Source organism: Butyrivibrio sp. NC2002, from assembly GCF_000702265.1.
GTDB lineage: Bacteria > Bacillota > Clostridia > Lachnospirales > Lachnospiraceae > Butyrivibrio.
The window spans coordinates 230686-461371 of record NZ_JNKZ01000007.1 but is presented as its reverse complement, the minus strand read 5'-3'; the positions used below and the strand labels follow the sequence as shown (position 1 = coordinate 461371).

The following is a 230686-nucleotide window of genomic DNA, read 5'->3' as shown; positions in this document are numbered from 1 at the left end:
AGAGCTGCTCTTGAAGTACAGAAGGCTCATGCAGACTGGAACGTTAAGCCTGAGATCATGATCCCTCTTGTATGTGAAGAGAAAGAGCTTAAGTTTGTTAAGAAGGTAGTTGTTGAGACTGCTGATGCTGAGATTGCTGCTGCAGGCGCTAAGCTTGAGTACGAAGTTGGTACAATGATCGAGATCCCGAGAGCTGCTCTTACAGCTGACGATATCGCTAAGGACGCTGACTTCTTCTGCTTCGGTACAAACGATCTTACACAGATGACATTTGGATTCTCTCGTGATGATGCTGGTAAGTTCCTTAACGCTTACTATGATGAGAAGATCTTCGAGAACGATCCTTTCGCTAAGCTTGACCAGACTGGTGTTGGTAAGCTCATGGAAATGGCAATTAAGCTTGGAAAACCTGTTAATCCTAACCTTCATGTTGGTATTTGTGGTGAGCACGGTGGAGATCCTTCATCTGTTGAGTTCTGCCACAAGATTGGTCTTGATTATGTATCTTGCTCACCTTTCCGTGTACCTGTTGCCAGACTTGCTGCTGCACAGGCTGCTATCGCCGAGAAGGCTGAAAAGAGCGCAAACAAGTCTATCGTAGACGACGAGACAAAGGCAAAGCTTGAAGAGGCTGCAAAGAAGGCTGAAGAGATCGCAAAGGAACTTGCTTCACAGTCAGCTGATGTAGCTAAGGCTGGTCTTGAAGGTCTTAAGGCAGGCGTTGATGCTGCAGTTAAGGCTTACAAAGAGAACAGAAATAAATAATTAAAATAAGGTAACTTATTTTGAAAAGCTGTCCGCAAGGGCAGCTTTTCTTTTTCTATTAAATGAAAAAGCACCGGCTTTTAAACCGATGCTTTGAAGAAGGATCTTAAAATTTTGAATCTCTGTATATGATTTTAGGACTGATATAGGTCAGCTCGTAAGGTGAATCACTATATGTCATTCTGTAAATGCACTGCCTGGCAAGTCTTTTCCCGAGCTTCTCAACGCATACATCTGCGGTGGTTATGATGCCGTCGACATTGGTATATTCATCATTGGCATCAAATCCGGTAATGATAATCCCATTAGGAGCAGCACCTGGATGCTCTGCAAGATAGAACTGCACAAAGTGCGCGATATAGTCACTGACGCAGATAAATGCAGAGGGCAGTGTCTCAAGGCTATCAAGATAGTTGAAGAGTTCCTGCTTATATGAATAGATGTCGATTTTATCTGTTTTGCAGTATTTCTGATTTACAGGAAGATTATTATCCTTCATACATGTAAGGAAACCGGCGTATCTGTCGTGGTTTGTCTGTGCATACATTATGTCACCGATGAAACCGATGTCTTTTACGCCTCTTTTTATGACTGATTCGGTAATCTTGTAGATTGTGTGGTATCCCTCAATAAGAATGAGATCTCCGTCTACATCACCGAAAGTTACATCAGGAACAGTATCGAGAAATACTTTCGGAATCGGAATACTGTTAAGTCGTCTGATAATCTGTGCATCGTAAATATTCATGATAACAACAGCATTAAATGAGCCGTTAACAAGTGTTCTCGGAAGCTGGAAACTATCTGTATATATAGGATCCACACATGTGTATATGAGATTGATGCTGTTTTGGGACAATTCTTCAGCCATACTGTGTATGATGCTTGTCCAGAAAAAAGATGATTCGGGTCTCGAAACTACTATAGATATGTTTTTTGACTCTTTTGCTGCAGGAAGCTCGGCAATTCCTTTGTTGTAGCCGAGTTCATTGGCTTTTGCCAGTACTTCGGACTTCAAAAATTCGGATACTCCGGGCTGGTTGTTGAATACTTTCCAGACAGTGACTCTGGAGACTCCCAGGGCATCTGCGATGTCCTGCATAGTTACTTTTCTCATGGTATAACTCTCCATCACATTATTTTAAACTGAACATATCATATATTTAACAAAATGTAAACCGGTAAATATAATTTAATTTTTATCTTTTGTTAATAACATATACATGTTGCATAATTTACAAAAGGTAAAATTATGCAAATGTTGAAAATGTCGACAACGTTACTTGACATTGAGTTAATGAAATATTAAGATTGCATTATAAAATGATAACAAAAAGTTAATTAACATTTTGTTAACTTTTAATTTGGAAAGGCGAAATTGAAATGAAGAACCAAAAGAAAACCAAGAGACGATTTAAATTTACAAGAGATGATCTTGATCTTACGCTTATATCTTTACCGACAGTAATATGGTTTTTACTTTTTGCGTATCTGCCGATGTTCGGTATAATAATTGCTTTTAAGAATTATAAGCTGAGCGGAGGACATGGTTTCTTGTATAGCCTGCTTCACAGTGAATGGGTTGGATGGTCGAATTTCACTTATTTCTTTAAATCAAACGCATTTGCAATGCTCCTTAGAAATACGATAGTTTACAACATCATATTTATTATTCTTGGTGCAGCAGTAGCGGTTGGCTTTGCACTTATGCTCAGCAATTTAAGAAGCAAGCTTTTATCAAAAACCTACCAGACAATGATGTTCTTTCCTTATTTCATGTCTTGGGTAGTAGTAAGCTACATTGTCTATGCAATTCTTACTCCTGACAAAGGATATTTGAATGCGCTGATCACTCACCTGGGCGGCGAAAAAGTTATGTGGTATCAGTCGCCTCAGTACTGGCCATTTTTCCTTACTTTCATGAAGATCTGGAAGGGCATGGGATACGGAATGGTTATCTACCTGGCTGCGATCACCGGAATCGATCCTTCATTATATGAAGCGGCAGTAATGGATGGCGCAACCAAATGGCAACAGGCTAAATACATAACAATGCCCAGCATAAAGACAGTGCTTGTAATGATGCTTATCTTAGATACCGGAAAAATCTTCTATTCAGATTTCGGTTTGTTCTATCAGGTAACAGGCGGAATACCTCAGTCACTATATACGACAGTATCTACATTCGATACATACATTTACAAAGCTATTCAGTCCAGTGCTCCGATAGGAAAAACTGCTGCGGCTTCCTTCTTCCAGTCGGTATGCTGCTGTGTAACGATACTTATCGCAAACTTCGTAGTAAGCAAGATTGATGAAGACAGTGCGATCATCTGATAAATAAAAACATTAAAGGATTTGGCAATGAAGAGTAAAAAGACAAAACAGATAAATCAAATAAAGAAAAGCACAGATGTGTGTTTTAACATAATTTTCCTATTGTTATCACTTATATGCATATTACCTGTAGTATTCGTTTTTTCAATATCCATATCAAGCGAGAACAGCATTCAAAAATATGGTTACCAGATAATACCGACTGAGATGTCATCGGCTGCATATCAGTTCTTGTGGAATGAAAAAGGAACAATTCTCCATGCGTTGTTTATCTCAGTACTTGTTACAGCACTTGGTATTGTTATCTCAGTGCTTCTTACAACAACAATGGGATATGTTCTTTCAAGACCTAATTATGCACTTAAAGAGGTTTACACATGGCTTGTGTTCATACCTATGATCTTTAACGGCGGTATGCTTGCAGGATATGTAGTAAATGCAAACATCCTTCATCTTAGAGATACAATATGGGCTCTGATCCTTCCGCTTGCGGTGTCGTCATTTAACGTCGTCATATGTAAGACGTTCTTTAAAACAACCATACCGGATTCCATAGTAGAGTCGGCGAAAATGGACGGAGCAAGTCAGCTTAGGATCTTTTTCCAGATAATACTTCCGATCTCAAAACCTATTCTTGCTACGATCGGATTGTTCGCAGCATTTGGTTATTGGAATGATTGGTTCCAGGCTTCACTTTACATTTCTGATAAGAATCTGCAGTCACTTCAGTCACTGCTTAATAATATTCAGAGTAATATCGAATACCTGGCAAATAACCCGTACGGTGGTTTGTCAATGCAGCAGTATAAGGCATCAATGCCGACAGAGAGTGTGCGTATGGCTATTGCGATTGTAATAATTGTTCCGATTGCCTGCGTATATCCGTTCTTCCAGAAATACTTTATTTCAGGTCTTACAATCGGATCTGTAAAAGGTTGATCAAAACCTGTTAAAGGTTAAGATATAATTCATTTTTCACACAGGAGGGAAAGTTAATGAAAAAGAAAGTATTGTCAATGCTGCTTTCATGCGCAATGGGTCTTTCACTTGTTGCAGGTTGCGGCGGATCTTCAGAGACTCAGACAGCTGCTGATACTACATCAGAGGAAACAGCAGCTGGAGACACAACTGAAGAGGCAGAAAGCACAGATAGTGCAGAAAGCGAAGAATCTACAGAGAGCACAGAAGCTGCTTCAGGAGACGTAGTTACACTTAAGTGGGTAACAATCGGTTCAGGAATGCCTGAAAACTATGATTCATGGGTAAGTACTCTTAATGAGTATCTTGGTGAGAAGATCGGTGTTAACATCGATATGGAAGTTATCTCATGGGGTGACTGGGATAACAGAAGAAACATCATCATCAGCACAAACGAACCTTATGATATTATCTTTGGTAACGGCGGTAACTTTACATCAGATATCGCTCTTGGCGCTTACTATGATATTACAGATATCGTAAAGGACAACATGCCCGGCTTAACAGCTCTTATGCCTGAAGAGTATTGGGATGCAGTAACAGTTGATGGCAAGATCTACGGCGTTCCTACATACAAAGACAGCTCACTTTCAAACTATGATATTTGGGATACAGCACTTGTAGACGAGTACGGTCTTGATATCGAGGCTCTTTCAGAAAGCCTTGATGCTAAGACAGAGATCTTTGAACAACTCAAAGCAGATAAGAACGATTATCCTGTATATGTAAAGAACGATGGTCTTTACTACATCTTTGATAAGTATGATCAGCTTGGATCAGGTCTTCAGATCCTTGGTGCAAGATATGATGACAAGGAAGCTAAGGTTGGTCTTGTTCTTGAGCAGGACGATATCATGGAAGAACTTAAGACAATCCATAAGTGGTATGAAGATGGCATCATCAACTCAGATGCTTCAACACTTTCAGAAGGCCGCGTATACAACATGTGGAGAGTGGCTCAGGGATGGCCATCAGCAGCAGTTACTGCTTGGGGGCCTCAGATGGGCAGCGATGTAAGCGTTGCTCAGGTTGGTGAGACAATCCTTTCTAACGATACAGTTAGAGGTTCAATCAACATGGTGTCAGCTAATACTCAGTATCCTGAGAAGTGCCTCCAGTTCCTTGATCTTGTAAACACAGATACAAAGGTTAGAGACATGTTCTACTATGGTGAAGAGGGTGTTAACTTCCAGTACACAGATGACGGAAAAGTTGAGAAGCTCAACGAAGACTGGACAATGGCTGGTTACACACAGGGTACATTCTTCACAGTATCACAGAACGCAGCTGATGAATTCAATCAGTGGGATGAAGTTAAAGAGCTCAACGAGAATGCTGTTCCTTCAGTACTTCTTGGCTTCACATTTGACTATTCAGATGTAGCAGATCAGCTCGCTAACTGCACAGAGATCTGGTCAAGATACAAGAGTGAGATTCTCACAGGTGTACTTGATCCCGAGACAGCAGTTCCGGAGATCAAGGCAGAGCTTGAAGCAGCAGGTTGGGATGACGTTGTTGCTGCAGCACAGGCTCAGGTTGATGAGTTCCTTGCAAACAAATAATTGATCCTTAATAGATAGAAATAGTGGGGCCGTTTCCGAATGGTTACGGCCCTGTTTACGTTTAGTCCTTTCTTATTTACTGGAGAATTTATGATAGACAATAATACAGGCAATCCGTATATAAATATTATTTTTGGCAATTTTTACAGTCCCGGATATGACGATGAAAAATTCGTTGAAGAGACTATGGGACTTGTTAAAAGACTTGGGTTTAACAGCGTAATGCTGGATACCAAAGACTCTGAGGATTTCAGAGAAAGAGTGGCGAAAAAAGATGCCAGCCAATACGTAAAAATGCAGGAGTTTATGATGAAGGCTGCAAAAGAAAATGGTCTTTCTTTTAACTTTTTGCTACTTTATTTAAATGGCGATAATCTCTATCCGCATATAAGATTCAGTCCGCCGGTTCTTGGCGAAGACATTACTTTTTATGGTGGAGAAAAAGGCAGATGGTATAAATACTGGTCAGATGTAGCACAGAACACTCAGACTGAGCATGTAGATCAGATGATGTCCCTTTACAGTGATAATTACTGCGAGTGCACAGAAGGTGGCAAAACAGTAAGGCCTGTATGCAGTATGTGGGACCCTGTTGTTTGCTCGAGCTTTGATGAAGAGGGCGTGCAGCGCTACAAGGCTTTCCTTAAAGACGAATATAAAGGCGATGCCTATAAGATAAACAAAGCCTATGAAATAGATGTTAAAAGCTTTGATGAAATAACTCCGGAAATGTACTGGTATGAAGTAAGGTTTACGGAGGGAATCACCAAGGAAGATATAGATAATAAGACTGTCAGATTTTTACTGAAAAGAGATAATCTTCTGTGGAAAATAAAGGAGCTTAATCTTTATTTTAAAAACATGAAGGATAAGCTAAAACAGGGTGACAGAGAGAATCTCTTCCTTTGTCCGGACTTATCACAGTGGGGATATTTCTTTAATATAGACGGAAGAAAACAGGTGGATCTTGATAACGATTACAGCGATCTGTGGGATACATCGGTGCGCGGAATAGATATGTATGCTGTTTCAAAGTATGTTGATTGTGCGCATTTTATCACTGTTCCGGTGCTTTTTGATGCACATCCCGATGCCTATGTTACTTCAATCCAGCACAGCATGATGCGTGTTATGAATGAAGGAAGAAGCGTTATCGGCGGTGTCTACTATGGAAGGTATATCTACAGAAATATATATGAGACAATTACACCTGAGGAAATAGTAGGAACCATGGCAGCCTGCGGCATAGACGGATATCATGCCTATGGCATAAACGGACTTGATGACGGCGGCGTGATAAACCGCATGGATGATCTGTTTATGGATTCTCTTAAGAGAGGAAACGAATGGTTTTCAGAAATCTATCCTCTTCGCAAGGGAAAGAAAAAGAAGGAAGTTGCAATTCTTTTCCCTCTTGAAATGTCGGACTTTGAGCCTTTTGAAGTTGAAGGCAACGAAATAAGAAGACTTGACAGTCTTGGCTATTACAAGATGTGTCTTGATCTGGGATACCAGGTTGATGTGATCAGTACTCATGAGATAGCAGAGGGCAGACTATCTGATTATAAGATATTGATAATACCTTCTAATGACTGTTATGATGCTGTTGATCACAAGGATGTAGAGGATATTGTAAGAAAATGGACTACTGATGGCGGCATCGTAGTTCACGGACCGGAAGATGGACTTTCTAAAAATGCCTTTGGCATAAATGGTGAACCGGCTAAGAAATTGCCCTATTACAGAGAGGGAGAAAAGAAGATTATTCCTCAGGGAAACTGCTTTTGCAAATATGAAAACGGCGAAACTATCGCTAAGTATGTTAATGGTGATAAGTGTATAGTTAAAACCGCAGCCGGAAAAGGAGCTGTCTATTCACTTGGAATAATGCTCGGATCAAGCTTTTATTCCAAAAATATTCCGCATGTTCCTTATAACGAAGGCAATAAGGAGATGTACCCGTTTGCGTTATCAGGCTCGAAGATATTCGAGGATATTTTGAAAAGCGCGCTGATCCCTGCTTCACCTATCTGTGAAAAGGGTATCGAAACAGGATTATATGATGATTGCATGATCGTAGTTAATCACAGGGCTATGCCATATAAATTGCCGGATGGATATAAAGCAGTACTTTCAACAACGGATAAAACTCTGAATATACCTGATGATGTCGTGCTTGCGCACAGCGCATCATTTGTAACTAAAAAATAATGATCGGAGGTCAGGATGAGATTTTTAAAGGAAAGAGCAAATGTAATATGCATGCAGCTCAAAAAAGAAATAACCAGACAACAGATTAGCATTCTGAAGTGGCAGAAAAAAGAAAATTGTTTTATCACTCCCGATGAAGCTGATAATGATAAAGGGCCATGGGAGGAGTTTGATGCCGAAAATGACAGATGGTATGGCAAAGACAGACATTACTGGTTTAGATGTGATGTCACAGTTCCCGAGTCGATGGATGGCAAAAACGTGTGGCTTCACGTAAGGACTCAGCTTGAGGACTGGGATGATGGAAGAAACCCTCAGTTTCTTGTTTTTATCAATGGCAAACCTGTGCAGGGACTTGATATCAATCACAGGGAAATCCTCATCTTAAAGGATGCGAAGGCCGGCGAGAAGGTTCGTATCGATATGCAGTCTTATACAGGAACTCTTCACAATGAATTCAAGCTCCTTGCTGATCTGGAGGAAAGAGACGAAGAGATAAAGGATCTGTACTATGACATTCAGGTTCCGCTTTGGGGACTTAACAGAATGGAAGAGGATGACAGAACAGCAAAGAGAATCCTCGAAGTAATAAACGAAACTATTAATCTTATCGATTTAAGAGATGTAAAGAGCGAGGCTTTCTTTAAGTCTGTGCGTGATGCAAGAAAATACATAAGAGAGAATCTGTATGAAAATGATGAGCTCTCAGGCTTTGATGATGTTATCGCAACGTGTATCGGTCATACTCACATTGATGTGGCATGGCTTTGGACAGTTGCACAGGTCAGACAGAAATCCTGCAGAAGCTTTGCAACCGTTCTTAAGCTTATGGATGAGTATCCGGACTATAAGTTTATGTCCAGCCAGCCTCAGCTCTATAAGTTTGTAAAAGAAAGACACCCCGATCTTTATGCAAAGATAAAACAGAGAGTTGCTGAAAACAGGTGGGAGCCCGAAGGCGGCATGTGGGTTGAAGCTGATTGCAACCTTACAAGCGGCGAATCACTTGTAAGACAGTTCCTTGTTGGAAAGAGATTTTTTAAGGAAGAATTCGGAAAAGAAAATGAGGTGCTTTGGCTCCCTGACGTATTTGGTTACAGCGCAGCGCTTCCTCAGATCATGAAAAAGAGCGGCATCAAGTATTTCATGACAACAAAGCTTGCATGGAATGAAGTAAACAAGGTGCCTATGGATACTTTTATGTGGGAAGGTATTGATGGAAGCAGGATCTTTACTCACCTCATAACAACACTTGGAGTAGGCCAGAGCACAAACGACTTCTTTACGACCTACAACGGTATGCTTCACCCTGATGCAATCATGGGAGGATGGAAGAGATATCAGCAAAAGGAGATCAACAACGACATCCTTGTGTCCTTTGGATTTGGCGATGGTGGCGGCGGCCCCACAAGAGATATGCTTGAAACTTCAGACCGAATGAAAAAAGGAATTAAGGGAATTCCGAAGGTTCGCCAGGAGTTTTCAGGAAAATATTTTGAAGAAGTTTATGAGAAGGTTAAGGATAACAAGAGACTCCCTTCATGGGTTGGCGAGCTTTACTTCGAATTCCACAGAGGCACATATACTTCTATGGGCAGAAACAAAAAGGCAAACAGAAAGAGCGAATATCTGATGATGGAACTCGAGCTTTTATCTGTACTTGCTATGGACAAGCTCGGATATCCCAAGGAAGAAATTGATTCCATGTGGGAGACAATCCTTAGAAACCAGTTCCATGATATTCTTCCCGGCTCATCGATCAAGGAAGTATATGATGTAACAAAAGAGGAATACGAAGAGATATGCAAAGAAGGAACCACGCTTATTGAGGAAAGAGAAAAGTGCATTGCTCCTTCAGGCAATGGAAAAGTTGTATTTAACACACTTGGTTTTGAAAGAGATGACATCGCATTTTTTGCAGATGCAAAGGGAGAAGCTGTTACTGACGGCGAAAATATCTATCCTTTGCAGCAGGTTGAAAACGGCGCAGTTGCTTATGTGAAGAATATCCCTTCAAAGGGCTATAAAGTATTTGAGTTTGCTAAGGGCGATAACTTTGAAAACAAACTTGTTATAACAGATGATGGAATAAAAACTCCTTTCTATGAAATAAAGATCGATGGTGCAGGCCAGTTTACATCTTTGTATGACATAGAAGAGGGCAGAGAAGTTCTTAAAGATGGCAAGATCGGAAACGAGCTTAGAGTATACGAGGATAAGCCCAGAAACTTCGATAACTGGAATACAGATGTTTATTATCAGGAAAAGTCATGGCCTGTTGTTGATAATGCAAAGTGTGAGTGGATCGAGAAGGGACCTGTAAGAGCAACTCTTAAGGTTACTAAGAATATGCTTGATAATGAATTTACTCAGTTCATTCATTTCTATGCTGACAGCAGAAGGATCGACTTTGAGACAGTTGTTGACTGGAAACTCAGCCAGCACCTTTGCAAGGTTCACTTCCCTGTGGATGTTCATACTGATGAAGCTACATTTGACATCCAGTTCGGTAATCTGAAGAGAAAGATTCATCAGAACACAAGCTGGGATGAAGCAAGATTTGAAAGCTGCGGACACAAGTGGGCAGATATGTCCGAGGGTGGCTACGGCGTCAGCCTTATGAATGACTGCAAGTACGGCTATTCTGCTATAGATGGAAACCTGTCACTTACATTGTTTAAAGCAGGAACAGAACCTTTTGAAAAAGCAGATATTGAAGTACACAGCTTCACATATTCGCTACTTCCTCACCTCGGAACCTGGATCGAAGGAAAAACAGAGAAGGAGAGCTTTGATCTGAATGTTCCTCTTAAGGTATTTGACGGCGGAAAAGTAAATGATAAATTCTCATTTATGTCTGTTGATAAAGAAAATGTTGTTCTTGAAACTATTAAAGCAGCAGAAGATGGTGACGGAATCATTGTAAGACTCTATGAGGTAGAAAATAAGAGAACAAAAGCACAGCTTTCATTCTGCAAAGACATAAAGTCTGTAAAAGAGACAGATCTTATGGAAAAAGAAATATCCGGATCAGATGTTTCGTTTGAAGGAAACAGGGCTACTTTTGAAATAAAACCTTACGAAATCAAGACCTTCAGAATCAAATAAACAGAAGTAGATATGTAAAAAAGCGGCTCATTTGAGTCGCTTTTTTGAATTCTTGCTTTTGGTTGAATCTCTGATGATGACTTCAGGACACATGTATATGATTTCGCGTGATGCCTTTGGATGGTTTAATCTGTATACTATTTGTCTTGCAAGTTTTATACCGAAATCCGAGCTGCTTACATGTACGGTTGTAAGAGGAACCGGATAGCTTAGGTCGGCCTGATCGTCAAAGCCTGAAATAAGGATGTCTGTAGGAATTTTTACGCCCATTTCAGTAAGAGCTCTGCAGACAATGTCGGCAACGAAGTCGTTGACGCAGATAAATGCTTCCGGAAGCTCTTTTAGAGAATGGAGGAATTCTGTTATTTCCTCTTTGTAGGTATCTGCTCCGATTGAATGTGTCAGGCAGATGCTCTCGTCTATAGGGATACCTGCTTTTTTCATGGCATTTTTGTATCCGTAGTATCTTTCGAAGTTGGTCTGTGCATAGTTGATATCACCGATGAAGCCGATGCGTGTTTTACCCTGACTTAAAATGTGCTCGGTGATCTTGGTTACACAGGAGCGGCCTTCTATCAAAACGAGGTCGCCCCTAAGCTCTTCAAAGGGAAGAGAGGTTACGGTATCCATGAAAACCTTTGGAATCGAAAGATTGTTTAGTTTTTTGATCAATGTCTCATTGTACACATTTAGGATCACGGTTGCCTGAATGCTTCCGTCAGTGAAAGCGGAGGGAAGTACATAATCATTTGGCACTTCCGACGGAAGATAAGTATACATGACATTCACGTTTGAACCTGATGCTTCTCGCGCGATCTCGTGGATGAGATTTATCCAGAAAACGGAGGTCTCGGGCCTGCTTACCGCTACGGAAATTGTAGCCTGCGGTCTGTCCATGGAAGAGATGGAATTATCATAGAATCCGGTGGGCATGTTATATCCCATCTCGATTGCTTTGTGAATGATCTTGCTTCTAAGATCATCTGATACTCCTTCTCTTCCGGTGAATACTTTCCAGACGGATACTCTGGAAATATCCAGTGCATCCGCAATGTCCTGAATGGTTACTTTTTTCATTTTTATAAATCCTCTTATATTATGTATTGGCACGATTGCTCCGCAATCCTGCCCTATCGGTCGGAACCATTCCAAATCATGACTTCGTCATGATGGTTCCTCCCTTTACTGTGGTCTTTCCATCAGAGGACAGACAGACTAAAGAAGTCTTGTCCCGGGTGTATGCTGCTGCCTCAAAGAAAGAATCTGTTGCTGTTAATTTGTATTCATCAAGGCTGATCCTTCCCATTGAAGAATTGCCCAAATACCTTGAAAAGATCTCTGATATTTTATCCTTGTCAGCGGTATAAACGCCGTTTTCGTCAAAATATGCATGCTCAGCATAATAGACTTTTCGAAGTTCCCATTTGATCTTTTCTGTTTCGGGGATCTTGTATGTTTCATCACTTTCGCAGAAGAACACGTATCCCCATAACTCCGGATAGTGAATATTTATGACACCGGTAGGAGACCATACCCAGTTATCCTCGGGAAGAGGTTTACCTGTTTCATTAGATAATATTTTACTATATTTTGAACCGGATTTATCAACTTTCCATTGAACTCTTGAAAAATTCATGCGGTAAAAACTTCCGGCAGAAGGATTCTTTCTTGAAATATCGCATTCAGCAATGGTTTCAAAGGGAATGACCACTTCAACAGACCAGAATTTATTTTCTGGATCCGGAACATTTAATTTGCCGGCAATCTTAACTCCGTTTTTTATTCCTTTTATCTCGAGAGAATTGATAGGTGAACCGAGGTCGCGATAAGCCTTGGTCAGGAGCAAATCCCAATAGGTTCCGAGTGCGTTCATCTCGTATTCGATATATTCCTGAGTGTCTGAATCGGGATCTATAAAGATCTCAAAATCATTGTCGTAAAAGATGACACAGTCGTGCTCTGTCTGGTTTGCCCAGATCTCATCGCCGTATAGGATTGCACCAATGTAGAGATTGTCATCGTCCCACAGCATCTTGGCTTTTGTCTCGTATCTGGGAGCGGGCATGGAAGGACCTTCGATGTCACTGAATGCATCTGTGAAATCTGCATTTTGCCAGAACTCTTTGCCTAAATTTCCGTCTACGTCTTTTAATGCAAAAGGCGCTCTTTTGCAATTATAAACGGGCGGATCAAATTCTATAAGTGGAAAAGGTATGCTTAATTTTACGTCGCTCATATTTTTATCTCCTGGATATGGTCCTAAGGGGGTACCGCTTGCGGTGGATTCCTTAGGACGGTCTAATGTTTTCATAACTTGCTTTACACTACCATAATTTGTTATGTAAAGTATAGCAGTATAAAGTTAACAAATCAATAATTCCCACAAGCTAAAGTTAACATAATGTTCACTGCAAAAACATTTGATCAAATATCCGCTAAAATACTGAATTTATCAAAGGTTTTGATGCAAAAATATGAGCTTTGTAAATACATATTTATTAACAATTGACTTTAACATGTGTTAAGTACATAATAAAAATGTCAAAAAACATTAACAACATTTAAACGGGTTACACAATTGGAGGTTATTATGGGAGGAAAAGAGTATGTCCTGTATAAGGATGAAAAGGCTTCTTTAAAGGACAGAACCCTTGACCTTATGAGCAGGATGACGCTCACAGAGAAGGTAGGACAGCTTAATCAGAAATTATATGGATTTAATATATACGAATATGATCCTGATTTTTCTCTTACTGATGAGTTTAAAAACGAGGTTGAAAAATGGGGCGGCCTCGGATGCTTGTACGGATTGCATCGCGCTGATCCATGGTCTGCAAGGACTATGGAAAACGGGATCACACCAAAGAGAAGCATGGAGGCTTATAACGCGGTTCAAAAATATGTGATCGAACATTCAAGACTCGGTATACCGGTTCTTATGTCATCTGAAAATCCGCATGGACACCAGGCTCTTCTTGGCGGGATACTTCCTGTAAACACAGCTGCCGGTGCAACATTTGATGAACAGCTACTGGAGGATTCCTACGAAGCGAGCGGGAAACAGCTACGTGACGGACATGTTGATCTGGCACTTATGTCCATGCTCGATGTTATGAGGGATCCAAGATGGGGCAGATGTGAAGAGTGCTATTCTGAAGACCCTGTTTTGTGCGGAAGAATGGCAGGCGCAGCGGTAAGAGGAGTTCAAAAAGGCGGAACATATTCTGTTGCCAAGCATTTTTGTGCGCAGGGCGAAACAACCGGCGGAGTTAACGCGAGCGCTGCAAGGATAGGAGAAAGAGAGCTTAGGGAGATACATTTAGAACCTGCAAGATGCGCTGTAAAAGAGGGGGCAAGAGGAGTAATGGCAGCTTACAACGAGATAGACGGCGTCTACTGCCATGCAAATTCTCATTTACTTAAAGACATTCTTCGCGGCGAAATGGGCTTTGACGGAGTGGTCATGGCTGACGGAGTAGCGATAGACTGCCTTGACAGCGTAACTTATGACAATACCGAAAGCGGCGCACTTGCTCTAAAGAGCGGAGTGAATATCAGCCTTTGGGATACAGGATTTTCAAAACTTGAAGATGCCGTAAAAGAAGGACTTATCTCCGAAGAAGAGATAGATGAAGCTTTGTATCCGGTTTTGTATATGAAGTTTGAGAGAGGTCTTTTTGAGCATCCCTACATGGATAAGAATATGGGCGATGAAAAGGAATATGGCATAGATAAGTACTCTCTTCAAATGGCAAGAGAGTCAGTAGTTCTTCTGAAAAATGAGAACAAGGTACTTCCGGTAGTTGATAATAAGAAGATTGCTGTGATCGGAGAGAATGCTTTTGATGGCTATGCGCTCATGGGAGACTATACTCCTCCCAGAGACAGCGAGGATATGGTCACTGTATTGGACGGCCTTATAGAAGAATTCGGAAAAGAAAATGTTGAATATATAGCGTTTTCTGATGACTGCGGAATGGATGTTGCTAAAAAGATAATCTACGGCTTTGATATGGCGCTGTTTGTTACAGGCGGCAGCTCCTCCAGATATGCGGGGGCAAAGTTTGACATAAATGGAGCATCCCTTTCAAAAGGCGGAGCCATGGAGTGCGGAGAGGGTATGGATAGATGCAATATAGATATTTTTGAAAAAGAAGCTGCATTTATCCGCGAATATCTTAAGGGAAAGCTTCCTATCGTTGCTTTGTGCATAGCAGGAAGACCCTATGCAGTAGAAAACATAGATGAAGCAAGTGATGCGTTTTTATATTCATTTTATCCGGGCCCCTTTGGAGGAAAAGCTATAGCTGAAATTATCAAAGGAAAGATGAGCCCTATGGGAAGACTACCCGCTTCTCTTCCAAAGACTGCGGGACAGGTGCCTGTTTATTACAACTACAAGGACAGCTACAAGGCAGTAACGTACTGCGATATTGAGGGAAAAGCAGCTTATCCTTTTGGCTATGGACTTATGTATTCGGATATTGAATACACTAATGCAGAACTAAAATCTGAAGCATTAGATGATAAAGAGCCATCTTATAAAAATCTAAAGCAAAAAGCTGCAGATATGCTAAAGAAAGCTCTTGCAGATACAGATAACAAAGAAGAAATATTGGACACGGTAATTGCCCGGGTATCTTTAAAAGTGAAAAACAAAGGTGATATGCAGGCCTGCGCAATACCTCAGCTCTATATTCATAGAATGGGCGGAGGAGTTACCGCAAGAAATCTTGAACTTAAGGATTTTTCAAGAACAGAGCTGGGCGTAGGAGAAGAGAAGGCGATGGCACTGGAGCTAAAATTAAGAGACCTTATCTTCTATGACTACAATATGAAACCGTCTGTAAATGCAAAAGGGTATGAAATTGTTGTAAAGGACCAGGATATTGAACTTATTAGGAGGAACCTGGAATGGACACAAGAATAAATGCGATAGATTATATTATTCCTGCGCCAAAAAGTGCAAAGACACGTGAGGGAGAATTCAGAATAGATCATTTTACAAGCATTGTATTGTCAGAGGCGACAGGACAGCGCGACTTAAATGGCGCAAAGCTATTAAAGAAAACAATTTCTGATAAGACAGGAATTGACAGTGAAATATCAAAAGCGCAGGACTCTTGCGATAACTGTATCTTTTTAAACAAAACAGAAGGACTCTCTGATGAAGGATATGTACTTAAGGTTAATGAGGATAAGATCGTTATCGAGGCATCCACAGACAGAGGCCTTTTGTACGGTGTCCAGACCTTGAGACAGCTTGTAAATCTGCAGGGAGCAGTTATTTCATGCTGCGAAATAGAGGATGAGCCTATTCTTCCAAACAGAGGCTTTTACCATGATGCAACAAGAGGACGCATCAGAAAACTGGATGCCTATAAAAAGCTTGCGGACACATGCAGCTATTTCAAGATAAATCAGCTTCAGCTTTATGTTGAACATTCGTTTTTGTTCAGGGACTTTTCTGAAGTATGCAGGGACGATACTCCTCTTACGGCAGAAGATATTCTTGAACTTGATAAATACTGCTGGGGCCTCTGCATAGAACTTATCCCTTCAATATCAACCTTTGGGCATCTGTATAAAGTTCTTAGAACCAAGACTTTTGAAAATCTGTGCGAATTTGATGATCCGGGAAAAGATGATTTTTCATTTGATGAGAGAATGCAGCATCATACACTAAATGTCACGGATGACAAAGCAATTGAATTTGTAAGAAAAGAGCTGGATGAATTCCTGCCTCTGTTTACTTCAGAATACGTAAATATCTGCGCTGATGAGACCTTTGACCTTGGAAAAGGAAAGAGCAAAGGTCTTGCGGAAAAGATCGGCATAAGCCAGATGTATGTTGATTTTGTAAACAAGATAATGGCTATCTGCATAGAAAAGGGCAAAAAGCCTATGTTCTGGGGAGATATCATAGTTGGCTTCCCTGAATATGCAAAGCAGCTCCCCAAAGATGTCATCTGTCTTAACTGGGGCTACTCTGACAACGAGAGAGAGGATAATACCAAAAAGCTTCATGATGTTCCCGTAAGACAATATCTGTGCCCGGGGGTTCATGGCTGGAGACATTTTATTAATCACATTGAGATGGCATATAAAAACGTATCCCTTATGTGCGGATATGCCCTTAAGTATGGTGCAGAGGGACTTCTTAATACTGACTGGGGCGATTATGGCCATCTTCAGGATCCGTCGTTCTCGATTCCGGGACTTATATACGGCGCAGCATTTGCCTGGTCCGGAATAAGAGATGAAGAAGAGATGAATAAAAAGATATCCAGAACCTATTACATGGACCATTCAGAAAAGCTTGTTTTAGTTATGAGAGATATTGGAATGCTTGAAACAAATAACTGGGAGCAGTTTGTGCAGTTTATTGAGCATCTTAAAAGGGGCGACAGCTTAGAAGATTTAAAAGAGTTTTATCTAAAACTTAATGTTTCCGAGCCATCTGAAAACAATAAGAAAATAGATGAGAAGCTGGGCGAGCTTATGAAAGTGGCACAAGGCGCAGGCAGTGAAGGTGTTTACTTAGCTTCAAGGCTAATGCTTTTTGCACAGGGACAAAAGCTTATGTGCAGAACCTTGTACCAGATCGGAGAAAAGCTGTTCAAAGAGACTAAAAGTGACAGCTATGCTCAGACTGCAGCAGATCTGGAGAAGTGGATGTATCATTACAAAAAGGTTTGGAGAACTGACAGCAGAGAAAGTGAACTGTACAGGATTGAAAATATTTTCTACAGCTATGCAGATGTTTTGAGAAACAGAATGTAAACATTGTGTTAGCATAAATAATAAATATTAACAAAAGCGTCAACACTAATCCGAAAGGGTTAGCAAATTTATATAAAAAATATTTTTTACAGGCTTTCGGTGCAGCTTTTCCCAGCGCCGAAATCAAAAGAATGGAGGATTTTTGTTATGAGTAAGATAATCGGAAAAGAGTTAAAGAATATTCCGTGGCAGGAGTGTCCGGAAGGGTATACAAAACCGGTATGGAGATACAGTGAAAACCCTATAATCGGAAGATATGACATTCCTACATCCAACAGTATTTTTAACAGTGCAGCTGTTCCTTTTGAAGACGGATTTGCAGGAGTTTTCAGATGTGATTCAATGGCTGTAAGTATGGATATCTACGCTGGCTTTAGTAAGGATGGTATTCACTGGGAGATCAACCATGAGCCTATCCAGTTTATCTGTGAGGACGGCGAGATCGCAAAAAGAGAGTACAGATACGATCCCAGAGTTGTATTTATCGAGGACAGATATTATGTAACATGGTGTAATGGCTATCACGGACCGACTATTGGAATCGCATACACATACGACTTCAAAAAATTCTATCAGCTTGAGAATGCATTCCTTCCTTATAACAGAAACGGCGTTCTGTTCCCTAAGAAGATAAACGGCAAGTTTGCAATGCTCAGCAGACCCAGTGATACAGGACATACACCTTTTGGTGATATTTTCTACAGCCAGAGCCCTGACCTTGAATATTGGGGACACCACAGATACGTTATGGGAACCTTTAAGGGAGATGCTTCTGCATGGCAGTCAACAAAGATCGGCCCCGGTCCCTGCCCGATAGAGACAGACGAGGGATGGCTCCTTATCTACCACGGAGTTCTTACTACCTGCAACGGCTTTGTTTACAGAATGGGATGTGCTGTCCTTGATAAGGATGAGCCCTGGAAGGTTAAATACAGATCAAAGTTCTATATCCTTGCACCTGCTGAAAATTATGAGCTTTGCGGAGATGTTCCGAATGTTCTTTTCCCTTGCGCAGCTCTTACAGATGCAGCAACAGGAAGAATAGCAATTTACTACGGATGTGCAGACACAGTTACAGGACTTGCATTTACAACAGTAGACAGACTCATTAACTTTGCAAAGGAAAACAACCTGGAGGTTTAATACATGCCTTACAAAAGATAATAAGGTCATTTTTGAGGCTAACAGCTACCAGGTTGGCATCATAAGCATGGTCTGCAAGGTTGTGGGAAGTCGCAATTAAGAAATTTAATCTACATTTCCTTTGACAAGTTAACGCGATAAAATTATTATGTTTAAATAGGTTTAGTTAATTGATGCTAACTTATTTAAACATAATTTTTTGAATGGAGGATCACTATGAGCATTAGGATTGGAATACTTGGTTACGGAAACCTTGGAAGAGGTGTTGAACTTGCTGTCAAAGCTTCACCCGATATGGAGCTTGTTGCTGTTTTTACAAGGAGAGATCCTTCTACACTTAAGATACAGACAGAGAATGTTCCTGTAGTATCAGTTAATGATGCTGCTGACTGGAAGGATAAGATAGATGTAATGATACTTTGCGGAGGAAGTGCAACAGATCTTCCTGTTCAGACACCTGAATATGCAAAGATGTTTAATGTTGTTGACAGTTTTGACACACATGCAAGAATTCCGGAGCATTTTGCTAATGTTGATGCTGCTGCAAAGGAAAATGGCAATATTGCAGTTATTTCATGTGGATGGGATCCCGGAATGTTCTCAATTGCAAGAGTATACGGAAGTGCAATCCTTCCCGACGGCAATGATTATACTTTCTGGGGAAAAGGCGTATCTCAGGGACACTCAGATGCTATAAGAAGGATCAAGGGTGTTAAGAATGCAAAGCAGTACACAATTCCTGTAGAATCAGCTCTTGAGGCAGTAAGAAGCGGATCAAATCCTGAACTTACAACAAGAGACAAGCACACAAGAGAGTGCTTTGTAGTTCTTGAAGATGGCGCTGATGCAGCTGAAGTAGAAAAAGAGATAAAGGAAATGCCCAACTACTTTGCAGACTACGATACGACAGTTCACTTCATTTCAGAGGAAGAACTCTTAAAGAACCACAGCGGAATGGCTCATGGCGGTTTCGTATTCAGAACAGGTACAACAGGCGCAAACAAAGAGCATAAGCATGTAATAGAATACAGCTTAAAGCTCGATTCAAACCCTGAGTTTACAACAAGTGTACTTGTGGCGGTAGCAAGAGCAGCAGTAAGAATGAAGAACGAAGGACAGACGGGATGCAAGACAATCCTAGACATCCCTCCGGCATATCTTTCAGATAAGAGCGGCGAAGAATTAAGAGCTCATATGCTGTAATAGATTGATCAAAGAGTTTGGCTTTAGTTAAAGTCAGACTCTTTTTTGCTACTGCTACTATTATACACTAAGAGCAGCAGTTGTGGGAGATTAGGCGGGGAAGTCAGTGACTTCCCCACTGACTTCCCTCACACCATCATCCGCTCTGCATAGGATGTGAAAGCTCTGTGCATCATAGGATGGGTGAATTCTATCGATACATAAGGTTCGGAAATATGATATACACGGACTATATCGGGATTGATCGCGATTTTAATCTTGTCAAAAGGAGAGTCCTTAGCGGTCATCTGTGGCAGACCTTTCTTGGACATTGTAATGCTGCATTCGGGAATCGCATCTTTTGATATGGGAAGAATCCTTACGAGAGGTCTTGCCGTTTTCATAAGGGCATTGAATTCTTCCTCGTAAAAAGCCAGAGATTCCTCAGAGGTGTGATAGTAGTATCTGCCTCTGTCTTCGGTTCCGACTACGTGGGAGCCGCTTATGCAATAGTTTTTGGGGCAACAGAAAATCGTGTGTGAGAAGCGGTTTCCGATATGGGAGCTGCAGTAATAGGACTCGATCATGCCGGACATGTAAAGCGGAATCCAACTGATTATTGCTTCATTCATTTCATCGAGATCCCTGTCTATATTATGAATTATCTTGACCCTTGTGCCGTTTTTTACGCAGGAGCCCATGAGGGCAGCCCACTTCATCCTGAAGGAAAGATCCTCCACCATCCAGTCCATGTTTTGATCAGAGTAGAGCAGCAGCTCTTCTTTTTTTTCATAAAAAACACTGCCAAGAAAGCGGATGACTGCCTCCTGAAGACCTGCCCGTCCCAAATAGGGGAGTGCGCCCTGATAAATTACATCCTTACTGACTATCTCTTCAATGGGCGGAGGAACAGGAAGCTTTTTATATGAAAAACCATTGAATGCCGCTAAAAGCTTCTCTGTTGAGGATATGTCCTCTTTAGATGTGAGCTCGGGATTTGTAAGCCATTTGCGGAAAAGCTCCTCATCAAGCTCCGAGTCCTTGATGTTCATAATATCGGAAAGCTCAGGGATCAGCCCATGCTTTTCTATTCGCTGAAAGAGGGCAGTAACGAGTTTGTCGGTGAGCTGCCTGTTGGAAAGCGGAGAGCGTACACCGGCTCTGTACCTGCTGATCAGCGATGCGTCCACATGAATAAGCTGACTTAAGCGGACATTCTGAAGATCGGTGAGGATCATGATCCTGTCAAGCTTTACCCCAAATACTTCATTTTCATGCTTCCTGTCCTTTGTTTCTTTTTTCTTAGATATATTAGCATCCGATGTGCCAAAGATGGTATCCAAAATAGCATCTATTGCCGTTTCGGAAGAGGAGTCCTCAGGAATCTGAAGTACATTAAAAAGAGCATCTGTAGTATGTGTGATCACACTATACTTATAGATGCTCTCTGAAATCCTTAGAGCGGTGGTGCTATCTCTTAAGACATTCCTCGAGCCGGATCTAAGCCTGCTGACATTAGCAGCATCAAATCCCGCAAGATTTGCTAATTGAACATTTTTTACTCCAATTGTCTCAATAATAGTATTTAAACGCTCTGTATTCATTTTTATGATTCCCTCTATTATGTAATCCCTTGACTAAAATTATAGCATGATTTATTGATTATGCCTGTCATGACAGAGGTTTGTCAATGACAAAGATGTTGTCATGACAGCAAAGTGTCCATGACAAATACACTGCCTATATATGAATGCACCGGATATTTTGAGAAAATATTAGTGCATAAGGTATAATAATCTGATTTCAGAGAAGTGGAACTTTAAATATTCAGTTAATAAAGTTTCCGCATGGGTGGCATGAAAAGCTTTGAAGCAGCCCGGGTTAATTTATTAAATATGTGAAGAAGAATAGTGTTAAAGGCAAGTTTTACATCACGGATGTGTAAATTGAAAGGAGGTTTTTATGCGAAAGGATTTATTAAAAAAAGTCATCGCAGGGTCACTGATTGCAGCGATGGCTCTTGTTTTATCTCTTGTGCCTATAAGGGGGAGTGCACATTCTAAAGAGCCTGCAGAGAGCTTCTCTCTCTACAAGGACGGAAGCAAGGAATTTGTACTTGATGTTGATGCATGTGCTGAGGTTCAGAGAGCACCAATTGGAATTAGCTCAGGTTTTTCCTATGACGAGGCTCATGATGCGTTAAAGATTGTAAATATTAAAGTGACAAAAAGAGATATGATGGTCTATCTCGATAAGGTATCGGCGATTTATGTGTCAGGTGAGTGCAAGATCCCGGTGATACGTACAGACTGCCTTTCAAAGGATTTCTATGGTAATGATCCATATTGCTCGACAGTGACCGTATATATGGATCCCGGTTCTTCTCTTGAAGTAGGAGACATGTACGATTATAACTACAATGATGTTGATTCCAAGATAGCGTGTGGCCCCGGAGTAAAGATGAAGGCCGCAAGAGATGGTAAAGCGATGAAGTTCAAATTTACCGCGGGCGGACTTAAGATCGGGAAATCAGCCACGGTAAAGGGCGTCAAGTATAAAATCGTATCTACAGACGCAGGTGTCGGGGCTCAGATTATAAAAGGCAAGACAACGTCAAAGGTCAAGATTGGTGCCGAGATAAAGATAAAGGGCTATAGCTACGCAATTACTTCCATTGCTAAAAATGCGTATAAGGGCAAGAAAAACATAAAGGAAGTGAAGCTTGGTGACAATATTTCGCAAGTGGGGGCGAGTGCTTTTGCAGGATGCAAAAAGCTAAAAAAGATCACCATAAATGCAAGGTCACTTAAGAGTGTCGGGAAAAATGCTTTTAAAGGAATCAGCAAGAACGCGGTATTTGTACTTGTCGGAACTGGCGAGGAAAAAGCAGCCGCAGCAGCTCTTATAAAAAACGGCAGTACCGGATTTAAGGACACTATGACGGTGGAGTAAGAGGGGACAGCACTGAACGTAAAGTATATTGATCAGGACGTTGTCTATTACAAATTCCCCGAGGGAGACAAAGACGGCGAAAGAATGTGCATCCGATTGGCGATCACTACAGGTACATTTCAGTGACTTCAGCAACATAATTAATTATTTTGAGATATTAGGCATTGATTGTGAGACAATTTATGTGTATAAAGGAAGGTTAGTTCTCAGATGATATTTGCAGAAGGAGGTTAATATATGAGTAAAGCTTTTGGATTAAAAAGACTTATCGCCACTGTAACAGGAGTGATGATTGCATTTTCAATGATTCCTTTTGGTGTAGCTCACGCTGCCGTAAATACTATTACCGGGATTCCTGTAGAAATGCATGAAAACTGGTTTGTGCAAAACTCGACGGCTTCAGTAGTGATTGATAAGGAAACATTCGATATTTCCGATCTGAAGGGTGATTTCACCGTTGATACAGATGATGAGACTCTTACCTATGAGGACACACCTAATCCCTCCATGGATGATGGATATGATATTGCGATGATGTATAAAATGCGAGTAGGGTGTATAAAGCCGGGAGATATAAACCCGGATAAAACTTATACCGGAACGTTTACCGTACCTGTTCCGGTAGGATATGATGCCGGCTCGGCCGTAAGAATCGAAGCATTTACCGATTATGATTATATAGATAAGTCAAAGGTTAATGCTGTTGATAATTCAGATGGTACCATATCTTTCCCTATAACAGCAAAATATCGGGAATATAAAATTGATGGTGGGATTGATGTAGGTGAATTCAGATGCTATGCCTGCGTTGAGTTTAAGCAAAAAACTAACGGAGGCAACGGAGGCAACGGAGGCGACGGAGGCAACGGAGGCAACGGAGGCGACGGAGGCGGCAGCTCGAAGGAAACAGATACCACTGTAAAAGCACCGGAAAAAGGAGTAGTCTCAAAGATATCCAATGTCAAAGGTGCAAAAGCTAAAGTCACTGTTAAGAAAGTAAGTGATGCCACAGAATATCAGATCCGATATAAGGTAGGAAGTACTAAAAAGTGGAAGACTGCCAGCAGCAAGACCGGTTCATTTAAAATCAAAGTGGCTAAAGGCAAAAAAATTACAGTACAGGCACGGGTTGCAAATTCTGCAGGCTACGGAAAATGGGGAGCATCCAAAAAGTTCAAGACCGATAAAAAATGATGAGCAGAAGTTCCAAGTGTGTTCCCATATATCCTGCTTAAAAAGCTGTAGGGAATAAATAGGTAAAAGCCAGCTTCTAGTGTACTGTCTCGTTCATCTTTAATCAAATTGCGAAGTATATGGATTTATATGCAAGGAAGGGGCTGTGAAATAATCAGCTCATGAAAAAAAGAGAAGTAATAGCTGGAAACAGCCGATTACTTCTCTTTTTTCATGGTAAAATATTACCATGATCAATCAAACCAATTCTTATAATACACTAAATCAAGGCGTTTTACCATTTTTTATTTCAGATTGCTTGGATATCTGTGATCCGGTTTTTACTATTGACGAACTCGTGGGAGGTATGAATCTTGAGAAGTATCTGAAAAATGTGCCAGAGCATAAGCTTGGCAGAATCAGATATAATCCAGTCAAAATGTTGAAAACCGTACTATTCGGTTTTATGAGTGAAGGATATATTTCACTAAGAGGACTTCAAGAAAACTGTAAGGTTAACATTCGATTTATGTATCTTATTGACAGGGAAACTCCTTCTTACAGAACCTTCAGCTATTTCATAAACGATGTGTTAAAGGATTCAATAGAGGATATTTTCAATGATATTAATCAGGAAATATTCAGCAGGCATAAAGTTGACCTGAATCATCTTTATATTGATGGTTCGAAGTTTGAAGCTAATGCTAACAAATATACTTGGGTATGGAAGAAGGCCACGGAAAAATCCCGTTACCGTCTTTTTGAAAAGATTACTGAATTACTGCAAGAAATCAACAGCGATCTTCAGTGGAGCGGAATCAAGATTTTTTTCCTGTAGGAATAAATTTTTTAAAAATAATTGAAGACTTTTCAATATATTCATCGTTATATATTATGAAAGCGGAAGGGAGGTGGAAAAAATAGACGCCGGAGAAAATTTAATACGACTTATGCAGGAATATAAAAATCTGATTTTTTCCATTTGCCTTAAGATGACGGGAGATTATTTTACTGCAGAAGATATAGCCCAGGAAACATTTATTTCCGCTTATACACATTACGACAGCTTTGACGGGCAAAACGAAAAAGCATGGATATGCAGGATTGCTGCCAATAAATGCACAGATTATTTAAGAAGCGCCGCTGCAAAAACAATTCCCGGAGATGACGAGCTTATTGAGAACACATCGCAAAGTCCGGGAGCTTCTAAAGGCATGGGTAGTAACAATCCCGCTGATATTTACGAAGCATCAGATGTGATGAATGTTTTTACAAGATGCTGCAATGACCTTCCCAAGGGATACAGCGAAGTTGCGGTAGAGCACTTTATAAGGGGAAGAACGGCAAAGGAAATTGCGGAAGAAAAAGGTGACAATCTAAAAACGATTCAAACGCGGATTTACAGGGCAAAGGAAATGCTTAAAAAGACATGCAGAAAGGAGGGACTTTTCATATGAAAGCCAGATTTGATTACTTGGATGATGATGAACTTTATAAGCTGATTGCAGAAGTTGAAGGTCAGGATTTACAAAAGGCACCTCCGAATTTTGAAGGTGATGTTTTAAGGAGAATAGAATCACCCAAGGTGTCTTTTGAAGAAAAGCAAAGAGAGTATCAAAAGTACAGATTTCAGGTATGTATTGCGATGGCTGCTGCGGTTTTGATGATTATTGTTTCACCTTTTGTTTTCAAAGGAAACTTTTTGGACCTTGGGAATAAAACATTTCTTACCAGTAATGGGGCAGGAACAAATTATGTATCTGAATTTTTAGGAAACAGTTTTATCAGCGGTGCTTTTTCACATGACGTTATTAATGACTTTAAGGAGGATTGATATGAGAATACAGAGAAAAGGAAGTTTTTTTAATTTTTTATGTGCCTTTTTACCCGGCGCATCCGAGATGTATATGGGATTTATGAAGATGGGTGTTAGCTTGATGGCTCTGTTTTTTGCTAGCTTTGGAATAATTTCATTATTGCAGCTAAGTGATGTTTTTGTTTTTGTTCCTGCAATTATCTGGTTTTACGGATTTTTCCATGCAAGGAATCTTACAAATTGCGATCCACAATACTTCATGACTTTGCAGGATGATTATATTTGGAATGAGATATTTGGCGATAAAGCAATTAATTTCAAATCAGAAACTGTCAAAAAGTGGGGCGCATGGGCACTTATAATTGCGGGAATCTGCATGTTGTTTAATATGATCGTGGTTCCAATAGTAGATTTTCTCAACTTTTTAGCGGATAACCTTGGATGGTTTTGGGTTGAATATATCCAGGAATTCATCGGCGTACTGCCAAGATTTGTAATTGCTGTACTTATAATATTGCTTGGAGTAAAACTAATAAGAGGTAAAAAGAAGGAGCTTGATATCGATAACAGTCCGGCAAGTGTTATAGCAGATCAGATCCAGCAAACTGCGGATAACCTGACTGTAAACGGAGGTGAGTGAAATGCAACAGACGAATGGAGATACTCTATTGATAAATGAGCATGAAGGGATGAAGCTTGCTCCTTCCTATGAGACTCAAAAGACCACCAGAGTGCACAGAGTCGGAACTATAACAACAGGCCTTTGCTTCATAGGATATGGAATATTGTTCCTTCTTCACACATCACTTGGACTTTTTTCGTACCAGACAATTTTCTCTTTTTGGCCGCTTATCCTTATATCACTTGGTGTTGAGGTGCTTCTTTCAGCAAAGCTTTTTTCAAACTTTATCTATGACAAGGCCGGCGCATTCATGATGATTCTGATGGGAATCTTTGCGATGTGCATGGGAATGTGCGAGATGGTGATCGCACGATAGGAATATGTTACATTCTTTTTTATTATTTATACAGAAATTCTTTATATTATGGATTAATATATTGGTGCGGCAAATGTGATAAAATATGATATTATATAACGCTTTTTTGAAAACATTGTATTATTTATCGCGATGAATACGAGGGGGTATTCTATGAGCCGTAAAAGAAAGAAAGCCGGGAATCTGTTATCCAGGTTGTTTTTTAACATGCTTCCTGTACAAGTCATGATATTTGCCATGGGTTCCATTAACTCTATAGTCGATGGTGCGATGGCAGGACGATTTATTGACTCGTCAACGGTTGGTGTTATCGGTCTGTTTTTCTCTATGGTTCTGATATTTCAGGCTACAAGCTCGGTTCTTCTGGGAGGTACCTCGGTACTTTGCGGAAGATATATGGGAAAGGGCGATCTTAGAAAAACTGAAGGAATCTTTTCACTAAATCTGACTGTGACCTTCGTTGTATCAGCTTTGCTTACGGTTATCTGCGCCACCATGCCGTCACTTATCGCAGATATCCTGGGAGCAAATGAAAATCTAAAGCCAAGTCTTGTTACCTACATTGTAGGTTATTCTTTTGGTATAATTCCCATGATGCTGGCTCAGCAGATTGCTTCGTTTTTACAGCTTGAGAGACAAAATAAAATAGGCTATCTCGGAATAGCGGGAATGATAATATCCAATGTTGCTCTGGATATTTTGCTTGTTGCAGTATTAAAGCTGGGAGTATGGGGGCTTGCACTTGCAACCTCAGTCAGTGGGATGGTTTATTTTGTAATTCTTGTTCCGTATTATCTGACTACCAAGGCTCAGCTCCACTATAACATCTCGAAAGCTTTGTGGGAGGATCTCGGCAAACTTGTTGCAATAGGTATTCCCGGAGCACTTCTCGTATTCTGCCTGTCCATAAGAGGAATGGTTATAAACAGAATCTTGCTTACCTATGCGGGAAATGACGGACTTTCTGCCATGGCATCCTTTAGCATGGTAAATGGCGTATTTCTTGCATATTGCCTTGGAAACGGGGCGATTATCAGAATGCTGGTCAGCGTGTTTGTGGGCGAAGAAGATAAGTCTTCCATCAGAGAAATCATCAAAATCGTACTGACGAAGGGCATGGCTTTGGCCTTTGTACTTGGTGGATTGATTTTCATCATATCGCCTCTTCTTGCAGGAATATTCTTTGCAGACAGTTCTTCAAATGTATATCGTCTTACTCACCAGCTTTTTGCAATCTATGCCTTTTGCATACCCCTTGTCCTGATATGCCAGGTTCAAACCAATTACCTGCAGGCCACGGGACATTTGGTATTCGTAAATATTCAGTCAGTATTTGACGGATTCTTTTCAATGGTCATTCCGGCTGCAATTTTGGCTCCTTCCATGGGGGCTACAGGTGTGTGGCTTTCCAATCCTATAGGAATCGTTCTTACCATACTGACAGTTCCTGTTTACAGGCTTATTTTCTGGAAAAGATTTCCTCGAACATTTGAAGAAATGCTGTTCATTAAGCCTGATTTTGGCTCGTCTCCCAAGGATGTGCTTGATCTTCCTATACGTGATATGGATGATGTGGCTGCTTCTTCAGAGATGGTGCAGAATTTCTGCGAGGAACATGGTATTGGCAAAAAGGCTGCCATGTACTCAGCACTGTGTCTCGAAGAGATGGCCGGAAACGTGGTTCGCCACGGATTCACTGCCGATAAGAAGCGTCATGCACTAAGCATCAAAACAATCTATAAAAATGGTGACATTCTCTTAAGAATAAAGGATGATTGTATGCCCTTTGATCCCGTTGAAATGGCAAATATGGTTTCGGAGAATGAGGATTCCGGAAATATAGGAATCAGAATGGTCCAGAGGATAGCAGAAGATGTTTCATACCAGAATCTGCTTGGATTGAACGTCCTCACCATAGAGATTGATGAGGAAGACCTTGCAACTATGGAATCCAATGATTATCTTCTTGAAAAGACTCTTCGAAAACTGGATCCCGATCTTCACAAGAGATTTAGGGATATGGCAATTATTATCCAAAATGTCCTTTCAAAGTACAGATCGATTTTTCCTGAGTACACAGATCACTCGGAGCTTCATAGCCTCACAGTAATAGACTCATGTAATCGTCTTATTGGAGAAAAGCAGATAAAGAAGCTTAATGCGGATGAAATATACATCCTTCTGGTGGCATGTTATTTCCACGATATAGGCATGGGAATAAATGAGAAGGATTATGTAGAATTTAGTGAAAAACTGGGAGTTGACTACTATTTTGAGGAACATCCCAATGACACCAAGGCTGATTTTGTAAGGAAATTCCATCATGAATTCAGTGCACTTTATATAGAAAAATATGCAGAGTTGTACGATATTCCCACGCCTGAGCATGCCTTTGCAATACAGCAGGTAGCTAAAGGCCACAGGAAGACTGATCTTTATGATGAAAAGGAATACCCGACGGATTATAAACTTCCAAACGGAAATACTGTATGCCTGCCATACCTTGCAGCAATTATCAGAATCGCTGATGAGATTGATGTTGTGGCGAGCCGCAATCCAATGATACTTTATGACATCAGCATTCTTACAGACGAAGTGGAGATACTTGAAAACAAAAAGCTCTATGCCGTTAAATCCATGAAGATGACTGAGGATACTTTTCTTCTGCTTGCGGAGGAAAAGGATGATTCGATCATCAATAACCTTCAGGTAATGGTTGAAGATATGCAGAAAAAGCTTGATTATTGCAGAGGGGTAATAGAAAGGAGAACTGACTTTAAGCTCTCACAAAAGAAAATACTGCTTAATGTGATTCGGAGATGAGACAGGGCAGGATTGCGGAGCAATCGTGCCAATACATAATATACGAGGAGGAACAGCGATGCAGAATTTTATTTATCACATGCCTGTCAAGGTCTATTTCGAGGAAGGCGGTGTAAAGAAATACCTTTCTAAGGAAATGGAAAAATACGGGAAGAATATCATGATCGTTTACGGCGGCGGTTCCGTCAAAAGGAACGGTATCCTGGATGAAGTCAGAAAAACCCTGGAAGAATGCGGCAAGACTGTGTTTGAATTCGGCGGAGTTGCTTCCAGTCCTTCCTATGAAAAGATTCTGGAAGGAATCGCAATGTATAAAAAAGAAAACATTGACCTCATGATTGCCCTTGGCGGCGGATCAGTTATTGACAGCACCAAGATCATGGCTGCCGGCGCTGAGATTGAGGGAGATATCTGGGACGAAGAAATGATCAGACACAATATTCCAGAAAAGATGGGAAAATATGCAGTTGTCCTGACAATTTCCGGCGCCGGCGCTGAGATGGACCATCTCGGAGCGTGTACAAACGAAAAGACACATGAAAAGAAAACATTCGTCGGTCCGTATGCAGACTTTGTCATTGAGAATCCTGCCTATGTGATGTCAGTTCCGCTTCACACCTTTACACCGGGTGTATTTGACTCATTGAGCCACTGCATGGAAACCTATTTTGGCCAGGGAACAAACGTCTGGGATGAGATCAATGAATCCCTGATGAAGAATATCATTCGCAACGGAAAAGCATTAATGAAAGACCCTGACAATATGGAGATCCGCTCCAATCTGATGTGGGATTCCTCCCTGATCCAGTCGTTCAGCTTCTATACAGGCAAGCCCGGCGATTTCCAGGCCCATGGCATTGAAAACATGCTGGCAGCTTATACCCATGCGGCGCACGGACGCCAGCTGGCAATCCTGCAGCCGGTCTATTATGACCATATTGTTGAAGCTGGTTCTGAAATGTTTGCCCGCTTTGCGGTCAATGTCATGGAAGTTGATCCGGAAGGAAAAACACGGCTTGAAACCGCGAAGGAAGGCATTGCGAAACTGCGTGAATTTATAAAATGTCTTGAACTGCCGATGACATTCTCTGAAGCAGGAATCGAAGTGACTGAAGAAATAGCTTCCGCGGTTGCGGCGACATGCAATGTCACCACAACCAATGCCCGTCAGCTGTCACGGGAAGAAATCAAAGAGATCATTCTTGAATGCAGATGAAGAGCTATATTTGCTGCAGAAAATCTTGATAAAGGCAGCTATTGCTTTATGTCCTGTGCCACTGCTCCTAAATTTACCTATGATGGGTTTGAATTTATCGACGATAAAGAGATAGAAAATATTTGTATAAACAAATATGAAAAAATAAAGCATCTAGCCTATACAGAGGATAGGATTAGGTAAAACCACAGTATTTATGCGGTTGCAACTGCCGGTTGACAAATTTCCAAGCGCACTTTATAGAGTGCAACCATTGTTTTTTGTATTCTGAATTCAACGAAAACAACAAACAAATTTTTGGAGGAAAAAATGATATTAGCAGACAAAATTATTAATGAAAGAAAAAAGCTTGGATGGTCACAGGAGGAACTGGCAGATCAATTGGAAGTTTCCAGACAATCTGTTTCCAAATGGGAAGGAGCTCAGTCAACTCCGGATCTTAACAGAATACTTAAGATGGCAGAGCTGTTCGGAGTAAGCACCGATTATCTTCTTAAGGATGAAATCGCAGAAATATCACCGGCGATGATTGTTGAGGACACGCATCCTTCTAATGAAAATGTACGACAGGTCAGCATGGAAGAAGCAACAGCTTTTCTATCAACAATTGAGAAGAAAGCACCTTGGACAGCTCTTGCTGTTTCACTTTGCATCATTTCACCAACTGTTTTGATTGCTTTGGCAGGAATATCTGTAACGGGTGTTATAACTGAAACTTTAGCTGCAGCAATCGGGATGGCAGTACTTTTACTACTTATCGCTATCGCAGTATTTATCTTTATATTTACGGACAGAGAAACTAAAGAGTTTGAGTACCTTGAAAAGGTAACTATAGATACTGCCTACGGCGTTGATGGAATGGTAAGAGACAAAAAGAATAAGTATGACAAAAAACACACGTTGTTTATGGCGGGCGGAGTTATCCTGTGTATAATCGCAGTTATTCCACTTCTTGTAATGGGTGCAACCCTGACAGATTCAAGTTCTGAGTATATTCTTCCGGGTATGGTATCAGTTCTGCTGCTGGTGGTTGCGCTTGGTGTAAACCTGATTATTCGCAGCAGCATGATAACAGAATCCTATGATAAGCTTCTGCAGGAAGGAGACTTCACACCAAGCGGCAAAAAGGCAGCAAAGACATTGGGCAAAGTTGCCGGCATCTATTGGAGCCTGGTACTTGGCGTATACCTTGCATGGAGCTTCATCACCATGAAATGGGAGATAACCTGGATAATATGGCCGGTAACAGCGGTTATTTATGGCGCGGTTGTCAGCATTGCCAAGATGATTTTGAAGGAAGAGTAGTTGCCTTTTTCTTTTATTCGTGATAAGTCACAGAGACGGTACTGATTGATTTCATTTTTCACAGTTTCTTCATAATCAGAACCACCGGCTAAGCCGGTGGTTCTGATTTGTTCAAATGATTTACTTATTCTCATTAAGAAGAATTCTTTTAACTTCTTGATCCAATTTCATAGCAGATATGCATTTTTGAGTCACTTCATTCCAACGTTCAGCGACCATATTACTGAAAATAGCGTATGTAAGTACATTTTTCTTTTCACCTCTTACACGTATTCCGTGATAATATTTCTTTTTTGCTATAATCGTTCTCCATGGATCTTCATAGTTCTCAATATTATCCAAGTCGTCATCATACGCAGCAACTACCCATGCGTCCGTACTGTCACATGGTATAGTAATCGCTATATTGTTCATAATAACTCTGGAACGCCTCCCAATACTCCATTGATCCAAAGCCTGGATAATGGCTGGTTCATTTCAAGAAGTTTATCAGATACCTGAATTCTCCTTATCTCAACATGACCCTGCCTATTCCTTTCCGTAGTAAATAATCGTATGGCATCGTTGGACAGGTTGAGTCCATCAAGAACGAGTGGGTTATGGGTTGTTATAAATACAGTCTTATTTTCTTCGATTATTTTCTGACTGAATATTTCCGTAACTTTTCTTGCAAGTCTTGGATTCATGGCATGATCAAAACTATCGATTGCAAACATTTTTGGTGCCTTTTCATGCATGGCAAGTGCAAGCATAAATAAGACATAAAGCGCACCTTCGCTGGCATCGTAGCCAGTGAATGATGCAGTATCTTTCAGGTACTTATCCTTAAACTCTATTATCTGCTGAGTGGTCGGAACCCCTGGATTCAATATTGTTTTTTTAGGCTTACTGACTTTAAATTCCGATGCCCAGTCAATCAGTTCAAGCATGTCTTCCATGAACATGCTTCCAAACATATACTCCTCACCATCCTCATGGAGAAGATCTTGTATTGCCTCAGCAAGTCTGCCTCCATTAAGTCCAATGGGATTAGCCTGTGCAGGATCCGCAACTGTTCCTCTAAGAGTTAATGTATCCGGCTGATATATGCCATAGTTTCCAATATATTTGGCCGCTGTAGTATATTCCTTTGCTGCAAGTGACTCAGAAATTGTAAAATAACCGATCTTGTTATTAAGCTGGGCGCTGGTTCTGTTACTACGACCATAGACAGCTTCCCCGTCACAAGACACACTTTCTGCAAAATACTTCCATGAATCATCATCATTAGGAACCGTAAGATGACTTATATAATTATAATCATGTCCATCCAGCTGCCATTCCAGAGAAAAATCCACTGTTTTTGATTCTTTCTCAACAGACAAAAATTTAGATTTATACAAAGATGAAGTGCTAAGGCGGACACCCTTTCTCTGCAAACTATTTGAATTAACTCTGTCTGTCATAGCAGCACTGAGGACGCCTATGGCTTCCAGAACAGAAGACTTTCCTGAACCATTGGCGCCAATAAATACGTTTACTCTGCCCGGCTCAAATGTAACATCATATAATGACTTAAAGTTCTGAATAGCTATTTTTTTTAGTTCCATTTCTCTCATTTAAATATGCTCCTTTTAGAAAAAAATGCTTTATCTAAATCCAAGATAATTATAGCACTTTCTTTAAAAAAGTGTGTATCTAAATTTTATAGAATTGCATAAAATAGCCACTTAACAGCCTTTTTAATGTCGCCGAAAAGTATATTTTGTGCTTATCTAAATTGAAATTAAATAGCATGCTTATTCTTAAAAATGGCATATCTAATTAAAAAATAGAGCGGTTGCAAATATAGAAACAGAGACACTAGGTCCCAAAATGGTACAAGATCTTGTAAATGCAAAACGTGCACTTCTTGGGCAGAGCAAAATATCAGTGGCATCAGCCTCAAAGAGTTTTAGCAAAGCACTTAGAAGTACTGCTATTTCAGAAGGAGTAATGATTGTGCTTTTTGGACTACGTGCATACGTGAAAATCTCATATGGCAATTCTCTGTAGTTTGCCATCTGGATCTATGTATGCGTTTCTATCATCAATATAAATATCGCAGGTGATCTTCCGGCTATTGTTACCGTAGAATTCTACAACTTCAGGCAAATTATCATTTATCGCATCAAAAGTAAGCCCATAATCCCGGCACCATTTAATGGCATCTGATAAAGGTTTCCCTGCTCTGCATGTCCAGAGAATCAGCTTGTTTCCAGCAGCTTTTTCTTTCAACAAATACTCAATCAGTAGAATGTTGGGATCTCCGAGCTCCGGCCATACTGAATAGCAGAGCGTATTATCAAAATCCACAGCATAAATCGTATAATTCTTTTCCATAAGCAATTCCTCACAATAGCGAATGTATGTTCTCGAACTGATGTTCATTAATAATAACCCTGAAATGATCTTCTTGCAATAGAACACTTTCTTAAATTTTTGTGATCCGTGTAATTTTCCTTAAATAGCGTTATCCTTTTCTCCTAAAAAAACTATGAGGACCAGAAATATGGCCCAAAATAACATAATAGTAGAGAATTTATCAGAAAAGGAGAGGAACCAGAAAATGACAAAGGAACAGACAGTGAAATGCAGGATATAGTTAATGATCTCCTCGATGAAAGTGAAGAATTGGCTCGCAAAATGAAGCATGATTAAAAAAATCTTTCGGGATAAGTTGTACGTTCAACTACTTCAATTTGAAACTCAGTTTGGATATATCTTTCAATAACAGCTGTTTTTGGTACTTTTGCTGATATAAATCCGAGCTTAGGACATCTTAAAATAATGTTACAGGGAAAGGAACACCTTTACCTACACATAAGAAAACAACAGAGGCCAGGTGGTGCTGAGACGTTCCAGAGCTCAGCATTGTCTGGTCTCGCCTATTAATGAATAAGGGAATATAATAAAAGAGCACTTTGCAACACTTAACCGGCAGGAGATTTATCTGTGAAACAGAAGATGAAATGTAAGAATACCAATTTGTTAGAAAAATAATTCATAGCATCCGGAGGTACACATGAGTAGATTAAAAGATTTGAGGACATATATCGACAAGGAACTTGCTAACATTACTGACTCAGACAAAAGGACTAGCGCAACAGCTCATCTTTACGGCGTATCACTTGCGGCAACAATTCTCGCAAAAAAGCGCGGACTTAATGAGGAATTAGGTGCTATGTCAGGAATGCTTCACGATCTTCATGCATATAAGAGTGGTTCATATGATGACCACGCCCATCTCGGAGCAGATCTGGCGAGAAAGATTCTTGAAGAACTTGGCATCACTTCAAAAGAAGAAACAGATATCATTTGCTCTGCCATATACCATCACGATGATAAACTCGTGACAGATTCTCCAATGGATGAACTTCTAAAGGATGCAGATGTTATTGACCACTGCTTTAAAGATTCATCGAAGCCTGTAAAAGAAAAAGAGCAGAAGAGATATGACGCTCTCTGCAAAGAATTGGGGCTGTGATCATTTCATGGAATATATAGATGTATATACAAGGGATGGGATCCCTACAGGAAAAATTAAAGAAAAACATGAAGCTAAGATCCCCGGCGAGTATTACAGACATGTACTAATCATAATGAAAACTGCGGATTCTCCTTTGCCTGGAGAAGGCGAAGGGATGTACATAGTACAGCAGCGCTCGCTTAAAGCCAGATATTATGCCGGCAAATGGGACATGACAGGTGGCGGGGTACGTTCTGGGGAAACACCTGCTGAAGCTGCAGTAAGAGAACTTTCTGAAGAACTGGGTATAGCCGTCAATCCACAGGATATGAGACTTGCCTTTGACTACATAAAAGACTGGGATGATGGAACCGGACTGTTGGCATCAGTATTCATGATCCGTGTAGAAGTCCCTGAAAATGTTTTTTCATTTAATCATTATGAAGTAAATGATGTAAAAACAATGCCTTTTCATGAATTCTATAATCATGTGATGGATCACAATGATGAAGAGATGGGAAATGGGCTAAAGGTAATCGAACAAACATTATGACCTTTGGCGGTAGATGATTGGCAGGAGGGAGTCACCATCCGCGAAGCGGACTTAGGATGTTACGACCGAAATGCTGCCGATAGAATAACAAGCTTTATGAAAAAGAACATGAACTTCATGCAGAATGAGTAATAAGGTGTATTTCCTCACATATTGCACGGATCTTTTCACTGAAAGCAGTATCTTTGGGCAGATGAAGGTAAAATCATGTTCTCCACCTGGATAAGGCTGTTACAGTCAAGCTTATCAAATCAAGTGGAAAACCGATATTACTTGGCGGCTGTTGCTGAATCGTAATAACAGTTGTCAGCCTTTTGTTGCAGCATGTAATGGGAATATGGTAAAAAAAGATACCAATACATACAAAGGCGCATGAAATTTTCAAAATAGATAAATTTTTTGTCAAATCTAGCTATTACGTGAGCCTAAAAAAATCAGTATTATAATCAAGTAATTGAATGTTGCCCGATGGGCTGACGATTTATGAATACTAGGTTGTAACCGAACACGTGTAAGTGAAGACCTCGCTTACCGTGTTCTTTTTTATGGTTTTTAAGGAGGTAAAAATGATTCAGAACGCAAACAACTACCTGGCAGAAGAGAGGATAGGGAAGCTTCTTCTAAAGTTTTCAATTCCCTGCATTATGTCGCTTCTTGTATCGTCACTTTATAACATAGTGGATCAGATTTTCATTGGAAGAGGCATAGGATATCTTGGAAATGGTGCAACAAACGTTGTTTTTCCTATCACAGTTATATCACTTGCGATTGCTCTGATGCTTGGTGATGGCGCCGCTGCATATCTTAGCCTTTGTCAGGGTAAAAAAGATGTTAATTCCGGAAATAAGAGCATGGGCAATGTTGTAATGCTTCTTGTGGTATCCGGAGTTATAATGGCCGTTCTTTTTGCTGCATTTAAGTCACAGATTCTTACAGCATTTGGAGCTACCAAGAACAACCTTCCATATGCCAATGAGTACTTTGATTATATCATTTTAGGAATTCCTTTCTTTGTTGTGGGGAATGGCCTAAATTCCATAATCAGAGCTGATGGAAGCCCAAAATTTGCCATGATTACAACCCTTGCAGGATGCATAATTAATGTGATTTTAGATCCTATAGCTATTTTTACTCTTCATATGGGAATGATGGGCGCTGCTATTGCGACCATAGCCGGTCAGATTGTTACAGCAATCTGCGGAATAGTATATATTCTTTTCAGAGCCAAGACCTTTAAGCTCGCATGGAATAACATGATTCCTGATATGGCCGTAATAGATAAGTTTGTTCCTCTTGGAATAAGCAGTTTCTTAACTCAGATCTCTATCGTAGTAATCATGGGTGTAATGAACAATGTTCTTGTTAAATATGGAGCAATGAGTAAGTATGGCGCTGATATTCCACTTACGGTAGTGGGAATTGTTATGAAGGTATTCCAGATAGTAGTATCGGTATGTATCGGAATTGCCGCAGGGGCTCAGCCTATCGTGGGCTATAACTATGGTGCAGGAGAATACAGAAGGGTAAAAGAACTGTTTACAACAATCATCAAGGCTGAAGCAGTAGTTGGTCTGGTTTCAATGCTTTTATTTGAGCTTTTCCCTCTTCAGATTACATCAATATTTGGAAGTGAAGATGGGCTTTATAATGAATTTGCAGTTCTTTCATTCAGGCTTTTCCTTTCGATGATCATTTTGACATGCATCCAGAAGTCTACCAGTGTTTTCCTTCAGTCTCTTGGAAAACCTGCAATGGCTATGGGGCTGTCATTACTCAGGGACTTTGTATTAAGCGTTCCGCTTGCTATCGTTCTTCCTATGTTATTTGGAGTTGAGGGAGCTCTTTTCTCAGCTCCGGTAGCGGACATTGTAACATCAGTAGCTGTTGTTCTGATGGCAAGAAGTGTAATTAAGGAGCTTGACTCAAAGAGCACTATTGTAGAAACAGCTGCCGAAAAAGCACAAGCGGCTTGATTTGCAAAGCCACTTGCTTGGAATAGTAACTTTTATTTACTATATATGCTTAATACTTTTGCAGATCCTGATTAAAATTGACTAAAGGAGTGAATAGCTGTGAAACGAAAAACAACAGACGAGACCCTTGCGGAGTCTTTCTTGGAAAGAGTGTCAGTAAATGTGCTATTCTTAAGTAGGGAGGAATCGCGATCATCACATTGATTGCATGTTTTTTATAGAATATGTATAGAGTCAAGAGAATAATACCATACGCTTGTACAGTTCTGTTAGTAGCGCTGATGACACTATTTGCAGAAACTTTAAATGAGAAGGAGATTATATTTCCTGAGATAACAGCATTAGCAGTTGGATATATGGTGGCAAAAAATAGAAGCTGGAAGGTTAATGGAAAGCGGATGCTTTCACTGATAACAGGCTGTGCGATAATAGGAGTGTGCATTGTAAGATTTGTTCCGTTTGATACGTATATCGAAGTGATTTTGGCATTCACAATCGCTCAGGTAATCTTTATGTTTTCAGGAACCACGTTTGCACCATTTGTCTCAGCAATAGTGCTCCCGGTGATGATGCATACTACAAGTATAGTGTATCCTATAGCTGCATTTGTACTGACATTACTTGTAATATTGTTTCATAAACTTTTTCTATTTCAAGGAATCCGAGCAGATGAGGAATATGTTCCTGTGATGCTGAATTCCATGGACGATATGGTAGATACTTCCATTAGAATCCTTTGTGTGACAGTAATAGCCGGTGTTGCATTCAGAACGGGTTATAGATTTGTTGTGGCACCTCCATTACTTGTGGCATTTACTGAGTTTTCCAGGCCAAGGAACAAAACAAGAAATAAGCCAGTCAAAACGGTGGCAGTGATAACTGTGTGTGCCATAATTGGTGTGATTTCAAGATATTTCTTTGCTATTTGGATAGGGCTTCCTATTACGATTTCAGCAATTGTTGCTACAAGTGGTATGCTTATTGTTATTCATTTTACTAAGATGTATATGCCACCGGTTGGCGCTATTACCATGCTGAGCATGATAATATCTGAAAGCGTACTAATCACATATCCGATTCAGATTTTTGTAGGAAGTAGCTTGATTCTTTTTCTGTCCCGGATGATTTTCATGAGACGGCAGGATAACAAGCTTTATGAAAAAGAACATGAACTTCATGCAGAATGAGTTATAGGTTGTATTTCCTCACATATTGCACGGATCTCTTTACTGAAAACAGTATCTTTGGGCCAGATGAAGGTAAAATCATGTTTTACCCTAAAGTCGTCAAGGGGGATTGTTTTCAGATATCCGGACTGCAGTCCTGATGCAACCGCTGCTTTATATAAAAAGGTGATGCCACAATCTTTTTCAATAAGGCTTATTATGGCATGCATGTTTTCCACCTGGGTAAAATTCCTAAAATCACTTGTGGAGTAATTGTTCAGGGCAAGAGCTCTTTCCAATATATTGCGCGTTCCTGAACCGGGTTCTCTTATAAGAATTCGCTCGGGAAAGAGATCTTTTATCACGCGTGGCTTCTGATTGAAAGAGTGCTTTGCCGAACAGACAGGAACGAACTCTTCTTTGCTAAAAAGCAGCGTTTCATAATCATTTTCAGGGAAATATCCTTCTACAAGTGCAAAATCTATAACACCGTCGGAGAGTTTTTTAAGAAGCTCCGATGTGTTGCCAAATGTAATCTTAAGATTAGTATCCGGGTGATTTTTTATGTAATCACTGATCGGATCAGCAATTATGTATTCTCCTATGGTCATGGTGACACCAAAAGAGATGTCTTTTAAGCCATGGTTATTCTTTGAAAGTATTTCTTTGAGACTTTCATCATCATTTTTTATCTGATTCATTTTTTTATACAGGAGTTTTCCGTTATCAGTTAGAAAAAGTTTTTTTCCATCCTGAGTAAACAGCTTTGTCCCGTATTCATTTTCAAGATGATGTATGTGCTGAGAAACAGCGGGCTGAGTAATATTCAGCTCCTTAGCCGCCTTGGTGAAATTGAGGTGCCTGCAAACACATAGAAAGGTATCTATCCTGAAATCCAGCATAATCAGTCCTCCCTAACGATAAGAAATGTTTATGGATATATAATAATATATAATTTTATCTTTTTCAAAAGACAGAATAGAATAAGACATGCGAAAGAACAGATTAAAAAGAGAGAGAGGTCTTGAGATGGATTTTTTGAAAAAGAATTACATGGGAGTAATAGTATGCTTCACTATTGCAGTTCCTTCATGGCTCCTGGGAAAGCGCTTCCCTGTCGTTGGCGGAGCGGTGATTGCAATCATTCTGGGCATGATAATAGCCCTGTTCTGGAATGACAAGGGGAAGGCGGCTGATGGAATAAAGTTTACATCAAAGATAATTCTGCAGGAGGCTGTTGCCCTCCTTGGATTTGGTATGAATCTTTCGGTCGTTCTTCAGACCGGGAAACAGTCACTTCCTATAATTATCTGCACGATTTCAACATCGCTTATCCTATCATGGATTCTTCATAAGGTTATGAATATCAAAGGAAACACAGCTACTCTTATCGGAGTTGGCTCATCAATATGCGGCGGCTCAGCAATTGCAGCTACGGCTCCTGTCATTGATGCGGATGATGATGAAGTGGCACAGGCAATTTCTGTGATATTTTTCTTTAACGTGCTGGCAGCACTTCTTTTTCCTTCGCTGGGAAAACTTATAGGTTTTGATATCACAACAGGAGAGGCTTTCGGTATTTTTGCGGGAACTGCAGTTAATGATACTTCTTCCGTCACCGCAGCTGCGTCAACATGGGACAGCATGTGGAACCTGGGTAGTCAGACTTTGGACAAGGCAGTTACAGTGAAGCTTACAAGGACATTAGCAATCATTCCGATTACACTGGTTCTTGCTTATATGAGAGCAAGGGAAGCAAAAAAGGATGGAAGCACCACCAACGGTTTTAGCTTCAGGAGAGCATTCCCGATGTTCATAGTGTTCTTTGTTCTTGCTTCAATCATCACAACACTTTGCTTGGAAATGGGAGTACCTTCGGATATTTTTATACCTCTTAAAGAACTTAGCAAGTTCTTTATCATAATGGCCATGGCTGCTATAGGCCTGAACAGCAACGTGATCAAGCTCATTAAATCCGGTGGAAAGCCGATACTGCTTGGTGGATGTTGCTGGGGCGGAATAACAGTTGTAAGCCTTGTGATGCAACATGTAATGGGGATATGGTAAACGATTCAAAATAGACGTTGACACCCCCCTAGTATATATTTCAAATAGTAGAGGGAGTATTTTGCCCCTACTATTTATGGCAAAAGAAGATCATGTCATGAAGGTTATCATAGAATGCTGCCTTCTGACAGAAGAAGAGAAGATTAAGATGTGCGAGATAGTAACACAGTCAAAGGCAGACTATATCAAGACTTCAACCGGCTTTTCGACAGGCAGTGCAACCTTTGAAGATATAGAGCTTTTTGCAAAGCACTGCGGCCCCAATATCAAGATAAAGGCATCAGGTGGAATTGCATCCATTGAAGATGCTGAGAAGTTCATCGAACTTGGAGGTCATAGACTTGGTACAGGCAGACTGGTAAAGATTGCTAAAAGTATGTGATTTGGCACGATTTATTAAAAACAAAGAAAATGGAATAATCAGTAATACTATAGCTTGCAGTTATTAACATGATGGCGCGCAATATGCGAATGGAGGGAGTATCTTTCTGCAGTCACCACACCCCATTAATGGGGAAAGCTGGAACTTTGTCACGTAAGTTCCAGCTTATTTTTTTGAAGAAAAGTTTTTGTGTTCTTATGAGGGGGTTGTTATCATTTCTGATGTTTATATGATACAAACAAAATCGTAAGAGAAAGTGTCAAAAGTATGGAGAATCTGTGAAACCATCGCTTCATTGAAACAGATATAATCCATTAAACTCAGGACTTAACCACCTGTATTTTGCATTTATAAATATATATTCATGACTTTGATCCATATAAAATGTTGACAAAAGGAAAAATTGCTTCAACTCTTTACAGATTTATCCTATAATTGAAGCTCGGGGAACTTTTTACGCGGAGGAATTGATATGAAATACAAGCTAACGGTGTTCATTGCTATCCTTGCATTTGCTGCGCTACTAAGCGGTTGTTCCAAAAAGGTATCAGAGGCAAAAGCAAAAAAATATATGCTTTCATATTTAAATCAAAAGTATGATGAGCAATTTGAAATAACTGGATCAGAACTCGAAAATAATAAAAGTATGATGGTTGCAAGATACTATTACAGATTTGATGCTAAATCTGAAGATACCGGTGTCACTTTCACATGTAACTGTGATGCATACTGGCAGAAAGATTCTGATCCATTTATGACCGATGACTATGAAAAAGCTTTATATCAAGATGCAATAAACAAGGAATTATCTGATGTAGAAACAAATGCTGATGGATGGACTCTAAGAAGTATTGAAGATCAGATTTTTAGCACACACACAGGTAGTCACAGCTACGAAGAGTTTAAAAACGATGCAGATAAAAATACCATTTTCATAAAGATTGATATTACAGCTGATGATCCATACACAGCGGCTCCATCAATATATGATTATCTGTGCCGTGTCCGCACCATCAGTAAATATCTATGTGTTGATTTATACTATCCTGATAAGGACGTTGTTTTTATAAAAGTAAGGCCTGATTCAGATTTGGAATATAAAACTGTGCTTCAGGAAATGCAGGAACTATGGGGATAAGGTATAACTATTACAACATGGAGGAGGGTGCAAAACAGCTTAACATCTTCGGAGAAGAAGAGAAGCTTGATGCAAATTTTCCTCTTGAATAGTAATTGTATATATATAAATAAACTGATACCCAGATGATGGAACCGACATGACAGAAGGTACCCATTGTCTGGGTATCTTTTTGTTTGGAGGTGTATAATGCTTGCATAATAATTATTTTAGAATATTTTTAGACATTTGTTGGACAGCAAAGCTTAGAATTATATGTAGAACAACACCACTAACACTAATGAGGGGGAATACAAATGATTGATATTCAATATCTTTTGTGGCTGCAGGAGATCAGAAATGCAACCGGTGGAATATTTGATGAGCTTTTTAATAACATCTCAAAATTGGCAGTAGATATTATGCCTTTCTTGCCATTTATTATTTTTTGGTGTGTAGATAAAAAATGGGGTTATCGTTTTATTGCGACCCTGGGAGTTGGTGAAGTAATAAATGGTATACTAAAGCTTACAGTTTGTGCATACCGCCCATGGATAAGGTCAGATTTGATCGAGCCTGCCGGAGATTCCAAGGTAGCAGCGACCGGTTATTCTTTTCCCAGCGGACACACAATGAGTGCGACATGTACCTATGGTACAGTATTTGCCTGGCAAAGGAAAAAACAATCCTGGATTGCAGTAATATGTGCAATAATGATAGTTTTGACCGGCTTTTCAAGGAATTTCCTTGGTGTACACACCCCGCAGGATGTCATTGTAGGCTTTACAGAAGCAGCGATAATAATCTGCTTAGTAGGTATTATTCAAAATAAAATAGACGGTGATGATAAAAAGCTGGATATACTGTCGATAATTGGTGTTATTGCTATTATTATAAGTCTAATTTATATAACTCAAAAGCCATATCCTATGGATTATGTGGACGGCGTTCTTCTCGTAAATCCTGACAAAATGATGAATGACAGCTTTAAGGCATTTGGTGCATTAATTGGTTTTATAGTCGGAAGCTATATCGAAAGACACTATATCAAATACGAAATTCCTTTCGGCGCAAAAAATCTTCCAATTCTGGCATTTTTAGGATTTCTGATAGCTTTTGCCTGGAAGGAGTACTTTGCACCGGCAACAGTTGTTGCAGCCCTTGGCGGACATTGGGGGAATTTTGTTGCCCGCTGCATTTTATGGTTCTTTGTAGTTGCCATTTGGCCTGTCATAATACAAAGAGAATGCAAATAAAATAATGCGAGGAGAAATACCTAATGGAAAATACTATGTATCAGGTGTCGACACTTCAGGCGCTAATTCTTGGGTACAGCCGGACGGTGATAAATGTAGACGAACTAATTCAGCATGGTGATACCGGACTGGGAACATTTGAAGATGTGAACGGTGAGATGATCGTCATGGATGGACACTGCTACAGGGCTGACCAATTCGGGAATATAACAGAGGTTGATCCTTCGACGGGAATTCCCTTTGCTGCTGTGGCCAGGCTCTATGGCAATCAGCAGTTTCAGCTTAATGACATGCCGAATGTTGCCTCAATTCAGACAGAACTGACAAGGAAGATCGAAGAGGTATTCGGGCTTAACAGTATGCATATTGTCAGGATTGACGGAGAGTTTGGGAAAATCGATGCCAGATCGGAGGGGCCTTACAGGTCGCACCATATCAGGCTGAAAGAGATTCTTTTCAACACGCAGCAATCGTTTCTTTTTGAGAATATCCGGGGATCTCTGGTGGGTGTATATTTTCCGGATTATATGGATGGAATAAATATGCCGGGATGGCATCTTCATTTCCTTTCCGAGGACAGAACGAAAGGCGGGCATGTTTTTGATGCAAGTATAATCAAAGGCGCAGCCAGAGTAGATAAGATTACCAGTATCCACATAAATCTTCCAAAAGAAGCGTCTTTTGATACCTATTCTCTTAAAGAGGATTTGGAAAGCGAGATAAAGTCCGTCGAGTAAAGTAAAAACATCAGATATTTCAAAATCAGTTTTTATAGCACTATAAACCAACCCAAAAAGGCCTCTCCCTCGCTGGAGAGGCCTTCTTAACATTTAATGCTTTTTTATTTCCTTTTGTGATGAAAAAGAACAATATAGCTGCCATCGTCTTTTTTCAGAAGAGCCGTTATGGAAGACTCACTTTCATGTGCTGTTCCAAATAAGGAATATCCCTGCTTTTCAAAGTAAGCAAGACCTTCCTCGTAATTATCCACATTTGCACGCATTCCTAAATAGCCTTCCTTGAAACTGTCGGACGGGAAATGAGAACATACAAGATCAATGCGTCTCTTCTTCTCGTTTTCAAGAACAGCATATTCCAGATATTCTATCTCAGGTCTGTGCTTGACTTCAAATCCAAGATCTTCAGTATAACGGCGAATTTCCTTTTCGAAATCGGCTACATAAACGACCGGATAGTAATCAGAGATTTTCATATTTGGCCTCCTTTATTTAGTATTTGTATCACTTTATTTATACATGACTTACCTGAAATTTTCAGTCATCATGAGACTGATCAATTTTACCTGAAAGATTTGCTACAATCGCTTCAAGTTCTTCAATTCTGGAATTCATTTCAGACAATGCCTGATCTTTTTCAGACAGTGCCTGGCTCTGCTCAGATATAACAGTATCCTTCTCGTTTATTAGAGCATCCTTCTTTGCAATGGTACGTTCATATTCACCTTTTAATACATCAATATCGACTTTGGATAACATATACTCTGACCTCCACTTACTGTTACGACGAGCTAGTTTTACTGCATCATCAAGTTTGTTTGTCAACGGACTTTGTGCAAGCTTGCCACCAAGGTAATTCAGAAATGCCTTCATTTCATCCGATACATCATCCTTTTTGCCATTTGCGCAGACAAAGATTCTTGAAGTGCCATCCTCTAAGATGATGGAAGGATCTTCATCGGCCCGGGGCCTGAAATGGTAGAGATGATAACCATATTTCGGTAGGATGTTGAAGGGGCAGATAAAGATTACATAACTGTCCAAAAGCTTGATGTAATCAGAACTTTTCTCAAGTGCCTGAGAATCAATAGTGTTCTGATAAAAGCGGGACCTTCTGGCGAGATTCCTATTAGATTCTACCTGCATTTCAACATCGTACATCGTAGAACCATCATCCTCAAAGTAGACGTCCAAGCGGATTCCCTTGCCATCAGGAGTAACTTCTATGGTCTTTTCCCCATTTAAACCGACCATGTGGCGGATCTTCCTATCGGTGATAAGTTCCACGAGCTGCTTGCACAGATCAGGATTACTCTGCATAACCTTACAAAAGATAAAGTTATTGGTAATCGTCAGTTTCTCATAATTTGTTTCTTCGTTATTCAATAATTAGTCTCCTTTCATTGTAGCCGAAAAGAGTGCATAAGACCACGGATTTCGACTGTATTTAATAAAAAAGTTTTTTGAAATCCTGCAGAAGAATTATCTGCAATAGATAAACAAGATGCATTGAACATGCGAGAAAGATAATAGCATGTCAGAAAAGTTAATGCAAGAGAAAAAATATAGCTTCCTGTTTTTTACAAAAAACGGAAAGCTATAGATTATTGTTTTTTCTCAGAATAACTGGAATCGTACTGGTCCAGGTCCTCGCAAGAAGAATTCGTTCAGTCAACGCATCTCCGAATGCCTCAAAAGCCCCAAGTCCCTATGATTTCAAGGCAACTTGGGGTATTTGCCGCCCCGAGACGCTGTGACAGAAAGCGAAAAAGCCCCAAGTCCCCATGATTTCGTGCCGACTTGTTGCTTTTACCACTTTGGGACGTAGGAGCTAAAAGTGAAAAAGCCCCAAGTATGTCTATTTTCCTATATACTTGGGGCTTTTAGCTCTTGTTGCAAGAATCCTGCCTTTGACAGGACATGCCCTCGCTTTGCGAGGACCTGATTCAATACGATCCTCGTTTTTCTGAAGAAAACAAGAATCTATATTTTACGGTCGGATGCCATAAGGATGCAGTTTCCACCGCCTTTACATCTGACAATTCTTGTGTTTGCAAATATGAGTTTTAATGTGGATTCGAGCATATAGGTGTTCATAGCAATAACATCCATCTGCTCGTTTACCATGTTAAGTGCCAGAATTCCTTCTTTTTTGAGCATCTTATGCATCTTAACAAGACTTTGAGCGCTGAGAATGTCATTGGCAGCCTTATCACCTGTATATGCATCAAAGACTATCATGTCAAATGACCCATCGCCCGCATGATCGCTTATATATTTGAATCCGTCTGTAATATTGATGGTAAGGTGTTTGTCATTGGTATCAAGAGAAAAATATTTTTTGGCAAGCTCCACAAGTCCCGGATTATTTTCTATAACGGTTATACTTCTTTCCGGGTGCTTATACAGATAGATCTGCGGATATACAAAGCCTCCGCCGCCTATCATAAGAGTGTTTTTTATATCGGGATAGTGCTCGGTTATGAGCTTTAAAGTCTGCATATAATAAAAAAGGGGATCCTGTTTTCCGTAATCATCAAGATACATACCGGATTCCCTTATTTTATCGTACAAAAGAAGACGGACAGCACGTCCGTTTTCTATTTTGTCCTGTATTATAATGTGTTTGTCAGGTGACCTGAAAACTATACGGGGTCTGACATAGAGCAGTAACTGTTCAAGTAAGGTCATTGATTTTAGTTTCCATCCTTAACGACAATTCTGCCGCCGTTTTTTACACTATCCTGTTCAAGTATTTCCAGAGCAGATGCAGCAATCTCATAAAACATTGCAGCATTATCCTGAATTTCTGCCATCTTTTTCATGTTTGCTTCGCAAAACTCCTTGGCCGCAGTAATATCAGACTGAGAAAAAACACGGCTTCCGCAATACAGAGTTCCGGTTGCGGGGTCAAAATGCGAATCGGCTTTCTTTGCTTCGCCGCTCATTCCCATAACTCCGGCAAGTGAGCGGATTAAATCTTCACGATTACCCATTTGTTACCTCCATTTCAATGCCATAATTTAGCTTAGGGTACTGAATTCTTGATGAAATTCAATATCCCGAAAACCTGTAAATATATTTTCGCACACACGATTTTTTTTGTATATAAACTCTGTATTATAAAAATCTAAAAAAATGCTTTATAATTAGTCTTATAGGAATGAAAAAAGTTGCATAATATTGGGGGAGCATACATTGGATATAGCAGTATTTGCTGATATACACGGTAATCACAGCGCGCTGCAGGCCTGCATTGATTACTGTATGGGAAAAGGAATTACAAATTATATACTTCTTGGCGACTATGTGGGAGACTGCCCGAATCCTCAAAAAACTATGGAACTAATATACGTTTTAAAACAGTATTTTACATGCTTTATAGTTAAAGGTCATAGGGAAGAGGCGTTCCTTAAATATAAAAACAGCGGAGAAGCCGGATGGAATAAAGGTTCCGGTAGTGGTTTCCTTCTAAATACTTATGAACAGCTTAAGGAGAAGGACCTGAATTTTTTTGACTCCTTAAAAATCTATGGCATTCACAATCCTAAGAATGTACCCGGATTTGAATATTGCCACGGCTCTATGGAAAGCGTAACGGAGCTCTTATTTGCAGAAAAGAGAAATACGAGAAGAACGGTTGGAAAGATGAAGACGCAGATCCTATTGCACGGTCATACACATGTGCAGGAAAGCTTTTCATATCGCAACAAAAAAGTAGTAAATCCGGGATCTGTCGGACTTCCAAGAGGATTTCATGGTCTTACGCAGTTTTGTGTTTTACACGGGAATTCTTCAGGATATGAAGAGGAGATGATCCGGCTAAAATATAATAAGTCTGAGATTTTAAAAGAATTCGAAAACAGTGATTTCAGAGAATATGCTCCCGCTCATACGGCGCTTACTATGCACACCATAAGGACAGGAATTGATGTCAGTGAGATGGTTCTTTTGCAGGCAATGAGGATGTGCGAAGCAGAGACAGGAATTGTGAGATGGCCCAATATCCCTGAAAAATACTGGGCAAAGGCTCTAAAGGATAATTATATTGACCTTTCAGGTAAGGATATTCCAAGGAAAGATCTTTCGGAAAAATTCGGCGGGGAAGGCGTTGTCTAGATATATGTAAACCGCAAAAAAATATGGCATTTTTCTTATTTTACTGATTTGAGGGAGAAACCATCATGACGAAGTCATGATTTGGAATGGTTCCGACCGATAGGGCAGGATTGCGGAGCAATCGTGCCAATACATAATAAACGAGGAGAACGAAAATATGGCAAGCATTTTTGATGAAAACAGTATCTCAAACCAAAATAAGATTTATGAAGTCCCTGCCGGTACCGTGATCTTAAATGAAGGCGAGATCAATTTTGATATGTACAAGATTGTATCCGGACATGTTGAAATGTATTACGGTTATGGTACAGAAAATGAAGTTCTCCTTGGTATTCTTGGACCGGGCACATGTTTTGGAGAATTTGGAATCCTTACCGGACAACCGGCGATATATACCATCATTACTTATTCCAATGCCAGGATACTTAGAGTTACTGAAGCTCTTATGGGGAATTTCATCAAAGAAAATCCCGAGAACATTATGCAGATAATGAAGAATATGGCAAATAATATGCTGAAGATGCAGCATCAGATAGCGCAGCTTAGCGAAGAGGTTGCGGAGGCAAAGAAGATGCCCAAATATGATCCCAAAACTGAGCAGCTGCTTAAAAACATTCTAAAAAACTATGCATTATCCAAACCCGCAGATGCAGATAATTCCGATGATAAAAGCGGAAAGTTTTATTTTATGAATAAGGATCACGACAAATCGGGATTATGATGAATTATATGCTCATTTACTACATTTTTTGTTTTCGTTAATGAAATGTAGTTTGTGAGCATATTTTCTTGACAAACATTATGAATGGATATAATATATTTTTTGTGGTTAGCACTCGAATCGATTGAGTGCTAACAAAATATAAAGAGTTTATAATTTTCTAAGATATAAAGGAGGCTTTATTATGAAGTTAGAACCACTTGCAGACAGAGTTGTATTAAAGGCACTCGAAGCAGAGGAAACAACAAAATCAGGTATTGTTCTTCCCGGTGCTGAGAAGGAGAAACCGCAGCAGGCTGAAGTTATCGCTGTAGGCCCCGGCGGGATCGTTGATGGTAAAGAAGTAAAGATGCAGGTTAAGAAGGGTGACAATGTTATCTATTCTAAATATGCAGGAACAGAAGTAAAGCTTGATGATGTTACATATATCATTGTTAAGCAGAACGATATACTTGCAATTATCAAATAATTTGATGACTTATTTCAGATAAAAATTTTTATAATCGGAGGCAGATAAAATGGCTAAGACAATTAAGTATGGTGCTGATGCTAGAACAGCAATGGTTGAAGGCGTTAATAAGCTTGCAGATACAGTAAGAGTAACAATCGGACCTAAGGGCAGAAACGTAGTTCTTGATAAGAGCTATGGCGCTCCTACAATCACAAACGACGGTGTTACTATTGCTAAGGAGATTGAGCTTGAGGATGCTTATGAGAATATGGGTGCTCAGCTTGTAAAGGAAGTTGCAACAAAGACAAATGATGTTGCAGGTGATGGTACTACAACAGCTACAGTTCTTGCTCAGGCTATGATCAATGAAGGTGTTAAGAACCTCGCAGCAGGTGCTAACCCCATCGTACTCAGAAAAGGTATGAAGAAGGCTACAGATGCAGCAGTTGCTTCAATCGGCAAGATGGCAACAAAGGTTAAAGGTAAGGACCAGATCATGAGAGTAGCAGCAGTTTCATCAGGTGATGATGAAGTTGGTCAGATGATCGCTGATGCTATGGAGAAGGTTTCAAACGACGGTGTTATCACAATCGAAGAATCCAAGACAATGATGACAGAGCTTGACCTCGTTGAAGGTATGCAGTTCGACAGAGGATATATCTCAGCTTACATGGCTACAGATATGGACAAGATGGAAGCTAACCTTGATGATCCTTACGTACTTATTACAGATAAGAAGATCTCAAACATCAACGATATCCTTCCTCTTCTTGAGCAGATTGTTAAGACAGGCGCTAAGCTTCTTATCATCGCTGAGGATGTTGACGGTGAGGCTCTTACAACTCTTATTGTCAACAAGCTCCGTGGAACATTCAATGTAGTAGCTGTTAAGGCTCCCGGATATGGCGACAGAAGAAAGGCTATGCTCGAAGATATCGCTATTCTTACAGGCGGTAAGGTAATCAGCTCTGACCTTGGTCTTGAGCTTAAAGATACAACAATGGATGATCTTGGACGTGCAAAGAGCATCAAGGTTGAGAAGGAAAAGACAACAATCGTTGATGGTCTTGGTGACAAGAAGGAAATCCAGGCAAGAGTTTCTCAGATTAAGAAGCAGATCGAAGAGACAACTTCTGATTTTGATAAGGAAAAGCTTCAGGAGAGACTTGCTAAGCTTGCAGGCGGTGTTGCTGTAATCAGAGTAGGTGCTGCTACAGAAACAGAGATGAAGGAAGCTAAGTACAGAATGGAAGATGCTCTTAATGCTACAAGAGCTGCTGTAGAAGAAGGTATCATCTTTGGTGGTGGAAGTGCTTACATCCACGCTAGCAAGGAAGTTGAAAAGCTTGCTAACACACTTGAAGGTGATGAGAAGACAGGTGCTAAGGTTGTTCTTAAGGCACTTGAAGCTCCTCTTTACCACATTGCTAACAATGCAGGTCTTGACGGATCAGTTATTGTTAACAAGGTTAAGGAATCAAAGCAGGGAATCGGCTTCAATGCTTATTCAGAAGAGTATGTTGACATGGTTAAGGATGGTATCATTGATCCTGCTAAGGTTACAAGATCAGCTCTTCAGAACGCTACTTCAGTTGCATCAAGCTTCCTTACAACAGAAGCTGCTGTTGCAACAGTAAAAGAGCCCGTTCCTCCGATGCCCGCTGGCAACCCCGGCATGGGAATGATGTGATGAAATAACGAGGCATGCGCCTCGTTAGGGGATAAGAACTACAAGATGCGTCAGCATCTAAAAAAACAGAAAGACCAGGTATCAAGCTTGCTTGAAATACCTGGTCTTTCTGTTTTTTGGATACTCCGAAGGAGTTGTAGTTCTTAGAACCTGACGAGAGCATATGCCGACAAAACACAACTCGGGAAGCGCTGGCGCTTTCCGAGTCTGTAATGTAGATCAAGTGAACCATTTATTATTCCATAGGCAAGAAGTTGCGGCTCTTAGAGCCTGACGAGAGCATATGCTTCAAAATGATAAAAATTCTCATTTTTAGCTTTGCTTCATGGACTTAATGAAAATATAAAACTTTTTATAAACAATTTACAATCGATAAATGGTTAATGATGATATTATTGTAATGTGAGAACATTATCACAGTAAGGAGGCCATGATGGAAGCAAAGTCCAAAAAACAAAAGAAAACTAATTCACTTAAATTAGAGGGAATGAGTATAAAGCTTAAGCTTATATTATTTATTGTGCCTATTGTAGCGGTTATGCTTATACTTATCACTGCAATAAGCTCTATTGTCAGCAGATCCATCATCATAGAACGTTCTAATGAACAGATGTCAGCTACCCTTGGAGAATATTCCAATTACGTAGCCGGCGAAATGGATCACATAAAGGCTCAGGCAGATACCTTTGCTCAAATGATTGCGTCTACTTATGTAAATTCGACAATGGAAGATTATACTGAAGCTGTAACACAGATTGTTACAGGTAATGATATGGTGCTTGGAGCAGGTCTTTGGTTTGAACCCAATACCTTTGAGCCCAATGAAACTTATTATGGACCATATTGGATGAAGAATGTTGATTCAAATGGTAAGTGGGATGGCGGAGAGCTGAATCTGACCTGGGATTATTCCAACGCAGAATATGATTATTTTAATCAGGAATATTATGTAAACGCCAAGAGCCTTCCAAATGCAAGCATCACAGATCCCTATTATGATGAATCATCCGGAATGGTCATGGCCTCATGTTCAGCTCCAATTAAAAAGCTGGATGGAACATTTGTGGGATGTGTTACTATCGATCTAATGCTTGATACAGTAAAAGAAGAACTTGGAGCTGTGCACGTAGGAGAGACAGGCACATTATGGCTTATAGACCAGTCATTCAATTACGTTTATCATCCGGCATTCCCGGATGCGTCAAAAGACGGGCTTAATCTTGATGCTTCAACAGAGTTAAATGAATACATTCCATCTATTAAATCACAGGAAACCGGATCAGGAAGCTTTTCATTCCAGGGTACCAAGAGACTATTATATTGGGATACAGTAAATGGAATGAATTGGAGAATAGGTCTTACGATTACCGAGGACGAGATCTTTGAAAAGATCAACATGATGCTCTTTATTTCGATTGTTGTTCTTTTGATTGCTATAGCGGTTACGACAACTATCATCATCTATCAGGCTTCCGGCATTGCAAATGCAGTTGCAGTAGTTGCTAATTCACTAGACCACTTAAGAGAAGGTGAATTTGTAAGAATTACCGGAGTTAAGAAGAGAACCGACGAAATCGGCCTCATGACGAATGCGACGAATGATGTTATCAATAAACTTGATGAGATCGTTTCAAATATTAAGGAATCTGCAACTTCCGTTGGATCATCTTCCGATGAACTTGCTGATATGGCCAACCAGATTTCTCAGACAGCAGAAGATGTATCCAATGCTGTTCAGGAAATTGCAACAGGTGCTACTCAGCAGGCTGACGAAATTCAGAGTGCTACTGAGAATGTAGGATACATTGGCGACGCAGTTAACAATGTACAGGATTCCACCGGAAACCTTTCAGATATAACAGAAAAGATGAAGGAAGCTTCGGAAGTATCCAGCAAGTCACTTGCATCACTTCAGGAATCTTCACTTGAAATGACAGCTAAGATTGATGAAATATCCAATACAATCCAGGCAACGCAGGAAGCTGTTTCCAATATCAATGATAAGGTTGAAGGCATTACTTCGATTGCAACCCAGACAAACCTTCTTTCACTTAATGCTTCAATTGAAGCTGCACGTGCAGGCGAAGCAGGAAAAGGCTTTGCGGTTGTTGCAGAAGAAATCGGACAGCTTGCTGCTAATTCAAAACAACTTGCTGATGATATCAGGATCGAGATGGAAAAACTTCTTACACAGTCAAAAGCAGCGGTTGATGCTTCTGAAGATGTCAAGCAGGGCAACATCGATCAGCAGACAGCTCTTGGTGATACACTTAATGCAGTTAACGGAATGCTGAGCGATATTGACGAAACAGTCGGTGGTGTACACCTTATCAGTCAGGGTGCAGATACCTGCGAAAACTCCAAGAATGCTGTTGTAGATACCATGAGCGCTCTATCAGCCATTTCTGAAGAAAATGCTGCTTCATCCCAGGAGACGGGTGCTTCGATGCAGGAGCTCTCAGCTACAGTTACAACCCTTGCAAGTTCTGCATCTTCACTTAAGGATATCGCAGATCAGCTCAATGAAGAAATGAAGTTCTTTAAATCTTAAAAAGACATGATCATGATAGATACCCCTTTTTCCGGACAACCGGAGAAAGGGGTGTTTTTTCAGAAATTATATTATTTCATCAGGTCTATTCTGATTTGTATGTGATAGAATTAACTGATAAAAGCATGCAAGGAGGAAGCAGATGAAAAAATTATCACTAAGCAAATACACAGATTTTATCGTAGAAGAAACTACAAAACTTTTAAATATTGATTCACCCACAGGATATACTGAAGAGGCAGCTTCCTGGGTGAAGGACGAGTTTGAAAAGCTTGGATTTAAAGCTGTAATAACAAATAAAGGCGGCGTTATTGTTGACCTTACAGGAAAAGACAAAAAGAACGGCCTTCTTCTTGAAGCACATACCGACACTCTTGGCGGTATGGTTGCTACGATCAAGGATAACGGAAGACTCCAGTTGACAAACCTTGGAGGAATGAATCCTAACAATGCAGAAACAGAGAATGTAAGGATCGTCACCAAATTTGATGGCATATATGAAGGAACTTTTCAGCTAAACAACGCATCTATCCATGTAAACGGAGAATACAATGACACGAAGAGAACCTGGGAAAACTGCGAGGTTGTCATCGATGAAGATGTAAATAATAAACAGGATACAGAAAAGCTCGGAATTTCAGTAGGTGATATTGTTTGCTTTGAACCCAATGTAAGAGTTACAAAGTCAGGATATATCAAGTCCAGATTTTTGGATGATAAATTAAGTGTAGGAATCCTTCTTGGACTTGCTAAATATATTAAAGAAAAGAAGATCACTCCTAAGAGAGCTTTATATGCCCATATAACTGTATTCGAAGAAGTTGGACATGGCGGATGTGCAAATGTTCCCGAGGGTTGTACTGAAGCAATATCCGTGGATATGGGATGCGTAGGAGATGGACTTACCTGCACAGAAAAACAGGTTTCCATATGTGCAAAAGACAGCGGAGGACCTTACAGCTATCCGGTTGTTCAGGGCTTGGTAGCTGCAGCAAAAGAATCAGGGGCTGACTATGCGATCGACATTTATCCTCATTACGGAAGTGATGTTGAAGCGACACTTGGAGCAGGCTCAGACCTTAAGCATGGACTTATCGGAGCTGGAGTGTATGCTTCTCACGGCTATGAGAGAAGCCATAGGGATGGCGCAGAAAACGTATTAAGACTCCTTATTCAGTATGCGTTATGATTTATAAAACTTCAAAAGATCAACCCCAAAAAACCATTTGAATTATATATAATTACAGATGAATAAAAGGGTCTGCGTCTTGACACAGACCCTTTTGAAGCGTAAACTAAATTTGTTGTAATCTTGTATGAAAGTGCGATTAATATAATCATTTTATACAAAATATTGTACAATGAAAATTGAATAAGGAGGTGCTCCTGTATGTCTACAACAACTATTATTGTAGCATTAGCAACTCTTGTCATTTCTGTTTTTGTAACTATTGTGATTATGAAAGCGCATCAGGCTAAGATTGATGCGGAGAATGAAAGCAAGGTAGGAAGTGCAGAGGAAAGGGCAAGAAAAATCATCGACGATGCCGTTAGAGCTGCCGATGAATCGAAGCGCGAAAAACTCCTGGAAGTAAAAGAAGAATCACTGAAGACAAGAAATGAACTTGAAAAAGAAGTGAGGGATAGGAGAGCAGAGGTTCAGCGTTCAGAACGCAGAGTACAGCAAAAAGAGGAAAATGTCGAGAAAAGATCTGAAGCAATTGAGAAAAAGGAAGCCAGTTTAAGTGCAAAGGAATCTGCACTAAGCAAAAAAGAGCAAGAGGTTGCAAAGCTCGACGAGCAAAGGAGACAGGAACTTGAGAGAATCTCAGGCTTAACCTCCGAGCAGGCAAAAGAGTATCTTTTAAAGATTGTTGAAGATGACGTGAAACATGAATCCGCTGTAATGATCAAGAACATGGAAGCGGAGGCAAAGGAAGAAGCTGATAAGCGCGCAAAGGAAATAGTAGTAAATGCTATTCAGAGATGTGCCGCAGATCATGTTTCTGAAACAACAATTTCTGTTGTTCAGCTGCCAAATGATGAAATGAAGGGACGTATCATAGGTCGTGAGGGTAGAAATATCCGCACACTTGAAACAATGACAGGTGTTGATCTTATTATCGATGATACCCCTGAAGCAGTTGTTATTTCGGGATTTGATCCTATCAGAAGAGAAGTTGCCCGAATAGCACTCGAGAAACTTATCGTAGATGGCCGTATCCATCCTGCCAGAATTGAAGAGATGGTAGAGAAGGCACAGAAGGAAGTTGCCAATAAGATCAAGGAAGAGGGTGAAAATGCAGCCCTTGAAGCAGGCGTACATGGCCTGCATCCAGAAATCATTAAACTTCTTGGTCGTATGCGTTTCCGTACAAGTTATGGTCAGAACGCACTTAAGCATTCTGTTGAGGTTTCTCAGCTCTGTGGACTTATGGCATCAGAACTTGAGCTTGATGTTCGTATAGCTAAGAGAGCAGGTCTCTTACACGATATTGGTAAGGCAGTAGACCATGAGATGGAAGGCTCACATATATCACTTGGTGTTGATATTTGTAAGAAATACAAAGAATCTGCGATCGTCATCAATGCAGTAGAGGCTCACCACGGAGACGTAGAGCCGCAGTCACTTATAGCTGTAATAGTACAGGCTGCTGATACAATTTCAGCTGCCAGACCGGGTGCCAGAAGAGAGACTCTGGAAACCTACACAAGCAGACTTAGGGAACTCGAAGAGATTACAAACAGCTTTAAAGGTGTTGATCACTCATTTGCTATCCAGGCCGGAAGAGAAGTCAGGGTAATGGTTGTTCCTGAACAGGTAAGCGATGCCGATATGGTATTGATGGCAAGAGATATTGCCAAGAAGATCGAGAACGAGATGGAATATCCCGGACAGATCAAAGTTAATATCATTCGTGAAAGCAGAGCTACTGATTACGCAAAATGATCAGATTATGAATTCAAGATTACCGATGTATGCGCATGCATACATCGGTATTTTTGTGTGTAAATATCGAAAAATTAAATAGCGCACAATGCGTTTGCATATGCTAATTAAATATTGTATACTATTTAAAACAAGTAAAGCTTTAATATGGAGGGTTGAAATGCACGAGTCCGGTGAAGATTATATTGAAACAATATATCTGCTTAAAAAGAAAAAGGGTTTTGTCAGATCTATAGATGTTGCTTCTGAGCTTAATTTTTCAAGACCCAGTGTATCAAGAGCTGTCGGCATCCTTAAGGAAGATGGCTATCTTACTGTGGGAAAAGATGGGGAGCTTGAGCTTACAGAACTGGGATTAAAAAAGGCTAAAAGCGTTTATGAGAAGCACACAAACCTTACTAAATTCTTAATGCTCACAGCAAAAGTAAATGCTGATGTTGCAGAGAATGATGCCTGCAGGATAGAGCATATAATAAGTCCTGAGACTTTTAAGGGTATAAAGAAATATCTAAAAGAACATAGGGACGAACTTCTTTGAAGAAGAGGTATCTTCGAAAACAGAAACCTGGCATAACATATCGAAAACTTAATATATAGGCTTAAGTGTGTTACAATAGAGCCTATGAGTTTAGATAATGTATTTGAAAAGAGAATTAAAAACATATTGGGGGATGAATATCCCGCATTTGAGGACGCCTTGGGAAGAGAGAAGGTGTCCTCACTTAGAGTGAATCCCCTTAAGAAAAACGGTTTTGGTAAAACCGCTTTGGATAGCATGGAAGTGCTAAAAAGAGATGGCGTTTCTTTTTCCGAAAAAGAGATAGAGTGGGAAAAAGCCGGACATATCTATACTGAGGGTGCACCGGGAAAACATGCATATCACGAAGCGGGAGTCTATTATATTCAGGAGCCAAGTGCCATGTCGCCTGTTTCATATCTAAATGTAAAAAAGGGTGACAAGGTTCTTGATCTGTGCGCTTCTCCGGGAGGGAAAAGTACGCAGATCGCGTCTATGCTTGGCGGTGAAGGAATCCTTGTAAGTAATGAAATAGATAAGAAGAGAGCGCAGATATTATCTCTGAATATAGAGAGATGCGGAATAAAAAACGCGCTTGTCACTAATATGGATCCGTCTAAAATGTCTGATATTTTTGAGGGCTATTTTGATAAGATCCTTGTGGATGCTCCCTGTTCAGGAGAGGGAATGTTCAGGAAAAATGATGAGGCTATTAAAAACTGGAGCCCTGAGAATGTGACTATGTGCGCAGTCAGGCAGGCGGAAATACTAAAAGAAGCTGTGAAAATGCTCGCTCCGGGTGGAAGGCTTGTATATTCTACATGTACTTTTGCCCCTGAAGAGGATGAGCTTCAGGTCATAAGTCTTGTTAAACTTGGCATGAAGCCCTGTGAAACCGTGCTTTATCCCGGTATGGCAAGAGGAAATATCGATAATATCTTTAAGGTATATGACAACACCGGCATGGGGGATTTATCAGAGCTTATAAACAAAATCTCAGGATCACTCGGAGAGGAAAGCACTTCCTGCGATGAGTTTTTTGGCGAAAAAGAAAGCTATGCGGATGCCATAAACAAAAGTGCAATAAGACTATGGCCGCATAAAATGAGCGGCGAGGGGCATTTTTTATGTGCGTTTGAAAAAGATGGGGACATTTCATTAAATGAAGGACTGTATGGAATAAATGGTTCTGTAAAGGCAGCGTCTCTATCTGACCTTAAGGCTTTTGAAGAATTTGTAAGGGATACCTTTGCAGATGGTTATAACGAAATTGAAACCGGCAAGGAATTATTAAATGAAAACAGCAGATCAAAAAAATCAAAGACTTCCAAAAATACTCTGCCTAGTATAAGCCTTCTGGGAGGAGGCTTAAATGGCAGACCCTTTATGTTTGGGAGTCAGCTCTATCTTGCACCTTGCGGGATGCCGGGGATAGATGGTCTTACTGTGGTTCGTCCGGGGCTTCATCTCGGAACTGTAAAAAAGGACAGATTTGAACCCTCGCATGCACTTGCTCTTTGTCTTGATCCTTCTCTTGTGAAAAAAACATTGGACTTACCTTCTGATTCACAGGAGGTTCGCCAGTTTATAGGGGGAATGACTTTAAGAACATCCGGTCTTTCAAATGGCTGGCATCTTATAACAACGGACGGATATAGCCTTGGATGGGGCAAATATGCAGGGGGAAATATGAAAAACCACTATCCGAAGGGATTGAGGATTTATAATTGAAAGGTTTTTTGAGATGAAAAAACTACTTAGATATCTAAGTGAATATAAACTTGAAGCATTTTTGGGGCCACTGTTTAAGCTGCTTGAAGCAAGCTTTGAACTCATAGTACCGCTGGTTGTAGCTGCAATCATAGACAACGGAATCGTAAGAAGCGATAAGCCATACATTTTTAAGATGAGCCTTGTGCTAGTCCTTCTTGCACTTGTCGGATTTACCTGTTCTGTTATCGCACAGTATTTTGCAGCAAAGGCCGCAACGCATTTTGCAAAAGGAGTTAAGAGGGACCTCTTTGCAAATATTCAAGAGCTTTCATACGAGCAGATTGACAGACTCGGAACGACGACACTTATAACAAGAATGACAAGTGACATGAACCAGGTACAGCAGGGAATAAATCTGTCATTAAGACTTTTACTCAGGTCTCCTTTTGTTGTATTTGGCGCAATGGTGATGGCTTTTACAATAGACTTTGGTCAGGCCATGATTTTTCTCGTGACGATAGTCATATTATCAATCGTAGTCTTTGGAATAATGCTGTGGGGAATTCCCAGATATAAGCAGGTTCAGGCTATGCTTGATAAGGTTCTTGGACTTACAAGAGAGAATTTATCGGGCGTAAGAGTGATACGAGCTTTCGGAAGAGAGGAAGATGAGGTTTCAGCTTTTAAGCAGCAAAATGATGCACTCACAAAGCTCCAGGAATATGTGGGAAGAATATCATCTCTTATGAATCCTTTGACCTATGTGATCCTCAACTTTGCAGTTATCGTGCTCCTCTATACAGGCGCGTCCAAGGTCAATACCGGTGCTCTCACAACAGGTAGTGTTGTAGCGCTTTACAACTATATGTCACAGATCCTTGTAGAGCTTATAAAGCTTGCATCTTTGATAATAACTATTACAAGAGCCGTTGCCTGCGGAAACAGAATTCAGCTGATGCTTGAAGAAAAGCCCTCTATGGCGTACGGAGATCTGGACAATGACCTTGATTACAATGGAGAACTTATTTCCTTTGAAAACGTATGCATGAGATATGGAGATGATATTGAAGATTCACTTTCAGGTGTTTCTTTTTCAGCAAAAAAAGGTGAGTCTGTAGGAATCATAGGCGGCACGGGCTCGGGCAAGACAACACTTATTAATCTTATCCCCAGATTTTATGATGCTACGAGCGGAACAATCAGGTTTAAGGGGAAAAACATAAAGGACTATAAAAAAGAGGCAGTACTTTCTACTATCGGAGTTGTTCCTCAGAAGGCAGCCCTTTTTAAGGGAAGCATAAGAGACAACTTAAAGTGGGGCAACTATAATGCGACGGATGACGAGCTGTGGGATGCTCTTAAAACAGCACAGGCAGTTGAAGTTGTTAAGGAGAAAAAAGGCGAGCTTGATGCTCAGGTAACTCAGGGAGGAAGAAACTTCTCGGGAGGACAGAAGCAGAGACTTACAATTGCAAGGGCACTCGCTAAAAAGCCAGAGATACTCATTCTGGATGATAGCTCATCTGCTCTTGATAATATGACAGATAAAAATTTGAGAGAGGCTATAAAAACACTGCCTTACGAACCTCTTACTTTTATTGTGTCACAGAGAGCATCATCAGTTATTTCATGTGACAAGATAATAGTTCTTGATGACGGCGAAGTAATGGGAATGGGTACGCATGATGAACTTCTGAAGAACTGTGAGACTTACAGAGAAATTTATGAATCACAGTTTGGAGAGGGGAAGAAAGATGCGTGAACTTAAAAGAGTATTAAAATATGTTTCAAAATATAGGATCCTTATTTTGGCATCCATGGTATTTGCGATAATTTCTGCACTTTCTGCTCTGTATGTTCCGATAATCGCAGGAAATGTTGTAGACTGCATAGTCGGAAAAGATAATGTGGATTTTACAAAGATCATCATGCTTTTATCACGAATGGCTGTAGTAATTATTGTTACTGCTATCTGCCAGTGGTTTATGTACGGAGTAAATAACAGGATCACATTCAGAGTAGTAAGAGATGTAAGAAATGATGCCTTTAAAAAGCTGCAGATCCTTCCGTTTGAGTTTTTGGATTCCAATCCTCAGGGCGGAATAGTCAGTAAGATAATTGCCGACGTTGATCAGTTTGCAGATGGTCTTCTTATGGGATTTACCCAGCTTTTTACAGGAATAGTTACGATTGCGGGAACACTTATTTTTATGTTCGTTTTGTGCTGGCAGATAGCTGTTCTTGTTGTTGTGTTAACACCTGCGTCACTTTTTATCGCAAGGTTTATAGCGGGCAGATCTTATAAGCTGTTTAAGGCTCAGTCTGAAGCAAGAGCGGAGCAGACAGCTCTTATAGATGAAATGGTGGGAAGTCTTAAGGTGGTCAAGGCTTTTTCACATGAAGATGAAAACAGGGAAGTATTCGATGATATAAACGAAAGGCTTACTATTACAAGCTTAAAGGCTACTTTCTTTTCATCACTTACCAATCCGAGCACTAGATTCATAAACAATATAGTATATGCGGCTGTTGCACTTGTCGGTGCTTTTGTGAGCATAGGCGGAGTTATGAGCGTGGGTGAACTTACTATTTTCTTAAGCTATGCGACGCAGTATACCAAGCCTTTTAATGAAATATCGGGTGTTGTGACAGAGCTTCAGAACGCGCTTGCCTGCGCAAGGAGAGTATTTGATCTTATAGATGAAAAGCCGCAGATTCCGGACAAAGAAGACGCCGTAACACTTGAAAATGTAAAGGGCGACATAGACATAAAGAATGTCCGTTTTTCATATGATAAGGATAGAGAGCTGATAACAAATCTTAATCTGTCTGCAAAAGAAGGCCAGAGGATCGCGATCGTAGGTCCTACAGGAAGCGGAAAGACAACCATAATAAATCTGCTCATGAGATTTTATGATGTGGATGACGGAAGCATAAAACTTGAGGGTACAGATATCAGGGATATCACTAGAAAGAACCTCAGAAACAGCTTTGGCATGGTGCTTCAGGAGACATGGCTAAGGAGCGGAACGATCAAGGAAAATATCCTTATGGGACGAAGCGGTTTTACTGACGAGGATGTGATCGAAGCTGCAAAGAAAAGCCACGCACACAGCTTTATAAGAAAGCTTCCAAACGGATACGATACAGTTATTGGTGAAGACGGAGGTGTGCTTTCCCAGGGACAAAAGCAGCTTTTGTGCATTACAAGAGTAATGCTGGATGTGCCTGCAATGCTTATTCTTGATGAAGCTACAAGCTCAATCGATACAAGAACCGAGATAAAGATCCAGAATGCTTTTAAGCAGATGATGAATGGAAGAACAAGCTTCGTTGTTGCGCACAGACTTTCAACCATAAAAGAAGCTGATGTCATCCTTGTTATGAACGAAGGACATATTATAGAACAGGGATCACATAAGGAACTTCTGGAAAAAGGCGGTTTTTATTCAAAGCTTTACATGAGTCAGTTTGCAAGTTGAGAAATCAATCCCTGTACAGATTCGAGTAAAAAAAGTAAAATAATTAGTAAAAATAGGTTATGATATAAAGGATGGTAATTTACTACTATCCTTTATTTTTTATTACTATCCTTTATAATTATTTTGAACAGGATAAATAATTGTATTTGCTTTTTAGGGAGATCTTTATGAAGAAAAGACCGGTTTATGTAATAGGACATAAGAATCCCGATACGGATTCTATTTGCGCGGCTATTTGCTATGCAAATCTTAAAAAGAAGATAACAGGTGAAGAATACGAGGCAAGAAGATGCGGACACCTGAATGAAGAGACACAGTTTGTCCTTTCAAGGTTCGGTATAACTCCGCCTATATATACAAAAGACGTAAGAACCCAGGTATGCGATATGGAGATGAGAGATCTTCATGCTGAAAACGGCGATATCTCTTTAAAGAGAGCCTGGGAGAGAATGAAGGATGAAAACGTAGTTACTCTCTGCATTACCAAGAATGGTAAACTTGAGGGACTTCTTACTACTAACGATATCATGGAAACAAGTATGGATGTTCATGATGCAACTCTTTTGTCGGATACGAAGACAAGCTATTCAAACATCGTGGATACTCTCGATGGTCAGATGCTGGTTGGTGATCCCAAAGAAGTCATAACATCAGGGAAAGTGCTTATTGCGACTGCTTCTCCGGAAGTAATGGAAGAAGTTATTGATCCCGGTGATATTGTTATCTGCGGAAACAGATATGAGACGCAGCTTGTTGCGATAGAAAATGATGCTTCATGTATTGTTGTCTGTATCGATGCCAAGGTCACAAACACAATTCAGAAGATAGCTGAGGAGAGGGGATGTAAGATAATTACAACTCCTTATGATACTTTTACGGTTGCAAGACTTATAAACGAGAGTGCACCTGCAAGATCTATTATGAAAACAGATAACCTTGTTACTTTTCATGTAGATGATTTTATCGAAGATATTCAGCAGACAATGGCGCAGGTAAGACACCGCTATTTCCCTGTTGTTGACGAGCACGACAATTTCGTGGGCATGATCTCCCGAAGAAATTTGCTAGGTGCAAGAAAAAAGCAGATCATTTTGGTTGATCATAATGAGAAGAGTCAGACAGTAGACGGAGCTGACGGCGCTGATATCCTTGAGATCATAGATCATCACAGACTTGGATCGTCCATAGAAACAGCGGGACCTGTTTTCTTCAGAAATCAGCCGCTCGGATCATCATGCACGATCATTTATACTATGTATAAAGAATACGGAGTTGAGGTTGATAAAACTATGGCAAGCCTTATGCTGTCAGCTATCATCTCAGATACTCTTATGTACAGATCACCTACCTGTACCGAGATTGATAAGAAGGCGGGCGAAGAGCTTGCAAAAATTGCCGGCATAGATGTTGAAGAATTTGCAAGAGAGATGTTTAGAGCGGGCTCTAACCTCGGGGATAAGACTCCCAAGCAGATAGTTCATCAGGACTTTAAGAAGTTCTCAGTTGATGATAAGAATATCGGTATCGGTCAGGTTAATTCTATGAGTGCGGAAGAACTAGCTGAGATCAAAGAAAAGGTGCTTCCTGAGCTTAAAGATATTATGAATGCTGACGGACTGGATATGATCTTCTTTATGATGACCAATATCCTTACAGAGTCTTCCATCGTGGCGTTTGAGGGCAATAAGGCTGAGAGCATAATAGATGCCGGATTCCATGTTGCTGCAGGAAGTGATAATGTGGCACTGCTTAAGGGCGTTGTATCAAGAAAGAAGCAGCTGCTTCCTGCAATAGTGGATGCACTTCAGCAGTAACTGCCTGACTAAATACAAAAAACTAGATGATACAGAGGGGATACAATGGCAACGTTAAAAGAGATAGCAAGTGAAAGCGGATTCTCTATTTCTACGGTTTCCAGGGTGCTGAATGAGGACAGAACTCTGAACGTACCGGAGGAAACAAAAAGAATAATCTTTGAAACTGCAGGAAAACTCAATTATAAGACCAGAAATGAGAGGAGAAAGGCGCTCAATACCTTGGATCCCGGTGTTTATACCGGTGTTATGGATCGCCTTGAAACAAAGAGAGTAGGACTTGTACAGATGCTCTCTGATGATGAACAGCTCGATGATACATATTATTTATATCTTAAGAGTAATGTAGAGAAGGTTTGTACTGAGAGAGGAATTGAAACAGTTCCCATGACTTTTGATAATGGAACAGGCGACCTTAGATTTTCCGGAGACTCTGTCGATGGAATTATTGCGATTGGCCAGTTTTCCAAAAAGCGGATCGCTGCAATGGAGAAATGCGCAAAGAGAATAGTATTTGTGGACTCTTCACCTGATGCAACAAAATACTGCTCAATACAGACCAATTACGAGACAGGTGTTGTTCAGGGACTTGAATACCTCCTTAGCAGAGGCCATAGAAACATAGCTTTTGTAGGTCCTGTTGAAACAAAGGATTCTATGGGAAACAGTGCGCCGGAGATCCGAAGAAGGATTTTTGGTGATATGGCAAAAGAGTTCTATGACAAGATGAATGCTTTTTATGTTGATACAGATCAGAAGGGTATTGACGCTCAGGAACAGATAATCAAATTCATGTCATTATATCCGGGATCTAGCGATATCACTGCTTTTTTTGCATTTAATGAGACGACCGCCATCAATGTGATGAAGGGTCTTCAGAGTATGGGGATCAGAGTTCCCGCAGATGTAAGTGTATTGAGCTTTAATGATACAGTGCTTGCTACATTTACGCAGCCGCAGCTTTCAGGTATACATATATACATGGATGAGATGGCAAAAGTTACGGTAAATACAATGAGTACACTTTTTTATGATGAACAGATGCTGCCCATCAGGATCCTTGTTCCTACGGGAGTGACCGAAAGGGAGAGTGTCAGATCTGTTAATTCTTAAAAAATTATAACGCGGGTTTTGCTTTAAAAATAAAGTTCGAAATATGTTATAATTAGTGAAACAATTTTTGTATTTTTGCCTTGTTTTTATGAAAGGTTATTGTGTTATGAAAAAACATATTTCAGATATATTTTTCTCGTGTTTTGCACTTATTATTCTTATAGTTTTGTTCTTGATGCCTGCATGTTTTAATTCTTCTTTGGTGCATGCTGCCGAAGGGGATTTTGAGGCATCAACAACAAATACAGTCTATTTTGTAAATCCACTTTATAAAAATGTTATTTCAGAGAGCCAGTTAAAGCATCTTGATGATTCGGGAGTTTCTTCGCAGCAGATACTTTCTGCTGACACCAAGTATACAAGCATTGCTGAAATTGCGACAGCTTTGAGGAATGAACTAAGACAAAGAAAGAGCAATATTACAATCTATTATTCATTTGCCGGAGAGAGCTATACTGCAAGGACTCTTATAAATATGGAGAGTGATGCTATAACGCAGGCTATGGTCCACACCGGAAACGGCAAAGAAGGTGATTACCTTAGCTGGGGATACAGCGGATACGGAATGCAGGTTACCCATGGAACAAGAAATGGCAGAACAGAAGGCGCTTTTATATACTGTTTTAGCTATTACACAACTCCTGAACAGGAGGCGGCTGTAGACAGTAAGGCAGCGTCTCTTTCATCGAGTCTTGGGCTTTCTTCAAAGACGCAGTATGAGAAAGTTTTGGCCGTATATAAATATATATGTGACAATGTTACTTACAGCAAGGACTCAGGCACCTTGAAGTACAGCTGCTATGCGGCAATGTGCAAAAATAGCGCTGTTTGTCAGGGATATGCGCTTATGGCATATAGACTACTTAATGACAGTGGCGTTGACTGTAGACTTATAGCCGGGGATACATCAGGAGGCGGACACGGCTGGAATATAGTAAAGATCGGCTCGGGATACTACAACTTTGATGTCACCTGGGATGCCGGCAAAACTCCTGAAAACTATCTTTACTTTTTAAAATGCGATGCTAATTTTAGTGACCACAAAAGATGGTCTCAATATAAGAGCGCTGATTTTTATGCCCAGTATCCGATGAGCTCAAGTGATTATGACACGGGAACCGTAGGTTCCAGGGGCAAGATAAAAGGGATAAAACTAAGTACTGAAAAACTGGTGCTCAAGGTCGGGGATGACAAAAAGCTAAGCGCAAGCTATGAGCCAACAGGAACAACGGCCAAGAATGTGCACTGGTCTACAAATAATAAGAAAGTGGCAACGGTTTCAAATAACGGAACTGTGACTGCCCAGAAACAGGGAACCTGCGTAATTACTGTTAAGACCGATGACGGAAAATACTCTAAGAAGTGCTATGTTACAGTAAAGGCAGGAAAGAAGGTCGCTGTCAAAAAGATAAAGCTTAACAAGAAAAAGGTTAAGCTTGAAAAGGGAAAGAAATTCGAACTCAAAGTTACATTTAGTCCAAAGAATGCTACAAATAAGAATGTTAAGTATTCAAGCAGCAACAAGTCTATTGCAAAGGTAAACAAAAAAGGCGTGATAACTGCCCGTAAAAAGGGTACTTGCACAATTACCGTAACCTCAAAGGATGGCAAGAAGGTTGCGAAGTGTAAGGTGATAGTAAACTGATAATAACGAAAAAGCAGGTTCAAATGCGAACCTGCTTAATTTTTATATCCGGGTATTAAATTAACTTACAAAGAACTTCTCTGCGATTGTTTCCATGTAGATCTCACGTTTGTCTTCAGGAACATCATATTCATCCATGGCTTTGAGTACTGACCAGTGCTGAGAACCGATGGAACGAAGCATGTTTCTTATAAGTGAATAATCAACTATATTGTCCTGAGCGGAATTATACAGATTGTTGTCAGTTGTAGAATGTGCCATAAAAACCCCCATATAAATAAACAAAACTTAAACCATAGATATTGTTAGGACATTGTCCCTTCAACTACTATATATTGTATTATGTTTTTGAAATATTTCAATAGAAAAATTCTCAAAAATTGAATATTAATTTTATGTTTTTTTTACCGTTCAAGCCTGTTCATAAACTTGTTAAGAATGTGGAATTTTGATAAAATAATTATCGAAATAGTGGCTCTTTTAGTTTGTGAGGGTAGTATGCACAAGACGTATGAAGTGGAGCGAGACGGGTATAAGATTTCTGGGGAACTATATTTGCCGGAGGATCAAAAGGGCAGATATCCGGTTATAATCATGTCGCACGGTTTTGGTGCGAGCAGGGAAGGGTGCAGACCCTATGCCGAGATAATGGTAGAAGCCGGATTTGCCTGCTACATATTTGATTTTTGTGGCGGAGGCTTATCGTCAAAGAGCGATGGCAAGATGACCGAGATGTCGGTGCTCACTGAGAGCGCTGATATTGAAGCTATAGTTAAAGACATCAGAAAGGCTCCTTTTGCCGACAGAAAGAACATCTTTCTGATGGGCGAGAGTCAGGGCGGAGTTGCTTCAACCATTGCCGCAGGTGATACTCCCGGTGATGTAAGAGCTATGATACTGCTGTATCCTGCATATATTCTTTTTGACGATGCAAAGAGAAAATATCCGGATAAGAGCATGATCGAGGATACTACCACGGTTTTTGGCCTTCCTGTCGGAAGAAAGTTTTATGAAGATGCTTTTTCGCTGAATATTGATGACTACATGGTCAGATACAGCGGAAATGTGCTGATCATCCATGGCAACATAGATGAAATCGTTCCGATATCATACAGCATTGCTGCCAAGAAAAAGTTCCCTGCTGCAAAAGTTGTTCAGATAGATGAAGCCGGGCATGGTTTTTACGGAAAAGAGGTTGTGGAAGCAGGGCGTAAAATGGTATCATTTATAGAGAACAATCTAAGCGATTAGTCTACTAAAAGTTGGGGGTTATAAAAATATGAGCAGATTTTTTGAAAATATAGATACAGACGAACTTAGAAACAGCGCAAAGGAAGTTTTGGATTTCACCGAAGGAAAAGCAAGAGATGCTTATGGCAGAGCTCTCGACAAATACAATGGCCTCGATGATGAGTTAAAGAAGGCTATAAAGATCGGAGTATGTGTATTTGGAATAATACTTCTTGTTGCAGGATGCTTCTATCTTCTTGGAAAGAAAGCAGGCAGAAGAGAAAGATGCGAGTTTGAATACGAAGAATGGGACGGATAAGATTAAAAAGTCTTGCAAACCATACTGGTATGTGATAATATCGTCTAGTCGTTTCGACTTAGATCATTTACATAATCATATTAGCCGGCGTGTCGGAATTGGCAGACGAGACAGACTCAAAATCTGTTATCCGCAAGGGTGTATGGGTTCAAGTCCCATCGCCGGCATTAAGTTAATTGAATCAATCATTAAATTTAAAAACAGCCTATCATCGGGCTGTTTTTTGTATTTTTGCACAAAAAATGGAAACCAAAATTGGGTAATGCGTTTCTTGTTATCAGTTTCCTATGATGTTACTATATTATAAGAAACGAAGCGAAAATGTTTTGGTTTCTGGCAGAAATACGAGGACACTGATGAGAGAAATATTATATTTAAACAATGACTGGAAATACTCGGATAATTTCGAGGATGATATGATACTCCCCGGCTATGGGGATAGCACCATGGAAGTGGTGAGAATACCGCATACGGTAGCGGTGACACCTTTTAATTACTTTGACGACAGGATATATCAGAAGGTTTCATGTTACAGAAAAAGCTTTAATGCTGAGCAGTCCTGGAAGGGCAAAAGGATCAAGCTGTGCTTTATGGGAGCGGCACATGAAGCAAATGTGTTTTTTAACGGCCAGCTTTTGGGCACTCATTCATCCGGATATACTTCATTTTCTTTTGATATAACTGACAGGATAAGATTTGATGGGCCAAACTGCCTTGTAGTTAAGCTTGACAGCAGAGAAAGCCTTAATGTCCCGCCTTTTGGATTTGTTGTAGATTACATGACCTACGGCGGAATATACAGAGATGTTCTTATCGAACTGACTGATAAAACATACATAGAGGATAGTTTTGTCTATACTACGGTTCCTGCAGTTTACAATGCTTCTGAAGATGCAAAAGAGATTGCGCCAAAGGCCGTAGGTTCATTTATTAATGCAAAGATCAAGATATCGGGTGACATCAAGGGATGCACTTTAAAGCATTATCTTAAGCGCGTTTCAGGAGTTATGCCCGGTGGCGAAAAAGATGAATATGAAAACAGAGTGCTGATGGCAGAGACAAGTGCGAATGAAACCAATGATTTTTCCTATCACACACTTCCTGTGTGCGTTTGGGATGTCACCAATCCTGCTTTGTATGACTATGAAATTGAGCTCGTAAAGGATGAAAAAATCATAGACTCAAAGACTGAGCGCTTCGGATTTAGAAGTGCCAGGTTTGTGGCAGACGGGTTTTATTTGAACGGACGTAAGCTTAAGATCAGAGGACTTAACAGACATCAGTCATATCCTTATGTCGGATATGCAATGCCTTCTTCAATGCAGGTGGAAGATGCAAGAATACTCAAAGAAGAGCTTGGTGTAAATGCAGTAAGATGCTCGCATTATCCTCAGTCACAGGACTTTATAAATGAATGTGACAGGATAGGACTTCTTGTATTTATGGAATTCCCCGGCTGGCAGCACATAGGGGATGAGGCCTGGAAAGAGCAGGCAATCGTCAATGAAAAAGAAATGATAATCCAATACAGGAATCATCCTTCAATCATTATCTGGGGAGTAAGAATAAACGAATCTGCAGATGATGATGAGTTTTACAAAAAGACTAATGAAGTTGCGCATGAGCTTGATCCTTCAAGGCAGACCGGAGGCGTTAAGGCATCCGGGAAGATGCATACTTTTGAAGATGTCTATACATATAATGATTTTTCATTTGAAGGAACAAAGAACGGTTGTCAGAAAAAGAAGGCAGTTACTCCCGATATGAATAAGGGATACCTGGTTACAGAGTATAACGGCCATATGTATCCGACGAAAAGCTTTGATGATGAAAATCACAGAAAAGAACATGCGATAAGACATGTAAAGGTCATGGATGCAATAGCCGGGGAGCATGATATTGCAGGCGGATTTGGCTGGTGCATGTTTGACTACAACACACATAAGGACTTTGGATCGGGTGACAGGATCTGTTATCACGGAGTGATGGATATGTTCAGAAATCCCAAGATGGCTGCATTTGCATACGGAATGCAGCAGGATGAGGAAAATGTTCTTGAAATCTCTTCATCTATGGATATTGGCGAGCATCCTGCGGGAATTCGTGAAGATATCTGGATATTCACCAATGCAGATTCTGTGAAGATGTATAAAAACAATCTTTTTATAAAAGAGTATAAGAGAGAAGATACTCCGTTTAAGAATTTAAAGCATGGTCCGATCCTTGTAGATGATTTTGTCGGAGATCAGCTCTATGAAAATGAGAAGTTTTCCAAGGGCATGGCTGATGCCGTAAAGAGAGCTCTTAATATAGCTGCGACCTCAGGCATGGGTAAGCTTGGCTTTAGAGACTATATCACAGGCGCAAAGCTTCTTACACTCTATAAGATGTCTGTAAAAGATGTCGTTGATATGTATCAGAAATACATAGGCGACTGGGGTGGTAAGGCTACAAGCTTTAAGTTTGAAGCGATTAAGGATGGGAAAGTTGTTAAAACACTCGTGAAGGAAACTGTTTCAGATGTCAGACTTGAAACAATAGTAAGCAGTGAAAAGCTCTACGAAGGAAGAACCTATGATGTTGCAAGCATAAGAATAAGAGCTGTTGATCAAAACGGCAATGTTCTTCCGTATTTTAACGAGTGCGTCAAGGCAAAAACCGAAGGAGCAATAGAGCTTATTGGTCCCAAAACAATACCTCTTCGAGGCGGTATGGCAGGCTTGTATGTTAAAACCAGAAGGCGCCAGGGCAGCAAAGGAAAGCTCCATCTAAAGCTTGAGGCTTCGGAGAAAATAAAGAAAGATATAGAGTTTACGGTAATGGAAGGAGAAGGACGAAATGTCTGATAGAGCAAAGGTAATCTTTGGCAATGAAATGCCTGAGAGCGTATATCGAAAATCTGTAAAGACGCAGAAGAAAAACATAAAAAAATTCGGGGATGACAGAAATGCAAATTACCCTGTAAAAATAACTGATAACGAGTATATAGGTGAAAGCCTCGGGGTAAAGAATATAGAGGTTTTGCCTGAGAATGCAGACACTACAGGTTCACTTTCATTTGATACGGAAAATGGACTGATTGTAGGAAACATAAGAATGGGATTTGGACATTACAGGATCAGTATGGCGATCGCTTCATGCGCGAAGTATTATGGCTACACTCCCTACTGGATGGATCTTAATTCTTATCCTCACACAACCTGCACAAAGGTTATAAGTGCGCAGAACGAGTTGTATTCACTTGGATCAAGACTTTCAAAGATAGGTCTTTTCAATAAGCTTGTATGGGAGCCTGTAAACTACGAAGGCTTCAGAGCTTTATCATACAACTCTGCGGATCAGAAGAACGCAGAGCTTATGGCACCTGTTTACAAGAATGTGCCAAAGGATATACCGGTTGTTGCAACTCACGTTTGGCCTGCACAGGCTGCGCTTCATGCAGGTATGAAGTATGTTGTAAATGCTATTCCCGATAACTGGCCGATGGCACTTCACCTCTCAGAGGGCGCTGTTCACACGATCCAGTGCAAGAATGCTTATATGGGCTACAGAATCTTAAATGGCATGAATAAAGAGACAATCTGTAAGCCGATGCCAAAGGACAGTCTTGTTTATACCGGTCACTACATCGACCATGAGCTTGTATCAAATATAGAAAGTGACTGCGAAAAGAGACTTGGCAGAAAGAAAAACAATAAGCCCATGCGTTTCCTTCTTACAATCGGAGGCGCCGGCGCTCAGAAGGAAATCTTTGCAGCTATCATAAGATACCTTCTCCCTTACATTGAGAAGAACCGCGCAGCTTTATATGTAAACGTTGGGGACTACAAAAAGGTGTGGGAAGACCTAAAGCAGGAGATTCCGCAGATGTCTTCTTATGTCACAGAACACCTTGAGGATTTTGCAGAGACAACTGAATTTGCCAAAAAAGCACTTGATGATAATACTGAAGTTACGGGTATTCACGGCTTTTATCACAAAAACATTTTTGAAGCCGTTTACTGCACAAACCTTCTCATGAGAAGCTGTGATGTGCTTGTTACAAAGCCAAGCGAACTTGCTTTTTATCCTGTTCCCAAACTCTTTATTAAGCGGGTTGGAAAACACGAGATGTGGGGTGCGATCCACTCGGCTGAAATAGGCGATGGAACACTTGAATGCAGAGATATACCGCACACAGAGCAGATGCTTGATATGTTCCTTGAGACTACGCTTCTTGACGAGATGTGCGAGAATATAATTATGAATAAAAAGATGGGCATCTATGATGGCGCTTACAAAGTAGTAGAGCTTGCCATGAAGATGAAAAAGGAGAATTGAAAATGGGAGAGAAATCAAAATTAACTGGGGCAGCTAAGGTTTCATACGGACTTGGGGCAGTAGGAAAGGATATGGTATACATGCTATCCGCATCCTACGTTCTGTATTACTTCCAGGATATTCTTGGAGTGAGCGCTGCGGCAATGGGCGTAATCCTTATGGTTGCGCGTGTATTTGACGCATTTAACGATCCTATAATGGGCGCTATTGTTGCAAAAACAAAGACAGGATTCGGTAAATTCCGTCCCTGGCTTCTTATTGGTACAGTTACCAATGCTATTGTTCTTTATCTTATGTTTTCTGCGCCTCCGACATTAAACGGAAGCGGACTTGTAGCTTATGCTGCAGTAACATATATACTTTGGGGAGTAACCTACACAATGATGGATATTCCCTACTGGTCAATGATCCCTGCTTTTACTGAGGGCGGAAAAGAAAGAGAAGGCCTTACAACTCTTGCAAGATCATGTGCAGGTGTCGGTTCTGCAATTATCACAATAATCACAGTCAAGGCGGTTTCTGCTCTTGGCCGTATGTTTGGAGGTTCCGGTATAAATGACAGAGAAGTTGAGAGGATCGGTTTCTCATATTTTACAATAATCATTGCAGTATTATTCGTACTCTTTACAGTGATCTGCTGCATCAATGTAAAAGAGAAATCAACGGTAGATATGAAGTCAGCTTCTGTCGGTGAGATGTTCAAGGCTCTTATCTCAAATGATCAGGCTATGGCAGTTGTTGTTGCTATCGTTATTGTTAACTGCTCAATCTATATCACATCAAACCTTGTAATTTACTTCTTTAAGTATGATTTTGGCGGAGTTAACTGGAGAGACGGATATACACTTTTTTCAACATTTGGCGGCGGAATACAGATCCTTGCAATGATGCTTTTGTATCCTCTTTTAAGAAGATTCTTTACATCAATAAAGATATACTTCATAAGCATGGGCATGGCAATTTGTGGTTATATTTCACTTCTTGTACTTGCTTCAACATCTATGACAAATGTTGCACTTCTTTTCATTCCGGGCTTCTTTATATTTGCTGCAAACGGAATGCTCGCTGTAATCACTACCGTATTTCTTGCAAATACAGTTGATTATGGCGAAATAAAGAACAATCGTCGTGATGAATCAGTTATTTTCTCTATGCAGACATTTGTAGTAAAGCTTGCATCAGGTATTTCAGCTCTTATCGCTGCGCTTGCACTTCAAGTGCTCTCACTTTCAAATGATACAGAAGAGACACTTGCTGAAATCGACTATTCAAAAGGCGTTGACGCAATGCAGAAGATGGGACTTAGAATGACAATGACTGTTATCCCGATCATAGGCCTTGTATTTGCAATCATCTGGTTTAAGAAAAAATACATTCTGACAGATGAAAAGATAGATGAGATTTCAAGAGAAATCGCTAAAAGAAAAACTCAGGCTCAGTAATTGAAAAAGGCTATTATAAACGAGGTCGTCTCCGCTTGGGGCGACCTTTTTGTATTGTTTAAAGTGCGGTTTTGGTGTATTCTATATATTGATGTATAGTATGCTTGGTATGAATAGGCTCATACAAGATATGGGGTCATGGATGTGATATGAACTGCAAGGAATTTCAAAGACAGATTACAGGTTTTTTGAACGATGAACTGGATGTTCAGTCTCTGGAAGTTTTTCTCGATCATGTCGAAAGTTGTAAAAACTGCAGAGAAGAACTGACGATTCAGTTTCTCGTAGAGACGGGTACCAGAAGACTTGAGGATGGTACTACATTTAATCTTAAATACGAGCTTGATAATTTAATGCAGAATGCCAGACAGAGACTTAATTTCAGGAAAAGACTCCAGAAGATGGCCTTCGCTCTGCATATTATTGCAATTATAGAAATAATTGTCGTTGTAACACTTAGTATAGTTTTGTGATCATAAGGATCACTATGTATGAAAAAAGTTGGGAAAATGGGAAAAAAATTACTCTTAATTGATGGACACAGTATATTGAACAGAGCCTTTTACGGGCTTCCTGATCTGACAAATGCAGAGGGAAAGCACACAGGGGCAGTCTACGGTTTTTTGAATATAATGTTCAGGCTTATCGAGGAAGAAAAGCCTGACTATCTTACGGTTGCATTCGATGTTCATGCACCTACTTTCAGACATGAAATATATAAAGAGTATAAGGGCACAAGAAAAGGCATGCCCGATGAACTAAGAGAACAGGTGCCTCTTATGAAAGAGGTTCTTGATGCTATGGGCATTTGTCGCATGGAAAAGCCCGGACTTGAGGCTGATGATATCCTTGGAACCATTGCAAAGCGCGGTGAAAAGGAAGGCATGGAGGTAAGGCTTGTATCCGGAGACAGAGACCTTCTTCAGATCGCTACAGATCATATCTGCATCAGAATTCCCAAGACCAAGCAGGGAAGAACCGAGATAGAAAATTATTTTGCAGAGGATGTAAAAGCACTTTACGGCGTAACACCTCTTCAGTTTATAGAGCTTAAGGCACTTATGGGCGACTCTTCGGATAATATTCCCGGAGTTCCCAAGGTTGGAGAAAAGACCGCGATAGGTCTTATGACTGAGTACGGCTCAATTGAAAATATATATGCCAACCTGGACAACATAAGCAAAAAATCAATAAAAGAATCACTTGCTGCAAACAGAGAGCTCTGTGATCTGAGCAAGGTTTTGGCTACCATAAATGTTAATGCGGATATTGATTACAGTTTTGAAAAGGCCAGGATCAAGGACATATTTACCAAGGAAGCCTATGAACTGTATGTAAGGCTGAATTTCAAGAATCTCCTTGGCAGATTTGAAAATAAGGTTACCGAGAATAGCACAGACGTAACTTTTGATGAGTGCGTATCAAAGGAAGAAGCAGAGAGCATTTTTGATAAGGCTAAGGAATACGGAGAAAAGAGCGCTGATAATTTTGTGGGAATAGGCATCCTTTCAGAGGACAAGGCACTTCTTGCAGTTTCAGTATGCTTTTCTAAGGATAAAGCCTATTATCTGGAGCTTAATGACAGCATTACAGAGGGCTTTATAAGAGAGAGTCTTGAAACGATGTCAAAGACCTGCAGACTTTCATTTTTTGACATAAAGCATGCGTATAGATTTTTTACACCTGATCATGCATATAACTATGAGAGGGATCTTGCGTGTGATTTCGATATCTTAATCGGTGCGTATCTTTTAAATCCTCTTAAGAACGACTATATGCCTGAGGATATTGCTTCTGAATATTTGCAGCTCACTATCAGATCCTTTAAGCAAATATTTGGCAAAGATAAGGTTTCTAAGGCTCCACCTGAACTGAGAAAAGAGTACACAGGCTTTTTGGCTTACGTTTCATATATGAGTGCTCCTATCCTTGAGAAAAAGCTCCTCGAAGAGGATATGCTCTCTATTTTCAGAGACATTGAGATGCCGCTTAGTTATATTCTCTATGACATGGAGAGAGAAGGAATCCTTGTTAAGAGAGAAGAATTAAAGGCATACGGAGAGAGACTTACAGGCCGCATAGAAGAGCTTGAAAAGAATATCCACGGCGCAGCAGGGTGCGAGTTTAATATCAATTCACCCAAGCAGCTTGGCGAGATACTCTTTGAAAAGATGGGACTTAAGGGCGGCAAAAAAACAAAGACCGGCTATTCAACCGCAGCTGATGTACTTGAAAAGCTTGCACCTGAGAATCCTATTATCGCTGATATTCTTGAGTACAGAGGCCTTACAAAATTAAAGAGTACCTATGCTGACGGACTTTCAGCATATATTGAAGATGATGAGAGGATCCATACAAGTTTTAACCAGACTATAACCGCTACGGGAAGGATCAGCTCAACAGAGCCTAATCTTCAGAATATTCCTATGAGAACGGAACTTGGAAGAGCAATAAGAAAAGTATTTGTTCCCAAGAAGGATTATGTTTTTGCTGATGCCGACTACTCTCAGATAGAGCTAAGGATACTTGCTCATATGTCAGATGATAAGGGGCTTATCGATGCTTACCATGAGGGAAGGGATATACACAGGATCACTGCTTCCAAGGTTTTCCATACTCCGTTTGAAGAAGTAACCGATATTCAGAGAAGGAATGCCAAGGCTGTAAACTTTGGTATCGTTTATGGAATAAGTGCTTTTGGACTTAGCGAAGACCTTAACATCTCAAGATCTGAAGCAAAGCAGTACATGGAGGAGTATTTAAATACTTATCCCGGAGTGTCAAATTATCAGACAAGTGCTGTAGAGAAAGCCAAAGAAAGAGGCTACTGCGTAACCTTATATAACAGAAGAAGGCCGATGCCCGAACTTAAATCAGGTAACTTCATGCAGAGACAGTTCGGTGAGAGAGTTGCAATGAATGCACCGATACAGGGAACTGCGGCGGACATCATGAAAATTGCGATGATAAGGGTTTGGAGGAGACTTTTAAAGGAAAATCTCAAATCCAAGATGATCCTTCAGATCCACGACGAACTTGTTATAGAGACAGCTCCTGATGAAAAGGACAAAGTAAAGGAAATCCTTGAATCAGAGATGATGGGTGCAGCAAATCTTGCTGTTCCGCTTGAAGTAGAATGTCACTTTGGAACTGACTGGTTTGAGGCTAAATAATATGAAAGTTATCGGTATTACCGGAGGAGTGGGAGCCGGAAAAAGCACTGTTTTAGACTATATTTCTTCTAAATACAAAAGCAGGGTTATTTTTTCAGATGATGTTGCAAATGACATTAAAAAGAAAGGCATGCCCTGCTACGACAAGATAGTTGAACTTCTTGGAGACAGGATCCTTGCGGAAGATAAAGAAATCGACAAGAAGAAAATGGCTGATGTGATCTTTTCCGACAAGGAGCTTCTTGATAAGGTAAATGAGATACTCCATGTGGAAGTAAATAGCTACATAAGATCGGAGATAGACAGAGAAAGAAAGGATGATAAATTCGATTATCTCTTTGTCGAGGCTGCTCTTTTAATAGAAAACGGCTATAAAGAAAATGTCGATGAAATGTGGTATGTATTTGCCGGAGAAGAAATAAGGCGCAAGAGACTGAAAGAGTCGAGAAACTATACTGATGAAAAGATAGATAAGATTTTGAAAAGCCAGTTATCTGAAGAGGAATTCAGAAAAAACTGTGATTTTGTTATAGATAACAGTACTACTATAGAAGATGTACAAAAACAGATCGATGCAAAGTTGGGGGATGATGCAGCTATGACAAAACAATCAGAAAAAAATGTAGTATTTGGTCTTGATATCGGAACAAGAAGTGTTGTAGGTACTGTTGGATATATGGAAGATGAAATATTCAACGTTATCGCACAGACAGTTAGGAAGCATGAGACCAGAGCCATGCTCGATGGACAGATCCATGACATAGGAAAAGTCGGAGCTACCATAAAAAAGGTAAAGGAAGAGCTTGAAAGACAGACGCAGATAGAACTTACTGATGTTTGTATAGCAGCTGCCGGCCGCGTACTTCGTACAGTTAAGACCAATTATGAAGAGGAGTTTACGGACAACAGAGAACTCACTCAGGAAGAGATTTATAATCTGGAGTCCAAGGCTGTTGAAAAAGCTTACCAGGAATTCCTTGAGCAGAATCAGTCCGAAATGAAGTTTTATCTGGTTGGTTATTCTGTTATGCACTACTATCTGGATGATTACCAGATTGCCAATCTTGAAGGGCATAATGCCGGAAGGGTTGCTCTTGATCTTATAGCAACTTTCCTTCCGGATGACTGCGTCGACGGACTTTACAAGGCTTGTGAGAGAGCAGACCTTAAGGTTGCCAATATGACTCTCGAGCCTATAGCTGCCATGATGGTTGCGATCCCGCCTCAGTATAGAATGCTTAATCTTGCGCTTGTAGACGTAGGAGCAGGTACTTCCGATATCTGTATTACAGATGACGGAACAATCACATCTTACGGAATGTTGCCGATAGCAGGTGATTCAATCACTGAGATAATTGCGCAGCACTGCCTTGTGGATTTTAATACGGCAGATCAGATCAAAATAGATGCCAGCCACATGGATCAGGTAAAATACGTTGACATTATGGGACTTGAAAAGACAATATCTTCAAAGGATATTTCAAAGATGATCCGTCCGCTTGTTGAGAAGATGTCCAAGATGGTAACGCAGCAGATAAAACAGCTAAACGGTAATAAGCCTGTCAGCGCTGTGTTCGTAGTTGGCGGTGGCGGATGTGTTCCGGGATATACCAAGCTTCTTGCAAAAGAAATGAAGATACCTGAAGAGCGCGTAGCTTTAAGGGGCGAAGAAGTAATGAAGAGTATCAAATTCCTTAACGAGGACAGTGATATCGCCCGCGATTCACTTATGGTAACTCCTCTTGGTATCTGCATAAGCTTTTACGAGCAGAGCAATAACTTCGTATTTGTATCATTTAACGGTCAGCAGACCAAAATTTACGATAATGGCAAGCTTGCAATTGTTGATGCGGCAATGCAGGCAAACTTCCCTAACGAAGACCTCTTCCCCAAGAGGGGCGAGGAACTCAGGTTCCAGGTTAATGGTCAGGAGAGGATGGTAAGAGGTGAGCCGGGAGAACCAGCGGTTATTACACTTAACGGTGTAAATGCAGACATCCACACCAAGATCCATGCCAATGACATTATCGAAGTTACCAGTTCGACGGTCGGAAAAGCCGGTAGCAGTGAGATAGGCGATATCCCTGAATTTAAGGAAACCTTTAATATAACAGTTGACGGAAAGAGCATTGACGTCCCGAGAATGGCTGAAGTAAACGGCGAAAAGCAGACAGGCCTTTACGACATAAAGTCGGGAGATGACATCAAAATCCTCGACTACGAGACGGCAGAACAGATTGCTCAGCTTCTTGATATAGAACTTACCGAAGATACTGTGATCACTGTAAACAATGAAGTTGCAGGAAAAGACACTCCTGTATATGAAAACTTCAAGGTTGAGTTTAAGAGCGGTGCAGACGCAGTTATGGAGTACTATGCAAACTTCCCGGATGCAGATGAAATCGCAATAGAGCAGGAAAATGAAGAGTCATCCTACGAAGCCGACGGCGATCTTGATGTTGAAGAAAATGAGGATGGAAGTTATAGTATTTCAGGTAATGAAGAAAAAGAAAGACAGGCACCACCGCCAAATAGGATTGTTACAAAAGACCTTCATGTGGTTGTAAACAATGAGCCTGTAACTCTTCATGGCAAGTCAGATTACATCTTTGTTGATATTTTTGATGTGATCGATTTTGACTTATCAAGCCCCCAGGGAAGATCCATAGTGACTACCTTAAACGGCGGAACACCGGATTACATGCAGGCTATCCATGAAGGAGACAGAATTGAGGTTTATTGGAAATAACAAATTTGATATTACTTTTTATGAATTTTCTTAATTTGTTAAGCAAATGAACACAATTTATACACACATATTTTTTAAGATAAACGGAGTACGATTTTAATGAGACTGGCGAGCTTATCCAGTGGAAGCAGCGGAAACAGTATTTATGTAGGCTCAGATAGTACACATATACTGATCGATACAGGCTGCAGCAGAAAAAGAATAGTTGAGGGACTTTCAAAACTAGATTTGTCACTAGAAGATATTGATGCTATATTTGTAACACATGAGCATTCAGATCATATTGCAGGGCTTCATACTATTCTGAAAAAGTATGACATACCGGTATATGCTACAAAGGGGACGATAGCAGGCATCAGATGCAGTGATAAAAAGGGTGAAATGCTCTCATCCTGCTTTTACGAAGTAAGGGCAGATGAAAAAGTAAGACTTAAAGATATTGTTGTAAATCCTATGTCCATAATGCATGATGCTAACGATCCTGTGGCTTACAGAGTGAGCTGCGGGGATAAAAAGATGGCAGTTGCGACAGACCTTGGATGTTTTAATGATTACACAGTCGATTGTCTAAAAGGAATGGACTCGCTTTTACTTGAAGCAAATCATGATGTGAGAATGCTTCAGGCAGGACCGTATCCTTATATGTTAAAAAGAAGAATTCTCGGGGAAAAAGGACATTTGTCCAATGAAAAGAGTGGGGAGCTTCTATGCAGGATCCTGCATGATAATCTCAAAGCAGTTATGCTCGGTCACCTGAGTAAAGAAAATAACCTACCGGAACTTGCTTACGAAACTGTAAGGCTTGAAATCGAGATGGGGGACAACCCCTATCACGGGAATGATTTTCCAATCATGGTAGCTAAAAGAAATGAATTATCAGAAGTAATAGAAATATAATTTTGGGGAAGGATTTTTATGAACAGGATAATTATCACAGTAGTTGGAAAAGACACAGTAGGAATCATTGCAAGAGTATGCACATACCTTGCAGACAACGGTATCAACATCCTTGATATCTCGCAGACCATAGTTTCAGGTTTCTTTAACATGATGATGATAGCGGATGCAAGTGGAAGTAAGACAACGCTCTCTGATCTGTCTGATCAGCTTGATAAGCTGGGCGAGGATATCGGAGTAGTCATCAAATGCCAGAGAGAAGAGATTTTTGATTCAATGCACAGAATCTGATAACTCATTAGAAGGAGATTAAAATGATTGGAATAAATGAGGTTTCAGAGACTAATGAAATGATTGAAAAGGAAAATCTCGATGTCCGCACTATTACTATGGGCATTAGTCTTTTTGATTGCATAAGCTCTGATCTTGATACACTTAACAAGAATATTTACGAGAAAATCTATAATTCAGCAAAAGACCTGGTAAAGACAGGTGAGGATATTTCCAAAGAATTTGGGATTCCGATTGTAAATAAGAGAATTTCGGTTACTCCTATTGCACTGATCGGTGCTTCAGCTTGTAAGAAGCCTTCCGACTATGTGACAATTGCCAAAACTCTTGATAAGGTTGCAAAGGATGTGGGAATCAATTTCCTTGGAGGATATAGCGCTCTTGTAAGCAAAGGAATGACTACTTCCGATAAGCTTTTGATAGAATCTATTCCTGAGGCACTCTCATCTACAGATGTTGTTTGCTCATCAGTAAATGTCGGTTCCACCAAAACGGGAATTAATATGGATGCGGTACGCCTTCTTGGCGACATCATATTGGATACAGCGAGGGCAACTAAGGACAATGATTCCGCAGGCTGCACAAAGCTTGTTATTTTCTGCAATGCTCCTGATGATAATCCGTTTATGGCAGGTGCGTTCCACGGCGTAACAGAGGCTGACAGGATAATCAATGTCGGAGTTAGCGGACCGGGTGTAGTTAAGACTGCTCTTGAAAAGGTAAGAGGAGAGAATTTTGAGATTCTCTGCGAGACTATAAAAAAGACTGCATTTAAGGTAACTCGTGTTGGTCAGCTTGTTGCAAAAGAAGCTTCAGACAGACTTGGCGTGCCTTTTGGAATAGTTGATTTGTCACTTGCACCTACACCTGCAATCGGAGACAGCGTGGCAGACATCCTTCATGAAATCGGTGTTGAGCATGCCGGCGCTCCCGGTACAACAGCTGCGCTTGCGCTCTTAAACGATCAGGTAAAAAAAGGTGGTGCAATGGCTTCGTCTTACGTAGGAGGCTTGTCCGGTGCATTTATTCCTGTAAGTGAAGATCAGGGAATGATAAATGCAGTAAATGCAGGTGCGCTTACACTTGAGAAGCTTGAAGCCATGACCTGCGTATGCTCTGTAGGACTTGATATGATCGCCATTCCCGGAGATACCAAGGCAACAACTCTTGCCGGTATCATCGCAGATGAGATGGCTATCGGTATGATAAATCAGAAGACAACCGCAGTAAGACTTATTCCTGTTATCGGCAAAAAGGCAGGAGATACAGTTGATTTCGGAGGCCTTCTTGGTTTTGGTCCGATCATGCCTGTAAACAGCTTTGGCTGTGAAAACTTTGTAAACAGAGGCGGAAGAATTCCTGCTCCTATTCATAGTTTTAAAAACTAATATAATATAATAAAGTAAAGAGTTTTTTATGAAAAAAGTGTCTGATGCCCTGGATAAAATATCCGGCACAAAAGAAAAAGTTAATAGGCTTTTAAGGCAGAATGCAACACAAAAAGCAGAAATAGAAAAATCAGGAACATCACCTGTAAAAAGGGTACCTTTGGGAAACCAGTTTTCCCATAAAGAGAAGAAACAGTTTAAAAAGCATATAAGGGAAACAGTCACGTCCTGGCTTTTTTTGACTCCTTCTCTTGCAGGTGTTCTGACATTCCTTGTAGTACCTTTTATAGTGGTTATTTATTATTCGCTTGTTAACAACCCGATTCAAAAAGAGTTTATAGGATTCTACAATTTTGAAAGAGTATTCAACAATAATGCATTCAGGCTTGCTGCAATGAATACACTTAAGTTTTCTGCTGTAGCTGTGCCGCTTGCTGTTAGCTTGTCGCTCCTTCTTGCTGTTGTAATGGAGTCGGGAATACCTTTTAAGAGCCAGTTCAGAAGCTGTTTCCTTAGCCCGATGATGGTGCCTATCGCATCTATTGTCCTTATCTGGCAGGTGCTTTTTGACTATAACGGACTTGTTAATGTCGTATATACGTTTTTTGGCGGTGCAAAAACAGACTGGCTGAAATCAGATCATGCCCAGGTTGTTGTTGTAATTCTTTTTTTGTGGAAAAATCTGGGTTATAATATGATTTTATTTATGGCGGCTCTTTCAAGTGTGCCAAAGGACCTTATTGAAGTTGCAAGGCTTGAGAGTGCTTCGGAGAGGCAGATTTTCTGGACGATAAAGATGAGATATCTTTCTTCAACAATTTTGTTTGTTACAATTATGTCTCTTATAAATTCGTTCAAGGTTTTCAGAGAGATATATCTGCTTACAGGAGACTATCCGTATAACACGCTGTATATGATGCAGCATTTCATGAACAATACATTTGCTTCGGTTGACTATCAGAAGCTTTCTGCTTCAGCTATCATGATGGCGATGGTCATTGTAGTTTTAATGCTTATTATGTTCCTGACAGAAAACCGTTACGGGAAGGACATAGAGGGATAATGGGGAGAATGAAGTTGCCCGATCAGGACAAGTTTTTGAAGTCTGCGATCAAAAGGGCACACAGAAAAAAGAGAATAAATAAGTTTGGGATAATCATCGGTACAATAATTGCTGCAGTATTTGCATTTTTGTTCCTTCTGCCCACCGTACTTACAATTACTAATTCATTTATGAGTGCATCTGAGATAAGTGCCAACTACGGCGCAGTTTTTCAGACCACTGAATCAGGCGGAAAGGTCTTTGTATCAAAGACAGTAAATCTGAAATTTATTCCGGATATCGTATCATTTAACCAGTATTTTACGGTACTCCTTAAGTCACCTGATTACCTTGTGAAATTCTGGAACAGTGTGATCTACGTAGTGCCTATTCTTGCGGTTCAGCTCATGGTTGCGATGCTTGCGTCCTATGGATTTGCAAGATATCATGGAAAAGTTAGAGAAATAATATTCTTCATATATATTATTTTGATGCTGATGCCTTATCAGGTAACGCTTGTTCCAAATTACCTTGTTGCATCAAAGCTTGGAATTCTGGATACGAGATGGGCTATATGGCTTCCGGGATTCTTTTCACCCTTTGCCGTATATCTTCTTACTAAATTTATACGAAGGATTCCAACTGAAGTAATGGAAGCTGCTTCGATAGACGGGGCAGGTGAGTGGCAGATATTTACCAAGATTTGCGTACCGCTTTGTAAGAGCGGACTTATTTCCATCGCGATTCTTGTATTTATAGATTATTGGAACATGGTTGAGCAGCCGCTTATCCTATTGTCCAATGATGAGCTTCATCCGCTGTCGGTATTTCTTTCTAAGATAAATGCCGGTGAGATAAGCCTTGCTTTTGCAGTTGCAGTTATTTATCTTGTTCCACCGCTTTTAATATTCCTATATGGAGAAGAGTACCTTGTAGAAGGTATTTCATATCAGGGTGGACTTAAAGGCTGATTATTATAGAGATTATATTTTAGTAGTACTAAAGGGAAGAGGAAAAAAGGTATGTCAGAAGTAACAAACCAGAGGAGACAAAAGACCAGAAAGGATATTATCAAGGATATTGCGATTGCATTCCTTACAATCCTTTTATTGCTTACATTTTTCTCCAATACGATCATGAACTATTCATTGCCGGAAGTTGCAATTCAGCAGATTAATTCCGGATCGATTTCTCCTATGATCAGAGGAACCGGTACTGTAGAGGCAGAGAGCCCCTATAACGTAAAGGTTACGCAGGAGAGAGTTATCCAGAGCGTTGCCGTAGCAGAGGGAGACCATGTTGAAAAGGGCGATATTCTTTATAATCTTGAGGATAAAGAGTCAACAGAACTTACCGATGCAAAGACAAAACTTGAGGAACTTACACAGGCTTACGAGACAAGCCTTTTCTCAGGAGACCTCAAGGATGAGACTATAACAAGGATCAGACAGGGAAAAACAACTACTTTCGATCAGTATCAGGCAAAGCTTAAAGAAGCTACCGATAGATACAATGCAGCAAAAGATGCTGACCTTGCAGTTCAGGCACAGATAGATGAACTTACACAGTCACAGGCATATACAGCTGCTCAGTATAATTATGATGAAGCAACACCCAGTTATACTGATGCTGAGATCACATACAGACTCGCTGAACTTGGAGAGCTTATCGAGGAAGCTACTAATTCTCAGACAAGTGCCAAGGAGAGAATGGATGAACTAAAAACTGCTCATCCTTCAAATTACCAAAAGAATAAAAATTATCAACAGGCCAGTCTTCAGTATGAAACAGCATCTGCACAGATTGATCAGTTTAACGATGAAAAGACACAGCTTGAGATAGCTCAGGCTTCAAATACAAAGGACACAAGCCAGGTAACGACACAGGCAGGTCAGGTAGATAATGATTTTACAAGACAGCTTGCTTCTCTTCAGGATACTAAAAATAAGACAGCAGCCGAGCTTGAAGATGCAACCAATGACAGAACAGAACTCCTTACAGAAATCGGCAAGGAGATCGAGCTTTGCAATCAGAGAGACGATATAGCTGAACAGCAGAAGACAGTTGATAAGCTCGTTGCTGAATCAACCGGTGGTAAGATTGAAGCTCCCGTTGCAGGTACAGTTACTTCACTTGCTCTTAAGGCAGGTGAATCAACCAATCCGGAGGAAGCTGTTGCAGTTATCCAGGTTGACGGCAAGGATATGGTTACAAGCTTCTCAGTAACTATCGATCAGGCTAAAAACTTAAAGGTCGGAGATCCTGCTGAGCCTCAGAATGCATGGTATTACACAGACTTTAAGGCTACTCTTAAGTCTATTACCACAGATACACAGAATCCTAACACCAAGAAGCTTCTTACTTTTGTAATAAAGAGTCCCGAAGTTCAGGCAGGTCAGTCTGTCAGTCTTCAGATCGGACAGAAGTCAGAAGAATATGACCTTACAGTTCCTGCCGGTGCTATAAGAACTGATAGTAATGGTAAATTTATACTTATTGTAAAATCCAAGTCTTCACCTCTGGGCAACAGATACATTGCTACACGTGTTGATGTAGAAGTTGTTGCATCTGATGATACAACAGCTGCTATCACCGGAAGTCTTGAAGGTGATGAATATGTAATTACAACGGCAACAAATCCTGTAAATGCAGGAAATCAGGTGAGACTGGCAAATAATCAATGAGTAAACTGGAAAAAATAAGAAACAAATTTATAAAAAAACTAAGAAGTATAAAGCTTAGATCCGTTATATATTTTGTCATTATCTTTGCGCTTATTCTCATCATAATGGGAATAAACGTATACAAAGGACTTCTTCTTGATACACTTTATGATCAGAGTGCAGGAGAAAGATGGTCCTCCGATGAAACAAGATATGGACAGGTCAGTATCTTCTTTAGTGAAGAAAGCGGTATATCTCAGGACAAAATAACTGAGTATGAATATAATCTGAATAAGGGACTTATCGCTGACGGCTATCAGGAGGCAGATGCATCAAAGGCTGATGGTACTGCCCTTTGGGATGACTGTTTCAGTGCTATGGGAAGCATCACTGTTTCCAAAGACAGAAGATCTGTCGATGCGGTAGCTATTGGAATCGGCGGAAACTTTTTTGATTTCCATCCCATGACTCTTGTTTCAGGCAATTACATTCCGGGCAATACAGTCATGAAGGACTATGTCATCGTTGATGAAGAGCTCGCATGGCAGCTTTTTGGTTCGAATGACATTATCGGTCAGCAGATAACTCTAAACGGCGTTCCTCATTACATTTCAGGTGTCGTAAAGAGAGACTCCGGCAAATATGTTAAGGCTGCGGGACTTAATTTCCCTACTATTTATTGTTCATTTGAGTCACTTGCAACCTACGGACAGGTAGATGCTTCGGTTCTTGCTACAAACGGAAACCTTGGCTCTATGAGTGTATCTTCAAGTTCAGATGATGAAGGTGAAAACGGATCTACGGATGTAAATACCGATGCAAAGGGCATTATCTGTATGGAAATAGTTATGCCCAACCCTGTAGATAACTATGCTAAAAACTTTCTTATAGATAAACTGGGATTAAATACGAACCTTGCAGAGGTAGTTGATAATTCAGCAAGGTTTGATAATTTCAGGCTTTTAGATATTCTTGGCAAATTCTACTTAAGGAGTATGCAGCTTAAACCTGTAATTTATCCTTATTGGGAGAATAATGCCAGAGTATTTGAAAATATAATGGCAGTATTGCTACTTATTCAAATTGTCTGTGCAATAATTGCGGCCATAATGGTTGCATATTTCGTTGTTCAGAGCTATAGACACAGAAAGTGGACTGTAGGCGGACTTGTTCAGAAGTTTCTGGACTGGAAATATGATGTTGAATCAAATATTGCAAGACACAACAAAAAGTGGAAGTATTTTTAGTTTCACGAAATTGGAGGATCTTTATGAAAAGAATTTATTTGAAGAGGATGCTGAGTATTACACTTGCAGCGGTTATGGCTATTTCAATGGCTGCTTGTGGAAAAAAGAGCGCGGATTCAGATTCTGCTAAGAGCACACATAATTCAAAAGACTATGTGTACAAGGAAACTGATCTGGATCTTGGCAGCGGTGTTGACACAACATCACTGAGCAGACTTGGTAAATACGGCGACAGACTCTATGCTGTCGGCTATACTTATAGCGAGGAATCTATTGATACAGCCATTTATACCTTTAACAAGGATGGTTCTGATGTTCAGACCATAAACATTCCCACAAGTGAAAACTCCAATATAATGGAGATTGGGATCACTGAAGACGGCACTATTTATGACGTAGAAGTAGAGTATGCCGGCATGGATGCTGGTTTAGAAGATGGTGAGATTGATATATCAGACCTTGTAGGTGATGATGTGGAAGTTGTCTCCGGAGAAGAAGATAGCACAGAAGGTGCAGAGAATACTTCTGCGGAAGCTACAGATTCAGAAGAAGCTACCGATTCAGAAGCTACTGATTCAGAAGCTACTGATTCAGAAGCTGCGACAGATGAAAGCTTCTCAGAGCCAGCATTTGAATCAGATAGTGATTCTGAGGGCGGTAAAGATAAGCCCGAAGCACCAAAGCCTCTTACAGCCGAGTTTGATGTTGCAGAGGCTGATGTAGAAACAGCAGACACAGAGGAAGATTCAGAATCTGTCGTTGGAGATACTGAAGATTCATCAGATGAAGTAAATGTCAGCATGGATAATGAGGACGCAGGAATCTCAGATGATAGCTCATTTGAAGGTGAGCCTGTTATGAGTGAGATGGAGGCCGACAAATATTATATTGTTAAGAGAAATGCTGATGGAAGCGAAGCTTTCAGAACTGAAATCGAAGTTAGCGCTGATGAGTATTTCTATGTAAGTTCTCTTGCAATTATTGATGGCAAAGGTCTTTTCATTGCTAATGATTCAGGTATCCATCAGTACAGTCTTGATGACGGAAGCCATATCAAGGATATTGCTTTAGAGCAGGAAAACTCAGAATACCCTGCATCAATGTTTGTATATAATGTTAAAAACGGCGAGCTTGCAGCTTCAACAAATGATGGAGAAACAATTAACTTCTATACTGTTGATCCTGATGCAGGAACTATTTCAATTATAGAAGGAGCTACTGTTGAAGCTTATGAATATACAGTATATCCCGGAATAGCTTATGATTATACTCTTGTAGGAACTGAGGCTATTTACGGATATAACGTAGGAGATGCAGAGCCTACAATGCTTCTTAACTTCATCGATTCTGATATCGATGCAAGCGGTCTCTACCAGATGGTTTGCGTATCAGAAACAGAGATATTTGCACTTCTTCCTTCAGAGGATGTAGGATTTACACTTGCACTTCTTACCAAGGTTGATCCTAAGGATGTTAAGGATAAGCAGATAATCACTCTTGGATGTAATTACATCGACTATGATGTCAGATCACATGTTGTAAAATTCAACAAGGCAAGCGATGAATATCGTATTGTTATAACAGACTATTCTGATTATGAGACTGATGACGACGATCTTGCAGGCGCAAACAAGCTTAACACAGATATAGTTTCTGCAAATGCACCTGACATTCTTGTTCTTGATACAGACATGCCTGTAGATAGTTATATCGCCAAGGGACTTTTTGAAGATCTGACTGATTACTTCAACAATGATGAGGAACTTGGAAAGAAAGAATTCATCTCAACGATGGATGCATTTAAGACAGATGGAAAGATGTACAAGATAGTACCTTCATTCACTGTAGAAACAGTAGTAGCTGCTACAGAGGATGTAGGAAAAGACGATTATACATGGACTATTGATGAGCTTGAAGCTCTTATCAAGCAGAAGAATATTGATTACAAGTATGTTTTCGGAACTCTTGCAAGGGATGAACTCTATGATATGGCTCTTTCACTTGCAGGTTCACAGTTCATCGACTGGGATACACTTTCATGCAGTTATGATTCTGATGCATTCAGCCATCTGCTTGAGTTTATCAACGAATTCCCTCAGGACCTTTCTGAGGAGGACTACGAAACAGATGAGTCAGCATTTTGGAGAGAAGGAAAAGCTATCGCTTCACGTGTATACTTAACTTCCTTCCAGGATTACAACTATGAAAAGAAGGGTAAGTTTGGAAAGGATATCTCATTTGTTGGATTCCCTTCAGACAACGGAAGTGGTGCATGTCTTTCACCCAGTATCCAGCTTTCAATGAGCTCATCTTCAAAAGTTAAAGACGGATGCTGGCAGTTTATGAGATACTTCCTCACAGATGAGTATCAGAGCACTATCGACGGTTACTGGCCTGTATCTATGGATCAGATCAACAAGCTTGCTGAGCAGGCAAAGAAAAAGCCTGTATACATCGATGAAACAGGTAAGGAAGTTGAGTATGATGACACTTACTACATCGGCGATTCAGAGATCATCATCGATCCTGTTACAGATGAAGAAGTCAAGGAAGTTCTTGATTATCTTGCCAGTGTAACTCAGGTCGGAAGCTATAATGACGAAGTATCAAACATTATTTCCGAAGAGTCAGCAGCTTACTTCTCAGGACAAAAGACAGCCAAGGAAGTAGCTGACATCATTCAGAGCCGTGTTCAGATCTATGTTAATGAAATAAGCTGATAATATAAATTCTTAGGTTTCCCATCACATTTTTGTGGTGGGAAATCTAAATAATAGAGAAAATAAAAATCATTTGGAGTATAATTCTATTAAGGGAGGGAAAAACAGTATGACTCAGAGTATTTTCGGTTTTGCACCTGTTTTATTTTGGATCATTCTTACGATTATTCTTGCTCTTATAGAGCTACTTACCATGGGGCTTTCCACGATATGGTTTGCGATCGGCTGTCTGTGTGCATGCTTTATGGCAATGCTTGGATTTTCACTGGGAATCCAGGTAGTTGTATTTTTTATTGTTTCAATTCTGACACTTGTTCTTGTCAGACCTTTTTCACTTAAATACCTAAATAACAGGATCACTAAAACCAACATAGATTCTATGATAGGAAGAAAAGTGATCGTTAATAAAGAGGTCAACAACATAAAAGAAACCGGTAGTGCAAATATTGATGGCACAACCTGGAATCTCAGGTCTTTATCCGGCGAAGATATTGCAGCCGGTGAAACAGTCGTAATCAGCAAGGTTGAGGGAAACAGACTAATTGTTGAGCGCGATAAGATAAATACAAATAATATTTAAACGGAGGAATCAGTATGGAAATCGCTATAGTAGTTGTATTAGTTTTAATTCTTGTCTTGATAGCAATGAATATCAAGATCGTACCGCAGGCTCACTCATTCATTGTTGAGAGACTCGGCGCATATAAGGAAACATGGGATGTTGGTCTTCATTTTATGGTCCCTTTCCTTGACAGAGTAGCCAGAAAGGTTGATTTAAAGGAACAGTATTGTGACTTCCCGCCTCAGCCTGTTATTACTCAGGATAATGTTACAATGCAGATCGACTCAATCGTATTCTTCAGAATATCAGATCCCAAGGCATATACCTATGGTGTTCGCAATCCTATAGGTGCTATTGAGAACCTTACAGCTACAACACTTCGTAACGTTATCGGTTCAATGACACTTGATGAAACACTTACAAGCAGAGATCAGATCAATGCTCAGATGCAGGATGCACTTGATATTGCAACCGATCCCTGGGGTATCAAGATCACTCGTGTTGAGCTTAAAAACATCAATCCTCCGGAGCAGATAAGAGATGCCATGGAGAAGCAGATGAAGGCTGAACGTGAAAAGAGAGAAAAGATCCTCTTCGCTGAAGGTGAGAAGCAGTCAGCTATCACAGTTGCAGAAGGTGAGAAGCAGAGTAAGATTCTTCAGGCTGAAGCTGATAAGCAGGCTACAATCCTTAAAGCAGAAGCTGAGAAGGAAAAGCAGATCAGAGAAGCTGAAGGTAGAGCAGAAGCTATCAGAAGTGTCCAGAAGGCTAATGCAGACGGTATTGCAATGCTTAAAGAAGCAGGGGCTGACGAATCAGTTCTTACTATCAAGAGCCTTGAAGCATTTGAAAAGGCTGCAAACGGACAGGCTACCAAGATCATTGTTCCCAGTTCTATCGCAGGTGTAGCAGGTCTTGCAGAGTCAATAAAAGAAGTTGTAAAGAACTAAAAAATAATTTTAGAACAAATACGTCCCTGCCGGTTTTTGCCGGCGGGGATAATAGGAGAAAAAATGGCTGATAACAAAGGAAGAGAAGCGCTTATACATTCACTTGCACAATCAATGGGTATGGGTGATGCTCAGAAGCTTAAAACCGCAACAGGAAGATACAATGCTGAGACCGGTACTATTGTCAGTAACGGCCGTGTAATAAGCAGCGCCACTGTTATCCAGGCAAAGAATTATTTCACCTCACAATACAACAAGCTTGCTGAAATGGATGATGAGGGTGCAAAGCAGATGGCCACACTTTATGAAGTGGCGATGGAAGCTATAGATATAATGATAGATAGCAGCAAAGCAATTTCTGAATAATTTATTAATTTTAATTTTTTTGTTGATTTAATATCTCGAATGGTGTAATGTTCTTTTAGTCAGATTTCATTTTGGCTATACAAAAGTAGTCTTGACCAATCAAATACTGTATATGTAATGTTTTCATTACTGTCAACATAATTTTCCACTTAACATAAATTAAAAATGTTTTTATTTTTTACGGAAAGGATTTAAATGAGAGAAAAACTCGAGACATTAACATTAAGTTCATTACGCGACCTTGCAAAGCAAAATGGCATTAAAAGCGTTACAACCATGAAAAAATCAGACCTTATAGAAGCTCTTCTTGCACTTGATGAAGAGCAGAGAAAGGCTGTTAAAGAGCAGAAAACTGAAAAAAAGGCAACTTCAGAAGCAAAAGAAGAGAAGAAGACAACAAAGAAAAAGGTTGTTATTACTGAAGGTGAAGGAAGCAAAGGACAGCAGGCTAAAGCACATGTTGCAAAAGCGCAGCCCGCAAAAGCACAGCCTTCCAAAGCTCAGGCTGCAAAAGCACAGGCGCCTTCTGATAGTGAGCCCTCCAAGGAAATGACTGAGGAGGAAATTGAAGCAACCGGTCTTGAAGCTAACGGAATACTTGAAGTTATGCAGGATGGATTCGGATTCATCAGATGCGAGAATTATCTTCCCGGTGAAAACGATGTGTATGTTGCACCAGGAATGATCAGAAAATATAATTTGAAAACCGGTGATATTCTCAACGGAATAAGCCGTCAGAAGAAAGAAAATGATAAGTTCGGAGCTCTTGAGATCCTTAAGAGTGTTAACGGATACAAGCCTGAAATTGCACAGGGAAGATGGAATTTTGAGAATATGACTCCTATTTTCCCTAACAATCACCTGGTGCTTGAATATCCCGGAGCTACAGTTGCCATGAGAATCATGGATCTTATCTCACCTATCGGTAAGGGACAGCGTGGAATGATCGTTTCTCCTCCGAAGGCAGGTAAGACAACACTTTTGAAGGAAGTGGCTAAATCAGTTAAGAGAAATAACCCTGATATTCACCTCATCGTTCTTCTCATTGATGAAAGACCCGAGGAAGTAACAGATATCAAGGAATGCATCGAAGGACCTAATGCTGAGGTTATTTACTCAACATTTGATGAGCTTCCTGAGCATCACAAGAGAGTATCTGAGATGGTTATCGAGAGAGCAAAGAGACTTGTTGAACATAACAAGGACGTAATGATACTTCTTGATTCAATAACCAGACTTACAAGAGCTTATAACATCGTTGTTCCTCCGTCAGGAAGAACACTTTCAGGTGGTCTTGATCCTGCAGCTCTCCATATGCCTAAGCGTTTCTTTGGCGCTGCCAGAAATATGAAGGAGGGCGGAAGCCTTACAATCCTTGCTACAGCACTTATTGAAACAGGTTCCAAGATGGATGATGTTATCTATGAGGAATTCAAGGGTACAGGTAACATGGAAATGGTTCTTGACAGAAAGCTGCAGGAGAAGAGAATATTCCCTGCTATCAATATTCCTAAGTCAAGCACCAGAAGAGAAGATCTTCTTCTTAACAATGACGAGCTTGCTGCAGTTAATGCTCTTAGAAAAGGCTTTAACGGCATGAAGGCAGATGAGGCTGTTGATCAGTGCATCAATATGTTCTCTAAGACCAGAAACAATCAGGAATTTGTCAGAATGGTAGAAAAAACCATGATGAGATATTGATAATAGAAATAGAAATTATTAAAGCCGGATCAGAATAAAATCTGAACCGGCTTTCATTTTTAGGGCAAAAATAAAGGATGGTGTAAACACCATCCTGAAATTTTGGGAGGAGGGGTTGTCCAGTGGGGAACCGGACAACCCGGTATGAAAAAAGTTTTTGTTGGGGGAGTCAGAAGTTCTAACTCCTGTTAACATTTATATTAAAGAGTAAATTTGTACAGAATATGGACAAACCATAAAGTAAATATAAAATAATTCGAAATTATATCTAATAGAATACGAAATAAAGAAAAACCAATGTAATTTTAACGATATATTAATCAAAAGATTTTAGCGATATAGTCGCATCTGCCAGCAATTGTGATATACTATAATCAGTAAATTTCCAAGGAGGAACTGTTTTGAATACAGTGCCAAATATACAGAGAAATTTAAACCATATTTCATACATCGCAGGTATTTCTGCCGGCGCTTTAGCAGCCGCAGCTACCAAGGCTGCAGCAGCTTCGCTATTGCTTAAAATTGATTACGAAAGCGTTGATTTCCACACTGAAGATGACAAGTTGATTTCTATTCCGGTAAGGCAGATTCCACATCCGGAAAGCACGTTTTTACGTGAATTTGCAGTTTCGATCGGCAATTCATCAGTCCCCGGTCTTAACGGTATTTCAGAAATACATGCTGTTGTAGAACGTGTAAGAAGACTTTCCGATATTCCGGATAAACTCTTTATTGTGCCGGAGTATATTAATCTGTATCTTGACGGCGATGACAGTATAGCAAGAAACCCGGAAGGAAGCGATATCGGACCTTTTATGTATCCTGCAATCGATAAGAAGGCAAGAACTCTTATTTTCCAGGCTGCTGCCGATGTCCTTCATTTCGCTGATGTTATGCCGCTGCTTAAGATAACTTTATCCTGCGCGTCAATAAACCAAAGACCTGCTTTGGCAACTATCACAGGCTGTATGGGGAATATAGTACCTACATCGCAAAATGATATTCTTATAGAAATTGCAAAAACAATAGAAGAGCAGTATGAAAGCGGCATAAGACACGTGCTAGCTGTTCCCGGTAATTCGGGACACAAATATATCCAGGATGCTACGCATATTTCCATGGCTCATATAATAAGATGCAGGAATTATCTTGGAGATACCATTGATATGGCCGCAACAGTCGGAATGGAGAATTTCCTTCTTGTTGGCAATGCTTCAAAGATAATAAGACTTGCAGCAGGGATCATGGATACTCATACGTGGAATGCTGATGGAAGAAGAGAAGTGCTATCACTTCATACAGTTCTTGCAGGCGGAACGATTTCCCAGGCGAGGATCATTCAGGATATTGCAACTACAGAGCAGATGCTTTCAAAGCTTACCGAATGGGGACTTAGGGATGCTGTTCTAAGAAGTGTGTGCTATAAGATAGGCGATTATGTCAGAAACAGAATAGGCGGAAGACCCATGAAATTCGGAGTTATCCCGATACATTATAACTACGGCATACTCGGGCAGACACCGGATATAAGTAATGTGATGGCTGCAGTAAGCAGAGAACAGTTTGCATTGTCAATCAAACAGTGAAAATTATGATATAATAATGAAGAATTGCAAGAGTTTTAAGAGAAACGAAGCAATTCGTATCATCATAAAAATATATAAGCTTCATCATTTTGCAAAAAAAACTTATGACGGAGGTTTCTTTAATGAAGAACATTCTATTTGTGGCATCAGAGGGCGTACCCTTTATCAAAACAGGGGGACTTGCAGACGTAGTCGGCTCTCTTCCCAAGGAAATAGATTCAAAATATTTTGATGTGAGAGTTATTCTTCCCAAGTACACATGTATGTCTCAGGAAATGAAGGATAAGCTTGAATATGTGTCCAATTTCTACATGGATTTTCATTGGAAGAATGAATATGTCGGTATCTTCTATGCAGAAGTTGATGGGATAAAATATTACTTTATTGATAATGAGTATTTCTTTGGCGGCTTTGCTCCTTATGGCGGAGATGTTATATGGGAGATCGAGAAATTCGCATTCTTTAGTAAAGCTGCTCTTTCAATACTTCCTGTAATAGGCTTTAGACCTGATATCATACACTGCCATGACTGGCAGACCGGTCTTATTCCCGTTTATTTGAAGGAAAGATTTCAGGGGAATGAATTTTTCAGAGGCATCAAGTCGATAATGACTATTCATAACCTTAAGTTCCAGGGAAAATGGGATGCGAAGGATGTTCAGGACATTACAGGACTTCCGGATTATTACTTTACGCCGGATAAGCTTGGTTATTACAAGGATGCAAACCTTCTTAAGGGAGGTATTGTATACGCAGATGCTATTACAACTGTAAGCAGCACCTACGCAGAAGAAATCAAGACAGATTTCTACGGAGAAGGACTTGACGGACTTCTCAGAGCAAGAAGTAATGATCTTAGAGGAATTGTTAACGGTATCGATTATACGGAATTTAATCCGGAGACAGACAGATTCCTCACCAATCCTTACAATGCTATCAATTTCCGCAAGGAAAAGGCTAAAAACAAGAGAGCGCTTCAGAAAGAACTTGGTCTTCCCGAGGACGACAAGACAATGATGATCGGTATTATTTCAAGACTGACCGATCAGAAGGGATTCGATCTTATTGCTTATGTTCTTGATGAGCTTTGCCAGGATGCTATTCAGATAGTTGTACTTGGCACAGGTGAAGAGCAGTATGAAAATATGTTCAGACACTTTGCTTGGAAATATTCAGACAAGGTTTCTGCGAATATTTATTACTCCAATCCTTTGTCACATAAGATATATGCAGCTTCGGATGCATTTCTTATGCCGTCGCTGTTTGAACCCTGCGGATTATCGCAGCTTATGGCTCTTAGATATGGCTCAATACCGATCGTCAGACAGACAGGAGGTCTTACAGATACTGTAGAGCCTTATAATCAGTATGAGAGCACAGGAACCGGATTTGGATTCCTTAATTACAATGCGCATGAGATGATGCGTACCGTTCGCGAGGCTGAGAGAGTATATTACGATCAGAAGCGTGAATGGAACAAGATGGTAGATCGTGCAATGGCAGCAAATTTCTCATGGAAAGTTTCAGCTTCCAAATATCAGGAGATGTACGATTGGTTAAGACCCTAATTAGTTATGAGTGAAAAGAAAAAAAGTATGTTGGTGCAGGGAGGAATCCTTGCAACAGCAGGCATGATATCAAGAGTTATCGGCCTGCTATATACGTCTCCGCTGACAGCCATTATTGGGGATGAAGGTAATGGTTACTACAGCACAGCGTATTATATTTACACAATTGTATTATTGATCTCATCGTACAGCATTCCCTCTGCTATGAGTAAGATCATATCTCAGAGACTTGCTGTACATGAGTACCGCAACGCACAGCGGATATTTCACTGTGCGCTTATTTATGTCTGCGTAGTCGGAGGGATAGGAAGTCTATTTGTATTCTTTGGAGCGGGCTTTCTGGTTGACGGCTATTCGATACCCGTTCTTAGAGTGTTTGCACCGATAATCTTTATTTTCGGGCCTCTTGGAGTTTTAAGAGGCTATTTTCAGGCACACAGAACAATGATACCAACCAGCGTCTCGCAGCTGGTAGAGCAGTTCCTCAATGCATTTGTTTCTGTAGGTGCTGCAGCGATTCTTGTTTCGATTGCAGTAAAAAATGGAAGTGATGAGTCAAAAAGGGCTATGTACGGTGCTATAGGAAGCGCACTTGGTACAGGCAGTGGAGTTGTGATTGCTCTTTTGTTCATGTTCTTTGTATATAACCTTAATAAGGACATGATACACAGAAAGGTTATTCATGACCGCCATAAAGACATGGAATATGGGGAAATATTTAAACTGATCATAATGATAGTAACACCTATCATCTTAAGTACGTTTATTTATAACTACTCAACAACACTCAATTCCACATTGTTTTCAAAAATCATGACTTACTATAAAGGAATTCCGCATAATGAGGTTGTTACAAGATTTGGTGTATATTCAAGAAAAGCTCTTGTGATATCTAATTTTCCTATTGCAATAGCATCTGCAGCAGCTGCTACGATAATGCCAAGTATTTCCACATACTATGCGCAGAGAAAACTTGATGTCACGGCATCCCTTATAGCAAGGGTAAACAGAATGATCATGATGATAGCAATCCCTTCAGCTGCCGGACTTTTTGCTCTGTCGCAGCCGATAATCATGCTGCTATTCCCTCAGAAGTCAACACTTCCCGAGGCAGCGATGCTTATGCAGATACTTGCAATTACAGTTATATTTTATTCACTTTCTACCGTAAGTAATGCAATACTTCAGGGTATAGGAAAAGTAAATGCACCTGTTATAAATGCCGCAATAGCCCTTGTTGTTCAGACAATACTTCTTGTTGCTTTGCTTATGTTTACAGACCTTAGTAATATAGCGCTTGCAATCGCGACAATAGTGTACTCATTTTTAATGTGCGTGCTCAATGAATTATCGATAGGAAGGGCCATAAGAGTAAAGCAGGATATTAAAAGGCTATATGTAATACCCTTCATATCTTCGGCTATCATGGGACTTAGTGCTTTCCTTGTATATGAGCTTCTTGCATTTTTGATCGGAAAAGTTTTGCAAAGGGAATACTTTGTGAATCTTATAAGTGTAGCGATAGCTATATTTGTTGCAGTCATAGTTTATGCTGTTCTTATGGTTAAGACAAAGGGAGTGACGAAAGAAGAACTTTTATCGTTCCCTAAGGGTAGCAAAATAGTAGGCCTGTTAACGAAATGCAGACTTTTATAATAAGACCATACTTCTCTTTGTTGCGGGTATTTCGATATCTGCTTCGAGGAGAAGTTTTTTTAATTGTAATATTTCGGAATCTTTCTCTGAAATGAGAATGGATTTTTTGGTTAGATCGATCTTTTGCTCCAGAATAAGATTGTCTTTATCAGATAATTCTTTTTGAATGCTCATTATGAGCTCATTTTTTCTGGTTATCCTTTCCTCAAGCTCGTACATGCTGTAGCGCATGAGCCTTATGGTCTTTCTTTTTTCTCTTAGAACCTTGTCCTTTTCAAAAGCAATGTTTTTAAGACGTGTTACTTCAGTGATGTGGTCATATAGTTCTTCACCGGTTCTGTTTGTTTCGCGAGACAGTATATCTCTTACATTTTTGCACATAAAAACTCCATAGATATAGAAAAAAACTAATGGTTAAAATATAAAAAATAATAAATGGAAATATGTTGATGTTTAAAGCAAAACAAAAACGCATTTAGAATAATTCGTTTCTTGTTTGCGAAAATCATATTAACATAAAGGATGTACAAAAACAAGTTAAGATATTATTAAGATTATTACATTTTATAACCCGATAAACATGCTTGTTGGACATTTGTTGGACAGGGGCTTGTACAATACAGATAAAGATAAGAAAAAAGTGATAATATGAGGAGGAGATAACGATGATCAAAGAAAAAATCAACATGGAACTTCTGGGAGATGATGAACTCGATGCAATCACAGGCGGCACAAAGAGCCTGCATGTTATGAAGGTTGCTTGCAGAAAATGCAAGAAGAATATCAATATCAATAGCCAGGCCGCAAGCGTAAGATGTCCTATTTGCGGATACAGAAACATTTTTGCAGGCTGATCAATAAAAAAACAACAGTTAAAAAGGGGAGTAAAAATGAAGAAAAATATTTTGGTTTCAATTCTTTCCGGATTTGCACTTTGCTTAGTTGCATGCGGAAGTACAGGCAAAGAAAATACCGTAACAAATGAGACAGAGAGCCTGGCAGAAGTTTCTGAGAGCACAGATGCCATGGAGGCAGATGCTTCTACAAGTGAAAGCTCAAGTGAAGTTACAGATTCACTTATTGAAGAATCAGAAGAAAGCCAGAATGAGGATGCTGACTATGATAACGAATATGTAGAAATCACAGCTGATGAAAACGGAGTTCTTGCAAATAAATATTTTTCAATTACACTTCCGAAAGAAGCTGAAGGCACATATGTTGCAATGGCAACCGATAATTCGATTTCAATCTTCGAAAAGGAAGCAAAGGAGAAAGATTTTGGCGGATTTGCCTTTAGCGTCCTTATATATGAAAATCCCGGAGATTATGCAGGAGGCATGGACGTTAAGGTTGGAGAAGTTACATCTTCTGATGGAAAGGTTTATGATATAGTTAAGAGTTTACCTTCTGATGTTCAGTGGGATTTCACTCAGGCAAACGAAGATGGCGAAGTTAAAATGCCGGAATCTTATGCAAGACTTTATGAAGGGGCTGACGATATAATCAAAACTCTCGTTCCTCTTGATGGCGGAGAATTTGAATTTGGCAGAGGAGCAAAGGGTGAGACTATTTATCCTGAGGTAATTGCCAAATTTGTGCAGGCCATTGAAGAAAAATGGGATGCCAAGAAGCTTGAAGATAATGAGATGAGTTCAATGTATAGTGTCATCGGTCAGAGCGAAGATGCGCTCACTAAATGCGGATACGTATTCTATGATACCAACAACGATGGCATAGATGAACTTCTTGTCGGAGAGATTGCAGAAGGTGAATGGAAAGGAACTGTATATGATATTTATACAGTTGTGGACAGAGAACCTAAGCATGTGGTTTCCGGATACGAGAGAGACCGCTATTATGCTGAAGAGAATGGATTTATTACGAATGAGTATTCAGGCGGTGCCGGTGAGAGCGGATGGATTTCATACGATATAATGCCGAATTCTACAGAGCTTATGCCGCAGAGGGCACTTAAGTATGATGAGTATACAGATCCGGATAATCCGTGGTTTGTATCCTATGATATAGAGAATGAAAATTGGGAGAGTATTTCAGAAGAGGACTTCAATTTCTTCATGCCGACAGAGAACTACATGAGATTTGATTTTACACCTTTTTCTGAAGTAAAATAATAATATTTATAAAAAATAATATAAAAAAGAATGTTCGTAACACCACTATTAAGGCTAACTATGACACATATTTGATGAATAAGGAGGTATTAAGGCAACATTTGTTGGACATTTGTTGGACATGGCAGTTTAAAATGTTAATTAAATACAGGCGATAAATAATATGTTTTGAATCTTCTGAGGGGGAGATAGTAAAAGAATGTTATTTATTGCAAGCGATATATAGAGCTCTGCATCTTCTGAGGGGGAGATAGTTATGGCAGATAATATATATATCGCAAGATATACTGACACATTTCATAGGTCAATTATTAAGGGGATGTGTCAGTATATTTGTATTTAAGGGTGTTTATTTTAACTGCGAAAAATGAGGGGATGAAATGACTGAGGGTATGCATGTATTAGCAGCACTGAATGCTTCGCTACTGCTTCAACTTGTTGGACTTTTGGTAGCGATATATGCTGATAAATATATAGAAAAAAAATACAGGGTGGTGTTATTTTTTAATGTCATTCTTATTTTATTGATAATAATTTTGGGACAATATGAAAGCTATACCGGATATGTACAGAGTCTGTATATGGCTAGAAATATCACGAGCGTGATCTTATATTGCATGAGACCTGTTGTGATAGTTTTATTTATGATGATATTGTCTGATGATAAAAAGCCCTGGATCCTAGTTGGTATAAATACAGTAATATTTGTAATTGGATTTTTTAACGGTATTACGTTTACAATAACGCAGGAGAATCGTTTTGTGAGAGGACCGCTAGGGTTTACCGCACATGTTATCAGTGGAATTCTTCTTGCGTGGCATGCATATATTGCCTTTAAAAAATATAACGAATCACAAAAGAGAGTTGCACTGATGCCGGTTTTTATAACAGGTACAATTATATTCGGAGTCATAATGGATTATGTTTCAGGTGCTGACCTTCCGATTTCTTATCTGACAGTTACGGTTGTTACGAGCTGCCTGTTTTATTACATCTGGCTCCATATCATGTACGTCAGGGAGCATGACAGGGTAGTTGAAGCTGAGAAGAAGATAGCTATTATGATGTCTCAGATCCAGCCGCATTTTATGTATAATACACTGTCCACTATACAGGCGCTGTGTCTCAAAGATCCAAAGAAAGCCTTTTCAACGGCCGAAAAATTCGGTACTTATTTAAGAAACAATATTGGCTCTTTAAACAAACAGGATTTGATCAGTTTTGAGGAAGAGCTTGAGCATACAAAAGTTTATGCTGAAATAGAAAATATTCGTTTCCCAAATATTAAAATAGAGTATAATATTGAAGATAAGGATTACAAGCTTCCTGCGCTTACTCTGCAGCCAATTGTCGAAAATGCGATAAGACATGGTGTCAGGATTAGGAAGGAAGGACTGATTGTTATTACTTCTAAACTTGAAGATAATTACCATGTTTTGATAATTGAAGACAATGGTAAGGGATTTGATGTAGAAAAAGTAAAGCACGAGAGTGAAGGTCATATCGGCATTACTACTATCAAAGACCGATTAAACAATTTGTGTGGAGGAATCCTTGAGGTACATAGCACTATAGATGAAGGTTCGACTATAGTTATTAAGATACCTGTGGGGGAAAAACAAGATGAAACTGATATGCGTTGATGATGAAAACCTGATACTGGAACTTACGGTTTCTTTGTGTGAAGATTTTGGATTATTTGATGAAGTGAAGGGCTTTTCAAACGGAAAAGATGCACTTGTGTATCTTGAAGAAAATAAGCCCGAGATCGCTCTTCTTGATATTGATATGCCTGATATGAACGGACTTGACCTTGCTGAAAGGATAAAAGAGGTTAGTCCCGCCACATCTATTATTTTCCTTACAGGATATTCTGATTATGCTGTCGATGCTTTTTCAATTCATGCGGCAGGATATCTGCTCAAGCCAATCAGCAGAGATAAATTACTTGAAGAAATTCAATTTGCGCTCTCTGAGAGAAAAGAAGGCAATTCCGATCATGTGATTGCAAAGACATTCGGCAACTTCGACCTCTTTGTCGATGGTGAGAATGTAATCTTTAAGAGATCTAAATCCAAGGAACTTCTGGCTTATCTTATTGATAACAGAGGCGGCACTGTTACGAGAGCTGAAGCTTTTTCAGCACTTTGGGAAGACGGAATGTATGACAGAGCTATGCAGAAGCAGATGGATGTTATCATACGCAGTCTTAAGGATACGCTTAAGGACTACGGTGTTAGTGAAATCCTTGAGACAAAGAGCGGAGCTATGAGGATCGTTCCCGAGCTTATTGATTGTGATATGTATCATTATCTTGATGGTGATGAGGAGGCAGTCAAGTCATACAGAGGAACATATATGAGCCAGTATTATTGGGCATCTCTGACTGAGGCATCGCTTCTTGATGATTACTAAAAGTTGAAGGCAGCGGTGTAAGAATGTTATCCAAGCAGATTCTTGATGTAGATGTGCCTATGAGAAATACCTGGCTCAAGGCTGATGAAGCGGGAAAAACGTGATACCGTATGGATCTTATTGCACTTCTTTTAAAGCTGATATGTCGGTTCCAATTACCATTGAGTAATTGGTGTAATATACTACGAACCCGGGCTTTGCTCCGCCGGGCTTTTTTACATCCTTGCGCTTTAAGTAGTCGATTTCGACCTTATCTTGATCTTTTCCCTTGGAGTAGTAGGCGGCAAGGCTTGCTGCTTCTTCAAAAGCTCTGTCGGGAACTTCCTTTCCCTCTGTAATAAGTACAACATGGGAGCCGGGTATGCCTTTTGCGTGGAACCACCAGTCCCCGCCGTTTGCCATTTTAAAAGTAAGCTCATCGTTCTGATAGTTGTTTTTTCCAACATATATATGGAAACCGTCGCTGCTTATGTAGTGAAAGGGTTTGCTTTTTACTTTCTGTGCACGGGAATTTTTCCCTTTTTGCCTGCCGTTTATCCGTTCTGCCGCGCTTCCTTTTATGTAGCCGCCTTCTATGAGCTCTCTTCGTATTTCCGCAAGGTCTGATTCTTCCCTTGCGATATCAAGACTGTTCTGGATGGATTCAAGGTGAGATACAGTCTGCGATACTTCTTCAATCTGGGTTTCAAGGGCTTTGGCAGTGCGCTTTAGCTTGGTGTATTTATCGTAATATTTTTTGGCGTTCTGGCTGATGGAAAGAGCATTATCAATCGGGATAGTGACGTCTTTTCCTGTGTTGTAATCATTTACCGTTATGGATTTTGCATCGGATTTGGCGCTGTATCCATAGACGGTAAGAAGCTCGCCGTAGGTCTTGTACTTGTCCATTTTAGAGGTGTCACGAAGCTGATTTCTCTGAAGGTCAAGAGTTCTTATATTTCTTTCAAGTGCGGTAGCGACAACTTTTCGCAAGTCTGATGATTTCTGCCTTATTCTTGTGACCACGTTTTTTTCTGCATAGAAATCAAGAAGAAGTGATGAGATATTGTCGTATTCTTTGACCTGTGCAGAAGAGTTGTCGTGGAACATAGTCAGAGGAATTGCTGCATATTCCTTAGGCTTTTCATCTATATATATGAGTTCCGGCTTAAAATCGCCGTCTTTGACTATATTCATGACACTGTCAAATGCTTTGTAAAGTCTTGTAAGTTCATCGTTATCCAAGGCTATCGCGGATTTGTCGCCGTCAACATCAGCACGGTAGCATATTTCCTGAGAAATAACGGGAGAGAGACCGGTGTAGCTTGTGTATAGTGCCTTAAATGCAGGCTGTCCCTTTGATGCAACGATACTTTGAAATTCTTCTATGGAAGTTTCATGAGGATTCTTTTTATCAACCGTTTCGGGGATAAAGTAGTCTCTTCCCGGCAGTACCTCACGAACTGAACTTACGGAAGAGGGAATCCTTTTTATGGAATCAATTATCTTATTATCTTCATCAACGAAGATGATATTGCTGTATTTTCCCATGAGCTCAATGAGAAGAGTCTTATGACGAAGATCACCCATTTCATCAAGGTGCTCAATTTCTATTCTGATGATCCTTTCAAGCGAAGGCTGAAAAATGCCTGTAATCTTGCCGTTTTGGATGTGCTTTCTTAAAAGCATGCAGAAATTTGGCGCTGTCATGGGACTTTGCTTACTTTCATCAGTGAGGTAAACAAGCGGAAGTGAAGCATCGGATGACATATAAAGCTTTGTCTGTCCGCCGCCTGATTCTTTTTCTCTCCTTATTGTAAGAAGAAGCTCGTCTTTTTCGGTCTGTGCAATCTTATAGATCCTTCCGCCGAGGAGTTCTTTTTTTAAGTCGTTTACTATATTTGAAACTGTTAAACCGTCGAATGCCATTTTTATATGTAGCCCTTTCAAGTAGTTTTGATTCCTGTTTTTCTGATGAAAACACAAAAAACTATATTTCATTTTATTTGTGAAAATATTTACTACTTATAATAACATAATGCACTTTTTATGGTAAAATTAATCAGTATGGACTTGGAATTTTAGGCGCATGAAGCCTTTAAAAATAATAATATGCTGTATTTTGCAGCAGGATTGCGAGGAAGAGAATGGTCTGCAGTATGACGGGCTATGGCAGATGCGAGACTGCCGATGAAAAGCACAAGTTTACGGTTGAGATGAAATCAGTAAACAACAGATATCTTGATATCAATATCAAGATGCCTAAGAAGTTTAACGCACTTGAATCAAAGATAAGAGCTGAGCTTAAGAATTATATTAAGCGAGGCAAGGTTGATGTTTTCATAACTTATGAGGATTTTTCGGAGACTGATACCAGAGTTAAATACAATAAGGAAATTGCTGCTGAATACCTTCAGTATCTTAAGCAGATGTCAGAGGATTTTGAAATCGATAATGATATAAGAGTTTCTGCTCTTTCCAAATATCCTGATGTTTTCACAATGGAAGATGTAGAGCTTTCCGAGGACGAAGTCTGGGATAGCATGAAAAAAGCTATATGCGGTGCAGGAGAAGAGTTCCTTTCTTCAAGACAGAGGGAAGGAGAATTTTTGAAAAACGATCTGTGCGATAAGCTCGATGGTATGCTTGAAAATGTCGAGTTTATCACAAAGCGCTCACCTGTAATAATCGAGGAATACAGAAATAAATTAAGAGATAAGGTTAAGGAGCTTTTGGAAGATAAGAATGTTGATGAAAACAGACTTATCATGGAAGTTACAATATATGCCGACAGGGTCAGCGTTGATGAAGAGCTTGTCAGATTAAGAAGCCACATCGAAGCTACGAGAAATACTCTTTTAAAGGGTGATGACAAGGAAGGCATAGGAAGAAAGCTCGATTTCCTTGCTCAGGAGATGAACAGAGAGTCTAATACGATCCTCTCAAAATCAACAGATCTCGAGATATCCGACAGAGGAATTGCCTTAAAAACTGACGTTGAAAAGGTAAGAGAGCAGATCCAGAATATTGAATAACTTTTTTACTTTACTTGATAATGCAGTCTTTGTTATTATATATGAATGTTTGTCGAAATATTCGGACTTACAAATAAATATACGGAAGTGAATTATCAATGAACAAAAAAGGTATTATTGTTGTTGTATCGGGCTTTTCCGGCGCAGGAAAAGGAACACTTATGAAAGAGCTTTTGAAGAAATACGATAATTATGCGTTGTCGGTTTCTGCAACTACCAGAGCGCCAAGACCCGGTGAAGTTCATGGAGAACATTATTTCTTTGTATCTGATGAGGAGTTTGAAAAGCTTATCGCAGAGGACGGACTTATCGAGCATGCAGGCTATTGTGGCCACTACTACGGAACACCCAAGGCATTCGTTGAAGAAAAGCTTAATGCCGGAAAAGATGTCATACTTGAGATTGAAATCCAGGGTGCTCTTCAGATAAAGAAGAAATATCCCAATGCGCTTTTGTTATTTGTAACTCCTCCTTCTATAGAAGAACTCGAGAAGAGACTTGTAGGCCGCGGAACTGAGAGCAGTGAAGTTATTCACGGCAGAATGATGCGTGCAAAAGAAGAGGGACAAGGTATTGACGAATATGATAATATAGTAATCAATGACGATCTTTCCACTTGCGTTGATGAAATGCATGGAATCATTCAGGCAGCTCATTTTACTCCTGCAAGAAATGCGGAGTTTATAGAGAAGATACAAGAACAGCTTTCACAGCTTAAATAAAGAATTATGGAGGAATAATAATGATACATCCGTCTTACGTGGATCTTATGAAAGTAGTTAATAAGGACGTTGAGGAAGGTGAAGAGCCTATCATCAGCTCACGTTATTCAATCGTAATGGCTACCGCAAAAAGAGCAAGACAGCTTATTGCCGGTGACGAGCCTATGGTAAAGGTTAAGGACAGAGAGAAATTCCTTTCAATTGCTGTAGATGAACTTAATGCTGACAAACTTCGTATTCTTTCAGACGAAGAGAAAGAAGCACTTCTTACAAAATCTGAGGATGAGGCAGAAGCATAATATTATATGAAAATCTTATTTGTTTCCCTTGGCTGCGATAAAAACAGAGTTGATTCCGAGGTTATGCTCGGAATGCTCTCACAGCATGGATATGAATTTACCGATGATGAAAGTATTGCCGAAGCAGCTGTGGTTAACACATGCTGCTTTATTGGTGATGCAAAAGAAGAAAGTATCAATACGATTCTGGAATTATCTGAGTACAGAGTACGCGGTCAGTACAAGGCACTTATCGTTACAGGATGTCTTGCTGAGAGATACAGGGATGAAGTGCTAAAGGAAATTCCTGAGGTTGACAGGATACTTGGAACGGCTTCTATTGAGCATATAGTTGAGGCTCTTGACTCAGTACTTAAAGAAAATGAGGATAAACAGATCGAGAGCTCTGAAAACAAGATGTTTTTGGATGATCTTACAAAAAAGCCCGTTGGTAACAGGAAGAGAATACAGACCACCGGAGGATTGTATAACTACCTTAAGATAGCGGAGGGCTGTAATAAGAACTGTACCTACTGCGTTATTCCTAAGGTTCGCGGAAGATACAGAAGTGTTCCGATGGAAGACTTGGTACTTGAAGCTAAAGCTCTTGTAGAGCAGGGTGTGAGAGAACTTATCCTTGTTGCTCAGGAGACGACTCTTTACGGCATAGATCTGTATGGGGAAAAGAAGCTTCCTGAGTTATTAAAAAGGCTCTGCGAGATTGAAGATCTTAAATGGATAAGGATTATGTATTGTTATCCTGAAGAAATCACTGATGAGCTTATTGAGACAATAAGAAGTGAAGAAAAGGTATGTAATTACCTTGATATTCCGATACAGTCAGGATCCGATCATGTTCTTAGGATGATGGGAAGAAAAACCACAAGAGCCGAGATAACAGAGAGGATCAATTACTTAAGGGAGAGAATTCCTGATATATGTTTAAGAACAACTCTCATTGCGGGATTCCCCGGTGAAACTAGGGAAGACCACATGGAGACGGTTGAATTTATCAAGGAGCTTAAGTTTGACAGACTTGGCTGCTTTACTTACTCTCAGGAAGAGGAAACGGTTGCAGGGGAAAGCCCGGATCAGATTCCTGAAGAAGTTAAGGAAGAACGCCGTGATGAGATCATGGATATTCAGCAGGAGATTGCTTTTGAGAATGCCAGAAATAAGGTGGGCAGTGTAGTAAGCGCCGTTATTGAAGGCAGGATTGCAGATGACGAAGATGAAGAGTATGACGGTTCAACTTACGTCGCAAGAACTTACATGGATGCACCTGATGTTGATGGCTATCTTTTCATTATGAATGTTCCGTATGATCTGATGAGCGGTCAATTCGTAAATGTTTATATTACAGGTTCAAATGATTATGATTTGATTGGGGAATTGAGGGAGGATTAAAGTATGAATTTACCTAATAAGCTTACTGTTTTAAGAGTTATAATGATTCCGTTTTTTGTTGTGTTTCTGCTCTTTAACATTTTGGGAGATGCTGATAAGTGGGTTGCACTTGGGATATTTATTGTCGCTTCACTAACAGATATGCTTGATGGTAAGATTGCAAGAAAATACAATCTTATAACTGATTTCGGAAAGTTTATGGATCCTCTTGCCGACAAGCTTTTAGTATGCAGTGCAATGATATGTCTTATTGAACTTCACAGAATTCCTGCATGGATCGTTGTTATCATAATAGCAAGAGAGTTCATTATAAGCGGCTTCAGACTTATTGCGGTAGAGAACGGAAGAGTAATAGCAGCAAGCTATTGGGGCAAATTTAAAACTACTTTCCAGATGATAATGGTTATTCTTATGATTGCCGATATTCCTCAGCTTGCATTAGTTACAACAATTATCATGTATATTGCTCTTGCTCTTACAGTTATTTCTTTGTGTGATTACATTATTAAGAACAAAGATGTAATGAGCGGGGATATGTAATTTAAAAATTTTAGTTGTATGATTTGGATTTTTTTGATATAGTCAATCATTGTGAATTGAGAATGTAGTTTAATGGGGACGACGTTTTTGTTCGTCCCTTTTTCGTTGAATACTACATTTATTTTGAAAAGAGGTAGTATGTTAGATATTAAAGTAAAGAATTTTGAAGAAGAGAATGAAGAGATGGTAGAGAAAAAGGAAACAAGAACCCGCTATGACGAGGCAGAGGGGATAGATTCCAGAGTTTTAAGAGCCATCACAGAAATGGGATTTGAATATATGTCACCTATTCAGGAAGCAGCAATTCCTGTGATGATGAGAGGAGTAGATCTCATCGGACAGGCACAGACCGGTACCGGAAAAACAGCTGCTTTCGGCATTCCGCTTCTTCAGAGAGTTGATCCTGATAATAGACATCTTCAGGCTGTTGTCCTTTGCCCTACTAGAGAACTTGCAATGCAGGCAGCTGATGACCTTAGGAGCTTTGGCAAATATATGCACGGAATCAAGGTTCTTGCTGTTTATGGCGGCCAGGATATTTCAAGACAGATAAGAGCTTTATCACAGGGAGTGCAGATTGTTGTAGGTACTCCGGGACGTGTAATGGATCATATGAGAAGACACACCATGAAGATGAAGGATGTCAGAGTTCTCGTTCTTGATGAAGCGGATGAGATGCTTGATATGGGATTTAGGGATGATATCGAGACGATTCTTGAGGGAATGCCGGAGGAGAGACAGACAGCACTTTTCTCTGCAACAATGCCTGATCCTATTTTGCAGATCACCAAGAAGTATCAGCACGATGCTGAGTATATCAGAATGACTCCCAAGGAAATAACCGTAAAGTCAATTGAGCAGACTTATTTCCTTATCAATCCTGTTTATAAGGAAGAAGCTCTGTGCAGACTTATTGAGTATTATCAGCCAAAGAGAAGCCTTATTTTCTGTAATACAAAGAAGAAGGTTGATGAACTCACACAGGCACTTAAAAAGAAAAATTATAAAGCAGAAGGTCTTCACGGAGATCTCTCACAGTATCAGAGAGACACTGTTATGAATCTTTTCAGATTCGGTCAGGCTGATTTCCTTATTGCAACAGACGTTGCGGCAAGAGGAATTGACGTAAGTGGCGTTACTGCTGTATTTAACTATGATATTCCAGAAGATATTGAATATTATGTACACAGAATCGGACGTACCGGAAGAGCCGGTAAGAGCGGTAAGTCATTTTCACTTGTATCTCCAAGAGAGATGTACAAGCTTAGAGAGATAGAGAAAATCTGCCATACTAAGATTGAAGAAAATGAAATCCCGTCTGCAAAAGAGGTTACCAGAGCCAAGGTCAGAAAAATTTTTGCAGATGTCATCGACCTTATCGAGACTGATGATATTGACGATATGCTTGAATTTATCGGAAAAGAAGTGGATGAGGGTGAATATACTGCTTCACAGCTTGCAGCTGGACTTTTGAAGCTTAAGATGGGCAAAAAGCTTGAGACAATCGACTTTAAGCCTGCAAGAAAGGGGCATTCAGATAGAAGACGCGGATTTGATAAATTCGGCAAGAAGGATGCCTCCGGTAAAAAGGGCTTTTCAAGAAGCGGTGAAAGGTTCTTCGGAAAAGGTGAAAAGGGCAGATCAAAGGACGGAAAAAGCTTTTCAAAAGAAGGCAGAAAGGGAATATTTGACGGCCCCCGCCACAAGAAGGCTTCTTCTGATAAATTCAGGAGAAATACCCGTCCTAAGTCAGAAAAGCTCGGGATAAGTAGAAGAGAAAACTGATTTTTGATATAATTCCAAAAGTGTCATTTTAAAATAATAAAAAAGAGGCAATTATGGATTACAGTATTGTTAAAAAGGTTTTTGACGAAAGAATAAAAAAGGCCGGTGATGATGAATATTTAAAGAATGCTAATATTCTTTACAGGCATGAGTTTGCAGCAGAATATTCATCATTTAGCGGCGATGAAGGATATTTCATGGAGCTTGTAGAAAATACAAGCTCTTTTGCGGGCACATGCTTTGAAAAGCAGGACGAAGACGGAAGCATAGCAGGGGATGTAAAAGAAACTGCCAAGGCTTGTGCTTTTATGTGCATCGTATCTCGCGTGTATGAGGATCTTGATCCTATTTTTGCAAGAGATTCTGTACATGTAGCTCTTGATGCTGCGCATTATCTTTTAGTTTCCGGAATTGACCTGAAAAGTTTGGAGCTTTCAGAAAAGATTTCGATGCTATGGGCTTTTTCAGAGCTTTCTCAAACAGATGTTGAAATAAAAAATACCTACGATCACTCACTTATGGCAGGAATGCCGCAGAAGATGAGCAGGCAGAAAAAATATAAGATGTTTGTGACACAGATTTTATCTGATGTTTTACCTTCTCTTGTTTCGGAATCCGAAGATAAGGACTCTGCTGCAAGAGCTTTGCAAAGCATTGATAGTGCAGATTTTGATATGCTCATGAATTCTCTTCTTATTATTTCTACTATAGATGATGAGATATTTGGCGATGAGACTAAGAGCAAGGCTTCTAAGGCAATCTTTGAAATTGCTGATACGCAGGCAGGTGATGGCTCAGACGGTGACACTTCAGCAAGATCATTATCTTCAATGTTTGGCAGAATCCTTGCAGAGTATCTTCTTTTAAAAGATAAAGAAATCGAAGAAAGCTCTGATTCACAGCTTATCAAGGTGATTGAATATAATGTGATCAACAATAAAAAGAAAAAACTATCTGATGAAGATAAGAAAATCCTTAATGAAAGGATTGAAAGATACAGTAAGGAAATGCTTTGACATAGCAAAGCATTTCTCGATATATGAACTGCCATTTTGGCAGTTCATTTTGCTTGAATTACAAGTAATTTATGGGTATACTACATTTTGGATACAAATGGATTGCTTTTTAGATTTGCAGGTAGATGAAAAGCGTTTTAAAAAGATAAATAATAATGGAGGCATAAAAATGCAGGGTTCTAAACCAACAGTTTTACTTATTATGGATGGATTTGGTATCAACGATAATCCCGAGGGTAATGCTATCGCAATGGCTAACACTCCCGTTCTTGATAATCTTATGAAGGAATATCCTTGTGTAAGAGGTAATGCAAGTGGACTTGCTGTAGGTCTTCCCGATGGTCAGATGGGTAACTCAGAAGTAGGCCACATGAACATGGGCGCAGGTCGTATCGTTTACCAGGAGCTTACAAGAATCACCAAGTCAATCGAAGATGGTGATTTCTTCACAAACGAAGGACTCATGGCTGCTATCGATAACTGCAAGAAAAATGATTCAGCTCTTCATATGTATGGTCTTGTCAGTGATGGTGGTGTTCACAGCCATATCACACATATATATGGACTTCTTGAACTGGCTAAGAGAAACGGTCTTTCCAAGGTTTATGTTCACTGCTTCCTTGATGGACGTGATACACCTCCGGAATCAGGAATTGATTTCGTTCAGCAGCTTGAAGATAAGATGAAAGAGCTTGGCGTTGGTGAGATCGCTTCTATTTCCGGAAGATATTATGCAATGGATAGAGATAACAACTATGATCGTGTCAAGATTGCTTACGATGCACTTACAAAGGGCGAGGGAAATAAGGCTGACAGCGCTCACGAGTGCATGGTTGAAACTTATAAGAATGGTAAGACAGACGAGTTCGTTATCCCTACAGTTATCATGAAGGATGGCGCTCCTGTAGCTACTGTTAAGGATAATGATTCAATCATCTTCTTTAATTTCAGACCTGACAGAGCAAGAGAAATCACACATTGCTTCTGCGATGATGAGTTTGATAAGTTTGACAGAGGACCACGCATTAAGACAACTTATGTTTGCTTCACAGATTATGATCCGCTTATCCCTAATAAGGAGATCGCTTTCAAGAAGGTTCTTCTTACAAATACATTCGGTGAATGGCTTGCAGCAAAGGGAATGAAGCAGGCGCGTATCGCTGAGACAGAGAAGTATGCTCACGTTACATTCTTCTTTAACGGCGGTGTTGAAGAGCCTAACGAGGGCGAGGACAGAATCCTTGTTAACAGCCCTAAGGACGTACCTACATATGACCTCAAACCTCAGATGAGTGCTCCTGAAGTATGTGAAAGAGTTCTTGAAGCTATAGGCTCAGATAAATATGATGTAGTAGTTACCAACTTTGCTAATCCTGACATGGTTGGACATACAGGTGTTATCCCTGCAGCAGTTAAAGCAGTAGAGACTGTTGATGAGTGTGTTGGCAAGATTGTTGAAGCTGTAAAAGCTAAGAACGGAACACTTTTCATCTGTGCAGACCACGGTAATGCTGATATGATGATCGATTATGAGACAGGCGAGCCTTGGACAGCTCATACAACCAACCCTGTTCCTTTCATCCTTGTAAACTATGATCCTGCATATACACTTCGTGAGAACGGATGCCTTGCAGATATCATCCCTACACTAATTGAGTGCATGGGCTATGAACAGCCTTCAGAGATGACAGGTAAGTCTCTCCTTATTAAGAAATAATTGATTATTATTCTTAAATATGTTAATGTAATATAGCATTTGTAAATTTAGGAGGGAGTATCTCGTGGCAGCTTTAAAAATTGTATTATCAATTATTTTTATAATCGATTGCGTAGCACTTGTTACACTTGTTCTTGCGCAGGAAGGTAAAACTCAGGGACTTGGAGCTATTCAGGGATTTGCTGAAACAACTTACTGGGGTAAGATCAAGGGACGTTCCAGAGAAGGCGTACTTAAGAAGGTTACTGTAGTTCTTTCAGTACTGTTTGTAGTTCTTAGCATTGTACTTAATATGCAGGTTTTCTAAGAGATTATAAGAATTATTTTAAGCCACTCTGTTTAGGGTGGCTTTTCTATTATCTATAAAGGAGTTTATGAGTAAGAGGAAAATATACGAAAAGAAAAAGAATATAGTAGGTACCTTTATTTCCAATGCCAGAGGCTTTGGCTTTGTGGAATATGAGGATGGCGATGAAGATATTTTTATACCTGAGGAATATACCGGTGGCGCTTTTCAGGGTGATACTGTCGAAGTTGTGATAACAAGCAGTAAAGAGGAAAACGGCGGAAATCGTGATGAGGGCAGGGTGAAAAATATCCTGGTTCGCGCTATCGACAGGGTTGTAGGTACTTATCAGGATGGGCATACTTATGGCTTTGTTATTCCGGATAACCTTAGGATAACTCAGGATATTTTTATCTTAAAAGAAAAAAGTATGGGTGCCGTATCAGGGGATAAAGTTGTCGTTTCCATTACTGATTATGGCGATAACATAAAGGGCAGAAAGCCTGAGGGAAAGGTTGTTGAGATAATCGGAAATATTAATGATCCCGGAGTTGATATACTTTCAATCGTCGAGGGCTTCAATATTCCCAGTTCTTTTCCTGAAAGAGTGATGAATCAGGCTGCAAAATGTAAGGATAGCCTGATAGAAGGTGACTACATGGGGCGCCTCGACCTTAGAGATACAGTTATGGTCACAATAGACGGAGAGGATGCCAAGGACCTTGATGATGCAGTTTCACTTACTTTTGAGGACGGAATATATCATCTGGGAGTGCATATTGCCGACGTTACCAACTACGTTCAGGAAGGCTCAGCTCTTGACAGGGAAGCTTTAAAAAGAGGTACCAGCGTATATCTTGTTGACCGAGTAATTCCTATGCTTCCGCATAAATTAAGTAATGGTATCTGTTCACTTAATCATGGGGAGGACAGACTTGCTCTTAGCTGCCTTATGGATATTGACAGTAATGGTGCAGTTTTATCTCACAAGATTGCGGAGACGGTTATCAATGTAAATGAGAGGATGACCTATACCTCTGTTGCAGCGATATTAGAGGATGAAGATCCTGATGAAATCGAGAGATATTCTGAACTTGTGCCTATGTTCAAGGAGATGGCGCAGCTTTCCGAGATTTTGAAGAAAAAGAGGAAAAAGCGCGGTGCCATTGATTTTGAGTTCCCTGAAGCAAAGATAATTCTTGATAAGGACGGGAACCCTACGGATATCAAGGTCAGGGAATCCAATACAGCAACAACTATGATCGAAAGCTTTATGCTTGCTGCGAATGAAACTGTTGCTGAGCATTTTTTCTGGATGAATGCACCGTTTGTATACAGAATTCATGAACAGCCGGATCTTGAAAAAATAGCTAATCTCAATGCATTTATAAGCAGCCTTGGACTTCATCTTAATGTTAAGGGCGAGGAGATAAGGCCTTCAGAGATTCAAAAGCTTCTTGAAAAAATAGATGGTACTAAGGAAGAGGCTGTTATAAGCAGAATTGCACTGAGAAGTATGATGCAGGCTAAATATAGCACGGAGTGCCTTGGACATTATGGTCTGGCTTGCAAATATTATTGTCATTTCACCTCTCCTATAAGAAGATATCCTGATCTTCAGATTCACAGGATCATTAAGGATTATCTAAGAGGCAGAATGAACGACGAAAAAATAACTCATTATCAGTCAATTCTTGAGGAAGTTGCAAAGCATTCGTCTGATACCGAAAGAAGAGCGGAAGAAGCTGAGAGAGAAACTGAAAAGCTTAAGAAAGCTCAGTATATGGAAACTCATATAGGAGAAGTTTTTGAGGGCGTTATTTCCGGTGTTACAGCATGGGGCATGTTTGTAGAGCTGCCTAATACCTGTGAAGGAATGATACCTGCCGCAACAATGGAGGATGATTTTTATATCTATGATGAGAATAATTATTCTCTGGTTGGTGAAAGATACGGAAAAGTCTACACTCTTGGTGAAACTGTGAAGGTCCGCGTTCATGATACGGACAGACTAAGTAAGACTATCGATTTTAGAATAGTTTCAGAGTCCGATGATGAAGATTTTGACGATGACGATGCTTTTTACGAAGAGGACTATTATGAGGAGGACGAAGATGGAAAACTTCGCCTCGTAAAAGGGAAAAAGTCTCTTAAAAAGTCCGGAAGATCAAGGGTTAAGAAGGCCTACTCAGATAAGAAGACACCTGCAAAGCTTCGAGCTAATAAGATTTCCAGATTATCGCTTGATGCTGATGAGACAAAAGGCAAAAAGGATAAAAAGGTTAAAAAAGACAAAAAGAAAAAGGCATCTGAAAGTGGCAGAAAAGTCTATAAAGTACATAAGTACAAGAAATCTGCGACATCCAAAGCTGCCAGAAGCACTCAGAAAAAGCGAAAAAAGAAGAAGTGATCATACTAAAAAAGAATTGAGGTAATCTGTCATGGCAGACGATAGCATAAAGCTTATTGCAAACAACAAGAAAGCTTTTCATGATTATTTTATTGAGGAAAAATACGAGGCCGGAATATCACTTGCCGGAACAGAAGTTAAGTCCTTAAGACAGGGTAAATGCAGCATAAAAGAAGCCTGGGTCAGTATTGATAAGGGCGAAGCATATATTTGTGGCATGAATATTAGTCCTTATGAAAAGGGAAATATTTTTAACAAGGATCCGCTTCGTGTAAGAAAGCTTTTATTGCATAAGAAAGAGATTTTAAAACTTGATCAGGCAGCACAGGTTCAGGGCTACACATTAGTTCCGCTTGAAGTATATTTCAAAAAGGGAAAAGTGAAGGTCCAGATAGGTCTTGCCAAAGGTAAGAAGCTCTATGATAAGAGAGAATCTCAGGCCAAGAAAGATCAGCAAAGAGAAGCAATGAGAGACTACAAAGTTAGTCTGCGATAAATAAATGGGGGAGTCTCCATGCCGGGACTCCCGTGATAACAACAAAAAAACAGGATGAACCTGTTTCTTTTTGTTTTAATGGATTAGAGGGGAGTCGAACCCCTGTCCAAAAATCCGTCCCCTGTCCTTCTACTGTCATAGCTTGCTATTGTGGCAAAGCCGATTCCTTCTTATAACCGGAAGCGAGCGCCCTAATATAAGAAGTAGCTCCTGATACGACCATGACTGCGGAGCGGTCATCATGTCGTTTCCTGCAAAGTCGACGCAGGTTACCGTATGTGCAGGTGCACACGGACCTACGCGCTGCACTTAGGCAGCGAGTGCTAAATTATCTTCAGCGTTTATATTTAAGTTTGAGGTTTAACGCACCATCCTGCGGACAGCTTCTCCAGCTTCAGAATCCCTGTCGAAACCTTTACTAACCCGTATTCAATTTTTTGCTTCGTATCAGATAAATGCAGATATAGTTGCATTTTCCTTGCGATGCTTTATAAGTATATATTCTTTATCGGTCAAAATCAACTATCCTTGTAGTTTAATTTTGGGCGAAAGAATAGTAAAACTTAAGATTTATTAATAATACAGATAAAATATTTAAATGGCTTGAATTTTCTGCATATTGTAGATAGAATGTGTAAAGGCGTACAAAATATGCCATGTTGCGTTTGAAAATAAATGGAGACTATAGAAATCTGTTTATTATATAACGTGATTATTTGTTTTTCTATATAAGGAGGAAAGGTATGATAAGAGGTTTTAAAAATTTAAGGGGAATAGTTGCGGCTTTTTTAGTTGCAGCATCAGTTGTTTGCGCAGTTCCTGCAAATACATTGACTGCTCATGCGGCTCTTAAGGTAGACATTGCTGAGACAACACAGGTTATTAACAAGAGAGGTGGAATTGGGTATAAGGAAACCGGAAACAGTATGGTAACAATTACTCCCGGTACTTATGCAAAAAATGTTCTCACAATTTCTATAAACGATGAAGATGCTAAGATAAAAAATGAAAAGTGCAGCAAGAACTTAAAATTCAAGAAATCATATAAGAAATATGATGATGATAATAGTAAGGTTATATACAGATATTCTTTCTACACAAATAAGAGCAAACTTTTTAAGTTCAAATTTACTGTAGATGGACAACAGTACACAACATATATTAATTCTACAACTCCTGTTCAGAAGGCAACATTTGCCGGCAAAGAGCTTTCAACCAAGTTTGGTCTTGGAACATATAGTTGTATCACCGATTTGAAGAAGGGTAAATTCAAAGTAAATATGTCCAAGGGATATAATCTTGAATCAATACAGGTTGGAAAGTATAAAAACACTAAAAACGGCAATACTGTTGAGCCTGTATTATATTGGACAACTATAAAGAATAATAAGAAAGTTTCTCTTAGCGGAGAGAAGCAGGTAACTGAATCCAGTGATGGAGAAGTTTTCGAAGATAGCATGTATGCTACTACAGTTCTCAGAGTTAACTACAGATATACAAAGAATAATACAACCGGATGCGTTGATTATTACTTGAACAGAATAGTAGACTTTGACAACTAATATTATTACTTGACGATAAGGTTTTTATTTGCCCCTGGATATATCCGGGGGCTTTTTGTTATGGAAATTACTTTAACAATTAACATTTTATACATGAGGTCATCTTCGGATATTATTGGTGCAGAGGCTGCGCAAGTATGATAAAATGGGTAACGGTTGCTATGCAACCAAAGATATAACCAAGGGGAACAAAAAGAGAGGAAAATGGGATGAAGAAAGTTACAATCAAATTATTGACACTTATGCTCGCACTTATGATGGTGTTTGGGGCAACAGGTGTGACAACAAACGCGGCAGGAAAAGATGCAAAGGCTAAGAGTTTTTGCAAAACACTTAATAAGGGCAATAAGTTTTGCAAGGCAATTGGCAATTACAAAGTTAAGTGCAAGAAAAAAGGTGGAAAGTATGTCTATGATATAACTGTAAACACCAAAGTCAGTGCCGGTATGTACAAGATGACAAAGGCTATGGTGCCTGATAAATACTATGAAACAAGAGATTCATTTGTAAAGGCTTCCAAGCAGCTTAAAAAGAAGGCTAAGAAAGCAGGTATCAAAAATGCTGTAATTCACTATGTGATCAAGGCTGACGGCGAAAAGCTGTGGGAATTCTATGACGGATTACTTATTTATGATAAATTTGATCCTGTGACCAAATGATTATTAAAGCGAAAGCTTAATGCAGACTAAAAAATCGGGGTAGATTATATGAGTCCAAAGAAAATCAGAAAAGAGAGAATTGTTGTAAAGGTAGGTACTTCTACGATCACTAACGAAAACGGAGGTCTTGATATTCATCAGATAGATCTTCTTTGCAGAGCATTATCAAGTATTGAGAACCTTGGTTATGATCTGGTGCTTGTAAGTTCCGGTGCAATTGCTGTCGGTGCGGGTAAAATGAGACTTGCTCAAAAGCCTAAGGATTTGAGATTAAAACAGGCGGCAGCATCTGTTGGCCAGTGTGAACTTATGCACCTGTATGATAAGCTTTTTGGCGAATATGGAAGACTTGTAGGACAGATACTTCTTGATAATGATGATGTTGAGAATCCGGTAAGAAGAGAAAACCTGCAGAACACTTTTGATGCGCTTCTTGAGAATCATATAATCCCGATAGTTAATGAAAATGACTCTGTAAGCCATGTGGAAATTGAATCAGATCAGAAGCTTTTCTCTGATAATGATATGTTATCTGCGATAGTTGCAGTATTTACAGGGGCATGCAAGCTTATAATCTTATCTGATATTGACGGCTTGTATGATAAGAATCCTGCAAATAATAAGGATGCCAAGCTTATAAGCAGAGTTGAGAAAATAAGTGATGATATTTATGCGCTTGCTGAAGGAAGCGGCTCAAACAGAGGAACCGGTGGAATGATCACCAAGCTTCAGGCAGCTGAGCTTGCAACATCCAGAGGTGTGGACGTGCTTATCATCAATGGTAAAAACATGGATAACCTATATGATATTATTGATAAAAAGCATGTTGGAACATTATTTGTTGCTAAGGAATAAGCATGAATATGAAATCTGTTTTTTCTGAAACATTGCAAACGGAAAATCTGATCCTGAGAAAATGGAATGAAAGCGATGCGAAAGTTCTGTTTTCGCTTGCCTGTGATGCGGATATTGCAAGATGGGCCGGATGGCTCCCTCACGTTGATGAGAATTATTCCAGGGCTATTATAAGAACTGTCCTGTCATCCGACGGAGAATATGCAATTGTTCACCGTAATATCGGGCAACCGATAGGGAGCATAGGCATAAGGATCGGAGAATCATTAAATCGGGGTATCGAGAGAAAAGACGAAGCTGAGATTGGCTATTGGATAGGCAAAAAATACTGGAATAATGGCTATGCAACAGAAGCACTGAAAGAAGTAATAAGATTTTCTTTTGAGAATATTGGTCTGAATGCAGTTTGGTGCGGTTTTTTTGACGGGAATGAAGCTTCTAAAAAAGTGACATTAAAATGCGGCCTTAGCTTTCACCACAGAAATGAGCATTTATTCAATGCCATGAGATCAGAATATTATTGTGAGAGTATGATGAGCATTAAGGCAGAAGAGTACTTTAAAAAATAAAAAAGCCGGAACGATCCGGCTTTTTGATGCTTAGCAAAAAACAATAGCTTTATTACACATTTGAAATACCATCATGGTATTTGTCATATATTTCGGAAAGATATGTCTTAACCATCTCGATATTCGCCATTTTTCTAAGTTCCTCGTTACCCATAGCAAGAGCGATTTCATCAGCAAGAAGAAGCATATCATATACTGCAAGCTTGAATTCGTTTCTGCTCATCTTGGAAATATCGATGTTCATAAGAGATGTTCCAAGCTTGAGAGTAACGTTATCATCTGCGATACCGGTCTTCATAATGTTAGTTTCAGGATCAAAGCTAACATAGATGATGAGCTTTTCTTTCTCATGCTTTTTAAGTGTGATGGGAGTCTGGTGACTTGTTTCCATCCATTCATACAGATCCGCATCATCGGGATGAAGAAGATAATTTGTAAGCTCTTCGCGATGCTTCTCAACATACTGAAGGTACTTGCTGGCATTGGGACCTGTGTATGACAATTCAACCTTAAGACCATTTTCTGTTTTTAAAAGACGGCACTTTGAAGCTACATCTTTAATCTTAAGAGTGGTCTCTGTATTTCCAATCTGTTTTAATAAACCTGTTTCGAGTTCCTGTTTGAATTCCATAAAATATATTTACCTCCGAATGAAGACACATAAGTCTTTTGAATATGCCAATAATATAAGGCATAAGCTTTGAAACGTGATTAGTATAGCATAAAGAGTTCAAAAATGGTATACTTAACAAGTGTATGCATAGATTTTTAATTTCTTATATTATGCATGCGGGAGAGAAAAGTTTTAAAAAAGTACGGGTGAATATGGCTACAAGTAATTCAAGGGGAGGCGCTTCAAGGCGCACAAATACATCAGGTAGAAAGAGATCAACAGCTGCAAAGAGCAGAACTTCCAATGAGTATAAACAGGAGACACTGGATTTCTCGGTAAAAAGTGAAGCTATGCTCATTATTTTTGCTGCATTGGGGGTCTTTTTATTTTTGTGCAATTTTGGAGTCTGTGGCAGTATGGGCGATGCACTTAGCAAAGTTCAGTTCGGCTTATTCGGGCTTCCTGCATATATTATGCCGATCGTGATGTTCGGAGTGGGTGCTCTTGTTATCTCAAACGGCACAAGCTCAGCAGCTATCAGAAAAATAGTATCAGGTCTTATGCTCCTTTTGGTAATTGCTATGCTCCTTGAACTGATAACAGGCAGAGTCCAGTCTATGAGCACATACGACGGAATGATGCTTTTTAATGATTCTATGGAGAAGAAAAACGGCGGCGGTATTGTTGCCGGTAGTGTTACATACCTTCTTTATCATAATCTTTCACTTGCGGGAACACTTATAATCATGCTTGTTGTCGGTCTTATAAGTGCTTCTTTGTTTACTCAGAAGTCTATGGTAAACGGTATTAAAAAAGGTAGTAAGAGAGCCATTGAAAAGACAAGACAGGAAGCAAACCATTACAGAGAAAGGCTCGATGAAAGAGCAAGGATACGTGAGGAAGAGCGCACTCTTTTAATGGAGCAGGAAAAGCTCCTGCTTGAGCAGAAGGAAGATGAGAAGATCCTTCGCATGGATAAGAAGGTAAGCGGTGTCAGCATGGATACTGTTATAGATGCTGATGAACAATATGATGATAATGAAGATGATGGTGCGTTGGATACTGCAGAGAGTCAGGAGAGAGAGTACAACATCCATGGCCTTGATGATGAAGAAGAAAATGAGGCTAAGCAGGATATTTTCATTCCGGAAGAAGAAATCCATGATGATATCCATGAGATCAGATTCAATCCGAATGTAAAAACAGGTACGGCTCCCGATGGTCAGATGTTTATGAAGACCGATGATCTTGCAGAGTCGAGACATTCTATCAATATAACGGATGAAAACGAAGAGCTCGAAAATACTGGCGATCGTAATGATAGCGGCTATGAAAGCGGCTACGGTAACAGGTTCGACAACAGATACGAAAATAAATTTAATGAAGATAATGTGGCTGATGAAAGTCTCTATGCAACTGATGAATATGAAAAAGATAAAAATGATGAGACTACAGCTTTTGTAAGACCTGTTGCAAGACTTGCAAAAGAGGATGAGCCGGATAACGACTACAATGACATACCAATCCATTCCGAAAATATGGCTCCTGACTACAACGGAGAGTATGCAATTGCATCAACGGATTTTGTTAAGAGCGAAAAAACGAAGCAGAGAATGCAGAAAAATGCAGAGAGATCTGTTATCAAAACTCCTGTTAAGGAATATGTGCATCCTCCTGTCAGCCTCCTTAAAAAGGGCATAAAAGGAAAAGGTGATTCGGCTAAACACTTAAAGGATACTGCAAAGGCGCTTGAAGATACTCTTAGTATGTTCCATGTAAATGCCAAGGTAACGGATATAAGCCAGGGACCTTCTGTTACAAGATATGAACTTCAGCCGGAAGCAGGTGTTAAGGTAAGAAAGATCGTTGACTTATCAGATGATATCAAGATGCATCTGGCTGCGACGGATATAAGAATCGAAGCTCCTATTCCGGGTAAATCAGCTGTTGGAATAGAAGTTCCGAATAAGGATAATTCGCCGGTTGCAATAAGAGATCTGATCGAGAGTGATGAATTCAGAAAGTCCAAATCAAATCTTTCTGTTGCAGTCGGAAAAGATATAGCAGGTAAAATCGTTGTTACGGATATTTCCAAGATGCCTCACCTTCTTATTGCGGGTGCAACGGGATCAGGTAAATCAGTATGTATAAATACGATCATAATGAGCATTATTTATAAGGCATCACCTGAAGATGTGCGTCTTATTATGATCGATCCCAAGATTGTAGAGCTTTCAGTTTACAACGGAATACCACATCTTCTTATTCCTGTTGTGACAGATCCTAAGAAAGCTGCTGCCGCACTTAACTGGGCAGTTGCTGAGATGACAACGAGATACAAGAAATTTGCCAATGCCAAGGTTAGAGACCTTAAGGGCTATAATGCAGCATGTGAGCAGCATCCCGAAGATGAGAACATGCAGAAAATGCCAGAGATCGTCGTTATCGTAGACGAGCTTGCGGACCTTATGATGCAGTTTAAAAATGAGGTTGAGGATTCCATTGTAAGACTTACACAGCTTGCAAGAGCTGCCGGAATCTATCTTATAATCGCAACGCAGAGACCTTCTGTAGATGTTATTACAGGTCTTATTAAGGCTAATATACCCAGCCGAATTGCTTTTGCTGTATCAAGTGGTGTTGACTCAAGGACAATCCTTGACAGCTATGGTGCTGAAAAGCTTATTGGCAAGGGCGATATGCTGTTCTTCCCCAGAGGCTACAACAAGCCTGCAAGAGTTCAGGGCTGCTTTGTTTCTGATGATGAAGTTGGAGCAGTTACAGACTTTGTTAAGGGACAGAATGTTGAAACAGAATACGGCGGAAATGTTCAGGATGAAATCTCCAGTATAGAAGCTACATCTAAATCTTCATCCGGAGGATCGGGCGCGGAAGCTGCTGATATGGGGAGTGAATATGACCCGCTTTTTCAGCAGGCAGGAGCTGCTATTATAGAAAAAGACAAGGCATCCATAGGAATGCTTCAAAGATTATATAAAATAGGATTCAACAGAGCTGCCAGGATCATGGATCAGCTAAGTGATGCCGGAGTCGTTGGGCCTGAAGAAGGTACCAAGCCCAGAAAAATACTTATGACTAAGGAAGAATTCGATAATCTGATAAATTCTAATGCTTCATGATGCTTTAAAAGGAGGAGATTATTATGGCATTTAAGTCTGACATTGAAATCGCAAGAGAGGCTGAGCTTTGGCCAATCAAGGAGGTTGCGGCAAAGCTTGATATTTCTGAGGATGATATCGAACTGTACGGCAAGTACAAGGCAAAGATATCAGAGGAGTATCTTCAGAAAATATCAAAGAACAAGAAGGGCAAGCTTGTTCTTGTAACCGCAATAAACCCTACACCTGCAGGTGAAGGTAAAACAACAACAAGTGTTGGTCTTGGTGATGCACTTTCAAGACTTGGGCACAAAACAATAATTGCCTTAAGAGAACCTTCACTTGGTCCCTGTTTTGGTATAAAGGGCGGAGCAGCCGGCGGTGGATATGCTCAGGTTGTACCGATGGAGGATATTAACCTTCATTTCACAGGAGATTTTCATGCCATAACATCAGCAAATAACCTTCTTGCTGCACTTCTTGATAATCACATCCATCAGGGAAATGAGCTCGGAATCGACACCAGACAGATTGTCTGGAAGAGAGCTGAGGATATGAACGACAGAGCTCTTAGAAACATTGTTGTAGGCCTTGGCTCAAAGATGGATGGCTTTGTCAGAGAAGATCATTTTGTAATCACAGTTGCATCCGAAATAATGGCTATCCTTTGTCTTGCAAAGGATTTAAAGGACTTAAAAGAGCGCCTTTCAAGAATAGTAGTTGCTTATAACTATGCGGGAGAACCTGTAACAGCAGGTGATCTTAATGCTGTTGGCGCAATGGCTGCACTTTTAAAGGACGCGCTTAAGCCAAACCTTGTACAGACTCTTGAACATACACCTTGCTTTGTACACGGCGGACCTTTTGCTAATATCGCTCATGGCTGTAACTCAATAAGAGCTACAAATGCAGCTCTTCACCTGGCTGATATTACAGTTACTGAGGCCGGATTTGGTGCTGATCTTGGAGCTGAGAAGTTCCTTGACATTAAGTGCAGGATGAACGGACTTGCACCTGATGCAATCGTCCTTGTAGCGACTATCAGAGCACTTAAATATAACGGCGGTATTCCCAAGGATCAGCTTTCAGAAGAAAACCTTGATGCACTCAAAAAAGGCATCGTGAACCTTGAAAAGCACATTGAGAATTTGAAGCAGTATAACGTTCCGGTTGTTGTTACACTTAACAGCTTCCTTTCCGATACTAAGGAAGAGATCGAATTTGTAAGAAACTTCTGCAAGGAAAGAGACTGCGCTTTTGCAATGTCAGAGGTTTGGGAAAAAGGCGGTGCAGGCGGAGAAGAGCTTGCAAAAGCTGTTGTAGACACTCTTGAAAATAAAAAGAGCAATTTTAAGCTCCTGTATGAGGATGATCTGTCGCTTGAAGATAAGATCATGACAATTGCTCAGAAAATTTACGGAGCAGACGGTGTTTCATACCTTCCTGCAGCTAAGAAGCAGCTTAAAAAGCTCGAAGATATGGGTTATGGAAAGCTTCCCATCTGTATGGCAAAGACACAGTACTCATTATCTGATGATCCTACACTCCTTGGCAGACCTACTGGTTTTAATATCACAGTCAGAGATGTATATGTATCAGCAGGAGCCGGTTTTGTCGTTGCACTTACAGGAAACATAATGACAATGCCGGGACTTCCCAAGAAACCTGCTGCCTTTGGAATAGACGTAGATGATGATGGCAATATCGTAGGTCTTTTCTAAGATAACTGAAATTATTTATATTATAGGTACGCTGCATGATAGCAGAATGTGCCAATGATAATAATTCAAGATTTTTGAGGATATTAAATGGATACAAAAATAATCGACGGTAAACTGATCTCAGATCAGATAAAAGAAGAGCTGAGAGAAAAGACAGCAAAACTTATAAGCGAAAAGGGAGTTACTCCCTGCCTTGCGGTTATCCTTGTCGGAGAGGATCCCGCTTCACAGGTCTATGTAAGAAATAAAGAGAAGGCATGTGAAAAAATAGGCTATAAGTCAATGGCCTATAAGCTTCCTGCTTCTACAAGCACAGATGAACTTTTGGAATTAATAGATAAACTTAATAAGGATAAGGAAGTTCACGGAATTCTTGTTCAGCTTCCGCTTCCGTCACACATCGATGAAAAGAAGGTTCTTAATTTCATCGATCCTTCAAAGGATGTGGATGGTTTTCATCCGATGAATGTGGGTGCTCTGTGCATAGGAGAAGAAGGATTTGTATCATGCACACCTGCAGGAATAATCGAACTCTTAAAAAGGTCCGGTGTTGAGATAGCAGGAAAAGAGTGCGTTATAATCGGAAGAAGCAATATAGTAGGAAAGCCTATGGCTCTTCTTATGCTAAGAGAAAATGCAACAGTTACCGTAACTCATTCAAAAACTAAGGATCTGCCGGGTGTTTGCAAAAGAGCAGACATTGTAATAGCTGCAATTGGAAAAGCCAAAGCAATTACAGCAGACTATATCAAAGAAGGCGCTGTAGTCATTGATGTAGGTATTAACAGAAATGAAGAAACAGGCAAGCTTTGCGGCGACGTGGATTATGAAAATGTTGCACCTAAGTGCAGCTACATAACTCCGGTACCCGGCGGTGTCGGACCAATGACCATCGCCATGCTTATGAAAAACTGCTATGACAGCGCAATAAGACATATGGGAGCATAATAGATGAAGTGTCCTAATTGTGGGCAGGAAATAAATGAGGGGCATCTATACTGTGACAAATGCGGTACGGAGATAAATTTCGTCCCCGAATTTGATCCTGAAGTTGAAAACAGAATAAAGGAATCTTTGTCAGGAGTTGCAAAACAGCTTGAGGATGAGGATGCTTTCAAGACAAAAAAGCTTCCGAAAATTCAGGATGACGATGACGAGTTTAAGAAACATATTCCTCTTTATATAGGTGGAGTTGTCATCTTTCTTGCAGCAGTTTTCTCGTTTTTGTTTTTAAGTGGGAGGTCATCTGCTGAAAATCTGGAGCAGCAGGCTGAAAAGTATTATGTTGAAGGCAATTACGATAAGGCAATAACCACTCTGGAGAAAGCCCTTTCGGAGACAAGCGAAGATGATACGGCGACCAGATCGGGTATTTTGTTTAAAATATACGGATATCAACATGAAGCCGGATATGAAAGTGATGCAGAAAAAACTTTGCTTACACTATCTGATGGGAATGTGTTCGATGAAGAAACAGTGACAGCCGCCATAGAAGATCTTGTGAATTACTACGAGGCAGGTAAAGAATATCAGAAAATACATGATCTTGTAAGCCAGACAAGCATAGAGCCTGTAAAGCAAAAATACAGCATGTTTTTACCGGAAGCTCCTTCTTTTTCCATAGCTGATGGCGAATACAACGAGGTTATAAACGTTGCAATAACGTCCAAGAGTGATGGAGATATATACTATACGGTTAACGGCGATGAACCCGGAACCAACAGTATAAAATACACGGATGAGCTAATCCTTGAAGAGGAAGGCGACTATGATATCAAGGCTGTTCTTATTAACAGCTACGGAATTGCAAGTGATGTCACAAGTGCTTTTTATATGCTTGAAAATGTAGGACCTGCTGAGCCTGAGATCATGGAGGACAGCGGAGAATACTCTCAGGCGACTATGATAGTTGCTGTGTGTGATACGGGATGCACGATTTATTATACGACCGATGGCACAGATCCTGATATCACCTCAAAACAGTACACAACTCCGATCTCTATGCCGCTTGGTGATTCTACCTTCAAATTTGTTGCGGCAGATGAAGAGGGAAGACTTAGCGAAATAGTTGAGAAGAATTATCACCTTTCATATACTAAGCTTGTATCTGTGGAACAGGCGAGGGCAAATATAATTGCCACCCTTGTTAAGCTTGATATACTGCTTGATTCTACCGGAAAAGTAAGAAGCGAAGAAGGGCATTTTGATTATGTATATGACAGGGAACAGGATATAACCGGCTCCGGAAATTATTATATTTTCAAAGAAACACATGTGTACAATGACGGCACAATAAATGAGACCGGATTATTATATGCTGTAAACTCTCACGATGGTAAAGTGAACAGGCTTGGATATGACTCCAGCGGCAACTTTACACTTATTAATATATCCAACAGATAAAGTGCTTACTGCATCAGTTTAACACTTTAATATGTTAAATCTTGAAAAATAGTTATATATGGCTTAATATTTTATTTATTGTAAATGAGATTATAAGAATCAGGAGGAGAACAATGTTCAAAATTTTAGAGGCTAATGAGCTTGCTGCGAATATTCATCAGCTTATCGTAGAAGCTCCCCGTGTGGCCGGCACATGTTTGCCTGGTCAGTTTCTTATAGTTCGCGCAGAAGAAGACGGAGAGAGAATTCCTCTTACAATATGCGACTATGACAGAGAAAAAGGAACTGTAGAATTGGTCGTTCAGGCAATTGGTGCTGAATCAAGAAAGATTTGTAAGAAAAAAGCAGGAGATAGTCTTGCGGATGTAGTAGGTCCTCTTGGTAATCCTTCTGATCTTTGCAGTGAGGATATTGAAGAGCTTAAGAAGAAAAAGATAGTTTTCATCGCAGGTGGTGTAGGTACAGCTCCTGTTTATCCTCAGGCTAAATGGCTTAAGGAGCATGGCGTAGATTGTGATGTTATTATCGGAGCAAAGAATAAGGATCTCGTTATTCTTGAAGAGAGATTCAAGACTGTTTGCAACTTGTATGTAACTACAGATGATGGCTCATACGGCAGAAGCGGAATGGTTACAAAGTGCCTTCAGGATCTGTATGATGAAGGAAAGCGCTATGACCTCTGCGTAGCAATCGGTCCCATGATCATGATGAAGTTTGTATGTAAGCTTACAGAGGAGCTCGGCATCCCTACAGTTGTAAGTATGAATACTATCATGGTTGACGGTACAGGTATGTGTGGTGCGTGCAGACTTATGGTTGGCGGCGAAGTTAAATTTGCCTGTGTTGACGGACCTGAGTTTGACGGACACAAAGTAGATTTTGATCAGGCCATGAGAAGAATGAAGCTCTATGCTACAGAAGAAGGTCGTCTTGCACTTAAGGAGCAGGAAGGCGATACTCATCACGGCGGATGCGGAAACTGTAACTAAGAATGATTGTATTTTCAGAATGGAGATAAAAAATGGCACAAGATGTTTGGACAAGAGTTCCTGTTCGCGAGCAGGATCCAAAGGTTCGCGCAACTAATTTTGAAGAAGTATGTTTGGGTTACAATGAACAGGAAGCAGTTGATGAAGCTACAAGATGTCTTAACTGCCCCAATCCCCAGTGTGTAAAGGGATGCCCTGTTTCTATCAATATACCTAAGTTTATCCAGGAACTTAAAGAAGGAAATGTTGAACAGGCTTATCAGACAATCAGCCTTTCAAGTGCACTTCCCGCTGTATGCGGAAGAGTATGCCCTCAGGAGAGCCAGTGTGAAGGTAAATGTGTTCGCGGCATAAAGGGTGAGGCTGTTTCTATCGGCAAACTTGAAAGATATGTAGCAGATACTGCAAGAGAAATGGGTATTAAGCCCCAGGGTGCTACAGAGAAGAAGAATAAGAAAGTCGCAGTTATCGGTTCAGGACCTGCCGGTCTTACATGTGCAGGTGATCTTGCAAGGATCGGCTACGACGTAACTATATTTGAAGCTCTTCATGAGGCAGGCGGCGTACTTGTTTATGGTATTCCTGAATTCCGTCTTCCCAAGACTGCTGTTGTTAAGAAGGAAATTGAGAACGTTGAATCTCTTGGCGTAAAGATTGAGAAGGACGTTGTTATCGGTAAATCCGTAACAATCGATTCACTTATGAAGAACGAGGGATTTGAGGCTGTATTTATCGGATCAGGTGCAGGTCTTCCCAGATTCATGAATATTCCCGGAGAGCAGGCGCTTGGCGTATTCTCTGCAAACGAGTTCCTTACAAGAAGCAATCTTATGAAGGCTTTCTCAGAGGATAGTACAACACCTATCATGAGACCTAAAAAGTGCGTGGTTGTTGGCGGCGGTAACGTTGCTATGGATGCAGCTCGTACAGCACTTCGTCTCGGCGCAGAGGTTCACATCGTTTACAGGCGTGGCGAAGAGGAGCTTCCTGCAAGAAAAGAAGAAGTTGAGCATGCTAAACAGGAAGGCATCATATTTGACCTTCTTTGCAACCCTGTAGAGATTCTTGAGGATGAGAATGGCTGGGTTAAGGGTGTTAGATGCATCAGAATGGAACTTGGCGAGCCTGATGAAAGCGGAAGAAGAAGCCCTGTAGAAGTTAAGGGCTCTGAATTTGAAATCGAGTGTGATGCTGTTATCATGTCACTTGGTACAAGCCCTAATCCTCTTATTTCAAGCACTACTGAGGGTCTTGAGACCAACAGAAGAAAATGTATCGTTGCAAATGAAGAGAACGGCCTTACATCCAAGGAAGGCGTATTTGCAGGCGGCGATGCTGTAACAGGTGCTGCTACGGTTATTCTTGCAATGGGTGCCGGAAAAGCAGCTGCTAAGGGTATTGACGAGTATCTTAGCAATAAATAATTAAAACAAGATCTGCCGAAGAGTCAAATGCGTATCTGCGCTTTTGACTTTTTCGGCTGATTTTAACCTTATTGATACAGAGGTGATCATGGTGTATAGAAGCAGTGCTGAAAAGGCAGAAGACAATCATTCTTCCGGTATACTACTTGTTACTGTTGGCGCAATAGGACTTATTGGGGACGCGTTCTTTTTGATGAAGAACCCTCTTGATATGCCGCTTTTTAACAGATATCTTTCATGCGGCATTATGGGTGCGCTTTTTATTCTGTTTTTTGTAATGGGGCTATTGTCTGTAAGAACCTACAAGATTTTTACTATCAAGGCAAAAGAAGAAAACAATATACTTGATCAGGTAAGAAGCTGGTGTGATAAAGAACTTACCAAAGAAGTGATAGAAGAGGAAATAAAGTTTTCCGAAGAATCTGAATTTGATTATGACGACAGCACATCTTATTTCAGAAGATGTGAATATATAAAGAGCAGGATCCTTAAGCAGTTCGTGAATATGAATGAGGAACTTTTGGATTCATTTATTGATGATTATTATTCTGAAATATATGGAGAAGAAGAGTGATAGCTGTAGATATACTGTGTGTTGGCAAAATTAAAGAGAAATATTGGAATGATGCCATTCTAGAGTATTCAAAAAGGCTGTCTAGATATGTAAAACTAAATATAATTGAAGTTCAGGATGAAAAAACTCCTGACAATGCTCCATTATCCGTGGAAGAAAAGATAAAAGAAAAGGAAGGATCAAAGCTTATTAAATATATAGATCCCAAAGCTTTTGTCTGTGCTCTTGCTATTAATGGCAAAAGATATTCTTCTACAGGATTTGCAGATTTTTTCAGTGAAAAAAGTGTACTTGGTACAAGCAGGATACAGTTTATAATAGGCGGATCGCTTGGACTTTCAGATGAAGTATTATCATTAGCTGATGGGAAGATCAGTTTTTCGGATATGACATTCCCACATCAGATGATGAGAGTTATTTTACTGGAGCAGATATACAGAGCTTATAGAATAATTAACGGAGAACCATATCATAAATGAGCGGAATTACAGAGAAGAAAATTTTGCTTAGTGTACCTCAGATGCAGAGCATCTTTGGACAACATGACAAATATATTAGAAAAATTGAAGACAATTTGAGGGTAGAGATAATAGACAGGCAGGGAGAGCTGCATGTCATTGGAGAACCTGAAAGTGTAGATAAAGCATACGGGATCATAAAGGAGCTTGCGGGACTTTCTGAATCGGGTTCAGTAATTGAAGAGCAGAGTGTTAACTATGCAATTCAGTTATCAAGTGACCCGTCAGAGGATGAAAAGAAAGCTTCCGGAGATGTACTTTCCAAGATAGATGGGGACGTAATCTGCCATACTATCAGCGGAAAGCCGATAAAACCAAAGACACTTGGACAAAAGAAGTATGTTGATGCGATCAGGAAAAATATGATCGTTTTTGGACTTGGTCCTGCGGGAACGGGTAAAACATATCTTGGCATGGCTATGGCGATAACAGCTTTTCAGAAGGGAGAGGTCGAGAGGATAATCCTTACAAGACCTGCTATTGAAGCCGGAGAAAAGCTCGGATTTTTGCCCGGAGACCTTCAAAGTAAGGTTGATCCATATCTTAGACCTTTATATGATGCGCTTTATCAGATCATGGGGGCTGATAATTTTGTGAAGAATATGGAGAAGGGACTTATCGAGGTTGCGCCTCTTGCATATATGAGAGGACGTACGCTTGATAATGCATTCATCATCCTTGATGAGGCACAGAATACTACGCCTGCTCAGATGAAGATGTTCCTTACCAGAATCGGATTCGGATCAAAAGTGATAATAACTGGTGATGCAACTCAGAAGGACCTACCTTCTGATACTAAGTCAGGACTTGATGTTGCGGAATCAGTTCTTAAAAAGATTGATGATATATCATTCTGCAATCTTACAAGCAGAGATGTAGTAAGGCATCCGCTTGTACAGATGATTGTTAAAGCTTATGAGGATTATGAGAAGCAGGGCGCAAATGAAGCAAAGCGCAAGGCTATCAAAAAACGGGAAAGACACTGATTGGTTATGAAAAAAGTAATGGGATTAAATGAATATTCAGATGATGTAGAGAACACAAACGAAAATAACAAGTTCTTATCAGGTTTATTTGATAAAAAAGAAAAAAGTTTTAAGGTGCTGATGGCAATTACATTCTTTGCTACAGCTATTGGCATTTTGGGGGCATCGCTTGGCTATGGGCTTAAGATCGAGGCTGTAATAAGAAATACTGTAACAGGAATTATCTGCGCGGGCACTCTTGTTTATATGCTTACGGATGCAAGCAGAAGGAACCTGTTTTCTTATGATAATGGTCAAAAGAGAAACCGATATGTTTTTGTATATCTTATATCTTTGGTTGTTTCACTCTTTTTGCCGCTTATAGCGATCGAAGTCTGGCCATATCTTTTTATTTTTCTGATACTTGGTCTTTTTTCTACAAATGAGATTGGGCTGTTTTCCGGCTCATTTCTTCTCCTTTTTTCGGTAATACTTGAAAAAGAGGGAAGCTATGCGGAATTTTTCATTTACTTCCTTGCAGGAGCAGTTATTCTTGCACTTTTAAGGGATCTTACAGAGACTACCAGGATTGGTTTCCCTATATTTATATCTCTTTCTTTGTTATTTGTACTGATAGTTGCTTATGATGTGATGTTTCAGAACAGAACACTAGGCCCTACTATGATCATTGTTCCTTTGGTCAATGTGCTTGTTAATCTGATACTTATGATGATCACACTCAATATCTTCGGTGTATATGTAATCAGGAAGAGCAATGACAGATACATGGATATCAACGATACTGAATATCCGCTTCTTGTTCAGCTCAAAGAAAAAGATAAGGAAGCATATTTCAGGGCAATACACATCGCATATCTTGCTGAGAGAATTGCACTTGACCTTAATTTAAATGCAAGAGCGGTCAAGACGATGTCGTATTATTACAAGATCGGAGTTATTGACGGTTCAACAACCTGGGATGAGGTAAAGCATTTCTATATTGAAAATAATTTCCCTCAGGAAGCTCTTGGCTTTCTTAAGGAATACATCGATAACGACAAGTCCAAACAGCTTTCTAAGGAAGCTGCTATTATCTATATGTGCGAGACACTTATTTCATCGATCACTTATCTGTTTAAGAAGGATAAGGATGCCAAGATCAACTATGATGAACTTATAGACAAGATCTTTGAGCATAAGATGGAGAACAGAGAGCTGTATAATTATAATATTTCACTGTACGAGCTTGAGCACATGAAGGCACTTATGAAGAAGGAGAAGCTGTACTATGATTTTCTTCGTTGAAAATGAAGTTTCTGCAAATTTTTCTTTTGACATTGAAGAGGTTGCAAAGAAGGTTGCAGAAAGAACACTGGAACTTGAAAAATGCCCTTTTGATGTAACTATCAGCCTGACTATTACTGATGATGAGGGTATAAGAAAGATAAATAAAGAGTTCCGTGATATAGATGCGCCGACTGATGTACTGTCATTCCCAAATATCAGCTATGACAAGCCCGGGGATTTCAGTGTCTGTGAGGGTGAGCAGAAAATTGATATCTTAGATCCGGATACAGGACTTATTGCGTTCGGAGATATAGTTATAAATGAAAAGCGTGTAAGAGAGCAGGCCAAAGAATATGGTCACTCAGAGCTTCGAGAATATGCGTTTTTGGTTGCACATTCCATGCTTCATCTGTGCGGATATGACCACATGGAGGAGGATGAAGCCAAGGTTATGGAGAGTAAACAGGAAGAAGTTTTGAATTCTCTTGGTATTACAAGGGATTAAGTAGTAAACAGGGGAACCGTAATGGATAGAAAAGTTAATATAAGGCCGGATGTTGTTTTTGCATCAGGGCTTTTAAGCATGGCATTTATCATGCTTTTATGTGTTGTTTTTTATAAAATTACAGGAGAAGAAGGGGCAGGTTTTTTATCGGCTCCTGTTTCGCTTTTTGTGATCGCTATAAGTGTTTTTATATTTGCATTTGAGTCAGTCACAAGGGATATGGTAAGGGCCAGGCTCCACAGAGAGCAGATGCTTCATGCAAAGAAAAACGTAAGGCAGCTCATGCTTGCAAGCTTTATTACAGGCTGCGGATTTGCGCTTGTTTTTGCACTTTTGTCCAAGGTTATATCTGTATATGTGTTCCATTCACCCAGGAATTTCATGGTCATCCTTATGATGTCACCCGTGTTTATCTTCCTCAGTATACAGGGAGTTTGCAGAGGATATTTAAGCGGAGCGGGATATTCCTTTGTTTCTGTTATATCTAATTGCATAATGGTTGTCGTTACATATATTTGTTCACTGATACTCTCAAACATCGGCTACAGATACGGACTTAAGGTAAATGCTCTTATGCATGTGGATGATATTGCTTCTGCTTACGGCGCTGTGGGTGCAGCTATAGGTATTTCTGCAGGCGGTTTCCTCAGCTTTCTTTTTATTTTGATCGTTATGTTTATAAAAAGGCATGAACTGCGCGCTCTTGAAGATGGCAGTGCAAAGGTAAAGAATGACTACAAGAATGAGTCCGTTAAGGAGCTTGTCATAGCGGTTGTTCTTTTTGGCACTTTCGGACTTCTTCTTTTTATCGATGAGTGCGTGTACATGAACGTGGCATGGAGGATTCATCCGACTGAGAACAATATTTCCAGTTGGGGAATATATATGGCTGAATGTATTGCGGTTGTATCAGCTCTTGTTTTCCTCACAGCGATACCATTTGTGAAGTCATGGTTTGGAGTACATGTTGCCATAGTAAAAAAGGATTACAAGGCAGCAAGGGCCAGACTATCTAAGCTTGTTCATTTTGAAGCAATGCTTATTATGCCTGTAACAGTCATTATTATGATACTTGCCAAAACTCTTACTACAGTTCTGTTTGGAAAGAGCAATGATGCTGCGGTCAACATGATAGTTCTTGCGATCACAGCAATCTTGCCGGGATCGGCATTTTTGTTCCAGACATTTTTACTTAGAAAACTCAAGAACTATTTTGTTCTTCTTCTAAATACTTGCATAGGAATTGTTGTGCATTTGGTTACCCTGCTTGTTATGTCATTTGGATTTAATATGGGTATCCATGCTTCGATTGCCGCATTTATCGCGATGCTTCTTATTTTGTCTGTCGTTGGATGGCTAGAGCTTTCTCTTATGCTTGATTATAAGCAGGAGTTTAAGAGAAGCCTTATCCTTCCGCTTTTATCAAGCGGTATAGCAGGACTTCTTGCTCTTTTGATCGACAGGATATTTGTGAATATGATTGGCGAAATACTTACCGCATTAATAGCCATTTTGCTTTCTTATGTCAGCTATATGGTGCTTCTTATTATATTTAAGAGTGTTGATAAATATGAGGTTGAGAAAATGCCTTTCGGGTATAATTTTGCGGTTCTGTGCGATAAGTTAGGGGACAGATAATGGCTAAAAATATCATCATTGCAGGCGCCGGTCCTTCCGGTATGTGCGCCGCAATTGCTGCTGCAAGAGATGGCGCAAGCGTAACTGTGATCGAAAAAAATGATACAGTAGGAAAGAAGCTATCTATGACAGGGAACGGAAGATGTAACCTGTCTAATTTAAGAATGTCCGCAGATGAATTCAACGAGAATTCAAGAGACAGGATGAAAAAATGGCTATCTCTTTTTGGAGTAAAGGACACGCTTAATTTCTTTAAGTCACTCGGCGTTGTGGTCATGAGCGAAGATGGATATCTTTATCCTATATCGGGACAGGCAAAAACAGTAACACAGGCTTTATACAATGAGTGTTTAAGGCTTGGAGTCAGCTTTATCTTTTCTGAGCAGCTTAAGAGTATAGCTAAAAATAGTGAAGTGTTTAATGTAAAAACGTCCAAAAATGAATATGAGGCAGATGCAGTTATTGTTGCTGTTGGCGGACTTGCAGGACCCGGTACTACTATGTCCACAGGGGATGGATACTATATCTGCGAAAAGCTTGGAATGACTAAAAAAGATACGTATCCTGCACTGTGCTCTCTTGTTACGGATGATGATTCTATAAGCGGAGATTTCGGTATCAGAATGAACGCCAGAGCATCATTTCTTATAGGAGACGGTGTATTTGCTACAGAAGAAGGAGAGGTTCAGATCACCAAAAACTCTCTCTCCGGAATTCCGATCATGCAATCTTCAGGGCTTGTATGTTATCATCTGTCTAAAAACAGACCGGTTACCGTATCCATTGATTTTTTCCCTGAATATACTGATGAAGAATTTGAAGCACTTGTAGATGATATGCTTAGCCTTGCTCATGACAGAAGGTTAAAAGATCTTCTTCTTGGATTTTGCAATCAGGGAATAACAGATCTTATTCTCGGCAGGATGAAGCTTAGCCCTGATATGAAGGTTAAAAATGTAGGTGAATCTATGCTTAGATGCGTCCTGCAAAAATATCGTGATGTAAGATTTAATATTGTTAAAACTGCAGATTACAAGAAGGCTCAGGTTACGCGAGGCGGAATAAGCTTAGGAGATCTTGATGATAATCTCATGTGCGTAAAGAGCCCTGGTGTTTTTGTAATTGGCGAGCTGTGCGATGTTGATGGAAGATGCGGCGGTTATAATCTTCAGTGGGCATGGTGCAGCGGTTATATTGCCGGAGGAGCGGCAAGCTGTTTATGATAAGAATTAATTCCATCAAATTTCAAAATAGCGGAAATGACAAACATTTTGACAGCTTCGAGGATAAGAAACTTTTTCTTATAAACAATCTAAAGAATAAGTCTGCGAAGCTTTTAAAAATATCAGCAGAGGACATAGAAGAATTAACGATAAAAAAGCACTCTGTTGATGCGAGAAAAAAGCCGGACATATTTGATGTTTACGTAGTAGATATCTCTCTTAAAAGCGCAGCGTCACAGGAGAAGATATTAAAAAGATCAAAGTGTAAAAATGCTCAGATAGTTTCTGAAAAGAAATATGTATTTCCATATAAGCGAAAAGAAGATGCCAAAATAAAGAAAGATACAAAAGGTGGGGTTCGTCCGATTATTGTAGGGGCAGGTCCTGCCGGCCTTTTTTGTGCTTATGAGCTTGCAATGCACGGATATAAGCCAATTGTCCTTGAAAGAGGCATGGACGTAGATAAAAGGCAGGAAGCTGTTGAAAAGTTCTGGAATGGCGGGGAACTTAATCCCAAGGGGAATGTTCAGTTCGGTGAAGGCGGTGCAGGCACTTTTTCAGACGGCAAGCTTAATACCATGGTAAAAGACAAGATGGGAAGAGCTGATGAGTGCCTTGGTATTTTTGTCCAAAACGGTGCCTGTGAAGATATCATGTATGAGGGAAAACCTCATATAGGCACAGATGTCCTTAGAGATGTTGTAAAAAACATGCGTAAGGAAATAATAAAAAGAGGTGGAGAGTTTTTCTTTGAGACTAAGGTTACAGGCCTTATTACTGATGGCGACAGGATCGCAGGTGTTAAGTGCGACAATGGTAAGGAATTTTATTCGGATGCTGTAGTTCTTGCAATTGGACACAGCGCGAGAGACACTTTTGAGATGCTAAAGTCTATGGAAATTGAGATGATTCCCAAGGCTTTTGCTGTCGGACTAAGAGTCGAACATCCGCAGACTATAATAAATAAATCTCAATACGGAATAGAGGAGCCGTCATCACTTCCTGTTTCACCCTACAAGGTTACGGCAACTGCTTCTTCGGGCAGAGGCGTGTACTCATTTTGTATGTGCCCCGGAGGATATGTCGTTAATGCTTCTTCCGAAGAGGGAAGACTTGCGGTTAACGGAATGAGCTACTCAGACAGAGCCGGTAAAAATGCAAACAGTGCGATAATAGTTACGATCACACCTGATGATTTTGGAGGCGATGATGTCTTATCCGGAATGTATTTTCAGAGAAAGCTGGAAGAAAAGGCATTTGAAATTGGAAAAGGAAAAGTCCCCTGCGAATATTTTGATGATTTCAGAGAAGGAACAAGACAAATTAAAAACAACGAGGATGACAGCGTTGTTTTAAAGAGCATAGACGAACATTTATCTGAAGGCAGAAACATGCCACAGATCAAAGGAGCATATGCTTTTTCACCTGTTCACAGAATACTTCCTGCATATTTATCAGAGGATATCTGTGAGTGTATGACTAAGTTTGGAAAAATGATAAATGGCTTTGACCGGGATGATGCCATTTTTTCCGGAGTTGAATCAAGAACGTCATCACCTGTAAGAATTACGAGAGATGAAAATCTTGAGAGTATATCCCTTAAGGGTCTGTACCCTTGCGGAGAAGGCGCGGGATACGCAGGCGGAATAACATCCGCGGCAATGGATGGAATAAAGGTTGCAGAAGAGATTGCAATACATTTTTATAATGAGAAGGATTATTGCAGAAATAAGGTAGCAGCTAAGAGAAAGGCGTTATCACAAGAAGAAAAAGCCAGGCTTGATCAAATGCTGACTGATAATGTTTGCGGCACAGGCTTATATAAATGCGCAGAAAATATACTTATTTTTGCAAGTACTTCTGAAGAAGCCGGCACAGATGAAATAATAAATAAAGCTTTAAATGACGGCAAGAATGTATTTTGCCCAAAGATAACAGATACCCAAAACAAGGGCATGGACTTTTGGCAAATTAAGAGCTTGTCTGATCTAAAAGAAGGATATAGAGGAATACGAGAGCCTGCTGGCACGAATGTATTTTCACGTGAAGCAGAGGGAAACATTCTGGTTATTCTCCCCGGACTTGTTTTTGATACCGAGGGTAACAGGCTTGGATACGGAGCAGGCTTCTATGACAGATACATTGAAAGATTGTGTGCAATGTATGAAGATGATAGAATAACACTTGCGGGAATCGGCTATAGCTTTCAGGTAAGTCAAAACCCGATTTCCGCTATTATGGACACTACGGATAAGAAGGTTGGCTATGTCGTAACTGATAAGGAGTGTATAAGCTGTGGGAAATGATTCATTAAACATAAAAAGTGAAATCCTAAGTATTGGCAAAAGAGCTTTTGAAGCAAAGTATGAACTGCAAAAGCTTGGAAAAGAGAAAAACGATATTCTGCTTAAGGTTGCAGATGCGCTTGTAGAAAACTCAGATCGCATCTTAAAAGCAAACGAAAAGGATATTGATAACGGCGTTAAAGGCGGAATGCATGAGGGCCTTCTTGATAGGCTTAGACTATCGGAAGATAGAATTAAGGGCATGGCTGATGGAATAAGACAGGTTGCGCTTCTTGATGATCCGATAGATAAAACAATCGCAGAGTGGGAGCTTGAAAACGGACTTCAGATAAAAAAAGTCACTGTGCCTCTTGGCGTTATCGGTATCATCTACGAATCAAGACCAAATGTTACAGCAGATGCTTTTTCTCTTACATTTAAATCAGGTAATGTCGTTATATTAAAAGGCGGCTCGGATGCTATTTCCTCAAATATGGCTATCACCGATGTTATAAGAGAAACTCTTGTAAGTGCAGGATCAAATCCTGACTTTATACAGCTTATTCCTTTTACAGACAGAAGTGCTGTTGCTGAACTGTTATCCTTAAGGGAATATGTCGATGTTATCATTCCGAGAGGAAGTGCCGGACTTATAAGGATGGTCTGCGATAACAGCAAGATTCCTGTAATAGAGACAGGAAGCGGAAATTGCCATATCTATATCGATGAATATGCTGACATTGAGAAGGCAATTCCGATAATAATAAATGCCAAAACTCAGAGGATCGGCGTATGCAATGCAGCAGAATCGCTTGTTGTACATGAAAAGATAAAGGATAAGTTTTTGCCTGTATTATCCGATGCGATGAAAGAGAACAAGGTTGAACTTAGAGCTGATGCGAATTCCATTAGCCTTCTTCCCTCTGCAGTTCCAGCTACTACGGATGATTTTGGTAAGGAGTATCTTGATTACATCCTCTCTGTAAAAACAGTTGGAAGTGTTGAGGAAGCGATCGAACATATAAATAAATACAACACGGGACATTCTGAGAGCATCATAACCGAAAATAAGGAAAATGCTGATAAATTCCTTAAGGGCGTAGACGCAGCCTGCGTTTATGTCAATGCTTCAACAAGATTTACTGATGGCTTTCAGTTTGGATTTGGTGCGGAGATCGGAATAAGCACCCAGAAGCTTCATGCAAGAGGTCCTATGGGACTTAGCGAACTTACATCATACAAGTATGAAATAACAGGAAACGGGCAGGTCAGAGACTGATTTTATGAAGACAAAAGAAGAGATACAAAAGCTTAGACAGGATATCATTGATGTGTGTTTATCTTTACTTGATAACGGCCTTATAGTAAGAACATGGGGAAATGTTAGTGCAAAACTTGACGATGAACATTTTTTGATCACACCAAGCGGAATAAAATACGAGGACTTAGAGCCTTTAATGCTTCCTGTTGTTGATATGAATGACTTGTCTTATGAGGGCGAATTTAAGCCATCCAGTGAGATGCTGGTCCATAAGGCAATCTACTCATCAAGAAGAGATGCAGAGTTTATAGTGCACACGCATCAGACCTATGCAAGCCTTGTTGGAACTCTTGGAAAAACCAAGCTTAAAGTAGAAAAAAATAATGTACGTATAGCATTTCCTATTGCGGATTATGCACTACCCGGAACTACAAAGCTTGCAGAGAATGTAAAAAAATCTGCAAACCTTTTTCCTGAGACGAAGAGCATAATAATGTCCAATCACGGCTCCGTGTCATTTGGAAGAAGTGCGCAGGAAGCTGTTAATGAGGCCTACAGACTTGAAAAGGCGTCTAAGGCTTATATAAATACAATCTGCAGAACGCAGATAAAACCTGCAACAGACGAAGGCTACAGCAGCTATCTTGAAAACGGAAAGATAGTATATGAAAAGGCTGACACTCCAAACAGAGTAAAACAGATACATGAGCTTATTTATGCAAAAAGAAGTGATGTAAAATATATTTATCACATCAGATCTGAGGCGGTACTTCTTATATCAAGAAGAGCCAATCACATGAAGCCTTTACTTGATGACTTTGCTCAGATAGTTGGAACAGGTATAAGAATTCCGACATCAGAAGGTCAGAGGAAATCCGTAAAGAAAACGGTAAATGCTGTTTTTTCTTATAATGACGGAGCATATTGCCTTGGAGAATCCAGGGATGAAGCGATGGCATGTGCCATAGTTCTTGATAAAGGCTGCCTTGCGCATATCGCTGCAACCAGATTTGGTAAAGGGAATTTCCTGTCATATTTTGACTGCTATAAAATGAATAGTAACTACAGGAAGAATTATAGTAATTTATCTCATTTAGTAAAATGACAAACCCTTGTAGTTTGTGCTAAACTTATAAAAAGAAAACTTACATTGCGAGGTGTAATTTTATGGCTAAAGCATCTAAAAATGATAAATATGTGGCATATGTTGCCAGCTACACATCAGGCTCCCAGGATAGCCACGGAATTCGTATCTACGACGTTGATGTAGAAAACGGAAGAATGACTGAGAAGGAGAAGGTTCAGATCACCAACTCTTCATACATCAGTCTGTCGCACAATAAGAAATACCTCTATTCAATAACCGACTCTGGTGTTGAGGCTTATTTCATAGAGCCCGACGGAGGACTTAAGTTTCTCAATAAAGCATCCATTAACGGAATGAGAGGATGCTATATCAACACAGACCAGAATGATAATTTCCTTGTTTGCGCAGGATACCATGACGGCAAGATCACCATCCTTGAACTCAACAAGGACGGTAGTATCGGTAAGATAACCGATGAGAAGTTCCACAAGGGTCTTGGTACCATTGCAGGACGTAATCATGTTCCGCATGTTCAGTGCATCAAGATAACAAAGGATAATAAATACCTTTGCGCAGCTGATCTTGGAATGGACAGAGTTAATGTTTACAAATTCGATACTGTAAACGGTAAGATCCATGATGCAGGTGTTATCCATTGCGATCAGGAATCTTCTCCCAGACATATGAGATTTTCAAAAGACGGAAGATTCTTATACGTAGTATTTGAGCAGCAGTGCAGCATAAGCGTATATGCTTATACAGATAACGACGGGGACCCGGAATTTGAAGAGGTTCAGTCAGTTCAGAATTCTGATGAAAACGATACGATCGGTGTTGCTTCTAGTGCACTTAAGTTCTCAGATGATTACAGATATCTTGTCAGCTCAGTTGCCGGTGAGAACAACGTTATTATTTACAGTGCAGATCAGGAAACAGGACTTCTTACCAAGAAGATCGAGCTTCCTGTATCAGGCGAGTATCCTAAGGATGCTATGCTTTTTCCTGATAACAAGCACATTGTCTCACTTAACCATGAGTCAAATACAATGACATTCTTCACGGTTGACTTTGATAAGGGTACACTTGTAATGAACGGTCCTGAGCTGTCAGTAGACAGACCTAACTGCATTATCTTCCATAAGCTTGGCTGATGATCAGATATTAAGACAAAATAAAGACCCGAAGATTTTTTCAAAATCTTCGGGTCTTTTTACGCTCATATTTTATTTATAGAAATCTTTTAAATATGCTGCCTGTGAGTGCATGTTGCTCATCATCAGGTCAAGAAGAGTAAAGGCACACATTGATTCAACGACAACGACAGCTCTTGGAACAATTACGGGGTCGTGCCTTCCTCCTATGGATATATCTATTTCTTCGCCATTTTTATTAACTGTTGACTGCGAAGAAGAAATGCTGGGAGTAGGCTTTATATGAGCGCGCAAAATAATATCAGTGCCATCGCTCATTCCTCCAAGGATTCCTCCTGAATGATTTGTCTTTTTGGAAACTTTGCCATTATCTATGCAAAACTGATCGTTGTTTTCGCTTCCTCTAACCCTTGATGCAATCACGCCATCGCCTATTTCCACTGCTTTAACTGCGCCGATACTCATAACTGCATGAGAGAGCATCGCATCTAGCTTATCAAATACGGGTTCGCCTATTCCGGCAGGTGCATTTTTGATGACACACTCAATAACTCCGCCAACTGAATCCTGCTCCTTTTTGTATCTTTCAATTAATATAGTGGCCCTTTTATCGGCATCCTCATCAGGCATACATGTAATGGTTTTGGCGATACTGTCTCTATTAAAGTTGTTGTAATCTATTTCTACATCGCCAATTGATCTGGTATAAGCATATACACTAATTCCCATCTCGCTAAGGAGCTTTGAACAGATAGAACCTGCGCAAACGCGTCCTATCGTTTCCCTGCCCGAAGACCTTCCGCCGCCTCTGTAGTCTCTAAATCCGTATTTTGTATCAAAACCAAAATCAGCGTGACCGGGGCGATAATAGGATGCTATTTCGCTGTAATCTGCAGATCTCTGGGAAGTGTTTCTTATCAGCATAGCTATAGGAGTACCGGTGGTTTTACCTTCAAATACTCCGGATAATATTTCTACTTCATCATTTTCTTTTCTTGGGGTAGTGATACTGGATGTTCCGGGTTTTCTTCTGTTTAAGAACTTCTGAATGTCACTTTCCGATAACTGCATACCCGCTGGGAATCCGTCAAGAACTGCTCCGAGCCCTGCGCCATGCGATTCACCGAAGGTTGTTAACATTAGATTTTTTCCAAAGCTTGAACCACTCATATTAGAAATCTCCTCTATCAAAGAAAGCCAAATTATATTGAATGTCAAAAAGATGATAAAACAGACAGTATTAACATACAAACAACTTGATTTTAGCAGATAACGATAAATTATGCATCTAGATGAATATAATTTTGCAAAAGAAGAATATGTGCGGATATTTGGCTTCTTGGAATGTTAACAATAATAGTTTTGATCAACTAAATAATAAAAACTAAATAAAATTTTAAAATAAATGGTTTTTGGTAAAAAAATATATAATATAATATAAAAGATAATTAATGTAATTATACTTTTTGTTTTGATATATATTATTGATTTTTTATACAAAAGGAAATAATGGCAAATGAAAAAGTATTGTTATCCTGAAGAAGAATTAAAGATGATAGAAAACAATGTTATACCCATGGCGGTGTATCAGTTTATCAACAAGAGAGTTGTAACTATTGCTTTGTCACAAGGCTTTCTTGATATATTTGATTTTGATGACAGAAAGGAAGCTTATTTTCTCATGGATAACGATATGTATCGCGATACATATCCCGATGATGCTGCCAGAATAGCGGATGCTGCCTATCGTTTTGCAACAGAAGGCGGCGAGTATAATGTTTTTTACAGATCAAAGATTAAGGACAAATATATAATTATTAATGCTCATGGCAAACATGTATACAAAGAAGAGGGAGTTCGCCTGGCTATAATATGGTATACATATGAAGGCGATTACGTTGAAAATGGGGACAAGAATCTGTTTGATTTCGATGGCTCCATCAATAAGGTTATACATGAAAGCAGATTATACAACAAGGTCAATTATGATTATCTGACAGGCCTTCCAAGTATGTCATATTTCTTTGAACTTGCAGAAGCCGGCAGAAGAGAATTCTTACGAAATGGCGAAAACGGCGCTCTTTTATTTATTGATCTGTCCGGAATGAAAAATTTTAATCAAAAATACGGATTTGCAGAGGGAAATAAACTTATAAGGGCAGTTGCAAGGAACCTGGTAGGTTATTTTGGAAATGAATCCTGCTCCAGATTTGGTGGCGATCATTTTGTTGTCTATACAAGGGCTATGGACGTAGAAAAAACGACAAGGCTCTTTCTGGATTCATGTCAGGATGTAAATGACGGAAAAATTTTACCTATAAGAGTAGGTGTATATAAAGACAGAGGCGACGATGTAGATATCAGTACAGCCTGTGACAGAGCAAGAATAGCCTGCAATAAGAACAGGCAGACTTATATCAATCAAATAAACTTCTTTGATGACGATATGTTTGTCAAAGAGGAAAATAGAAGATATTTTATTGAGAACCTTGATAAGGCTATAGAAAACAATTGGATAAATATTTATTATCAGCCTATTGTCAGATCTGCAAATGGCAGAGTAAGTGATGAAGAGGCTCTTGCAAGGTGGGTTGATAAAGAAAAGGGTACATTTGAGCCATCTGATTTTATCCCGGTTCTTGAGGACTGCAGACTGGTTTATAAACTTGATCTGTACATGACTGAAATGATAATAGAAAAGATGAAAAAACAGAAGGAGGCAGGACTCTATGTTGTACCTCAGTCTGTTAATCTGTCACGTTCGGATTTTGAATCCTGCGATATTGTCTTGGAAGTAAAGAAACTTATAGATAAAGCGAACCTTGATCCGAGTAAGCTTACAATTGAAATTACCGAAAGTACTATAGGCAATAATGTTGATTATATGAAACTACAGATTGACCGCTTCAGAGAACTTGGATTCAAGGTCTGGATGGACGATTATGGTAGCGGTTATTCATCTCCTGAAATTCTTCAGAAGATTTCTTTTGATACCATTAAACTTGATATGCAGTTTATGCGCAATTTCTATGAGAATGATAAGAGCAAGATCATCATTACCGAAATAGTCAGAATGGCACTTGGCCTTGGAATAGAAACAGTTGCAGAAGGCGTTGAAACAAGGGAACAGGCAGAGTTTTTGATGGAAGTTGGATGTACCAAGCTTCAGGGATATTATTACTGCCAGCCGGTTCCGCTCGAAACAATATTAAACAGATACAGGCTCGGAATACAGATAGGGTTTGAAAATCCGGATGAGTCAGAATACTATGAGGCATTGGGCAAGATCAATCTTTATGACCTGTCATTTTCAGGTGATAAGAGCGATACACTGAACAATTATTTTGATACATTTCCAATGACTATCGTAGAAATAAGTGATGAAAAAATGTCACTTCTTAGATGTAACAGATCATATAGGGAATATGCACAAAGAAATTATTTTAATATTTCAAATCAGAAGGAAATATTTTTTGATAAAGTAGGCAATAAACCCGGAAGTACTTTTATTAATGCTGCGCGCCAATGTGCTCAGGATGGCAGAAACATAATTATGGATGAGCTTACGGATGATGGAACTCTGATAAATGTTTTTGCAAAAAGGATAGCCATAAATCCTATAACAAAAGTAGCTGCGCTTGTATGTGTAATTCTGGGTGTTACTGAAGATGCAGGATCCAAAAGCAGCCTTACTTACGCATATATCGCTGAAGCTCTTTCTACAGATTATATCTATCTGTATTATGTAGATCTTGATTCCGGAAAATATACTGAGTATTCTTCAAGCGAAAGCTTTGGTAATTTTGGGATTGAAAGACACGGGGATGATTTTTTTGGTGATACAAAAAATCATTTAACAGAACAAATATATGAAGATGATATCGAATATGTCAGAGAGTCTTTCAACAAAGAAAGGATCATAAAGGGGCTTAATGAGAGGGGACATTTTACCCTTACATACAGGCTTATTAAGGATGGTAAGCCTATCTATGTTCATATGAAGATCGTGCGCATCAGAAGCAAGGGAAATAATATCATCATAGGTGTAAATAATATTGACGCACAGATAAAGCATCAGGAAGCTGCTGAAAGAGTCAAGGAAGAGAGAATAACTTACGGAAGGATCAATGCTCTATCAGGTGATTTCATAAATATTTATGCTGTCAATCCTGAAACAGATTCTTTTGTTCAATACAGCAAAGAAAATGATATCCAGGATTTTGGACTGGCAAAAACCGGCGATTATTTCTTTGACCAAATGATAAGAAGAAGTAAGAAGGTTGTATCTGTTGATGACATAGACCTGTTCCTTGATTCTTTTTCCAAAGAGCAGGTACTTGCAAAAATTGAAGAGAGCGGCATGTATATTCTCAATTTCAGGATGATACATAAAGATGACCTTATTTATGTATCTTTAAAAGCTGTGCGCAGTAGTGAAAATGATCAGGATTATCTTCTTTTTGGTCTTGTCAATATTGATGATCAGGTTAAGCGGGAGCAGGAGTATGCCCATATGCTTTCCGTTGCCAGAACAGAAGCAAATACGGATGCCCTTACAGGTGTTAAGAATAAGCATGCGTATGTAGATATTGAGGCACGTATGGACCTTATGATAGAAGATGGAGAAGTGCCTGAATTTGCAGTTGTTGTGCTTGACCTTAATGGCCTTAAAGAAATAAATGATACATTAGGTCATACAGAAGGCGACAATTACTTAAAGCGAGGCTGCGAACTTATCTGTAAAGTATTTAAGCATAGCCCTGTATACAGGATAGGCGGAGACGAATTTTCTGTAATTGCTCAGGGAGTAGATTATGAGAATATAGACAAACTGATGAAAAAGCTTGAAAAAAAGAATATTGAAAATAAAAAGAAGAATGATGTTGTGGTAGCGGGAGGAATGTCGCGCTTTAATCAGAATGATTCATTTTCTGATGTCTTCGAGCGAGCTGACAATAATATGTATGAAAATAAGAGAAAGCTCAAATCGCTGACATTTGTGTAAAATCAACCTGTTTCTGCGCAGATTCTTAAAAAAATATTAATTTTTATTGTATATTTCTTTAATTTTAGTATATAATATCATAGTATAATTATATTTTTTTATGGGGATAAATAAGCCATGCACGCTAACAGGCTTCAAATGGGACCTACCTTTCGTGATAAAGTAACAGATAGTGTCCGCAAATTTAACATTAAACACAAGAGATTAAGGTTTTTGGGTTTTATCTATGCAATGATAGTTCTTACGATTTACGAGCTGGGAGTTCATTTTGCCCGTAATCTGAAGAGATATACTTGTCTTGCAAGTATGCTGTTCTTTTTTATTTCAAGCAGCAGTTTCACATATCCTGAAGCTTTGTCTCTTAACGTGAGCTTTGTCTCAGACTTTGACAGGACTGAGGATCTGGGCGATTATTATACCGCAGATTCTCTTGAAGCAACTACGTCCGAGTCTGATGCTGTTCTTGCAGATAAGGCTGATGTTGATATGTCAGCGGTTGTGACAGATAAGGTTCAGGAAGGTACAGAAGAAGTCATATCTGATGAATTTTATTCAATAGATGACTTCGAAGAGTCAGATACTGAAGAAGCCGACGGCGCTTTAGTAAAGGAAGATGGCGCAGGAGATGAATTCAGTGCTTCTGACTGGAAGATAATTCTTGTAAATAAACAACATCCAATCCCGGATGATTATGAGTTTCCTCTTGGCAACATAAATGCCACAATGAACTGCGATCAGAGAGTAATAGCACCATTAAAAGAGATGCTTAAGGCAGCTTCAAAGGATGGAGTCGGACTTGTTATCTGTTCTCCCTACAGAGATTTACAGAGACAGGAAGGTCTGTTTGCAAAGAAAATAGCATATTATATGGATGCCGGTTTTTCCTACATGGATGCTTATAATCTGTCTTCACAGGCAGTTACGGTTCCAGGTTCTTCAGAACATCAGATAGGTCTTGCTTTTGATATTGTCTGCGGAGATTATTATCAGCTGGATGAGGGATTTGGTGAAACACCTGCTGGAAAATGGCTTGCCGAAAACAGTTATAAATACGGTTTCTGTTTGAGATATCTTAAGGGAAAAGAAAATATTACAGGCATTGAATATGAACCGTGGCATTTTAGATACGTAGGTGTTGACGCGGCGACGGTTATGCATGATAATGATTTATGCTTGGAAGAGTTTTGGGATTTATATTTATATGAATGATTATGGGGCTGCCTTTCGGCAGCCTTTTAATTTCCGGGCTGCATGATATATTTGTGCTTACAATTATTATTTGAAAGAGGTTTTTATGTATAAGTTATTAAAACAGGAAGGCATGGCAAAAAGAGGTGAGTTTCATACTGTTCACGGTGTGATCCAGACCCCTGTTTTTATGAATGTCGCAACAGTTGCTGCCATAAAGGGCGGCGTATCAACTGAGGATCTTGAGCAGATCGGAACTCAGGTTGTTTTGTCCAATACCTATCATCTGCACCTAAGACCGGGTGATGATGTCATATATAAAATGGGCGGTCTCCATAAATTTATGGACTGTAAGGTTCCGATCCTTACTGATTCAGGCGGATTCCAGGTCTTTTCATTATCTGAGAACAGAAGGATAAAAGAGGAAGGTGTGTACTTCAGATCTCATATTGACGGTCACAAGCTTTTCATGGGACCTGAGGAAAGCATGAGGATCCAGTCTCATATCGGTTCGACGATCGCCATGGCTTTTGATGAGTGCCCATCTGCAAGAGCAGATCATGACTACGTTAAAATGTCTGTTGACAGAACTACAAGATGGCTGAGAAGATGCAAAAAAGAGATGGACAGACTAAATTCTTTGCCTGATACGATAAATAAAGATCAGATGCTCTTTGGTATAAATCAGGGTGCTATTTTTGATGATATAAGAATAGAACATGCAAAGATAATATCCGAGATGGATCTTGATGGCTATGCAGTGGGAGGCCTTGCTGTTGGAGAGTCACATGAGGAAATGTATCACGTTCTTGATATAGTGACAGATCATCTTCCCAAGGCTAAACCTACTTATCTTATGGGTGTCGGAACTCCTGCAAATATACTTGAAGCAGTAGACAGAGGAATTGATTTCTTTGACTGCGTATATCCAAGCAGAAACGGAAGACACGGACATCTCTACACCAAGAAGGGACACCTTAATCTTCTTAATGCTAAATACGAACTTGACAGCAGACCGATAGAAGAAGGCTGTAAATGTCCTGCCTGCAGGAGATATTCAAGGGCTTATATAAGACATCTTCTTAAGTCCGGAGAAATGCTTGGAATGAGACTTTGCGTGCTTCATAATCTGTATTTTTACAACCATCTTATGGAGGATATAAGGGGTGCTCTTGATGAGGGCAGATACAAGGAGTTTAAGAAAAATACTCTTGATGGCTTTAAGGAATATGATACTGAGGACAGCCAGTTTAAATATGATATTGCAAAGGGCTGGAAAAAGGGTTAAAAACATTACTTGTTTTAATGGCTTTTTCATTGTAAGATACTAGATATGTGCGATTTATTATTAAATTGCTATCGAGAATTTTAAATGATATTTGGAGGAATTGGAAATGAGTTTTGCTAATAAGATGTTTTTGGAGAGCACCGCAGCTGCAGGTGGAATGAGCAGTATCTTCATCATTGTTATTTATGTAGCTATCTTTGGTGTTCTTTATATGCTTATGATTCGCCCTCAGAGAAAAGAGCAGAAGCAGAAGGCTCAGCTTTTATCTCAGCTTGCTGTTGGCGATAGCGTAAGAACAACCGGTGGCTTCATCGGAACAATTATCGATATCGATGATGAGTCTTCAACTGTTATCGTTGAATTCGGTAACAACAAGAACTGCCGTATTCCTATGGTTAAAGAAGCTATCGTTGAAGTTGAGAAGCCTGAGGATGCTGTATCTTCTGATAAGGATTCAGCTAAGAAATAATATACAAGAGAATCTTTTCGATTCGTATTAAAATGGACAAGTCGGCAAATTTTTAAGTAAGTCTGCCGACTTTTTTCATATCTGAGGTAGTGTAAAGCAAGTTATGAAAACATTAGACCGTCCTAAGGAATCCACCGCAAGCGGTACCCCCTTAGGACCATAGATAAGGAGGGTCAAGTATGAAGCTTAACATTGCATGCATTAGTGGGGATGGAATAGGACCTGAGATAGTCGCAGAAGCGAAGAAGGTTCTTAACAAGGTGTGTGAAAAATACGGTCATGAGATAACATACAATGACGTACTTATGGGAGGATGCTCTATCGATGCTTACGGAGTGCCTCTTACTGATGAAACAATAGATGTCTGTAAAAAATCCGACGCTGTTCTTATGGGCTCGATCGGCGGAAATACCAGTACTTCGCCCTGGTATAAACTAGAGCCGTCACTTCGCCCGGAAGCCGGTCTTTTGAAAATAAGAAAATCCCTTAATTTATTTGCTAATTTAAGACCTGCATTTTTGTATCCGGAGCTTAAGGATGCATGTCCGTTAAAAGAAGAAACTGCTAATAAGGGCTTTGATCTTCTCATCATGAGAGAATTAACCGGTGGTCTGTACTTTGGCGAGAGAGAAACCAAAGAGGTTGATGGTGAGATGGTGGCAACAGATACTCTTGTCTACAGAGAGAGTGAGATTAGACGAATCGCTATTAAAGCATTCGAGGTTGCACGTCAGAGAAGGAAGAAAGTCATTAGCGTTGATAAGGCCAATGTACTTGACTCATCACGCCTTTGGAGAAAGGTCGTAGAAGAGGTCGCAAAAGATTATCCTGATGTTGAACTTGAACATATGCTTGTAGATAACTGTGCAATGCAGATCGTAAAGGATCCTTCACAGTTTGACACAGTTCTTACTGAGAATATGTTTGGAGATATCTTATCAGATGAAGCAAGTATGGTAACAGGCTCTATCGGTATGCTTCCGAGCGCTTCTCTTAATGAAACAAGCTTTGGTTTATATGAGCCAAGCCACGGCAGTGCTCCTGATATTGCACGAAAAGATATTGCTAATCCTATTGCTACAATTTTGTCTGCTTCAATGATGCTCAGATATACTTTTAAACTCGATAAGGAAGCTGATGCAATTGAGAATGCAGTGAAGAAAGTCCTTTCCGAGGGATTTAGAACAACCGATCTTTTAGGCGCATCTGTAAATACTCCTGAAGATAAAAAATGTGGATGCCACAGAATGGGTGATTTGATTGCAGAGAGAATCTAATAAAAGAAAAGTAAATATAGAGGTTTCCGGGTACCTTCCAAAGAAGCCTGTAGATATGGCTGTGGTTCTGTCTCTGATCCTTTTTACGTTTTATTATATTTGGAGAGTTGCCTATATCACACCATGGTATGACGAACTGTATACATATTACTATTTTATAAGCAGAGGTCCCTTGTATGCTGCCATTCACTGGCCTCTTCCGAATAATCATGTTGGATATTCTGTTCTTTCCGCCATACTGGATATGTTTTCAAATCCGTATATAGGACTTAGAGGGGTATCGTTTATATGTGCTATCGTAAATAACTTCCTTATATTCAGGATCGGAAGAAGATTTATGAATGAGTGGATGGCATATATTGCGATGTTATTATATTTTTGTTGCTGGCAGGTCAATGAACTTGCGGTTCAGGGAAGGGGCTATACTCTTGCAACTACATGCTTTCTTGTTACCGTAAGACAGCTGGTAATTATCTGCAGAAATGAAAACAACAGGCCTGTAGATCATGGGCTTTTTGCAGGTGCAATGGTTCTTGGACTATATACTATTCCGAGCAGTATATACTGGGTTATACCTACATGTGTTTCTGCAGGGATATTTCTTCTTGTAAATGGCATGAGGTCATTTGATAGAAATGAACCTCTTTGGTATAACAGATACTTCAGGAAGCTGAGGAAGCTGGTTATTACAGGACTTATTGCTGCCGGGATAACATTTTTTCTCTATCTTATAATCTGGCTTGCGATAGGATCTAATCTCCTTGTAAAGGATACGAGTTCTACCCTGTACGGAATGTCTCATGTAAGCGTTATCTTAAGGCATCCGCTCAAAACTGTGGTGAGAGGTATTTCGTATATGCTCTCGCAGCCTTATATTCAAAGCGTATCTAGACATGGATTTGTACTTAATTACTTTGCGTGGTTAAAAGATCTGACTGACAGGATGTATCCTATAAGTCCTTTGGTTACTATAATTGTAGTATTGATGGGGCTTGTGATATTTATATGGGAGTTTGTGCTTGAATTTAAAAACAGCAGAACGATATTTGGACTGATACTTGTTGGAAATTCAATCGGATTTCAGATCATGCTGTTTTTGCAGGCAAAGCTTCCTTACTACAGAGTGTTTAGCTATATGGGAGTTATTACTGCAATGAGTATTGCGGTATTTTGCGAATATGCCATAATAAACATTAAAATGCTCGTTGATAAGAGAATAAAGAATGTCATTTTAAAAAATGTTATTCCGCTTTTTCCTATTGCGTTTGTTGTGGCTCTTGTTATATTCTCTATTACAAATCCATCCTACTATGCACAGTATGGTGACAGAGAAGCTGAATGCTATAATGCGCTCTATGTTGCAGATCCTTCGGAAGATAAGAAGCTGTGTGTACTTGACTGTGATCAGCAGTATCTTCTTAAATTTGGTTTTGGAATAGATTGTGACAATACGGATGTTTATGACTGCGATTATGTTCTTGTCGACAGGAACATGATGAAGGAAGGTTATAACGGCTATGATTTCTGGAAGTTTTATCAGACCTATGAAACGCTTCCGTGGGATTATATAAATACAGAAATGCATATTTTTTATGAAAATGAATATTTTGTATTATACAAAAATTAGATTGGAGGTTTTTTATGAACAGTGATCGCGTAATGGAAGGTTTACAGCAGGCTCCCCACAGAAGTCTGTTTAATGCACTTGGTTTTACAAAAGAGGAAAGAAAGAAACCTCTTATCGGAATTGTCAGCTCACAAAGTGAGATCGTTCCCGGACATATGGAACTGGACAGAATAGCACAGGCAGTAAAGCTTGGCGTGGCTGAAGCCGGCGGTATGCCTGTAATTGTTCCTGCAATTGCAGTCTGCGACGGTATTGCAATGGGACATGTCGGAATGAAATATTCACTTGTAACCCGTGATCTTGTTGCTGATTCAACAGAAGCGCTTGCGATGGCACATGCTTTTGACGGAATGGTAATGATACCCAACTGTGATAAGAATGTTCCCGGCCTTTTGATGGCTGCTGCAAGGGTGAATATTCCTACTATTTTCTGCTCAGGCGGACCAATGATGGCAGGAAGAGTAAACGGACAGAAGAGATCACTTAGTTCAATGTTTGAGGCTGTAGGTGCATTTTCTGCAGGCAAGATGACTGAGGATGAGCTTACTTTGTTTGAAGAAAAAGTATGTCCTACCTGCGGATCATGTTCAGGTATGTATACTGCCAACTCAATGAACTGTCTCACAGAGGCAATCGGTATGGGACTTAGAGGAAACGGAACAATCCCTGCCGTTTATTCTGCACGTATCAGACTTGCCAAGATGGCAGGATACCAGATAATGGAGCTTATTAAGAAGGATATTCGTCCCAGAGACATCATGACAAAGGAAGCATTTGAGAATGCTCTTGCAATGGATATGGCTCTTGGATGCTCTACAAATACAATGCTCCATATTCCCGCTATTGCACACGAAGCCGGAATTGAGATCAATATGGAAATGGCAAATGAGATATCAGATCGTACTCCGAATCTGTGTCATCTTGCTCCTGCAGGTCCTACATATATGGAGGATTTAAATGAAGCAGGCGGAATATATGCGGTTATGGCTGAACTTGCCAAGAAGAATCTGATAAGAACAGATCTTATTACATGCACCGGCAAAACTGTTGGCGAAAATATTGAGAATGCACATAATCTCAATCCTGAGGTAATAAGACCTATTGAGAATCCTTACATGCCAAATGGCGGTATCGCTGTCCTTAAGGGTAACCTTGCTCCCGATACAGGTATTGTAAAGAGATCTGCAGTAGTTCCCGAAATGATGGTACATGAAGGACCTGCAAGAGTATTTGACTGCGAAGAGGATGCGATCAGTGCGATCCTTGGAGGAAAGATTGTCGAAGGTGATGTAGTTGTTATCCGCTATGAAGGCCCTAAGGGCGGTCCCGGAATGAGAGAGATGCTCAATCCCACATCAGCTATTGCGGGTATGGGACTTGGTTCAACGGTCGCACTTATAACAGACGGCAGATTTTCCGGTGCGAGCAGAGGTGCTTCTATCGGTCATGTATCACCTGAAGCTGCTGTTGGCGGGCCTATCGCTCTTGTTGAAGAAGGCGATATCATAAGTATCGATATCAATAATAACAAGCTTGATATGAAGGTTTCCGACGAGGAACTTGAGAGAAGAAGAGCTAACTGGAAACCCAGAGAACCCAAGATTACAACAGGTTACCTTGCAAGATATCAGAAGATGGTAACAAGTGGTAACAGAGGAGCAGTATTGGAAATCTAAGTCTTTGATATAAGTTTGTATTCTAAGGCTTTATTGGAGGAGTGAAAAAATGGTTCTTACAGGTGCACAGATTGTTCTGGAATGTCTTAAAGAGCAGGGCGTTGATACAGTTTTCGGATATCCGGGCGGTACTATTTTAAATGTTTATGACGAGCTCTATAAGCAGCAGGACAGTATCAGACATATACTTACATCTCATGAGCAGGGAGCTGCCCATGCAGCTGACGGCTATGCAAGGTCCACGGGAAAGGTTGGCGTATGCCTTGCAACAAGCGGCCCCGGTTCAACTAATCTTGTAACAGGAATTGCAACTGCATACATGGACTCAGTTCCGATAGTTGCTATTACTTGTAATGTAAGTCTTCCTCTCCTTGGAAAGGATTCTTTCCAGGAGGTTGACATTGCAGGTATCACAACACCTATTACAAAGCATGGATATATCGTTAAGGATGTAAAAAAACTTGCTGAAACAATAAGAAAGGCCTTTGACATAGCAAGAAGCGGAAGACCCGGTCCTGTTGTGGTAGATATTACCAAGGATGTTACTGCAAATAAATGTGATTATAAGCCTATGAAAGAAGAGGAAATCGAGGAGACAATCGACTTTACGGATGATGACATCAAAACTGCCGTTAAGATGATCGAAAAATCAAAGAGACCTTTTATTTACGTGGGCGGTGGTGCAGTTATTTCCGGTGCGGAAAAAGAACTGCTTGAATTTGCTGAGAGAATTCAGGCACCTGTATGCGATACACTTATGGGTAAAGGCGCTTTTAACGGACATCATAAGCTTTATACCGGCATGATCGGTATGCATGGAACAAAGACCTCCAATTTCGGTGTTAGTGAGTGCGACCTTCTTATAACTCTCGGTGCAAGATTTTCAGACAGAGTAATAGGAAATGCCAAGACATTCGCCAAAAAGGCTAAGATACTGCAGATTGATATTGATGCAGCTGAGATTAATAAGAATATCAGAACAGATTACTATATTGTCGGAGATTTAAAGGAAGTTCTTTCTATCATAAATGACAGGGTTTCTCAGCAAAATCATGCTGAATGGCTTGAACACATAGCGGAATACGAGAAGAAGTTCCCTATGACCTATGATAAAAAGGGCCTTACCTGCCCTTATGTGATCGAAGAGCTTGATAAGGCCACAAACGGAGATGCAATCATTACCACAGATGTAGGTCAGCATCAGATGTGGGCAGCACAGTTTTATAAATACAAGCATCCCAGAACCTTCCTTACATCAGGCGGACTTGGAACAATGGGTTATGGCCTTGGTGCAGCGATAGGCGCAAAAGTCGGCAATCCGGATAAAAAAGTAATAAATGTAGCCGGTGACGGTTGCTTTAGAATGAATATGAATGAACTTGCAACTGCAAGCAGATATAACATTCCGATAGTTGAGATCGTGATAAACAATCAGGTACTTGGAATGGTTAGACAGTGGCAGACACTTTTCTATGACAAGCATTATTCCAATACAGTTCTTACGGACAAGGTTGATTATTGCAAGGTTGCAGAAGGGCTTGGCTGCAAGGCAATAAGAGTTAAAAAGAGAGAGGATGTACGTCCTGCAATTGATGAGGCTCTTAAATCAAATGGACCTGTTCTACTGGATGTTTGTATTGATCCTGATGAGAAGGTATTCCCTATGGTACCTGCCGGTGCTTCTATAAGTGAAGCATTTGATGCCAAGGATCTTGAAGATAAGGAGAGAGCTTAATTATTATTTGCGTATGAAAAAGAGGGGATTTTTATTATTTGTACTCTTTGGTTCTATTGCTTTTTTGCTTACGCTTTATGTGATTTTGGGGAACTATTACAGAGGAAGCTTTACTTACGGTACCTGGATAAATCATGTTTATGTTACAGGTAAAACTGTTGAAGAAGCAAATGAGGAGTTGAAGGGTACCGCATTCTATAACGGTCTTAATATAAGAGGCAGAGATGGACAGCATTTGTTCATCTCTGCTACTGATATCGATTACAGCATTGATTACACATCAGATCTTATATCTATAATGGACTCACAGAATCCACTTTTATGGGGATTTAATCTAATAGCTTCACCTAACACTCAAATACAAGGACATGTTCTGTTTGATACTGATAAAGTGAGTGAAATATTATCATCGTGGATAATATTTGAAGATGATGACACTCCTGCATACAAGATAGAGCTCGGTGATGAAGGTTTTTATCTAGCACAAAAGGATTTAAAGAAGCCGGTTTTTGACTACATTCTTGATAAAGCTATCATGGCTATTTCAAAGGGCGAGATCGATCTGAATATAATGGATGACAGCGGCGCTTACGTAGCTGTCAAAGAAACAGAGAGTGATCTGCATGTAAAAGAGCTTTTTGAAAAAATCGATACTCTGCAGAAAAAGAATGTGACTTTTAGAATTTATGATGAAGAAATCACTTCAGAACCTCTGGATATCTCAGATTTTTTGATCACGCTTTCAAATCTTGAAGAAGCTCAAAAAGAAGCTAAAAAAGATGAAACAGAAGATATGCCTGTCATTAAAAAGATGGCTCATGCTGATGAGATTGCAGATGATAATGGCAAAGAAGAGAAAATAAGTGACCTTACGGGATACGAAGGAATGTTCATTCATGGTGATGAAATAAGTCCTTTTCCTGACAAATTCAAGATTGACAATGAATTTGTAACGGATGAGCAGGGAAATCTATTATTAAGCTGCGACAAAATTCATGCTTATGTAGAAAAGAGCCTTGAGAGATTTGATACTGACTATTCCATCAATTCTTATATCGAAAACGGCGAAGGAAAAATATATGTCAGCGGAAGTAAGGACGGGGAGCTTTTTGATATTGAAAATGAATATGGTTTTTTCGTAAATGCTCTTATGGAAGGCGATACTGAAGAAGATATAGAACTGCCTCAAAAAAGCTTTGCTATTGATGGAAGCGAACTTGGAAATGAATTTATACTTGTAAATATGGGCGATCAGCATCTGTTATATTATAAAGACGGTAAGCTTACCATAGATTATGATATTGTAACCGGAAATACAGGGCGCGGAAGAGGAACTCCTGTAGGTTTATATCACGTTTACAATAAGCGCTATCACACAATACTAAGGGGCGATGATTATGCATCATTTGTTAATTACTGGCTTGGCGTAAATAAAGGAATCGGAATTCATGACGCAACCTGGCGAAGGGAATTTGGAGGAGAGATATATAAGACAAACGGTTCCCACGGATGCATAAACTCACCGCTTGAAGACATGGAAAAACTATATGAACTTGTAGAAGTCGGTGTTCCGGTACTTCTATATTATTAATTTTAATAACCCACATATCGGGTGCGTGGTCTCCTGATATGTGGTTTTTTTAATTTTTTTAGTTTTATGGAGAGCTTGTTGGACATTTGTTGGACGATAAAAATTATAATCAATTTGTAAAGTAAAAAATGATTTTTTTTATCGGAGGGGAATATGCCAAAATATTTTTTAAAGGATTTTGTACAATTTGCTAACTCTATATCGCAGATGGCCGGAACTTTTGCAGGTACACCTCTTTGCAAGGTTTTGGAAGACAGTGCTGATGAAATAGCTTCAGTAGCATATAACAGAAAATATGAACTTAATTATCAGGGAAATGAACTGCCTATTGATTTTTATATTGATAGTAACATCAAAGGCATTTTGGATAAAAATCTTAAGAAAATTAAAGAGGTAGGGGAAAAACAGAACTTTAAAGAAGGATCCATTCAGAAGAATTTATATGACAATATTGTATTTACTTTCGATGGATTCATTAAAGATACATATGGTCTGAGTTCGGATAATCCCATTGCTCAAGATTATGTAGGGGTTAAAATTACAAATAAATGGGCAAATACCAATCTGACCATCAAGGTTGATGAAAAAGAATATGAGTGGTTGCCACAAGGAATAAAACAAGGTAGTAATCTCCGTCAAAGCTTGGAAAAAGCAAAATACACTCTGAAAGAGATTGATGACTCTTATCAAAAAAATAAAATGCCTGAACTTATTGATGCATCCAGAGATTACCATGAATCAGTTATTCAGATGAAAAATATTCTAAAGCTTGGTGGAACTGTAAGTGATGATGTTCGAGCAGAACTAATCAAAAAGGCAGAAAGATTAAAAAAGGCAATTGTAGATACTAGAGCGGCAGCTAATAAAAATGATGAAGTTGCCATGAGGATGTATGCTGATGGAAAGTATGTTGATGATTTTGTCCTAAATGGTGGCAGATCACTTGCATCTGATCTGGATGCCATCAATAGTGAAATCATATTTTACAAAAGTGCCTTGCCAATGAGTGCGATGGATGAGTATTTAGAACTCAAAAGTACCGTTGATGATTTATACAAATCCACTAATATGAAGGGATTATCTAATCTTGATAAAAGCGGAGAAGTTATTGAGGCTATTGAAGAATTAAAAGGAGAAGTTGAACAGCTTGCAAGTGAAGATGCTAATATATTTGGTAATAATGAGTGGGCTGTATCTGTAAACGAAAAGATTGCAAATCTAAAAACAAAATATGATGAATTTGTTAAAGGCTTAGATAATGGCAATAATATTCCCGATGTACAAGGCGATCCCGCTCAGAAAAGATACTTAACTACTACACTTGATCCGGTAAATGGCTCATTTACAAAAGCAATTGAGAACCTTTCAAACTCTTATAATCATGATGTTTTGATCAACCTTGGAAAACGTGGAGCTGATAATTATAAAAATCAATATATTAGTGATATTAATGCTTTTCGAAGTGCTCAAAAAGCAATAGGTGATAAATTAACAGAATATAAGAAACAGTTAGGCGACCAGGGTTCCAAAATAAATACTGCACTAGATGATGCAATCAAGGCATGTAAAATAAATTCCGGCAATAGTGCTGCTCATACTTTCGAGTATTTAAACAAACTAAAAAATGTTTTGCCTAAAAATGCTAATAAAAATAGAAACCAGCAAAAGAGTGAATTTGATGAACTGCCCGAGGACGCATTAGATAGTTTGAAATTATATGATGGTTACACTAAATTGGAAACATTTTTGAAAGAAAATGTTTCTGAACAGGGAAGGCTAAATTATGCAGAGGCGCTGGAAAAACTCGAAAAGAATGTAACTATTTATGATACATCAGGAGAAAAAGTAAGAAATCTTGTACAAAAATTAAAGAATAAAAAGATATCGATAGCTGATCTAAGCAAGGATTTAGATAACGTAAGAAAAAATCTTAGTGAAAATAAGCTTGTTATCGAGTACGATCTTGACTCTAAAGGACAGGAATATTATAAAAAGTACGGCGCAAATGCACCTGAAGAAACTAAAGTTTCGTTAGCTGATCTATCCGATTATGTAGGCAATGCTGCTGAATATGTCAGAGTTAAGGGAGTAAATATGCATAAACAAGGGATTGCTGCTGATCTTTCTCTTGAAATGCAGATAAAAGTTGCTGAAAGACCTGCCGGAGCTTACTTGCAGGATGCCCTTGATAAATTTAATACAAGAAGGTCAAAGATATTCGGTAAAGGTGATAACTATGATCCTTCAATCGGCAAAGAATCACCTGAACATAGAAAAGCAAGACTTGCCGTTAATGATTTCAAGGATGAAAAGTTGAAACTTGATAGGATAGATATTTCTCTAAATCAGGAGGAATGGATAAAACAGGCCAATGTTGTTCTAAGAAAGATAAATGATGCAAAATTTGCAATGCACGAATATCTTGTAGATAAAGGATATGCTGCTAATACACCTGCAGGGCAAGCCAGAATCGATGGAGCACTTGATGTTCAGAGAGAATGTTCATATGTTGGAGTGGAGATAAGAAATAAATTCATTAAAAATAATATAGCTGAATTTATAAAAGGTGATCCGGACGCCCTGGGCCTTGAAAGAAATTTATCAACCTTGAACCACACTGAAAGAACAAAAACAAACGTCATTAATCCTACTAATTTTAACGATTTAAAGAATAAGATCATCAATGTAAAGGACGATGTGTCTAATAAAATTGCAAATAAAAAATCTTCAAAAACAAGTTCAAAGACAAAGGATAATGCAAAAAAAGAGGATAATTTCATAAATAATTATCTTTGAAAATTGCATATAAAGCAATAATTTTTCTTCTAAAAATTCTAGTAAAAGCCGCATTCGTGTCAGTATGGATGCGGCTTTTGCCATACAATAATTATTCTGTATTTTTTTACAAAAAAATATCTTTTTGAACCCATTATATAAATAAAATAACATTAATTACCGAATACATAGTTGACAAAAAATAATTTGCAATTAAAATGATATTAAGTTCTAAAAACTTTAACAATGTAAATCGTGAAAATTATTTTTGGGTAGGAGGTATAAAGAAGTGTCCAGAGTTTACAATTTTAGTGCAGGTCCTGCGGTGTTACCCGAGGAAGTATTAAAACAGGCTGCAGCAGAAATGCTTGATTTTAACGGAAGCGGAATGTCAATCAATGAAATGAGCCATAGATCCAAGGCTTTTGATAATGTCATTCAGACTGCTGAACAGGATATCAGAGATCTTATGAATATTCCTGACAACTATAAGGTCCTTTTCCTTCAGGGCGGTGCCAGCCAGCAGTTTGCTGCTGTACCTATGAACCTTATGCAGAATAAGAAAGCTGCATACATCGTTACCGGCCAGTGGGCTAAAAAAGCTCTCGCAGAGGCAAAAAAATATGGCGATGCCATTGAAGTAGCTTCCAGTGCGGATAAGACATTTTCTTATATACCTGACTGCTCTGATCTCGCAATTCCAGAAGATGCTGATTATGTATATATTTGCGAGAATAATACAATCTACGGAACCAAATTTAAGAAGCTTCCCAATACAAAAGGACATATCCTTGTATCTGACGTGTCTTCATGCTTCTTATCAGAGCCTGTAAATGTAAATGATTATGGCGTTATCTACGGTGGAGTTCAGAAGAATGTAGGTCCTGCAGGTCTTGTTATCAGCATTATAAGAGAAGATCTTATAAGAGATGATGTTCCTGATTTTGTACCCACAATGCTTAAGTGGAAGACTCAGGCTGATAACGGCTCTTTATATAACACTCCTAACTGCTGGGCTATCTATATGTGTGGTCTTGTTTTCAAGTGGCTTAAAGAGCAGGGTGGTCTTACAGAGATGAAGAGAAGAAATGAAGAGAAGGCTAAAATCCTCTATGACTACCTTGATAGCAGCAAGATGTTTAAGGGAACTGTTCGCAAAGAGGACAGATCACTTATGAATGTACCTTTTGTTACTGACAGTGAAGAATTAAATGCCAAGTTCATTGCCCAGGCAACAGAAAATGGCCTTGTAAGCCTTAAGGGACACAGAACAGTCGGCGGAATGAGAGCAAGCATTTACAATGCTATGCCTAAAGAAGGCGTTCAGAAGCTTGTTGATTTCATGGATAAATTTGAGAAGGAGAATAACTGATGTTTAAATATAAGTGCCTTAATCCAATTGCAAAAGTTGGTCTTAATAATTTTTCAGATCAGTATCAGGCAGTTGATAATATTGATGATGCAGATGGTGTTCTTGTAAGAAGTGCCAATATGAATGAAATGGAATTTTCGGATAACCTTCTTGCAATCGCAAGAGCAGGTGCCGGAGTTAACAATATTCCTGTAGACAGATGCGCTGATGAAGGTATTGTAGTTTTTAATACACCGGGTGCAAATGCTAACGGTGTTAAGGAGATGGTTATTGCTGCAATGCTCATAGCTTCCCGTGATATCATAGGCGGAGTACAGTGGGTAAGCGCCAATGCAGGTGATCCTGAGATAGCAAAGCTCACTGAAAAAACTAAGAAAAAGTTTGCAGGTACTGAGATTGCAGGTAAAAAGCTCGGAATAATCGGACTAGGTGCAATTGGCGTAAGAGTTGCTAATGCAGCAAGAAATCTTGGAATGGAAGTATTTGGTTATGATCCGTACCTCTCTGTTGATGCTGCGTGGAGCCTTTCATCCGATGTTAAGCATGTAACAAATGTTGATGATATCTATTCAAAGTGCGATATTATCACAATTCATGTTCCTGCACTTGATAATACAAAGGGAATGGTTAATGCTGAGGCTATTGCCAAGATGAAGAAGGGCGTTATCCTTATAAATCTTGCGCGTGATATTCTCTGCAATGAGGCTGATGTCCTTTCCGGAATTAATTCAGGCAAGATCAGAAAATATGTTACTGATTTCCCCAATACAGTGATTGCTGGACATGATGGCTGCATCGTAATTCCTCATCTTGGTGCTTCTACCGAGGAGTCAGAGGATAACTGTGCTGTTAAGGCAGTTCTTCAGATGAAGGATTACCTTGAAAATGGCAATATTGTTAATTCTGTAAATATGCCTCGCTGCGAGCAGGGAATCTGTACAGGACCCAGAATTGCGATCATCCATAAGAATGTTGCAGGTATGATAGGTCAGTTCACTCAGGTTCTTGGTAATGACGGCTACAATATCTCTAACATGACCAATAAGTCAAGAGGTGATCATGCTTACACGATTATCGACGTTGAGAGCACAATATCTGACGACATCATCAAGAAGCTAAAGAAGATTGATGACGTTATCAGGGTTCGTGTTGTTAGAAAAGATGTTTAATAACAGAAAAATAATTTAGTGTGAAAATAGGGGCAGGTTTTGCCCCTATTATTAGTTCTGATTTAGAGGATGAAAGGATTTTAGATTATGGCAGATATAAGAGCTTTTGCGGCATACAGACCAAGAGAAGATGTGGCCTCCAAAGTTGCTGCTCTTCCCTATGATGTTTATAACAGCAAAGAGGCTAGAGCGGAAGTAGAGCGCGAGCCTATGTCTTTTCTTGCTATAGACAGGCCTGAGACGCAGTTTCCGCCTGAATATGATATGTATTCAGAAGAGGTATATCAAAAAGCACACGATATGCTGTGGAAAAAAATAGAAGAAGGCATTTTTATTCATGAAGAAAAGCCTTGTTATTACCTTTATGAGCAGACTATGGATGGACGGGTTCAGACGGGAATAGTTGCATGCAGTTCTGTTAAAGACTATGAAAATAACGTAATTAAGAAACATGAGAATACACTTGCCAAAAAAGAAGCAGACAGAATACATCATGTCGATACCTGCAATGCCCAGACCGGTCCGATATTTTTGTGCTTTAGGGAAAATAGCGATATCAGAGAAATCATGGAGCGTGTAAGAAATACTACTTCTCCGGTCTATGACTTTTATACAAAAGACAATGTAAGAAGCAGAGTGTTTATAATTGATTCTGAAGAAGACATTATAAAAATAAGGGATGCTTTTTTTGGTATGGACAGCATTTATATTGCTGATGGACATCACAGATGCGCTTCTGCTGTAAAGGTTGCAAAAAAGAGGAGAGAGTCGGATCCAAATCCCACAGGAAATAAGGAATATGATTTCTTTTTATCTGTACTGTTTCCTGACAGCGAGCTTATGATAATGGACTATAACAGGGTTATAAAGGATCTGAACGGACTTAGCTCTGAAGAATTCATCAATAAGATTAAGGAGAAATTTGAAGTTATTTCTGAAAATAAAGCTGTAAAGCCTTCAAAGAAATGTGAAATGGGAATGTTTCTTGATGGTAAGTGGTATAAGCTCACAGCTCATGATGATATAAAAAGCGAAGATGCAGTAGACGGTCTTGACGTCAGCATATTGCAGAATAATGTTTTGACACCCATTCTTAATATCAGCGATCCCAAAAATGATCCAAGAATTGATTTTGTCGGTGGAATCAGGGGACTTGAAGAACTTGAGAGAAGATGCCATGCAGATATGTGCCTTGCTTTTTCTATGTATCCCACAGATATTCATGAACTTTTTGCAGTTGCTGATGCAGGAAGACTTATGCCTCCTAAATCAACGTGGTTTGAGCCTAAACTACTAAGTGGCCTATTTATTCATGCATTATAAAAACCGTGACATTTTAGAATATATTCCTGATGATGAATCGGAATAGGAGAGATGGTATGAAAAAAATATATGTTATTTTTGCATCGGTAATTTTGGTATTTGTGCTTTTGTTTTTGTTTTTGTACTATATACATTTGGGTCCGGAGCATACATATATATCAAGATTTTCAAAAATAGCTGATTTGCGAGTATTAGATAAAGACATGATTGATATATATGATTCACATGATGGTTTTTTGGGAGATGGATTATCTGTTGTAACGATCGATGATAATAATGGAAAATACATTGCTAAGATTGAAGGGCTAGATAATTGGAAAAAATGTCCTATAAAAAGTAATTTGAATGAGTTACTTTTGCAGATATTTGCTGATTCCAATAATATTCCTGATGTAAAAAATGGATATTATTTTTTCTACAATCGTTTGAGTTCGGCTCAGGATAAATATGACGAATCAAGCTTGTTTGAAGGTTATTCCAGAAATTTTACATGTGGCATCTATGATAATGATTCCAAAAAGTTATATATAGTTGACTATGATTCGTAATAGTAAATTAAAAACTCCCATATATCGTGTGTCAATGCACCCGATATATGGGAGTTCTCTTATTTGAAGGGTAATCAATTTTCGTGAGGGTTTCCCAAAGTTTATGAGGATCAGTCCTGAGGGCAATGTCATTTAGATAAGAAAAGATATGACAGAGCAACAAGCATGATATCTATGACGCCTACGTGAGATGCTGCTCTTTATTAGTAGTAGAACACGTAAAACTAAACAGATATTTGGAAAAAATACGTGAGGAGAGGCTTGTTAACGGAGGTGTATCACGTAGAATGCCAGAAAATCATTGCGAAACTACGTGATAACAGCCTAAAGATAAAGCGGTGTCACGTAGATGTCCACGCTACTATATAATCTTAAGAATGTAACGTGCCTATTTCGCATTTACTGCATTTTCTTATCTAAATGACATTGGTCCTGTGGAGCTGGCTCTTTTTTTAGCGGAGTAACCCTCATGAAAGACCCTCACGAAAGTAGCTCCTAATAAAAATTGATTACCCTATTTAAAGGCTAACTGCGCAAAATTATAGAAACCAAGATACCAGATTCGAAAATCATGACCACCGTCAAGCTCCTGCCAGGTAAAGTTTTCTCCATCTACAAACTGATCGCATAGAGCAGGAAGAGTCTTGGCTGCAGCAGATGAGCTCTGGTAAGCAATGTTATCCTGAAGACCACATATATTATAGAAATACTTGATCGGATACTGGTTGTCTTTAAGGATAGATGCTGTCTGAGATGCGGTATTACTAGTAGGTGCAGCAGAGAAGGCTCCGAAGTAACCAAACATATCTATGCATTCTCCGATTCCTATGTTGATGGTCTGCATACCGCCCATTGATAATCCGGCAATTGCGCGGTGTTCTCTGGCGGCGGAGAGATCATAATCTTCGCTGTAATCAGCATAGGTGCTATAGTGAGAGTCGATGTATGGGATCAGATCATTTCTGAGTTCCTGACCAAACAGGTAAAAAGACTCTATGCCTGAACCTTCATCACCACCTAGCTTACAGGCTCTTCCATTAGGAGTTACAACTATAAATGAATCAATGTCTCCGTAGTAAGAGAGGTTATCCATTATAGCTTTGACTCTTGAAGTGCTCTTGTTCATTCCCCATTCATCTTCATCACCGCCAATACCATGCATGAGGATCATTACGTTGTACTGTTTGTCCTCAGAGTAGCCTGCGGGAAGATAAATATTGGCTTCTTTCGTAATTTCACTGCCATCTCCTGCATAGTCGTGGCTTGTATAAGATATACGTTCTACGGTTCCTGATTCGTCACCTGTCCTAAGAGCTGTGTATTTAGGAGGAACCATCTCACCGACTTCGGCTGTGGGTACTCTTTCTTCTTCATTCGCCTCATTCTCGGGAGCAGAGGATGCTTCCTCAGTGTAGGAGTGTTCCTGAGAAATTGCATCGGCTATTCCATCGCTACTTTCTTTTTCGTTTGACTCTGATAAGTCTGCGGTATCCTGTGATATAGTTTCTGATGCATCATTAGTGCTTATTGCTACGGCTTCGCTCTTTTCACCAGCACATCCCGCCATAATAAGACTTGTAGCTATTATTCCCATAAGTATTTCTTTTTTCAAAAAATTTACCTCCGTAATTGATCTGCGCATTACTAAACATAAAAAAGATGTTCCGGGCGCTTATGTAAATATAGTAGAGCCCTGATGGGATAAATGCTTATCAGATTATGGCGAGTTAACATCATATATTGCTAAAAAATCCGTTATCCGGTTCAGTTTTTTCAAGAAAAGCTCTCAAATTTGCACAAAAAAATACTATATAAAAATACAAGTAAAAATTTAGTAAAATTATCTCATTGTTTAAAATGCATAAATGAAATAAAATTTTTACTAGTAAAGTAGTATATATCACAAATAAATGCATTGGGGAAAATATTTTGTGATAAAAATTTACCAAAATGGGAGGAAAGAATAAAAATGAAGAAAAGGGGCTTGTTAAAGAGAAGTGCCGCGGCATTTTTATCAGCGACAGTTTCAGCGGTGACCTTGTTTTCGGGAATTCCGGGCGTTAATACCGGCATTAGTGCAAGCGCAGAAACAAAAGCTGATAAAATTGTGAAAATTTCCACTTCTGATGTATCGACTTTTAACGATACGGATAATGACGGACTTGGAGAGTTTCAGGGATTTGGTACATCTCTATGCTGGTGGGCTAACAGAGTGGGTTATAGCACAGAGCTTTCAGATCTTGCTGCTAAGCTTTTCTTTAATCCTGATGAAGGCCTTGGTCTTACTATCGGCAGATATAATGTTGGCGGTGGTGACGGAATTACTGATGAGGAAACAGAGGATTCTGATATTACGAAAATCCCTGTTAATGAGAAAGCAGTTTTCTATGGACCGGAGGATGCAACTCATCCATTTACCGGCACGAACATGGAAATTGGAAGCGACTCTAATTTTGCAAGCGTGAAAGCTGATAAATGCGATGCTGACTTTGGAATTACCAGGGGATTAAAGGTTGGCAAAATGCAGACAGTTGGCTGGATAAACGGCCTTGATAAAGACCCGGGGCAGGGCGGAAATCTGTATTTTGACGTAAAAGCAGACTCAACCGACTATTACACAGTAAAAATGTTGTTTGTGCTGTCCGGTTCAAATAACAGAGGCGTTTCACTTAAAGTTGAAAGTCCTGCGGTTTCAGCTGATGATGTGAATGTGTCACTCGATAAAAATGAGGCGGCTCTGGATCAGGATTTAGAAACAAAAGAAATTGTTTTAGATGAAACTGCTGAGGCTCAGGATACAACAGAAGTTACGGAATCAGTAGATAATGAATCAGAAATTAATTCTGATGAAGTGATAACTGAGAATGAAGATATCGTAACTGAGCCAGAAAAAGCTTCAGATGATACTGCAAACGGCGAAGATACAGACCTTAACAATGAAAATGCAGCTTCAGATGATGAAAAAACTGATGAAAAAGTTGATGAGGCTTCTGATGATGAAAACATTCCTTCAGAAACAGAGAATGTTACAGAAGGCTCACCCGAAGCGGTAGATGCAGCGCTTGAAGAAGAAACTGAAGAAGTTACACTAGATAATAAAGCTGTTTTAGATGAAGGCGGTGAATCTAAGATTTATCAGGCAGATGCAGCAACTGTTAATAGTGATGTTATTGCAAAGGGCGGCGAAACTCTTTTCAGAGTAACATTTACAGGTGTAGAACTTGTTAAGGGTATAAACAAATTCACTATTGGTGGTATTGATGATGACTGGACACTTGATTTTGTAAAGATGGCAGTTATTAAGAAGGGCGAAGAAGAAGTTGTACCTGAAGGTGCTGATGATATAGATATTTCTGACAACCAAAGCGGCAGCTTGCTTCATCCAAGCCATATAACAAGATCAGATTCTGCAGTTCCCGGCTACTGCGTTGATGTGACCAAAATAGAAGCTGACAAAGATATTTCATATTATGAAGAAAATTTTGCGCGCGTAGATGCTGAATGCGGCTATGCATGGAACTATGACTGGGATGCTGACAAGAATCAGGTAAATGTTCTTCGCGCAGGCATAGAGGCTGCAGGTAAGGATAACTATCTTGCAGAAGCATTTTCCAATTCTCCTCCGTATTTCATGACAGAAAGTGGATGCTCCTCAGGAAATACTGATGCGGGAAAAGATAACTTAAGAGCAGACAGCGTAAACGCATTTGCAACATATATGGCAGATGTAATAGAGCATCTTGAAAATGAAGGAATCCATTTCCAGAGTGTAACTCCTATGAATGAGCCCTATACAAATTACTGGGGAGCATACAGCAATAAACAGGAGGGCTGCCACTTCGATATTGGAGAATCACAGTCAAGAATTATCGTTGCTCTTAATAAAGCACTTAAAGAAAAAGGCATTACAGATATAGTATTTTCAGCTTCAGATGAAACAAGCATAGATACTGCAATAAGCTCATATAAAGCTCTTTCCGATGAAGCAAAAGACGTTGTAACAAGAATAGATACACACACTTATTCAGGCTCAAAAAGAGCAGAACTTAGGGCTCTTGCTGAGGAATCAGGTGAAAACCTCTGGATGAGCGAAGTAGACGGATCAAATACTGAGGGTACAAACGCAGGTGAGATGGCAGGCGGACTCTGGCTTTCCAACTATATGGCTAAAGACCTTAAAGGACTTATGCCTTCAGCATGGATAATCTGGGATATCATTGATACACATGTTTCAAATGAAGCAGAAGCAACAAGCTATCCTGAAGCATACAACGAGTTTGATACTGCCAAAGATATTGATTCATGGCAAAGAAGTGCTAACCTTGCAGGGGGCAAGAGCCTGTGGGGAGTAGCGATAGCAGATCATAATAATCAGAATATTGTTCTTACAAAGAAATATTATGCATTTGGTCAGTATTCGAGATATATCCGTCCCGGATACACACTTATTGGATCAACTGAGAGCACAGTTGCAGCTATCGATCCTAAGAACAACAAACTTGTAATTGTTGCAACTAATACAAAAGATACTGATGAAACCTGGAAGTTTGACCTGTCTAATTTAGGTGCGATCGGTGAAAAAGTTACAGCAATAAGAACAAGCGGAAGCCTTGCAGATGGCGAAAACTGGGCAGATGTTTCTGCTTCAGATGATATCGTTGTTGATAAGAATAAAAAGTCTGTAACAGCAACTGTTAAAGCTAATTCAATAACTACCTATATAGTAGAAGGTGCTGTATATGATAATTCTGCAGAAGAAGTTCAGAATGTAATTGATGATACTATCTATGCAGTTACCGGAACAAAGGCTGTACTTCCCAAAACTGTAAGAGTAGCAACAAATCATTCTAGTGAAGTTGAAAAAGAAGTTACATGGCATGCGGAAGATGTTGATCTTTCATCAGCAAAGAGCATCACAGGTGTACTTGATGATGGCACAGAATTTATTGCAAATATCAAGTTTGTAAAGCCTAACATGTATATATTTGCAGACTGCAATAATAATGGAACTGATAATACTTCTTATAACCAGATTGATTCCTATGCGGACCTTATAAATGAAGTTCCGGATAAGAAGTACGAAGATGGATCATGGGGAAGACATGATGAGTATGGCGCATATAACCAAAGCGGCGATGATGCGTGGGCTTATGGATGGTATGCAAAAAAAGGACAGGATATCAAATATATTCTTCCTCTTGAACAGGGCAGCTACAATGTAGAAGTAGGATTTAAAGAGTGGTGGGGTCAGTCAAGACCAATGAGCGTATATGCTGATGACGTAAAGCTTGGCGATACCAATTCGAAGAACGGAAACAATAACTGGAACACACCTAATTACAAAATTACAGCTGATGCAGACAAAAACGTTACATTTAAGGTAACAAAGAAAACAAGCTCAGATCCCGACCCTGTACTTTCATTCATCAGGATCCAGAAGCTGCTTAACCTTGATGATCTTAAGGCATCAATGGAAAAAGCTGCTGCTTTTGAAGAAAGCTCAGTTCCTTCAGGTACAAAGGAAAAGGTACACGACCTTCGCCTTGAAGCTATGGACCTTATGCTTAAAGCAAAGACGACTCAGGAAGAAATTGATAACATGAAGTCAAAGCTTGATGAGTTTGTAGGAGAAGGTGCAACAGGATTTACAGAAGAAGAGATTGCAGCAAATGACTACATTCTCTATATCGCTGACGTAGGATCAAGCAACACATCTTTTGTTCCTTCTGAATACAAGATGGGACTTTATCAGTCAGTAACAGATAAGGAATTTGGCACAGATGCAGTAACAGGTTACAAGTGGGGTTATCCTGAAAATGACACCAATTCCTACAGAGTAGCAAAAGGTACTACGCAGTCCAGCCTTGCAGATACTTGTGTATATATGTCAGACAGTATTACTTTCAAAAAGGGTGTTTCAGGCTTTAACTATAGCTTCGAACTATCCGAGAGAGCAAATGATTCCTACAAGGTAAGCCTTGGATTTAAGGTTCCTTCAGGATGGGGGTCAAAGAAGGTTGATATTGTTCTTGAAGGTGAAACTGTAGCAGAATCACTTTCAATAGGAGATTCAAGTGTAACCGAAAAGACATATACAGTAAAAGTAAAAGATAATATGCTCAATGTATTTGTACATAATCCGAATGCTTCTTCAAGAAGTGACGATCCTGTACTTAACTACATTATCGTAAGAGCAGATGCTGCTTACACAGTTGAAAGACTACAGGAACTTATCGATACTCAGGCAGCTGCTATGGATGGCAAGACTTATAGCGATGAGACACTTTCTTCATATAATGAAGCACTTGATGCTGCAAATACATTGATTAAGGAATCATCAACAGATGCTGCAAAGATCGAAGAAGCTTATCATAACCTTGAGGCTGCTTTCGATAAACTTTTCGAAGTTCATAAAGAACATTACAACGATATCAGCGGCGTTGAGGGCAGAAATATGTATGACAATAACGGCATACAGATTCAGGCTCACGGCGGACAGATCCAGCAGTTTACGATTGATGGCGTTACAAAATATTACTGGTACGGCGAAGACAAGACCACAGATTATAGACCTGTTCCCGGTGTACATCTTTACACATCAGAAGATCTCTACAACTGGACAGACGAAGGACTTGTACTTAAGGCAATTCCCGTTCCTGACGATCAGTATGGAAAAGACCAGGAAGAAGGCTACAAAGCAGATCTTTCAATTTTTGAAGATGATGAATATTTCAAAAAACTTTATTCTGACTATGAAGGACAGGAAGCATCTGATTCCATGTATGAAAACAAGCTTGAAGAAGTATACTGGAATATTGCAAATGACAGATGCGTAATGGAAAGACCTAAGGTGCTCTACAACGATAAGACCGGCAAATACGTTATGTGGTGGCACTGCGACGGAAGAACTCCTGAGAGTAGTGCTGATTACGGAAAGGCAATGGTCGGAATAGCTACAGCTGATTCACCTACCGGACCTTTCAAGTTTGTTGAAGCAAGAAAACTTATAAGCGCAGATGATGCTAATCTTGGCTGGGATACAGTAAAAGGTTCATCAAGAGATATGAACCTCTTTAAGGATGATGACGGAACAGCTTATGTAATCTACTCATCAGACGGCAATGCAGATATGTATATTGCAAAGCTTGATGACACATATACAGGACTTGCTGCAGATACAGAAGGCCTTAAAGAAGGTGAGAACTACAGACTTTGCTATACAACTTCAAGAGAAGCTCCCGCTATGTTTAAGTATAACGGCCTCTACTACATGATCACATCTGCATGCACAGGCTGGGATCCAAACAGAGCAGGATATGCAACTGCTACATCACCTCTTTCAAAATGGAACTGGATGGGTGATCCCTGCACAGAGGATACAAAGGGTACAACCTACGATACTCAGAGCACATGCGTATTTGCAGTTGATGCTGCTGCAGGACAATTCATCTACATGGGTGACAGATGGAAGTCATCAGACCTTAGTGATTCAAGATATGTTTGGGTGCCTGTGGAATTCTTAAATGGGGGAAAGATTGCACTTGGAAAGTACTCAAATTGGACACTTTCTGAACTTGAAGGAAAGGGTACTTTTGAAATTGTAACAGATATTAAAAAGGTATTTTCTTCAGAGGAAAACGTTAAGAGCAGCATGCCTTCAGAGGTTACTGTGAAAGATACCAAGGGGACAGAAAACACATATTCAGTAACCTGGAACTATGATAAATTAAATTCCTTTGGAACATCAGAAGTTACTGGAACTTTGGAGAATGGAAGAAAGTTTGATCAGAGTGTAACCATTATCCCTGAAAAGCTTATTTACTTCTATGATTGCGGTTCTGTTGAACTTAAAAAAGTAAGTGACTTCTTTAATGATGTGAAGAACCTTCTTGGTAAACAGGTTAGAAATGAGGCTTCAGATGAAGCATACTCAGCTGAAACAAAAGCCGGATATACAGGTGTTATCAAAACAGAAGACAGCGATAACTATGACGTTGGCGTAAAGGATTCAGGCGATGGAATGTATGAGTACGGATTCTGGGCTGGCGGCAACAAGACAATCGATTATGCATTTGATCTTGAGGCAGGCGAGTACACAATTATCACCGGATATCAGGAATGGTGGAACACAACAAGACCTACAAAGATAACAGTAACTCTTGACGGCGAGGAAATTGCATCACATGACTTTACACTTAAGAGCTCTGACTCTCAGAGAACTGAAAATGTAAGTGTGATCGTTCCTAAGAAGGGCACAGTTAAGGTGAGTGTAAGCAAGACCGGAAATCCCGATCCTGTAATGTCATACATCGCAGTTATATGCGATTCTATGGAAAAAGCTGAAGAAGTTGTTGTTCCGGATGCGCCTACACCTACAGCTCCTACTGTAGAAGAAAGCAATACCGGTAAGGATAATACTGAACTTAAGACAACAGATGATAATGGATACAAGACTGTAAAGGGCAGCATAAAGAAGATCAAGAAGGGTAAGAACAAAGGTAAATACCAGCTCGTACTTGAAGACGGCTCTATTGCAAAGGGATTTGTATCACTTAACGGTAAAGCTTATTACTTTGGTAAGAAGGGTATCGCTAAAAAAGGCTTTGTAAAGATAAGCGGCAAGACATACTACACTAATAAGAAGGGTAAACTTGCAACAGGATTTAAGAAGATAAACGGAAAAACTTACTCATTTACCGATGCCGGAAAAATGCGTACAGGTCTTAAAGTAATAAATGGAAATCTCTATTATTTTGGTAAAGACGGTGTTATGAGAACCGGTAAAGTTGAGATAGGTGGTAAGACCTATACGTTTAAGAAAAACGGCAAGTTAAAGAGCGTAAAATAATAGGTAAAAAAACTCTCAAAACTCCTTTATTTGCTTGACTTTGAGTGTATTAATGTTAAGATATGTTTGCCTGTTAAATGACTTTATGGAAGGGCTGTATGCTTAAGGCATACCGCCCTTCCTTTTTACAGATATAAAACGTTTTTGGAGGATATTTCATTGGATCTGGATCGTCAGAGAAAAGCTCCTGTTTATGAGGCGCTTGAAAGATTTAGGAAGCAGAGGGTTGTTCCCTTTGATGTACCCGGACATAAGAGAGGAAGAGGAAACGCTGAACTCGTCAGATTTTTGGGTGAGCAGTGCGTTGGCATAGATGTCAATTCGATGAAACCCCTTGATAATCTCTGTCACCCCGTATCAGTTATAAAAGAAGCGGAAGAGCTTACAGCCGATGCTTTTGGAGCAGAGCATGCTTTTTTGATGGTAAATGGAACGACCAGTGCGGTTCAGGCTATGGTACTCTCATCTGTTAAGCATGGCGAGAAGATCATCATGCCCAGAAATGTCCATAAGAGTGCCATAAATGCTCTTATTTTGTGCGGAGCTGTCCCTGTTTACATTGACCCCAAGGTCGACACCAAGCTTGGAATACCGCTTGGAATGGAGCTTGTTGATGTTGAAGCTGCTATAAAAGAAAACCCTGATGCGAAGGCTATTTTAATAAATAATCCTTCATACTACGGCATATGCTCTAACCTTCAGGCTATAGTAGATCTTGCTCATGCACATGGAATGAAAGCCCTTGTAGATGAGGCACACGGAACGCACCTTTATTTTGGTCCAAACCTTCCGCTCTGTGCTATGAGAGCAGGTGCAGATATGGCAGCAATCAGTATGCACAAGTCAGGTGGAAGCCTTACACAGAGCTCTATCCTTCTTTGCGGTAAGGGCGCAAATATCGGTTATATCAGCAGAATTGTAAACCTTACTCAGACAACAAGTGCAAGCTATCTGTTGATCGCAAGCCTTGATATTTCAAGAAGAAACCTTGCTCTTCACGGCCATGACAGTTTTGAAAAAGTAACAGGAATGGCTAAGTATGCAAGAGAAGAGATAAATGAGATCGAAGGATATTACGCTTACGGTCACGAGCTTATAAATGGCGGAAGCATCTATGATTTCGACGAGACCAAGCTTGTTGTAAATACAAGAGGGATCGGTCTTACGGGAATTGAGGTCTATGACCTGTTAAGAGATGAGTATGATATTCAGATGGAATTCGGTGATCTCTCCAATGTTATGGCTTATATTTCCATAGGAGACAGACTTCAGGATATCGAGAGACTTGCAGGAGCTCTTGCGGATATCAAGAGACTATATGCAAAACAAAAGCAGAGCTTTTTCTCAGCTGAATATGTGACACCTATCGTTAAGGCTACTCCGCAGGAAGCTTTCTATGCTGAGAAGGAATCTGTTCTTATCGATATGACTGTCGGAAGAATAAGCGCGGAGTCAGTTATGTGTTATCCTCCGGGAATACCGATCATTTCTCCCGGCGAAGTAGTTACAAGAGAGATCCTTGACTATATTAAAACAGCCAAAGAAAAGGGCTGCTCAATGCAGGGACCTGAGAGTGAGGATATATCAGAGCTTCAGGTTATAAAATAAGAACCATTTGTTTCAGGAGGTAACATTATCATGCCACAGATGGATTATTGGTTTGGTGAAATGCACACCAACAACGTAAAGATAAACATAAGGCTTAGTAAACAGCTGTTTTCAGGATCATCCGAATTTCAGAGGATCGATGTATTTGATTCACCTGAATTTGGCAAGTTCCTTGCATCAGACGGTAATATCATCTTTTCAGAGAAGGATGAATTTACCTATGACGAGATGATAGTTCATGTGCCCATGGCAGTTCATCCCAAGGTTCAGAGAGTACTTGTCCTTGGCGGCGGAGACGGCGGAGTTGCCAGAGAGCTTAGCCATTATGAGGAAATAAAAGTAATTGATGTTGTTGAGCCAGATAGCATGTTTGTGGATGTGTGCAAGCAGTATTTCCCGGACAATGCCTGCGGCCTTGATGATGACAGGGTTCATATATATTATCAGGACGGTCTTAAGTTCCTTAGAAAATGCGATGATATGTATGACCTTATAATAAATGATGTAACTGAGCCCCTTGGTCACGAGGCGGGACTTTTTACCAAAGAATTCTACGGAAGCTGCTACAAAGCGCTTCATGACGACGGAATCATGGTCTATCAGCATGGAAGCCCGTTCTATGACGAGGATGAGGAGAGCTGCAGAGCCATGCACAGAAAGGCCTACAGAGTATTCCCGATAAACAGGGTATATCAGGCACATATTCCTACATGTCCTGCAGGATACTGGCTTTTTGGTTTTGCAAGTAAAAAATATCACCCCTTAAAGGATTTTAATCCCGACAGATGGGATGAGAGAAATATAAAGACCTGGTACTATACAACACATCTTCACAAGGGAGCATTTATGCTGCCTAAATATGTTGAAGACCTTCTTCAGGAAGAAGAGGCAATGTCCAGATAAGCTGTGAGGGCTCAGCGAAGTATTTTTGAGCTTAGCCCGAACGTGTTCCGGCGTGTGAAACGAGAGCGGAACTTCATTATTATTTTTTCAGGAGGATTAAAATGAGCAGATTATTGGTTATTGGTTGCGGCGGAGTTGCACAGGTTGCTATACAGAAGTGTGCACAGAACAATAAAGTATTCACAGAGATGTGTATTGCATCAAGAACAGTTTCTAAGTGTGATGCATTAAAAGAGAAGATTGAAAAGTCAGGATCACCTGTAAAGATCACTACAGATACGGTAAATGCTGATGACGCTTTAGATATCAAGAGAGTAATAAACAACTATAAGCCGGATGCAGTTCTTAATGTTGCACTTCCTTATCAGGATCTTACTATCATGGATGCCTGCCTTGAGTGCAAGGTTGACTATATTGATACAGCAAACTATGAGCCCGAGGACACAGATGATCCCAAGTGGCGCGAAATCTACGAGAAGCGCTGCAAGGAAAAAGGCTTTACAGCTTATTTTGATTACAGCTGGCAGTGGGCATATTTTGATAAGTTTAAGGAAGCCAATCTTACAGCACTTTTGGGAACAGGCTTTGATCCCGGTGTAACTTCCGTATTTACAGCTTATGCTAAAAAGCATTATTTTGATGAAATCCATTATATCGATATCATGGACTGCAACGGCGGTGACCATGGTTATGCTTTTGCAACCAACTTCAATCCTGAAATAAACCTTCGTGAGGTATCTGCTAACGGAAGCTATTGGGAAGATGGTCACTGGGTTGAGACAAAGCCCATGGAAATAAAGAGAGAGTATGATTTTGCTCAGGTTGGTAAGAAGGATATGTATCTTCTTCATCATGAGGAGATCGAAGCACTTGGAAGAAACTTCCCTGAAGTTAAGAGAATCCGTTTCTTCATGACATTCGGCCAGAGCTACCTTGATCACATGAGATGCCTTGAGGATGTAGGAATGCTTTCTACAAGTCCTGTAATGTTTGAAGGAAGAGAGATTGTGCCTATCCAGTTCTTAAAAGCACTCCTTCCCGATCCTGCAAGCCTTGGCCCCAGAACTGTCGGCAAGACTAACATCGGATGTATTTTCCGCGGTATCAAGGATGGCAAGGAAAGAACAATCTACATCTACAATGTATGTGATCATCAGGAATGCTATAAAGAGCTCGGAAGCCAGGCTATAAGCTATACAACAGGCGTACCAGCTATGATAGGAACTGCTCTTGTTGTAACAGGTAAGTGGAAAAAGCCCGGCGTATTCACAACAGATGAATTCGATCCCGATCCGTATATGGAGATGCTCAATGAGTACGGACTTCCCTGGGTAGTTGAGGAGAATCCTACACTTATTGACTAATATAAGAGGCCGCACTTTTTATGGGAGTTTTTACATATTATGAGTGATCAATTTGAAAGAACAGAGCTTCTTATCGGTAAAGAAGCAGTTGCAAAACTACATAATAAACGTGTGGCTGTTTTCGGAGTTGGCGGTGTTGGAGGATATGTCTGTGAAGGGCTTGTAAGAAGCGGCATAGGATCATTTGATATTGTTGACAGCGATGTTGTATCAGAAAGCAATATAAACAGACAGATAATCGCCCTTCATTCCACAATCGGCAGATACAAGGTCGATGTGATGAAAGAGCGTATGCTTGATATTAATCCGGATGCAGAGGTTAATGTTTACAGATGCTTTTATCTTCCTGAAAATGCCGATCAATTTGATTTTTCCTCTTATGATTACGTTATTGACTGTGTGGATACTGTTACAGCCAAGATAAGTATCATCATGAGAGCAAAAGAAGCTGATGTTCCTGTGATAAGTGCTATGGGCGCCGGGAATAAGCTTGATCCGTCGAGATTTAAGGTTGCAGATATCTATGACACAAGTATCTGTCCTCTTTGCAGAGTTATGAGACGGGAGATGAAGAAACGAAATATTGATTCTCTTAAGGTCGTATACTCCGACGAGGAGCCGAGAAAACCTGATTATTCAGAACTGTATAATGTAAAAGAGGGGGGAGAACTTCCAAGAAAACTCCCTCCCGGAAGCAGCGCATTTTCGCCATCAGCCTGCGGACTGGTGATTGCTTCCGAGGTCATCCGTGACCTTCTGTGATATTTTATGTAAGGGGCAAAATTTTTATTTTTGACCCTTATATTACTGTTTAAATAAAGGACTTTTTAAATGGATTTTAATGAATTAAAAACTCCGGTTTATGTAATCGATGAAAGTAAGTTAAAAAAGAACCTTGAGATTTTAAAGGATGTGCAGGATAAGTCCGGAGCAAAGATACTTCTTGCCCAGAAAGCTTTTTCTGCTTATCACACATATCCTCTTATTTCCAAATATCTTACGGGTACAACATCTTCGGGCCTTTTTGAAGCAAAGCTTGCTTATGAGGAATTCGGAAAAGACTCTGAAATTCACGTGTTTGAGCCTGCTTTTTCAGATGATGAGATGCAGGAAGTATGTGATATTGCCGATCATCTTGTGTTTAATTCCTTATCGCAGCTTGAACATCATAGAAGTATTTGGGAGAAAAAAGTAACTACTAATAAGCTCTCTGTCGGGCTCAGGGTAAATCCTGAATTCTCAACGCAGGAAGGCCACGAAATATATGACCCCTGTGCGCCGGGCTCAAGGCTTGGGATAAGAGCCATAGACCTTCCGGATAAGCTTCCTTCAAAGGTCGAAGGACTTCATTTTCATACTTTATGTGAGCAGGGTTTTGAACCTTTATATGATACGTTTAAGGCATTTGAAAATAAATTTGAAAAGTATTTAAAGAGCGGAGATATCAAATGGCTTAACCTCGGCGGAGGACATCACATAACAAGAGATTACTATGACAGAGATGGACTTATAAACCTTGTAAAATATATAAAAGATACTTATATGGTCGAAGTTTATCTGGAACCCGGTGAAGCCATAGCTCTTGATGCCGGATATCTTGTAACGACAGTTATGGATATTGTAAAAACGGACAGGCTCCCTGTTCTTATACTTGATACATCTGCTGCCTGTCATATGCCTGACGTACTTGAGATGCCATACAGACCTCCGCTAAAGGATAGTGGCGAGATCGGAGATAAAAAATACGGCTACAGATTATCATCCAGAACCTGTCTTGCAGGCGATATAATCGGAGATTACAGCTTTGATGAAGAAATAAAGATAGGTGACAGGCTGATCTTTGAGGACATGGCTATCTACAGTATGGTCAAGAATAATACATTTAACGGCATGGCACTTCCCGATATTGCTGTTCTTAAAGAAAACGGTAACTGCGAAGTTGTTAAATCTTTTGGCTATGAAGATTTTAAAATGAGGCTTTAATAAATATTTACAATATAAAATAATATGATAAAATTCATACAGTTTATTTTTAGGAGGAATATGAAATGAAGAACGTAACAGAATTAAATCATCCACTTATTGAACATAAGCTTTCTATTTTGAGGGATAAACATACAGGTACTAAGGAATTCAGAGAACTTGTAGGAGAGATCGGAGCTTACCTCGTATATGAAGCTATGAGGGATGTTCCTCTTGAGAAGACTACTGTTGAAACTCCCATCAAGACAATCGAGATGGGCAGACTTAATGAAGATAATTTTGTTTTTGCTCCTATCATGAGAGCGGGCATGGGACTTCTTGACGGTGTTATCAATGTTATTCCCAATGCCAAGATCGCACACGTTGGAATGTACAGAGATGAGGAGACATTCGAGCCTGTAAACTATTTCTTCAAGGCTCCGGAAGATATTGCAAACAGAGAAGTTATCATCCTTGATCCCATGCTTGCAACAGGTGGTTCTGCATGTGATGCGATCGATCTCTTTAAGAAAAAGGGCGTTAAGAAAATGCGCTTTATCTGCCTTATAGCTGCACCCGAAGGACTTGAGAAGGTAACATCACTTCATCCCGATGTTCCGATCACATGCGCTCATATCGATGACACATTAAATGAAAATAAATATATCGTTCCGGGTCTTGGTGATGCCGGCGACAGAATTTTCGGTACAAAATAATCATGAAAACCATTAAAGATTCATTCCCTTTAAATGATGGTTTTTGTATGCCTGCCGAATATGATGTGCATGATGCCACTTTGATGATATGGCCCGATAGACCGGGAAGCTGGGGAAAAGACAATGAAGGTGCCATAAGAGCATTTACATCTGTTTTTAAAGAAATCCTTGAATCGGAGTCGCTCTTTGTAATTGCAGGAGTAAATAAAGGAGAGGCTGTATCAAAGTCAATATGTGAGCATACCGATATAGACAGCGCACGTATTAAAGTCATAAAAGACGGCGAATATAAAAGAGAAGCACTACCTTGCTTTTTTGATCAGGCAGATAATGTACATCAAAACTTAGGAATGCTCTATATCATAGAAAAAGATACGGACGACTCCTGGGCAAGAGATACAGGACCCACGATCGTAAGAAGCACAGGAGGAGAGCTTAGGGCAATAGACTGGGCTTTTAATGCCTGGGGCGGAGACTTTGACGGATTATATGCATCCTGGGATAAAGATGACGAGCTTGCTTCATTTTTTGCAGAGGGGCTTTCCATGGATGTATATGATGCGCATCCCTTTGTACTTGAAGGTGGTTCTATCCATTCAGACGGCGAAGGTACTGTAATGGTCACGGAGAGCTGCCTCTTAAGTAAGGGAAGAAATCCCAAACTGTCAAAAGAAGAGATAGAAGATAATTTAAAGAAATATCTTGGGTGCAAGAAAGTACTGTGGCTTCCCTTTGGTATCTACAACGACGAAACCAATGAGCATGTAGATAACGTATGTGCTTTTATTGCTCCCGGCGAAGTTGTACTTGCCTTTACCGATAATAAGGATGATCCGCAGTATGAGATGTCCCTTAGAGACCTTGAATATCTGGAAAATGTGACCGATGCAAGAGGAAGACATCTAAAGATACATAAGCTCCCTATTCCTGATGTACCCGTTACTGTCGAAAAAGAAGACCTTCTTAATTATGTCTTTGAAGAAGGTGAGGACAACAGGGAAGAGGGCGAGAGGCTTGCTGCAAGCTATGTGAATTTCTACTTTACCAATACCAAGGTTCTAATTCCTTTTTTTGGCGGCAAGAATAAGGAAAGCGATTTAAGAGCACTTGAGATTTTGCAGGGAATCTGTAAAAACAGAAAGGTCGTTCCGATAGATGCAAGAGCTATTTTACTGGGAGGCGGCAATATTCACTGCATAACTCAGCAGATACCTGCACATATCAGCAACATGAAACGAAAAATAATTAATTTCGAATAAGAGGTTAGTATGTATAAGGATAATTCATCTACAACAGTTGCGGCAATCCAGTTTGCATGCGGAAAAGAAGCATACGGCAATCCTGAAATATCTGATGAGGAGCTTGTTATTTTAAACATAAAAAAGGCTGAAAAGCTTGTAAGAAAGGCAGCTCATCAGGGTGCACAGATCATTTTGCTCTCGGAGCTTTTTGAAAGACAGTATTTTTGTCAGGAGAGAAGATACGACTACTATGATTTTGCAACTACTGTACATAAAAATAAGGCAGTTCAGCATTTCAGGGATGTTTGCAGAGAATTATCCGTTGTTATGCCTATCAGCTTTTATGAAAAAGAAGGAAATGTAATGTATAACTCTGCAGCTATGATAGATGCTGACGGAGATATACTGGGCGTTTACAGGAAAACGCATATTCCGGATGATCATTTCTACCAGGAAAAATTCTATTTCACTCCGGGAGATACCGGATTTACTGTTTTTGAAACAGCTTACGGCAGAGTGGGTGTGGGAATCTGCTGGGATCAGTGGTTTCCGGAAACAGCAAGATGCCTTGCACTTCAAGGTGCCGACATTATCCTGTATCCCACAGCTATAGGATCTGAGCCTATTCTCGATGTCGATAGCTCAGGTCACTGGCAGAGAACCATGCAGGGACATGCTGCTGCCAATATTATTCCCGTTGTTTGCGCAAACAGGATAGGAACAGAGCATGTTACACCTACGGAAGAAAACGGCGGACAGCTTAGCAGCCTTAGCTTCTACGGAAGTAGTTTTTTGACGGACGAAACCGGAGAGATACTAAGGCAGGCCGGCAGAAATTCGGAAGAAATCATAATGGCTGTATACGATTTTGCTGAGATAAGACAGAATCGTTTGTCATGGGGGCTTTTTAGAGACAGACGCCCTGAATGTTACAGGGAAATCTCTGAATAAAGAAGTTTATTCAGAGGTTTATCGCTTTAATGTGTTAATGTGATGCACTTCTCATTTTCACATTAATAATATATAATTCGATATGTTTGTGGTTTTATTATGGTAAACTACCATATATATCGCTTTAAAGAATACTCACCACAAAATGTTGTAAATATGTTTTGCGAGGGCATTTATATGACACTTATTGATGGGGAAAAGGACAGTGTTTACTGTGTGAAAGAAGTAAACATTGAGAAACCCGTTTTTTCTATGAGACTTAAATCTATCGGTGTCAATACCGGTAAGAAGATCAAAGTGGTAAATAAAAAGAAGCAGGGCGGACTGATAATCCAGGTTGACAAGAAACAGATCGCCATCTGCAGAAATGTTGCATCAGGCATAATAGTAGAGTTTGTTAAGAAGGAATACCCGGAAGTAATGTGATATCCCTTCTCTAAACTAATATATAGATGAAATGGAGATATTATGGCACAGAAGATTAGAACCCGTTATGCTCCCAGTCCGACTGGAAGAATGCATGTAGGTAACCTTAGAACCGCACTTTATGCGTACCTTATTTCTAAGCATGAGGGCGGTGATTATATCTTAAGAATCGAAGATACCGATCAGGAGCGCTATGTAGAAGGTGCTACAGATATAATCTATCGTACACTTGAAGCTACAGGACTTAAGCATGATGAAGGTCCTGATAAGGACGGCGGTGTTGGTCCTTATGTTCAGAGTGAGCGTCAGAAACAGGGTATATATTTAAAGTACGCAAAAGAGCTTGTTGAAAAGGGTGAGGCTTATTATTGCTTCTGTACACCGGAGAGACTTGCTACACTTACACAGGTTATAGAGGGTAAGGAAGTAAGCATATACGATAAGCATTGTCTTTCACTTTCCAAGGAAGAAGTTCAGAAGAACCTCGATGCAGGAATGCCTTATGTTATAAGACAGAATAATCCCAGAGAAGGATCAACAACTTTCCATGATGAGCTTTACGGAGATATCACAGTTGATAATTCAGAACTTGATGATATGATCCTCATTAAGTCTGACGGATATCCGACATACAACTTTGCTAATGTAGTTGATGATCATCTTATGGGAATCACTCACGTAGTAAGAGGTAATGAGTATATTTCTTCTTCTCCCAAGTACAACAGATTATATGATGCATTTGGATGGGAAGTACCGAAGTACATTCACTGCCCGCTTATAACAGATGAAGATCATCACAAGCTCAGTAAGAGAAGCGGTCACTCTTCATTTGAGGATCTGATCGAGCAGGGATTCCTTGCAGAGGCAGTTGTTAACTTTGTCGCTCTTCTTGGATGGTCACCTGAAGATAATACTGAGATCATGAGCCTTGATGAACTTGTTGAAAAGTTTGATTACAAGAGGATCAACAAGTCACCTGCAGTATTTGATTATACTAAGCTTCGCTGGATGAACGGCGAGTATTTAAAGAAGATGGACAGTGACAAATTCTATGAACTTGCACTTCCTTATATCAAAGAAGTTATAACAAAAGACCTTGATCTTCATAAGATTGCTGAGATGGTAAAGACAAGAATCGAGATCTGGCCTGATATTCACGATATGATAGACTTCTTTGAAGAGATGCCTGATTATGATACAGAGATATTCAAGCACAAGAAGATGAAGACTGATGAAGCCTCTTCACTTATGGTGCTTAAGGATCTTCTTCCTATTCTCGAGAATCAGACAGATTATTCTAATGATGCTCTTTATGCAACTCTTACTGATTATATCAAAGAGAAAGAGTATAAGAACGGCTATGTTTTATGGCCTATCAGAATAGCTGTATCCGGTAAGGCTATGACGCCCTGCGGAGCTACAGAAATTATGGAAGTTATTGGAAAGGATGAGACGATCCGTCGTCTTAAGAAGTCAATTGAAAAACTTGAAGCATGAAATACCCGCTTTAGGTAATCCTGCTCAGATGCGTGCCATAGAGCACGATAGAGGACCTGCATGTGTGATTGCAGGTCCCGGAAGCGGGAAGACCTTTGTTATTATAAAAAGGGTGGTGCGGCTTATTGAAAAAGGAATTGCGCCGTCACACATACTTATAATAACTTTTACCAAACAGGCTGCAACCTTGATGCAGCAAAGATTTATCAAAGAAACAAATTCCATGTATCCGGAGGTTCTCTTCGGAACATTCCACTCAGTTTTTTATCAGATATTAAAAGTAAGTTCTCCCAAAAAAGCAGAGCCGGTAACGCTTATATCAGAAAAACAAAAATATATTTTTATGAGCGAAATATTAAGTGAGCTTCGCCAGATGATACTAGCAAAGAGTAAAGGCGCGGGCACATTAAATAATCCTTTATATGACAGCTCATCATTTGATTATAATAAGGACACAATAAAAACTCTTATTTCTGAAATATCAAGACTAAAAAACGAAGGTAATACAGATCCTGAAGATAAATCTTTCGAATATGACAAAAGCATTCAGCTTGGTGAATATTTCCCCTATATTTTTAGAGAATACGACAAACTTTTAAAGGAGCAGAACCTTATTGATTTCGATGATATGGTGCTTATGTGTTATGAGCTTTTAAGAGAAAACAAAGAAATTCTTGAAGCCTGGCAGGAGAAGTTTAAATACATTCTTATTGATGAGTATCAGGACATAAATAATATGCAGTTCAAGGTTGTTCGCCTTCTTTCTAAAAAGCATGAAAATCTCTTTGTAGTAGGTGATGATGATCAATCAATCTACGGCTTTAGAGGATCAAGTCCTAAGTTTATGCTTATGTTTGATAAGTATTACAAAAATGCCGAAAAGATAATACTTGATGTAAATTACAGATGTGCTCCGGAAATACTTAAGGTGTCGCTTAAAGTAATAAATGAAAACAACAACCGATTTAGAAAAAATATAAAGGCTGGAATCCCAGGCATAAAGGGACAGTGCAAGCTTATTAGCTTTTCAGAAAAGAGCATGCAGTCAGATGCAATAATAAAGCAGATAAGGGGAATTACAGGTGGAGATAATCCCCTGTTTGACCACAAAGATATCGCAGTAATATTCAGAACAAATATCGAAGCCAGTGCAATGGCACTTATCTTTACAGAAAACAAAATCCCGTTTTTTTACAAAGAAAAGATAGTTTCACCTTATGACAAGCCATATATTAAGGACCTTGTCTCATATCTTGATTTTGCCTGCGGAGGCTTTAAGAGAGGTGATTTTCTAAAGATTATGAATAAGCCTCTTAGATATATAACAAGGGACTGCCTTATGAGCGAAACGGTATCTGAAAATGAGATACTTATGTACTACAAAAGGCAGGGAAAACTTAGGATGATGGACAGAATCCAGAGGTTTTTTAGAGATATTAAGATGGTGCAAAAGCTTAAGCCATATCTTGCAATCAACTTCGTAAGAAAGGTCATGGGCTATGACAACTACATAAAGGAAAAGTATGGAAAAGACAGGACTTCTTTAAAGGAAATAACAGAAGAAATAAACAATTTTGAAGAGACAGTAAAAAGCTTTACAACCTACAAACAGTTAAAGGAATTTCTTGAAGATATTGCATCTGATTATGAAAACATAAAAGGAAGTAATCTTGATAAGAGCGGTGTCAGGATCATGACAATGCATGCTTCAAAAGGACTAGAGTTTAAAGTTGTATTTTTGCCGGATCTAAATGAGGGAATAATTCCCTCTCGAAAATCCATCAGCGATGAAAGTATTGAGGAAGAGAGGCGAATGTTATATGTTGCAATGACAAGGGCAAAAGAAAAACTATATCTAAGTTATATAAATGGCGGAAAAAGCAATCCTATGAGGATGTCTCATTTTCTGACACCTATCGTAGATGATATAATAAAAAATCGATAAATTGTTAATTGTTTTTTAATTACTGTAATTATTGTTTATACAATTTTTAACTGATATGATGAAATTGGATTTATAGATAATTGCGATTTGAATGTGCTGATGAACGGAGGTATCTTCCATGCTTAGGGAGACCTTTAAAGAGCGAATAAAGAATGAAGATAAATTCTTTGAGCTTTTTGAAAATGAAATCGTAATAAATAATATTCAGTTCCAAAAACAAATGTCCAAAATATTGCTGGTGGTCTATGCTGTAGTTTTGCTAAGCGCAAAGCTGATAATAAAAACCTTCAGGATCCATCCGCTTTACTATGGACTTCTTGTCATGCTGCTGATATTTTTCATTATCTCGCAAGCTCTTGATCCTCAGAAAATACATTACAAAAAGCACAGAAAAATATCTATTTGTCTTTATTTTTTGCTATATCTTAATCTGGTCATTATAGATGTCATTCCTTATAAAGAGGACATTGCGGGACTTTTCCCGATTTTTCTGATAATGTTTGCCCTTATCTACATAGATAAGCTCAAAGTATATATCATTACCGAGTTTATTCTTTCTGCGATATTTATAATTCTTAATGTGTTATGGAAAGAACCTGCATATTTTTCCAAGGATTTTTTTGCTATTTTAGTTGCTTTGTTTGTATCGATGTCCTGTGCGACTATAATTTCAAACCTAAGGATTAAAGAAGCGCTCAACAGATATATCCAGGAGAGCCTTAGTAAGACTGCTGCCGAAGCAGAGGCAAAAGCTATTGCTGCAAACGGAGCAAAAAGCCAGTTCCTCTCTCAGATGTCCCATGAAATAAGGACACCTATAAATGCAATACTTGGTATGAACGAGCTTATTATAAGGGAATATGCGGATGAAAATCTGCTTAAATATGCCCACAATATAAGAAGCGCCGGAAATACACTTCTTTCTCTTGTCAATGATATCCTTGACTTTTCAAAGATAGAAGCAGGTAAGATGGAGCTTTACTGCGTTGAATATGACCTTGCAAGTCTGATATCAGAGCTTGTCAGCATGGTCGATGACAGGGCAAAGAAAAAGGGGCTTTCACTTAAAGTTACGGTCAATGAGGAAATGCCGCATCTTTTGTATGGCGATAACGTAAGGCTAAAGCAGATAATACTAAACATCCTTACAAATGCTGTGAAATACACGGAACATGGCTCAATACATATGAGCTTTGATTATACTACAAGCGCGCATCTTGATATAAACGGCAGCATAGGGCTTATAGTATCCGTATCAGACACCGGAATAGGTATACGAGAAGAGGATATGGAGAGGCTTTTTTCTCCTTTTGAGAGAATAGAAGAGACCAGAAACAGGAATGTAGAAGGCTCCGGTCTTGGAATGAGCATCGTTCAAAAGCTTCTTGCCCTCATGGATTCAGAGCTTCATGTAAGAAGTGAGTATGGTAAAGGTTCAACTTTTTCATTCACAGTAAGGCAGGAGACAAGAAGCTGGGATGCAATAGGTGACTTTAATGCGGCATATAACGAGCTTGTCGAGTCGGAAACCTCCTATACACAGCTTTTTACAGCTCCTGATGCAAAGATACTTATAGTTGATGACACTGAGATGAACATTGTAGTTGCAAGAAACCTTATTAAGGACACCAAGGTTAATGTCTTCTCAGCATCAAGCGGAAAAGAAGCTCTTGAAATCACAAAGAAAGAAGAATTCGACCTCATCCTCATAGATCATAAGATGCCTGAAATGGACGGTATGGAGATGCTCTGGAGACTTAGAAGCGATGAGGAGAATCCAAACCACGAAAAGCCGTGCATAGCTCTTACGGCAAATGTTTTTTCGGGGGCAAGGGAAACCTACAAAAACTCAGGCTTTGTTGACTACTTATCAAAGCCGATAATAGGTGATTCTTTAGAAAAAATGCTGGCAACTTATCTGCCTGAAGACAAGGTTTTATATACAAAAGAGAAAAAGAATACAAAACATATACCAAATAAAGTTGTTAAGTATGAAGACAAGGTTAAGGAAGTTACGAGGATGAATGATCACATAGGTGACATTCGCGAAGACTATTCCGATGATGAAGAGCTCTATGAAACAATCGGTATGCTTATGAAGAGAGCTGATATAACAAGGTAATGGCCGGAGGATTTAAGTGGGCACTAAAGTTTTGATAGTTGATGACTCAAAACTGGATAGATATTTCATATTAAAACTCCTTGAGTACATAGGTGCTGAGGCTGATATGGCAGGGGACGTTCATGAGTGCTTAAGACTTCTTAGAGGCGATGTATATGATATTGTTTTTATAGACTATATGATGCCTGAAGCAAACGGAATAGAGGTTCTTGAGCAGATAAGAAACGGTACAGAGAATAAGAACAAGAATATAACCTGTATTGCCCTTGTATCTCCGGATAGCGCTTCCGAAGGTAAAAAGTGCCTTGAAGCCGGTTTTTCCAATTACCTCGAAAAACCTGTTGTATTTAAAGAACTGCTTGCAATACTTATTATGTACCTTCCTGATAATGCAAGAAAGTGCCTGAGTCTTCCGTCTGCGAATGCTTCTGCGCTTAGGAAAACAAAGGTGCAGGAGGAAGTCCATGAAGAGGGAATAAGAAAAGATCTCTCATCTGTTCCTGAAATTAATGCCGATCAGGGCATTTCGCTATGCGGGTCGGAAGAAGGCTATATGACAGCACTTGGAATTTTCTACACTTCAATTGATGTTAAGGCTGATGAAATTGAAAATTACTACAATGAAGAAGATTGGAAAAACTATACGATCAAGGTTCATGCTCTTAAAAGTTCAGCAAATATCATTGGTGCTGTAAAGCTATATACCGATGCAAAAAATCTTGAGGAAGCCGGTAATGCTGACAACATCGAGATGATAAAGGATAAGACAAGGTTCTTATTGGAAGATTACAGATCATTTAAGGATAAACTGTCATTTTTATCAGGTGATGATAAAGAAAGTAAAGAAGATGACAAGCCGCCAGCATCTGAAAAAGACATAAAAGATGCTTATAATTCTCTGTTTGAATTTGCACAGATAATGGATTTTGACCTGGCAGATATGGTAGTAAAATCCATGAAAGAATACAGCCTTCCGCAGAAGGACAAAGAGAATTTTGATAATATAGAAAAGCTACTTGCAAATTTGGAATGGCAAAAAATTAGTGAGATTGTTTCAAATGTATAAGAGCAATGGAGATGGCCATGCAAAAAAAAGTACAGATTATAAGTTCAAATGAAACATTTATGGTTAAGGGATTGATGATGAAGCTTAAAAGCGCAGGCATCGAATCAATCTTTACCAGTGATAAGGTTGAGGACATAAAGACACAGGAAATGAATGCGGAGCTTTTTGTCTATTATCTTGATGAGATCGTTCCCAAAACCTTGATTTACCTTAAGGATCTCTGCCTTGAAAGCCACAGACTGGTCATCATAATAGGCAATCCTGTTGAATATGAGGAAGCCATAAAATACCTGCCTGAATCACATGTTCATGCTTTTTTTGAAAGACCTCTCCAAATGGATGACTTTATAGAAAATGTCACCAAATTCTTTTCCGATGAATTTGTCGAACACTCAAAGAAAAGCATCCTCATTGTAGATGATGACGTATCCTACATGAGAATGATAAGAGACTGGTTAAGGGATGACTACCGCGTATCAATGGCAAATTCCGGAATCCAGGCTATTACATGGCTTGCCAAAAACAAAGCAGATCTCATTCTCCTTGACTACGAGATGCCCGTAACTCCGGGACCAAAGGTACTTGAAATGTTTAAAAGCGATATGAGTATAAAGGATATCCCGGTTATGTTTCTTACATCAAAAGGGGATAAAGCCAGCATAGTACGAGTCCTTGCTCTTAAACCGACGGATTATATTTTAAAGACGATCGACAGGCAGTCACTCCATATTAAGATAGACAATTATTTTATGATGAACGGAATATAATTTATTATTCAGGTGTTAAGTTTTTTTATTGAGGTGTCGATAAACAGATTGGAAAACTATATCTGAATGTAGACAAGGATGTCAAAGATAATAAAGCAAAGGAGGGTATCTTATGAGTACAGTAAATGGGCTGGGTTCTTCCATAGTTGATAAATTAACCCAGTATCAGCCTAAAAATCAGAAAACAAATAAAACTAAAGATGCTGAAAAAGCAAATAATTTCGGCAGAGCTCTTGAAGTGCAGAAAAATAAGGCAGTTTCAGAGACACACATCCAGGAAGGAGTCGAACTTTCCGATAAAGCTAAGAAAGTTTTGGACGAACTTAAGGAAAAGTATGGAAATATGGACTTTTTTGTGTCAAACTATTCTTCAGACGAAGAAGCCGAGGAAATTATGTCCCGTGGCACAAAGCAGTACAGCGTTCTTATAGAGCCTGAGGTTCTCGAACAGATGGCTGAAGATGATACAGTCAAGGAAAAATACATGGGCATCATTGATGAATCTACAAGCCAGCTTGACAGCATCAAGGAAGAGCTTGAAGAATCAGGACAGGAAGTTCAGACTATCGGTGTTAAGATAGATGCTGACGGTGCTGTTAAATTCTTTGCCAAGATAAAAGAGCAGAACGAAAAATATCAGAAGCAGATCGCTGAAGAAAAAGAAGCAAAGAAAGCTGAAGATGCTGCTAAGGAGGCAAAGGAAGAAGAAGCTAAACGGATGGAAAAGCTCCGGGAAAGCATTGGGACTAATCCATACAGCAAAAAGGAAGGTGCCTATGAAAAGGTAACCACTGTATTTGCTGATTCCGCAGAAGAGCTTTTGGAAAAAATAAAGAATGTAGACTGGAGTCAGATAGAAGCTACTCCTGTTAAAGGAAACGGTCAAAAGTTTGATTTTTCAGTCTGAAGTTGGAGGAACAGATGAACTTTTCAAAGATTGCAACAGACATGAACACTAAGATCCAGAACGATGAGCAGATTACAGTAGACATTGAACTAAACGACGGCACAAATGTTACTTGTGCGGTTCTCATAGTTCTTACAGTTCAGGAGAAAGATTACATAGTACTTCTTCCTCTTGATGAAAAAGGTCAGAACAATGACGGAAACGTCTGGTTCTACGAATTCATACAAAAATCCGAAGATGCTGAGCCTGAGCTCGGATATATCGAGGATGATGATGAATACGAAGCTGTTGCGGATGCCTTTGATGAGTATCTCGACGACGTCGAATTTGATGAAATGATCGAGGTTGATCCCGACGAAGAATAAATTTTTTGAAGCGGCATGGATTTTTCCATGTCGCTTCTTTTTTGAGCTTCTTTTGTGATATAATGTAGTGCGAAATTCGATAAAGGATGCAAAATGAATACAAATTATAAGATTATTCCGTGTGCTCCCTATCCTATGGGGATTAAGAGAACTGAAAATGGTATAAGAATTTGTGCTGCATTTAACCTTAAAACCGGATGCGGTATCTGTTTTTATGGATCAAAACTAAAAAAGCCAGTTAAGATTGAATTTCCTGAGCAGTGCAGGCAGGGAAAGATTTTCTGTGCAGAAATTTCAGGCGATACATCACTTTTTGAAACCTATATGCTTTTTGAAGGAAAGAGACTATTTTGCGATCCTTACGCAACCTTCATTTATGGCCTTGAAAAGTGGGGGAAAAATACTATCGAGGAAGATTTAAGATGCCGTATCGATGATACTTTCTTTGACTGGGAAAAGGATAAAAAGCCTCAGATAAGATATGAGGACAGTTTTATATATACGCTTCATGTTAGAGGCTATACCAAAAGTCCTTCAAGTGGTGTTGATATCAAGAAGCGCGGTACTTTTTCCGGAATAATCGATAAGATTCCATATATCAGATCGCTCGGAGTTACCTGTATTGAGCTTATGCCTGCTTATGAGATGAATGTCCTTGACGATACTCATCAGTCCTCTTATAAAATAAGGGGAATCATGCCCGAAGGAAGCATGATGGGATCTCAAAAAAGCAGAGTAATAGTAAGCGAAAACGGAACTATAAAAGATAAAAGCGATGTAAAGAAAAAGATCAACTTCTGGGGTTACAAAAAAGGCTTCTATTTTGCTCCAAGAAGCAGTTTTGCCCAGTATCCGGATGAGGCTGACATTGAATTCAAAAAGATGGTAAAACAGCTTCACAAAAACGGCATCGAAGTTGTCATGCAGTTTTATTTTGCAAATGATGAGTCTGAAGATATCATTGTTTCATCGATAAGACACTGGGTATTTAATTACCACATAGACGGAATACATCTTAAGGGAAATGACAAGGCAGCCGCTATTTTAGCGCTCGATCCTATGCTGAGTGATACCAAGATATGGTATTACGGTTTTGATTACAGTCATATTTATAAGGGAAAAGCCCCTATCACAAGAACTCTTGCGGAGTTTAACCCGCAGTTTATGTATTCCTCAAGAAGATTCCTTAAGGGCGACGACAATTCCATAGGCGATTTCCTAAGAAATATGCTGAACAATAAGCCGGAAGTCGGAACAGTCAATTACATCTGTGACTATGAAGGGCTAAGGCTTGTTGATCTTGTTACATACGAACACAAGAGAAATGAAACAAACGGTGAAAACAATGCAGACGGCACTGACAATAACCTCAGCTGGAACTGCGGAATAGAGGGCAGAACCAGAAAACAGAGCATTTTAAGTCTTAGAAATAAGCAGATAAAAAATGCTCTCACAATGCTGTTTATGTCCCAGGGAACACCTATGATCTTTGGCGGCGATGAATTCGGCAACTCTCAGGATGGCAATAATAATCCCTACTGCCAGGATAATCCGACAGGCTGGGTTGACTGGAGCCAGCAGGCAAAGCCCACCAACATAGAGAATCTTGAATATTTGAAATATCTTGTAAAACTCAGATTCAAGCATCGCATACTTCATGAGAAGCTTGCATTTAAGCTGATGGACTACATGGCATGCGGTTATCCCGATCTGTCATATCACGGGATCGAAGCATGGAGACCTGATCTGTCCAATTACAGCCATAGTGTAGGTATGCTTTACTGCGGCATGTATGAAAAAGAAGAAAAAGACAAGAGCTTTTTCTATGTCGCATACAACATGCATTGGACACCTGTTAAGTTTGCACTTCCCAAGCTCCCTGAAGGAATGACCTGGAAGATACTTAGTGACACCGAATCTCCGAAAGGCTTTAAATCCATGAAGGCGCTTAAGGATCAGAGCGAAGTTCTCTGCACAGAGAGAAGTGTCAAGATAATGATAGGTGTCGGAACACCTGTGGAAAAGACTAAAAAGACCGGAAATAAAGGCAATGACAGAAAAGAAAATTGAAGATAAGATCACACTTAGTAAAATAATAGGCCACTTTGTCACAATCACTCATCACAGACATCTGGTCAGGAAAAACTGCTTTAAGATGGGTTTGTACTGGCAAGGGCTTGTTCATGATCTTTCCAAGTATACGCCTGCGGAATTTCTTATTGGTGCCAGATGTTACCAGGGGACGCGCTCTCCAAATGCCAGAGAAAGAGAAATCCGCGGGTATTCTACTTCATGGCTTCATCACAAGGGTAGAAACAAGCATCATTTTGAATACTGGATTGATTTTTTCAAGAAAAATGAATATGGAGACGGAATCGTACCTGTGCCCATGCCGGATAAATATGTTGCTGAAATGATGGCAGACAGGGTTGCCGCGAGCATGACCTACAGAGGAGATGCTTACGACAGCTGGGATTCCATGAAATATTATGAGAGGGAAAAAGAAGTTTTAAAGCATCTGGTTCACCCGGATACGATAAACAAGCTTGAATTTTTCCTTACAATGATAGGCGAACAAGGCGAAGATGCCACTTTTAAATATATAAAAGAAATCTTCCTTAAAGGCAAAGACAGAGGAAGATGGGAAAAGGAATTAGAGGTACAACAAAATGAGCAAAACAGAGTTATTTAAGACAGAAGATCTCGTTGACAGATTTATAAGTTATACAAAAATAGATACACAATCTGACGAAAATACGAACACAAGTCCTTCAACGGCAAAACAGCACGATCTTGCAAAGCTTCTTGAAGCTGAGCTTAAGGAAATGGGTGCAAAGAATGTAATTTATGATAAGGAGCATTGCTACGTTTACGCGACTATCCCTGCAACTACAGATAACAATAAAGCTCCCATTATAGGCTTTATATCACATATGGATACTTCCGATGCGGTCAGCGGTAAGGATGTAAAGGCCAGAATAATTGAAAAATACGACGGAAACGACATTGACTTGTCGGGAGATGGAAAATATGTCCTTTCACCAAAGGATTTTCCTGTTTTAAAGGAAAAGGTAAACAAAAATCTCATAGTTACAGATGGAAGCACACTTCTTGGAGCTGATGATAAAGCAGGAATTGCCGAGATTATGACTATGGCAAAGGCTCTTCTTGAAAACAAGGATATTCCTCACGGAGAAATTAAGATCGCATTTACTCCCGATGAAGAAATAGGAGAAGGAACAAAGCACTTTGACATAAAGACATTTGGTGCAAAGTATGCCTATACAGTTGACGGCGGAGCACTTGGAGAGCTTGAATACGAGAATTTCAACGCTGCAGAGGTTGAACTTATCATAAACGGTAGGAGCGTTCACCCGGGAGATGCTAAGGGTAAGATGATAAATGCTTCTCTTATAGCTTATGAATTCCAGTCAATGCTGCCTGTTTTTGATAATCCCATGTATACAGAGAAAAGAGAGGGCTTTTATCACCTCATCATGATGAAGGGAACCTGCGAAAAAGCAGTTTGTTACTACATCATAAGAGACCATGACATGGATAAGTTCACAAAGAAGAAGGAACTTGTAAAGAGCATTGTAGATTTCCTTAATAACAAGTATGGCGAGGGCACCGTTGAGCTTAAGATCGAGGATTCCTATTACAACATGATAGAAAAGATCCGTCCTCACATGCATCTTGTTGATAATGCCAAGAAAGCTATGAGAAGTCTTGATATTGAGCCTATCGATCAGCCTATAAGAGGCGGCACCGACGGAGCTATGCTCTCATATAAGGGACTTCCCTGCCCGAATCTGTGCACAGGCGGATACAACTATCATGGCAGATATGAGTTTGCTGTTATAGAAGAGATGAAGTCCACTGTGGACGTGCTACTGGAAATTTGTAATATTTATGGAGATTTTGAAGATAAATGAGTTTGAGTAATAAAGATATTTTACATGCTGTTTTAAACAATGATGCATCTGAGGAAACAAAGCTTCAGTTTCATTATATTGAAAAGGCAACCGGATACGTAGATGAGCTTAAAAAGGAGCTCGGAAGGACTCCTACTGCCTGCGTTGTAACATTTGGCTGTCAGATGAATGCAAGAGATTCTGAAAAGCTTATGGGAATTCTTGCCAAGATCGGCTATGAGATAGTTGAGAGCGAGGATGCTGATTTTGTTATCTACAATACCTGCACAGTCAGAGATAATGCGGATCAGAGAGTATTTGGAAGACTGGGCTATTTAAGCGGTATAAAGAAGAAAAAGCCTCACATGAAAATTGCTCTTTGCGGCTGCATGATGCAGGAAGAATCATCTATTGAGAAGATCAAAAAGAGCTACAGACATGTTGATCTTATTTTCGGAACTCATAATATCTTTAAGTTTGCTGAGCTTCTCTGCACAGTATTTGAGTCAGACAGAATGATAATTGATATCTGGAAGGATACAGACAAGATCGTTGAGGATCTGCCGATAATCAGGAAATATCCTTTTAAGAGCGGAATCAACATCATGTTTGGCTGCAATAATTTCTGTACATATTGCATCGTTCCTTATGTTCGCGGAAGAGAGAGATCAAGAAGTCCCAAAGATATCATAAGAGAGATTGAATACCTTGCAAGTGACGGCGTTAAGGAAATCATGCTCCTTGGACAGAACGTTAACTCATACGGAAAAGGTCTTCCGGAAGATGAAGCAATGTCATTTGCAGAGCTTTTATCAGAAGTATGTAAGGTTGATGGCATTAAGAGAGTTCGATTCATGACATCTCACCCCAAGGATCTATCTGATGACCTTATCAAAGTTATCGCAGAAAATGAAAAGGTTGCAAGACATATCCATCTTCCTCTTCAGTCAGGTTCTGATGAGATATTAAAGAAAATGAACAGACATTATACAAAGGAAAGCTATCTTAAGCTTGTTGATAAGATAAAAGCGCAGATTCCTGATGTGTCTATCACAACAGATATTATTGTCGGTTTCCCCGGAGAAACTGACAGTGACGTTGATGAGACAATTGATGTTGTTAAAAAGGCTCAGTTTGACAATGCCTTTACATTTATTTATTCAAAGAGAACCGGAACGCCTGCTGCCTCTATGGAACAGGTTCCTGAGTCTGTAAGTAAGCCTAATTTTGACAGACTCTTAAAGGTAGTTCAGGAGACTGCTAAAGAGAGAGCCTCAAGATTTACCGGAAGAGTTGAGAATGTACTCGTAGAAGAAATAAACGAGCACGATCCGTCTCTTCTTACAGGTAGAATGAGCAACAATACACTGGTACATTTCCCGGGAGATTCTTCTCTTATCGGAGAATTTGTATCTGTTAAGCTTTTGGAGTGCCACGGCTTCTACTATACAGGAGAGAAAATCTGATATGTGCGCCTTTTTGAGGGCGCAGCAGGATATATGAAATAAAGTTAGTGGGGAATAATAACTTGGAAATAGATTTCGAAAAACTAAGTCCCATGATGCAAAACTACATGAGGACCAAAAGTGAATATAAGGACTGCATTCTGTTCTACAGGCTCGGCGATTTTTATGAAATGTTTTTTGATGATGCCAAGATCGCATCCAAAGAACTTGAGCTTACTCTTACCGGTAAAGCCTGCGGACTAGAGGAGAGAGCTCCCATGTGCGGAGTTCCCCATCATGCGGTTGACAGCTATCTCACCAAGCTTGTAGGAAGAGGCTACAAAGTCGCAATCTGTGAACAGGTTGAGGATCCAAAGCTGGCAAAAGGTCTTGTGAAGCGCGACGTTACAAGGATTGTAACTCCCGGAACAAACCTCAATATGCAGGCCCTTGATGAAACCAAAAACAATTATCTTATGTGCGTGTTCTACACAGATGAAAAAACAGGTATTTCAGTCTGTGATATGACTACAGGTGATTTTTTACTTACAGAAGTTGATTCTTTAAAAGAGATAATTGATGAAATACAGAAGTTTCAGCCTACTGAGCTTATATGTAATGATGCATTTCTTGTCAGCGGAGTTAATATCGACCAGTTAAAGGATAGAAGTAACATGGTAGTTAATCCGCTTGAAGCAAGATATTTTGATGATGAATCCAATAAGCAGGTTCTTACAAAACACTTTAAAGTTGCTTCTTTAATTGGCCTTGGTATTGCGGATTTTCCAAACGGCACTCTTGCTGCAGGATGTGTTCTTAAATACCTTCAGGAGCTTCAGAAGTCGGATTTATCCAATATTATCCATATATATCCGTATCTTACAAATAAGTATATGCTTCTTGACTCATCTACAAGAAGAAACCTTGAACTTATCGAGACAATGAGGGATAAGCAGAAAAAAGGTACTCTTTTGTGGGTTCTTGATAAAACAAAAACCGCTATGGGTGCAAGAATGCTGCGAAGCTTTATTGAGCAGCCACTCATAGATACAGATGATATCTTATCAAGGCAGAGCGCGGTTGAAGCTTTGGTAAAGCATGTAATTGAGAGAGATGAAATAAGAGAATACCTTGGTCCTATCTACGATCTTGAGAGACTTATGGCAAAAATAAATTACCATACGGCCAATCCAAGAGACCTTCTTGCATTCAGGAATTCGCTTAAGATGCTTCCTGCTATAAAGATGGTACTTGAAGACCTTCGGGATACAGTAAGCCTTGATAATATCTATAAAGAGATAGATGATCTTAAGGATATTTACGAACTTATAGACAGATCGATCGTCGAAGAGCCTCCGCTTGCGATAAAAGAGGGCGGAATAATAAAAGACGGTTTTGACAGTGATATCGATCATTTCAGAGAAGCAAGTACTAACGGTAAATCCTGGCTTTCAGAGCTTGAAGCTAAGGAAAGAGAAAAGCTAGATATCAAGAACCTCAGAATAAAATACAGCAATGTATTTGGATATTCCTTTGAAGTAACCAATTCCTTCAAAGATAAGGTACCTGATTATTTCATAAGAAAACAGACTCTTACCAATTGCGAACGTTATACAACGCCTGAGCTTAAAGAACTCGAAGATACGATCTTAAATGCCCAGGATAAGCTCTTTAATTTAGAGTATGAGATGTTCTGCAAGATAAGAGATTCTATTGCGATGGAGATTGCAAGGATACAGAAAACCGCCAAGGGCATCGCTCTTCTTGATGTTTTTTGCTCACTTGCTTATGTTGCAGAGAGAAATCATTACGTAAAACCTACTCTAAATGATAAGGGAGTACTAAAGATCCAGGGAGGACGTCATCCCGTAATAGAGCTGATGCTCGACAGGACAGATATGTTCATATCAAATGACACCTTCCTTGATGATAAAAAGCATGCGATAAGTATTATTACAGGACCAAACATGGCAGGTAAATCAACCTACATGAGACAGACGGCTCTTATAGTCCTCATGGCTCAGATTGGAAGCTATGTTCCTGCAGATTCCGCAACTGTTGGTGTTGTGGACAGAATATTTACAAGAGTCGGTGCTTCTGATGACCTTGGAAGCGGACAGAGTACCTTCATGGTTGAAATGAACGAAGTTGCAAATATCCTTAGAAATGCTACGTCAAAGTCACTTCTTATTCTCGACGAAATAGGAAGAGGAACTTCAACCTATGATGGACTTTCGATTGCATGGGCTGTGATAGAGCATATAAGTAACCGTAAGCTTCTTGGTGCAAGAACACTATTTGCAACACATTATCATGAGCTTACAGAACTTGAAGGCAAGATCGATAATGTAAATAACTACTGCATCGCCGTAAAGGAAAAAGGCGATGATATCGTCTTTTTACATAAAATAATAAAAGGTGGTGCTGATAAGAGCTACGGTATTCAGGTAGCACGACTTGCGGGAATTCCGGACATGGTAATAGACAGGGCAAAAGCTATTGCCGAGGAGCTGACTGATAATGATATTACTGAGAAGATCCAGGGTATCGAAGTAAGTCAAAAGTCCGAGAAAAAGTCACAGGTAAAGCACTACGATCAGGTCGACTTATCGCAGATGTCTCTTTTTGACACAGTAAGAGACGAAGATGTCATAAAAGAATTACAGGAGATTGATATATCTAATCTTACGCCTATGGATGCCTTAAATACGCTCTATAAGCTGCAGAATCAGCTTAAGAACAGATGGAAGGGGTAAAAATAATGGCTATAATAATGGAGCTTGACCAAAATACGATTGATCAGATAGCTGCAGGTGAAGTAGTTGAGAGACCATCAAGTATTGTAAAAGAACTTGTAGAAAATTCCATTGACTCAGGTGCTACCTCGATAACTGTTGAAATACAGGAGGGCGGCACCAAGCTTATAAGAGTAACTGATAACGGAAGCGGTATTGAAAAGAGCCAGATCAGAAATGCTTTTAAAAGACATGCTACAAGTAAGCTCATGAGCATAGATGATATATACAGTCTAAAATCTCTGGGCTTTAGAGGCGAGGCGCTTTCAAGTATATCCGCAGTTGCAAATGTCGAGCTTATAACAAAGACCGCTGACGAGCTTGTAGGTACAAGATACCTTATAAGCGGAGGAAATGAAGAAGGAATAGATGAAGTCGGTGCTCCTACAGGAACTACCATAATTGTCAGGGATCTGTTTTTTAATACCCCTGCAAGAAAAAAGTTTTTAAAAACTCCGCAGACGGAAGGCTCTTATATAGGAGACCTCATGGAGCATTTATCCCTTGATAATCCGTCTGTTTCATTCCATTTTATAAATAACAGGGATGATAAATTTACCACGTCGGGAAATGGCGATCTAAAAGAGCTTATATACAGAATATACGGAAGAGATGTGTCAATGTCTCTTGTTCCTGTATCAGAGACCAAAAACGGCATTACGATAGAGGGATACCTTGGAGAACCCGCTCTTAACAGATCTAACAGGAATTTCGAGATTTTTTTCATTAACGGAAGATATGTTAAGGACAAGATAGTTTCTAAGGCGCTTGAAGAGGGTTATAAAGAGTACCTCATGCAACATAAATTCCCTTTTTGCGTAATTCATATAAGGATGGATACAGCGCTTGTTGACGTGAATGTTCATCCTGCAAAGATGGAAGTAAGATTTGGAAATCAGCCTATTGTATACGAGACCATAAGAAGTGTAGTTGCAAGCTGCCTTCATGATCATGAGATGATTCCGGAGGTTTTGCGGGACGAAAAAGAGGATAAGGCATTTAAGGCAAAAGCGCAGGAACCATCTTTTGTTAAAAAGGAAGCGCCCAGAGAAGAAGTAAAATCCTATATTCCGGAACCTTTTGAAAAGAGCAGACTGACAAAAGAAAATAAGCTAAAGGAAAGCGAAGTTGTCTTTGCCGAAGGAATTGCTCCGGCCCCTGTTGTTATTGAAGATAATATGAAATCACCTGTGTGGAACAGAGTATTTGGAGATCACACACCTCCAAAGTCACAGGATGAGAGATTGAATAAACCTATCATCAAGAATTCAGATGCCATTATTGTTGAAAAGGGCATGCAGCTTGATTTCTTTGAAGATAAGATGCTGACAAAAGACCACAGAAACGAATATGATATCCTTGGTCAGTTATTTGATACCTATTGGATCATCGGATTCAAGGATAAGATGTTTATCGTCGATCAGCATGCTGCGCATGAAAAAGTAAACTATGAGAGATTGATTAAAAAGTATGAGCAGAAAAAGACTGCTTCACAGCTAATTAATCCGCCTATCATAGTTACGCTTACCGCCAAGGAAAAGGATGTGTATGACAAATACCACTCATCTTTTGAAAGACTTGGATTTAACATAGAGCCATTTGGCCCAAATGACCTGGCCATAAGAGAGGTGCCGGTCGATCTCTACGGATGCGACAATGAAAAAGAGATGTTTATCGAAGTGCTTGATGAGCTCAGCGCAGACACAAACCTCGACAGAACTCCTGATGTGATCAATTACAAGATTGCAAGCATGGCGTGCAAGGCATCCGTTAAAGGAAATATGAAATTATCAAGAGCTGAAATAGAAGAGCTTATAGATGAACTGCTTACTCTTGATAATCCCTATAATTGTCCTCACGGAAGACCGACGATCATTTCAATGAGTAAATATGAAATAGAGAAGAAGTTTAAGAGAATAGTCGACTGATGGAAAAACTAATAGTTTTAACAGGACCTACGGCTGTCGGAAAGACAAATCTTTCAATAAAGCTTGCAAAAGAAATCAAAGGTGAGATAATATCCTGTGATTCTATGCAGGTCTACAGAGACATGAATATCGGTACAGATAAGATAACACCTGAAAAAATGGGCGGTGTACCTCATCATATGATCGATATTCTGGATCCGGACGAAGATTTTAATGCCTTTGAATTCAAAAAAAGAGTCCTGCCTATAATTGACGAAATTCATAAAAGAGGAAAAATTCCTATACTTGTGGGAGGAACGGGCTTTTACATTCAGTCCGTTCTTTATGATGTTCAGTTTTCTGAAAATGATGATGAAGATAAGGACAAAGAATCTTTGGCATACAAGGATGAGCTTTTAAGGATATCGAAGGAAGACGGCGGAGTGTCAAAGCTTCATCAGATGCTTATGGAAATTGACCCTGAATATGCAAAGGAAGTTCACGAAAACAATGTAAAAAGAGTTATGAGAGCGCTTTCTTTCTATCATGACACAGGTGAAAAGATGTCTGTACATAACAGCGAGCAAAGGGAAAATCAATCGCCCTATGACTTTTTTTACTTTGTTTTGACTGACGATAGAGATGTCCTCTATAAGAGAATTGAAGACAGAATAGACATGATGATAGAGGAAGGGCTTGAAGAGGAAGTAAGAGCGCTCTGCCTACGAAATATAGACAGAAGTGCAACGTCAATGCAGGCTCTAGGATACAGGGAAATGTTATCATACATAGACGGCGATATGTCTTTGGATGAAGCGATAAGCCTTATTAAGAAAAATACAAGGCATTTTGCAAAAAGACAGCTCACCTGGTTTAAGAGAGAAAAAACTGTCACCTGGATAGATAAGTCTATGTTTGACAGAGACGATTCAAAAGTTCTTGATGAAATACTTAGGCAAATTAGAGAAAGATGGGAGATTTAGGTAATTTTGGCTGCTAATACAAATGAATTAAACGATATGACAAAGAAACTGTATATGTCTATGGGAATCGATGAAAAGGTATACGATTTCTGTAACGAAATATGGAACGGCCTTGAGGAGCGCTTTGACAAGATAAGAAAAGTGTCCGAATTTAATCAGGCAAAGGTTCTTAAAGCAATGCAGGATAACAAGGTATCTGAAGCCTGCCTTCTTGGTACAACAGGTTATGGCTACAATGATATAGGAAGAGACAAGCTTGAAGCTGTATATGCATCTATTTTCCATACAGAGGATGCACTTGTAAGACCTCAGATAACCTGCGGAACTCACGCGCTTGCACTTGCTCTTATGAGTAACCTTCGCCCCGGCGATGAGCTTCTTGCCCCTGCTGGAAAGCCCTATGACACATTAGAGGAAGTAATTGGCATACGACCTTCTAAGGGATCACTTGCTGAATACGGCGTTACATACAGACAGGTTGATCTGTTTGAAGACGGCTCATTTGACTATGAGAGCATAAAAAAGGCAATAAACGACAAGACTAAGCTTGTAGCGATCCAGAGAAGTAAGGGATATCAGACAAGGCCTACATTTTCAGTTGAGAAGATCGGCGAGCTAATAAGCTTTGTAAAGGGCATAAAAAGCGACGTTATCGTAATGGTTGACAACTGCTACGGCGAATTTGTAGAGACCATTGAGCCTTCTGATGTAGGTGCCGACATGGTTGTAGGTTCTCTTATAAAGAACCCCGGCGGCGGTCTTGCTCCTATTGGCGGATATATTGCAGGTAAAAAGGAATGTGTAGAAAATGCAGCATACAGACTTACTTCTCCCGGACTTGGAAAAGAAGTCGGTGCTTCACTTGGCATACTTCCTCAGTTTTATCAGGGACTTTTTCTTTCACCTAATGTTACTGCCAGTGCACTTATGGGTGCTATTTTTGCGGCAAACATCTATGAAAAGCTCGGATTTTCAGTGCTTCCTAACGGAATAGAAGAAAGATATGACATAATTCAGGCAATCACTTTTAATGATCCAAAGCTCCTTACATCTTTCTGCGAAGGCATTCAGTATGCTGCTCCTGTTGATTCATACGTAACACCTGAGCCTTGGGATATGCCCGGCTATGACTCACAGGTCATCATGGCAGCCGGAGCTTTTGTTTCAGGAAGTTCAATTGAACTTTCAGCAGACGGACCGCTAAGAGAGCCCTATTCAGTATTCTTCCAGGGCGGTCTTACATGGCAGCATGCAAAATTCGGAATAATGAAGACCCTTGCTGTTATGTATGAAAAGGGACTTGTTACTCTTACTAACTAAGTGTTAAAATAATATAGCTTTTTGATTTCTTTATTTATTTTGCCCACAGAAGCAAGGGTAATAAATTGTATAATACTAAAACTTCATTCAGATCAATGCTCAGAGCTGATGAGAGCATTGCCGAACTTATGCCGTATGAGAGATTTTTAAAATACGGCGCCGGGTCACTTACAGACGCAGAGCTTCTTGCAATAATCGTAAGAACTGGAACATCTGACAATACTCCCATAGATATTGGGAGGCAGATTCTTCGTATGTCAGGTAAATACGAAGATGGATTATCCGGTCTCTGCAGACTTTCAATCGATGAAATAATGTCTGTCCCCGGAATCGGTAAAGTTAAGGCGATAAAGCTTAAATGTATAGCTGAGATATCCAGAAGAATAGCCAAAGCCAGATCTTTTCAAAAGCTTCAAATGGTTTCGCCATCATCCATAGCAGATTACTACATGGAAGGGATGAGACATTATGAAAAGGAACATGTGATCCTTTTGTGCTTTAATCAACAGTTCAAGCTGATCTGTGATGAGGAGATATCCGTAGGTACTGTCAATTCCGCGCTTTTATCACCAAGGGAGATATTTATCAGCGCTGTGAAAAACAGAGCGGTCAATATCGTTTTGCTCCATAATCACCCGGGCGGCGATCCTAATCCCAGCGAAGTGGACATAGGTATGACAAGGAAGATCAAAACAGCAGGAGATATTATAGATATTAACCTCAGAGATCACATTATAATAGGTGATCAGAGTTATTATAGTTTCTTAGAACATAAACAAATTATTTAGGAGGCTTATTTTGGGCAATAACGTATTTGGTATCGATCTTGGTACAAGTAACATCAAAATCTATAACAAGGCAACAGATTCTGTTACCGTTGAGAAGAATCTCATCGCTATCGAGAATAAATCTTCACTTCTTGCATATGGTAATTCTGCATATGATATGTATGAAAAGGCACCAAGCAATATTAAAATCTCATATCCTTTGAGCAATGGTGTTATCGCAGACATCGAGCATATGAAGAGCCTTGTAAAGCTCTTTATCACAGATGAGATGAAGGGCGCACTTAAGCCTATAGATGTATTTATCGCAGTTCCCAAGGATGTAACCGAAGTTGAGAGAAGAGCCTTCCATGACCTTGTAAGAGAATCAGGCGTAAAGGCAAAGAAAATCATGATGGTCAAAAAGCCTGTTGCAGACGGACTTGGCATGGGTGTTGACGTTATGAACTCACAGGGCGTACTTGTTGTTAACGTCGGTTATGATACAACTGAGATTTCAATCCTTTCACTTAAGGGAATCGTTATAAGTAAGCTTATAAAAGTAGGTGGAAAGAAGTTCGATGATGCCATAAGAGGTGTTATCCGCAAGGAATTTTCACTTATCATCGGTGAAAAGAGTGCCGAGAACATCAAGATGAATCTTAAAGACCTTGAGAAGGCAGGCAAGGATGCTGTTGTTTACGGAAGAGACATCGTAACAGGACTTCCTGTTGAGAGATCTATTCCCACAGATCTTATCGATCAGTCACTTGTAGAGTACTTTGATCAGATCCTTGACAACATTAAAGCTACTCTTGAGCGCACTCCTCCGGAACTTGCTGCTGATATTTTCAAACACGGTCTTTATCTTACAGGTGGAGCTTCACAGGTTTGTCACCTCGCTCAGAGACTTTCAAACGGTGTCGGCCTTAATGTAAACCTTGCTGAGAATCCTATCAGCTCAGTAGCACTTGGTCTTTCAAAGATTATCAAGGATGATCAGTACAAGAGCCTTGCTTATTCAGTTGAAGAGGATGTATAAATGAGTCCTGTCATTAAAAGAGGGGGAGATAAATTTACACTTCCAAGTAAATATCTCCTCTTTATTTTAACAATTATATGTACGGGAATGATAATAGTTACCTTTAACACTGATGCTTTCAGCCCTACCGTCAATTCTGCAATAGGTATTGTAGTTGTGCCTTTCCAAAAAGGCATCACAACTGCAGGTACTTTTTTCAAGAATACTGCGGATAATCTTGCAAGTATAAGAGCGCTTCAGTCTGAAAACGAATCCTTAAAGGCTAAGGTTGAAGAGCTTACTACTGAAAACACCAACTTAGAGCAGGATAAATACGAGCTGACTCAGCTTAGAGAACTGTATAACCTTGATTCTCAATACTCTGACTATGATAAGATCGGAGCAAGGATCATCTCTAAGGATTCAGGTAACTGGTATCACTCTTTTGTTATCGATAAAGGTAGCGACGAAGGTCTTGCCATAGATATGAACGTGATCGCAGGTGGCGGTCTTGTAGGCAGGATTACAGATGTTGGACCTGACTGGGCCAAAGTTCAGACGATCATTGCAGATAACTCATCAGTTAGCGGAACTGTTCTTTCTGCGTCGGAAAACCTGATCGCAACCGGAGACTTAGAGCTATATAACGAAGGACAGATATCTTTTTCCAAGCTTGTTGATGATGCAGACAAGGTTTCTGTCGGAGATAAGGTTGTTACATCAAATATTTCAGATAAATATCTTCCGGGAATTCTTATCGGATATATTTCAGCGATAGAAGAGGATTCAAACAATCTGACCAAATCCGGCAAGATCACACCGGTTGTTGATTTCGAATACATGGATGTTGTTTTGGTCATCACAACCTTGAAACACACAGGAGAATGAGCAGATAAATAAATATGAGACGATTTTTGTTTTCATTTTTATCAATAATAATATGTTTTATATTGCAGACAACGCTGTTTCGTTATTTGGATTTCGGTGGTATCGTGCCGAATCTTCTGATCATCGTTACTTCATCTTTGGCATTTATGAGAGGTGATAAGAGCGGAATAGTAGCAGGATTGTTTTGCGGTATTCTGGTAGATGTATTCTTTGGAAGCTATCTTGGATTCTATGCCATGATATTTATGTACATCGGATTCATTATTGGCAAGTTCAATAAGATATTCTATCCTGAAAACATCATTCTTCCTTTGGGACTTATAGTTTCAGCTGATTTTGTATATGGTTTTATCTGCTACATATTACTCTTTATGTTTAGAAATAAGTTCAATCTTGGATATTACATGGTCCATGTGATCGTTCCTGAGGTTGTATATACAGCGCTTGTTGCCGTATTTTTGTACCCGGTTCTTATCAGGATAAACACTTATCTGGAGGAGATTGAACAAAGGAGCGCTAAGAAATTTGTTTAATAAGATTAAGGAATTTGTTGTAAATTTCATAACTTCAAGACTTGTTATACTTTCTGCAGTTCTTATTCTTGCAGCGGCAGGTCTTGTATACAGGCTCTTCTTTTTACAGATAATCAAAGGAGAAGAGTACCTTGATTCTTTTCAGCTCAAGATAAAGAAGGAAAAATCCATTCCTGCAACAAGAGGTAATATCTATGACAGGAATGGCAAGCTTCTTGCCTATAATGAGCTGTCCAATTCTATCACAATAGAAGACGTATATGAGTCCGGTTCCGGAAAAAATAAAGCTGTTAATGAAACAATTAATAAAGTAATCGATATTGTCGAGAAAAACGGCGATTCTGTCGACACGGATTTCAATATTCAGCTAAATACATCAGGCAACTATGAATTTACCGTAGAGGGAAATACTTTGCTTCGTTTTCTTGCAGATATTTACGGAAGAACGTCCATTAATGATTTAAAATACGAAGAGAGATCCAAGACGCCAAAGGAAGTTGTCGATGATCTGTGCACGAAATTTGGAGTTGGCGATTACACAGATCCTAATAACAGAAAGACTTTTACACCCGGAATGGGGTATGAAAAGGACAGACTTTTAAAAGTACTTACTGTCAGATATAACATGGATTCCAACAGTTTCCAGAAATACATCGATACAACAATTGCTAAGAGTGTAAGCGAAAAGACAGTTGCTGATATTATGGAGAACTCAGATACCCTGGACGGTGTTTCGATTGAGGAAGACACTGCCAGAGTATATGTTGATTCCGCATATTTTTCACAGATACTTGGTTATACAGGTAAGGTGTCCGATACTGAGCTCACAGAGCTTCAGGCAGAAAATAATGAATACAGCTCTAATGATACCGTTGGTAAATCAGGTATAGAGCAGTCAATGGAATCGGTATTGCAGGGTAAAAAGGGAAGTGAAACCGTATACGTAGATAATACCGGTAAGGTTATTGAAACAAGTAAGTATATTGATTCAACTGCTGGTAATGACGTGTATCTTACAATTGATAAAGATCTTCAGGAAGCCTGCTACAACATTATTGAGCGTTCACTTGCCGGTATCCTTATATCCAAGATCCAGAACATTAAGTCATATAATTTAAGTGAGAATCAGAAAGCAAGTGAGATCATCATTCCTGTTTATGATGTTTATTTTGCACTTTTTAATAACCATGTAATAGACCTTGATCATATGGAGTCAGAAGATGCAGGTCCAAATGAGCAAAGTGTTCATGCGGCTTTCCTTACAAAAAAGGATAATGTTTACGCGCAGATAAGAAATGAACTCGAAACGCTAAACACTCCATATAATCAGTTAAGTACAGAGTACCGCAATTATATGAGCTATATCGCACAAAAGCTCTATTCTAACGGCGTTATTGATTCTAACGAAGTTGATAAGGAAGATGAAACCTATATTGCATGGACCAAGGATGAAACAATATCACTTACAGAATATATAAGATACTGTATTGCAGCCAATTGGATCGATGTAACTGTACTCGACCTTGAAAGCCAGTATGTTGATTCAGATGAGATCTTTGAAAGAATTGTAGATTATATTTTCAAAGATATCGAAGAAGATGATGAATTCAACAAAAAGCTCTATAAATATATGCTCGAAGAGGACTCCATCAGTCCTGTGAGTGTATGCAATATACTGCTTGAACAGGGTGTTGTTGAGCTTCCGGAAGATGAGATAAGACTATGGAATCAGGGCGGTGAAGCTGCCTATACATTTATTCTCAACAGAATATCCAATCTTGATATCACACCGGCTCAGCTTGCACTTGATCCCTGCACGGGTTCTATGGTCATTACAGATGTTAACAACGGTGATGTGCTTGCACTCGTTTCATATCCCGGATATGACAATAATATGATGGCTAATGGTGTTGACGCAGCTTACTATGCAAAGCTAAGAAGCGATCAGTCATCACCTCTTCTTAACTTTGCAACAATGCAGAGAACAGCACCCGGTTCCACATACAAGATGGTTGCTGCAACAGCAGGACTTATGGAAGGTGTAATCGATACAACTTCGACAATTACCTGTACAGGTTCTTTTGATAAGCTTGATTCTGTTGCGCACTGCTGGATTTACCCCAGTTCTCACGGATCACTTAATGTAACCGGCGGTATCAGAAATTCATGTAACGCATTTTTCTATGAGGTTGGTTACAGACTCGGACTTACAGGAAGTACATACAACTCAGAAGTTGGTCTTTCAAAGCTTGCAAAGTATGCCGATCTATATGGACTTACAGAGACAACGGGTATTGAAGTATCTGAATATGATCCTATAGTATCTGACCTCGACTCAGTTCGTTCTGCTATCGGTCAGGGTACCAACTCATTTACAACGGTTGGTCTTGCAAGATATGTCACAGCTGTAGCAAACAGTGGTACATGCTATAACCTGACACTTATTAAAAAGACTTGTGATTCTGACGGAAACCTTCTTGAAGAACATGGTGCTACTGTCAGAAATCAGATAGATATGGATATTTCATACTGGAATGCGATCCATCAGGGTATGAGACAGGTAGTTGAAGATAAAACCTATTATTCAGATCTTAAGGTCAATGTCGCAGGTAAGACAGGAACTGCCGAGGAATCAAAGAAGAGAGCAAACCATGCGCTCTTTGTATGCTACGCTCCCTATGAGAGCCCGCAGATTGCTATTGCAACCCGTATTCCTTACGGCTATACAAGTAGCTATGCTGCACAGATAACAAGAGATGCCATTGAGTATTACTTTGGCCTTTCAGATACTGATATGGAAAATGCAACAGCTAACCAGTTGCAGGGCGGTGAAGCTGATGAGGACTGAGAATTTAATTGAAAAAATAAAAAAATATAAGATATGGGATTATGATTTTAAGCTTGTTGCAATGCTTATCACCTTAAACATAGTAGGTATAATGGCGATAGGCAGTGCAGAACCTGCTAACCAGAAAAAGCAGATTGCAGGTATGGTTCTTGGAATAGCCATGATGCTTTTTGTATCAATTCTGGACTATGGCGTTATTGTAAGGTTTTATCCTTTATATTATGTGCTGAATATCATGCTTCTTGCACTTGTTTTCACAGGGCTGAGTAAAACTGTCAACGGATCTACAAGATGGATCAACCTTTTTGGCATACAGTTTCAGCCTTCGGAAGCATCTAAAATATTATTGATTTTATTTTTTGCACAGTTCATAATGAAATATAAGGATAAAGTTAAAAAGCTGTACTTTGTTGGTATATGTTTACTACTTTTATCTGTACCGCTTTTGATGGTATTTAGCCAGCCCGATCTGTCTACAACAATAATGCTTACAGTGATCGTAAGTACTATATTGTTTGTTGCCGGAATTAACTGGAAGCTCGTTGTAACTGTTCTTGCAGTTACGATCCCGTCAGCTGTTCTTATCATATTTGATGCTCTTTCGGATAAAAGCTTTATCCTGAAAGGCTATCAGCAGGATCGTATTCTGGCATGGCTTCATCCTGAGGATTATGCCAATTCTATTGCTTATCAGACACTTAACTCAATGATGGCTATAGGATCAGGTCAGCTTCTTGGAAAAGGTTATAATACCAATGAAATATCATCGGTTTTAAATGGTGGTTTTATATCTGAATCACCTACAGACTTTATCTTTACTGTAGTAGGTGAGGAGTTTGGGTTTATAGGTTCATGCCTTGTTGTGGTTCTTATACTTCTTATAGCCATCGAATGTTTTGTCGTGGCAGGTAAGAGTAAGGATCTTGCAGGTATGCTCATTGCAACCGGAATGGGCGCATGGATCGGTTTTCAAGGGTTTCTTAATATAGGGGTTGTAACCGGTGTTCTACCTAATACCGGTATTCCATTACCATTCGTCAGCTACGGATTAACATCTCTTGTGAGCTGTTACACAGGTATGGGATTAGTTTTGAATGTAAGACTACAAGGCAAAAAATACTATTAACGGAAGGGGTTATTTTAATGAATATAGCTTTTATAGCACATGATGCAAAGAAAAAGCTTATGCAGAATTTTTGTATTGCATACAGGGGGATTTTGGCTAAACATGACCTTTTTGCTACCGGAACTACCGGCAGACTTATTGAAGAGGTCACAAACTTAAATATTCACAAATATCTTGCAGGCCATCTCGGAGGATCCCAGCAGATAGGTGCTGCAATCGAAGCAAATGAAATAGATCTTGTTATTTTCCTTAGAGATCCTCTTACACAGAAGGTTCATGAACCTGATGTTAATAATGTTATGCGTCTTTGTGATATGCATAATATTCCCATTGCTACAAATCTTGCTACTGCTGAGCTTTTGATTAAATCGTTAGACAGAGGAGACTTAGAGTGGCGTGAGATGTACAAATAAGTTTTTAAGGCGCGTTATATGTGTCACTTCATGCATTTCATTAATGTGTGGCACATGCGCTTGTTCGGGGAGTTCTTATTCACTACCTTATTCGATCAATTCAACAGATTACAGTGAAAGTGGCGGAGAGATGCTTGACACCTTCGCTTCTGATTTGTGTGTCGTAAATACGGATATCGGTGATTCGCTGACAGTGAGCGAGAAGACCTGTCTTGGTCTCTTTGACATTGGCAAAAAAGAGACTATGTATGCTATAAATGCGCATACGCAGCTTGATCCTGCATCACTGACTAAGGTTATGACTGCAATTGTTGCCTTAAAAAATGCATCACTAGACCAGGTTCTTGTGGCAGATAGCGATGTTTATGTAAATGAAGCCGGTGCGCAGATGATAAACTTATCTGCGGGCGATTCCATGACTCTTGAGCAGGCACTTCATATACTGCTTTTATATTCAGCCAACGATGTCGCTCTTCTTATTGCCAAAAATATCGGCGGAAGTGTAGATGAGTTTGTAAATATGATGAACGAAGAAGCTTTAAGTATCGGTGCAACAAACACCCATTTTATGAACCCTAACGGCCTTACCGCTGAGAATCACTATACAACTGTCTATGACATGTATCTGATGTTTAATGAAGCTTTAAAATATGATAAGTTCAGCCAGATAATAAGGATGTCTACTTATACAACGCAGTATCACCTCGCATCTGGAGATATGAAGGAGCTGACTGTCAACAATACCAATGGATATCTTCGCGGATCTTATGAAATGCCCGCAGGAATAACAGTTCTTGGCGGCAAAACAGGTACAACTGCAGCTGCAGGTCATTGCCTTATCCAGCTTGCTGCTGACACCTCCGGAAATGAATACATTGCAGTTATCATGAGATCTGAAGATACGGAAACTCTGTATACGGAAATGAGCAGTTTATTATCTGAAATTACAAAATAATAAACACTATTGTGGTTGTCTTTTATTCGCTGTTATCTTATAATTGAATTATCAGAAAAAACACTGCAGGAGGGTATGGATATGGTTCAATTAATTGTTGGGAAAAAGGGTAAGGGCAAGACTAAATGCCTGTTGGACAAAGTCAATACCGAAGTAAAAAATGTTTTAGGTAATGTAGTATTTCTCGATAGAAATACAAAGCACATGTTTGAACTTAACAACAAAGTTCGTCTTATCGTAGTTCCTGAATTCATGGTTGAAAATTCAGATGAGTTCGTAGGGTTCGTAAGTGGAGTCATTTCACAGGATCACGACCTTCAACAGATGTATTTCGATGGATTCCTCAATATCGCATGTCTCGAGGGAAAAGATATCACTTCTACAATTGAAAAGCTCGGAAAACTCAGTGAGAAATTTGGGGTAGATTTCATTCTCAGTGTTTCTATGGATGAATCTGAACTACCTGAGGGCGTTAAGGGCAATGTTGTAACATCTTTATAATTTTATAAATTTGAATATTAGTGGCAAGCCGCGTGTCTGCGCGGCTTGTTTTAAGTTTGTGGTTGATTATGGCTAAAAAGAAACAAAGCAAGATAACCAGATACCCTATGTTTTTACATATAAATATCGGGATGATCTTTTTTGCAGTTATCCTGATATATGTGGTTATCTGTGTTTTTATCTATTTTAATAAAAAGCATATAGTTGGATACGAAGTTATGGAGGGAAGCCTTTCTTCGAATAACATCTACGAAGCAGTAGCTCTTAGAAGTGAAACTATCGTGCCTTCCGATCATGCAGGATATGTTAATTATTTTGCTACAGAAGGGCAAAGAGTTGCTGTCGGAAATCTTGTCTGCACTATTGATGAATCCGGCGATCTTCTTGAATTATTAAAGAGCCAGGGCTCTGAGCAGGCACCATTAACTGATGAAGATTACAGTGAACTTCGCACGCAGATTGTAAGCTATTCGTCTTCATTTTCTCCAAAGACGTTTTCTTCAGTCTATGATTTTAAGAACTCTCTTGACGGTACAGTTCAGAAGTTATCAAGTGCCAGTGCACTTCAAAATATTGGAGAGTTAAATTCCAGTTCAGCCCTGCAGAGCATAAATTACTGCTATGCGCCTGTTACCGGAATTGTACTTTATTCAATTGACGGTTATGAGAACCTTACGCTCCATGATCTGAATGCGGATCTTTTAGACAGCGAAAAATATGAGAAAAATCAGCTTATCAGCAATTCTCTTCTTGGAGTTGGAGACAATGCTTACAAGATTTCTACAAGTGAAGAGTGGAGTATTGTAATTAAGGAGAATGATCTCGATAAGGTCAAGGACTTATATGAACGCGAATATGTAAAGGTCAGATTTTTAAAGAATCAGGATGAATCCTGGGGAAAGGTTGACTATTACACGGATGATGCCGGAGATACCTTTGTTTCCTTTACATTTACCAATTCAATGCTCACTTTTTCAAAGGAAAGATTCTTAAACGTTGAGATAATCACTGAAGAAGAAAGCGGACTTAAGATACCAAACAGCGCGGTTGCGAATAAAAGCTTCTTTGTGGTGCCAAAGAGCTACATTATAAAGGGAAGTACCGGAAACAACGGTGTCTTAAGAGATAAGTATGATGAGAATGGTAATGAGACTTCGGAATTTATTGAAGTTGAAATTTATAACGAAACCGAAGATTCTTATTACATCGACGATTCAACATTAAGAAGCGGCGACATTATTCTTATGACAGATTCTTCCGAGAAGTATACTTTATCAGTAAAGGATACGCTTGTTGGTGTTTACAACATAAACAAGGGATATCCTGACTTTAGGCAGATTAGTGTCTTATACCAGAACGATGAGTACTCTATTGTTAAGTCTAATACAAATTATGGTCTTAGCGTTTTTGACTACATAGTTTTGGATGCATCTACAGTAGACAATAATCTATCGGCAGATGAACAGGTGGAGAGTAGCGAGGAAAGTAGCGAGGAGAGTAGCGAGGAAAGCGGTGAACTTGACACATCAGAAGAAAACTAGCATAATAAAGAAGTTAAAAGTTTAGTAGTAGGCTCTTATATTATTCTTATGAGTTTACAGTTGGGAGTAGGAGTTATTCATATGAATGTAATGGATAAATTTTTATCAGCTATGAAGCTGAATGGGGATGACGAAAGCGGTTATTACGATCAGGATGATGATGCTTATTTCGATAGCACCATTGAGCCTATCCGCAAATCAACACCAATCGGAAAAGATGATCCAAGTATAGAAATAAGCGAAGACAGACTCAAGAAAACTTCACCCAGACCTATGGCAGTTAAAAGGAATTCAGCTGCAGGCATGGAAGTTTGTGTGGTCAAGCCTACATCAATAGAGGATGCCAGAGAGATTACAGAGACACTTTTAAATAACAGAACAGTTGTCCTTAATCTTGAGGGAATAGATGTTGAACTTGCTCAGAGAATCATAGATTTCACATCCGGTTCATGTTTCGCTATTTCCGGTAACCTTCAAAAGATCTCAAGATATATATTCATAGTAACACCCGCTAGTGTAGATATTTCCGGTGATTTTCAGGATATCTTAAGCGGAACTTTTGAAAGTGCTATGAGTAACGGTGGACCGCAGCAAATGTAATTTTGGCATTATTGGCAGAAGCAGATTCGTTGCTTCTGCCTTTTTCACTTATAATTTACAGGAAAATAGAGATGGCAGAAATATTAAACGTAAAATATCAAGGCTCACCTTGTTATGATATTGTGTTTGACAAGAGCTTTGATGAGCTTGCAGAGAGAATAAAAGAACTTGGTTTTTCAAACAGGAAATTTGCAGTTATAACCGATAGCAATGTAAAGCCCTTATATGCTGATACAATTACTAAATTAGTTGAGGGCATTTCTTCTAAAACTGTAGTATATGAGATACCTGCAGGTGAAGAAAATAAAAATCTCGATGAGATACGAAAAGTCTATGGCTTTTTAATTGAGAATAAATTCGACAGACACGACCTTATTATTGCTCTTGGAGGCGGAGTCATAGGTGATATGGCAGGCTTTATTGCTGCAACTTACCTTAGAGGAATTTCATTTGTTCAGATTCCGACAACGCTCCTTGCTCAGACAGACAGCAGTATCGGTGGTAAGACAGGTGTAGATTTTGATGGATACAAGAATATGGTTGGTGCTTTCCACATGCCAAGCCTTGTTTATATCAATATTTCTGTGCTAAGTACACTTTCAGGTCGCCAGTTTGCGTCCGGTTTTGCTGAGATCATGAAGCATGGCCTTATAAAGGATGCTGATTTTTATATGTGGCTTATTGAGAACATGTATGAGATCGAGGAGAAAGACGCGGATGTCCTTATCGAGATGATAAAGAGAAGCTGCGACATCAAGAGAAGAGTTGTAGAGGACGATCCCGAAGAAAAGAGTAAAACAGGCGGAAGAGCTCTTCTTAATTATGGCCATACTATTGGACATGCTGTTGAGAAGTATAAGAACTTTTCACTTCTTCATGGAGAATGTGTTGCTCTTGGATGTGTTGCATCAGCATATATTTCATGGAAAAAGCAGATGTTGTCAATGGAAGATTACTACGAAATAAGAGATATGTTCGTTCCTTTTAATCTTCCTATTTCAGTTGAGGACTTAGATGTCGAGGAAATAGTAAGACTCATTCACTCAGATAAGAAAGCAGATTCTGATTTTATAAGATTTGTACTTCTTAAGAAGGTAGGAAAAGCTGTTATTGATACAACTGTTACTGACGACGAAGTTAGAGCTGCTGTAAATGAAATCATCTGGGATGAAAAATTTGAATAAGTGTAATTGGAGTTTCTTATGAATTTACTGACTACCAAAAAGAAAATATTTTTACTTATTGATGTTGTAGCAATAGCTGTTTTAGTATTTTTAGATCAGATTACCAAGTACCTTGCTGTTAAATATCTAAAGGACAAGGAATCATTTGTAATAATCAAGGGAGTTCTTGAACTTACATTTTTGAAAAACAGAGGCGCTGCTTTTGGAATTTTACAGGATCAAAAGGTATTCTTTGTAATGATCGCAATCATGATACTATCTGTAATAGCGTATGTACTGTTTCAGCTTCCGCTTGAAAAGAAATACGGTATCATGCAATTAATACTTGTAATGATAGCAAGCGGTGCGGCAGGGAATATGATCGACAGGATCAGAAATGATTATGTTGTTGATTTTATTTCTTTTGTAATAATCAATTTCCCGATCTTTAATGTGGCTGATATTTATGTTACGGTTTCAACAATCCTTTTCATAATACTGTTCCTTTTTTATTATAAGGAAAAGGATTTCGATTTCTTAAGCTTCAAACAGCAAAAGAAATACAGGGAGTTTAAATGAGTAATAATTCAGAAAACAAAGAAATGAAATTCATTGTATCTGAGGAAAATGACGGAGAGAGAGTTGATAAGCTTATTAGCTCTCTCTCTGATTCTATGTCCAGAAGTTATATTCAGAAGCTGATAAAAGACAATCTGGTATGGGTAAATGACAAGAAGGTTAAGCCAAGCAGTTCTGTCTCGGAAGGAGATGAGGTAAAGCTTCTTATTCCGCCGTCTGTAATTCCTGATATCGTACCTCAGAACATCCCGTTAGATATTATTTACGAGGACAGTGACGTACTTGTTATAAATAAGCCAAAAGGAATGGTTGTACATCCTGCTCCCGGACACTATGAGAATACTCTTGTAAATGGGATCATGTATTACCTTGGAGATAAACTATCCGGAATTAACGGGGTAATGAGACCCGGCATTGTGCACAGGATCGACATGGATACCACAGGCTCTATAATTGTCTGCAAAAATGATATTGCTCACAGGAGCATAGCCGATCAGCTTAAGGTTCACTCGATAAACCGAATATATCATGCTATCTGCTATGGAATAATAAAAGATGATGAAGGCACAGTTGTTGGAAATATCGGAAGAAGCGCTGCAGATAGAAAGAAAATGACTGTTGTTTCTGATGATAAGGGAAAAGAAGCAATTACCCACTACAAGGTCTTAAAGCGTTTTGAAAAAGATAAGTTTACCTATATTGAATGCAAACTTGAAACCGGAAGAACACATCAGATAAGAGTCCACATGTCACATATTGGACATCCGCTTCTTGGAGATGAGGTGTACGGAAGTGGTCACAAGAGTAAATTCAAATTACAAGGACAGACTCTTCATGCAAAGACACTTGGATTTATCCAGCCGACCACAGGAGAGTATATAGAAACGGATGCGCCATTACCTGAATATTTTTCACATTTACTGGAAATACTCAGTTAAGAGCTAAAACTTCCCCACTTACATTGCTAATTATGATATAATATTCTAAATAGAGAGAATCTTATAAGTTGGAGGTGCTATTTATGGATACAATCATTACAATAGGCAGACAATTTGGTTCCGGCGGAAGAGAGATTGGTCAGAAAGTAGCAGATCATTTTGGTATTAAATTCTATGACAAGGAGCTCCTTACAAGAGCTGCAAAGGATAGTGGATTTGCAAAAGAAATGATTCAGGATCATGATGAGAGACCCACTACTTCATTCCTTTATAACCTTGTAATGGATACTTATTCATTTGGCTATAATTCTTCAAGCTTCATTGATATGCCAATAAGCCATAAGATTTTTCTTGCGCAGTTTGATACTATTAAGAAAATTGCCGATGAGGGTCCCTGCGTTATAGTTGGAAGATGTGCGGACTATGCACTTGCTGATTATAAGAATGTTGTTAATGTCTTTGTTCATGCAGATGAAGAAGACAAAATAAACCGCGTGATCGAGCGCTATAGTGATATCAATACAAGGGATAAGGCCCTTGAGATGATCCTAAAAAAGGATAAGCAAAGACAGAGTTATTATAATTATTATTCATCTAAAAAATGGGGAAGGTCCGATACTTATGACCTGACAGTTAACAGCTCTGTTCTCGGAATTGAGGGTACAGTTAAACTGATTACTCAGTTTGTAGAGGATTTTGAATCCAGATAATATTTTGCCAGATTAAAACGGAGGATAAGGAGCAGACAATTTATGTTTGCTCCTTTTTTGAATTATGTCTTACAACTTTTTTGCAACAATATCCAGGATGAAATATATCGAGAGATGGGCACTTATGAGGAATTCAAGACCGGAAAATCTAAGTGAACATTCTCTTGAAGTGGCTATGATCGCTCATGCTTTATGCACGATCGGTAATGTTCGCTATGGTAAAAAGCTTGATGCAAATAAAGCAGCTCTCATTGGGCTATATCATGATGCTTCTGAGATAATTACAGGAGATATGCCTACTCCCGTAAAGTACTATAACGAGGACTTGAAAACAGCATATAAACAGGTTGAAGCAGTTGCTGACACAATGCTCCTTCACAAGCTTCCGGATGATCTAAGACCTGCTTTTGAAGAAATATTTAAGTCTTCCGGCGAAGAAGATGAGAGATATATGAGAAAGCTTGTTAAAGCTGCAGATAAATTATCGGCTCTCATAAAATGTATTGAAGAAAGGAATTCCGGAAACGGCGAGTTCAGAACAGCAGAGCAGAGTACTCTCAAGTCTCTTGATACATATAAGGAAGAATGCATTGAAGTAAAAGACTTTATGGATGATTTCCTTGAACCATACGGAAAAACTTTGGATGAATTGTCATAATTTTATTCTACATTTAAAAATTTTACTGATATTTGTTGGACATTTGTTGGACATATCATAATATAATATATATTAACATGCGAAATGTTTTGAGGGAGGTAATTAAATTATGTCACGAAAGTCTAATTTATTAGTCAGAAAGGTTCAGTCTGTACTGCTTGCAGCAGCGCTTGCAGTATCTGTAGTTCCCGCTGCTTCTATGGTCACAGATCCTATTATTGCTGAAGCATCAACTGATTCTGTAAGAGAATGCTTATCCGAAAACCAGAAGAAGATCTATGATGCTTATGATTATCTTGATAGCAGGATCAAGGATAAGGATACTGTCATCACAGCAGCAAATAAGTCTGAATATGATTCAGACGGTTTCTACACACTCTACACAGGATTATCTGAGAAAAAGAAATACACAAATGATGAGCTTAAGTTTGCAAGAAGAGCGTTCATCTATTCACATCCTACAGATATCCCTACACAGATGGCTCAGATGAAGCTTATCTATTCAAAGGATGCTACAGGAAAATACAGCTGCTATGCATATCTTAGAAGAGTAGGCGATAACAATTACTCAAATGAGAAAAAGCAGCTCAAAAAGGCTATCAACAAGATCCTTAAGAATGTAGATGTTGATGGACACTATTTCACAATAGAATATGAGTGCATGCAGATGGTACTCGATAATGTAAATTATGTTAAGGTTGGTATCGACAGCCTTGATCTTAAGAATACCGCATACGGCGCCCTTGTTAACCACAAAGGTTCAGCACAGGGTCTTGCCCTTGCTTTCTCAGCTCTTCTTGATGAAGCTGATGTTCCGAATGATATCCTTTGCAATAATGATACCTGCTGGAACCAGGTTAAAGCCGGAAGTAAATGGTATGAGACCTACCTTGTAAAATGCGACAAAGCTAAAAAGGGTCTTATCGATTACGACTTTTTCAATATCTCTCAGAAACAGATGAAAACTGAGGGATATTCAAGATCAAATTATTGTACAAACATGAGAGAGTCTAATGGTACTGCTAAACAGACAAATAAAAATATGGCAGATTATGGTGATGCTCTTCTGAAAGATACTCAGAAACTTAGACTTGCAGTTTTAAGTTCAGATGGTAATACTACACGTACTTTCTTTACATCAAGCGAAACTACAGCAAATTTTGTTCCTGCCTATGCTGAAGGAGCAGAAATGACAAATATGAGTTCTATCTTAAGAAGTGCTGTAATTACGCCTATTGGTGGTGAGTCTGCATTTACTTATACTCAGTGGACAGAGGCTACTCCTTACTTTACTATCACAAAGAATGGAACTGGAGCAAGCAGAACCTTCAGAGTTACAATTGTTTACTATGGACTTGAAACAACTCCTGTTTCTTACGACGTAACAATTAACGATGTTGACAATAATATCGGAAAATATGTTTACAAGATCACAGGTGAAGATACAGTTTCACTTACAAAGTGCACAAATAAGAGCATTAAGAACGTTTCTGTTCCTTCAACAATCGCAAAGGGCGGTAAGGTTTATAAGGTAACTAAGATCGAGAAGAATGCATTTAAGAAGTGCACTAAGCTTGAAACAGTAATGCTCGGAAGTTATGTAAAAGAGATTGGTAAGAGTGCTTTCACAGGTAAGACAAAGCTTATAAGAGTTGAGACTCTTGGCTATGAGCTTAATAAGGTTGGCAAAGATGCATTTAAGTCAGCAAATGAAAATACACTTTTCCTTCTTAGATGTACAAGCAACAAGAAGTTCAACTCACTTGTTAAGAAGATCAAGAAGGTTGGTGGCAAGAATTCTGTTTATAAGTACAGAAGATATTAATTAGAATTCACAGATCAAAAAGTGTTCTGAATTCTTATAGTTAGAAATTTTAAGCACCGGATAACATCCGGTGCTTATTTCATATACTAATGTACTGCATACATCTAATGTATTTAATACTCTTTTTATAACGAAATATGGTAAACTATAATTGCAAATTTGTACACATTAAGTACTTTTTCTTATTGGGTGAGGACTGTTATGGATAAAAATGATAATTACAAAATGATATTAAAGCTCATGCTTAGACTTCTTCCTATTCAGGTTCTTTTCGTATTTGTAGGAATGATAAACGGTATTGTATCTACGTATTTTGCTACTAACTATGTTGGCATAGATGCCATGAGTGCTGTTGGTTTATATGGACCTATAAATATGTTTATACAGGCTGTAGGTACTATTTTTGTAGGCGGCTCAGCAATTGTATGCGGCAAATATATAGGACAAAATAACAGAAAAGAAGTTACCAGTACTTTTTCGGTAGACATGGTCATAACATTTTGTATTGCTATCTTTTTCACCATAGTTTTGCTTGTTCTTGGTTTTTATGATTTGACAGGAATATTCACTAATGATCCCAATGTAAGACCACTTTTTAATGTATATCTTATAGGTCAGGCAATCGGTATATTGCCATTCCTTCTTGGCAATCAGTTCAGCGTTTTTTTGTCACTTGAAAATAAGCAAAGGCTCTCAGTTATAGCAAGTACAGTATTTATTGCAGTTAATATAGCTTTTAATTATCTTTTTGTTCAGGTTATGCAGCTTCAGGCCTTTGGTCTTGCGCTTGCAGGTTCACTTGGAATGCTCATATTTTGCCTTATTGAAGGCAGTTATTTTGTTTCAGGTAAGTCTTATATACGTTTTTCTCTTAGTATCCTTAAAGCTTCTCAGGCTAAAGAAATTTTTACAAAAGGATTACCAGGAGCACTCACTTATATTTATATGACAGTCAGAGGATTTGCTGTAAACGGTCTTCTTACGACATACGTTGGAAGTGTCGGTATTTCTGCATTTGCAGCAGCAAATAATCTGATGAGCCTATTTTGGGCGATTCCCTCAGGTATGCAGGCTGTATCCCGCCTTCTTCTTAGTATCGGAATAGGAGAGGAGGATAAGAAAACTCTGACCAATGTCATGAGGGTTATGTTTAAGGTTTATATCAGCATGCATATGGTTGTTGTCGCAGCAATAATATTACTTAGCAAACCACTTACTAATATCTTTTTCCATGATCCTTTAGAACCTGTATATATGATGACCGTTTGGGGGCTTAGGATTCTTCCTCTATGCATGCCTTTTGCAATCATAACCATGCATTTTACCAGCTATGCGCAGGCTTCAGGAAAGAATGTCCTTGTTAATATTCTTTCACTATTTGATGGTGTACTGGGCGTAGTTATCTGTTCCGCACTTTTGATTGGCAAAGTGGGAATGAATGCAGTCTATATCGCTAATGTATTAAATGGTATAATTGATATCATTATCATTTTATTGTATGCAATTATCCAAAATAAGCATGTTCCACACAATATGGAAGAGCTCATGGTCATCCCTAAGGATTTTGGCGTGAATGAAGATGATGTGATAAGTTTTACTGTAAAAACTCTCGATGAAGTTACATCTGTCGCCGAAAAAATTCAGAATTTCTGTAAAGAAAGAGGCGTAGATAGTAAAAGGTCCATGATTGCAGGCCTTGCAATGGAAGAGATGGCCGGAAATGTCATAACCCACGGTTTTACCAAGGATAAAAAGAAGCATTCTATTGATATAAAGGCTATTCACAAAAATGATGATGTTATCCTGCGAATTAAGGATGATTGTATTGCTTTTGATCCCAATACCAGGAACTCAATAGATGATCAGGATGATCCTACCAAAAATTTTGGTATCCGTATGATTTATAAAATTGCAAGTGAGGTAAATTATCAAAACATACTTGGACTAAACGTTCTTACTTTAAAAATCTGATATTTAATGTATCGCAACAGCATCTCATTTCTGAGGTGCTGTTTTTCATTGAATAGAAATTTCTCCGAAATTTCTATTCAATGAAAAACGCTCCGCGAGGATGCGCACTCGCGCGAAAGGAAAATGTTGCATTCTGCAACCGCGCTCGGCGCGAGAATGTCGCGAGCGACATTCTTTTCTTATATGTTTTTCATAGGGTAGTCTCTATATATCTATGCGTATAATTGTAATTATATGTGTAGATGTATAATATTTTTTAGACTAATGTGTATGCAATGAAAGTGATTCAGCTATAGACATTTTGTTTAAAGCTGCAACAATTATCATTTTATATCCTCTAATTAAACATTATCGGTATAAATACCCTGTATACCCATATCAAAATAGCGGTTAATTTCATCTTGGTCATTTACTGTATGTACATACACAGGCTTATTCAGGCTTTTTATAATGTCATAGAAATCCTTATCATCAGCCCATTCAGAATAAACAGTAAATCCAATCAGGCTTTTATTTGCGATCTTTTTAAGAGCATCAGCTGTGCGCTCAGACTCATCAGTCTCATAAAGTGTGAATATTATATATTTAAAACCTGCTTTTTTCACAGCGTCATATTCATCTGCGTGATATATCTGGATAATGAATCTGTCTCTTAATTCGGGATATGTCTGTGCTATCATTTTGCAGGTTAGCACGTTTTCATCCTTTATATCTGTAACGACAACAAAATCAGAATCTTTTTGCATATATGAAATTACATCTTTAAAGGAAAGCGGTGTGAACTTATCCTGAACCTTGCATTTAAGGAAATCTTCATAAGACGGCGCAACACCTTTTTCCATCTGTTTTCCTTCCATGTAGAGGTCTCCCCAGGCGTGTCCGCAGACCAGTACATCGTCATTTGTCTTATGAAAATCAATCTCTATTACTTTATCGCCACGATTTAAGCTGTTTTCAAGAGCCTCTTTTGAATTGGTGTAAGTATAGAGAGTTCCGTTTTCATCAGCTATTTCGCCGCATGCATGAATTATATATTTATTATCCCTTATAAAATCCTGCATTTGTGTTATGTCTTTAGATTCATTTCTTATTCCGCAGGAAGTTATAAATAAAGTAGCGGTAAATATTACAGAAAAAATTAATGGAATTACAACATCGCGAATAGTATTATTTTGGGACTTTTCAAGTCTTAAATCTGTATTGCAATTTATCTTTTTCATTGTATGGATTTCCCTGATGCTTATATGATAAAATATGATTTGTTTTTGAAATGATCAGTAAAAATTGCTTTATATACATGAATTATAACATTTTATCGGAGTAAATATGCGTAAAACAATATTAAAAAATTTATTTAAATCCATATTAATGACAATTCCTTTTTTCCTTTTGTTTGTCGCAATATGGTTTTTTAATACATGGAATTCCATGAATGTTAACGAGCTTTTATTTAACCTGAAAATGTCTCTTCAGGGTGCATCTGTAGCGATGATAAAGCTCTTTATAATTCGGGCTTTTCTTCCGACTGTTGTGGTATTTTTAGTTATTCTTTTACTTTTATCCTTTATTTTTAAAAATCCGATGAAGGGCGTAAAAAAAGGACTAATCATAGGCCTTGATCTTATAGTACTCTTTGCTGCGCTCTCCTATACCTGGATAAAACTCGATATCACCTCATTTATCAGACAGCAGCTAAATGCATCAACCTTCATAGAAGACAATTATGTTGATCCAAAGAGCGTTGAAATAACTTTTCCTGAAAAGAAGCGAAATCTTATCTATATTTTCCTTGAATCCATGGAAGTTTCTGATACTGACAAGGAAAACGGCGGTGCTTTTACGGTCAGCAGAATCCCTGAACTGACAGACCTGGCCCTTCAAAACGAGTCATTTGCGGGAAGCTTTGGCATCTTAAATGGCGGCTATTCTCTTCCCGGCTCTGAGTGGACTATGGGTGCGATCTTTGCTCAGACATGCGGTCTTCCACTTAAGATAAATATCGAGGAAAACAGCATGAGCACTCAGGAATCATTTTTCCCCGGTGTTACAGGTATCGGTGATATTTTAAATGAAAACGGTTATACCCAGGAATTTTTATGCGGATCAGAAGTTGAATTCGGTGGTCGCGGCTTATTCTTTAGAACTCATGGGAACTATAATCTTACAGACTATGTTTATGCGAAAAAAGAAGGCTGGATTCCTGAAGATTACAGTGCCTGGTGGGGATTTGAGGATGAAAAGCTTTTTGATTTTGCCAAAAAAAGGCTGACAGAGCTTTCAAAAGAAGATGCTCCATTTAATCTCACACTTCTTACTGCTGATACGCATTTTGAAGACGGCTATGTATGCAGATTGTGCGGCGATGAATTTGATGATCAGTACTCCAATGTTTACGCGTGCTCAAGCCGCCAGGTTACTGAATTTGTCGAATGGATAAAAAAGCAAAGCTTTTACGATAATACAACTATCGTAATATCCGGTGATCATCCCACAATGGATGCGGATTTCTGTGCTGAGATCCCGGAGGATTACGAACGTAAAGTTTATACCTGCATAATCAATTCTGCGGCTGTAAATGAAAATAAAGATGAAGCAAGGACATATTCGACCTTTGATGCATTTCCCACTACTCTCGCCTCTTTAGGCGTCAAAATAGAGGGGGACAAGCTTGGCCTTGGTACAAACCTGTTCTCTTCAAAAAAGACGCTTCTTGAAGACCAGGACATGGATTATGTTTGTGATGAATTATCAAAGAAATCTAATTTCATGAACGATCTGTCCGGAATAAGTCAGGAAAGCATAGCAAAGCTTAATCATGCAGATCCTTCCTGTCAGGTATCTTTTGAAATTACAGATACTACTGTCACTATTAATGCACATGATTTTGCAGATGTTGCTGAGCAGATAAAATCAGTTGAACTTGAATACAAGGTGGACGGTTTAACTGAAAATAAGCATACAACCCAAATGAAGCCCTGTTCCGATGGAAGCTACGAAATTATGCTTAATCTTGATGAGATAAATCCGCATGATACTGATTTTTCAGTTCGCTTAAATACTGTTCTTGGAGCAACATTCACACTCTTTTCTCAAAGAGGCGATATGTACTTAAAGCAGACGGATCTGACAGATTATCTGAAAAATGTAAAGGAATATGTTGAAAGCGGTAATTACACTCTCCTAATAACAACAAGGAAGAACTCTGCTGCAAGATTAAATGACGATCAGATCAGTCTCCTGCATGATCTTGGAATTACAGATAATATTCCAAAAGGCGAAGATGCAACGATTATCGGCATTATTACAAGTGATAATAAGCTCGCAGCTGTAAGTAAGGAAACCACTGAGTTATCAGGAACTCTTGAAAACGGCTATCCTATTACTCTTAAAGGAAGCTGGAACAGCACAGATGAGAAGGATTTCCTCATGGATATAAACGGTACCAATTATATGGTCGCAAGAAAAGGTCTTCATTTTGCGGTCGTTAATAATAAGACCGGTCATGTTGCGGATTATGCCGATTTTGATCTGATCGACTCAGAAGTAAGAAGACAATGATGAAAAAGTAATATAGGAAATTGAGAGCTATTTCCAATAAGGAAAAAATTATGGGGACCTTAATTTAATGTCGGTCCCCATATTTTTCGAGAAATTTATCAACCGGAAGCGGGCGTGAAAAATAATATCCCTGAAGATAGTCACATCCGATTTCAGCCATTGTGTCAACCATTTCTTTAGTTTCCACTCCCTCAGCTGTTACGCTGAATCCTCCGCTCTTAAATGCAGAGATCATTAGAGGTATCAAAGGATCAAGAGTATGGCAATAATCCCAAACCAGCTCCATATCAAGCTTTATATTTACGAAAGGACTTTTCTTAATTCTGCTTAAGTTTGAATAACCCTTTCCGTAATCATCAACTACAAATCTAAATCCTTCATTATGCATGATGTTCATCTGTTTATTCATTTGAACTTCATCTATCATGGAAGCTTCTGTTATTTCAATATGCAGCTTTTCAGGAGAAACATTATATTTTCTTACAATCTGCAAAAATCTGTCACACAGGTCTGCTCTCATAAACTGAATGGGTGAAAGATTTACGTTTACAAATTCAAGTCCCATCGAGTCAGGATCATTATCGCTTAAAAACTTACATATCTTTTCAAAGACCTGTTCACCAATCAAATTAATTCTACCGTTCTGCTCAGCTATAGGTATAAACGATGCAGGTGGGATCAGTTCTCCCTTCGGATCTCTTATTCTGGCCAGTGCTTCTGCTCCTGCAAGCTGCATGTTTTTGGTAGATATGATTGGCTGAAGGAAAACCTCCACCTGATTCTTATCTGAAGCAATTTCAAGGGCTTTCTTTACATATACCCTATCATAATAATCCTGAAGAGCACTTACATCTGAGAGAACATTATAGTCATCTCCGAGTTTATCGGCTTTTTCAAGCATGATACTTATCGTATTAAGCACATCATCTGCTCTATCATAACCATTCTCACAGTTTATGAGCGCATATCCAACTTCAAGATACAGTTCGGCATCGTCTGCTTTCCAGGGAAGTCTGAACCTGTTTCTGAATTCTTCGTGAATATCACTCCAGGACAGATTTGGATCGCCAAGTAAAACAAAACGTCCGCTCTTGTAATAAAACGACAGACATTCCTTATTATTTTTTTTCATGAATTCGGATATAAGGCAAATGCCCTGATTCATCTGTACAGAACCATATATATCACGAAGATCATGATAATCTCTTATTACAAATGCAAGTATCTTATATCTTCCCTTCCCTTCGTTTTCTTCAACAAATGCGCGAAGAGCTTTGCTGTTAAAACACATATTTCTGCGCTCTAAATAAAACTCAGGGTTTACAAAAGAAAGATAAATGATAATAACGGCCATCATGCAAAAAGTATCAAAGAGCAGATATTTAGGGAAGCCTATCCTAAACAAGGTTCCGATGAAAAGCACAAAATTATAGCTTATAAGTGCTACTTTTTGATTCTTTGCAGGTATCTGTTTTCTATGCAAAATGAAAAGGTAAATTGAAATAAGAATATAGAAATAGTACGCAAAGTATACAACAAAATAATATGGCGCTTTGTGATATCCCTCTTTATCAACATAAAAAATGATGCCGAAGGACATATTAAGTACTTCCACAAATAATGATAAAAACAGAGGAATCTGCATTA

178 protein-coding genes, 1 tRNA gene, 1 other RNA gene and 2 pseudogenes (2 of these 182 running past the window's edge) are annotated in these 230686 nt (G+C 39.5%); 161 read left to right on the top strand and 21 right to left on the bottom strand.

Translation table 11 applies throughout. From position 1 onward, the window contains the following. Positions 1 to 765, top strand: the final stretch of a protein-coding gene (gene ppdK, locus T543_RS05270; RefSeq protein WP_035766312.1) for a pyruvate, phosphate dikinase. It extends 2064 nt beyond the left edge of the window; 765 of the gene's 2829 nt are visible here — the last part of the coding sequence; its start codon lies off the left edge, out of view; the stop codon is at positions 763 to 765. 106 nt (positions 766 to 871) lie between these two features. On the opposite strand, the gene T543_RS05265 is transcribed toward ppdK, so the two are convergent. Then, positions 872 to 1882, bottom strand: a complete 1011-nt coding sequence (locus tag T543_RS05265; protein ID WP_035766309.1) for a LacI family DNA-binding transcriptional regulator — start codon at positions 1880 to 1882, stop codon at positions 872 to 874. Between the two features lie 266 nt (positions 1883 to 2148). Between T543_RS05265 and T543_RS05260 the strand changes: the two genes are divergently transcribed. The 5 genes from T543_RS05260 to T543_RS05240 all read left to right on the top strand — a co-directional run bounded on the left by T543_RS05260 (position 2149) and on the right by T543_RS05240 (position 10961). Next, the gene (locus T543_RS05260; RefSeq protein ID WP_035766307.1) at positions 2149 to 3102 is read left to right on the top strand and encodes an ABC transporter permease; all 954 of its coding nucleotides are present in this window, start codon (positions 2149 to 2151) and stop codon (positions 3100 to 3102) included. A 27-nt stretch (positions 3103 to 3129) separates the two neighbouring features. Next, positions 3130 to 4041, top strand: a complete 912-nt coding sequence (locus T543_RS05255) for a carbohydrate ABC transporter permease (RefSeq protein ID WP_035766306.1) — start codon at positions 3130 to 3132, stop codon at positions 4039 to 4041. Between the two features lie 56 nt (positions 4042 to 4097). Further along, positions 4098 to 5642: an ABC transporter substrate-binding protein gene (locus tag T543_RS05250; protein ID WP_035766305.1), complete on the top strand. Its 1545-nt coding sequence runs from the start codon at positions 4098 to 4100 to the stop codon at positions 5640 to 5642. 90 nt (positions 5643 to 5732) lie between these two features. Beyond that, positions 5733 to 7853, top strand: a complete 2121-nt coding sequence (locus tag T543_RS05245; protein ID WP_035766304.1) for a type 1 glutamine amidotransferase family protein — start codon at positions 5733 to 5735, stop codon at positions 7851 to 7853. A 15-nt stretch (positions 7854 to 7868) separates the two neighbouring features. Next, positions 7869 to 10961, top strand: a complete 3093-nt coding sequence (locus tag T543_RS05240) for an alpha-mannosidase (protein ID WP_035766303.1) — start codon at positions 7869 to 7871, stop codon at positions 10959 to 10961. A 27-nt stretch (positions 10962 to 10988) separates the two neighbouring features. On the opposite strand, the gene T543_RS05235 is transcribed toward T543_RS05240, so the two are convergent. Next, positions 10989 to 12038 (bottom strand): LacI family DNA-binding transcriptional regulator, encoded by a 1050-nt coding sequence (locus T543_RS05235; protein WP_051638554.1) that lies wholly within the window; start codon positions 12036 to 12038, stop codon positions 10989 to 10991. Positions 12039 to 12114: 76 nt separating this feature from the next. After that, on the bottom strand, positions 12115 to 13197 hold the full coding sequence (locus T543_RS05230; protein ID WP_051638553.1) for a carbohydrate-binding family 9-like protein: 1083 nt from the start codon (positions 13195 to 13197) through the stop codon (positions 12115 to 12117). Between the two features lie 354 nt (positions 13198 to 13551). Between T543_RS05230 and T543_RS05225 the strand changes: the two genes are divergently transcribed. The 4 genes from T543_RS05225 to T543_RS05210 all read left to right on the top strand — a co-directional run bounded on the left by T543_RS05225 (position 13552) and on the right by T543_RS05210 (position 20090). Continuing rightward, positions 13552 to 15891, top strand: a complete 2340-nt coding sequence (locus tag T543_RS05225) for a beta-glucosidase family protein (RefSeq protein ID WP_051638552.1) — start codon at positions 13552 to 13554, stop codon at positions 15889 to 15891. Beyond that, positions 15876 to 17744 (top strand): glycoside hydrolase family 20 zincin-like fold domain-containing protein, encoded by a 1869-nt coding sequence (locus T543_RS05220; protein ID WP_035766301.1) that lies wholly within the window; start codon positions 15876 to 15878, stop codon positions 17742 to 17744. Before T543_RS05225 ends, T543_RS05220 begins: the two co-directional genes overlap by 16 nt. Before the next feature lie 147 nt (positions 17745 to 17891). Beyond that, the gene (locus T543_RS05215) at positions 17892 to 18887 is read left to right on the top strand and encodes a glycoside hydrolase family 130 protein (RefSeq protein WP_035766299.1); all 996 of its coding nucleotides are present in this window, start codon (positions 17892 to 17894) and stop codon (positions 18885 to 18887) included. Positions 18888 to 19103: 216 nt separating this feature from the next. Beyond that, positions 19104 to 20090 carry a diaminopimelate dehydrogenase gene (locus T543_RS05210; RefSeq protein ID WP_035766295.1) on the top strand — a complete coding sequence of 329 codons (987 nt, stop codon included), beginning with the start codon at positions 19104 to 19106 and terminating at the stop codon, positions 20088 to 20090. Positions 20091 to 20218: 128 nt separating this feature from the next. Here the strand turns inward: T543_RS05210 and T543_RS05205 are convergent, their stop codons facing one another. Further along, complete coding sequence (locus T543_RS05205; protein WP_035766293.1) at positions 20219 to 21673, bottom strand: hypothetical protein; 1455 nt, start codon at positions 21671 to 21673, stop codon at positions 20219 to 20221. Positions 21674 to 22031: 358 nt separating this feature from the next. On the opposite strand from T543_RS05205, the gene T543_RS05200 reads away from it, so the two are divergent. The 10 genes and pseudogenes from T543_RS05200 to T543_RS05155 all read left to right on the top strand — a co-directional run bounded on the left by T543_RS05200 (position 22032) and on the right by T543_RS05155 (position 32352). Continuing rightward, positions 22032 to 23021 (top strand): leucine-rich repeat protein, encoded by a 990-nt coding sequence (locus T543_RS05200; RefSeq protein ID WP_035766290.1) that lies wholly within the window; start codon positions 22032 to 22034, stop codon positions 23019 to 23021. A gap of 237 nt (positions 23022 to 23258) precedes the next feature. After that, positions 23259 to 24215 (top strand): hypothetical protein, encoded by a 957-nt coding sequence (locus T543_RS05195; RefSeq protein WP_035766288.1) that lies wholly within the window; start codon positions 23259 to 23261, stop codon positions 24213 to 24215. A gap of 229 nt (positions 24216 to 24444) precedes the next feature. After that, a pseudogene (locus T543_RS05190) lies at positions 24445 to 25020 on the top strand (transposase); the annotation flags it as partial. 85 nt (positions 25021 to 25105) lie between these two features. After that, the gene (locus tag T543_RS05185; RefSeq protein ID WP_035766287.1) at positions 25106 to 25651 is read left to right on the top strand and encodes an RNA polymerase sigma factor; all 546 of its coding nucleotides are present in this window, start codon (positions 25106 to 25108) and stop codon (positions 25649 to 25651) included. Continuing rightward, positions 25648 to 26028 (top strand): hypothetical protein, encoded by a 381-nt coding sequence (locus T543_RS05180; protein ID WP_035766286.1) that lies wholly within the window; start codon positions 25648 to 25650, stop codon positions 26026 to 26028. Before T543_RS05185 ends, T543_RS05180 begins: the two co-directional genes overlap by 4 nt. A gap of 1 nt (position 26029) precedes the next feature. Beyond that, positions 26030 to 26650 carry a hypothetical protein gene (locus tag T543_RS05175; RefSeq protein ID WP_035766285.1) on the top strand — a complete coding sequence of 207 codons (621 nt, stop codon included), beginning with the start codon at positions 26030 to 26032 and terminating at the stop codon, positions 26648 to 26650. A 1-nt stretch (position 26651) separates the two neighbouring features. Further along, on the top strand, positions 26652 to 27008 hold the full coding sequence (locus tag T543_RS05170; RefSeq protein WP_051638550.1) for a LiaI-LiaF-like domain-containing protein: 357 nt from the start codon (positions 26652 to 26654) through the stop codon (positions 27006 to 27008). Positions 27009 to 27161: 153 nt separating this feature from the next. Continuing rightward, complete coding sequence (locus T543_RS05165; RefSeq protein WP_035766284.1) at positions 27162 to 29831, top strand: HD domain-containing protein; 2670 nt, start codon at positions 27162 to 27164, stop codon at positions 29829 to 29831. Positions 29832 to 29889: 58 nt separating this feature from the next. Further along, positions 29890 to 31047 (top strand): iron-containing alcohol dehydrogenase, encoded by a 1158-nt coding sequence (locus T543_RS05160; RefSeq protein WP_035766283.1) that lies wholly within the window; start codon positions 29890 to 29892, stop codon positions 31045 to 31047. 309 nt (positions 31048 to 31356) lie between these two features. Continuing rightward, positions 31357 to 32352 carry a helix-turn-helix domain-containing protein gene (locus T543_RS05155; protein ID WP_035766282.1) on the top strand — a complete coding sequence of 332 codons (996 nt, stop codon included), beginning with the start codon at positions 31357 to 31359 and terminating at the stop codon, positions 32350 to 32352. Positions 32353 to 32472: 120 nt separating this feature from the next. On the opposite strand, the gene T543_RS05150 is transcribed toward T543_RS05155, so the two are convergent. From T543_RS05150 to T543_RS05135, 3 genes are all read right to left on the bottom strand, one after another. After that, positions 32473 to 32766 carry a hypothetical protein gene (locus T543_RS05150; RefSeq protein WP_051638549.1) on the bottom strand — a complete coding sequence of 98 codons (294 nt, stop codon included), beginning with the start codon at positions 32764 to 32766 and terminating at the stop codon, positions 32473 to 32475. Next, positions 32763 to 33950, bottom strand: a complete 1188-nt coding sequence (locus T543_RS05145; protein ID WP_242839471.1) for an AAA family ATPase — start codon at positions 33948 to 33950, stop codon at positions 32763 to 32765. The genes T543_RS05150 and T543_RS05145 overlap by 4 nt, the downstream gene beginning before the upstream one ends. 415 nt (positions 33951 to 34365) lie before the next feature. Further along, complete coding sequence (locus tag T543_RS05135) at positions 34366 to 34713, bottom strand: hypothetical protein (protein ID WP_035766278.1); 348 nt, start codon at positions 34711 to 34713, stop codon at positions 34366 to 34368. Between the two features lie 682 nt (positions 34714 to 35395). Between T543_RS05135 and T543_RS05130 the strand changes: the two genes are divergently transcribed. From T543_RS05130 to T543_RS05115, 4 genes are all read left to right on the top strand, one after another. Next, positions 35396 to 35857: an HD domain-containing protein gene (locus T543_RS05130; RefSeq protein WP_035766276.1), complete on the top strand. Its 462-nt coding sequence runs from the start codon at positions 35396 to 35398 to the stop codon at positions 35855 to 35857. Positions 35858 to 35864: 7 nt separating this feature from the next. Then, positions 35865 to 36392 (top strand): NUDIX domain-containing protein, encoded by a 528-nt coding sequence (locus tag T543_RS15090; protein WP_051638548.1) that lies wholly within the window; start codon positions 35865 to 35867, stop codon positions 36390 to 36392. Positions 36393 to 36958: 566 nt separating this feature from the next. Further along, a complete protein-coding gene (locus tag T543_RS05120) occupies positions 36959 to 38365 on the top strand; it encodes an MATE family efflux transporter (protein ID WP_035766274.1) in 1407 nt (468 codons plus the stop codon). Between the two features lie 281 nt (positions 38366 to 38646). Continuing rightward, positions 38647 to 39552 (top strand): hypothetical protein, encoded by a 906-nt coding sequence (locus T543_RS05115; protein WP_035766271.1) that lies wholly within the window; start codon positions 38647 to 38649, stop codon positions 39550 to 39552. Here T543_RS05115 and T543_RS05110 read toward each other — a convergent pair. Then, positions 39540 to 40433 (bottom strand): LysR family transcriptional regulator, encoded by an 894-nt coding sequence (locus tag T543_RS05110; protein WP_035766268.1) that lies wholly within the window; start codon positions 40431 to 40433, stop codon positions 39540 to 39542. The two genes, T543_RS05115 and T543_RS05110, sit on opposite strands and share 13 nt — an antisense overlap. Before the next feature lie 127 nt (positions 40434 to 40560). Between T543_RS05110 and T543_RS05105 the strand changes: the two genes are divergently transcribed. The 5 genes and pseudogenes from T543_RS05105 to T543_RS05085 all read left to right on the top strand — a co-directional run bounded on the left by T543_RS05105 (position 40561) and on the right by T543_RS05085 (position 45090). Next, the gene (locus tag T543_RS05105; protein ID WP_035766265.1) at positions 40561 to 41598 is read left to right on the top strand and encodes a YeiH family protein; all 1038 of its coding nucleotides are present in this window, start codon (positions 40561 to 40563) and stop codon (positions 41596 to 41598) included. 88 nt (positions 41599 to 41686) lie between these two features. Beyond that, positions 41687 to 41980 (top strand): annotated as a pseudogene (locus T543_RS05100) (deoxyribose-phosphate aldolase); the annotation flags it as partial. Between the two features lie 472 nt (positions 41981 to 42452). Continuing rightward, a complete protein-coding gene (locus tag T543_RS05095; RefSeq protein WP_035766263.1) occupies positions 42453 to 43118 on the top strand; it encodes a hypothetical protein in 666 nt (221 codons plus the stop codon). Between the two features lie 296 nt (positions 43119 to 43414). Beyond that, the gene (locus T543_RS05090; RefSeq protein ID WP_242839470.1) at positions 43415 to 44353 is read left to right on the top strand and encodes a phosphatase PAP2 family protein; all 939 of its coding nucleotides are present in this window, start codon (positions 43415 to 43417) and stop codon (positions 44351 to 44353) included. A 23-nt stretch (positions 44354 to 44376) separates the two neighbouring features. Next, the gene (locus tag T543_RS05085; RefSeq protein WP_035766260.1) at positions 44377 to 45090 is read left to right on the top strand and encodes an acetolactate decarboxylase; all 714 of its coding nucleotides are present in this window, start codon (positions 44377 to 44379) and stop codon (positions 45088 to 45090) included. A 104-nt stretch (positions 45091 to 45194) separates the two neighbouring features. Here T543_RS05085 and T543_RS05080 read toward each other — a convergent pair whose 3' ends face one another. From T543_RS05080 to T543_RS05065, 4 genes are all read right to left on the bottom strand, one after another. Continuing rightward, on the bottom strand, positions 45195 to 45566 hold the full coding sequence (locus T543_RS05080) for a VOC family protein (protein ID WP_035766258.1): 372 nt from the start codon (positions 45564 to 45566) through the stop codon (positions 45195 to 45197). Between the two features lie 61 nt (positions 45567 to 45627). After that, a complete protein-coding gene (locus T543_RS05075) occupies positions 45628 to 46476 on the bottom strand; it encodes an Rpn family recombination-promoting nuclease/putative transposase (RefSeq protein ID WP_051638547.1) in 849 nt (282 codons plus the stop codon). Positions 46477 to 47073: 597 nt separating this feature from the next. Next, on the bottom strand, positions 47074 to 47781 hold the full coding sequence (locus T543_RS05070; RefSeq protein WP_035766256.1) for a spermidine synthase: 708 nt from the start codon (positions 47779 to 47781) through the stop codon (positions 47074 to 47076). Between the two features lie 5 nt (positions 47782 to 47786). Then, the gene (locus tag T543_RS05065) at positions 47787 to 48086 is read right to left on the bottom strand and encodes a hypothetical protein (protein ID WP_035766254.1); all 300 of its coding nucleotides are present in this window, start codon (positions 48084 to 48086) and stop codon (positions 47787 to 47789) included. A 202-nt stretch (positions 48087 to 48288) separates the two neighbouring features. Between T543_RS05065 and T543_RS05060 the strand changes: the two genes are divergently transcribed. The 14 genes from T543_RS05060 to T543_RS15085 all read left to right on the top strand — a co-directional run bounded on the left by T543_RS05060 (position 48289) and on the right by T543_RS15085 (position 67856). Then, on the top strand, positions 48289 to 49209 hold the full coding sequence (locus tag T543_RS05060) for a metallophosphoesterase family protein (protein WP_035766252.1): 921 nt from the start codon (positions 48289 to 48291) through the stop codon (positions 49207 to 49209). Between the two features lie 157 nt (positions 49210 to 49366). Beyond that, positions 49367 to 49930 (top strand): Crp/Fnr family transcriptional regulator, encoded by a 564-nt coding sequence (locus T543_RS05055; RefSeq protein WP_035766250.1) that lies wholly within the window; start codon positions 49367 to 49369, stop codon positions 49928 to 49930. Positions 49931 to 50114: 184 nt separating this feature from the next. Further along, positions 50115 to 50399, top strand: coding sequence for a co-chaperone GroES (locus T543_RS05050; RefSeq protein ID WP_026653214.1), 285 nt, complete (start codon positions 50115 to 50117; stop codon positions 50397 to 50399). Between the two features lie 49 nt (positions 50400 to 50448). Further along, complete coding sequence (groL, locus tag T543_RS05045) at positions 50449 to 52071, top strand: chaperonin GroEL (RefSeq protein WP_035766245.1); 1623 nt, start codon at positions 50449 to 50451, stop codon at positions 52069 to 52071. Between the two features lie 430 nt (positions 52072 to 52501). Next, positions 52502 to 54622, top strand: coding sequence for a methyl-accepting chemotaxis protein (locus T543_RS16030; protein WP_081829946.1), 2121 nt, complete (start codon positions 52502 to 52504; stop codon positions 54620 to 54622). Between the two features lie 142 nt (positions 54623 to 54764). After that, the gene (locus tag T543_RS05035) at positions 54765 to 55811 is read left to right on the top strand and encodes a M42 family metallopeptidase (RefSeq protein ID WP_035766241.1); all 1047 of its coding nucleotides are present in this window, start codon (positions 54765 to 54767) and stop codon (positions 55809 to 55811) included. Between the two features lie 201 nt (positions 55812 to 56012). Continuing rightward, positions 56013 to 57572, top strand: coding sequence for a ribonuclease Y (rny, locus tag T543_RS05030; protein ID WP_035766239.1), 1560 nt, complete (start codon positions 56013 to 56015; stop codon positions 57570 to 57572). A gap of 160 nt (positions 57573 to 57732) precedes the next feature. Next, positions 57733 to 58110 carry a metal-dependent transcriptional regulator gene (locus tag T543_RS05025; RefSeq protein ID WP_035766238.1) on the top strand — a complete coding sequence of 126 codons (378 nt, stop codon included), beginning with the start codon at positions 57733 to 57735 and terminating at the stop codon, positions 58108 to 58110. 84 nt (positions 58111 to 58194) lie between these two features. Next, positions 58195 to 59820 carry an RsmF rRNA methyltransferase first C-terminal domain-containing protein gene (locus T543_RS05020; protein WP_035766236.1) on the top strand — a complete coding sequence of 542 codons (1626 nt, stop codon included), beginning with the start codon at positions 58195 to 58197 and terminating at the stop codon, positions 59818 to 59820. Between the two features lie 13 nt (positions 59821 to 59833). Further along, the gene (locus T543_RS05015) at positions 59834 to 61564 is read left to right on the top strand and encodes an ABC transporter ATP-binding protein (protein WP_035766235.1); all 1731 of its coding nucleotides are present in this window, start codon (positions 59834 to 59836) and stop codon (positions 61562 to 61564) included. Continuing rightward, the gene (locus T543_RS05010) at positions 61557 to 63284 is read left to right on the top strand and encodes an ABC transporter ATP-binding protein (RefSeq protein ID WP_035766233.1); all 1728 of its coding nucleotides are present in this window, start codon (positions 61557 to 61559) and stop codon (positions 63282 to 63284) included. The genes T543_RS05015 and T543_RS05010 overlap by 8 nt, the downstream gene beginning before the upstream one ends. Positions 63285 to 63451: 167 nt before the next feature. Next, entirely contained in the window at positions 63452 to 65098 is a 1647-nt protein-coding gene (locus T543_RS05005) for a putative manganese-dependent inorganic diphosphatase (protein WP_035766231.1), read from the top strand. Positions 65099 to 65143: 45 nt separating this feature from the next. Beyond that, positions 65144 to 66211 (top strand): LacI family DNA-binding transcriptional regulator, encoded by a 1068-nt coding sequence (locus T543_RS05000; protein ID WP_035766230.1) that lies wholly within the window; start codon positions 65144 to 65146, stop codon positions 66209 to 66211. 106 nt (positions 66212 to 66317) lie between these two features. Then, positions 66318 to 67856, top strand: a complete 1539-nt coding sequence (locus T543_RS15085) for an Ig-like domain-containing protein (protein WP_051638545.1) — start codon at positions 66318 to 66320, stop codon at positions 67854 to 67856. A gap of 60 nt (positions 67857 to 67916) precedes the next feature. On the opposite strand, the gene T543_RS04990 is transcribed toward T543_RS15085, so the two are convergent. After that, positions 67917 to 68117 (bottom strand): hypothetical protein, encoded by a 201-nt coding sequence (locus tag T543_RS04990; RefSeq protein ID WP_035766228.1) that lies wholly within the window; start codon positions 68115 to 68117, stop codon positions 67917 to 67919. A 237-nt stretch (positions 68118 to 68354) separates the two neighbouring features. Between T543_RS04990 and T543_RS04985 the strand changes: the two genes are divergently transcribed. The 24 genes from T543_RS04985 to T543_RS04870 all read left to right on the top strand — a co-directional run bounded on the left by T543_RS04985 (position 68355) and on the right by T543_RS04870 (position 99726). Further along, positions 68355 to 69107 (top strand): alpha/beta hydrolase family protein, encoded by a 753-nt coding sequence (locus T543_RS04985; protein ID WP_197023932.1) that lies wholly within the window; start codon positions 68355 to 68357, stop codon positions 69105 to 69107. Between the two features lie 28 nt (positions 69108 to 69135). Beyond that, the gene (locus tag T543_RS04980) at positions 69136 to 69405 is read left to right on the top strand and encodes a hypothetical protein (protein WP_035766226.1); all 270 of its coding nucleotides are present in this window, start codon (positions 69136 to 69138) and stop codon (positions 69403 to 69405) included. 83 nt (positions 69406 to 69488) lie between these two features. Continuing rightward, a tRNA-Leu gene (locus T543_RS04975) sits at positions 69489 to 69572 on the top strand. A gap of 189 nt (positions 69573 to 69761) precedes the next feature. Continuing rightward, positions 69762 to 72251: a glycoside hydrolase family 2 protein gene (locus T543_RS04970; protein ID WP_035766224.1), complete on the top strand. Its 2490-nt coding sequence runs from the start codon at positions 69762 to 69764 to the stop codon at positions 72249 to 72251. Continuing rightward, positions 72244 to 73725, top strand: a complete 1482-nt coding sequence (locus tag T543_RS04965) for a DUF6937 domain-containing protein (protein ID WP_035766223.1) — start codon at positions 72244 to 72246, stop codon at positions 73723 to 73725. The genes T543_RS04970 and T543_RS04965 overlap by 8 nt, the downstream gene beginning before the upstream one ends. A gap of 2 nt (positions 73726 to 73727) precedes the next feature. Further along, on the top strand, positions 73728 to 75167 hold the full coding sequence (locus T543_RS04960) for a glycoside-pentoside-hexuronide (GPH):cation symporter (RefSeq protein ID WP_035766221.1): 1440 nt from the start codon (positions 73728 to 73730) through the stop codon (positions 75165 to 75167). Between the two features lie 149 nt (positions 75168 to 75316). Beyond that, positions 75317 to 75640: an anti-sigma factor family protein gene (locus T543_RS04955; RefSeq protein WP_035766219.1), complete on the top strand. Its 324-nt coding sequence runs from the start codon at positions 75317 to 75319 to the stop codon at positions 75638 to 75640. Between the two features lie 36 nt (positions 75641 to 75676). After that, a complete protein-coding gene (gene polA / locus T543_RS04950; RefSeq protein WP_035766595.1) occupies positions 75677 to 78340 on the top strand; it encodes a DNA polymerase I in 2664 nt (887 codons plus the stop codon). Position 78341: 1 nt separating this feature from the next. After that, complete coding sequence (coaE, locus tag T543_RS04945; RefSeq protein ID WP_081829944.1) at positions 78342 to 81089, top strand: dephospho-CoA kinase; 2748 nt, start codon at positions 78342 to 78344, stop codon at positions 81087 to 81089. 99 nt (positions 81090 to 81188) lie between these two features. Next, positions 81189 to 81986, top strand: a complete 798-nt coding sequence (locus T543_RS04940; RefSeq protein WP_035766217.1) for an MBL fold metallo-hydrolase — start codon at positions 81189 to 81191, stop codon at positions 81984 to 81986. An 18-nt stretch (positions 81987 to 82004) separates the two neighbouring features. After that, positions 82005 to 82277 (top strand): ACT domain-containing protein, encoded by a 273-nt coding sequence (locus T543_RS04935; RefSeq protein WP_035766216.1) that lies wholly within the window; start codon positions 82005 to 82007, stop codon positions 82275 to 82277. Positions 82278 to 82300: 23 nt separating this feature from the next. Then, entirely contained in the window at positions 82301 to 83665 is a 1365-nt protein-coding gene (locus T543_RS04930; RefSeq protein ID WP_035766215.1) for a PFL family protein, read from the top strand. Between the two features lie 28 nt (positions 83666 to 83693). Continuing rightward, positions 83694 to 84728 (top strand): carbohydrate ABC transporter permease, encoded by a 1035-nt coding sequence (locus T543_RS04925; protein WP_081829943.1) that lies wholly within the window; start codon positions 83694 to 83696, stop codon positions 84726 to 84728. After that, complete coding sequence (locus tag T543_RS04920; protein WP_242839469.1) at positions 84728 to 85678, top strand: carbohydrate ABC transporter permease; 951 nt, start codon at positions 84728 to 84730, stop codon at positions 85676 to 85678. The genes T543_RS04925 and T543_RS04920 overlap by 1 nt, the downstream gene beginning before the upstream one ends. A gap of 51 nt (positions 85679 to 85729) precedes the next feature. Then, positions 85730 to 87391, top strand: coding sequence for an efflux RND transporter periplasmic adaptor subunit (locus T543_RS04915; protein ID WP_035766213.1), 1662 nt, complete (start codon positions 85730 to 85732; stop codon positions 87389 to 87391). Continuing rightward, the gene (locus T543_RS04910) at positions 87388 to 88617 is read left to right on the top strand and encodes an ABC transporter permease (RefSeq protein ID WP_035766212.1); all 1230 of its coding nucleotides are present in this window, start codon (positions 87388 to 87390) and stop codon (positions 88615 to 88617) included. The genes T543_RS04915 and T543_RS04910 overlap by 4 nt, the downstream gene beginning before the upstream one ends. 23 nt (positions 88618 to 88640) lie before the next feature. Beyond that, positions 88641 to 91337, top strand: coding sequence for an extracellular solute-binding protein (locus T543_RS04905; protein ID WP_035766211.1), 2697 nt, complete (start codon positions 88641 to 88643; stop codon positions 91335 to 91337). A 109-nt stretch (positions 91338 to 91446) separates the two neighbouring features. Then, a complete protein-coding gene (locus tag T543_RS04900) occupies positions 91447 to 91917 on the top strand; it encodes an NfeD family protein (protein WP_035766210.1) in 471 nt (156 codons plus the stop codon). Positions 91918 to 91931: 14 nt separating this feature from the next. Further along, entirely contained in the window at positions 91932 to 92849 is a 918-nt protein-coding gene (locus tag T543_RS04895) for an SPFH domain-containing protein (RefSeq protein ID WP_035766208.1), read from the top strand. 63 nt (positions 92850 to 92912) lie between these two features. Beyond that, on the top strand, positions 92913 to 93215 hold the full coding sequence (locus T543_RS04890; RefSeq protein WP_035766206.1) for a hypothetical protein: 303 nt from the start codon (positions 92913 to 92915) through the stop codon (positions 93213 to 93215). Positions 93216 to 93410: 195 nt separating this feature from the next. Beyond that, positions 93411 to 94916, top strand: coding sequence for a transcription termination factor Rho (gene rho / locus T543_RS04885; protein ID WP_035766205.1), 1506 nt, complete (start codon positions 93411 to 93413; stop codon positions 94914 to 94916). 410 nt (positions 94917 to 95326) lie between these two features. Beyond that, positions 95327 to 96502 (top strand): cobalt-precorrin-5B (C(1))-methyltransferase, encoded by a 1176-nt coding sequence (locus T543_RS04880; protein ID WP_242839479.1) that lies wholly within the window; start codon positions 95327 to 95329, stop codon positions 96500 to 96502. A 122-nt stretch (positions 96503 to 96624) separates the two neighbouring features. Beyond that, a complete protein-coding gene (glgA, locus tag T543_RS04875) occupies positions 96625 to 98070 on the top strand; it encodes a glycogen synthase GlgA (protein ID WP_035766201.1) in 1446 nt (481 codons plus the stop codon). 6 nt (positions 98071 to 98076) lie between these two features. Continuing rightward, entirely contained in the window at positions 98077 to 99726 is a 1650-nt protein-coding gene (locus tag T543_RS04870; protein WP_035766199.1) for a putative polysaccharide biosynthesis protein, read from the top strand. Here T543_RS04870 and T543_RS04865 read toward each other — a convergent pair. Further along, positions 99721 to 100107 carry a hypothetical protein gene (locus tag T543_RS04865; RefSeq protein ID WP_035766198.1) on the bottom strand — a complete coding sequence of 129 codons (387 nt, stop codon included), beginning with the start codon at positions 100105 to 100107 and terminating at the stop codon, positions 99721 to 99723. The genes T543_RS04870 and T543_RS04865 overlap by 6 nt on opposite strands. 284 nt (positions 100108 to 100391) lie before the next feature. Here T543_RS04865 and T543_RS04860 point away from each other — a divergent pair, with 284 nt between their 5' ends. From T543_RS04860 to T543_RS04845, 4 genes are all read left to right on the top strand, one after another. Next, positions 100392 to 100580 carry an Rpo12/RPC10 RNA polymerase subunit family protein gene (locus T543_RS04860; protein ID WP_035766196.1) on the top strand — a complete coding sequence of 63 codons (189 nt, stop codon included), beginning with the start codon at positions 100392 to 100394 and terminating at the stop codon, positions 100578 to 100580. Between the two features lie 36 nt (positions 100581 to 100616). Next, positions 100617 to 101858 (top strand): hypothetical protein, encoded by a 1242-nt coding sequence (locus T543_RS04855; RefSeq protein ID WP_035766194.1) that lies wholly within the window; start codon positions 100617 to 100619, stop codon positions 101856 to 101858. Between the two features lie 380 nt (positions 101859 to 102238). Beyond that, positions 102239 to 103501, top strand: coding sequence for a sensor histidine kinase (locus tag T543_RS15080; protein ID WP_051638543.1), 1263 nt, complete (start codon positions 102239 to 102241; stop codon positions 103499 to 103501). After that, the gene (locus T543_RS04845) at positions 103482 to 104273 is read left to right on the top strand and encodes a response regulator (protein WP_035766192.1); all 792 of its coding nucleotides are present in this window, start codon (positions 103482 to 103484) and stop codon (positions 104271 to 104273) included. The genes T543_RS15080 and T543_RS04845 overlap by 20 nt, the downstream gene beginning before the upstream one ends. 117 nt (positions 104274 to 104390) lie before the next feature. Here the strand turns inward: T543_RS04845 and T543_RS04840 are convergent, their stop codons facing one another. Further along, positions 104391 to 106181, bottom strand: coding sequence for an Rqc2 family fibronectin-binding protein (locus T543_RS04840; RefSeq protein ID WP_035766191.1), 1791 nt, complete (start codon positions 106179 to 106181; stop codon positions 104391 to 104393). A 218-nt stretch (positions 106182 to 106399) separates the two neighbouring features. Here T543_RS04840 and T543_RS04835 point away from each other — a divergent pair, with 218 nt between their 5' ends. The 11 genes from T543_RS04835 to smpB all read left to right on the top strand — a co-directional run bounded on the left by T543_RS04835 (position 106400) and on the right by smpB (position 117944). Beyond that, entirely contained in the window at positions 106400 to 107287 is an 888-nt protein-coding gene (locus tag T543_RS04835) for a YicC/YloC family endoribonuclease (RefSeq protein ID WP_035766190.1), read from the top strand. Positions 107288 to 107385: 98 nt separating this feature from the next. Continuing rightward, positions 107386 to 108009 carry a guanylate kinase gene (gene gmk / locus T543_RS04830; protein ID WP_035766188.1) on the top strand — a complete coding sequence of 208 codons (624 nt, stop codon included), beginning with the start codon at positions 107386 to 107388 and terminating at the stop codon, positions 108007 to 108009. Between the two features lie 20 nt (positions 108010 to 108029). After that, positions 108030 to 108308, top strand: a complete 279-nt coding sequence (gene rpoZ / locus T543_RS04825) for a DNA-directed RNA polymerase subunit omega (protein ID WP_035766186.1) — start codon at positions 108030 to 108032, stop codon at positions 108306 to 108308. A gap of 6 nt (positions 108309 to 108314) precedes the next feature. Continuing rightward, positions 108315 to 109694, top strand: a complete 1380-nt coding sequence (gene rimO / locus T543_RS04820; RefSeq protein WP_035766185.1) for a 30S ribosomal protein S12 methylthiotransferase RimO — start codon at positions 108315 to 108317, stop codon at positions 109692 to 109694. 3 nt (positions 109695 to 109697) lie between these two features. Continuing rightward, positions 109698 to 110234 carry a CDP-diacylglycerol--glycerol-3-phosphate 3-phosphatidyltransferase gene (gene pgsA / locus T543_RS04815; protein ID WP_035766183.1) on the top strand — a complete coding sequence of 179 codons (537 nt, stop codon included), beginning with the start codon at positions 109698 to 109700 and terminating at the stop codon, positions 110232 to 110234. A 138-nt stretch (positions 110235 to 110372) separates the two neighbouring features. Continuing rightward, entirely contained in the window at positions 110373 to 112019 is a 1647-nt protein-coding gene (locus T543_RS04810; RefSeq protein ID WP_051638542.1) for a DEAD/DEAH box helicase, read from the top strand. Between the two features lie 53 nt (positions 112020 to 112072). Beyond that, complete coding sequence (locus tag T543_RS04805) at positions 112073 to 113035, top strand: hypothetical protein (protein WP_035766181.1); 963 nt, start codon at positions 112073 to 112075, stop codon at positions 113033 to 113035. A gap of 169 nt (positions 113036 to 113204) precedes the next feature. Then, positions 113205 to 114752 (top strand): 2,3-bisphosphoglycerate-independent phosphoglycerate mutase, encoded by a 1548-nt coding sequence (gpmI, locus tag T543_RS04800; RefSeq protein WP_035766179.1) that lies wholly within the window; start codon positions 113205 to 113207, stop codon positions 114750 to 114752. A gap of 64 nt (positions 114753 to 114816) precedes the next feature. Then, a complete protein-coding gene (gene secG, locus T543_RS04795; RefSeq protein WP_035766177.1) occupies positions 114817 to 115059 on the top strand; it encodes a preprotein translocase subunit SecG in 243 nt (80 codons plus the stop codon). Positions 115060 to 115126: 67 nt separating this feature from the next. Then, positions 115127 to 117448: a ribonuclease R gene (gene rnr / locus T543_RS04790; protein ID WP_035766175.1), complete on the top strand. Its 2322-nt coding sequence runs from the start codon at positions 115127 to 115129 to the stop codon at positions 117446 to 117448. Positions 117449 to 117479: 31 nt separating this feature from the next. Beyond that, the gene (gene smpB, locus T543_RS04785; RefSeq protein ID WP_035766174.1) at positions 117480 to 117944 is read left to right on the top strand and encodes an SsrA-binding protein SmpB; all 465 of its coding nucleotides are present in this window, start codon (positions 117480 to 117482) and stop codon (positions 117942 to 117944) included. 76 nt (positions 117945 to 118020) lie between these two features. Here the strand turns inward: smpB and ssrA are convergent. Then, positions 118021 to 118369: a transfer-messenger RNA gene (gene ssrA, locus T543_RS15590) on the bottom strand. A gap of 318 nt (positions 118370 to 118687) precedes the next feature. Between ssrA and T543_RS04780 the strand changes: the two genes are divergently transcribed. The 4 genes from T543_RS04780 (at position 118688) to T543_RS04765 (ending at position 121589) form a co-directional block, all read left to right on the top strand. Continuing rightward, positions 118688 to 119506, top strand: coding sequence for a hypothetical protein (locus T543_RS04780; RefSeq protein ID WP_035766173.1), 819 nt, complete (start codon positions 118688 to 118690; stop codon positions 119504 to 119506). 209 nt (positions 119507 to 119715) lie between these two features. Beyond that, the gene (locus tag T543_RS04775; RefSeq protein ID WP_035766170.1) at positions 119716 to 120165 is read left to right on the top strand and encodes a hypothetical protein; all 450 of its coding nucleotides are present in this window, start codon (positions 119716 to 119718) and stop codon (positions 120163 to 120165) included. Positions 120166 to 120213: 48 nt separating this feature from the next. Continuing rightward, positions 120214 to 121020, top strand: a complete 807-nt coding sequence (gene proB, locus T543_RS04770) for a glutamate 5-kinase (RefSeq protein WP_035766168.1) — start codon at positions 120214 to 120216, stop codon at positions 121018 to 121020. Between the two features lie 8 nt (positions 121021 to 121028). Continuing rightward, positions 121029 to 121589, top strand: coding sequence for a GNAT family N-acetyltransferase (locus T543_RS04765; protein ID WP_035766583.1), 561 nt, complete (start codon positions 121029 to 121031; stop codon positions 121587 to 121589). A gap of 52 nt (positions 121590 to 121641) precedes the next feature. Here T543_RS04765 and T543_RS04760 read toward each other — a convergent pair whose 3' ends face one another. Then, positions 121642 to 122220, bottom strand: coding sequence for a hypothetical protein (locus tag T543_RS04760; protein WP_035766166.1), 579 nt, complete (start codon positions 122218 to 122220; stop codon positions 121642 to 121644). Positions 122221 to 122414: 194 nt separating this feature from the next. On the opposite strand from T543_RS04760, the gene T543_RS04755 reads away from it, so the two are divergent. The 17 genes from T543_RS04755 (at position 122415) to T543_RS04675 (ending at position 144352) form a co-directional block, all read left to right on the top strand. Further along, positions 122415 to 125342 (top strand): FtsK/SpoIIIE family DNA translocase, encoded by a 2928-nt coding sequence (locus T543_RS04755; protein ID WP_035766165.1) that lies wholly within the window; start codon positions 122415 to 122417, stop codon positions 125340 to 125342. Between the two features lie 23 nt (positions 125343 to 125365). Continuing rightward, a complete protein-coding gene (locus T543_RS04750) occupies positions 125366 to 127042 on the top strand; it encodes a formate--tetrahydrofolate ligase (protein ID WP_035766164.1) in 1677 nt (558 codons plus the stop codon). 87 nt (positions 127043 to 127129) lie between these two features. After that, on the top strand, positions 127130 to 127990 hold the full coding sequence (gene folD / locus T543_RS04745; RefSeq protein WP_035766160.1) for a bifunctional methylenetetrahydrofolate dehydrogenase/methenyltetrahydrofolate cyclohydrolase FolD: 861 nt from the start codon (positions 127130 to 127132) through the stop codon (positions 127988 to 127990). 3 nt (positions 127991 to 127993) lie between these two features. Continuing rightward, positions 127994 to 129445, top strand: coding sequence for a chitobiase/beta-hexosaminidase C-terminal domain-containing protein (locus T543_RS04740; RefSeq protein WP_035766158.1), 1452 nt, complete (start codon positions 127994 to 127996; stop codon positions 129443 to 129445). Positions 129446 to 129558: 113 nt separating this feature from the next. After that, on the top strand, positions 129559 to 130434 hold the full coding sequence (locus T543_RS04735; protein WP_035766156.1) for a sulfide/dihydroorotate dehydrogenase-like FAD/NAD-binding protein: 876 nt from the start codon (positions 129559 to 129561) through the stop codon (positions 130432 to 130434). 32 nt (positions 130435 to 130466) lie between these two features. After that, positions 130467 to 131858 (top strand): NADPH-dependent glutamate synthase, encoded by a 1392-nt coding sequence (gltA, locus tag T543_RS04730; protein ID WP_035766154.1) that lies wholly within the window; start codon positions 130467 to 130469, stop codon positions 131856 to 131858. 88 nt (positions 131859 to 131946) lie between these two features. After that, positions 131947 to 132432, top strand: a complete 486-nt coding sequence (locus T543_RS04725) for a hypothetical protein (RefSeq protein WP_035766152.1) — start codon at positions 131947 to 131949, stop codon at positions 132430 to 132432. After that, the gene (rlmH, locus tag T543_RS04720; protein ID WP_035766580.1) at positions 132432 to 132911 is read left to right on the top strand and encodes a 23S rRNA (pseudouridine(1915)-N(3))-methyltransferase RlmH; all 480 of its coding nucleotides are present in this window, start codon (positions 132432 to 132434) and stop codon (positions 132909 to 132911) included. Before T543_RS04725 ends, rlmH begins: the two co-directional genes overlap by 1 nt. Next, positions 132908 to 133936, top strand: coding sequence for a PhoH family protein (locus T543_RS04715; RefSeq protein ID WP_035766151.1), 1029 nt, complete (start codon positions 132908 to 132910; stop codon positions 133934 to 133936). The genes rlmH and T543_RS04715 overlap by 4 nt, the downstream gene beginning before the upstream one ends. 6 nt (positions 133937 to 133942) lie before the next feature. Then, positions 133943 to 135220, top strand: coding sequence for a hypothetical protein (locus tag T543_RS04710; protein ID WP_155843154.1), 1278 nt, complete (start codon positions 133943 to 133945; stop codon positions 135218 to 135220). Continuing rightward, complete coding sequence (gene ybeY / locus T543_RS04705) at positions 135204 to 135707, top strand: rRNA maturation RNase YbeY (protein ID WP_035766148.1); 504 nt, start codon at positions 135204 to 135206, stop codon at positions 135705 to 135707. Before T543_RS04710 ends, ybeY begins: the two co-directional genes overlap by 17 nt. Before the next feature lie 21 nt (positions 135708 to 135728). Beyond that, complete coding sequence (locus T543_RS04700) at positions 135729 to 137345, top strand: MATE family efflux transporter (RefSeq protein WP_035766147.1); 1617 nt, start codon at positions 135729 to 135731, stop codon at positions 137343 to 137345. Next, entirely contained in the window at positions 137345 to 138568 is a 1224-nt protein-coding gene (locus T543_RS04695) for an aminoacetone oxidase family FAD-binding enzyme (protein ID WP_035766145.1), read from the top strand. The genes T543_RS04700 and T543_RS04695 overlap by 1 nt, the downstream gene beginning before the upstream one ends. Next, a complete protein-coding gene (locus T543_RS04690) occupies positions 138565 to 140874 on the top strand; it encodes a 5-formyltetrahydrofolate cyclo-ligase (RefSeq protein ID WP_081829941.1) in 2310 nt (769 codons plus the stop codon). The genes T543_RS04695 and T543_RS04690 overlap by 4 nt, the downstream gene beginning before the upstream one ends. After that, a complete protein-coding gene (locus tag T543_RS04685) occupies positions 140864 to 142132 on the top strand; it encodes a glutamate-5-semialdehyde dehydrogenase (protein ID WP_242839468.1) in 1269 nt (422 codons plus the stop codon). Before T543_RS04690 ends, T543_RS04685 begins: the two co-directional genes overlap by 11 nt. A 4-nt stretch (positions 142133 to 142136) precedes the next feature. Beyond that, positions 142137 to 143219, top strand: a complete 1083-nt coding sequence (locus T543_RS15075) for a class II aldolase/adducin family protein (protein ID WP_051638540.1) — start codon at positions 142137 to 142139, stop codon at positions 143217 to 143219. A 62-nt stretch (positions 143220 to 143281) separates the two neighbouring features. Next, positions 143282 to 144352, top strand: coding sequence for a lactonase family protein (locus T543_RS04675; RefSeq protein ID WP_035766143.1), 1071 nt, complete (start codon positions 143282 to 143284; stop codon positions 144350 to 144352). 72 nt (positions 144353 to 144424) lie between these two features. Here the strand turns inward: T543_RS04675 and aroC are convergent, their stop codons facing one another. Next, positions 144425 to 145522, bottom strand: coding sequence for a chorismate synthase (aroC, locus tag T543_RS04670; protein WP_035766142.1), 1098 nt, complete (start codon positions 145520 to 145522; stop codon positions 144425 to 144427). Positions 145523 to 145868: 346 nt separating this feature from the next. On the opposite strand from aroC, the gene T543_RS15070 reads away from it, so the two are divergent. From T543_RS15070 to T543_RS04600, 14 genes are all read left to right on the top strand, one after another. Beyond that, positions 145869 to 149357 (top strand): EAL domain-containing protein, encoded by a 3489-nt coding sequence (locus T543_RS15070; RefSeq protein WP_051638539.1) that lies wholly within the window; start codon positions 145869 to 145871, stop codon positions 149355 to 149357. A 213-nt stretch (positions 149358 to 149570) separates the two neighbouring features. Beyond that, a complete protein-coding gene (locus T543_RS15065) occupies positions 149571 to 150566 on the top strand; it encodes a M15 family metallopeptidase (RefSeq protein WP_051638538.1) in 996 nt (331 codons plus the stop codon). A gap of 85 nt (positions 150567 to 150651) precedes the next feature. After that, complete coding sequence (gene tgt / locus T543_RS04655) at positions 150652 to 151833, top strand: tRNA guanosine(34) transglycosylase Tgt (RefSeq protein WP_035766141.1); 1182 nt, start codon at positions 150652 to 150654, stop codon at positions 151831 to 151833. Between the two features lie 106 nt (positions 151834 to 151939). Beyond that, positions 151940 to 152302, top strand: a complete 363-nt coding sequence (gene yajC / locus T543_RS04650; protein WP_242839467.1) for a preprotein translocase subunit YajC — start codon at positions 151940 to 151942, stop codon at positions 152300 to 152302. A gap of 179 nt (positions 152303 to 152481) precedes the next feature. Beyond that, positions 152482 to 153579 carry a 3-isopropylmalate dehydrogenase gene (leuB, locus tag T543_RS04645; RefSeq protein WP_035766140.1) on the top strand — a complete coding sequence of 366 codons (1098 nt, stop codon included), beginning with the start codon at positions 152482 to 152484 and terminating at the stop codon, positions 153577 to 153579. Further along, positions 153563 to 155206, top strand: coding sequence for a glycosyltransferase family 39 protein (locus T543_RS04640; RefSeq protein WP_035766139.1), 1644 nt, complete (start codon positions 153563 to 153565; stop codon positions 155204 to 155206). The genes leuB and T543_RS04640 overlap by 17 nt, the downstream gene beginning before the upstream one ends. Positions 155207 to 155220: 14 nt before the next feature. After that, positions 155221 to 156882 (top strand): dihydroxy-acid dehydratase, encoded by a 1662-nt coding sequence (gene ilvD, locus T543_RS04635; RefSeq protein WP_035766137.1) that lies wholly within the window; start codon positions 155221 to 155223, stop codon positions 156880 to 156882. A 49-nt stretch (positions 156883 to 156931) separates the two neighbouring features. Then, positions 156932 to 158617 carry a biosynthetic-type acetolactate synthase large subunit gene (gene ilvB / locus T543_RS04630; RefSeq protein WP_035766136.1) on the top strand — a complete coding sequence of 562 codons (1686 nt, stop codon included), beginning with the start codon at positions 156932 to 156934 and terminating at the stop codon, positions 158615 to 158617. After that, a complete protein-coding gene (locus T543_RS04625) occupies positions 158595 to 160208 on the top strand; it encodes a L,D-transpeptidase (protein WP_197023931.1) in 1614 nt (537 codons plus the stop codon). The genes ilvB and T543_RS04625 overlap by 23 nt, the downstream gene beginning before the upstream one ends. 153 nt (positions 160209 to 160361) lie before the next feature. Continuing rightward, a complete protein-coding gene (locus T543_RS04620; protein WP_035766134.1) occupies positions 160362 to 163004 on the top strand; it encodes a hypothetical protein in 2643 nt (880 codons plus the stop codon). A 268-nt stretch (positions 163005 to 163272) separates the two neighbouring features. Next, positions 163273 to 164355 carry a 3-phosphoserine/phosphohydroxythreonine transaminase gene (serC, locus tag T543_RS04615; protein ID WP_035766133.1) on the top strand — a complete coding sequence of 361 codons (1083 nt, stop codon included), beginning with the start codon at positions 163273 to 163275 and terminating at the stop codon, positions 164353 to 164355. After that, entirely contained in the window at positions 164355 to 165524 is a 1170-nt protein-coding gene (locus T543_RS04610; RefSeq protein WP_035766132.1) for a phosphoglycerate dehydrogenase, read from the top strand. The genes serC and T543_RS04610 overlap by 1 nt, the downstream gene beginning before the upstream one ends. A gap of 87 nt (positions 165525 to 165611) precedes the next feature. Then, on the top strand, positions 165612 to 166847 hold the full coding sequence (locus T543_RS04605; protein ID WP_035766130.1) for a DUF1015 domain-containing protein: 1236 nt from the start codon (positions 165612 to 165614) through the stop codon (positions 166845 to 166847). Between the two features lie 56 nt (positions 166848 to 166903). Next, positions 166904 to 167395 carry a hypothetical protein gene (locus T543_RS04600; RefSeq protein ID WP_035766128.1) on the top strand — a complete coding sequence of 164 codons (492 nt, stop codon included), beginning with the start codon at positions 166904 to 166906 and terminating at the stop codon, positions 167393 to 167395. A gap of 514 nt (positions 167396 to 167909) precedes the next feature. Here T543_RS04600 and T543_RS04595 read toward each other — a convergent pair. Further along, entirely contained in the window at positions 167910 to 169007 is a 1098-nt protein-coding gene (locus tag T543_RS04595; protein WP_035766126.1) for an alpha/beta hydrolase, read from the bottom strand. Positions 169008 to 169364: 357 nt separating this feature from the next. On the opposite strand from T543_RS04595, the gene T543_RS04590 reads away from it, so the two are divergent. From T543_RS04590 to T543_RS04380, 43 genes are all read left to right on the top strand, one after another. Continuing rightward, a complete protein-coding gene (locus T543_RS04590; protein ID WP_035766125.1) occupies positions 169365 to 176243 on the top strand; it encodes a glycoside hydrolase in 6879 nt (2292 codons plus the stop codon). A 159-nt stretch (positions 176244 to 176402) separates the two neighbouring features. Next, positions 176403 to 177851: an aminotransferase class I/II-fold pyridoxal phosphate-dependent enzyme gene (locus T543_RS04585; RefSeq protein WP_035766123.1), complete on the top strand. Its 1449-nt coding sequence runs from the start codon at positions 176403 to 176405 to the stop codon at positions 177849 to 177851. A gap of 39 nt (positions 177852 to 177890) precedes the next feature. Next, the gene (speE, locus tag T543_RS04580) at positions 177891 to 178754 is read left to right on the top strand and encodes a polyamine aminopropyltransferase (RefSeq protein WP_035766568.1); all 864 of its coding nucleotides are present in this window, start codon (positions 177891 to 177893) and stop codon (positions 178752 to 178754) included. Between the two features lie 101 nt (positions 178755 to 178855). Beyond that, complete coding sequence (locus tag T543_RS04575) at positions 178856 to 180118, top strand: saccharopine dehydrogenase family protein (protein ID WP_035766122.1); 1263 nt, start codon at positions 178856 to 178858, stop codon at positions 180116 to 180118. A gap of 39 nt (positions 180119 to 180157) precedes the next feature. Then, positions 180158 to 180880: a tRNA threonylcarbamoyladenosine dehydratase gene (locus T543_RS04570; RefSeq protein WP_035766121.1), complete on the top strand. Its 723-nt coding sequence runs from the start codon at positions 180158 to 180160 to the stop codon at positions 180878 to 180880. Between the two features lie 69 nt (positions 180881 to 180949). Then, the gene (nspC, locus tag T543_RS04565) at positions 180950 to 182101 is read left to right on the top strand and encodes a carboxynorspermidine decarboxylase (RefSeq protein WP_035766120.1); all 1152 of its coding nucleotides are present in this window, start codon (positions 180950 to 180952) and stop codon (positions 182099 to 182101) included. Between the two features lie 65 nt (positions 182102 to 182166). Beyond that, positions 182167 to 182796 carry a uracil phosphoribosyltransferase gene (upp, locus tag T543_RS04560; protein WP_035766119.1) on the top strand — a complete coding sequence of 210 codons (630 nt, stop codon included), beginning with the start codon at positions 182167 to 182169 and terminating at the stop codon, positions 182794 to 182796. Positions 182797 to 182798: 2 nt separating this feature from the next. Beyond that, a complete protein-coding gene (locus T543_RS04555) occupies positions 182799 to 184055 on the top strand; it encodes an agmatine deiminase family protein (RefSeq protein WP_035766118.1) in 1257 nt (418 codons plus the stop codon). Between the two features lie 9 nt (positions 184056 to 184064). Continuing rightward, complete coding sequence (aguB, locus tag T543_RS04550) at positions 184065 to 184988, top strand: N-carbamoylputrescine amidase (protein ID WP_081829937.1); 924 nt, start codon at positions 184065 to 184067, stop codon at positions 184986 to 184988. A gap of 177 nt (positions 184989 to 185165) precedes the next feature. After that, positions 185166 to 185414, top strand: coding sequence for a FeoA family protein (locus T543_RS04545; protein ID WP_035766116.1), 249 nt, complete (start codon positions 185166 to 185168; stop codon positions 185412 to 185414). 42 nt (positions 185415 to 185456) lie between these two features. Then, the gene (gene gltX, locus T543_RS04540) at positions 185457 to 186911 is read left to right on the top strand and encodes a glutamate--tRNA ligase (RefSeq protein ID WP_035766114.1); all 1455 of its coding nucleotides are present in this window, start codon (positions 185457 to 185459) and stop codon (positions 186909 to 186911) included. Then, positions 186892 to 188856: an ATP-dependent helicase gene (locus T543_RS04535; protein WP_051638537.1), complete on the top strand. Its 1965-nt coding sequence runs from the start codon at positions 186892 to 186894 to the stop codon at positions 188854 to 188856. Before gltX ends, T543_RS04535 begins: the two co-directional genes overlap by 20 nt. A gap of 118 nt (positions 188857 to 188974) precedes the next feature. Beyond that, a complete protein-coding gene (locus T543_RS15060; RefSeq protein ID WP_051638536.1) occupies positions 188975 to 190978 on the top strand; it encodes an ATP-binding protein in 2004 nt (667 codons plus the stop codon). A gap of 16 nt (positions 190979 to 190994) precedes the next feature. Then, positions 190995 to 192044, top strand: coding sequence for a response regulator (locus tag T543_RS04525; RefSeq protein ID WP_035766113.1), 1050 nt, complete (start codon positions 190995 to 190997; stop codon positions 192042 to 192044). A 17-nt stretch (positions 192045 to 192061) separates the two neighbouring features. After that, the gene (locus T543_RS04520) at positions 192062 to 192811 is read left to right on the top strand and encodes a response regulator (protein WP_051638535.1); all 750 of its coding nucleotides are present in this window, start codon (positions 192062 to 192064) and stop codon (positions 192809 to 192811) included. A gap of 112 nt (positions 192812 to 192923) precedes the next feature. Continuing rightward, positions 192924 to 193718 carry a DUF6033 family protein gene (locus T543_RS04515; protein ID WP_035766112.1) on the top strand — a complete coding sequence of 265 codons (795 nt, stop codon included), beginning with the start codon at positions 192924 to 192926 and terminating at the stop codon, positions 193716 to 193718. A 14-nt stretch (positions 193719 to 193732) separates the two neighbouring features. Next, positions 193733 to 194083: a DUF1292 domain-containing protein gene (locus T543_RS04510; RefSeq protein WP_035766111.1), complete on the top strand. Its 351-nt coding sequence runs from the start codon at positions 193733 to 193735 to the stop codon at positions 194081 to 194083. Positions 194084 to 194176: 93 nt separating this feature from the next. Further along, a complete protein-coding gene (locus T543_RS04505; RefSeq protein ID WP_051638534.1) occupies positions 194177 to 196153 on the top strand; it encodes a hypothetical protein in 1977 nt (658 codons plus the stop codon). A 7-nt stretch (positions 196154 to 196160) separates the two neighbouring features. Further along, positions 196161 to 196775: a DUF5662 family protein gene (locus tag T543_RS04500; RefSeq protein ID WP_442856086.1), complete on the top strand. Its 615-nt coding sequence runs from the start codon at positions 196161 to 196163 to the stop codon at positions 196773 to 196775. Continuing rightward, positions 196753 to 198018, top strand: coding sequence for a peptidase T (pepT, locus tag T543_RS04495; RefSeq protein WP_035766109.1), 1266 nt, complete (start codon positions 196753 to 196755; stop codon positions 198016 to 198018). Before T543_RS04500 ends, pepT begins: the two co-directional genes overlap by 23 nt. Beyond that, positions 198015 to 199463 carry a tRNA (N6-isopentenyl adenosine(37)-C2)-methylthiotransferase MiaB gene (gene miaB, locus T543_RS04490; protein WP_035766108.1) on the top strand — a complete coding sequence of 483 codons (1449 nt, stop codon included), beginning with the start codon at positions 198015 to 198017 and terminating at the stop codon, positions 199461 to 199463. Before pepT ends, miaB begins: the two co-directional genes overlap by 4 nt. 92 nt (positions 199464 to 199555) lie before the next feature. Further along, the gene (mutS, locus tag T543_RS04485; RefSeq protein ID WP_035766550.1) at positions 199556 to 202198 is read left to right on the top strand and encodes a DNA mismatch repair protein MutS; all 2643 of its coding nucleotides are present in this window, start codon (positions 199556 to 199558) and stop codon (positions 202196 to 202198) included. Between the two features lie 5 nt (positions 202199 to 202203). Then, positions 202204 to 204165, top strand: coding sequence for a DNA mismatch repair endonuclease MutL (gene mutL, locus T543_RS04480; RefSeq protein ID WP_035766107.1), 1962 nt, complete (start codon positions 202204 to 202206; stop codon positions 204163 to 204165). Beyond that, complete coding sequence (gene miaA, locus T543_RS04475) at positions 204165 to 205127, top strand: tRNA (adenosine(37)-N6)-dimethylallyltransferase MiaA (RefSeq protein ID WP_035766106.1); 963 nt, start codon at positions 204165 to 204167, stop codon at positions 205125 to 205127. The genes mutL and miaA overlap by 1 nt, the downstream gene beginning before the upstream one ends. Positions 205128 to 205163: 36 nt before the next feature. After that, positions 205164 to 206447 (top strand): methionine gamma-lyase family protein, encoded by a 1284-nt coding sequence (locus T543_RS04470; protein WP_035766549.1) that lies wholly within the window; start codon positions 205164 to 205166, stop codon positions 206445 to 206447. Between the two features lie 65 nt (positions 206448 to 206512). Further along, positions 206513 to 207235 carry a RadC family protein gene (gene radC / locus T543_RS04465; protein WP_242839466.1) on the top strand — a complete coding sequence of 241 codons (723 nt, stop codon included), beginning with the start codon at positions 206513 to 206515 and terminating at the stop codon, positions 207233 to 207235. 10 nt (positions 207236 to 207245) lie between these two features. Next, complete coding sequence (gene mreB, locus T543_RS04460; protein WP_035766105.1) at positions 207246 to 208253, top strand: rod shape-determining protein; 1008 nt, start codon at positions 207246 to 207248, stop codon at positions 208251 to 208253. Further along, complete coding sequence (mreC, locus tag T543_RS04455; protein ID WP_051638532.1) at positions 208254 to 209120, top strand: rod shape-determining protein MreC; 867 nt, start codon at positions 208254 to 208256, stop codon at positions 209118 to 209120. A gap of 14 nt (positions 209121 to 209134) precedes the next feature. Continuing rightward, positions 209135 to 209653 carry a rod shape-determining protein MreD gene (gene mreD, locus T543_RS04450; RefSeq protein ID WP_035766103.1) on the top strand — a complete coding sequence of 173 codons (519 nt, stop codon included), beginning with the start codon at positions 209135 to 209137 and terminating at the stop codon, positions 209651 to 209653. Continuing rightward, complete coding sequence (locus T543_RS04445) at positions 209646 to 212501, top strand: penicillin-binding transpeptidase domain-containing protein (RefSeq protein WP_035766102.1); 2856 nt, start codon at positions 209646 to 209648, stop codon at positions 212499 to 212501. Before mreD ends, T543_RS04445 begins: the two co-directional genes overlap by 8 nt. Continuing rightward, positions 212491 to 213627 carry an FtsW/RodA/SpoVE family cell cycle protein gene (locus T543_RS04440; RefSeq protein WP_035766100.1) on the top strand — a complete coding sequence of 379 codons (1137 nt, stop codon included), beginning with the start codon at positions 212491 to 212493 and terminating at the stop codon, positions 213625 to 213627. Before T543_RS04445 ends, T543_RS04440 begins: the two co-directional genes overlap by 11 nt. Positions 213628 to 213644: 17 nt before the next feature. Further along, positions 213645 to 214040, top strand: coding sequence for a methylglyoxal synthase (gene mgsA, locus T543_RS04435; RefSeq protein ID WP_035766098.1), 396 nt, complete (start codon positions 213645 to 213647; stop codon positions 214038 to 214040). Beyond that, a complete protein-coding gene (locus tag T543_RS04430) occupies positions 214024 to 214995 on the top strand; it encodes a D-alanyl-D-alanine carboxypeptidase family protein (RefSeq protein ID WP_035766097.1) in 972 nt (323 codons plus the stop codon). The genes mgsA and T543_RS04430 overlap by 17 nt, the downstream gene beginning before the upstream one ends. An 81-nt stretch (positions 214996 to 215076) precedes the next feature. Then, on the top strand, positions 215077 to 215496 hold the full coding sequence (locus T543_RS04425; protein ID WP_035766096.1) for a hypothetical protein: 420 nt from the start codon (positions 215077 to 215079) through the stop codon (positions 215494 to 215496). Positions 215497 to 215564: 68 nt separating this feature from the next. Further along, a complete protein-coding gene (locus T543_RS04420; protein WP_197023930.1) occupies positions 215565 to 217037 on the top strand; it encodes a biotin/lipoyl attachment domain-containing protein in 1473 nt (490 codons plus the stop codon). 81 nt (positions 217038 to 217118) lie between these two features. Continuing rightward, positions 217119 to 217637 (top strand): cell division protein SepF, encoded by a 519-nt coding sequence (locus tag T543_RS04415; RefSeq protein ID WP_035766095.1) that lies wholly within the window; start codon positions 217119 to 217121, stop codon positions 217635 to 217637. 71 nt (positions 217638 to 217708) lie between these two features. Next, positions 217709 to 218821 (top strand): 3-dehydroquinate synthase, encoded by a 1113-nt coding sequence (aroB, locus tag T543_RS04410; RefSeq protein ID WP_035766535.1) that lies wholly within the window; start codon positions 217709 to 217711, stop codon positions 218819 to 218821. Positions 218822 to 218839: 18 nt separating this feature from the next. Then, a complete protein-coding gene (gene lspA, locus T543_RS04405; protein WP_035766094.1) occupies positions 218840 to 219379 on the top strand; it encodes a signal peptidase II in 540 nt (179 codons plus the stop codon). After that, complete coding sequence (locus tag T543_RS04400) at positions 219376 to 220317, top strand: RluA family pseudouridine synthase (RefSeq protein WP_051638530.1); 942 nt, start codon at positions 219376 to 219378, stop codon at positions 220315 to 220317. The genes lspA and T543_RS04400 overlap by 4 nt, the downstream gene beginning before the upstream one ends. Positions 220318 to 220400: 83 nt before the next feature. After that, on the top strand, positions 220401 to 221027 hold the full coding sequence (locus T543_RS04395; RefSeq protein WP_035766093.1) for a cytidylate kinase-like family protein: 627 nt from the start codon (positions 220401 to 220403) through the stop codon (positions 221025 to 221027). 64 nt (positions 221028 to 221091) lie between these two features. Continuing rightward, positions 221092 to 221685 (top strand): 5'-deoxynucleotidase, encoded by a 594-nt coding sequence (gene yfbR, locus T543_RS04390; RefSeq protein ID WP_035766091.1) that lies wholly within the window; start codon positions 221092 to 221094, stop codon positions 221683 to 221685. 109 nt (positions 221686 to 221794) lie between these two features. Beyond that, positions 221795 to 223510 carry a leucine-rich repeat protein gene (locus T543_RS04385; protein ID WP_035766089.1) on the top strand — a complete coding sequence of 572 codons (1716 nt, stop codon included), beginning with the start codon at positions 221795 to 221797 and terminating at the stop codon, positions 223508 to 223510. Between the two features lie 201 nt (positions 223511 to 223711). After that, positions 223712 to 225481, top strand: a complete 1770-nt coding sequence (locus T543_RS04380) for an MATE family efflux transporter (protein WP_035766087.1) — start codon at positions 223712 to 223714, stop codon at positions 225479 to 225481. A gap of 341 nt (positions 225482 to 225822) precedes the next feature. On the opposite strand, the gene T543_RS04375 is transcribed toward T543_RS04380, so the two are convergent. Continuing rightward, positions 225823 to 226701 carry a glycerophosphodiester phosphodiesterase family protein gene (locus tag T543_RS04375; protein ID WP_035766085.1) on the bottom strand — a complete coding sequence of 293 codons (879 nt, stop codon included), beginning with the start codon at positions 226699 to 226701 and terminating at the stop codon, positions 225823 to 225825. Positions 226702 to 226807: 106 nt separating this feature from the next. Here T543_RS04375 and T543_RS04370 point away from each other — a divergent pair, with 106 nt between their 5' ends. Continuing rightward, entirely contained in the window at positions 226808 to 229039 is a 2232-nt protein-coding gene (locus T543_RS04370; protein WP_051638529.1) for an LTA synthase family protein, read from the top strand. A gap of 64 nt (positions 229040 to 229103) precedes the next feature. Here T543_RS04370 and T543_RS04365 read toward each other — a convergent pair whose 3' ends face one another. Then, positions 229104 to 230686, bottom strand: the 3' portion of a protein-coding gene (locus T543_RS04365; RefSeq protein ID WP_035766082.1) for an EAL domain-containing protein. The gene runs 322 nt beyond the window's last position; 1583 of the gene's 1905 nt are visible here — the last part of the coding sequence; its start codon lies beyond the right edge, outside the window — the gene reads right to left on this strand; the stop codon is at positions 229104 to 229106.

Excerpts from the sequence above, each read along its gene's own strand:
- T543_RS04620 (WP_035766134.1), top strand. The coding sequence starts at position 160,362 with ATGCCAAAATATTTTTTAAAGGATTTTGTACAATTTGCTAACTCTATA.
- T543_RS04755 (WP_035766165.1), top strand. The coding sequence starts at position 122,415 with ATGGCTACAAGTAATTCAAGGGGAGGCGCTTCAAGGCGCACAAATACA.
- T543_RS05215 (WP_035766299.1), top strand. The coding sequence starts at position 17,892 with ATGAGTAAGATAATCGGAAAAGAGTTAAAGAATATTCCGTGGCAGGAG.
- T543_RS04375 (WP_035766085.1), bottom strand. The coding sequence starts at position 226,701 with ATGAAAAAGATAAATTGCAATACAGATTTAAGACTTGAAAAGTCCCAA.
- T543_RS04415 (WP_035766095.1), top strand. The coding sequence starts at position 217,119 with ATGAATGTAATGGATAAATTTTTATCAGCTATGAAGCTGAATGGGGAT.
- T543_RS04750 (WP_035766164.1), top strand. The coding sequence starts at position 125,366 with ATGGCATTTAAGTCTGACATTGAAATCGCAAGAGAGGCTGAGCTTTGG.
- T543_RS04895 (WP_035766208.1), top strand. The coding sequence starts at position 91,932 with ATGGAAATCGCTATAGTAGTTGTATTAGTTTTAATTCTTGTCTTGATA.
- aguB (WP_081829937.1), top strand. The coding sequence starts at position 184,065 with ATGTATAAGGATAATTCATCTACAACAGTTGCGGCAATCCAGTTTGCA.
- polA (WP_035766595.1), top strand. The coding sequence starts at position 75,677 with ATGGGAAAAAAATTACTCTTAATTGATGGACACAGTATATTGAACAGA.
- T543_RS04860 (WP_035766196.1), top strand. The coding sequence starts at position 100,392 with ATGATCAAAGAAAAAATCAACATGGAACTTCTGGGAGATGATGAACTC.
- T543_RS04740 (WP_035766158.1), top strand. The coding sequence starts at position 127,994 with ATGAAGTGTCCTAATTGTGGGCAGGAAATAAATGAGGGGCATCTATAC.
- T543_RS04760 (WP_035766166.1), bottom strand. The coding sequence starts at position 122,220 with ATGGAATTCAAACAGGAACTCGAAACAGGTTTATTAAAACAGATTGGA.
- T543_RS04370 (WP_051638529.1), top strand. The coding sequence starts at position 226,808 with ATGCGTAAAACAATATTAAAAAATTTATTTAAATCCATATTAATGACA.
- T543_RS05160 (WP_035766283.1), top strand. The coding sequence starts at position 29,890 with ATGCAGAATTTTATTTATCACATGCCTGTCAAGGTCTATTTCGAGGAA.
- mreD (WP_035766103.1), top strand. The coding sequence starts at position 209,135 with ATGAGACGATTTTTGTTTTCATTTTTATCAATAATAATATGTTTTATA.
- glgA (WP_035766201.1), top strand. The coding sequence starts at position 96,625 with ATGAAGAACATTCTATTTGTGGCATCAGAGGGCGTACCCTTTATCAAA.
- smpB (WP_035766174.1), top strand. The coding sequence starts at position 117,480 with ATGGCAGACGATAGCATAAAGCTTATTGCAAACAACAAGAAAGCTTTT.
- T543_RS05090 (WP_242839470.1), top strand. The coding sequence starts at position 43,415 with ATGATTGATATTCAATATCTTTTGTGGCTGCAGGAGATCAGAAATGCA.
- T543_RS05240 (WP_035766303.1), top strand. The coding sequence starts at position 7,869 with ATGAGATTTTTAAAGGAAAGAGCAAATGTAATATGCATGCAGCTCAAA.
- T543_RS04765 (WP_035766583.1), top strand. The coding sequence starts at position 121,029 with ATGAAATCTGTTTTTTCTGAAACATTGCAAACGGAAAATCTGATCCTG.
- yfbR (WP_035766091.1), top strand. The coding sequence starts at position 221,092 with ATGTCTTACAACTTTTTTGCAACAATATCCAGGATGAAATATATCGAG.
- mgsA (WP_035766098.1), top strand. The coding sequence starts at position 213,645 with ATGAATATAGCTTTTATAGCACATGATGCAAAGAAAAAGCTTATGCAG.
- T543_RS04980 (WP_035766226.1), top strand. The coding sequence starts at position 69,136 with ATGAGCAGATTTTTTGAAAATATAGATACAGACGAACTTAGAAACAGC.
- yajC (WP_242839467.1), top strand. The coding sequence starts at position 151,940 with ATGAGTTTTGCTAATAAGATGTTTTTGGAGAGCACCGCAGCTGCAGGT.
- proB (WP_035766168.1), top strand. The coding sequence starts at position 120,214 with ATGAGTCCAAAGAAAATCAGAAAAGAGAGAATTGTTGTAAAGGTAGGT.
- T543_RS04700 (WP_035766147.1), top strand. The coding sequence starts at position 135,729 with ATGGATAGAAAAGTTAATATAAGGCCGGATGTTGTTTTTGCATCAGGG.
- gpmI (WP_035766179.1), top strand. The coding sequence starts at position 113,205 with ATGCAGGGTTCTAAACCAACAGTTTTACTTATTATGGATGGATTTGGT.
- T543_RS04810 (WP_051638542.1), top strand. The coding sequence starts at position 110,373 with ATGTTAGATATTAAAGTAAAGAATTTTGAAGAAGAGAATGAAGAGATG.
- mreC (WP_051638532.1), top strand. The coding sequence starts at position 208,254 with ATGAGTCCTGTCATTAAAAGAGGGGGAGATAAATTTACACTTCCAAGT.
- mutL (WP_035766107.1), top strand. The coding sequence starts at position 202,204 with ATGGCTATAATAATGGAGCTTGACCAAAATACGATTGATCAGATAGCT.
- T543_RS05110 (WP_035766268.1), bottom strand. The coding sequence starts at position 40,433 with ATGCTGGATTTCAGGATAGATACCTTTCTATGTGTTTGCAGGCACCTC.
- T543_RS04855 (WP_035766194.1), top strand. The coding sequence starts at position 100,617 with ATGAAGAAAAATATTTTGGTTTCAATTCTTTCCGGATTTGCACTTTGC.
- T543_RS04545 (WP_035766116.1), top strand. The coding sequence starts at position 185,166 with ATGACACTTATTGATGGGGAAAAGGACAGTGTTTACTGTGTGAAAGAA.
- groL (WP_035766245.1), top strand. The coding sequence starts at position 50,449 with ATGGCTAAGACAATTAAGTATGGTGCTGATGCTAGAACAGCAATGGTT.
- T543_RS04835 (WP_035766190.1), top strand. The coding sequence starts at position 106,400 with ATGGTCTGCAGTATGACGGGCTATGGCAGATGCGAGACTGCCGATGAA.
- T543_RS05265 (WP_035766309.1), bottom strand. The coding sequence starts at position 1,882 with ATGAGAAAAGTAACTATGCAGGACATCGCAGATGCCCTGGGAGTCTCC.
- T543_RS05150 (WP_051638549.1), bottom strand. The coding sequence starts at position 32,766 with ATGAACAATATAGCGATTACTATACCATGTGACAGTACGGACGCATGG.
- T543_RS04965 (WP_035766223.1), top strand. The coding sequence starts at position 72,244 with ATGTCTGATAGAGCAAAGGTAATCTTTGGCAATGAAATGCCTGAGAGC.
- T543_RS04715 (WP_035766151.1), top strand. The coding sequence starts at position 132,908 with ATGAGCGGAATTACAGAGAAGAAAATTTTGCTTAGTGTACCTCAGATG.
- T543_RS05205 (WP_035766293.1), bottom strand. The coding sequence starts at position 21,673 with ATGAATACAGAGCGTTTAAATACTATTATTGAGACAATTGGAGTAAAA.
- T543_RS04510 (WP_035766111.1), top strand. The coding sequence starts at position 193,733 with ATGAACTTTTCAAAGATTGCAACAGACATGAACACTAAGATCCAGAAC.
- pgsA (WP_035766183.1), top strand. The coding sequence starts at position 109,698 with ATGAATTTACCTAATAAGCTTACTGTTTTAAGAGTTATAATGATTCCG.
- T543_RS05200 (WP_035766290.1), top strand. The coding sequence starts at position 22,032 with ATGCGAAAGGATTTATTAAAAAAAGTCATCGCAGGGTCACTGATTGCA.
- T543_RS04990 (WP_035766228.1), bottom strand. The coding sequence starts at position 68,117 with ATGGCACATTCTACAACTGACAACAATCTGTATAATTCCGCTCAGGAC.
- T543_RS05035 (WP_035766241.1), top strand. The coding sequence starts at position 54,765 with ATGAAAAAATTATCACTAAGCAAATACACAGATTTTATCGTAGAAGAA.
- T543_RS15075 (WP_051638540.1), top strand. The coding sequence starts at position 142,137 with ATGAAGACAAAAGAAGAGATACAAAAGCTTAGACAGGATATCATTGAT.
- T543_RS05005 (WP_035766231.1), top strand. The coding sequence starts at position 63,452 with ATGAAGAAAAGACCGGTTTATGTAATAGGACATAAGAATCCCGATACG.
- rimO (WP_035766185.1), top strand. The coding sequence starts at position 108,315 with ATGAAAATCTTATTTGTTTCCCTTGGCTGCGATAAAAACAGAGTTGAT.
- T543_RS05015 (WP_035766235.1), top strand. The coding sequence starts at position 59,834 with ATGAAAAAACTACTTAGATATCTAAGTGAATATAAACTTGAAGCATTT.
- T543_RS04845 (WP_035766192.1), top strand. The coding sequence starts at position 103,482 with ATGAAACTGATATGCGTTGATGATGAAAACCTGATACTGGAACTTACG.
- gltX (WP_035766114.1), top strand. The coding sequence starts at position 185,457 with ATGGCACAGAAGATTAGAACCCGTTATGCTCCCAGTCCGACTGGAAGA.
- T543_RS05175 (WP_035766285.1), top strand. The coding sequence starts at position 26,030 with ATGAGAATACAGAGAAAAGGAAGTTTTTTTAATTTTTTATGTGCCTTT.
- tgt (WP_035766141.1), top strand. The coding sequence starts at position 150,652 with ATGTATAAGTTATTAAAACAGGAAGGCATGGCAAAAAGAGGTGAGTTT.
- T543_RS04575 (WP_035766122.1), top strand. The coding sequence starts at position 178,856 with ATGAGCAGATTATTGGTTATTGGTTGCGGCGGAGTTGCACAGGTTGCT.
- T543_RS04695 (WP_035766145.1), top strand. The coding sequence starts at position 137,345 with ATGGCTAAAAATATCATCATTGCAGGCGCCGGTCCTTCCGGTATGTGC.
- T543_RS04985 (WP_197023932.1), top strand. The coding sequence starts at position 68,355 with ATGCACAAGACGTATGAAGTGGAGCGAGACGGGTATAAGATTTCTGGG.
- T543_RS04400 (WP_051638530.1), top strand. The coding sequence starts at position 219,376 with ATGAGTAATAATTCAGAAAACAAAGAAATGAAATTCATTGTATCTGAG.
- T543_RS15070 (WP_051638539.1), top strand. The coding sequence starts at position 145,869 with ATGAAAAAGTATTGTTATCCTGAAGAAGAATTAAAGATGATAGAAAAC.
- T543_RS04910 (WP_035766212.1), top strand. The coding sequence starts at position 87,388 with ATGAGTAAACTGGAAAAAATAAGAAACAAATTTATAAAAAAACTAAGA.
- T543_RS04440 (WP_035766100.1), top strand. The coding sequence starts at position 212,491 with ATGAGGACTGAGAATTTAATTGAAAAAATAAAAAAATATAAGATATGG.
- T543_RS05180 (WP_035766286.1), top strand. The coding sequence starts at position 25,648 with ATGAAAGCCAGATTTGATTACTTGGATGATGATGAACTTTATAAGCTG.
- T543_RS05055 (WP_035766250.1), top strand. The coding sequence starts at position 49,367 with ATGGCAAGCATTTTTGATGAAAACAGTATCTCAAACCAAAATAAGATT.
- T543_RS05025 (WP_035766238.1), top strand. The coding sequence starts at position 57,733 with ATGCACGAGTCCGGTGAAGATTATATTGAAACAATATATCTGCTTAAA.
- T543_RS05165 (WP_035766284.1), top strand. The coding sequence starts at position 27,162 with ATGAGCCGTAAAAGAAAGAAAGCCGGGAATCTGTTATCCAGGTTGTTT.
- T543_RS04960 (WP_035766221.1), top strand. The coding sequence starts at position 73,728 with ATGGGAGAGAAATCAAAATTAACTGGGGCAGCTAAGGTTTCATACGGA.
- T543_RS04675 (WP_035766143.1), top strand. The coding sequence starts at position 143,282 with ATGGCTAAAGCATCTAAAAATGATAAATATGTGGCATATGTTGCCAGC.
- T543_RS05220 (WP_035766301.1), top strand. The coding sequence starts at position 15,876 with ATGGACACAAGAATAAATGCGATAGATTATATTATTCCTGCGCCAAAA.
- T543_RS04865 (WP_035766198.1), bottom strand. The coding sequence starts at position 100,107 with ATGTGCAAAAATGTAAGAGATATACTGTCTCGCGAAACAAACAGAACC.
- T543_RS05120 (WP_035766274.1), top strand. The coding sequence starts at position 36,959 with ATGATTCAGAACGCAAACAACTACCTGGCAGAAGAGAGGATAGGGAAG.
- ybeY (WP_035766148.1), top strand. The coding sequence starts at position 135,204 with ATGATTTTCTTCGTTGAAAATGAAGTTTCTGCAAATTTTTCTTTTGAC.
- speE (WP_035766568.1), top strand. The coding sequence starts at position 177,891 with ATGGATTATTGGTTTGGTGAAATGCACACCAACAACGTAAAGATAAAC.
- T543_RS05245 (WP_035766304.1), top strand. The coding sequence starts at position 5,733 with ATGATAGACAATAATACAGGCAATCCGTATATAAATATTATTTTTGGC.
- T543_RS04805 (WP_035766181.1), top strand. The coding sequence starts at position 112,073 with ATGGATTACAGTATTGTTAAAAAGGTTTTTGACGAAAGAATAAAAAAG.
- T543_RS05065 (WP_035766254.1), bottom strand. The coding sequence starts at position 48,086 with ATGGGTAATCGTGAAGATTTAATCCGCTCACTTGCCGGAGTTATGGGA.
- T543_RS04515 (WP_035766112.1), top strand. The coding sequence starts at position 192,924 with ATGAGTACAGTAAATGGGCTGGGTTCTTCCATAGTTGATAAATTAACC.
- T543_RS05230 (WP_051638553.1), bottom strand. The coding sequence starts at position 13,197 with ATGAGCGACGTAAAATTAAGCATACCTTTTCCACTTATAGAATTTGAT.
- T543_RS05105 (WP_035766265.1), top strand. The coding sequence starts at position 40,561 with ATGGATTTTTTGAAAAAGAATTACATGGGAGTAATAGTATGCTTCACT.
- aroB (WP_035766535.1), top strand. The coding sequence starts at position 217,709 with ATGGCAGAAATATTAAACGTAAAATATCAAGGCTCACCTTGTTATGAT.
- T543_RS04555 (WP_035766118.1), top strand. The coding sequence starts at position 182,799 with ATGAAAACCATTAAAGATTCATTCCCTTTAAATGATGGTTTTTGTATG.
- T543_RS05195 (WP_035766288.1), top strand. The coding sequence starts at position 23,259 with ATGAGTAAAGCTTTTGGATTAAAAAGACTTATCGCCACTGTAACAGGA.
- rho (WP_035766205.1), top strand. The coding sequence starts at position 93,411 with ATGAGAGAAAAACTCGAGACATTAACATTAAGTTCATTACGCGACCTT.
- T543_RS04395 (WP_035766093.1), top strand. The coding sequence starts at position 220,401 with ATGGATACAATCATTACAATAGGCAGACAATTTGGTTCCGGCGGAAGA.
- T543_RS05135 (WP_035766278.1), bottom strand. The coding sequence starts at position 34,713 with ATGGAAAAGAATTATACGATTTATGCTGTGGATTTTGATAATACGCTC.
- ilvB (WP_035766136.1), top strand. The coding sequence starts at position 156,932 with ATGGTTCTTACAGGTGCACAGATTGTTCTGGAATGTCTTAAAGAGCAG.
- T543_RS04425 (WP_035766096.1), top strand. The coding sequence starts at position 215,077 with ATGGTTCAATTAATTGTTGGGAAAAAGGGTAAGGGCAAGACTAAATGC.
- T543_RS05235 (WP_051638554.1), bottom strand. The coding sequence starts at position 12,038 with ATGAAAAAAGTAACCATTCAGGACATTGCGGATGCACTGGATATTTCC.
- T543_RS05155 (WP_035766282.1), top strand. The coding sequence starts at position 31,357 with ATGATATTAGCAGACAAAATTATTAATGAAAGAAAAAAGCTTGGATGG.
- T543_RS04470 (WP_035766549.1), top strand. The coding sequence starts at position 205,164 with ATGACAAAGAAACTGTATATGTCTATGGGAATCGATGAAAAGGTATAC.
- T543_RS05225 (WP_051638552.1), top strand. The coding sequence starts at position 13,552 with ATGGGAGGAAAAGAGTATGTCCTGTATAAGGATGAAAAGGCTTCTTTA.
- T543_RS04935 (WP_035766216.1), top strand. The coding sequence starts at position 82,005 with ATGAACAGGATAATTATCACAGTAGTTGGAAAAGACACAGTAGGAATC.
- T543_RS15080 (WP_051638543.1), top strand. The coding sequence starts at position 102,239 with ATGACTGAGGGTATGCATGTATTAGCAGCACTGAATGCTTCGCTACTG.
- T543_RS04890 (WP_035766206.1), top strand. The coding sequence starts at position 92,913 with ATGGCTGATAACAAAGGAAGAGAAGCGCTTATACATTCACTTGCACAA.
- T543_RS05000 (WP_035766230.1), top strand. The coding sequence starts at position 65,144 with ATGGCAACGTTAAAAGAGATAGCAAGTGAAAGCGGATTCTCTATTTCT.
- T543_RS05210 (WP_035766295.1), top strand. The coding sequence starts at position 19,104 with ATGAGCATTAGGATTGGAATACTTGGTTACGGAAACCTTGGAAGAGGT.
- T543_RS04970 (WP_035766224.1), top strand. The coding sequence starts at position 69,762 with ATGAGAGAAATATTATATTTAAACAATGACTGGAAATACTCGGATAAT.
- T543_RS05260 (WP_035766307.1), top strand. The coding sequence starts at position 2,149 with ATGAAGAACCAAAAGAAAACCAAGAGACGATTTAAATTTACAAGAGAT.
- T543_RS04610 (WP_035766132.1), top strand. The coding sequence starts at position 164,355 with ATGTTTAAATATAAGTGCCTTAATCCAATTGCAAAAGTTGGTCTTAAT.
- T543_RS04870 (WP_035766199.1), top strand. The coding sequence starts at position 98,077 with ATGAGTGAAAAGAAAAAAAGTATGTTGGTGCAGGGAGGAATCCTTGCA.
- T543_RS04920 (WP_242839469.1), top strand. The coding sequence starts at position 84,728 with ATGGGGAGAATGAAGTTGCCCGATCAGGACAAGTTTTTGAAGTCTGCG.
- T543_RS04690 (WP_081829941.1), top strand. The coding sequence starts at position 138,565 with ATGATAAGAATTAATTCCATCAAATTTCAAAATAGCGGAAATGACAAA.
- T543_RS05050 (WP_026653214.1), top strand. The coding sequence starts at position 50,115 with ATGAAGTTAGAACCACTTGCAGACAGAGTTGTATTAAAGGCACTCGAA.
- lspA (WP_035766094.1), top strand. The coding sequence starts at position 218,840 with ATGAATTTACTGACTACCAAAAAGAAAATATTTTTACTTATTGATGTT.
- gmk (WP_035766188.1), top strand. The coding sequence starts at position 107,386 with ATGAACAAAAAAGGTATTATTGTTGTTGTATCGGGCTTTTCCGGCGCA.
- T543_RS05130 (WP_035766276.1), top strand. The coding sequence starts at position 35,396 with ATGAGTAGATTAAAAGATTTGAGGACATATATCGACAAGGAACTTGCT.
- T543_RS04925 (WP_081829943.1), top strand. The coding sequence starts at position 83,694 with ATGAAAAAAGTGTCTGATGCCCTGGATAAAATATCCGGCACAAAAGAA.
- T543_RS04590 (WP_035766125.1), top strand. The coding sequence starts at position 169,365 with ATGAAGAAAAGGGGCTTGTTAAAGAGAAGTGCCGCGGCATTTTTATCA.
- rpoZ (WP_035766186.1), top strand. The coding sequence starts at position 108,030 with ATGATACATCCGTCTTACGTGGATCTTATGAAAGTAGTTAATAAGGAC.
- T543_RS04900 (WP_035766210.1), top strand. The coding sequence starts at position 91,447 with ATGACTCAGAGTATTTTCGGTTTTGCACCTGTTTTATTTTGGATCATT.
- gltA (WP_035766154.1), top strand. The coding sequence starts at position 130,467 with ATGGCACAAGATGTTTGGACAAGAGTTCCTGTTCGCGAGCAGGATCCA.
- T543_RS04775 (WP_035766170.1), top strand. The coding sequence starts at position 119,716 with ATGAAGAAAGTTACAATCAAATTATTGACACTTATGCTCGCACTTATG.
- T543_RS04710 (WP_155843154.1), top strand. The coding sequence starts at position 133,943 with ATGAAAAAAGTAATGGGATTAAATGAATATTCAGATGATGTAGAGAAC.
- T543_RS04380 (WP_035766087.1), top strand. The coding sequence starts at position 223,712 with ATGGATAAAAATGATAATTACAAAATGATATTAAAGCTCATGCTTAGA.
- folD (WP_035766160.1), top strand. The coding sequence starts at position 127,130 with ATGGATACAAAAATAATCGACGGTAAACTGATCTCAGATCAGATAAAA.
- T543_RS04420 (WP_197023930.1), top strand. The coding sequence starts at position 215,565 with ATGGCTAAAAAGAAACAAAGCAAGATAACCAGATACCCTATGTTTTTA.
- rnr (WP_035766175.1), top strand. The coding sequence starts at position 115,127 with ATGAGTAAGAGGAAAATATACGAAAAGAAAAAGAATATAGTAGGTACC.
- leuB (WP_035766140.1), top strand. The coding sequence starts at position 152,482 with ATGAAGCTTAACATTGCATGCATTAGTGGGGATGGAATAGGACCTGAG.
- nspC (WP_035766120.1), top strand. The coding sequence starts at position 180,950 with ATGGATTTTAATGAATTAAAAACTCCGGTTTATGTAATCGATGAAAGT.
- T543_RS04940 (WP_035766217.1), top strand. The coding sequence starts at position 81,189 with ATGAGACTGGCGAGCTTATCCAGTGGAAGCAGCGGAAACAGTATTTAT.
- T543_RS05145 (WP_242839471.1), bottom strand. The coding sequence starts at position 33,950 with ATGAGAGAAATGGAACTAAAAAAAATAGCTATTCAGAACTTTAAGTCA.
- T543_RS04735 (WP_035766156.1), top strand. The coding sequence starts at position 129,559 with ATGTTCAAAATTTTAGAGGCTAATGAGCTTGCTGCGAATATTCATCAG.
- T543_RS04385 (WP_035766089.1), top strand. The coding sequence starts at position 221,795 with ATGTCACGAAAGTCTAATTTATTAGTCAGAAAGGTTCAGTCTGTACTG.
- T543_RS05020 (WP_035766236.1), top strand. The coding sequence starts at position 58,195 with ATGAGTTTAGATAATGTATTTGAAAAGAGAATTAAAAACATATTGGGG.
- miaA (WP_035766106.1), top strand. The coding sequence starts at position 204,165 with ATGGAAAAACTAATAGTTTTAACAGGACCTACGGCTGTCGGAAAGACA.
- T543_RS04955 (WP_035766219.1), top strand. The coding sequence starts at position 75,317 with ATGAACTGCAAGGAATTTCAAAGACAGATTACAGGTTTTTTGAACGAT.
- coaE (WP_081829944.1), top strand. The coding sequence starts at position 78,342 with ATGAAAGTTATCGGTATTACCGGAGGAGTGGGAGCCGGAAAAAGCACT.
- T543_RS05010 (WP_035766233.1), top strand. The coding sequence starts at position 61,557 with ATGCGTGAACTTAAAAGAGTATTAAAATATGTTTCAAAATATAGGATC.
- T543_RS04600 (WP_035766128.1), top strand. The coding sequence starts at position 166,904 with ATGAAAAAAATATATGTTATTTTTGCATCGGTAATTTTGGTATTTGTG.
- T543_RS05085 (WP_035766260.1), top strand. The coding sequence starts at position 44,377 with ATGGAAAATACTATGTATCAGGTGTCGACACTTCAGGCGCTAATTCTT.
- aroC (WP_035766142.1), bottom strand. The coding sequence starts at position 145,522 with ATGAGTGGTTCAAGCTTTGGAAAAAATCTAATGTTAACAACCTTCGGT.
- T543_RS05170 (WP_051638550.1), top strand. The coding sequence starts at position 26,652 with ATGCAACAGACGAATGGAGATACTCTATTGATAAATGAGCATGAAGGG.
- T543_RS15060 (WP_051638536.1), top strand. The coding sequence starts at position 188,975 with ATGCTTAGGGAGACCTTTAAAGAGCGAATAAAGAATGAAGATAAATTC.
- T543_RS04840 (WP_035766191.1), bottom strand. The coding sequence starts at position 106,181 with ATGGCATTCGACGGTTTAACAGTTTCAAATATAGTAAACGACTTAAAA.
- T543_RS04505 (WP_051638534.1), top strand. The coding sequence starts at position 194,177 with ATGAATACAAATTATAAGATTATTCCGTGTGCTCCCTATCCTATGGGG.
- T543_RS05095 (WP_035766263.1), top strand. The coding sequence starts at position 42,453 with ATGAAATACAAGCTAACGGTGTTCATTGCTATCCTTGCATTTGCTGCG.
- rny (WP_035766239.1), top strand. The coding sequence starts at position 56,013 with ATGTCTACAACAACTATTATTGTAGCATTAGCAACTCTTGTCATTTCT.
- T543_RS04520 (WP_051638535.1), top strand. The coding sequence starts at position 192,062 with ATGCAAAAAAAAGTACAGATTATAAGTTCAAATGAAACATTTATGGTT.
- T543_RS05250 (WP_035766305.1), top strand. The coding sequence starts at position 4,098 with ATGAAAAAGAAAGTATTGTCAATGCTGCTTTCATGCGCAATGGGTCTT.
- upp (WP_035766119.1), top strand. The coding sequence starts at position 182,167 with ATGAAGAACGTAACAGAATTAAATCATCCACTTATTGAACATAAGCTT.
- T543_RS16030 (WP_081829946.1), top strand. The coding sequence starts at position 52,502 with ATGATGGAAGCAAAGTCCAAAAAACAAAAGAAAACTAATTCACTTAAA.
- T543_RS04605 (WP_035766130.1), top strand. The coding sequence starts at position 165,612 with ATGGCAGATATAAGAGCTTTTGCGGCATACAGACCAAGAGAAGATGTG.
- T543_RS05080 (WP_035766258.1), bottom strand. The coding sequence starts at position 45,566 with ATGAAAATCTCTGATTACTATCCGGTCGTTTATGTAGCCGATTTCGAA.
- T543_RS05070 (WP_035766256.1), bottom strand. The coding sequence starts at position 47,781 with ATGACCTTACTTGAACAGTTACTGCTCTATGTCAGACCCCGTATAGTT.
- T543_RS15085 (WP_051638545.1), top strand. The coding sequence starts at position 66,318 with ATGAAAAAACATATTTCAGATATATTTTTCTCGTGTTTTGCACTTATT.
- T543_RS04570 (WP_035766121.1), top strand. The coding sequence starts at position 180,158 with ATGAGTGATCAATTTGAAAGAACAGAGCTTCTTATCGGTAAAGAAGCA.
- T543_RS04725 (WP_035766152.1), top strand. The coding sequence starts at position 131,947 with ATGGTGTATAGAAGCAGTGCTGAAAAGGCAGAAGACAATCATTCTTCC.
- ilvD (WP_035766137.1), top strand. The coding sequence starts at position 155,221 with ATGAACAGTGATCGCGTAATGGAAGGTTTACAGCAGGCTCCCCACAGA.
- T543_RS04780 (WP_035766173.1), top strand. The coding sequence starts at position 118,688 with ATGATAAGAGGTTTTAAAAATTTAAGGGGAATAGTTGCGGCTTTTTTA.
- pepT (WP_035766109.1), top strand. The coding sequence starts at position 196,753 with ATGAGCAAAACAGAGTTATTTAAGACAGAAGATCTCGTTGACAGATTT.
- miaB (WP_035766108.1), top strand. The coding sequence starts at position 198,015 with ATGAGTTTGAGTAATAAAGATATTTTACATGCTGTTTTAAACAATGAT.
- T543_RS15090 (WP_051638548.1), top strand. The coding sequence starts at position 35,865 with ATGGAATATATAGATGTATATACAAGGGATGGGATCCCTACAGGAAAA.
- T543_RS05115 (WP_035766271.1), top strand. The coding sequence starts at position 38,647 with ATGACACTATTTGCAGAAACTTTAAATGAGAAGGAGATTATATTTCCT.
- T543_RS04930 (WP_035766215.1), top strand. The coding sequence starts at position 82,301 with ATGATTGGAATAAATGAGGTTTCAGAGACTAATGAAATGATTGAAAAG.
- mutS (WP_035766550.1), top strand. The coding sequence starts at position 199,556 with ATGATGCAAAACTACATGAGGACCAAAAGTGAATATAAGGACTGCATT.
- T543_RS04915 (WP_035766213.1), top strand. The coding sequence starts at position 85,730 with ATGTCAGAAGTAACAAACCAGAGGAGACAAAAGACCAGAAAGGATATT.
- T543_RS04905 (WP_035766211.1), top strand. The coding sequence starts at position 88,641 with ATGAAAAGAATTTATTTGAAGAGGATGCTGAGTATTACACTTGCAGCG.
- T543_RS05255 (WP_035766306.1), top strand. The coding sequence starts at position 3,130 with ATGAAGAGTAAAAAGACAAAACAGATAAATCAAATAAAGAAAAGCACA.